The sequence below is a fragment of the Rhodococcus sp. 077-4 genome, assembly GCF_047782425.1.
Classification (GTDB): Bacteria; Actinomycetota; Actinomycetes; order Mycobacteriales; family Mycobacteriaceae; genus Rhodococcoides.
In genome coordinates this window covers 171,363-336,420 of record NZ_JAJPWC010000004.1, presented here as the reverse complement: position 1 = coordinate 336,420, position 165,058 = coordinate 171,363, and the positions used below count along the sequence as shown (strand labels likewise).

Sequence of the window (165,058 nt, the reverse complement as noted above, 5' to 3'; positions counted from 1 at the left end):
CGCAGAGTTACGGCGGCCATAGCGGAGGGGAAACGCCCGGTCCCATTCCGAACCCGGAAGCTAAGCCCTCCAGCGCCGATGGTACTGCACTCGACAGGGTGTGGGAGAGTAGGACACCGCCGAACACAACTTCACAGAACACCCCCAGACCACTGGTCTGGGGGTGTTCTGCATTTCGAAACCACCACGACCACAACCGAACCCGCACACACGGCACCCCATCCGCCGTCAGTAATTCGCACGACGCGAACGCCACGACGCGAACGCCACGGAACGAACGCACGGAACGAACGCGCTCGCATTCGCTATCCGCGCGCACATTCGCACACCGACCACTCGCCAATCCCCGCGCATCTGACGAATGCGCGCGCATTCGCTATCCGCGCGCACATTCGCACCCCGACCACTCACCAATCCCCGCGCATTCGCGACGGCTGCTGCGAGAAGGGAAAAGGCAGTAGCGAAGACGGCTCGGGCATAGCGCACCACGCCAATTGAGCGCACTGCCGAATGGGATCAGGCGTGCACGGCTTCAGGCTCGTCTGCGGCAATCTCGGCGTTCTTGGGGTTCGCCAGAACGGTCTGCACCGATCGCCCGCGTAAAGTCACCGAGTCACCGAATTCCCAGCGATCGGCTTCGTCCGTCGCCGCGCCGTCGACCGCTGTCTTGGAGGCGAGGATCGCCCCCGGAGCATTCTTTGCCAGTTCGGAGAGGCGAGCGGCCTCGTTGACGGGGTCTCCGATGACTGTGTACTCGAATCGAGACTTCGCACCGACGTTGCCGGCAACAGCGCGTCCTGCAGCCACGCCAACTGCGGCACTGCATTCGGGGACTTCCACCAACAGCCGTCGGGCAATTGCTCGTGCTGCAGCGAGCGCAGACCCGCAGTGGTCGAGAATGTCGTTCGGTGCGCCGAAGATCGCCAAGGCGGCGTCGCCCTCGAATTTGTTGATGAATCCACCATGTTCGTCGACCTCGTCGACCACTACTGCAAAGAATCGGTTGAGCAGGTGCACGACCTCGGTTGGTGGCCGGGACGCCGCCAATTCGGTCGAGCCAACGAGGTCGATGAAGAAGACGGCGATGTCGCGTTCCTGGCCGCCGAGTTCGCTGTCGGACTGCAACGCCTTCTCGGCAACTTCCTGTCCGACATGTCGCCCGAACAGGTCGCGGATCTTCTCGCGATCACGCACACCCTCCGCCATTCGGTTGAACCCGCTCTGGAGCTCGCCAAGCTCGGTGCCGTCGTACACCGCGAGACGGACATCCATGTTGCCCTTCTCCACCTCGGCCATTCCTGCGCGCACGTTGTTGATGGGAGAGGTTGTCGCGAAGCCGCCGAGTACGGTCAGCGCGAATCCGAAGACGATGGTGATGCCGCCGAGCGCCAGGATCGAGACAGCCAGTTGAGCGGACGTCGTCTCGGGTCTCAGGAAGCGGAACACCGCGATCATCATCAGCCCAGAGACCGGAACGCCGGTTCCGAGCAACCACGAGAGAATAGAGCGGCCCATGACGCCGGCGATACGGATTCGTCGTGGGTCGCCTGCCTCCAGGGCGCGAGCCGCGATAGGGCGGAGCGCGAACTCACTGAGCAGGTAGCTGAACGCGCAGACAACGGTGCCGCCCGCGGCGATCGTGAACGCAACCTTGGGAATCGATTGCGGATCGATGATGCCGTCGATGGTGGTCAGCAAGAGCAACCCGCCAGTCCACAGTGCAACTTGCATACGTGTGAGGCGCCACGGCATTGCGAGGGTCGCGACCTGCTCGGATCGGGTGGGTTGGCGATCCTCGATGCCCCACCGCAGACTCCTGAGAGCACGAGTGGTGCCCCAGACGACGCCGACCAGGAAGGCAAGAAGGACGTACACCGGGACGACGATGAAGTTGACCCACCAGTAGCGATCCATTTTCAGGACGTCAGGGCCCGGAACGACGACACTGATCAGCACACCTACGATGACCGCGCCGATCAAGTTCGACAGGATCAGAAAAACGGTCAGCAGCACCTGGATTCGGATCCGTCGTCGGCGTGGTGATTCGGTAGTGTCGCCGAGCAGTCGGGAACCAAGGGGAGCGGCAGATCGTCTCAATTGCGGCATGGTCGTCACAGACTAACGGGGCCCCTGGCTTAAGGTGGTCGAGTGCGTCTAGTTATTGCTCGTTGCCAAGTCGATTACGTCGGCCGCCTCACCGCACACCTTCCGTCCGCTCGCCGCCTGCTCCTCGTCAAGTCCGATGGATCGGTCAGCGTGCACGCGGACGACCGGGCCTACAAGCCCCTCAACTGGATGTCTCCGCCCTGCTGGTTGGTCGAGACCACCGAGGACAAGACGATCAAGTGGATCGTCACGAACAAGGCGGGCGAGGAACTTCGGATCACCATCGACGACGTCGAGCTCGACTCGAGTCACGAGCTCGGTATCGATCCCGGATTGGTGAAAGACGGTGTGGAGGCCCATCTTCAGGAGTTGTTGGCCGAGCACGTGAGCACCTTGGGTGACGGGTACACGCTTGTGCGACGTGAATACATGACGGCGATCGGGCCGGTGGATCTGCTGTGCCGCAACGCCGATGGCGGAACGGTCGCGGTCGAGATCAAGCGACGTGGCGAGATCGACGGCGTCGAGCAGTTGACTCGATACCTGGAGTTGCTCAATCGCGATCCGCTGCTGGCGCCGGTCAGTGGAGTGTTCGCTGCGCAGGTGATCAAGCCGCAGGCGAAGACGCTGGCCACCGACCGCGGCATTCGTTGTCTCACACTCGACTACGACGTCCTGCGGGGAACCGACAGCACCGAGTTCAGGCTTTTCTGACGACTGTCGGCATCGAGGCACCCGTTCTCTACACTGGACGTGTGCCTCGCCGTAATCAACCCCGCCGACCGACTCGGAGCGGACCGAGCGATCTCGGTCCGGCTACCGACTCTGTGTTGGGCGGCAATCGGGTCGAGGTCGGTCCGGACGGCGATACGTATACGACGCGGATGATTCCGGGTGCCAAGGCCGTCAAGACGTATCGATGCCCCGGCTGCGATCACGAGGTGCGCCCTGGCGTCGCACATATCGTGGCGTGGCCGTCGGACGATTTCGGTGGTGCGGACAATCGCAGGCACTGGCACACCGGATGTTGGACCGGCCGAAACACGCGAGGCCTCACCCGCAGATGGTCGTAGCGGGGGAGGCCAGGCGCGGATCGACGAATTCGAGATGAGTCGGATCAGGAGGCGGACTCGGCCGACTCCTTTTCGTCCTCCGCCTTCGCAGCCGCCTTCTCTTCTTCCTTCTTCAAGATTGCCGTCGGGTCGGGATTGTCGAGCAGTTCGCTCTCGCGATTGACAGAGGCGAGCATGGCCGGAACCGAATCGAGCTGACCTCGGATTCCCAGCAGCTGGGCAAGAACGCGGCTGCGCAGCACCCGCAGCTCCTCGGCCAGTTCCTTGGAGTGCGCAATCCGTCGCTCGGCCTGCTCGCTGGCGGACTGGAGCCGTCGAGCAGCCTCGGTGGTTGCCTCTTCGATGCGTCGGGTCGCGTCGGCCTTGCTCGACGCCTCGAGTTCTTCGAGCGCGGTGAGCACTTTGGTGCGGCGCTCTGCCATCGTGATCTCGAAGTCTTCCTGGACCTTGGCGCGCTTCTCCTCGGACTCGGCGGCAAGCTTGTCGCGCTCGGCCTGGGCGGCCTCGACCACTCGGGCTGCCTCGGTACGCGCCTGAGCCATCGTCTGCTTGTGTTCGGCCTCGAGGACAGTCCGACGCTCCTCTAGTTCGGCCACCAGCGACTCGTGCCGCCCGCGAAGACGCGCACTTTCCTGCTGCGCGACCGAAATCATCTCCTCGGACTCCGAGTGCGCCTTCGCGCGAACCTCGGACGCTTCATCGGAGGCCAGACGCAGCATGCGGGAGATGCGATCGCTCATCCCCTCCGCGGTGGTGGGCGGCACCGACAACCGGTCGATGTCCTTGCGAAGCTCGTCGATCTCGTCGCGTGCATCGTCGAGTTGCTTGGCCAGATCACGAGCCTGCGCTGCTGCCGCATCACGGTCGGCGGTCGTCAGACGTAGCTCGGCGTCGAATCGCTCGAAGTAGTTGGTGACTTCGTCGCGATCGAACCCCTTCCGGACGATGGAAAAGGGAAGTTGCACCGTGGAAGTGCGTTCATGATCGATGGCCATGGCCGTCAATTTACCGGTGAGTCAAGTAGAGAGCCATACGGTTCCCGGCCGGACTTGGATCAGTGCGCGTCGGGGTTCGGTTCGACCAGTTCGATGAGCACTCCGCCTGCATCTTTGGGATGGACGAAGTTGATTCGGGAGTCGGCGGTGCCGCGTCGCGGGGCGTCGTAGAGCAACCGAACCCCGCGGGCGCGTAACTCGGTCGAGATCTCCTCGATGTCGGTGACGCGATACGCCAATTGCTGCAGTCCGGGGCCGTTGCGACCGATGAACTTGGCGATGGTGGACGACTCGTCGATCGGAGCGAGCAACTGCAGCGCAGCGGACTTGTCACCGGCTCCGGGGAACGAGAGCATCGCCTCGCGAACGCCCTGCTCCTCGTTGATCTCCTCGTGCACGGCAACCATGCCGAGGTGCTCGGTGTACCAGGTGATGGCGGCGTCGAGATCGGGAACGGCGATACCCACGTGGTCGATAGCTGTCACCAGGTCGGAGCGCAGGGGAGCTCCCGTGTAAGACTGCGTGCTGGAGGTCATGGCCATGACGTTAGCGCCAGCTGCGTTTCGGTGCTCCGCCCGGCCGGTATCGGTAGGGGGCGTCGGAGCGTTGATCTCGACAAGGCCGTCTTCACACTTTCGGAGGAAATCGTGACCACAACAGTCATCGTCGCCGGCGCTCGCACGCCCGTGGGGCGTTTTTCGGGCGCACTCAAGGACTTCTCGGGATCGGACCTCGGCGGAATCGCAATCAAGGGTGCGCTCGAGAAGGCCGGTGTTGCGCCGGATCAGGTCGATTACGTCATCATGGGCCAGGTTCTCACCGCCGGTGCCGGCCAGATTCCAGCCCGGCAGGCTGCTGTTGCTGCGGGCATTCCGATGACCGTGCCCGCGTTGACGATCAACAAGGTGTGCCTCTCCGGAGTCGACGCCATTGCATTGGCGGACCAGCTGATCCGCGCAGGCGAATTCGAGATCGTGGTCGCCGGCGGACAGGAGTCGATGACTCAGGCACCGCACATGCTCGAGAAGTCGCGCGCCGGATTCAAGTACGGCGATGTCACGATGCGCGATCACCTCGCCTACGACGGTCTGTACGACATCTTCACCGATCAGGCCATGGGCGCACTGACCGAACAGCGCAACCAGACCACCGAGGTCATCAGTCGCGAGGAGCAGGACACCTTTGCCGCAGCCTCGCATCAGCGGGCGGCTGCGGCGTGGAAGAACGGCGTCTTCGACAACGAAGTGGTCCCGGTATCGATCCCGCAGCGCAAGGGTGAGCCGGTCCAGTTCACCGCCGACGAGGGCATTCGGGCCGACACCACTGTCGATTCCCTCGGCAAGCTGCGGCCTGCCTTCGACAAAGCAGGCACCGTCACCGCCGGATCGGCTTCCCAAATCTCCGACGGTGCTGCCGCCGTCGTGGTGATGAGCAAGGAGAAGGCAGAAGCCCTCGGTTTGACCTGGCTCGCCGAGATCGGTGCCCACGGCGTGGTGGCAGGTCCTGACTCCACCCTGCAGTCGCAGCCGGCCCGCGCCATCGCCAAGGCGTGCGAGAAGGAAGGCATCGACCCGAAGGACCTCGACGTCGTCGAGATCAACGAGGCGTTCGCGGCAGTCGGTATCGCGTCGACCCGCGAGCTCGGCATCGATCCGGAGATCGTCAACGTCAACGGCGGGGCGATCTCGATCGGGCATCCTCTCGGCATGTCGGGTGCTCGCATCGCCTTGCATCTGGCTCTCGAGCTGCAGCGACGCGGCGGTGGAGTGGGCGCAGCCGCACTGTGCGGCGGCGGTGGACAGGGCGACGCCCTCATCGTTCGAGTGCCGAAGCCGTAGGACGTCGTAGTGGCTCTGGACAGGTACTGAGACCAGAGCCACTACGTTCTGTCGTAGCAAACCGGGCACAATAGCGGGCATGAACAACTTCCTCGACCTGAGCAGCACCGCAAAGCGCTTTCGTTTCATCGCCGTTCTCGAGGCGTTCACGTGGCTCGGGCTGCTGATCGGAATGGCTTTCAAGTACATCCCCGCCGACGGCAACGAAATCGGCGTGAAGATCTTCGGACCGATCCACGGCGGAGTGTTCGTTGTTTACCTGGCAGTAGCCGTGCTGACCGCGGTGAAGCTGAAGTGGGACGTCAAGGCAACCTTGCTCGCGCTCGTCGCGGCATTCCCGCCGTTCGGCACCGTGATCTTCGAGATCTGGGCCGCGCGCACCGGCCGTCTCGCCGAGCTGAGCACCGGCCGTCCCGCAGCCGAGGCGAAGGTTCCGTCCTGATCCACCGGCACCGCCCGCCAGTGGATGACGCATCGCGTTAGTGACAAACTGTAGGGCGTGACTCGACCCGGTTCCCGTCCTCCCGCCCGCCCCTCAGCCGTCGTTCCCGCATCCATTGCCGGTGCCGTCGACCTGTCCGTTCTCAAGGACCGTCCGGCACCTGCTCCCGCGGCCGAATCCGCCGGTGAGGCGGGAGGACTGGCACCGATCGTGGACGTGACCGCGGCGACGTTCGAGGCCGAGGTTCTGCAGCGATCCACGCAGGTTCCGGTGATCGTGGACCTCGGTTCGGCGCGTTCGCCGCAGTCTCAGGCTTTGACGCGTCAGCTCGGACAGCTGGCCGTCGAGGCCGCCGGTGCATGGGTGCACGCGCGGGTCGACGTGGACTCCAATCCACAGATCGCACAGGCATTCGGCGTGCAGGCCATTCCGACGGTGGTTGCCGTTGCAGCCGGCCAGCCCCTCGCCGATTTTCAGGGCACGCAATCGGACGAGCAGTTGCGTCAGTGGCTGCAGGCCGTCGAGCAGGCGACCGCCGGAAAGCTCAGTGGCCCACCCGGAGTCGTTGCCGCGGAACCGGAGCCCGAGATCGAGGACCCACGCATCGTCGCCGCCGAAGAGGCCATCGACGAGGGTGATTTCGACAAGGCGGAGGCCGCCTACCAGGCGATCATCGACGCCGAGCCGAAGAACACCGAGGCCGTCGCCGCACTGCGTCAGGTCAAGTTCCTGGCTCGCGTGCAGAACCTCGCACCCGACGCGATCGCAATCGCCGACGCCGACGCCGGAAACGTGCAGGCTCGGATCGACGCAGCGGATGCGGAGATGGCCGGTCAGCAACCAGAGGAGGCCTTCGCTCGGCTGATCGACGGAATCAAGATCAGCGCAGGCGATGATCGAACGGCTTTGCGGACCCGTCTGCTCGAGCTGTTCGAGTTGTTCGACGCAGCCGACCCGTTGGTGGTCTCGGCTCGGCGCAAGCTCGCTTCGGCGCTGTACTAGTCGACGCTCAGCTGTAGCGCGCGTCGCACAGCTGCTTGCCGCCGAGAACTCCCGAGCGGAATGCATCGACTCGGGAGAACCCGGACGGCAGCGTCGTACCGTTGACGTCGCTGGCGGCGAGTCCGTCGCTCAGTAATCCCGAGACGGCTTCGTCGAGATCGCCGGGGGAGAGCCAGACTTCGAGGTCCTTCGCCCCGTTCTCGACGCTCATCGCCGCGGTGATGACCCCGGACAGACAGGCCGAGCGCAGAGCGGTCTGCGGATCGTCGAGCGTCTGGCCTGCCTCTTTCTGCACCGCGAGTGTGTAGCGTGAGGCGAACAGCACGTACGCGCTGTAGTCACCGGATACGTTGAGCGGCAAGATGTCCCCGCGCTGCGGGGTCTCGGGCTGCCCGCGTTCGGCCAGGTCCTCGACGTCGACGCCGATGGTATTGCTCGACGGGCAGTAGGACACCGGCGCGGTCGCCTCGGCGTCGGAGCACCCGACGTCGGAGCCGGCGTAGTCGATGTTCGGCGGAGCGGAGACGGGCAGCACTTTCTCGAACGAGCGGGTGAATGCGCCGAGGGAGTCCTCGGTGACCGGTAGCTCGCCGGATTCGTCGGCGTCGGTGAACTTCTGCGGCAACGATGCTCGACGCGAATCGATTTCGGCCTCGTCGATGCCGGTGCAGGTTGCCGCGCCGTCCCTGAAGCCGATCTGCACTGCGGTGACGCGCTCGAAGGCGGAGCCGTGTACCGATTCGGGGTCGTTGGGATCGACGTCGCGCACGGCGACGGTCGCGGCCAGAACGCCGTTGAGTCCGTCCGAGGTGTTGATCGTGAAGTGGGGCGCATCGTTCTCGGCGACGTGCCGAATGAAGGCACCGGCGAAACAGTCGGCCTGTTGCTCGGCAACGATGGTCGGGGTGTCGTCGCCGACGAGGCCCGACTGATGCTGAATGGCATGTCCGTATTCATGAGCGATCACCATCACCACCGACATCGGGCCGAACGCGTCGACGAGCGCCGGGAGCAGGATGGTGCGATCCCACCCGATCGAATCGTAACGGGTGCAGTAGGCCGCGTTGGGGATACCGCCGGTGCGGTCTCCGCAGAATCTGATGCCCGATCTTTCGTCCTCGGACGCGTCCCACGAGACGACCTTCGAGACCGGGGTGAACGTGCCCTTGAACAAACTGGGGTACTGCTCAGCCCAGAACTGCTGGATGTCGTCGATCGCGTTCGTGGCGAGGACGTCCGAGTCGGTGCCCTCGGCGTTTTCCACGGTGATCGCCGAATCGGGAACGCCGGGACGTGGCCCGCTCGGCCCGCTGGTGACCGGAAGTCCGGCGACGGTGAACGGGTTCTCGTAGATCGACTTCGCGTCCCCGCTGACGGTCTGCGCACACGAGGTCAGCAGCAGGAGCCCTGCAGTGGCGGCCGCAGCCAGTAGTCGGGGTGTGCGGCCGCCACTCATGTCTATTGCTCCAGTTTGATCCAGATCGCCCCGTTGGCGGGTAGTGCGACCTGGCCTGATGCCGGTCGACCGTGCCACGAGTGCGATGTTGCCGTCACTTCACCCAGGTTGCCCATGCCGGAGCCGCCGTACTCCGTTGCATCGGTGTTGAGGATCTCGATCCAACGGCCGGGTTCCGGTAGTCCCACACGATAGCTGCCGTGCTCGTTGCCGGAGAAGTTGAAAATACACGCGACGACCGAACCGTCGGATCCGTACCGAAGAAAGCTCAGCACGTTGTTCTCGGTGTCGTTGGCGTCGATCCACGAGTAACCACTCGGCGAGGTGTCGAGTGTCCACAATGTCGGGTGGGACTTGTATGTCGAGTTCAGATCGGACACAAGGGTTTTGACGCCGTTGTGCAGAGGTTCCTCGTCGATCTGATACCAGTCGAGTCCGCGTTCCTCGGACCACTCACGGGTCTGTCCGAACTCCTGACCCATGAACAACAGTTGCTTACCGGGGTGCGCCCACATGTAAGCGAGCATGCCGCGTAGGCCTGCCGCCTTGGTGTAGTCGTCGCCTGGCATCCGAGTCCACAGCGTGCCCTTGCCGTGCACCACCTCGTCGTGACTGATCGGGAGCAGGTAGTTCTCGCTCCACGCGTAGACGAGCGAGAAGGTGATCTCGTGGTGGTGGTAGCTGCGGTGGATCGGATCACGCCCGAGGAAGCCGAGGGTGTCGTGCATCCAGCCCATGTTCCACTTCATGTTGAACCCGAGTCCGCCGACGTTGGTCGGGCGGGTGACGCCGGGCCATGCCGTCGACTCCTCGGCAACGGTGACGACACCGCGGTGCTTCTTGTGCACCGTCGCGTTCATCTCCTGCAGGAAGGTGACGGCCTCGAGGTTCTCGCGGCCACCGTAGATGTTCGGCGACCAGCCGCCCTCGGGGCGGGAGTAGTCCAGGTACAGCATCGACGCCACGGCGTCGACGCGCAGTCCGTCGATGTGAAATTCGTCGATCCAGTACAGCGCGTTCGCGACCAGGAAGTTGCGAACCTCGCGGCGTCCGAAGTCGAAAACCAAGGTGCCCCAGTCGAGTTGCTCACCTCGCTGCGGGTCGCCGTGCTCGTAGAGGGGGCCGCCGTCGAACTGGGCAAGGGCCCACTCGTCCTTGGGGAAGTGGGCGGGTACCCAGTCGACGATGACGCCGATTCCGGCACTGTGCAGATGATCGACGAAGTAGCGGAAATCGTCGGGACTACCGAAGCGCGACGTGGGTGCGTAGTACGACGTCACCTGGTATCCCCAGGATCCGCCGAACGGATGCTCGGCGACGGGGAGCAGTTCCACATGGGTGAAGCCGGTTTCGGTGATGTACTCGGCCAGTTGCTCGGCGAGCTCGCGGTAACCCAGGCCCGGTCGCCAGGACGCCAGGTGGATCTCGTAGACACTCATCGGAGCCTGCGTCGGCTCGATGCCTGCCCTGGTATCGAGCCATTTCTCGTCGTTCCAGGTGTACGAGGACGCGGTGACGACCGAGGCCGTCGACGGGGGAATCTCGGTGGCGAACGCCATCGGATCGGCTTTGTCCTTGACCGAACCGTCGGAGCCGTGCACGCGGAACTTGTACAGCGCGCCCGGTGCGATATCGGGGACGAAGAGTTCCCACACACCGGTCGATCCGAGCACGCGCATCGGCCAGCTTCGGCCGGTCCAGCCGTCGAAATCGCCGACCAGGGTGACACCCTGGGCTGCGGGGGCCCACACCGCGAACGACGTGCCGGTGACGCTACCGTCCGGTGTGGCGTACGACTGCTGGTGTGCGCCGAGGATGTCCCACAGTCGCTCGTGCCGACCCTCACCGAACAGGTGCAGATCGAGCTCGCCGAGAGTGGGCAGGAACCGGTATCCGTCGGCGGATTCGGAGACGTGCCCGCCGGGCCACGTCACCATCAGTCGGTAGTCGATCAGGTCCTCGACGGGAACCAGAGCCGAGAAGACTCCGTGCGCGACGTGGGTCAGCGCGTAGTCGACGCCGCCGACACGGGCGACGACTGTCTCGGCGTCGGGCTTGAGGGCGCGGATGGCTGTTCCACCCGGCACCGGGTGGGCACCGAGGACGGAATGCGGGTTGTAGTGCCGACCCGCAGCGATGAGTTCGAGATCGTTGTCGGACGGGGCTGCGACGGTGTCTTCGGGCGTCGTCGGATTCTCGGTCACGTTGAATCCACTCACTTTCGGTTGCCGCGGTAGGCCAGTTCGATTCGTGCCGGGTACGGGATGTGGGGGAGCGTGAAGATGTGCGCCACCGATGTCCAGGGCTCGAGCCGGACGAAATTGGTGTGGCCCCAGTCGTAGTGGACGCCGCTCACTTCGTCCTTGATCGTGAGGGTGTCCTGCCAGTCGTGGCCCAGTGCGGGCATGTCCAGATGGATCGTGCCCTCTTCGGCTCCGAAGGGATTGAGGTTGATCACCACCAGAACCGAGTCACCGGTCTGCGGGTCGAACTTGGAATATCCGATCAACGCATCGTTGTCGATGGTGTGGAAGTGGATGTTGCGCAGTTGCTGCAGTGCCGGATGGGCACGACGGATCGCGTTCAGCGTGGTGATCCAGGGCTCGAGCGACTCGCCTCGGGCGAGCGCTCCCTCGAAGTCGCGTGGACGCAACTGGTACTTCTCCGAGTCCAGGTACTCCTCGCTGCCCTCGCGCACGGCTTGATGCTCGAACAGCTCGTACCCGGAGTAGACGCCCCAGGTGGGAGCCATCGTGGCCGCCAGAGCTGCTCGGAGAGCGAACATTCCGGGCCCGCCGTGCTGCAGGCTTTCGTGCAGGATGTCCGGGGTGTTGACGAACAGATTCGGACGCGCATCGTCGGCGCGTCGAGCATGCTCCTCGGCGAACTCCGTCAGCTCCCACTTCGCGACACGCCAGGTGAAGTAGGTGTACGACTGAGTGAACCCGCGCTGTGCCAATCCGTACATGCGCACCGGACGGGTGAACGCCTCGGCGAGGAACAATACGTCCGAGTCGGTCTTCTTGACCTCGGCGATCAGCCATTCCCAGAAGTCCGGTGGCTTGGTGTGTGGATTGTCGACTCGGAAGACCTTGACGCCCAGCGAGATCCAGTACCGAACCACGCGGAGCACCTCTTCGTAGATGCCGCGTCGGTCGTTGTCGAAGTTGACCGGGTAGATGTCCTGGTACTTCTTCGGCGGGTTTTCCGCGTATGCGATCGTGCCGTCCGGTAGTACGGTGAACCACTCGGAATGTGTTGCAGCCCAAGGGTGGTCGGGAGCGGCCTGAAGGGCGAGATCGAGGGCCACCTCCAGGTTGTGCTCGTGTGCTGCGGCGACGAACGCTCGGAAATCGTCTTCGGTGCCCAGTTCGGGATGGATGGCGTCGTGCCCGCCGTCCTTCGAGCCGATCGCCCAGGGCGACCCGACGTCCTCGGGACCGGGGGTCAGCGTGTTGTTCGGACCCTTGCGGTTGATGGTGCCGATCGGGTGGATGGGCGGCAGGTAGACGATGTCGAATCCCATCCGCTCGATGCGGGGCAATTGCTCGATCGACGTCGCGAACGTGCCGTGCCGCGGAGAGCCGTCCTCGTTCCACCCACCGGTCGACCGGGGAAAGAACTCGTACCAGGCACCGTTGAGTGCGAGATTGCGATCGACCCACACGTTGACCGCGCGTGATCGAGTGACCAGTTCGCGCAGTGGATGATCGAACAGCAAGTCCGCCACCGACGACGCGAACGCCGAGGAGACCCGAGCAGGCAGCGGGCGGTCGGTGTCGCGCAGCGCAGCGGCGACATCGGCGAGCATCTGCCTGCTCTCGGCAGGGACCCCGGTGGCAGCACGCAGGAACAGACGCGCCCCGATCTCCAGATCGTTGGCGAGTTCGTGAGCACTCTGGCCCACCCCGAGCTTGGCTTCGACGGCGTGCCGCCAGGTGCTGATCGGATCGCTCCATGCTTCGATGCGGCAGATCCAGTAACCCGGCCGAGAGGGGACGAACACCGCGTCGAAGGTGTCGGGTTCGCGGCCCGGTGTCATCGGGATGCGTTCGAGCTTGCCTCCAGGTCCGCGCACCGACAGCGTGGCGGCAATTGCATCATGACCCTCGCGCCAGACGTCGGCGGAGACTGGAAATGTCTCGCCCACCACCGCTTTCGCGGGGTACTTCCCGGTCGTCGTATCTGGAAGGACATTGTCGATACCAAGTCGACCTGTCACTTCACACTCCATTCTTCGCTAGAGGTATGGCTGCGCGGGCGCAACCTCTTGTCGAGCCGATATTGGTGTGCTTCTACTCGTCAACCGTAGTGCAGCAATGCAGATGGCGCGTGCGCCGACGCATACTGTCCGCAACGGCGCGGTCGAGGAGATTTCGCGTAAGCCACCCATCGATACCGGTGTCCGTGGGTAGGGTTCGACTCTGTGAAAGCCGTGCGTCGATTCACCGTCCGAGCCCATCTTCCCGCCCGCTTGAATGCCCTTGCCGAGCTCTCGACAAACCTCAGGTGGTCGTGGCACTCGCAGACGCAGGATTTGTTCGAGCACATCGATCCACTGCTGTGGACCGAACTCGAACGCGATCCGGTGGCCGTACTCGGAGCCGTCGAGCCTGCGCGACTCGAGGAACTGGCGGCCGACGAGCGATTCCTGGCCGAGCTGGACGCCGCCGAAGCGGATCTGCACGACTACCTCGCGCGTCCGCTCTGGTACCAGAACGAGCTGGCCGAAGGACGGGCTCTGCCGTCGGGCATCGGTTATTTCTCGATGGAGTTCGGCGTCACCGAAGTGCTGCCCAACTACTCCGGCGGACTCGGCATTCTGGCCGGTGACCACCTCAAGGCGGCCTCGGACCTGGGCCTGCCGTTGATCGGTGTCGGGTTGCTCTATCGCTCGGGCTACTTCAGGCAATCACTGACGGCCGACGGCTGGCAGGCCGAGCGCTACCCGTCCCTCGATCCGCACGGTCTGCCGCTGCGGTTGCTCACCGACGACGGTGATTCTCCGGTGCTGATCCACGTGTCGATGCCAGGATCTCGCGTCCTGCGAGCCCGTGTGTGGATCGCCCAGGTGGGACGCGTCCCGCTGCTGTTGCTCGATTCCGACATCGCCGACAACGACCCGGAGCTGCGCGGGGTGACCGACCGGTTGTACGGCGGCGACCAGGACCACCGCATCAAGCAGGAGATACTCGCCGGTATCGGCGGAGTTCGAGCGATCCGGGCCTACACCCATGCGTACGGATTGCCCGATCCCGAGGTGTTCCACATGAACGAGGGCCACGCAGGCTTCCTCGGTGTCGAACGCATTCGCGAACTCGTCACTGCGGGCGCACTGGACTTCGATTCCGCGCTGGCGGCGGTGCGAGCCGGAACCGTCTTCACCACCCACACCCCGGTACCCGCCGGAATCGACCGGTTTCCGGCCGATCTGGTGCGGCACTACTTCGGAAGCTCGGACGGCGGCTCGGACTCGGCGCTGCTGCCGGGGTTGCCGATGGATCGAATCCTCGCCCTCGGCGGCGAAAGCGACGCCTCGGTGTTCAACATGGCGCACATGGGATTGCGTTTGGGCCAACGCGCAAACGGGGTGTCGAAGCTGCACGGCATCGTCAGCCGCGAGATGTTCGACGGCCTGTGGCCGGGGTTCGACGCATCCGAGGTGCCGATCGGGTCGGTGACCAACGGTGTCCACGCTCCGACCTGGGCTGCGCGGGAATGGGTGCAGGATGGGAAGCTGTCCTCGGAGCGCGTGTGGTCCACACGTAACGCTCTGCGTGCGCAGTTGGTGGACGAGGTGCGACGCCGAGTGCGCCGGTCGGCACTCGAACGCGGCTCCACGCAAGCCGAAATCAGTTGGACTGCAGGTGTTTTCGATCCCAACGTGTTGACCGTCGGATTTGCTCGACGCGTGCCGACGTACAAGCGTCTGACCCTGATGCTCCGTGAACCCGAGCGACTGCGGGCCATGTTGTTGGACCCGGTTCGTCCGGTCCAGTTGGTGGTCGCAGGAAAGTCGCACCCCGCCGACGACGGCGGAAAGGCGCTCATTCAACAGATCGTCAGGTTCGCCGATCAGGCCGATGTGCGGCACCGCATCGTGTTCCTGCCCGACTACGACATGTCCATGGCACGCTTCCTGTACTGGGGATGCGATGTGTGGCTGAACAATCCGCTGCGACCGCTCGAAGCGTGCGGCACCTCGGGCATGAAGTCCGCGCTCAACGGTGGCCTCAACCTGTCGATCCGCGACGGCTGGTGGGACGAGATGTACGACGGAGAGAACGGCTGGGCCATCCCGACGGCCGACGGTGTCACCGACGACAATCGACGCGACGACCTCGAAGCCGCAGCGCTCTACGAACTTCTGGAACAGGCGGTGCTACCCAAGTTCTACGACCGCGGGGACGACGGTGTGCCGAGCCGCTGGATCGAGATGGTGCGGCACACTCTCGAGCAACTGGGCCCGAAAGTGTTGGCGTCCAGAATGGTTCAGGACTACACGCTTGGCTACTACGCGCCTGCAGCCGAATCCGCCCGCGCGGTGTCGGCCGAGAATCACCGCGGTGCCATCGACGTCGCGTCGTACCGCCGCCGCGTCGAACAGGCATGGGGCGCAGTGAAAGTCACCCGCGTCGACAGTGAAGGCCTGCCCGACACTCCGGTGATCGGGGCGGAACTCTCGTTGCGCGCCAACGTTGCGCTCGGTGGATTGGACGCCTCGGACGTGGTGGTGCAGGCGGTCGTGGGGCGCGTCGACGAGGAGGAGAACCTCACCGACATTCGCACGACGGCGATGACACACGTGGGAACCGAGGGCGGTGAGCACGTGTATGCCGGCGAGACACGGCTACCGCACAGCGGCACGGTGGGATACACGGTGCGGGTGCTGCCGCATCACCACGGTCTGGCCTCGGATGCCGAGCTCGGTTTGGTCGCGACGCCGTAGCGGCAGCTACTGGCCGGCCAGACGGGTGAGGGCCTTGCGGACCACCTCCGGATCCGAGGTCTCCCAGAACGGTGGCAGCGAGGCCCGCAGGTAGCCGCCGTAACGGGCGGTGGCGAGCCGCGAATCGAGAACGGCGACAACACCTTTGTCGTCGACGCTGCGGAGCAACCGGCCGACGCCCTGCGCCAGCAACAGGGCCGCGTGGTTGGCGGCGACTGCGAGAAAGCCGTTGCCGCCTCGGGATTCGACGGCCTGCTGCCTGGCCACCAGCAGGGGATCGTCGGGCCGCGGGAACGGAATGCGGTCCAGGATCACCAGGGAAAGCGACGGTCCTGGGACGTCGACGCCCTGCCACAGCGACAGCGTCCCGAACAGGGACGTGGCCTCGTCGTCGGCGAACTTCTGCACCAGTGCACCGGTGGAGTCGTCGCCCTGGCACAGGATCGGCGTGTCCAGACGTTCGCGCATCTCCTCGGCGGCTGCCTTGGCCGCGCGCATGGACGAGAAGAGTCCGAGCGTGCGGCCGCCGGCGGCGCTGACCAGCGACTCGATCTCGTCGAGGTAGGACTTGGAGAGGCCGTCGCGTCCCGGTGGCGACAGATGCTTGGCGATGTACATGATGCCGGCCCTGGCGTGGTCGAACGGCGAGCCGACGTCGAGCGAATTCCAGCGAATCGACCCGGCGTCGGACGGTGGTTCCACACCCGACGCCATCGCGGTGTCACTGCGAGACGGCTTCTCCGCGGGCAGGCCCCAGTTGATGGCCAACCCGTCGAACGATCCGCCGACGGTCAAGGTCGCGGAGGTGAGCACGACGGTGGATTCGGCGAACAAGCGCGCACGCAGCAGTCCGCCCACCGACAGCGGTGCGATGCGGACGGTGCGTTTGACGTTGCCACGGAAATCGTCGACGGCATGCCAGACGACGTCCTTGCGCTTGGCGGGATCGGGTTCGTCGAACGCCGTGAGGACCCGGACGGCGCTGTCGTGGACCTCGTCGACAGCGACGAGTGCGGCGCTGCGAGCCGCGGCGGCCTCGGGATCGCTGTTCGCCATGCCCTGCTTGTTGGGGCCGATCGCGGTGCGTACTGCCCAGGCCGCGTCGCGAATGGAGGCGAGCGCGGGGCCGACGCCGTCGGGCAGGGACTGCCAGCGGCCCGGGGGCAGCTCGTCCAGGATCGCCGCCCAGTTCTCGGCTGCCCCTTCGAGTTGGTCGACCGTGTCCTCTTCGATCAGCTTTGCGCTACGACGCGCCGCTGCGGTGACGGTTGCGGCCGAAAGTTCCTCCGTGGCAACGCCGGTCACTCGATCGACCAGTTCATGCGCCTCGTCTACGACCACCACGTCGTGCTCGGGCAGAATCTGGATGCCGGTGATCGCGTCGATCGCGAGCAGGGCGTGGTTGGTGACCACCACGTCGACTTGCGCTGCCTCGGTACGGGCGCGCTCGGCGAAACAGTCCTCGCCGACCGGGCAGCGGGACTTGCCCAGGCATTCACGGGCGGTGACGCTGACCTGACGCCAGGCCTGGTCGCTGACCCCGGGTACCACGTCGTCGCGGTCGCCGGTCTCGGTCTCGGACGACCACTTCGTCAGCCGTACCACCTCGCGGCCCATGCGCGAGACGGCGAACGGATCGAACAACTCGGCGTCCGGTGCTTCTTGCGCGGCGCCGGTGTGGATCTTGTTCATGCACAGATAGTTGTTGCGGCCCTTGAGGATTGCGAACTTCGGTCGACGGCCGACTGCCTCGGTCAAGGCGTCGGACAGGCGCGGTAGGTCGCGGTCCACCAACTGCCTCTGCAGCGCGATGGTCGCCGTGGAGACGATGACGGTCTTGCCGGATTCCACTGCGTGCCGAATGCTCGGGACGAGGTAGGCGAGGGACTTGCCGGTGCCGGTGCCTGCCTGTACTGCGAGATGCTCACCGGTGTCGATCGAGTGCGCCACCGCCGAGGCCATCGTCAGCTGATTGCTGCGTTCCTTGCCGCCGAGCGAGTGCACCGCGACCTGCAGGAGAGCGGGAACGGTGGGCAACTCGGTCTTCGACGGCACCGAAGAAGACTACTGCCGATCGCCCACCCGGTTCGGTACCGACACCGCGGTTACGCCTCGACGAAGCGCGTGGGAATCGCCGGCTCGCCCTGAGACAGTTTCAAGCCCTCCCACGGGAGGCTGACCAGGCGTCGGGCCAGCAGGTCACGGCCGTCGGCGAGCGTCGGCAGGTCGGCGCCCGGTTCGCCGCCGCGGACCAACGGCGTGGTCAACGTCTCCACCGTCAGATCGTCCTCGACCGTCGGGGGAGCGTCGAACGGATGCACGATTTCCTCGACTGCGGTGCCGGTGCGACGCGCAGTGCGCAAGGCCGCCTTGGTGCCCCCGCGCGATTCTTTGTGACTGCTGCGTTTGGCGACGGGGATGCCGTCGACGGTGACCAGCTTGTAGACCATGCCCGCGGTCGGGGCACCGGAACCGGTGACCAGCGAGGTGCCGACGCCGTAGGAGTCGACCGGCTCGGCGCGCAGTGCGGCGATGGCGTACTCGTCGAGGTCGCCCGAGACGACGATCTGGGTCTTCGGTGCGCCGAGGGCGTCCAGTTGGTCGCGGACCTGACGTGCGAGCACACCGAGGTCACCCGAGTCGATGCGGACACCGCCGAGCTCGGGCCCGGCCACCTCGATGGCGTTGGCGACGCCCTGGGTGATGTCGTAGGTGTCGACGAGCAAAGTGGTGCTCACTCCGAGTGCTCGCACCTGCGCCGCGAAGGCGGATCGTTCGTCCGGGCCGTCGGCGGTGGTGTGCAGCAGCGTGAAGGCGTGCGCCGACGTGCCCGCGCCCGGCACGCCGTGCCTGCGGACGGCCTCGAGGTTGGACGTCGCGGTGAATCCGGCGAGGTACGCCGCGCGTGAGGCGGCGACGGCAGCTTCCTCGTGGGTGCGCCGCGATCCCATCTCGATGATCGGTCGGGATTTGGCGGATGCGACCATCCGCGCTGCCGCGGATGCGATGGCACTGTCGTGATTGAGGATGGAGAGCACGACGGTCTCGAGGACGACGCACTCGGCGAACGTGCCGCGGACGGTCAGCACGGGGGAGCCGGGGAAATACAGCTCGCCCTCGCGGTAACCGTCGATGTCGCCGGTGAAGCGGTAGTTGCGCAACCATTCGACGGTGTCGGCGTCGAGGAATCGGGAGACGATACGCAACTCGTCCGGGCCGAATCGAAAGCGCGCAATCGCGTCGAGAATGCGTCCGGTGCCTGCCAGGACTCCGTATCGACGACCCCCTGGTAGCCGTCGTGCGAAGACCTCGAAGCTGCAGATGCGATCGGCGTATCCGCTGGCCAGCGCCGCCGACAACATCGTGTACTCGTATTGATCGGTCAGCAGGGCAGTGCTGACGCCGTTGCTGGAACTCGCGTGATCGGTGGTCGCGTCGTTGCTCACCTCGCCCACACTACGAGCGCAGGGGCGAGCGCGGGAGGCTGGCCCGATACGCCGTACCCTGTTGCCATGCCTTGGTTGACGGTGGATGGATCGCTTCTGCCCGTGGACGGCTTCTCGGCACCCGAGGTCGTCGCTGCGTCACCGCAAGCGGTTCCGGCCCAGACCGAAGCCGTTGCTGCCGACGAATCCCACGACACTCCATGGGTCACCATCGTCTGGGACGACCCCGTCAATCTGATGCATTACGTGACCTACGTGTTCCAGAAGCTGTTCGGCTACAGCAAGGCCAAGGCAACCGAGCTGATGATGCAGGTCCATTCCGAAGGCAAGGCCGTTGTGTCGAGCGGTGAACGTGACGCGATGGAGAACGATGTTCGACGGCTGCACGCGGCGGGGCTGTGGGCCACCATGCAGCAGGACAAGTAGTCGACAGCCACCAACTTTCCGAGACGGGACATCAGCAATAGTGCGCACGTGGACGAGACGGAATTCGTTGTCCGGAGTCAAGATCAAATCCGAGATCGACGCCCGTGAGGCCGCCGTGCTCCGGTCGCTGGTCGGTTCCGTCCTCGGATTGCTGCGCGATCGTTCTGCCGCTGCCCCCGCCGACGAGCTCGCTGCACTGACCGGGCTGCGTACCGGGCACAACAGCCCGCCCGAGGACGCCGCGCTGGCTCGATTGCTGCCGGACTTCCACCGCGCGGACCCCAATCGTGACGAGGAAGACCCGGCAGATCTCAACGGTGCGTTGCGCGGACTCCACGAGCCCGAGATCATCGACGAGAAGTTGGCTGCGGGATCGATGATCCTTGCCACTCTCCCCGATGCCGGCGGCAAGATCGTGCTCACCCAGGAGCAGGCGGACGCATGGTTGACTGGCCTCAACGACGTGAGGCTGGCGCTCGGCACCACGCTGGGCATCAGCGCGGACACTCCCGACGTGCTCGACGAGGATGACCCCCGCGCTCCGCATCTCGACGTGTATCACTGGCTGACCTGGATGCAGGATTCACTCGTGCAGGTCCTCATTCCCTAGGACGCACGCGTGACTGCTGCTTTCCAGACTCCCGGACCGCGGGATTCCCTGACCGACGTGGCGGGTCTGCTGGTCGGTCACCATCACGAACGCGACGACGATGCCACCATGGGTTCCGGCGCGGCCACCGGCTGCACCGTGGTGCGCGCCCTCGGGGGCGCAACGGCCGCAGTGGATGTTCGAGGCGGAGGGCCGGGAACGCGCGAGACCGATCTGCTCGATCCGAGTCATTCCGTTCAGCACGTCAACGCGATCCTGTTGACCGCAGGCAGTGCGTACGGGCTCGCCGCGGCCGATGGCGTCATGCGATGGCTCGAAGAGCACGGCCAGGGCATTGCGATGGGCAGTCCGGACCACGTTGTTCCGATCGTGCCTGCTGCGGTCATCTTCGATCTTCCGGTCGGCGACTGGGCTGCTCGGCCCACGCCGGAATTCGGCTATCTCGCCGCGGCGGCAGCGGCAACCGACTTCGCGACGGGATCGGTCGGCGCGGGTGTCGGTGCCCGCGCTGGAGTTCTCAAGGGCGGCGTCGGTACGGCCAGCACGGTGATCGAGGGCGGTCCGGCCGACGGGGTCACGGTCGCGGCGCTGATGGTGGCCAATCCGGTGGGCGCAGTGTTCGATCCGCGCACCGGCCTGCTGTGGGGCGTCGGCACGCTCGGATCGGCAGCGTTCGGTATGCGCCCGCCCGATGCGTATCAGCTCTCGACTGCGCTCGCCCTCGAACCCAAGGGCACCGCGCTGAACACCACGATCGGTGTGGTTGCCACGGATGCGGAGCTGTCGTCGGCGTCGTGCAAGCGGATTGCCGTCGCCGGTCACGACGGTTTGGCCCGGGCCATCCGACCGGCACACTCGCCGCTCGATGGCGACACCATCTTCGCCGCGTCCACGGGCATCAGACCCGTGACAGCCGAGTCCTCGGTTCCCGCTGCGTTCTCAGCAGAACTCCCGGTGCTCGCGGCGGTCACCGAAGCCGCGGCGATCGTCGTCGAGCGGGCCATCGTCCGGGCCGTGCTCGACGCCACCTCGGTGGCCGGCATCCCCACGTACCGCCAGATCTTCTCGTCGGCGTTCGCCGATTCGCGAGAGTGAGCGCAGGTCACGAGACGTTCCTGCCCGGTACCGTTGGTGTGAGCGAAGGGTGGAGGCGATCATGAGCGAGATCAGTAACCGTCCCGGCGAGCGTGAGCGGCCGGTCTGGATGCAGGCCGCCATCGTCATCGGGGCATTCACCGCACTGTTGTGGATCATCGAGATCATCGATGTGGCCAGCGGATCGAGACTCGAACGCAACGGCATCGAGGCGCGATCGGTCGACGGGTTGTGGGGAATCCTGTTCGCGCCGGTGCTGCACGACGACTGGCAGCATCTGATCGCGAACACGGTGCCGATCGTCGTACTCGGGTTTCTGGTGTTGCTCTCCGGAATTGCGCGCGGTCTGGCTGCGACCGGGATCATCTGGGTGGTCGGCGGTTTCGGTACCTGGCTCACTGCCGGTTCGTACACCAACACGATCGGCGCGTCGATTCTGATCTTCGGCTTCATCGCGTATCTGCTGGTTCGGGGATTCTTCACCCGCAAGCTCGGACAGCTGGGCGTCGGGGTCGTGGTGTTCGTCCTGTACGGAAGCGCACTGTGGGGAGTGCTACCCAGTGATCCGAATATCTCGTGGCAGGGCCATCTGTTCGGTGCCGTGGGCGGAGTGGTTGCCGCTCGCCTGTTGTCGGCAGACGCGCGAGCGGAGCGGGCGCGCGCGAAATCGCTCGAACGGCCCACTCTGTAGTTGCGAGGTAACTGCAGACACACCTGTGGTCGGCGGTGAATTTCGCCGACTCGCGCTGTGAATACTGCCCGAACGTTTCGAGTGACGCACTCGGCGTGGCAGCATGGCTTTCATGCGAATTACCGTCCTGGGATGTTCGGGCAGTGTGTCCGGACCCGATTCGCCCGCGTCGGGCTACTTGCTGGAAGAAGCGGAGACCGCGCCGGTCGTCCTCGACTTCGGTCCCGGCATCCTCGGGGCGTTGCAGCGCTACGCCGACCCGGGAGACGTGAGCGTTCTGCTCTCGCATCTGCACGCCGATCACTGCCTCGATGTTCCGGGGCTGCTGGTGTGGCGTCGCTACCATCCCAATCCGCCGGAGGGGCGAGCGATCGTCTACGGGCCCAAGGACACTGCATTTCGGCTCGGAGTCGCCTCGGCCGAGTGCGGTGGGCAGATCGACGACATGTCCGACACCATCGACCTGCGCCGCTGGGTCGACGGCCGCACCGTGGAGTTCGGAAAGCTGTCGATTCTCACGCGACAGGTGTTTCACCCGCCGGAGTCGTACGGCATGCGCGTCACCACAGCGGAAGGCCGCACGTTCGCGTACAGCGGCGACACCGGAATGTGCCAGGCAGTGCGAGATCTGGCGCACGGGGCCGACATGTTCCTGTGCGAGGCGTCGTGGACCGACAGTCCCGAGCGACCGGAGGGCGTTCACCTGTCCGGCACCGAGGCGGGCCGTATCGCACGTGAGGCCGGTGTGGGGGAGCTGTTGCTCACGCATATCCCGCCGTGGACCTCGCGTGAGGACGTGATCGCCGAGGCGAAGGCGGAGTTCAGCGGACCGGTGCACGCGGTTCTCCCAGGGGACGTATTCACCGTCTGACGACGCGCTAGGCTTCGAGTCGTGTCCAGACGAGAAGACGGCAGGGCGGACGACGAGCTCCGCACCATCAAGATCACCCGCGGATTCACCAGCCACCCGGCAGGGTCGGTGCTGGTGGAGTTCGGCAACACCAGGGTGATGTGCACGGCGAGTGTCGAGGAGGGCGTACCGCGCTGGCGAAAGGGGTCCGGCCTCGGCTGGCTCACCGCCGAATACGCGATGCTCCCCGCCGCGACGCACACCCGAAACGGTCGCGAGTCCGTCAAGGGCAAGGTCGGCGGACGCACCCAGGAAATTTCGCGTCTGGTCGGACGCTCACTGCGAGCATGCATCGACCTTGCTGCGATCGGCGAGAACACCATCGCCCTCGACTGCGATGTTCTTCAGGCCGACGGCGGAACCCGTACCGCGGCCGTGACCGGAGCATTCGTGGCTCTCCACGACGCGGTCACCTACCTGCGCGCAGCGGGACGCTTGGCCGATCCGCAGCCGATCTCGTGCATGATCGCCGCGGTCAGCGTCGGTGTCGTCGACGGGCGGGTGCGCCTCGACCTGCCCTACGAGGAGGATTCGCGCGCCGAGGTCGACATGAACGTCGTCGCCACCGACACCGGCACACTGGTGGAGATCCAGGGAACCGGCGAGGGTGCCACCTTCCCGCGCACCACACTCGACAAGTTGCTCGACTCCGCATTCGTCGGCATCGAGAAGTTGTTCGAGGTGCAGAAGGAAGCCCTTGCGTTGCCGTACCCCGGCATCCTGCCCGAGCCCGCGGCCGCAGAGTCGAAGAAGAAGTTCGGTGCCTGACTCGAAGCTTCTGGTAGCGAGCCGAAACGCGAAGAAGCTGCGCGAACTCCGGCGCGTGCTCGACGCCGCCGGAGTGGCCGGAATCGAACTGGTGGGCCTGAACGAGGTGCCGCCGTTCCCGGAAGCGCCCGAGACCGGAGCGACCTTCGAGGACAATGCACTCGCGAAGGCGCGCGACGGGGCGGCTGCTACCGGGTTGCCCTGTGTGGCAGACGATTCCGGAATCGAAATCGACGCGCTCAACGCGATGCCAGGAGTGCTCTCGGCGCGGTGGTCCGGTACGCACGGACAGGACGAGGCCAATACGGCGCTGGTCCTGGCGCAGCTGAGCGATACCCCGGACGAGCGTCGCGGAGCCGCATTCGTCTCGGCGTGCGCCCTGGTGATTCCCGGCGGTACCGAGACTGTGGTCCGCGGCGAGTGGCGTGGTGTGGTGAGCCGAGAGCCGCAGGGGGAGAACGGCTTCGGCTACGACCCCGTCTTCGTGCCCGAGGGTGAGGGCCGCAGCGCCGCTCAGCTGAGTCCGGAGGAGAAGGACGCAGCTTCACATCGCGGTCGCGCGCTGCGACAGTTGATTCCGGCCCTCGAAGAGTTGGCGGGGCTGTAGCTCGTGGTGACCCGAACTGCTCTGACGCGGGCAGCGGTGGTGTTCGCCGCGGCCGCGTTGTGCTCGACGGGTATTCCGGCCTCCGCGGCACCGGCTGTGGGCTCCTTCGCCGAGGCCTTCGCCTACTCGATCGTGCATCCGGGAGTGACGCCTCCTGGCTCGAACGACTTCTCGTGTGTTCCCAGTGCGCAGCATCCGGAGCCGGTGGTACTGGTGCACGGCTTCCTGGAGAATTCCTACGACAACTGGGCATCGCTGTCGCCGAAGCTGGCCGACGCCGGCTACTGCGTGTTTGCGATCGACTACGGCAACACCGCGCCGGTGCAGGCCCTCGGCGCGCTCGAACCGATCCCCGACAGTGCTGCGGAACTGTCGGCGTTCGTCGATTCCGTGCTCGCGGCGACGGGTGCGCAGAAGGTGTCGATCGTCGGCCACTCGAAGGGTGGCACGGTGCCGCGCTACTACGCCCGCTTCCTCGGCGGAGACCGCACGGTCGCGCGGATCGTGGCCTTGTCTCCGCCGAACTACCCGACTGCGGGCCCGCCGGTGCAGGACGACGTGCTCGGGCGACTGAACGAGGGCAGCGACACCGTGCCGGGCATCGAGTACACCACCATCGCCACGCGCTACGACGAGATCGTCATTCCGTACACGGCCTCCCTGCTCAGCGGCGCGGGAAATACGAACGTGGTGTTGCAGGACGTGTGCCCGAACAACGTCGTCGAGCACACAGGAATCTCGTACGATCCGGTGGCTCAGCGGCTGGTGCAGAACGCACTGGATCCGAACAACGCGCAGCCGATCAGCTGCTGACGTCAGACGGCGAAGTCGGCTTTGACTTGCTTGGTGCGCTTGTGCTCGACGTAGAACGACAGGAACGGGATGGTTCCGGCGAGCAGGGTGCCGATGGTGCGGCCGGCCGGCCACCGTACCTTGATGGCGAGGTCGATCGTGAACACCAGGTACACGAGGTAGACCCAACCGTGCACGACGGCAATCCAATTGGGCACGTTCTCGACCTCGAAAATGTACTTCGCGACCATCTCGGTCACGAGAACCAACAGCCAAATTCCCGTGGCGTACGCCAGAACGCGGTAGCGCAGCAACGCGGAAGCGATTTTCTGGGTCTTGTTCGCAGACGCCTGCGTCTTGTCCGGTGCCGAACTCACGTGGTGCTCCTGTCGGTCCCGCGGGATTCGTTCAGCTCCGCGAGGTAGCTGTTGTATTCGAGTAGTTGCCGGGCCTCGGGATCGTCGAGGTCGGAAGCGTCGGCCGCCGGCGCATGCCGCTGGGGGAGCAGATCGAGGGGTACCTCGGTGGGCCCGTCGGGCTTGGCCGCAGCGGCCTCCTCGGGGTCCTCGTCCTCGAGGCGGACGAACTTGCGGTAGGCGTAGACCACGAAGACTGCGAACAGCGGCCACTGGAATGCGTATCCGAGGTTCTGACCGTTGCCGCCGACCGCCTCGAAGCGTTCCCATTGCCACCAGCCGAGGCCGAGGCAAACCGCCGCAGACACGATGACCAGCGCGATAAGCGCAGGTCGGCGGTTCGGGCGGGGTGAGGTCACCCCTCGACGTTACCGGAGGCACTACTACCGGAGGTAGTCGCGTGCGGCCCCTCAGCGGTGATTCTCGCCATGACCGCTCCGGTTTTCCTACGTTCGACGACGGTTCGCGCGTGCCTCGGCGAGTTGCTCGGCACCGGGTCCGGTGACGTCGGCGAGCGCGCTACTGCGTCCGGTCAGCACCAGCGCCAGGGTGCCCGCCGATCCTTCGATGACGGGTCCCTCACCGCGGGTCCAACCGAGATCGGTTGCGCGCCACTGCAGTCGAAGTTCGGAGCCTTCGAGCCGCCTTCACTCATCGAAAACAGCCGACGCATATGTGGTGCGCGAGGGGGGACTTGAACCCCCACGTCCTGAGACACTGGAACCTAAATCCAGCGCGTCTGCCAATTCCGCCACTCGCGCGTGCCGATGAAGTCTACAACCTCGATGGCTTCTGTCACCGGCACGGGGAGGCGGCCTGCTTGCCCACCTGAACAGCCCGTAGGCAAACGGTGCAGGTGTACACCGTACGGTGTCGCTACACTCGGCGAGTGGCATCGAAAAAGGACGTTCCCTTCGACCCGGCCCGGACGCTAGGGCTCCTGTGGCGAGTCGATGCCAAACCGAGTCGAACGGGATTGAGCGTGGACGCGATCGTCGACGCCGCCATCGAACTGGCCGATGCGAGCGGTCTCGAGTCCGTGTCGATGCGCAACGTGGCCGAGCATCTCGGTGTCGGCGCGATGTCGCTCTATACGCACGTACCGGGTCGGGAGGAATTGGCCGACCTGATGATCGATCGAGCGCTTGCGGGCCTGTACTCCGACGTCGACGAGCCGTCCTCCGTGCCCGGCGGGTGGCGTCCCGCGATGCGATTCGTTGCCGAGCGCAATTGGATTCTGTATCAACGACATTCGTGGTTGTTGGAGGCGGAGGGGACTCGGCCCGTGCTCGGGCCGCACACCAACGACAAGTACGAGGCCGAGTTACGCCCCCTCGGCCACACCGGCCTGAGCGACATCGAGATCGACTCCGTTCTCACGCTCGTGCTCACCCATGTATCCGGCACCGCGCGAGCCCTGGCCGCCGTCACTCGAGTGAAGGAGCAGTCGGGCATGTCCGACGCCCAGTGGTGGGCTGCGACCGCACCGATTCTCGAACGGGTGATGGACCGCGAACGCTTCCCGGTGTCGTCGCGGGTGGGGACGGCCGCGGCGACGTCCTACGACGCCGCCAGCGACCCGGTGCACGCCTACCGGTTCGGGTTGGAGTGCATTCTCGACGGAGTGGAGGCGATGATGACGCGCAGTCAGCTCGCCGATCGAAGTGCCGCCCCGGATTGACCTGTTTCGGAGTGTCTCCGTCTCGGCCTGCGTAGTTTGTGCTGATAGCGCCAGACTGCGTGCTCGAGCGAGGCGACATCTGTGTCGAGTGCATGCGCTGCGGCTGCGAGGACGACGGGGGAACGGTCCTCGGCGATGCCGGCAGCGAGGTCCTGGTGGAGTGGCTCCAGTGCGTCGGCGACGAACGAGTGCAGGTGCTGTGCCGCCTTGTCGGTTCGCACTCCGAGGTGCATGAGCATGCACTCCCAGGTGGTCTCTCCGAGGCCTGGGATCGTGCGGAATGCGTCGAATTGCTTGTCGGTGTGCCGCTCGAAGTCGGCCGAACGGATCAACCCCACCGAGACCAAGGTCTGTGCTGCCACAGCGGCTGCAGCACCCTTGGTTCGGCTGTTCCCTGGAACGAGCTGACGGTTGGACAGGATCTCCACGAGTCGATCCGGATCCGAGATCAGTTCAGCAAGGGTTGTCAAGTCGTCGAGTCGGTTATCGCCGCGATGCGACCGCCACCGCTGGATCACCGCGCGGACCCCGCTGTCGGGTCCCCCGTAGGGTGCGCGGGCGGAGAAGATCGCGTCGAGCAACGCCACCTCGCACTCGCCCCGCCACCCGGGTGTCCAGTGCGGCGAACGCGACTGTGACACAAACGATTCGATATGTGTGAGCATTGCGTTCAGTTCGTCCGCAGTGCAGATGTCCGTTACCGATGAATACATGAATTCCCCCCGGATTTCGTCGACCACTCTCTCGGTGAGTGGCTCGATCGCACAACGTAGAGGAGCCCACCGACAACGTTGCTCGTTGCCAGGATGTGCTCGAGATCACATCACGAAAAGATAACGAATAATGCGAGGGTTTCCTCATGTTTCGGTGCCTCGGGCAGTCCCCTCGCCAGCGTCGATGTGGGTTACCAGCGAGTCGGGTAAACGGAAAGTAAAGCCTCTCTCGAGGGCGTACTCGCTGGTAGCACTCGGACGTCCGAGCAAACCTGAGGATTTCCTCATGATTTTGTGTCAACCTTGAGCAGCGCGGAAGAGACCTGTCGAAGGACCGGCTCACCGCTTCTGCCCCGAAAGCCCACGACGCACTCGGGCAGCCGACACAGCGAACGCCCCGACCCCCCGAGGCGTCCACGAGAGGAATCTTCAGCCTTGACGATCAACGAGAGCACACCATCACACGGACGAGGCTCGCGAAGCACCGGCAACGCAGACAAATCCCCTAGAAGCAATGGCGGCTCTCGGACTCTGGCAGATCGTTTCGCCGCGGGCGAGCCCTACGCGTTGGCCTTCGGTGGCCAGGGTGCACCGTGGCTCAGCTCGCTCGAAGAATTGGCTCGCGATTCCGCGCTCGAGCCCGAGCTGACCGATCTCGTCAACGAGGCTGCAGCAACTCTCGCGCCCGTTGCGGACGAGCTGCTGGTCGTCCGCTCGGTCGGGTTCGACCCCATCGGCTGGATGCTCGAGCAGGACCTCGCAGACGATGACGCCGTCGGCTCGTACGGACCGTCCGAGGCTGCACTGACGTCCGCCGCCGTCTCGCTTCCCGGGGTATTCCTCACGCAGGTCGCAGCGCTGCGTGCGTTGAAGCTGCAGGGCCTCGATCCCGCCCAGACCCCGCCCGTCCAGGTCGTCGGACACTCGCAGGGTCTCATCGCCGCCGAGTCCGTCGCAGCCGACGGTGCGCAAGACGCGAACTTCCTCGCGATCGCCCAACTCGTCGGTGCCGCAGCAGGTCTCGTCGGCCGCCGCCGCGGCATCATCGGTGCCGGAGACCGCGCGCCGATGGTTTCGGTTGCCAACGTCGAACCCGCACGCCTCCAGACGATCATCGCCGAGCTCGCCATTGCCGGAGCGCCGGAGCGATCAGCCGCCCTCGCCATCCGTAACGGCCGACGCCGCGTCGTACTCTCGGGACCGCCGGCCCAGCTGGCCCGCGTGCAGGAGAAGTGCGAGCAGATCGCTGCCGAGGAAGAGCGTGACCGCGACGCCAAAAAGCGTGGCGGTGCCGTGTTCGCTCCCGTCTTCGAGCAGCTTCCGGTCGAGATCGGCTTCCACCACCCCGCCCTGGAAGACGCCGTGGAACTCGTCAGCGCGTGGGCGCAGCGTTGTGGACTCGACGTCGAGCTCGCACGCGACCTCGCGCAGAAGATCCTCGTGGACTCCGTGGACTGGGTCGAGGCCATCGACGGTGTCGTCGATGCCGGTGCCGACTGGATCCTCGATCTCGGTCCAGGTGACTTGCTCACCCGCATGACCACTCCGGCACTGCGTGGACAGGGTGTTGGCATCATCGCCGCGTCCTCGCGCGGGGGCCACCGCAATCTGCTCACGCCAGGAGCTGGTCCCGAGGTCCAGCCCGCGTGGTCTGCCTTCGCCCCCACGCCGGTCACGTTGCCCGACGGTCGCGTCGTGGTCGAGACCTCCTTCACGAAGATGACCGGACGTTCGCCGATCCTGCTCGCCGGCATGACGCCGACGACGGTCGACGCGAAGATCGTTGCCGCAGCTGCCAACGCAGGCCACTGGGCCGAACTCGCCGGTGGCGGCCAGGTCACCGAGGACATCTTCACCGATCGCGTCGCCGAGCTCTCGACTTTGCTCGAGCCCGGCCGCGCCATCCAGTTCAACTCCCTCTTCCTCGATCCGTACCTGTGGAAGCTGCAGCTCGGCGGACGCCGCATCGTGCAGCGCGCTCGCGCAGCGGGTGCCGCCATCGACGGCGTCGTCGTCACCGCAGGCATCCCGGAGCTCGAAGAGGCAGTGGCCCTCATCGAAGAGCTGTCCGAGGCCGGTATCAGCTACGTCTCGTTCAAGCCCGGCACCGTCGCGCAGATTCGCGCCGTCATCCGCATCGCCAACGAGGTTCCCAACTACCAGGTCAACGTCCACATCGAGGGTGGCCGCGCAGGCGGACACCATTCGTGGGAGGACCTCGACGATCTGCTGCTGACCACCTACGCAGAGCTGCGGGCCCGGCCCAACCTCGTCGTCTGCGTCGGCGGCGGCATCGGTACACCCGAGCGGGCAGCGGAGTACCTGACCGGAACGTGGTCGGCTGTACACGGCTACCCGAAGATGCCGCTCGACGGCATCCTCGTCGGCACCGCAGCGATGGCCACTCTGGAGGCCACGACGGCTCCCGAGGTCAAGCAGCTTCTGGTCGACACACCCGGAACCCCCGATTGGGTCGGTGCCGGTACTGCGAACGGTGGAATGGCCTCGGGCCGAAGCCAACTCGGTGCCGACATCCACGAGATCGACAACGCGGCATCGCGGTGCGGTCGACTGCTCGACGAGGTCGCCGGCAACGCCGACGCCGTGGCCGAGCGTCGCGAGGAGATCATCGCCGCACTCGACGGCACCGCAAAGCCGTTCTTCGGTGACGTCGCCGAGATGACGTACCAGCAGTGGCTCGTTCGCTACCTCGACCTGGCCATCGGAACCGACTCTCGCAGTGACTTCGATTGCGGCGGTGAGTTCACCGATGCCGTATCCGAGGCACGCGAATCCGTCTGGCTGGACGTTACGTGGCGCACTCGCTTCCTGGAGATGTTGCAGCGCGCCGAGGCTCGTCTGCACCCGGTCGACCGCGGACCCATCCCCACCCTGTTCGCCGACGCCGAGGTTCTCGAACGCCCTCGCGCAGCACTGAAGTCGCTGCTCGCGCAGTTCCCCGATGCCGTTGATGTGGTTCTGCACCCGGCCGACATCACGTTCTTCACCTCGCTGTGCCGCATGCCGGGCAAGCCGGTCAACTTCGTCCCCGTCGTCGACGGTGACGTGCGCCGCTGGTGGCGCAGTGACTCGCTGTGGCAGGCACACGATGCCCGCTACTCCGCCGATCAGGTCTGCATCATTCCCGGAACCGTCGCCGTCGCAGGCATCACTCGCGTCGACGAGCCCGTGGGCGAGCTGCTCGATCGCTTCGAGAAGGCCACCGCAGACCAGCTTCTCGCCGACGGCATCGAGCCGACGGCCATCGCGAGCCGTCGCCATGCCGACATCGCACCCGGACTGCTGGGCATCGTTCTGGCCGCGCCCGACGTCACCTGGGCCTCGCGTATGACGCAGAACCCCGTTGCGCGCCTGGGTGATCCGGCCGACTGGACCGTCGAATCCGAGATGGTTGCCGTACATCCGCAGACCGGCTCGTCACTGACCGTGCTGGATTCCGAGCACGTCGAGCTGCTGGTTCCGCTCGCACCGGGCAAGGAGGTTCGCATCCGTCTGACGGTTCCGGCCTCCACGATCGACGGCGGCGCTCCCGTCGTCACCGCGCAGGACGCTCAGCAGGCCATGTCGGCACTCCTCGGAGTTGCTGCAGGCCAGGAACTTCCGGCCGTCAAGGGCGGTGTTGCACGCCTGAACATCGCGTGGATTCCGGATCTGATCGCCGACCACGCAGGCGTCACCGGATCCGGACTGCCGGACACATTGACCGTCAGCGGTAAGGCGGTCCCCGACGTTCTGGTCGGTGCCTGCTGGCCTGCTGTCTTCGCCGTCCTCGGTGCCACCAGAAACGCCGAGGGCATCGACGTCATCGAAGGCATGCTCGATCTGGTTCACCTCGATCACAGCGTGAATCTGGTCGGCAAATTGCCCACGGACACTTCGATTCTCGTCGTCAAGGCCGCTGCAGGAGAGGTACTCGACACCGACCTCGGCCGCGTCGTCGAGGTCACCGTCGAGATCGGTGCCATGCTCGGTGAGGGCCTCGATGCTCCTGCCGTCGCAACTCTGGTGGAACGCTTCGCGATTCGTGGACGCACCGGCAAGGGCGAGCTCGTCGACCCGGCTCGCGCAGGTGGCTCGGTGAGCGCCGACGCTCAGGACACTCCGCGTCGTCGCCGCCGTCAGGCAACCATCGTCGCCCCGCGCAACATGGCTGCGTTCGCTCAGGTCTCGGGCGATCACAACCCGATCCACACCTCGGACGCCGCGGCGTTGCTCGCCGGTCTCGGCAGCCCGATCGTGCACGGCATGTGGCTCTCGGCCGCTGCCCAGCAGACGGTGACTGCAGTCGACCACGCGGACACCAAGACTCCGCCGCGTCGCCTCACCGCCTGGACCGCACGCTTCCTCGGAATGGTTCGCCCCGGAGCCGAGATCGACGTTCGCGTCGACCGCACCGGATTCGACCAGGGTGCCGAACTGATCGAGGTCTCCTGCCGGGTGGCAGGCGAGCTGGTCATGGTCGCTACTGCTCGTACCGCGCCGCCGAAGACCGTCTACGCCTTCCCCGGCCAGGGCATCCAGCGCGCAGGCATGGGACTGGACGCACGGGCTCGCTCGAAGGCCGCACGTGAGGTGTGGGAGCGTGCCGACAAGCACACCCGCAGCGCGCTCGGTTTCTCCATTCTCGCTGTGGTGCGCGACAACCCGACCTCGCTCAAGGCGCGCGGAGTCACTCACAAGCACCCCGACGGTGTGCTGCACCTGACTCAGTTCACCCAGGTCGCGATGGCCGTTCTCGGCGTCGCACAGGTTGCCGAACTGCGTGAATCCGGTGCGTTCGTGGAGAACTCGATTCTCGCCGGCCACTCCGTCGGTGAGTACAACGCGCTCGCAGCAGTTGCCGGTGTGCTTCCGCTCGAAGCCGTCCTCGAGGTCGTCTTCCAACGCGGTTCGGCCATGCACGCTCTGGTTCCGCGTGATGCCAGCGGCCGCAGTGATTACCGCATGGCAGCTATTCGCCCGTCTCAGATCGGCCTGGCCGACGAGGACGTGCAGGGCTTCGTCGCCGGTGTCGCCGCAGAATCCGGTGAGTTCCTCGAGATCGTCAACCTCAACCTGCGCGGTTCGCAGTACGCCATCGCAGGCACCGTCGCCGGCCTCGGCGAGCTCGAGAAGAAGATTGCCATCCGCCGAGCCGAGTTCGGTGGCAAGGCCGCCTACATCATGGTTCCCGGCATCGACGTGCCGTTCCATTCCACGGTGTTGCGCGGCGGAGTCGACGACTTCCGCCACCGCCTCGAGACCCTGCTCCCGGCGCAGATCGATCCGGCGATCCTGGTGGGACGCTACATCCCCAACCTGGTGCCCAAGCCGTTCTCGCTGCGACGCGAGTTCGTCCAGGAGATTGCCGATCTGGTTCCCTCCGAGCCGCTGAACACCGTTCTCGCAGAATTCGATTCGTGGGCCGCACGGCCGAGCGATCTGTGCCGCGTGATACTGACGGAGCTGCTCGCATGGCAGTTCGCCAGCCCGGTGCGCTGGATCGAGACCCAGGACCTGCTGTTCGCAGACGAGTCCGACGGCGGCATGGGCGTCGAGCGCTTCGTCGAGATCGGCCTCGGTGCAACCCCGACCGTGGCGAACCTCGCGTCGCAGACCCTCAAGCTGCCGGGCCGCTTCGGCCACCCGGTCGAGGTACTCAACCTCGAGCGCGAGGCTGCGATCATCTACGGCACCGACACCGACCCGGCTCCGGACGACGAGGAAGAGTCGGCCCCCGCTACCGAGGCAGTGGCGGCTCCCGCTGCAGCTCCGGCCTCGGCTCCCGCACCGGCGGCAGCACCGTCCGGCGGACCTCGCCCGGACGACATCGCCTTCGTCGCGGCCGACGCCACCAAGATCCTCATCGGCCTGTGGACAAAGCTGCAGCTCGATCAGATCGGGCCCGCCGACACCATCGAGGCACTGTGCGACGGTGTGTCCTCACGTCGTAATCAGCTCCTCGTCGACCTCGGCTCCGAGCTCTCGCTCGGTGCCATCGACGGTGCGGCCGATGCCGACATGGGCGCGCTCTCGGGCACGGTGAACAAGCTGGCCCGTACATACAAGCCGTTCGGTCCGGTGCTCAGCGACTCCATCAACGACCACCTTCGCAAGGTCTTCGGCCCCTCGGGACGACGCCCGGCCTCGATCGCCGATCGCGTCAAGAAGACCTGGGAACTGGGCGACGGCTGGGCGCACCACGTCACTGCCGAGGTCGCTCTCGGTACCCGTGACGGTGCCTCGGTTCGTGGTGGAGCGCTCGGCGGCCTGGCCGACGGCGCGCTCGCAGACGGCAACGCAGTCGACAACGTCATCGACGCGGCCGTGGCCGCGGTAGCCGCACGTCGCGGCGTCGCAGTGTCGATGCCGCAGGCAGGCGGTGGAGCCGGCGGAACCGTCGACGCTGCTGCCCTCGGTGAGTTCACCGAGCACATCACCGGCCGCGACGGCGTTCTCGCCTCCGCTGCTCGGCTGGTGCTCGAGCAGCTCGGACTTGCGGATGCGCCCAACGCATTGCTGGCCGACAATCCCGATGCTGCTCTGGTGGAGCTGGTTTCGGCCGAACTGGGATCCGACTGGCCTCGCCTCGTCGCCCCGGCGTTCGACGCCAAGCGCGCCGTCCTGATCGACGACCGGTGGGCCACCGCCCGTGAGGACCTGGCCCGGTTGTGGCTCGGCACCGCAGGCGACATCTCGGTCGAGTCCTTTGCCGGCGCAGGCAATGCTGTTGCGGCACAGGCGCAGTGGTGGAAAGCCAAGGCCGACTACGAGAACAAGACCGTTCTCGCTGAGATCTTCGGACGCATCGCGAGTATCGCGGTGGCATCCGAGGACAAGGGCCAGTGGGCCGACGAGGTCGCAGTCGTCACCGGCGGCAGCAAGGGCTCCATTGCCGCTTCTGTGACGGCCAAGCTGCTGGGCGGGGGAGCGACGGTCTTCGTCACCACCTCCAGGCTCGACGACGAGCGACTCGGCTTCTACCGTTCGCTCTACCGCGACAACGCACGCAGCGGAGCCTCGCTCTGGGTGGTTCCGGCCAACATCGCGTCGTACACCGACGTCGATTCGCTCATCGAGTGGATCGGCAGCGACTTCATCGACAATGCCGGTGGCGCAAAGACTCTCGTCAAGGCCGGCGTGACCCCGACGATGCTGTTCCCGTTCGCCGCACCTCGGGTCGTCGGCGAGATGTCCGACGCCGGAGCTCGCGCCGAGATGGAGATGCGCGTATTGCTCTGGTCGGTCGAACGCCTGATCGGCGGACTGTCGAAGGTCGGCTACGACAACGACATCGACACGCACCTGCACGTGGTGCTGCCGGGTTCGCCCAACCGCGGAATGTTCGGTGGCGACGGTGCCTACGGCGAGTCCAAGGCGGCACTGGATGCCGTTGTCGCCAAGTGGGGCTCGGAGAAGAACTGGGCCGAGCGCGTGTCGATCGCCCATGCGCACATCGGTTGGGTCCGCGGAACCGGCCTGATGGGCGGCAACGACCCCATCGTCGAGGCCGTCGAAGCAGAGGGTGTGCGCACCTGGTCGACCGACGAGATGGCGACGGAGTTGCTGCAGCTGTGCACGCCTGCCGCTCGCCGTCAGGCCGCTCAGGAGCCGATCGTCGCCGATCTCACCGGTGGACTGGCCAGCACCAAGCTCAACCTCGTCGAACTCGCTCGGGATGCGGCTGCGGCCGCGGCCGAGAAGACCGAAGAGGCAGTGGATGATTCGGTGATCGCGGCACTGCCCGCACCGCCGCGTCTGTCCACCTCCACCACGACGCCGGAATGGACGGCGCTCGACGTCGACCCGAAGGATCTGGTTGTCATCGTCGGTGCAGGCGAGCTCGGACCCTACGGCAGCGCACGTACCCGCTTCGAGATGGAGGTCGACGAGCAGCTCTCTGCCGCAGGCGTTCTCGAACTCGCGTGGAACACCGGCCTGATCGCCTGGGAGAACGATCCCAAGCCGGGTTGGTACGACATCGAGTCCGGGGATCTGGTGCCGGAGGAGGACATCGCCGACAAGTACCACGACATCGTGGTCGAGAAGTGCGGTATCCGCACCTACGGTGACGACGGCGCGATGGTCGGCAACACCGCCCCGCTGATGACCTCGATCTTCCTCGACAACGACCTGACGTTCGTGGTCGGAACCGAGATCGATGCACGGTCGTTCGCGGCAGCGGATCCCGAGCACACGCTGATCACGCCGGTCCCGGATTCGAGCGACTGGCAGGTCACCCGCAAGGCGGGCACCGAGATTCGCGTTCCGCGCAAGATGAAGCTCACCCGCACCGTGGGTGGTCAGATTCCGACCGGATTCGATCCCACCAAGTGGGGCATCTCGCCCGACATGGCCAGCTCGGTCGATCGTGTCGCCCTGTGGAACATCGTCACCACCGTCGACGCGTTCATCTCCTCGGGCTTCAACCCGTCGGAGCTCATGCGTTGGGTGCACCCCACGCTGGTGGCCAACACCCAGGGCACGGGTATGGGCGGCATGGAATCGATGCGCTCGCTGTACATCGACACGCTGCTCGGCGATGCCCGTGCGAACGACATCCTGCAGGAAGCGCTGCCGAACGTCGTTGCCGCGCACGTGGTTCAGTCGTACATCGGTAGCTACGGCGCGATGGTTCACCCCGTCGCCGCCTGCGCCACCGCGGCAGTCTCCGTCGAAGAAGGCGTCGACAAGATCAAGCTGGGCAAGGCGCAGCTCGTGGTCGCGGGCGGATTCGACGACCTGAGCACCGAAGGCATCATCGGCTTCGGTGACATGTCGGCCACCGCGGACTCGGCAGCGATGACCGCCAAGGGCATCAGCGATCGACGGTTCTCGCGGGCCAACGACCGCAGGCGCGGTGGATTCGTCGAATCCCACGGCGGTGGAACGATTCTGCTCGCTCGTGGCGATCTGGCACTCGAGATGGGCCTGCCGGTCCTCGGAGTGGTGGCCTACGCACAGTCGTACGGCGACGGAGTGCACACGTCCATTCCGGCTCCGGGACTCGGCGCGCTCAGCGCCGGTCGCGGCGGTAGGGATTCCGCGCTTGCACTCTCGCTGAACGCACTCGGCGTCAGTGCGGACGATGTGGCCGTCATCTCCAAGCACGACACCTCCACTGCAGCCAACGACCCGAACGAAGCGGAACTGCACACCCGCCTCGCCAAGGCCATCGGCCGCTCGGACGGCGCTCCGCTGTTCGTCGTCTCGCAGAAGAGCCTCACCGGACACTCGAAGGGCGGAGCAGCTGCCTGGCAGCTGATCGGCCTGTGCCAGGTGCTGGCCAACGGCGTCATCCCGCCGAACCGCAGCCTCGACTGCGTCGACGACAAGATGACCGCGTTCGAGCATCTCGTGTGGGCTCGGGAGCCGCTGCGCTTCGGTGACTCGGTACCGCTCAAGGCCGGTCTGCTCACCTCGCTCGGATTCGGGCACGTGTCCGGACTCATCGCGCTGGTGCACCCGCAGGCATTCATCGAGGCCGTTCCGGCCGAGCGGAGAGCCGAGTACATCGCGAAGGCGAACGAGCGTCGCATTGCCGGTCAGCGCAGGCTCATCTCCGCGATGGTGGGAGGAGATTCCCTCTACGAGCGACCCGACGATCGACGGCTCGGACATGACGGGACGCCGGCCAAGACGTCCCGCGAACTGGAGGCACACATGTTGCTCAACGAGTCCGCTCGCCTCGGCGAGGACGATGTCTACTTCTCCGGTCTGCCGGGTGCCATCTGATGGCGATCCTGGGAGTGGGTTTCGACCTGGTGACGGTGTCCGACTTCGCCGAGCAGATGGAGAAGGTCGGCACGACGATGATCCGCGACAGCTTCACCGCTGGTGAGCGTCGGCATGCCGCGACGAAGAGTTCCGATCCGACCCGCCACTACGCAGCACGGTGGGCCGCCAAGGAAGCGGTGCTGAAGGCTTGGGCGACATCACGATTCGCTCGGCCGCCGCAGATCGGTGACAACCCGTACCCGTTGATCGAGGTCGTCAACGATGCGTGGGGCCGTCCGTCCATCAAGTTGCACGGGATGGCGCAGGAGTTCTTGCCGACGGTGAAGATCCATCTGTCGCTGACGCACGACGGCGACATCGCCGCCGCGGTGGCGATCCTGGAGGAGTGACTCCGCGCTGAACGGCGAAAGGCCCGTCCGATCTTCGAGATCGGGCGGGCCTTTCGTGTGGGGTCAGCAGGGCTGTCAGGCGTCGTCGGTGTTGACCGAACCGCCGGAGCGCCTGCTCTCCTTCTCTGCGACGAGCAGATACGCCATCATGATGCGCTTGAGCTCGGCGACGGCGTCCTCGTGGCTCTGACCGTCCTGCACCGAGAAGTTGAGCATCGAGTAGACGATGTGCACCAGCACCTGAGCCATCAGGTTGCGGCGGTGCCGAGGGGTACGGGGGGTGAGCGGTCCGAGCATCCGCGAGACCTGGTCGGCGAACTCCCTCTCGTGAATCACCCCGGTTGCACGCGTCGACGGTGTCGATTGCATGGCGAGCCACACTTCACGGCGCGACGGGTCGGTCATCCACATGCCGGCCATATGGTCGACGAAATTGTTGAGGAACCGCACCCAGTCCAAGGACGGGACCTCGCCGTCGAATTCGGCCAGTTCCTGTTGGACTCCGACGAGGTCCTGGCGGTTCAGTTCGCAGACGATGACGTACTTGTTGGCGAAGAACTGGTAGAGCGTGCCGATCGGCAGTTCTGCCCGCGACGCCACTTCCTCGCAGGTGAAGGACTCGAACCCCACGTCACTGAGCAGCTCACGCGAGGCCTGGAGCAACGCGTCGAACTTGCGCTGACTGCGTTCCTGGGTGGGACGCCGTCGTGGCATCAGCTCTTGCGTCTGGGCCGTCGACTCGAGCGCGGCGTCGAGACGGCGCGAGGACTGGGCGCGAGCAGAGGATTCCACCCGGTCAGGCTATCCGGCGCAGGTGCTTGTTATCCACAACAGGCTCGGGCACGCGCGCCGAGGCCGGTGGTTTCGAAGAATCGTGGTGCCGGCGACAACTGTCCGTTCCGATTCCTGTGACAAACCCCAAGACCGTTCCGAACCGATTAAACCGTCAACAGGTATGGTTGAGGGAACAGAATCAATTTCCGTGCAGGGTGACCGTCGTTCGGAACAGCCGAAGGACGTTCATGGTCGGGAGCCTCCACCCTGAGCACAGGGAGACTGCCATGACAACTATCGGTATCGCGATCGAATCCGGCTCGATGCAGTCAGTTCTACTCGAGCCGACCTCAGGCGAGGTACTCGCCGATCGGACGACCCCGCTCGACGCCGACGCGGCGTCGATGCTGACCACAGAGATCGAGGCGATGCGCGCCGAGGCCGCAACATTCGACTCCGACGTTGACGGGGTGGGCGTGGTGTACCGATCCGAGGATGAGCGCACCGAGTTCGCAGCAGCATTGCGTGACGAACCCGCGGTGCTGTCTTCCGCGTCCGATTCGTTCCTCGGCTGGCTCGCTCGCTCCGAAGACTTCGCCGATGCGAGGACAGTTCTCCTGTACTACATGGGCGACGCGGGCGTCTCGATCTCTCTCGCCGACGCGGACGATGCCTTGCTCACGCCAGCGAAGACAGCCGCGCTGGATTCGATGTCGCCCGAGCGAATCGGCAGCACTATCCCATTGGCGTGGGAAGTGGTGGATCAGTCCGGCAAGAAGCCCGACTTCGTGGCCCTGTTCGGTGACTCGTCGAGCAATCGAGACCTGGTTGACATCCTGTCTCTGGGACTGGGCGTACCCGTCGTGCGCGTGGGTGCTGCCGATCAGGTCGCAGCGCGGGGAGCGGCGCTGTTGGCGCATCGAGACATGCAGGCAGAGATGGTCGAGACGGCCGAAGCGCCTGGTGTTCCCGAGACGGTCGAGGCCGCCTCTGTTGAGGCCGCCTCTATCGAGCGCGATGAACCTGCGGTAGCTGTGTCCGGGACTCTCGGGGCCGACAAGGCCGCTGATATCGACCCTGTTGATTCGCCCCTTCCCGTGGTCGCTGCTCCGGTTCCGGCCGTGCCGCCGGTGGTCGGGGCCCAGCGTGCACGATCGGGAAGCTCCGGTCGCAAGCTCGTGTTCGCAGCGGTTCTACTGGCCGGGGTGCTTTCGGCCGGAGTCGCTGTCGCTGCAACGTTGCCCGGTGAGTCCGAGTCCACGGCCGAGCAGAGCGTCGAACGACGCGATGGCGGTGCTGATCTGGTCGGGGCAACCCGGCACGTGAATCCGACGACCACCGACCCGGTTGCGGTCGTGGTTCCGCCGGCACCGGCGATTGCGCCGCCGCCCGAAACAGTGCCCCCGATGACGACTACCGAGCTCGCGCCGACGACGCAGGCACAGGTGACGCAGGATCCGCCGCGTCAGGCAGTGGCGGCCCCGCAGCCGACTCCGGCACCGTCGCCGGCCAAGGTGGACCCTCCGCAATTCACCGTTCCTGTTCCCGTTCCTGAACCGGGCAAGTCGCAGGAACAGCTCGAGCAGGAGGCGTGGGATCGGCACTGGCAGCAGACGGGCCAGTGGTTCGAGCAGGAGTTCTCCGGCCGCTGACGGTGACGTGATGACCGTTACGAGTGATGACAGACTGGCTATCGGCCCGTCTGTCATTTTCTCGTTTGGAGGATTCATGCCCGCCGATGCGCACACCGTCGACGTTCGATCAGCAATCGCATCGGAGATGCCCAGAGCGAAATCGGAGTTGGCGGAGCTGGTCCGGTTCACGTCGGTGCACGATCCTCGGCAATTTCCGGTCGAGCAATGCATCGGTGCGGCGCAATGGGTGCAACGGGCCTTCGTCGACGCGGGCATCCCAGACGTGCAGCTCATCGAGACGGTCGACGGCTCACTGGCCGTGGTCGGCTCGCGGCCGGCACCTACGGGAGCGCCAACCGTCCTGCTGTACTCGCACTACGACGTTCAGCCTCCGGGCGACGGATCACTCTGGGACAGTGAGCCTTTCGAGCTGATCGAAAGGGACGGACGTTGGTACGGGCGGGGTTCGGCCGACTGCAAGGGCAACGTCATCATGCATCTGCTGGCGCTACGGGCGTTGGGGGAGTCACTCGACGTCGGCGTTCGGATCGTCTGTGAGGGTTCGGAAGAGACGGGCACCGGCGGGTTGGAAGCGCTCGTGGAGCAGCGTCCCGAACTGTTTTCTGCAGACATGGTGGTGATCGCGGACACCGGCAATACGAAGGTGGGTTCACCGACGGTCACCACCACGCTCCGCGGTATCGCCAACGTGGTAGTACACGTGGAAACGCTTGCAGGAGAGGCGCACTCGGGCATGTACGGCGGGCCTGCTCCGGATGCGCTCGCCGCGTTGGTGCAGGTGCTCTCGACGTTGCGCAACGAGCAGGGCGACACCGTGGTCGACGGCCTGGACGCAACGCAGACCTGGGACGGAGTCGAGTACGACGCCGAGCAGTTCCGCTCCGACGCCGGGGTGCTCGACGGCGTCGAGCTGGCGGGTTCGGGCTCGGTGGCCGAGGCCGTGTGGGCTCGGCCTGCTCTGACGATTCTGGGGATCGACTGCCCACCTGTCGTGGGTTCGGCTGCTGCGATCTCGCCTCGTGCGTCGGCACGGCTCAATTTGCGGGTGCCACCGGGATTGGATCCCCAGCGGGCTCAGGAGGCGTTGGTGGCTCATCTGGAGGCGCGTACGCCATGGAATGCGCGCGTCACCGTCGAGCGTGAGGCAATCGGGTCGCCGTTCCGCGCCAGAACCGACGGGCCGGGGTATGCGGCGCTGTCCGAGGCGCTCGAGGAGGCCTTCGGGCATCCCATGGGGACGGCTGGGCAGGGCGGGTCGATCCCGCTGTGCAACGCGCTGGCTCAGGTGCTGCCGGACGCCGAGATCGTGTTGATGGGCGTCGAGGAACCTCGGTGCCGGATCCACGCTCCCAACGAAAGCGTGGACCCGACGGAAATCGAGAAGATGGCCCTCGCCGAGGCATTGTTCCTGCAGCGGTTGGCCGGTTCGGCCGGCGGGGTCTCAGACAGCTAGATCGCGGCGGAGCTTGGCGACGTGGCCAGTGGCGCGGACGTTGTACTGCGCCACCTCGATCTTGCCGGCCTCGTCGACGAGGAACGTCGAGCGAATGACGCCCTCGTAGACCTTGCCGTAGTTCTTCTTCTCCCCGAATGCGCCCCACGCCTGCAATGTCGTCTTCTCCTCATCGGCGAGCAACGGAAACGTCAGCTCCTCCTTGTCGCGGAACTTGGCCAGCTTGGCGGGCTTGTCGGGGGAGATGCCGATGACCTCGAGGCCCTCGCCGTTGAGCTCGGCGAGGTTGTCGCGGAAGTCGCAGGCATGCTTGGTGCAGCCAGGAGTGCTCGCAGCCGGATAGAAATACACGATCACCTTCTTGCCTGCGTAGTCGGCGAGAGAGACGCTGTTGCCGTCTGCATCGGGCAGGGTGAACGCCGGTGCGGTGTCGCCCGGCTCGAGCTTGCTGTATTCGGTCACCGCACGAGAGTATCGAAATACCGGCGTGCTCTAGGCTCGAGTACGACCGAGACTATTTGCAACAAGTTGGAGGACACGTGGCCAAGGACACCGACCGAATCGAGCGCGAGATCGAGGCCGCTCGCAATCAGCTCGCCAGCACCCTGGATGAGCTCAGCGTCCGTGCCAGCCCCAAGAACATCGTTGCCAACACCAAGCAGTCCGTGGTGGCCAAGCTCAACGAGCCGGCAGTGAAGTTCACCCTCCTCGGAGTCGGCGCAGTGGTAGCAGTTCTCGTGGTTCGCAGGATCTTCAACTGACGCAACAGGTGCTCCGACCAGCCGATTTCACATCTGGCGGCATCTGCTGTTAATGTTTCTCCCGCACCGCAGAGAACACGCGGTGCGGATCGGCGCCATTAGCTCAGTTGGTTAGAGCAGCTGACTCTTAATCAGCGGGTCCGGGGTTCGAATCCCTGATGGCGCACACCAAGTGCCCCTGAACAGCATATTTGCTGGTCAGGGGCACTTTTTGTGGTCCGGGTACGTGGAGGCGACCGCAAGCTTCGTGAAAATCGACAACCTCCTGACCTGCGGGTTTTGAAGCGGCGGAGGGCCTTTCGGAGACTTGACTCTCAAACGCAAATACTGGGAGTCAAGTTCCGACAATCATGCCGCTGACCAGCGAGTTGCGTGCCGGAGTCGCACCGCCGGGTAGCTGGTGGACGTCTGTGGACACTCCAGTCATCATTTACTCATCACTTTGAGCCACCAACGGCCGGTCTTGGGCCGCCAATCGGCGGGGAAGTCCGGGCGGGTCGATTCATAAGTCCGTTTGGCGTGACGGCAGAACCGCTGCTGATGGCGCGACTTCAGGCCGCGCGGCTTACTTAGCACAACCGGGTGTGGGGCTGAACCCTGAAAACGACGCCCAATTGGGGTTTGTGATGAGCGAGAGGACGAGTATTCGCAGCAATCTGCGCTCACGCCTGTACGTGCATGTTTGGCAGCTTCCTCACCCTTCAGTCCAACCAGCGAACCCCTCCACCCGTAGGGTCCCACTCTTTCGGTAGCAGGAAGCGCGCGACTACTGCGCCTATGGACGCCGTGGCGAGGCCCGGCTGCTGCGCCGCGGCGTAGTGTTCGGAATTGTTTGTGTCGAGCGATGCTGAAACGGCATGGGTAGCGATCTTCCTGCACTACGGCCCGAACGTAGATGCGGTTGTATCCCTACAGCGTTCATGCGCCACGCTGGTCTCGGCGTCTCGGCGTCTCGGCGTCTCGGCGTCTCGGCGTCTCGGCGTCTCGGCGTCTCGGCGTCTCGGTGACGCGCCGAATAGCTCGATAAAGCTGTGCACGTGGATTCTTGTGTGCTCTGTGGCAACGGACATGGTCGAGAGCACGTACTTCCTCAGTGGCTGCTCGACCGTTGGAGGGGTGACGGACCGTTCACGATTGATCATGTCGGTCGTCCTTTGGAGACTGCGAAGGGTTCGCTTAGAACCAGTGCCGAAATGTGGCGCCTGATGCTCGACGCATGCACCACCTGCAACGGACTGCTCAACACTCATTTTGAGGTGGAGGGAAAGCCCGCCTTACGGTCGGTGCTCGATCGTCCAGCCGGGTTGTTGGACGAGATCCAGACGCGGCACTTGGCGCGGTGGGCGGCGAAAACGGTGCTCCTGAGCGTTCATCCGCGCGCGGCGCATAGTTCACAGGCGCGGGAGCTATCGGTAGATCGCGCATCCGTGTGGACTCCATAACCACGGGCCGTTCTCGAAGCATTGGCAGTAGGCGAGCTTCCACACGACCTGTTCGTATGGGCCGGGGTGATCGATCCGGCTGACGGGAAGCCGGAACCTATTTTTGAGCCTACTGACTTATATTCCACGAGCAGAGCCGACGGACTCGGTGGAACCGGTCGCTCTCACTTGATCGGGTTGGCCATGGCTGACGGGCGACTGCTGGCGTTGCAAGTCGCCTACGCTCCGCTGCACAAGTTGATCCATCCATTCGCGTCGTCTGGGTTGGTGACGGAACTCTGGCCGGACGTACCCTCGAGCTTCGACGTAGTGGGACATGCGGCCTTGGAGACTCGAACCAAGGTCGGGCGAGTATTTCGCTAGTCGGGGATAGGTCTTGCTCTGGGTCCTCGCGAAACGCTCTCGATCCAGGGGCCGTTCCGCGGGCCACTGTTCTAAGCGGTGTGAGTTGACTGCCGCGTCGAACGTGCGTTGATTCGTCGCTATTTGCAAGCAGCGCTCTATAGCGTTCTCCACGGGTTTTAGTGCTTTCGGTTCGTGGAGCGGTTCAGCGTGCCACGTCAGTTCTGTCGCATTGTCGACGGTCGGGGCTCAGTTCGGCATTCTGGAGTTTGTCCGTGCGGCCTTATGCCTCGATCTCGTCGTCGAACCGGTTGGAAATCTCGGCTTTTTCCTTTTCGCACCATTCAGCGGAATCGGACAGGACTTGGCGCAATCTGGTGTCAGCCACACCGCCGTGCAGTGCCCGCGACGCGAGAGTGAAGCATTGATCAATTTCCTCAGAGGTGCCGTTGGTCCATCCGAAACTGCTCAGATGTGACGCTTCTGCGATCGACGCTAAGACTGAGTTTGCAACGGCGGGCGACATTGTGTCTGCTCGTTGGAGCATCTGCTCGGCAAGAAACGGCTGCTGGAGTGGCCATACGTCGATACCTGACAGTCCCAGAACGATGGCCTCGAGACCTTCGGCGTCTGCAACGAGCACGGCGCGTTCGATCGACTGAGCCTGTGTGTCGGGCAGTCCGTTGGCGAGTGCAAGTGTCAGAAGCATCGACCGCCGCGACCCGCCGAGGGAACTGTCGACTAGAAACTCTGTGATCACATCGGGGTGGTCGGCAAGACTAGTAGGGAGTTCGTGCAGTTCGACGGCGAGGCCCGGTTTTTCGGCCAGCGTGTGGGAGAGTGCGAGTAGGACAGCTTTGGGGTGTGTCCTGGCAATGCCACCGAGGAGTTGATCGACCGTCCACTCTCTTAAACTGGTTCGGAGGCAGAGATCGATGATCGCTGTAGCGTCCCCGACTTCCAACGACGCGCCCCAACGCGCTCCATCGGTTCCGGCAACTCGATCGAGAATGTCTTCCGCTTGGGTAGGAGAGATTTCGGGTCCAATGAACTGTTCAGCGGCCAAGCGCGGGTCGCGTCTGATGAGAGGGTGGCACGCAACGAGGTATGCGCCTCGAATTTCGGTATCTGGATCGTGGAGTCCGGCTAGGAGTAGGTCGAGGAATGGTCGTCCACGCGCGACCCAAGAGTAGCTGTCGAAGGTGCGTGCCACCTGCAGTCTGATTGCGTCCGTTCGTTGTTCGTCCGATTGCAGCCACATAAGCAGGTCGGATTCGTTGACGATCGACCACGTCTCCAGCAGTGGCCTGATGTGCTCATCCATAACTGACGGTGACTGTTCGCTGATGCCGGTCACCAACACGCCCGCGGCGTCTGGAATGGTATCGGCAACGTAGCGGAAGATCCGCCAGAGGTTGGGGTGATGCCGGGGGAGTAGCCGAACAACGTCCTCAGTAGCGGAGGTAATGCTGACGAGCAGACCGGAGGCGTGGTCTCGCTCAAATACTCCGCCGACAGTTTTATTCAAAAGCCGTTGTGTCCGTTGCTCTTTAACGTCAAAATAGGACGCAGAATCCTCGGCCGCGGGACCATCTCCTGGTTTACTGTCGGACATTTCGCGTTGGAAGGTCTCGAAGTCTGGGACAGTATTGCCGCGCCGCGACTCCATGTCGAATCGGTACTCGTTAAGGAGCAACTCGACGAGGTCGTCGGTGACCACTTGGTCCAGTTCAGTCGCCAGCTCCAGTGCGGCATGGCGGAGCGCCACGGACAACGCATGCTCTGCGTGCCAAGCGACGATGTGCCGAATCTGTCGACGGGCAGCAGCGCTGGGTGTCTCTCGCGCGAGCTTTGCGAGCACTGTCAAAGTTGCGAGATCATCACCCTGCCATTCGAGCACCACTGAATCCGGGACCGTGATACCGAATTGGCCGTAAGGCCGCCTCAGTGCGTTCTGGAGGTGCTCCAAGGCAATGCCGACAAGCCTTGGATTGTCAGTCCGACCCAGGGTGAGCAGCAGATCGCGAAGCTGATCTCGCATGTCACGGGTCGTCTGTGGCGATATCCGGTAAGGCCTCAGCGAGACTTCTCGTGCACCGGTCTGCACGACGTCCCCGCCTTCCTTGGCAAGAAGTGGACCGACTGCGAAAGTAGGGTCTGCGAAGATCTCATCTTGCGCGATGCATCGGCTGACCCAGTTCGCAATTCGGACTGGAACGGTCGCGTCTGCGACTCGGCGGAGGTTCGCGAATTCATCAACAGCAGACGCCACGCTTTTGGGTATCTCCGAACCTGCGCCGCGGTTGATGCTGATCCTCCACAAACCATCCAAGGCCCTTTCCAAGAACTGGGTGTCGGCGCGCGCGCATTGCCCGTACAGGTGAGCGAGTCGGTCTTCGATATCGAAGTCGGTAGGAGTGCTGAGATCGAAGCGTCGTCGAGACTCCTGACCAAGCGCATCATGTGTCAGTGCACCTCGCGTCGGAGGCTCGGTGTCTGTCACCGTCGCGGTCTCCAAACGTTCGTGGATTGCGGCAAGAAGTCGCATTGTCCTGAACGGTTGCAGACGTGCGAAGACGTCGAGTTGGCTGAGTGCATGCGCTACACCGTCTCGGTCGCTGCCGAGCACATCATCGGTAATGGTCGACCAACACGCCTCGAGTACGGTGTGGCCACCCTCGGCTGCAATCCGGGTGTCGAGTTCTGCGAACTTGTTCAGGAGCCGCTTCGGATTGTGGGAATGGAATTTGTTCCAGATCTCGGTAACGAAGTCGGTGTCCTGACCCAGAACCGTGGACTGTTGTTCGATGAGCTGGTCGGACAGTATTTCTGGGATCACCTGGATCATGCTGTCTGTGTGCAGTATTACGCCTCGTTCGACCAATCGTTCCAGCAGCGTGAGTATGTCGGGCTTTGTCAGACCGCAGTAGTCGGCAATCGTTGGCAGTAGTTCGTTGTTCTCCCGCACGCTCAGTGGGCCAATGGCGGCGTACGTCGCGAGTGTCTTCCGAACGGTCGGGGATGAGAAGGTGGCAATGGGCTCGGTCTCGATGTCGCGGTACCGGTTCATCACTGCTCGCTTCAGGTCATCCGAGCGCAGCAGCTGCAGTCCCGAAAGCTCGCGGGTACGGATGAGATTGAGGGCGATTACAGCGATGTGAGGTGAGTGCGTGGCCTGTTGAGTGAGATGGCTTCTGAAGGCATAGTCCACGTTGAGACCGGCGCAAAGTGAACGGACCAGGTCGATTGCCTGCCTACGCTCGAAGGGCTGAAGGACAACTTCTGGTACCTGATCGAAGCCTGATGCGGCGAGGCGGGCTAGCAGATCACGGACGTCGCCCGGTCGGGTGGTCAGCAGGAGTTTGGTTCCGGGCGTCGCATGCGCGTAGGTATGCAGCAGGGTCTGCGTCGAAAGAGACAGATGTGCATCGTCGACTGCGATCACTGCGGGGGTGTGTGGCAGCTCTTCGATTGCGGTGCGATCGACGCTCCGGCCTTGAGAGAGCACGAGTACCGGCCTGCTCCGGTCACTTTGTTCCAAGCGAATGAGCGCCTCGATCAGCACTCTGGATTTACCTCGGCCGCCTGGACCGCTGACGACGACCACCTTCACCTGTGGGTCGCCGACGAGCTGCTCGATGCGGTCGATCTCTTCACTGCGTCCAACGAGTGGACCGACATCGTTGAGGAGATCTCGTGCATTTCGTAGCTCTGCCGCGGCCGACGGTAGAAGAAATGCGTCCTCGCCGGGGCTACGCAGAAGTCGCTTCCGGTACGCAACGCCCCACGTTGCGTCCAGAACCTGTCGCTGTCGATGAAGTGGGGTGTCGTCGAGCAGCGTCCGGAGCCCGTCGCGATCGAGAATGTCCCACTCCGGGTACTTCTTGATGTGCTTCTTGACGGCCGCGGACGCTGCATCAGAGAAGGTCAGGTAGTAAGAATCGGCCTTGAATGTGCATTTCTTGACGATCTCGTCTACGTCTGCCACGGTCAGTGACTTCTGACGTTTGCACTGCCAAGCCGCTGATTTGCCGTCGGACCAAGCCCCTTCGAAGTCGATTCCATCCTGCTTGTCGCCGGGGCGGCCCCAGCGTTGAATGCGGGCAACATGTTTGACCTCGTCGGTGCAGAACCGATGGGCAGACAACAGGCGTTCGGTGAAGTTCTCGAATTCTTGCCACGTCATCTCCCGTGTCGGAAGCAGGCCCTCTCCACCAGGAGCGATCACCGGACCTGAGGTAGCAGTGGTCCGGTTGCTGTCGGATGGGGTGGACACGCTCTGATTGTCGCAGAGCGGACCGCATACTCGGTTCCGCGACAGCGCCATTAAGCAATTCGATGAGCGGCGTCAGATCGCAGTTCGCGACGCGATTCATAACACTCCGCGAACTCTGGTCAGAGCGTCTGGACAGACGGTAGGCAGCCGTTGGTTCCTGGCATACTGACAGACGGGCAAAGCGGTCTTCTCATCTGGTGACGTGGTGGCCCCAGGAACCGCGAGAGTGATTCGACGCGCTTCCTCGTCTGTGGCGTGAAGATGCGGATTACCCTTCCGCGCACCAAAGCAGGCTGTCTCGCAGCCGGGTGTTCAGACCGGCTCGGGTTCTGACTGGCCATCGTCGGACCGGCGCAACAATTGCGCTTTTTGGAGCTGAACTGGCGTTTTGCGGCAGATTTTGGACAGACTTGTCCCTCCCACAGAAGTCGTGCTTTTTGCTCGGCCTACTTGCTTTTGTTCTTCGCCTCGGCGAGACGGACGGCGCGTTTGTTCGCGCGATCCGACACCAGGGGAAGAAGTCGCAGCACGAACCATCCGACTGCGTAAAGCGAAGCAGGGACGAGCACCTGATGGTCCGCAATTGTCGCGAGCATCATGGGCACCTCCGCTTCTGGGGGTTGCCACCAGTAGATACCGGTGGACCTGAACCGCAACGTGGTCCGTTGCGGAGTTCGGCATGCCAGATAGGCATGAAAAAGCCCGCTCAGAAAGAGCGGGCTGTGACTTCCGGTCCGGTCAGTCCGGGTAGAAGTATGCGGCGCGTTGAGCGAGGTAGGCCTTTCGCCCGCGGTCGTCCGCGGCGATCAGTACGAGTCCAATTTTGAACAGCCAACCGTGGGTTCCACGATGGCTGGGGGAAAGGTGACCGCGATGAACCCAACTCCGGACGGTCGACGGTGAAACCTCGAAGAGACGTGCCACCTCGTTGGTGGTGATAAGCCGGTTGTAGTAGGCGGGTGGCACGTACAACTGCGAAGACAAGGCGGCATCAACGGTTCTGGTGCGCGTCTCATTGCGAACTCTCAATACGTCATCGCGGTCGTAGAGCCTCGCCCGGCCGCGCTTGCCTCGACTCGGCAAGTAGCCGCGGGAGGCCCACTTCCGGATTGTCTCTGGCGTGACACCCGCTACCGCGCTGGCCTCGCGTGCAGTGACGAGTTGGCTCAAGGACGGAGCACTCGAGGTGCGGGGGAACGGTCGCGCTGCTGGGCCTGGCCTAAGTGGTGGAGGTAGGGGGCGGGGTGAATCAGGTTGCGGGTACCGCGACACCTTTTGTGCTTGAGCAGAATACGGACCAGCTCGTCCTCTCTGCGTAGGCCATGCTTCGGGGCCTGCCAGGTATGGATTCGTCGACGGCGCGGCTGTGGGTCGGAACGATTCGCGTACGCGACGTGCGACCGGTGCCTCGACTGTAGAGGAAGCAGACTTTACGAATTCGCCCTGGGCCTTCAGCGTCGCGAGCACTTCTTTGGCGCTAACGCCCAACTCTGTCGCCAGCTCGTGCACCCTGGCTTTTCCAGTCATGCCCCTCACCCCCCAGCGCAAGTGTGACACTGCAACGCGCGTGAGCGATTATGTTCCGCGCGATTACATGACTCCGCTGCTCAAGGCATAAAAATGTCCTCCCAGCAATCTGGAAGGACTTGTTTTCGATACAACTCTGCCGCAAAGACATTTTGCCACCAAAAGCGGAATCCGTCAAGCGGTCGGACGAGCGACGCCGCAACCTGAGTCGCCACCGCTTCCCCTCGCTCGAATGCAACAACCGTCTATCGGAAACCTCGCGTCAAGATATCTTGACGGTGCGATAACTGTCGTACTCGCGCAAGCGAAGGACAGTCGGTGGCCGCCGGTAGCGTCGCGGCATGTCGCCACGACGGAGCACTCAGCCCACGGCATACCGCTACGAGTGGTTGCTGTTTGTCGACTGGTGCATCGCCGTCGACATCGACCCGCTGCAAGCCACGCCAGCGGTATTGGCAGAGTTTCTCGGTGACCATCCCGCGAGCGACGCTGTGCAGTTACGTCGGGTCTCCGCTGTCAACCGTGCCCATCTCGATGCCGGGCACTCACCGCCGGGGCGGGTGACGTCGCTTCGTCTCGCGCTCGACTCCGCCCGGGCCGACAGAGTGAGTCGGCGAGCCGCGTTGTACTCGGCTTTGACTACCGCGTTGCCGAGCACCGGCTCGACCGAGGCACTATTCGGTCGACGCGACGCCGTCCTCCTGCTCCTCGCCGGAGCCGGACTGTCTTACAGAGCGATTGCCGCGCTCGACCGCTCCGACATCGACACCGTCGACGACGTTGATCGCCGAACACCTGCAAGGCGACACCTTTCCTGAGATGAGCGGTTGGCTGGACCGGCCGGGACCGGTCGCGGTGCCCATCGACCGATGGGGCCACCTGCCGATGCCCGTCGCTGCGATGACCGCCGCGGACATCGGGGCGGTCATCGACGCACACCGCACCGGCAGCACACCGCAGCACACCCCGCGCCGCCGAATGCGGCGGCCGGATGAGCTTCACCGCGGCGAACCCCCGACGCCTGTCGACAGGAGTCGAGGTTCGTCGAGCTCGGCTCGGAGTACTACCGCACCGGTATCGAGGCACGCCGCCGCGCCCACGCTGCCCTGGCCGATGTCCCCGGGCTGGTCGATGACGTCGAGGACCGCATCGAGGCGCTCTGTGGCGGGTCACGGCCTCGACGGCGGCGCGGGCACGGACGTACGCCTCGCGGGCGATCCGATTGTGGTCCAAGTTGCTACTACGAATGTTCGACATGAGGGGTCTCACTGGAGCGTCGGCCAGCTCACGACCCACTGTCCCGCGCGATGCGAACGCGCAGAGACCACGGTCGTGCTGGATGGACGCTCGACCGTGACCGTCATCGACGGTCGAACAGTTGCATCGTAACCCAAGGCGGCTACGGGAGCGCAGGTTCAGCTCATGACTACTGTCAGACTGCGCTGGCTCGCATCGTGTGCGTCGTTACTGGGAGCAAGTGGAAGTGCACAGCGGGTCTCGGACCCGCCCGAGCAGAACCAGCTAGTCATGGAAAAAGAGAAGCCGCCGTTCCCATTGCGGGCGACGACGGCTTCAGTAACCCGGACTAAGCCGGGAATATGCATAGAACTGTAGCGTGTGGCCGGTGCTTGTACAACCCACCCCCGCCCAGCAGGTCGCCCTGACCTCCGTGACCGCCGGTTCGCGACTTGCTCCGTTCCGACGAGCGTGCAGCGGCCATGAGGGGCCTGCTCTGTCGATGTACCTGCTCGACGCCAAGTTGGCGTCACACATTCACGGCCATCTGCGCATCGTCGAGGTCGTGTTGAGGCAGCAGATGCATGAGGCACTCAAAGTGCAGTATGGGGCACGATGGTTCGATAGTACGAGCGGCGCAGGGTTGTCCGCCGAGGCACGCCTAAAAGTCGCCGGAGCGTACGACGATCTGAACCCCCGACGATCTCGGTCTCGGATGCAGCCCGCGCCGGCTGCAGACAAGGTCGTCGCAGCTTTGATGATGGGGTTCTGGGCCGGTCTGCTACGAACACCGCGCGACGTTGACCACGAGGCGACGCTATGGGTCCCTGCTCTGGAGAAGTGCCTCAACGACCGGCGGGATCCGCTGGCGCCCGAACTGACAATGTCAGCCGCCCAGAAGATCCTTCAACGGCTGAACTGGGCAAGGAATCGAGTCAACCATTGCGAGAGCGTGATCTTCGGGTTCCCGCAGCCAGGCCAGAGACAGGGTGGGCAACTCAGATATGCGCCGGCCAGCATCATCGAGGAGTGTCGAACACTCGTGGGCCGGTTCTCGACTGACGTCGAGGCATGGATGCGGTCGAGTACTGCGATCGATGACTTGATTGCTGATTCGGCGGCGCAGAACGCGCTCGCCTATAGCTCAGCGCAACGTGGCCGTGTTGTCGTTTGACGGGGGGAGCTTGTCCAACCGTCATTCCGGCGGGATCCGAAAGGCTGGGCCGCGTGGCTCGGACGGAGCACGTCGGGTCTCCTGGGGATTTTCGGCCACCGGCGCGTGTGTCGAACAAAGAGTTTCCGGGCAAGGGGGAATGAGCGATGGTGCTACGTGTCGCCGGTGGGGGTCCGGATGGTCCGGGACACCATCGTGAAGTTAGGTGACGGATCGGTGTGGCGCCAGGACGAATACCGCTACTTATACCGGCCCGAAGCGGCCGTCGCAGCGGGCAAATGCAGGTCGCCGGCATGAACAAGGCGGTGAGGGTGCGACGACTGTAACGCCCGAGATCGGGCTCGCTGGCGAACTACCTGGCGGGGTTGCTCCCGTCCTGACCCAGTTTCCTGCCCGGCAGAGGCTTCCATTCGCTCGTACCCGGCTGCTGTGACCCGTAACGGCGCGGGCGACCCTGACGGTGCCCAGCGTTAAGCCGTGCAGTGGATCGTGCCGTCGGTCAGCCCCAGTTGGGTCTCGGCCCGACGCGTTTGCGGCCAGCCTCAGGCTGTAGCCGGGCCTTCCGGCCCCGAAGGGCTGGTTTCGACTGTGGGTGTTTTGCGGCGAGACCAGCTGCTGGGGACGGGGAGATTGCCGTTGATGACGAGGGTGACGACGACTGATGGGGAGTGGGGTTCGGTCATACCGTGTTGTTGGGGAGTGAGAACGAAGAGGTAGTTCTCTGGAGTGCCGATGGGGAGCAATTTACGGCTCATGTCGAGGATGACGAGGATGGAGAGGCGGGTGCCGTCGGCTGCTGCGTATTGGGTGGGTTGGCCGATGTACTTGGGTGCGGTTTCAGACGTGACCGGTTGGTCGCGGGCGACTTTGAGTTCGGCTGTGATCCCGTCGTGACGAGTGTCGAGAAATCCGAGAGCGAGTGGTGTGCCTCGTTCTACGCGGCCTTCGAGGGTCGGGTCGGCGAGGAGTGCGGTGTGGAGGTCGTTGTGGAAGTCGCGTTCACGGATGTGGTGGCCGCGGCGGTACTTCTTATTCCAGGTCATGCTGAGCCCGATGCGGGAGATGGCGTTGAGGAGTCGGGCGAACGCTTGGATGTGTCCGTAGGGGTATCCGGCGGAGGCGAGGTTTTCGTAGATGGCGTGAAGGCGTTCGTCGAACACTTCGTACTCGGTGGTGGCGTCGCGGGCGTGGTCGTAGGGGCGAACGCGGATTTCGCGGTGGCCGGCGACGTCTAGGTCTTGGATGACGGGGTTGCCGTCGGTGTCGGCGCCGCGCCAGGTGAGGCGGATGAGAACGGGCGGTGCGTGTTGTTGGGTGGGGACGGAGTAGCGGATGTGGAGTGAGCCTGTGCCCTCGAAGGTTTGAGGGTCGCCGGTGTGTTCGTTGCGGGTCCAGGTCAGCGCTGGGCGTTCGAGCTCGGCGTGGTTCAGGGTGCTGATGAGTTCGGCGTCGAGGCGAGTTGCCCATGCTGGCCAGGGGTCTGTTTGGACGTTGAGGGTGAGGGTGTGGGTGAGGTTCGGGTCGATTATGGCTGGTCCGGTGAGGAGCTTGTCGTCGATGTAGACCAGTGCAACGGCGACGTTTGGGCTTTCGGGTTCGGGGTCGGCTGGGGATATCCAGGGGCGGTCGCGGGTGCGCGTGTGCTCGCTTGAACGGATAAACAGCAGCGGGGTGGGGAGCTGTGCGGCTTGGTTGGTGATGGTCGCGACCTCGAGGGGGTCGTTGCTGGCGGCGAGAGTTGCGCGGAGTTCGCGTGCCCGCATTAGTAGGGGGTCGTCGAGCCGGAAGTCGGTCAGGTCGATCGCAGCGGCTCGGCGTTGTGCGGCGGTGCGGTGTGCTTGGGCTTGAGCGAGGTCGGCGTTGAGGTCTGCGGCTTCGGCCCCAAGGTGGTGGGCGACGGCTTCGAGGAGTTGGGTGGTGACGTTGAGGCCACGGTGGGTAGCGGTACCGCTTGACTTACGCGCGTTACGTAGCGCTTTGGCGTGCTCGCGCAGGCGGTCGGCCCGGTTGGCGACCTGTTCGGCGGGGTCATACGCCGTGACGTTTTGTCTGGCTAGGACGGCGGCTACGGCGTCCGGATATGGCAGGTTAAGGAGGTCGCAGACGGTTGCAGCACGGGTTGCGGTCGCGTGCTCGAAAGGTTGGAGCCACTGCTTGTCGTCGCCGGTGAGGGCTTGGCTGAATTGGAGGGCGGTCGCGAGGTCGTCGAGTGCTGCGGTTACGACGGCGGGGTCGTTAGTAGGGTTGTTGTTGGCATCGCGGCTGGTGAGAGTGGTGTGGAGCTTTGCGGTGGTGAGGGCAAGATTGGTGAGTGCTCGTTGGGTGGCGTGCGCTTCGTTGTCGGGGTTGTTGTTGTAGGCGTCTTGGAGGAGCTTGACGGCGGCGTCGCGGCTTTCGACTCGGGCGAGAACTTCGGCGTACTCGAGGGCTCCGTAATGAGACTCAGGTGAGTGGCGGGCGCCGACGTCGATGAGCTTGTCGGTGATGCCGAGAAGGCCGATACCGCAGTCGAGGAGGCCGTTGAGAGCTTCTTCGGCTTCGTCGTGTTGCCGAATGCCGTAGGTGTGGCGGGGTGCGTCGGTGAGCCATTGGCGAGCGAGGTCGGTCGTAACGCGGGCGTCAGATTGCCAGCGTTGTTGAATGACTTTGCTGGCTTCGTGCCATTCGAGTTCAGGTATCCGGGCGAGTGCCGCTCTCTCGAGCGTGGCAAGAGCGTCGAGGTTGGGAACGTGCCGGCGTAGCGCGGAGAGCGCGGTGAGGACGAGTTCGAGACGGCCGGGTAACTCAAGGTTGGCTGCGAGGTGGCTGGCATAGACCGCGAGCTGGACCTTGTCTTCCACCCGGGTCCAGGTGAGCCGTGTGGCTGCCTTGAGGACTGCATCGATCATGACGATGTACGGGTCATTGACGAGTGCGGGGAGGAGGTCGGAGACGGTCGAGGGGACCGGGTGGCGCGACCCGATTTCCGTCCAGGCTTTAACCGCGGAGGACCTGAGTCCTTGGTCGGCGTCTACGAGGTAGGTGTGCAGGGTCGGGAGAATTGCTTGGAGGACGCCGGGTTCGTCGCCGTATCTGCGGCCAATGTCTCCGAGAGTCTCCAGGAGTGGCATCAGGACTTCGACCCCGAGGTTGTTGTCGCGTTCGACGGTGACAGTGGCACAGATGGTGGCGCACACGGCGACTGGGTCGGTCACTGCGGCCTGCTCAACCATACGAAGGAGGCGGCGGGAACCTTGGTAGAGGCTGTTCAGGCGGCCGTAGGCTTTAAGCCCAGCGAGTCGGTCCGGTTCGGCGGTCGTTTCCAGGCGTTGGGTGGGTGCTTTGAGTCGGTGATGGGTCAGTGCGATGAACGCACCGAGGGTCGTGTCGATGTGGGGTTGAAGGGCGTTGCTGGAGCGGCGATGGCTGATGTTCTCGATGGCTTCGCATGCCTCGAAGGTGACGTCGTGGCCCCATGACTCGTCTGTGTGTGCGATGAAGAACGCGAAGGCGGTGTCAATGACCGCTTGTGACGCGGAATCGTCGATGACCGGGTCATGGGGTCGTCGGAACCTGTTGTCGGGGTCGACCATGTTGACGGCGTGACGTGCTGATCCGATGAGGCCTTTGCGGATGTCTTCGGAGGCGTACTGGCCGGCCTGCTCGAACAGCGGGGCGACGCGGGCTGGGTCTGCAATGAGGATGCGGGCCAAGGTCCGTTCGGCTGAACCCATGGTGCCGGTGTCGTAGCTGTCGCTGGGAGGCACGCCCAGTGAGGTCGCGAGGTTGGGAAGCAGGGCGACCGCTAGGTCGAAGTGGGTTGCTGCAAGGTGCTCGATAGCGCCAGCGGCGGCCCGGCGGTCGAAGTCGGATGCGCGGGGTCGTTCAATGCTCGGGGCAAGGATGAGACCCGTGTTTTGGGGTCTGGGAAGCATCGCGGCCAACGTGTCCTTGACCAGGTCGGGAGCCAGATCGGCGAGGACTCGAACGGGCCCGGGGTCGTTCGCTGCAATGACGGGGTTAGGCCCAGAGAAGTGGTAGTCGTCGGGTGTTTTGGAACCGGCGATAACCGCTGCGTTGCGGATGGTATTCCCGTCGATCCGGTCGTCGGTCACCTGCGTGGGGTGGTCGGACAGGCACCGGCCGGCCTCCAGGCTCGCGCGGTACTTGAGGACTCCAATTGCAGTGGCTACCAGCCGTTTGGCGAGGTCGGGCTGTTTGGCGCTCAGGTGACGTAACGGCTCAAGGACTTCGACGATGCCAATTGTCTCGACGGCGTCGAATAATTCGTCGATGATGCCGTCGTCGAACCGTTCATGCGCCCGGCCAGCGACCGCGGTCAGGCGCTGCCGGGCCTTGTTTTGCTCCTCAGGGTCCGGGTCGGCTTCGGGGTCGGTGTCGAGGATGTCGAGGTCGTCCAAAATGTTGGCTGCGGCAGGGTCCGCCGTCGCGCGTAGGCTTCGGCGCCTTTCAATCCGAGCCGTTCGGAGCACCCCGAGATCGCGACGCCGTTGAGCAGCTTCGGCTTCTTGTGCCTGCGCTTCGGCTCGATCTTGCTGGTACTTGGTTCCCAGGTTCGGCAACCGTCCGGTCGGGTTACGTTGAGCGCACCCGATGCAGTGGTTGGTGTAAAAATCGAACGCGATGTGTTCCAGCTGCATTCCGGAGGTGTCTCCGATGACGACCTGGCACTCGATCCGACGGGAGTTTAGCGGGAGCCCGGTCGCCTCTTCGAGCATGCCCTGCCCGCCTGACTGGATGAAGCGCATGCTCTGGCAGTGGTTAGTCGCCAGGTCCATGATGCGGGCGTTCTTTTGACCGAGCGCGATGTAGCTCGCGTAGTCGTCCTCGTTCATCATCAATCTCATTACGTCCCGGGCCGGCAGAGGCCACCAGTATTCCGTACCGGACCGACACGCCAGCCATTTCACCGGGTTGACCGGTTCCGTCGCGCTTGGGAGGTCGTAGCGGGCTACGCGGTGAGCAAGCCCGGTCGGTTACCTCCTCGGAGGGGTGCGGTGTGATGCGGCCATGCCGTGTCACCCACCGTCCGTGCGGCGGACCCTCCTACACGATCATGCCGGTGGCGGCTTCCGGTTACACGAATTCAGCTACGACGGCGCCTATGCGTTCGGGCACGGAAACGGCCACTCCGACGGGTGGATTCGAAACGGCGGCCGCATTCACTGCTAGAAGGGGGTCCATCGTCGCGCAGGCCCAATGGCCTCGTCCCGGGTGGGGAGTGCACTCAGACTGCCCGGATGCCTGGGGCGAGGTCATCACACCTGCGTCGAAATCGACCATACCCTCAAATCTGCTGCGAGAGTGAGGTCCTCGGTCTCGCCTAACATAATCAATGGTATCGGCAATCTTTCGATCAGCTACCCATCTCAAACACTTGGAAACGTTTGCGGTGCGATGGCGTTATACAGCCCCCAAACGGTGTCACGAGCCGGCTCTGCTCTCGCGATCGCCGATTCAAGTGAAGAATGAGGGCTACTGGGTTGGCTGCGTTGACACTGAGCAAAGGGCAGGTTCGTCTGCACAACTAGGTCTGGGTAGGCGAGAGACTGCCGGGGTTCCGCAAATTGCCGACACGGTCGCCGATTGTTCTCATTGGCGCGTACCGTGAGCTGACGGTGTCGTCCTTGCGAGCTCATCACTTTGGAATGAGGTGGAGTTGAATGTCCATGGCGGTCCGTTTGGACAATGACGCACCAAACGGGATCCCGGTGGACCGCGAGCAGGTCTCCAGTGGTCATCTTTTACTCATCACTTTGGGCCGGATGCGGATGGATTCACGCGGACGCCGATGGTCACTCGATTCGCCGAACACCCAGCTCAACGGGTCAATGATGGACGCGAGTGCATCCACGTGAATTGTCATCTCTTGTACAGCGGGTCCGGGGTTCGAATTCTTGATGGCGCACAAGAATGACCCCCTCAGTAGCGGAAACGCTGGCGAGGGGGTCATTTTTTGTGTTGGAGTGTCAGGTTTCCTTATCGCTTCGAGGGCAAAGTGACGAGAGAAGATCGGGGTGTTTTACCAGGTCGCGTTCTATTTCGCGGCAGTCGTGATGACTTGATTCCAGAGCCGTTTGTCGTGGGTTTCAAGTGGTGAAGACCCCGCGCATCAGTTCCCTCGACCTGCGCGTCCAGACCATCTACGGCTGGTCATCACTTATTTGTCACTTCGGGCCACTGATCCCAGGTCTTGGACCGCTGATTCGGCGGGAAGTTCGTGTCGGAGGTTCAGTAGTTCTCCAGTGGGCACGTCACCCCCCCATGCCGGGTGCTGCTGTGAATCGAGAGCAGCTGATGCCCGGGGTTGATCGTTCGCGGGCCGGGTATCTTCCGATATGGACAATTCGCCCGAGCGACCCGCGGCCGACAATGCCGGGGCCGATCAATCCACTCCGCTGTTTCAACCGCCTCGACTTCGTACCGAGGACGACCGTGCAGCAACGCGTCTCGAGTTGTTCTTCGACCTCGCCTATGTGCTTGTTATCCACCAGCTTGCTATCGGATTGAAGGACGATCTGGGGTGGCACGGGGTCGCTGTGTTCGCCGGGCTGTTCGCGATCACCTGGTGGTCGTGGGTGACCACGACGTTGTACGCCAACCGGTTCGACACAAACGACGTTCTCTACCGGGTGCTCAAACTCGCCGCCACCTTCGCAGTCGCGGTGATGGCCGCGAGCGCGGGCACGGCCATCGGGGGTAATGGGACGGTCGCTTTCGGGATCGGGTACATCGCAACCCGGGTAATCCTCGCCGGCCTGTACTTCCGTGCGCGACGCCATATCGCCGACGTACGGGTCACGATCGATCTCTATCTGGCGGCCACGGTCATCAGCGCGATGATCTGGACGGTTTCTCTGTTCACTCCATCGCCGTTCACCTACGTCCTGTGGGCGGTGGGCATTGCTGTCGAGGCGGCGGCTCCGTTTGCGGCCACCCGGTGGGGCCGGAACGTGCCGCTGCACCTCGACCACCTTCCGGAGCGCTTCGGACTGTTCGTCATTCTCGTTCTGGGAGAGTCGATTTCGGCCGTCGTGCTCGGTATGCACGACACTTCGTGGGCGTGGTCGTCCTTGGCGGTAGCGGCATTGGGGTTCACCATCGCGGCTGCGGTGTGGTGGATGTACTTCGATATCGCCGGTGCGGAGGCGAAGTTCGAGATTCAGGACGATGACCGGGCGGTCGGAAGCGGTCGAGCCGACGGCTATGTCTACGGACACTTGCCTCTCACTTTGGGGGTTGCTCTACTCGGCGTCGGGATCCAGCAGTACGTTCTGCATCCTGTCGGAGAACTCACCGACGCCGGCCGCTGGATCCTCTGCGGCGGGGTCGTCCTGTTTGTCGTTGGAATTTGTGCCATTCTCGGATGGAGTTCGGGTGACTGGAAGACGGTCTTCCCGTGGCCGGTGTTGGCTGTTCCGGTGGTGCTGGCCGTGGGTGCCGTGGACGACGCACTCCCGTTCGCGTCGGCGATCGTGCTCGCAGTCGGTGCCATCGTGGCAGTCGTCACCGGCATAATTCGGCGGCAGCGGAGTTCGGTGAACACCTCGGAAACCTGATTGCGACGCCCGGCCGATGTCTCCTCGGCTGGGACATCCGCACCTTGGATCACCGTGCACCAGGGCGTCGAACAGCGTGGGGATCTGCGCTTCGTCAGTGTCGGCCGTACTGATTCCGCGAAAGCCGAGATCCCCGCGTTGAATACCTACGGATATCCGACATCAGAGCCGGGCTCCTGCACGTGAGTCTTGGGCGCACTCGTACGTCGAAAGCAACGGCACGTCAAGGTATCTCGACGGTGCGTTAACTGCGCCGAGCGGACCCCTGGTTGCTGAGTCTGCACGCGACTGATCGCGAAGTCCTCGAGTACTGCTGACTAGTGTCCTGCGTGGAAAGCCCCTTGCCATTTGCTATAGCAAGGCGCTACCTTGGTGCCGTGGATCACAAAGCCGCCCCCAGGATGTCGGAGCCAGCGTCCGCGCTCGAGACGCTACCCGCGATTGCAGGCTCGGAGTCGCTTGCTGATCAGGTGTATTCGGTGCTTCGGACAGCGACGCGTCGCGGGGTGCTGACGCCCGGACAGAAAGTGACCGAACGTCAACTCGCTGATCAACTCGACGTGAGTCCCACGCCGGTCAGGGAAGCTTTGAGGCAACTTGTCCATGAGGGGCTGTTCGAACGGACCGGGCCGAGATCCCTGCGGGTCGCGGAGTACGAGAAAGACGTCCGCAGGGAAATCGCCGAGGCGGAGGCCGCGTTGTGTGGGCTTGCGGCGCGGTTGGCGGCGAGAAAGGTGACGAGCGCCTTGATCAACGAGCTCGAGGCAATTCTCGACGAGAGCGATAGTGTCGTCGAGCGGTTGCTCGCCGCGAAGTCACCGCGCGAGCGTGACTCGGACGTCGAGCAAATCCTGACCTTGATGCGTCGCTTTCACCATCGAATCGAGACGTCCACGGGTAACGCGGTCATCGAAGGCCTGTTGTCGCAGTCCAGGGCGTTCACCGACGACGAGCGGCATGACCGAACGCTGATTACAGCCGATCGAGATGCTGCGGCGACGCGGCGTAGGTACGACCAGCATCGCGACATCCTGTCGGCCTTACGAAGTGGAGACGAAAGTCTCTGCGAGAGAATAACAATCGAGCACCACCTCGAAGCGCTCGCGGCTCTGTCCGGCCTGTAACCACCACGCAGTCGATGCCGCTGCGCCAGCAGCGGGCGTTTGCTATAGCAAATAGCTTAGGAGTCCAGATGGATGTATCAACTCCCCGAACGACGTCGGGTCACCGCCGGGTCGACCGCCGTGTCGTACTCCTGATCGGCATTGCGATATTCGCCCAGGAATCGGTGTGGAACTTCTACGACGCACAGGTGCCGGCATCGCTGCAGCGGTACATCTCCTCGGTCGGTCTCATCGGCGCCATCATGGGCATGGACAATGTGATCGGAGTTCTGGTGCAGCCGTTGATGGGACACCTCTCCGACAAATGGCAGTCCGCGCGCGGCGGTCGCCTTCCGTTCATCCTGATCGGCGCCCCGATTGCAGCCGTCCCGTTCGTGCTGATCCCGTGGGCAACCGATGTGGTCTCTCTGATGGTGTGCATCTTCTCGTTCGCTTTGGTGGCCAACGGATTCAAGGCGATTACCGAAGCCCTGCTACCGGACTATGTCGACGCCCCGAATCGAAGCAAAGCGAACGGGTTCATCAAGATAGCTACGAGCTTGACGATCGCAGTGTCGGCCGCCGTGAGCATCTTCGTCGTCGATACATCATTGAAATTGGCGTTCGCCATCCCCGCAGCGCTGATGCTTGTCGCCTTCTATGGATCGGCCTTTTTCCTGTACCGTCGCCGCCGCATGCTCGCGGCCGAAGACAGAGCAGTCAGCCGCCATGGTGACATGCGCGACGGCAACGCGGACGGCGATGTCGACTTCTCGAAGCTGCGTAATGTCTACGCAGAGCTCTTCACCGACCGCGACCGCACCCGAGTTCTGTTGATGCTCGGCATTTTCTGTTTCGCGGGGACATGGTCCGCCCTGCGGTCGCTGACCACACCTTACGGAATCGACGTGCTCGGCCTCTCCAGAGGCGCGTCCGGCGGCTTGGCGCTGCCTGGTTCTGTCGCGTTCCTCCTCGCGGCCGCTCCTATTGCACTCGTCTCCGAACGCGTCGGACAGGTCAAGATGATCTGCTACGGCGCTGCCCTGTTCACCTGCGGACTCGTCGTCGGGTTCCTCTTCCGAACGCACACGGGTACCGCAGCGGCCATAGCGATCTGCGCAGTCGGATACGCAGCTTTCTCCATCAATGCTGCGGTGGCACTGTGGAATTTGGCGCCGTCCGACAAAGTCCTCGGTGCGTACACCGGTCTCTACACGGTGGCGGCGTCGTCGGGAGCCGCACTGGGACCAGCGCTTCTGGGCACCGCCATCGACTTCACCGGCTGGAATTTCATGATGCTCGACGCGGCTGTGCTGGCGCTCGTCACCGTCGCCGTATTCGCAATCATCGCCAGGTCCAATCGCCGCAGGACGGCGAATACTCCATCCCCGATCTCTAGTAGGAGAAAATGATTACAGCGCAGCAAGTTCCGGTTCGGATATACGCGCCCACCGGCGCACTCGGTGCGGGATTCTCTCGCGCCGCCCTGGCCCGAGCCATAGAACTCGACCCACACGTGATCGCCTGCGACGCCGGGTCAACCGACAGCGGCCCCTTCGCACTCGGATCCGGTACCCCGAAGTTGTCGAACGTTGCAGTCCGCCGAGACCTCGAAGCCCTGCTGCTGGCACGCGATCGACTCGACGTGCCTCTCATCATCGGATCCTGCGCGACTGCTGGCAGAGACGACGGAGTCGACCTCGTCGCCGGCATGGTGCGCGACATCGCCGCCGAACACCACCTGAGCATTCGGTTGGCCCGGATCTACTCCGACCAGGACCCCGCCGACATCGAAGCGGCCTGGCGCAAGGGCCTGCTGAACGAGCTGGCCGCCGCCCCGGATTTGACGCAACTCGATTTCCGCCGTAGCCACATCGTCGGAATGATGGGCGTCGAACCCATCGAGGCTGCCGTTCTTGACGGCGCCCAGGTTGTTCTGGCCGGCCGAGCCAGCGACACAGCTCTTTTCGCTGCCGTACCCCACATGATGGGTGCCGATGCCGGCCTGACATGGCACGCTGCCAAGACCGTCGAATGTGGCGCTGCGTGCGCCATACCTCCCGGCGCAGACAGTCTGTTCGTGCACATCCACGACGATCACTTCACGGTCGAGACCTTGACTCCTGACCGACGGCTTACCCCCCGATCAGTTGCCGCGCACACGCTCTACGAGAACGCGGACCCATTTCTCGTCACCGAGCCGGGTGGAGTGCTCGACACCGAGAAGGCCCGATACGAGGCGATTTCAGACTTCTGCGTCAAAGTGTCGGGTGCCGTGTTTCACCCCGCAGAGCAGTACACCATCAAGCTCGAAGGTGCATCGCTGGTGGGGTATCAGACCGTGGTTATCGGCGGTATTCGGGATGCAGTCGTCATCGAGCAACTGCCCGCATTGGTTCCCGCAGCGAAAGCCTACTTCGGCAGCAGGATCGCTGATCTTTTCCCCGACGTCGACCCGAGAAGCATCGATATCGGTTTTCGCTTCTACGGGATCGACGCGGTATTGGGAACCAACGAACTCCCACCCGTAGTCGCCCCACGCGAGATCGGGGTCCTCATCACGATTACTGCGCCCTCGCAGCAACTTGCGCACGACGTCGGAACATTCGTCGCCCACACCTCCTCGCATCTGCCCATACCGCAGTACGACGGGCTGGTCAGTACGATCGCGTACCCGTTCTCGCCGCCCGAGATCGACAGGGGAGCGCTGTACCGATTCGTCCTGAACCACACGATCGTTCCCGGCAGCCCAACCGCAATGTTCCGTACCGAACAGGAGACGATCCGGTGAGTGACTCAATCTTCGACCTGTGCTCGTTGATCCGATCGAAGAACGCCGGGCCGTTCGAGCTGACCTTCGATTTCATGTGCCGAGACCAGTCCAGCTTCGACCGTCTTGTGCGGAGTTCGATGCTCACGCCGGAGTTGTTCGCTCGGCTTTTCGATATCGATGAACAACGCGTGAAACTGTTCAACCACGAGGCCGCCTTGGCCGTCAAGGTCTCCATTCCCCGGCCAGTCGTCCAAGGCAGCCTTGCCGACGCCGACTGCTACGGCGGTCAGCAGTACGCCGTCGTCCTCGACAGCTTGAGGTAGGTAATCCCGGCCGGCTCAGGTGCGTTGCCATCGACCACACATTGTTCCGAACGTCGCGCACGACGGACACGCGCTCTACCCATTATCGCGAACTTTGCAGGGCCCTTCTTCCCTACTCGAAGCGCATCATGTGGGGATCGATTTCTCCCCGTTTATCTGCGGCCTATCTTCGGCGTTCGGCGGTCTCGAATGTCACTGTGAACGTGCTGCCTGACCCGAGTCGGGACTGCACCTCGATCTTCGCGCCGTGTGCACGAATTATTGCCTGAACGATGGCGAGTCCGAGGCCGGATCCGCCTGTGGCTCGGCTTCGACTTGCCTCGGCACGCCAGAAGCGCTCGAACACCCGCGGTAGGTCGTCGGGGCCGATACCAGGGCCGTCGTCGATAACTTTCACAGTCACTCCGGACGACGAACTCTCGATCCGCACGACGACGGCGGTGCCCTGCGGCGTGTGCAGGACGGCGTTTCCAACCAGGTTGCGCAGGACCTGCTGCAATCGTGCTTCGTCGCCGACCACTCTGCCGGGCCCGTCGGACTCGAGGGTGATGTCACGGTCGCTTGAGACGACGAGGGCGTCCTCGACGACGCTTTCGGCCAGCTTCTCGAGTTCGACCGGTTCATGCTCGAGCGGGCGACGCTCGTCCAGGCGCGCCAGAAGTCCGAGTTCCTCGACGACCAAACGCATGCGGCCCACCTCGTTGTCGATGTGGCTGACAGCGTTTTCGAGCTCTACCGCCGTCATGCCGCCCTGTCCGCGCAAGTCGAGCCACCCGGAGATCGTGGACAGAGGCGTCCGAAGTTCGTGCGACGCGTCCGCGACGAACGACCGCACTGTGTTCTCGGCTCGGGCCTGACCGTCGAACGCACGGTTGACTGCATGTGCGAGCTGGTCCGTCTCGCTACGATCGCCGCGCGTAGGCAACCGGTTGGTCAGCGAACCTGCCGCAATCGCCTCGGCGCTGTGCGCCACTATGCTCGAAGGCCGCCTACCCACCCGCAGAACGACAACCGCCAAGGCTAGGAGAGTGAGGAACGCGACGGCGACGATGACTGCCTGGCGCCTAGTGTGCGTCTTACTCGCAGAAGTGGACTCTGAATTCGTCGCCGCAAGCGGGAATTCTCGGGTCTGGCCGAACCCCCATGCCGATGGCGGGCAGGCGGACGAGTCGGAATTCGGACGCTGCTCCGATCCGAACAAGTTCTTGATCGTCGCGATCCGTGCGCAGGCATGGGCAGCGGTGTTACTCGAACGGGGTTGGGCCACCGTCACTTCCGATGTGGACTGGGCGTTCCGCCCGATTGAGTGCGGGGGAGCGGATCTGGTGCTCGCACCGCAAGCTGACGGAGCCGTTCCTTTGGTGTTGACCACCCATCAACCGTCCACCATTGAGCACCCTGTCAACATCTCGATAGCCGCCGGCGACCCAGCGGTCAGCCTGGCGTCGATTCCGGACTTGCGCATGCGACGGATGCGACAGCGGATCCGCAGCGTTGATCGAGCAAATCGACACGTGGATACTCTCTGTTGTCGACGGATCACTCTCTGTGGCTGTCTCGTTCGAGCATTATTCGTTCCGCACATCGTTCCGCAGGCAGAGCGGTCCCGTTCAGAGACTCGACCGGTCCACGACATTCACTGCTGCACCATGGCCGCAGAATTGGAGTGCGCGATCGCTGGTGTTCGAGCGGCCTGATCAGCGTTGACGTCTGTCGGTACGGGATACTCACTCCATGGTGCTCGTCCGTCCGAGAAATCCAGCTGACATACCGGCGTGTGTCGAGGTGCTGAGCGAGGTCCACGAGTCCGATGACTATCCGCACCGTTGGCCACGCGATCCGGCAGGATGGTTGACGCCCGAGAACATGGTGGCCGCGTGGATTGCCGAGAATGACAACGGCATCGTCGGACACGTCGTCATCGTCGACCAGCTCGGTGCCCTCTGGGTGTCCCGACTCTTCGCGCGACCGGGACACCGGGGCTCACTCGTCGGAGAATCTCTGTTGCGGCAGGCATGCATTGGAGGTGCGACGATGCTCGACGTCATCGAGCAGTCCAGTAAGGCGATCGAACTGTACGAACGTACCGGCTGGACGCTGGTCGACACGCGCCCGGCAGCATGGACCATGTCAGACGGCCGAAGGCCTGTCGAGCGAATCTACCGATCGGATCCGTACTCGAATCAACTCGCGAAAGCCGTTCCAACACAACGATGATCGGCGTTCCCGTCCGGCGCGTGTACTAGTACGCGTGGTCTTTTCGGAAACCGCATCATCAGTCCGACATAATCCGAGGTAGATAAACATTCTGCGCGGCATGAGGGTTCAACGGTGTCTATTCGACGGTTCCTCGAAGTGCCTCGTCGCTCTTTCCCGTTCGGTCAGTCCGCCCCAAATCCCGTACGGCTCGATGGAGCGTTCTGCGTGCGAGCGGCACGTATCGAGAACCGGGCACTGGTGACAGATCGCTTTCGCCTCTTCTTCGAGGTGGCGCAGCGTCGGTCCACGTAGTCCGGTGTCTGGGTAGAAGAGCGAGATCGGCATCGTTCGGCAGCGAGCCTGCAGTTGCCATTCCCACACACCGGTGATCGGTGGTGGTAGGTGCACGTCGACTGGCTTGTACTTCATTGTGATTCGCTCTCTGCCACTCAGTGCATGTGGCTTCCGCCGTTGATGTCGATCGTCGTTCCAGTGAGGTAAGCAGCATCCTCGGACGACAAGAACGTGATCACGGAGGCGACTTCGCGCGTGGTCGCAGTGCGTCCGAGCGGAATGCCCTGCGCGATGGCCATCTCCTGTTGGTCGGTGCTGCCGACACGGATGTTGGTGTCGACGGCACCAGGGGTCACAGCGTTGATGGTCACGCCGGTGTCTTCCAGTTCGCGAGCGAGGGACTTGGTGAAGCCGAGCAAAGCAGCTTTGGCCGACGAATATGGAACCTTGCCGAAGACGCCACCGCCGCGTTGCGCCGAGACCGATGACATCGTGATGATGCGGCCCCAGCCCTGCTCGATCATGTCGGGCAGGAATGCCTTGGTCACCAGGTAGGTTCCGGTGGCGTTGACGGCAAAGACCTTGTTCCACAGGTCCAATGTCGTTTCGAGGAAGGGAACCGGCGAGGTGATGCCGGCGATGTTTGCAACCGCTCCCACCGGTGGGAGCGCACCGGAATCCACCTCGGATTTGGTTGCCGCGTATGCCTCTTGGACCGCGGCCTCGTCCGAAACGTCGATGGCGTGGCCGAAGGCGGGTACATCGAAGGTGCCGGCGATTTCGGCTGCGACTTTCTTGGACTTCTCACCGTCCAGGTCGAGAACGACAACACCCCAGCCGTCTTCGGCGTAGCGCTCTGCTGTTGCGCGTCCGATTCCCTTGTCCGACGTTGCGCCGGTGATCACTGCGGTGCGGAACTTTTTGGTCATGATGCCTCCTGGTGAGTGTTGTGTAGAAGTTCGGTGATGAGTCGTCCGGCTGCGGCCGAGGCGTCGGGGCGTTGCTCGTCGGTGACGTCTCGGGTCTCGAGTTCGAGCGTGAAGTGTCCGTCGAATGCTGCAGCCCGCAGTGCGGCGAGGCCGGCACGAAAATCCACCTCACCGCGACCGACACTGACGTTGATGCTTCCGGGCGCGTCGATCGTGTCCTTCCCGACGAGCCGAACGGTCCCACGGGTCGCGTCGCGGATGTGAACATGTGTGATTCGACGGCCGTATCTGCGTGCGAACTCGACCGGGCTGCCGCCCGAGGCGACGATGTGGCTGAAATCCATGACGATTCCGATGTCCGGGTCCAGACGATCCGACAGGGCGGCAGCGCGGTCGGAGTTGCAACACAACCGGAACACATGGAGGGATTCGGTCCAGATATCCACCCCGTGTCGACGCGCGCGTATCAGCGCGTGGTCGAAATTCGCTGCGACGCAATCGAGATCGGAGTCGAGGTTGTCGATGGGTGCGTGATCGATTGCGCCGCAGGGCAGGACGATCGCCCGGGCACCGACAGCGCCGGCCAACTCCAGCAGACCGTGCAGGTGCCCAGAGGCAGCAAGGTCAGTTGTTGGGTCGTTGAGGTCGCCGACGTCGCAATTGATCGATCGGACTACGAGGCCCGAGTCGCGGACCTCGTCTGCGACGTCCCGCACTCCGCGAGCATCCAGGTCGAGGGGCACGTGATCGCATACGCCCGGCAGTGACCCCAGGTCGATCTCCGTGAATCCCAGGTCAGCGATCGTACGCAGCGCGGCGCGCAGCGGTAAGTGCCTGAACGAGATTGTCGAGCAGCCCAGCTGCTCGTCGAACACCGACATCGGCCGTCCTTCCCTCGTGATGCGGACCACAGTAAGCACCTTGGAGGCCTGGAGTCAACCGTCGCCAGTTGACTGTTGACAGTGGCAGTGCAGTAGGTCACACTCGTACTCGTTGACAGTCGACGGTCACCCGGACGAGTTTGAAACCAACACTTCAGCAGGAGAGTCCCATGAGCACTGAAGCTCTTCAGATGCGCGGACCGGTTCACGGCACAAAGGACGCCAAGCGCGTTGCCGTTGGATCTTCGGTCGGTGCTGTGATCGAAACGTACGATTTCATCGGCTTCGGTACCGCTGCGGCGCTGTACTTCGGCACGGCATTCTTCCCTGGCTCCAACTCTGTCACCGGCACACTGGCGGCATTCGCCACGCTCGGTGTCGGCTTTGCGGCCAGGCCACTCGGAGGCATCGTCGGAGGTCACCTCGGTGACCGCGTCGGTCGCAAGCCGGTGCTGGTCGGTTCCCTGATTCTGATGGGCATCGCGACCTTTGCCATCGGCCTGCTCCCCACGTACGCGCAAGCAGGCATCGTCGCGCCCATCCTGCTGGTGGTTGTGCGCATCATCCAGGGCCTTGCCTTCGGTGCCGAATGGGGTGGCGCGATCCTGATGAGCTACGAGCACGCGCCGTGGCGGAAGAAGGGCAAGTTCACCGGAATCGTGCAGGCCGGTTTCCCGGTCGGCCTGCTACTGGCCAACCTGGTATTCCTCGGTAGCGTCCACCTCGGTGGTGACTGGGCCTGGCGGGTCCCCTTCCTGTTCAGCATCGTGCTGGTTGCAGTCGGCTTGATCATCCGATCCAAGGTTCCCGAATCGCCGGTTTTCGACGACGTCAAGGAAGCAGGCGTCTCCAAATCCCCGATCAAGGAAGCAGTCAAGCGTGACTGGCGAAACATCCTGCGCGGCATCGGACTTCGTATCGCTGAGACTGCAGGCTATGCCGTGTCCGTCACCTACATGATCTCGTATCTGCATACCGAGAAGCTGGCCACTACCTCGGAAACGATCACCGCACTCTGCATCGCATCCTTCATCGGGATCTTCGCCACCACCGGATGGGCCGCTCTCACCGATCGAATCGGTCGACGACCTCTTTACATCGCGGTGTGCTCGTTCGCCGCTCTGTTCGGCATACCGATGTTCCTGCTCGTCAACACCGGCATGTTCTTGTTCGTGATCGCCACCATCGTTCTTGCCTATGCCGTGTGCCAGAACGCACTGGCAGGCGCGCAAGGTGCCTGGTTCCCCGAACTGTTCGATGCTTCCCATCGGGCATCCGGTGCCTCACTGGCCTACCAGATCTCTGCGATGGTCTCCGGCTTCACCCCCTTCATCACCACATTGCTGTTCGTGTGGATGGGATGGCTCGGACCGGCCCTGCTGTTCGTCACGTACGCCTTGATCGGACTCGGTTCCGCCATCGTGACCAAGGAGACCTGGGGGCCGACCGAGCGCCGTCTCGCTGCACAGGCAGAACTGGACACTCCCGCTGAATCCGTAATCTCCAGCCGCACAAAGGAACTACTGTGACAACGACAACTCGCGCACCACAGCACGATTCGCGCGACAGCATCGCCAAGGCCGCCGACTTCGCGTACGTCATGCGTCATCACGTCATCGACATGGGCGAGGCCCAGGGGCAGGGGTACGTCGGACAGGCGCTCGGAGCAGCGGACATCTTCGCGGCGGTCTACGCAGATCGCCTGAACTACCGCGCCGACGACCCCCAGTGGGCCGAACGCGACCGCTTCTTGCTGTCGACCGGCCATTACGCCATCGGCCTGTACGCCGCGCTGGCCGCCGCAGACATCGTCCCGGTTGCCGAACTCGAGACGTACGGATCCGATGAGTCCCGGCTGCCGATGTCCGGAATGGCCACTTATACACCGGGAATGGAGATCTCCGGTGGCTCCCTCGGTCACGGGTTGACCGTCGCAGTGGGAATGGCGCTCGGACTTCGACATCAGAACTCGACATCTCGGATATTCAACTTCCTCTCCGACGGCGAACTCGACGAAGGATCGACGTGGGAAGCGGCGATGAGTGCGCACCACCACGAACTCGGAAATCTCATCGCGATGGTCGACATGAACGCGCTGCAAGCAGATGGCCCTACCGCAGGCGTGCTCGGCATCGAACCGGTCCACGAGAAGTGGTCGGCGATGGGCTGGAACGTGCACCGGGTGAACGGCAACGATCCCGCAGCCCTGTCGCATGCCTTCGATTCGGCCTGTGCGGCCGCCGGGCCCGTGGGGAGACCGTCGATCGTCATCTGCGACACCAAGATCGGGTTCGGGGTGCCGCTTCTCGAGAACCGAGAGAAGGCTCACTTCATGCGCATCGACGAGAGTGAGTGGAGCATCTGCCGTGACCAGCTGACCGCGCGCTTCACCGACCCCACATACCTGCAGGAAAACGAGGTTCAGGCATGACCACCACGACTCCACCCAAACTCAAGACGTCGGCGATGATCGCGTCCTTCGTCGATCCCGGGCAACGCACCGCCGACGCTCCGTTCGGTCACGCTCTCGTCGAAGCCGCGCAGAGCAACGACAAGATCGTTGGCCTGAGCGCCGATCTCGCGAAGTACACCGACATGCACATCTTCGCGAAGGCGTTCCCCGACCGATTCTTTCAGATGGGTATGGCCGAGCAACTCCTGCTCGGTGCGTCGGCGGGGATGGCCGAAACCGGTCTGATCCCGTTCGCATCGACCTACTCGGTGTTCGCCGCGCGGCGGGCGTACGACTTTCTGTGTCTGGATATTGCCGAGCCGAACCTCAACGTCAATATCGTCGGCGGTCTTCCTGGTCTGACCACCGGGTACGGGCCGAGCCACCAAGCAACCGAGGACATGGCAATTTTCCGCGGAATGCCGAATCTGACGATCGTCGACCCGTGCGACTCCGTCGACATCTCTCAGGCCGTCCCACAACTCGCCGCGTCCGACGGGCCGACGTATCTGCGGTTGCTGCGCGGCAAGGTAGCGACCGTGCTCGACGAGTACGACTACACCTTCGAACTGGGTAAGGCCAAGGTCATCCGACCAGGCAACGACGTAGTGCTGGTGTCGAGTGGACTGATGACGATGCGAGCATTGCAGGCAGCGAGAAACCTCGAGCGGCACAACATCGATGTCGCAGTGGTGCACACGCCGACGATCAAGCCTTTCGACGCCGAGACCGTTCTTGCCGAATTGAATACGCCTCGATTGGCATTCACCCTCGAGAACCACACCAAGATCGGCGGGCTGTTCGAGACAGTTGCATCGGCGATCGTCGAGCGCGGGCTCGGCAAGAAGGTGGGTGCTATCGCTTTGCCCGACGAGTTTCTCGCCGCCGGCGCATTGCCGACACTGCACGATCGGTACGGCCTGTCGACGTCGAGCATCGAGGCCCGCATCATGGCGAACCTGTAACGCTTGAACCCTCGCAGTCCGAGAAGTCATCGATGCCGGCCCGTACACTCACTGTCGACAGCCGTCTGTCGACTGTCTGCAGCGGAACGTCATCGACGAAAGGAGCCCCCGCCATGGGGCAACCCGGCGCACTTCTCGGACTGCAGAAGACGAACCTGCGCCAGCAGGCCGTCACCGCTCTACGATCCGCCATCACCAGCGGTGAACTCCGGCCGCGCAGTGCTCTCGTCGAGACCGAACTGTCCGAGCGACTGCAAATCAGTCGGGGGACCCTTCGCGAGGCGCTGCGTCAGTTGCAGCAGGAGGGCCTGGCCGTGGTCGGTGCCCGGGGTCGTCTGCACGTGAGGCACCTCGACACCAAGGAAATACAGGACATATTTTCGGTACGCGGAGCTTTGGAAGGGCTGGCCGCAGCCGAAATTGCACAGCACTCCGAACGAGCGCGGATCATCACCGAACTGCGCGCTGCGCTGGAGCTGATGAACCGTGCACCGAAGGACGAGACGCTCGAGGACAGGATCGAAGCCGATCTCGACTTTCACCGACTTCTGTGCCGCTCGGCCGACAACGAAACCCTGCTGCATTCGTGGACGAGCCTCGAAGGTTCGATTCGCATGTCCATCATGTACGCCGGCCGAGACCGTGCACTCGGCAACATGAATGCCGACCGCCACCACGAGATCGTCGATGCCATCGAGGCAGGAGCGCCGGACGGTGCCACCACGGCTGTGCGGGATCATATGGCGTGGGCGGTCAGCAATCTGGTTGCTTAACGGCTGTCGCCGTTCATCAGACGGTCCATCGCGGCCAGATCGACACTGCGGACACGACGCGACAACGCAGTGTCGAACATGGTGAAGCCGTGGAACGCACCTGGCCAACAGTGAAGTTCGACTCGGGTTTCCGCTGCCATGAGTCGTCGCGCATAGTCGAGACCTTGATCGCGTAGGGGGTCGAGTTCGTTCACGGTGAGGTAAGTGGGCGGCAATCCCGAGAGGTCTCCTCGCCGCGACGGCGTTGTGAACTCGTCAGGGGAGCGGCCCGCCAGATAGAGCTGCCAACTGAGCAACGCATTCCTGGTGTTCCAGAAGACGGCGTCGAAACCCTGTGTCATCGAGGGGGTGTCGGCGCTGTCGTCCAATGCCGGTTCGATCAATGCCTGCATCGATAGACGCGGACCGCCGCTGTCGCGAAGTTCCAACGCTGTGCACGCGGCCAAACAGGCTCCTGCGCTGGTTCCGAGCAGACCGATGCGCCCAGGATCACCACCGAGACGGTCGGCCGAGGCCGCTGCCCATTTCACAGCAGTCATACAGTCGGTAACTGCTGCGGGATAGGGGAATTCAGGAGCCAGCCGATAGTCGACCGCTACAACGACGCACGACAGAGCCGACGCGAGCTCTGCGTTACCGACGTCGTTCGATGCGGCCGAACCCAAGGCGAAACCGCCACCGTGCATCTCGACAACGATCGGCATCGCCCGGTCGGGCACCTTCGATGGGGCTGAGATCCGAACCTCGACCGAGTGTCCACCGAACTGCGCGAGGGTATTTCGCACGCTGACCCCCGCGGGTGGCGTAGGTGGGGACCCTGCCGCTGCCGATCGCGCGGCCTCGATGTTGCCGAAGTCCAACGACGGCACATCGGCTACACGGGCCGACAGCTCGGGATCGAGATCGTCGATGTGCATGCCTCACAGGATAGTGGTGTCGAGAGGACCGACAGTGCTCTGCATTCTCGAGTTCCAGTGTGTCGTTCACGCTCGACCGGTGCCGACCCCGCGTGCTCTGGAGTGTGTGGTTGCCCTGAATGACTGCGGGTCGGTGCGCGGAAGGGCATCTGTCAGGACTGTTCTGTCCACAATGGTTGACCACATCGCATTCGGAGCGGATCATTTACCGATGGCAACCACCGAACACGACCACATCGATGCGGTTCGCGATCGCCTCGGCACCGCTTTCCCTCAGCTCCCGCGGCCGACCATCGACGAGACCATCACGTCCGCCTTGGCGCAATTCGACGGGAGGAGCATCCGCGATTTCGTGCCGCTCCTGGTCGAGCGAAAAGCGCGAGAGATGCTGCGCAGCAAAGACGACTCGCAGAAAGTGTGAGTCGATCCGTTCGGCGAGAACGACATGGCGGGCCCTGGCCGCTCAGCGTGTAGCAGTGAGTGGGTGGGTGTCGCCGAGTCCAGCATCGATGATGCTCGCCTCGGCGAGTCCCATGCTGGTGGTCATGCCGATTCCTGTGGTAACGGTGACGATGTGCACACGATCGACGGGTTGTTCGAGCAGAAACTCCGAACCCGGTGCCGAGCAGTAGGTGCCCTGCCAGCGCTCGGCGACGTCGATGCGGTCCACTCCGAACAACGACTTGGCTTCGGTGAGCAACACCTCGAAGCCGTCCTCGCTCTGAAACGGGGATGTGGTGATCTCGCGAACGTGAGTGTCGCCCATCAGAATCGACCCGTCCGGCTGTGGGGTGTACATCTGGTGCAGATCGAGCTCGACGTAGCCGGGATAGTCGGCCTGCAGGCGGGCTGCGACGTCTGCGACGGCGGGCAGGTTCTCGAAACCCGAGTACCGAACCAGCGACCAACCGGTGAACAGCGGGGAGGGGAGTGGTGCGCGAAGCGGCATCGTGGCACGCAGCATGTGCAATCGGCAACGCGTGAGGCCGTCGCGTTCCGCGTACTCGGGAAACAGTCGATCGATGTCGTGGTTGACGGTAACGAAGGTGGTGCCGGCATGCAGCTCTCCGCGCGACGTGCGCACCACTCCGGGCGTGAATGACGTTGCGGCAGTGCGCCAGTAGAAGTCCACCCCGGAGCCCTCCAGCCAACGGGCAATTGCCGGTGCGGCAGTACGCGGGTCGACCTGCAGGTCCAACGGCAGATACATGCCGCCCACCACATCGGTGTCGGCAATGGGGAGTCGGTTCAACAATTCGGTGCGGTCAAGCAGTTGTACCTGCTCCTCGCCCCGCAGTTCGGCGAACTGCTCGAGCACCGCGAACTCGTCCTCGTGCCGGGCAACGCAGTGCGTCCCCGATTCCGCGGCCCAGAAGTCGGCTTTGCGTGCGAGCTCGAGCCAGTGGGGGTGGCCGTCGATGGCGTACTGGAGTGCGGCACCGGATTGCGCTGTAATGCAGGCATGTCCGAAGTTCTGCACCGAGGCACCTGCGACACGATCGGCATGATCGACCACCGCTACGGTGAGCCCACGCTGGTGGGCGTGATAAGCGTGTGCGAGGCCGACAACGCCGGCCCCGACGACCACGACGTCGTAAGTCGATGTCACGAGAGGAGTCTTTCTCTGGAGGTCATGTCAAGCATCCATGACGGCGGTGAAGGTCATCCGGTCTCCGCGATAGAGCGACCGGCGGTGTTCGATGGGGACCCCGCCCGAGTCGAAGGAGACACGGCCGAGCAGAAACATTGGTGTGCGGGTGTCGACGGTGAGCAGTGCGGCTTCGCGGGCATCGGGGAGGACTGTCTCGATGGTATCGACGACGCGTCCGAACACGATTCCACGCGAACGTAGTTCGGCATAGAGTGACGTTCGGTGGTCGAAGGTGTCCTGCAGCCCCGGAATTCGATACGCGGGAATGCGAGTTGTCTCGAGGCCGACTCGGACGTCTCCGGTGGTGAAGACGCGTTCGAGTTGGACCACGTCCGAACCGACCTCGATCTGGAGTAGATCCGCGAGCGCTTCGTCGGCTCGGAACACATCCCAGCCGACCAGAATTCGGGTGGCGCTCATGCCCTTCTCGCGCGCCGCCTCGGTGTACGAACCGATTGCCAGCGGCAGCACTACTTTTGGTTCGGCAACGACCGTTGCACGGCCGCGTCGTTCGATTCGCCCGGCTACCAGCAGTTCTCGAATGGCTTGGCGCAGTGTTTCGCGGGATACGTCGTATTTCTCGGCTAGATCGCGCTCGGAGGGAAACGCGTCGCCCGCCGACATGCCGTCGAGCATTGCGTCGAGACTTCTGCGCACGATCTGGTGCTTGAGTACGCGAGGTTCGGTGTCCACAACCATGAACAAACCATAGCACCAATTGGTCTAGACCTAATTGTCGATCGACGTTCATGGGCCGTTCACTCGAGTTCCATGCGGTGGTCTATACCAAACGGCAGTCTCTGTCCCATGCCGAACCCCACCAACCCGAACAGCAGCGCCGATATCGAACTCGTCGTCCTGGACATGGCCGGAACCACCGTTACCGACGACGGTCTCGTGCTCGAATCGTTCGACGCCGCAGCCACCGCAGTCGGACTCGCCGACAGCGGACCCGAACGCGAGGACGCCCGCCGCTACGTCCTCGACACGATGGGGCAGTCCAAGATCGAGGTGTTCCGTGCATTGTTCGGAACCGAGGACCGTGCCCAGGCCGCCAATCGCGCATTCGAGTCGGCATACGACGCACGCATCGACTACGGAGTGGCGGCCGTTCCCGGTGCAGCGCAGGCAATGTCGACTCTCCGCGAATCCGGAATCACCGTCGTCCTGACGACTGGATTCTCCGAACCCACCCAGAACCGCATCATCGACGCGCTCGGCTGGCGGGATCTGCCCGACGCCTTCCTCGCGCCCGGGAGCGCCGGTCGTGGCCGTCCGCACCCGGATCTCGTCCTGTCGGCCGCGCTGCTCGCCGAGGTCAGTGACATTTCTGCGGTCGCCGTTGTCGGTGACACGTCGAGCGACATTCTGTCCGGTCGCCGAGCAGGTGCGTCCCTGCTGATCGGTGTGCTCACTGGAGCTCACTCCGAGAATCAGCTGCGCGAGGCCGGTGCCACCCACGTACTCGACAGCGTCGCCGACCTTCCACCCGTTCTTCTGTCCTGAACAGTTCTGCCCCGAACGCCATCCTCGCCCGAACCTCACCGAACGGAAATCATGCCATGATCACCACCTCTCGTCGCCGTGTCGGAACTGCCGCGGCCATGCTCTCTGCCGCTGCTCTGGTTGCCGCCGGTTGCTCGAGCTCGTCCGACGGCGCTACCACCGACCAGGGATTTCCCGAAACCATCACGCTCGCAGCTATTCCTGCCGAGAACTCGACCGACCTGAGGACCAGTTACGACCCGGTCATCGAGCGGCTCGAGAACGAGACCGGAGCAAAGGTCGAGTTCGTCCAGGCCTCCGATTACGCCGGTGTTGTCGAGGGTCTCATTGCCGGAAACGTCGACATCGCGTTCTTCGGCCCGTTCGCCTACGTCGTTGCCGGAATCAACGGTGCCGACATGACGCCCTTGGGTGCCGTCGTCCAGGACGAGGGGACTCCTCCCGGCTACCAGTCGTACGGAATCGCTCGCTCGGACAATGCTTCGGTGAACGGTCTCGCCGATTATGCGGGCAAGAAGGTCTGCTTCGTCGACCCGAGCTCCACCTCCGGATTCCTCTACCCGACAGCAGGACTGATCGAGGACAAGGTGATCGCCTCCGGTTCCGAGGCCGACATCTCCGCTGCGATGAGCCCGATCTACGCCGGCGGCCACGATGCATCGGCGCTTGCCGTCAAAGCGGGAGACTGCGACGCCGGATTCGCGTTCGACACCATGGTCGACCGAACGATGATCGACAACGGTGAACTTGCCCCGGGTGAGCTCAAGACCGTGTGGAAGTCCGAGATGATCGCCGGATCGCTCTTCGCCGCCAACAACGACCTCGGTGCCGACGCCATCGCGAAGCTGCAGGATGTCTTCAGCAAGGGCATGAACTCCGACGCCTTCGTCGCCGACGGCATCTGCGATCCGGAATGCCGCATCACCGACGAGGACGCCTGGGGCGTCGTGCCTGCGCAGGACAGCGACTACGACGGCGTGCGGAACGTGTGCGAGGTCACCGGATCCGAAAAGTGCAAGGGCTGATGATGTCCTCACCGATGGACAGAAGCGATGTCGTGGTCAGCGTCCGCAACGTCACCAAGACGTTCGGATCCACCACCGCGCTCGAGGACGTGAATCTCGATGTGCAGCATAGTGAAATGCTGGTGTTGCTCGGACTGTCCGGCTCCGGCAAGTCGACGTTGCTGCGGTGCATCAACGGCCTGCATCCCGTCACCTCGGGGAGCGTGACCGCCCTCGACATTCGCGTCGACCTCGCGAACCGTCGCCGTGTGCGCGAACTGCGTCGAGATGTCGGATTCATTTTTCAACATTTCAATCTCGTCGGTCGATTGAGTTGCCTCGAGAACGTACTCGTGGGAGGCATCGGCCGTCTCTCGATTCCACGCTACGGCGCGCTCACCTACCCGAAGGTGATGCGAGAGGAAGCCCGTGCGTGTCTCGACCGAGTCGGATTGGCGGACTTCGCCGAACGGCGTGCCGACACTCTGTCCGGCGGACAGCAGCAACGGGTGGCAATTGCACGCACCCTGATGCAGCGTCCGCGGATCGTGCTCGCGGACGAACCCGTGGCCTCGCTCGATCCCGAGAACGCGGGAGTGGTGATGGATCTGCTGCAGCGGGTGTGCAGCGAGGAAAAGCTCACCGTGGTGTGCACCCTGCATCAGGTCGATCTGGCGCTGGGCTGGGCGCATCGCCTCGTGGGTCTACGGGACGGGAAGGTGGTGCTCGATCGCCCGGCAGCAGGTCTGAAGCGCGAGGACATCATGCCGATCTACCAGCGAATTGTGCCCGACCCAGGAGCCATGTCCGGGGTGGCCACGACATGACCGTCACCATCGAACCGAAGCCCACGAAGACTGCAGCACAAGATGATCCGCATCGGCGCAGATGGCTGTTCCCGGCGCTGGTCGTCGGCGCGCTCGTGCTCACGGTGCTCTCGGCGGGATACATCGACTTCGCGCCCACGACCTTGATCGATGGTCTCGACGATGTGGGCAATCTGCTCGAACGAATGCTGCCGCCGCGCGTCGACGACACCGGCCGGATCGTCTCGCTTGCACTCGATACGTTGCTCATGGCGGTGCTGGGCACCGTGCTCGCGGCGATCGTCTCGATACCGTTGGCGTTTCTCGCGGCACGGAACACCTCGCCACATCCGGTCCTCTACAGCGCCGCTCGCGCCGTCATCACGTTCTGCCGGGCAATGCCGGACCTGCTGTTCGCGGTGTTGTTCGTCAGGGCGCTGGGGATCGGAGTGCTGCCGGGCATCCTGGCTCTCGCGCTGCATTCCATCGGCATGCTCGGCAAACTGTTCGCCGATGCCATCGAAGAGACCGATGTGGGACCGCGAGAGGCGATTCGGGCCGCTGGAGCCGGCTACTTCCGGGAAATGATCAACGCCGTTGTCCCTCAGGTTGTCCCGGCATGGATCGGAGCCTTCGTCTACCGAATCGACATCAATCTACGAATGTCGGTTGTCCTCGGTTTCGTCGGGGCCGGCGGTATCGGTTTCGCCCTGCAGGACGCCCTGCGCGGACTGATCTACCCGCGAGCTCTCGGAATCGTGTTGGTGATCCTGGTGATCATCGCGACGATGGAGTTGGCAGCGATGGCTCTTCGCCGCATGCTGCTGGTCCCGTCCGAGGCCGGCCCGCAGCGCGATCGGCTGATGCGGATCGGTGCGTCGGCCGTGCTCGTTGTCGCGGTCGTGTCGTCTTTCGTTGTGCTGGAGCTGGATCCGCGGTCGCTTCTGACCTGGATCGGGCCGTCGATCGAGGTGTTCGGGCGAATGGTCCCGCCGGACTTCTCGTCTCTGGGATCGGATCTGTTCGATGCTGCAGTACAAACGGTCGCCATCGGAGTCGTTGCCACCGCGATCGGCATCGTACTGTCCATACCCGTCGGAGTCCTGGCTGCGCGCAACGCAAGTCCGCACCCCGCGGTGTACTGGTTCGCGAGAACCTGGATCCTGCTCGTTCGTGCGGTTCCCGAACTCATCCTTGCCGTGGTGTTCGTTGCTGCGCTGGGTCTCGGCCCGGTGGCGGGAACCTGCGCACTGGCCATCGGATCCGTCGGCTTCCTCGGCAAACTCGTCGCCGACGCGATCGAGGAGATCGACCCCGGTCCTGTGGAGGCGGTCGCGTCCGTCGGTGGCGGTTGGTGGAACCGAACTCTCGGTGCCGTTGTACCGCAGGCTATTCCGTCGATGGCGGGGTCGAGCCTGTATCTGGTCGACGTGAACATCCGTACCTCCACCGTCCTGGGAATCGTCGGTGCAGGCGGTATCGGTTTCCTGCTCTTCGAGTCGATACGGACACTGAACTTCGACGTCGCCGGTGCCATCGTTCTCGTCATCTTCGTCGTCGTGTACATCGTGGAAAGGATCTCCGGATGGATCAGATCACTGCTGGTCTGACCAGGGCTGCCGTGTGGACGGGGAGCGGGATCGACATGTGGGACATCGAGATCCCCGCACTCGAGGCGGGAGATCTGCTGGTGCGCGTCGACCTCGCCACGGTGTGCGGGAGCGATCTGCACACTGTCTCCGGCCGACGATCTGCACAGTGTCCGTCCATCCTCGGGCACGAGGCAGTCGGTACCGTCGTCGCGGTCGGCGACGCTGCCGGCGTTCTTCTCGGCGAGCGGGTGGTGTGGTCGGTCACCGTCGCATGCGGCCGATGCGCGCGTTGCGTTTCCGGATTCACCGCCAAGTGCGTCGGCGTGCGCAAGATCGGCCACGAATCAGCCTCGAACGAGTGGGTTCTGAGTGGCTCGTACGCCCAACACATAGTGCTACCACGCGGAACCGCGACAGTGACCGTTCCCGACTCGATGCCCGATGCGGTTGCCGCGCCTGCAGCGTGCGCCACGGCCACCGTGATGGCGGCAATGGAAGCCGCAGGCGACCTGGTGGGAAAGCGAGTCTTGATCATCGGTGCCGGCATGCTCGGTGTCACCGCGGCGGCAGCATCGGCCGAAAGGGATGCAGCGTCCGTGCGCATCGTCGACCGGGATGCCCTGCGACAGAAACTAGCTCGCAGATTCGGGGCACTGGACGACGACGGCAGTCTGGTCGACATAGCCATCGACTTCACCGGTGCCGCGGATGCCGTTCGATCCGGATTCGGACGACTCGACACCGGTGGCCGGCTCGTGCTCGCTGGATCGGTTTCTCCCGGCCCAGCGATTTCGATCGATCCCGAGCGCGTCGTCCGGAACTGGCTGACGATCACCGGCGTGCACAACTACGAGCCGCGGCATCTCGCGCAGGCAGTTGCCTTCCTCGACGCCACCGGCGAGAGATATCCGTGGGCGGCATTGGTCGACACGCCGGTACCTCTCACCGATCTGACGCGTGTCCTGGCACCCACACCTGAGGGAATTCTTCGCTCGTCGGTAGCGCCTCACCAGCGCTGAAGACGCACCGAGCATGGCGCGGGACCCACAACTGTCCCGGTGTCGCGGTCGTTGCCATACACAGGATTCTGTCGAACCGACGCGAAGCCGTTCGAGCTAGGGGCAAGCACACGGCACCGGTACCGCAGCGTTACGAGCCATGACCGGCGCATCGGTACGGTGGCAGCCATGGACGGTTTCGAGATCGGCGACGGTGTCACGGCGGTTGATGGGCCTATGAAAGGTATCTACGGAACCGTCGTCTGGTTCTACGAGGAGAAGCAGCAGATGTTGGTTCGCTTCGGCGCGTCGCAGCAGATGTATTTTGCAGCGGACGAGTTGAAGCGTTGGGGAGCCTAGCCCACGCTCGACTGCTCCATCGGAATAATTGAATCTTCATCGATGCTGATGAAGTCGACCATCCCGAATCGAAAGGTCCCACCATGCATCTGGGCGTAGACAGTTTCGTCTCCTCCGTGACCGATCCGACCGACGGCCGGGTGATTGCTCCGGAGGAGCGAATGGGTCACCTGCTCGAAGAGATCGCCCTCGCGGATCAGGTCGGGCTCTACTCGTTCGGCATCGGTGAGCATCATCGCAGCGAGTACTACGACTCGGCCCCGTCGATCATTCTCGCCGCGGCAGCGGCGCGCACCGAGAACATCCGGCTCGGTAGCGCGGTCAAGGTACTCAGCGCAGACGATCCGGTACGGGTGTTCCAGGAGTTCGCGACCCTCGATCTGATCTCGAAGGGCCGAATCGACCTGGTTGTGGGCCGCGGATCCTTCACCGAGTCGTTCCCGTTGTTCGGTCTCGATCTGGCCGACTACGACTCACTGTTCGCCGAGAAGCTCGACCTCCTGCTGCAGATTCGCGACAACGTCGAGGTGACCTGGTCCGGTCGACACCGCCCGGCGCTGAACCGTCAGGGCATCTACCCGCGTCCGATGCAGGATCCGTTGCCGATTTGGGTCGGCGTCGGTGGAACGCCTGAATCCTTTGCTCGCGCAGGACTTCTGGGACTTCCATTGATGATCGCCATCATCGGCGGCGAACCACGGCAGTTCGCCCCGCTCGTCGACCTGTACCGGCGCGCCGGAGCGCAGGCGGGCCATCCGCCGGAGCAGCTGAAGGTCGGTCTGCACGTGTTCGGCTTCGTCGCAGAGACCACACAGGCTGCGGCAGATACCATCTACCCCGGCTGGAACGAGATGTTCACCAAGATCTCTCGCGAACGCGGATTCGCCCGGCCCAGCCGGCAGCAGTTCGACGCCACCTCCGGTCCCGACGGTGCGTTCTTCATGGGGGATCCGAAGACTGTGGCCGACAAGATCGTTCGGGTCGGTGAACAACTGGGTGGCGTGGACCGACTGTCGCTGCAGATGACGAATCCGCGGCTGGCACACAGCGACTTGCTACGTGGCATCGAGCTTCTGGGCACCGAGGTTGCGCCTCTGGTTGCCGAGGCCTAGCTCTAGTTGGAGACCCATGCCATTTCGTCGACGCCGGCGACAGGCGTCAGCAGTGAACGGATCTCGCCGGCGTACATGGTGCGTTTGATCTCGCCGAGGACGTCACCTCGCGTGCCGGCCAATTCGGCTGCGCGGGAGATGGCGTCGTCGCGCAACCGCTCCTGCGTCGAGACCGCGTCGACCAGTCCGAGTGTCATGGCGTCGCCACCGCCGTAGCGTCGGCCGGTGGTGAGCGCCTCGTGGAATGCGTGCGGAGCCAACCTCGCTCGCACCATGTCGACGGTTCCCGGGCTGTAGGTTGCGCCGATGTTGACGCCGGGGAAGCACAGGAAGCCGCGATCGGACCGCATGATGCGGTGGTCGTGTGCCATCACGAAGAATGCGGCGCCGCCGTAGGTGTGTCCCTGCATCGCGGCGACGGTCTGCATCGGGAATGTCAGGAAGCGCACGAGCATTTCCTGCACTGTGCCGATGAACCGATTGATCTGGTCGAGGTTGTCGGCACCCCACGACAGATCGACGCCGGTGGAGAAGTACTTGCCCGTCGCAGTGGTCACCAGCGCTGCCGCGCCGGAGGAGGACTCCACCTCGTCGAGCAACGTGTTGATCTCGGCAACCCAGTCCGGGCCCATACGGTTTTCGCTGTCGTCGATGCCCCGGCTTCCGAGGTTCAGCACGAACACGTCTGCTACGCGATCCAGATAGGGCATAGCCCGAACGTACCCAGTTTTTGTTGTCCTAGCTCACAACGCGGTAAGAGCCGATCCAACTGGCTACGCAGTCACCGATTCATTGTGGGCGCAGCGTTGAGTAGTACCCCTGCTGCGATGGGTAGTAGTCGTCGAAACTCGGCAGCGGCGTGCCGTCCCTGGATGCGATGAGCATGTCCAGGTAGTACTCCCAACCGGGGCCGATGTCGCCCAGACCGTCCGTGCTCTCGCAACTGTGTACGAGAACCACGACCGTCGAACCATCATTCTCGTCGAGACGAACCTCCAACGGCCATGACATCTCGTCGATCGTTCGCACAGCCAGTCGGCTGGGCGGCTCGCATACGTCGATGGCCATATCCGACTCGGGCTCGCCCTCCTCGAAGCGCATCGTGACACGAACGGTGTTCTCCGAGATGCGCTCCCACGGCCCGAACCACAGTGCCGTCCGGGGCGATTCCGTGAGGCTGGCCCACACATCCTCGCGCGAAGCGGCAATGGTCCTGGTCAGCTCGAGCGCCAGTCCGGTGTCGGTGCTGCGCAGCGTGCCTGTGGGTATCGGTTCCATCGAGTGATTATGCGACCCCTACATCCCTGCCGTCGAGCGAAACTCCGCCCATCTGAAAGTCTGCGATCAACTCGGGTCGTAGAGCTCTTCCACCAAACCGAGTGTCCACAGTGCGGTCAGTGGACCCCCGTCGTTGGTGAACTTGTCCGTCCGGACGATGCGGTCGCTGCGTACAGCCGTCAATCCGGTCCAGAGGGGGTTGGCGTTCATCGCCTGCAGATCTTGCTCCGACGTGATTGCGGCAATCATCGCCGTCGCGTCGGATGCGGCGGTGACGTTCTCCGGTCCGTATTCGATCTCCGGAGTGGCGGCGGTCCAGGCGGAGCCGAAGCGGGCTCCCACATCTTCGAGCGCGATGGACGTCACCCGGTCACGTCCTATCGAGATCCCGCCTACTTCCGACGTGCTGATCGGCAGGACTGTGGTACCGGCGATGGCGTCGGCGTACTGCGTCGTGAGTTCGTCTACGCGAGTACGGTATTCGTCGGTAATTGCTCGGGCTTCGTCCTGCAGGTTCAGTGCCTCGCCGATCGTTGTCACGTCCTGCTGCCAGCTGACACCGGTGCCGGTGGAGCCGACCGGCAACACCGGCGCGATTGCACTCAACTGGTCGTAAATCTCTTCGATCACCTCGTCGCGGCCGATGATCAGGTCGGGATCGACGCGTGCGACGGCTTCGAGGTCGACCGTGTTTCGCGGGTACAGCTCGGGCACTCCGTCTGCTAGCAGCTTTTTGGTGGGCTCGGTCAGCGGGCCGGGAATTTCCGGCGGGGCCTCGGTTTCCACCGGAATCCCGACGATGGGCAAGTCGAACGCCAGGGCGATGTCCAGGTCGCGCCGTCCGTCGATGACGACGACCGACTCGATTCGATCCGGTACCTCGACGGTGCCGAACTGTGTGGTGACCGAATGAGTGGCCGAGTTCGTCGTCGCCGGTTCGGTGTCGACACCGCAGGACGAGATCAGGGATGCAACAAGGACCGCGCCGAGGGCGACGGATGAGTAGGGGAGCGTCTTCACAACTTAAGTAAACCAAACCTAAGTCGCTCGTCAAGAGCCGGTCAATCGTCGTACTCGACTCGCACCGACACGGGGTCGGTCTGCAATGCACGGAAGCCCACTCCGATGAGGCGGCCGAGAACCGGGTTGTTCGAGAATGATCGAGCTCGGCGGGCAACGTCGTCGTCGGGCACCAACGTTGCTGTGCCGGTGCGCCATCGGCTGCCTACTCGGATTCGGATTCGGGGTTCGTCGGTGATGTTGGCTCCCCAGCCGGATCGGGTTCCGTGCTGGGAGATCAGCCACGCTCCGGTGTCGTCGAACACTGCCGATACCGGTACTTGCCGACGCAGTCCGGTTTTGCGGCCGATCGTCTCGATATCGGTGACCAGGGAAGTTCTGACGCCGATCGATGTGAGTCCGTTGACGAGTGGATTCGCGATGTGTTTGCCGACCCAGCGCTCGCGGCGGAACTTCGTCACTGCAGCAGATGTGTCCGTTCGAGCAGCGCTTCGACGGTTGCGAAACGCGTCCCAACCGTTCCGCTGCATCATCGACGCCGCAGTTCTCCACGCCGGACGACTCGAATTCGGTTGACGCCCAGCGCCGATGAGCTGTAGTTGGTCGGTGTGCCACTGCAGATCGAGGGCGCCGTTGATCTGCTTGAACGCGCTGGACTTCGATGGAAGTCGCAGAGCCACGCGCGGCGCTTCGACCCGATCCAGCGTGCCGTCGACCAGTGAGTTCGCGACCTCCGGGGTGAGGGCTGTCGGACGGCCGAGGCCGACCATGTCGCACTCACCCGCTTGGACGGCCGCACTCATCACCGAGCGGGTTCTGAAGCCTCCGGTCACCGCAAGTGGCACCGTTCCGGCCGCGTCGCGAACCGTGCGTGCGTACTCCAAGAAGTACGCCTCGCGATCGCGGGTGCTCGCGGTGCCCATCATGGCGGGTGATTCGTAGCTACCACCGCTGATTTCGATCAGATCGATCGATTCCCGAACGAGATGCTCGACGGTGATGCGCGATTCTTCTTCGCTGAACCCGCCACGTTGGAAATCTGCGGAGTTCAGTTTGATCCCTACCGCGAAGCTCGGCGACACCGCTGCTCTGATTGCGCGCACGATTTCGATCACGAAGCGCATCCGCCCGTCGAGATCGCCGCCCCACGCGTCGTCGCGCCGATTGGACAGCGGCGACAGGAATTGCGAGACCAGGTAGCCGTGTGCCCCGTGGATCTGGACGCCGTCGAAGCCGGCCGTCTCGGCCACGGCCGCTGCGGTCGCGAATCGTCCGATGATGTCGTGAATCTCGTTCTCGCTCAACGCTCGAGGCGCTGGGATACCCGGGATGTTGGGGGCGATGGCAGACGGCGCAACGGGCTTGGCGTGCGTGACGATCGGGTTCGCCTGCCGACCGGGGTGATTGAGCTGCATCCAGATCGGGGCACCGCCATCGGACGTCGCCTTCGCCCACCGGGCCAGTGCATCGCGGTCGCGATCGTCCTCGATGACGACATTGCCCGGTTCGCCGAGATGGGCCCGGTCCACCATCACGTTGCCGGTCACCACCAGGCCGTAGCCTCCCGCTCCCCATCGGCGGTAGAGCGTCTCCAGACGGGAATCGGGCGCGTGCTCGGTAGTGGCCAAGCCCTCGCTCAGAGCTGCTTTCATCACGCGGTTGGGCAGAATCTGCCCACAGGCGAGGGTGAGCGGGCTGCTCAGGTCGATGACGTCGGTGTCAGGGGACATGGCGTTGCTCCGGTTCCGGTACTACCGATTCGGCTATGCTGGATAGCATAGCTACAGAACGACTGTAGATGTAACTCAACGTTACGTCAATCATTGTGATTTTCTCGGGAGGGTTCGGATGTCGAATCGAAGCAGCGCGCGCGAGGACATGCTGCGCAGCGCGGCTCACCTGTTTCGTCGCCGCGGCGTGGAAGCCACCTCGCTGGCCGATGTCATCGACCATGCGGGTGCGCCGCGTGGTTCGATCTACCACCACTTTCCGGGCGGCAAGCCCCAGCTGGTGGAAGAGGCGACGCGCACTGCGGGGGCCGTGATGGGCGCGATGATCTCGGCCGGCCTTGCGACGGCCGGCCCGGCACTCACCGTTCGGGCGATCATCGAGGGCTTTCGTAGCGAACTGCTGGCCACCGACTTCGTGGCGGGATGTCCGGTCGCGCCCGCCGCGCTCGATGGGCTGAATGCGCCGGGTGCCGTGACGGCAGCGGGTGAGTCGTTCTCTTCCTGGGAGGACACGATCGCCGCGTCTCTGTGGCAGCGCGGGGTGGCCCGCGATCGATCCCGTACGTTGGCCACCTTCGCGATCGCCGCCATCGAGGGTGCGTTGATCGTGGCGAAGGCGCAGCGCTCCACGTCGGCGTTGGATCGAACGGAAGAGGAGCTGTTGGGCCTGCTCGAGACGGTCCTGGAGGCGTCGACGGGCCGCTGACGAAGACGTCGCGAAGCCGTTCGCTGTTGCTATAACTGTAAGTAACAGCTAACTTCCCTTCAGTGAACTATGCCGACCGTCATAGTCGAAGGGATCTTCATGTCGTCACCTACCACCTCGCGTCACCGAGCCGACGCGCCGCCGTTCCGTCGGCGCTACCTCGCGCTGCTCGTGATCTGCGTGGCCGAGCTGCTCGTAGTTCTGGACAACACCGTCGTCAACGTCGCACTGCCCTCGATGGGGCTGCAATTGCGAGCCGACATCAGCGGATTGCAATGGGTGGTCGACGCCTACACGCTGACATTCGCGGGATTGCTGTTGGCGTTCGGGCACCTCGGTGACCGTTACGGCCGCAAGAAGGTCATGATCGTCGGCCTGGCGGGTATCGCGGTGATGTCGGTCGGCGGCGCGGTCGCAGCCGATCTGGGACAGGTGGTTGCGGCCCGAGCGGCAATGGGAGTGTGTGCGGCAGCAGTGTTTCCGGCCACGCTCGCGTTGATCATCAACATCTTCACCGATGTGAAGGAGCGAGCGCTGGCCATCGCGGCCTGGACGGCCATGGCCGGGTTCGCCATCGCCATCGGCCCCACGGCAGGCGGATTCCTGCTCGAGCACTTCTCGTGGCACTCGGTGTTCTGGATCAATGTTCCTGTGGCGCTGCTCGTTCTGGTCGCAGCACTGGCGTGCGTGCCGGAATCCAAAGCCGAGCACGTCGGCAAGTACGACCCCCTCGGTATCGCGCTGTCATTGGCCGGTATCACCGTGTTGGTCTGGGCCATCATCGAAGCGCCGCACAACGGTTGGTTGTCAGCGACGAGCGTCGGCGCCTACATCGCAGGCTTGTCGGCACTCGCCGCTTTTGTCTGGTGGGAGCTGCGAACACCGTCTCCGGTACTGGACTTGAACCTGTTCCGAAACCGGCGATTCTCATTGCCCGCGTTGGCCATCGCCGTCGCGTACTTCAGTATGTTCGGCTTCCTTTTCATGATCACCCAGTACTTCCAGGGGGTGATGGAGTTGACGCCGTTGCAATTCGGTGTTCACTCGCTGCCCTTCGCGGTGTCCATCGCCGTCGGCGCACCGCTGGCGACGTTGATCGCGCAACGCATCGGAACCACGGCCGTGATCGTCTTCGGGCTGGTGGTGATGAGCATCGGCATGTTCATCGCAGGGCAGGTCGAGGTCGAAACCCCGTATCTGGGGCCGGTTGTCGTCTCGATGATCCTGATGGGACTGGGCCTGGCGATCGTGCAGGGTCCTGCTACCGAATCGATCATGTCCTCGGTGACACTCGACGAAGCAGGTGCGGGCTCCGCGGTGAACGACACGACTCGCGAGGTCGGTGGAACGCTCGGAGTCGCCGTCCTCGGATCGATCGTCGCGTCGATATACACCGACCGGGTGGGGCCGAAGATCGACGCCATCCCCGACGCCATCATGGAGCCGTATCAGAAAGCCTTCGCCCGCGAAACGGTCGTCAGTGTCATCGAGATCGTGAAAGCGCCGACCAACCCGATGTTTGCGACGCAGAAGGCGGATCTCGTCCACGCAATGAAAGCGGCTTCGCTGGAAGGCTTTCAGCTTGCGTCGTTCGTCACCGTCGGAGCCGCCATGGCATGTGCGCTGGCCGTTGCGCTTTTTCTACCGTGGCGACGACCCGAGGGGGACGGCGTGCTTCTCGCGTGGCGCAACCCCGAGGACCGCGACAAGGTCAGTTGAAGGGTGTGCCGCCCGTGACGGCGATGGTCTCGCCGGTGATGTAGCTCGATTCGTTCGATGCCAGGAACACGTAGGCCGGTGCCAGCTCTGCGGGTTGCCCCGGGCGTCCGAGCGGGACCGTCTCGCCGAACTTCTCGTACTTCTCCGTCGGCATCGTCGCCGGGATCAAAGGCGTCCAGATCGGTCCGGGCGCAACAGCGTTGACGCGAATTCCGCGTTCGGCGAGATCACCCGCGAGCCCCTTGGTGAACGCCACGATTCCAGCCTTGGTGGTGGCGTAGTCCAACAACTCGGGGGACGGGTTGGAAGCCTGAATCGAGGTGGTGTTGATGATGGTCGAACCGGCGTCCATGATGGCAGCAGCGCGCTTGGAGATCCAGAACATGGCGTACAGGTTGGTCTTGAGCACGCGGTCGAACTGATCGGTGGTGATATCGGCGATGCCGCCCATCTGAGCCATCTGGAACGCCGCGTTGTTGACGACGACGTCGAGCCCGCCGAGTACCTCGGACGCAGTGTCCACCAGTTGGACACACTGTGATTCGTCGGTGAGATCGCATGCGATCGCTCTGCCCGCCCGGCCCGATCCTTCGATCAGGTCGACGGTGGTCTGAGCGTCGGGACCTTCGGATTCGAGGTGGGCGATGACGACGTCGGCACCTTCGCGCGCAAACGCGAGTGCAACGGCTCGGCCGATGCCCGAGTCGCCGCCGGTGATCAGAGCCTTGCGGCCGTGAAGTCGATCCGATCCACGGTAGGAATCCTCGCCGTGATCGGGGGCGGTGACCATGTCGCGCGTCAATCCGGGGTGGTCGAGGCGTCCCTGGTCTGCCCGATCGGGCATGGGGAATGCGGTGGTGGGGTCGGTTTTGCTGAACTGGTCGGCCATTGTCGATCCTTGCCTCGGTGTGCGTGAAAAGCTCCACGCGGCAAGTCGAGAAGCCGCTTCGGTTCAGTGGAGACGACCCGCGGCCGTGCGCCGTTCGGAGTCGTTGTCCTCCTGGGGTTTGCCGAATCGGCTACTCCGCAAACCTCTACCGGTCACGCGGCACGGGAGTCGCACATGATCGCTGCCGCGCCGAGCACGTCGAGGATCCTGCGCGCAGGGCGCGTCGGTGCGAATACCTCGAGACGGTCGCCGGCGCGCGCGGCCGCCTCGACGATCACGGTGGCCGATCCGGCGTCCATGAACGAGACCGCCGACAAGTCCAGCAATACAACGGTTTCGCCACGCAGAACATCGTCGAGTGACTCGACCAGGTCGGCGCGAGCGCGCATATCCAGTTCGCCGGAGGCCCGCAGGACAACGATGCGAGGTGAGTGCAACTCGGCCGCGATCGAGTAGTGGATGTTGTCACTCGCGGGGGCGGATCGTGAATGGAAGGTATCGGTGACAGTCACAGTGCGAACCTCTCAGTTCGGATGGCCTAGCGACCGGCGTGCATGGGGTGGAACCCGAGGGCTACAGGTTCCGGCACGCCGTGCGGCAATCTTGACAGCGCAACGTCTCCGATTCGAGACCTGATCATTACGGACCGATCTCTGATCAGTAACGATAAGGTAACGGCAGATGTGACGTAGCTGTGTGGTAATTCAGGGCAATGTGTGACCTGCCGACCGGAACAGTCGATACCACTCCTGCCTGGTCAGGCGCAGGTCCGAGCCGTTCGCGGCCTCGATCACCCGATCCGGATTCGTGGTGCCGAGTACAACCTGAATATCGGCGGGGTGCCTGGTGATCCACGCTGTCGCCACCGCGGACGGGGTCGAACCGTATGCGTCGGCAATCTCGTCCAACGCCAGGTTGAGTTCGGCGTAGTTCTTGCGATCACCGACGAAGACGCCCGAGGGCATGCCGCTCTGGAAGGGAGACCAGGCCTGCAGCGTGATTCCGCGTGTTCTGGCGTAGTCGAGCAGACCGTTGTCGCGGTCGATGGACTGATCCTCGGTGCCCATGTTGGCGGTCAGGCCGGCGGCGATCAACGGGCAATGGACGATGCTCAGCTGTACCTGGTCGATCGCGATGGGCTGTGTGACAGCCGTTTTCAGCAACTCGATCTGGCCGGGGGTGTGATTGGAGACGCCGAAGCCCAAGACCTTGCCCGACGCATGCAAGGTGTCGAACGCCGCCGCGACCTCCTCCGGCTCGACGAGGGTGTCCGGACGGTGCAGCAGAAGTGTGTCGAGGTGATCGACGCCGAGGGCTTCGAGCGAGGCGTCGACCGTGGTGACGATGTGTTCCTCCGAGAAGTCGAACCAGCCTTCGCGAATGCCGACCTTGCTCTGAATGGAGATGCGCTCGCGCTGCGTCGGAGTCAGGGTCACCGCGTCTCCGAATCGTTTCTCGCACGCGTGCGGAGTGCCGCCGTATATATCGGCGTGGTCGAACACCGTGACGCCCACGTCGAGGGCGGTGTCCACCAACCGTCGAATCCGATCGTCGTCCAGATCGGTGATGCGCATGAAACCCAACACGATGCTCGAGACGGCTGTCCCGGTGTGGGGGAGTGGGAAGGTACGCACCGTGGAGCTCCTGTTCGTCGGTGAGGCGGACGGTCCGAGTGTGTCAAACCCTGCCGCGCGCACATCGCGAAACCGCTTGTGCAAGGTGTTGACAATATTGCGCAATATCTGCCATCGTTGTGCGCAGCATCACAACGAACCTACGAGGTGAACCATGGCACCGACGCTCACGCAGGTGGCACAGCAAGCGGGCGTATCGCTGTCGACGGCGTCGCGCGCCTTCAGCAATCCGGACCGCATCGGTGCCGACACGTTGGCCCGGATCATCGCGGTCGCCGACGAGATCGGCTACGTCGCGGCCTCGGGTCGATCGTCGGAGACTCGTATCGCTGCAACCACGGTCGCAGTGGTGGTACCCGATATCGGTCATACCGTTTTCGCGAGCTTCGTCAAGTCCGCGCAGGCTCAGGGCTGGCATCGCAGGCAGACCATCGTTCTCACCGATACCGACGGAAGTGCCGACCGCGAGCGCGAGGTGATCGGGGAGTTGCAGGGGCGCGTCGACGCACTGATCGTCTGCGCCCCGCGGCTGCCCGCCGAGGACATCGTGCAGCTGGCGGGCGACACCCCGCTGGTGCTCGTCAACCGATCCTCCGACGAATGCGATTGCGTCGTCGCCGATTCGGAAGACGGAATTCGGCAGGCCGTGGACTACCTCGCTGCCCTCGGCCACTCGCACCTCGCGTACGTCCAGGGATCACCGCGATCCTGGTCCAACGAACGACGCGTCGACGCCGTCGAACAGTTCTGTGCTGCGAGGGGAATCGTGCTGGACGTGCTGGGCTGGCAGCAGGAGACCTTGGCGGGCGGTCACGCCGCCGCTGCCAGTGTCATCGCCACGGGAGCCACCGCGGTCATGACCCACAACGACCCCATGGCCATCGGCGTCATGAACGGAGTTCGGTCGATGGGCCGGGCGGTTCCCGAGGACCTCAGCGTCATCGGGATCGACGACTCGCCGCTCGCCGAACTCGCTCATCCCGCGCTCACGAGCATCAGCGTTCCGATGGGCCGCGCCGGACTCGTCAGCTCGGATCTGGTGTTCCAACGAGCGGCCGATCCCGATTCGCCCGCACGCACCGTTCATCTCCCCACCCAACTCGTGGTCCGTGCCTCCTCCGGCCCCGTCCACAACCGCACTCTCGTTCCAGGAAAGGACGATTCGAAGTGAAGGTCGTCATCGCAGATCCCAACCTGTTGCCCCATCGAGCGAGATTCGAGGATCGCGTCGCCTCCGACATCGACCTGTCGTGGCACGACAGCTTCGAGATCGATGCGATTGCCGCCGACATCGCCGACGCGAGCGTGTACGTCGGCGGCAAGTTTCCGGCCGCACTGGCCGAGGCGTCTCCCGAGTTGCGGTTGGTGCACGTCGCCGGAGCCGGCACCGACGGTGTCGCGTTCGACGCCCTGAGCCCACAGACGCTCGTGGCCAATACCTTTCACCACGAGAAGTCGATCGCCGAATATGTTGCCGCCACCGCAGTAGTACTCCGACGCGGATTCCTCGAACAGGACCGGCAGCTGCGGGAGGACCGGTGGGCGTCGCCGGTGTACGACCGGACGCTTCGGCAGTCCAGCTCGCTGGGTTCGGCCACCGTAGGATTCGTGGGCTTCGGCCACATCGGCGCGCAGTCCTGGGCGCTGCTGCGGGCGTTCGGATGCACCGGCATTGCGGTCACCGGTAGCGGATCGGTGAAGGCCGCCGAGAACGGATTGGCCTGGGCCGCTTCGACGGACCGTCTAGCGGAGCTCATGACCGAGGCGGACGTCGTGGTGGTGTCCGCGCCCCTGAACGAGCGCACCGCCGGCATGATCGGGGCTGCGGAGCTCGCCGCCCTCGGGCCCGACGGCGTGCTGATCAACGTCGGACGCGGCCCACTCGTGCAGCAGGACGCACTGTTCGAGGCATTGTCCACCGGATCGCTCGGCGGTGCTGCCATCGACGTCTGGTACGACTACCCGTCGCCCGAAGGCATCGGCGCGCCCTCGCCGCGTCCGTTCCACACGCTGCCGAACATCCTGATGACGCCGCATTCTTCCGGCATCACCGGAGAAACCTTCGCGGGCCGGGTCGACGACATCACCGCCAACATCGGTCGACTCGCCGCGCAGGAACCACTGATCAATGTGGTTGCCGGAGAGAACTTCACGGCACTGGAGCAGAAGTGATGACCGACCGAATCATCACCGCGGACGTGATCGTCTGCAGCCCCACCCGCAACTACGTCACCCTGAAAGTGACCACCGCGGACGGCGTCGTGGGCTACGGCGACGCGACATTGAACGGCCGGGAACTCGCGGTGGCGTCGTACCTGCGGGATCACGTCGCTCCACTGCTCATCGGGAGGGACCCGGCGCGCATCGAGGACACGTGGCAGTACCTCTACCGTGGCGTCTACTGGCGTCGTGGACCGGTGACGATGGCCGCAATCGGGGCAGTCGACCTCGCGCTGTGGGACATCAAGGGCAAAGCGCTGGGGCAACCGGTGTATCAACTCCTCGGTGGCGCCGTCCGAGACCGGATTCTCTCGTACACCCATGCCACCGGTTGGGACACCTCGGAACTGATCGACTCGGTCGATCGGCGTCGGGCACAGGGCTTTCGCGCCGTGCGCGCCCAGTCCGGAGTTCCCGGACTCGACTCGGTGTACGGCGTGCATCGAGGAGCGCAGGGATACGAGCCCGCGGGGCGCGGTGCATTTCCGGTCGAGGAGGTGTGGGATACCGACGCCTACCTCAATCACGTCCCCGGAGTATTGGCGGCGGTGCGCGAGCACGTCGGATCCGAACTCAAACTGCTGCACGACGCGCACCACCGGCTGACGCCGCAACAGGCTGCGCGACTGGGTAAGTTGCTCGAGGACGTCGACCTGTTCTGGCTCGAGGACGTCACCACCGCCGAGGACCAGAGCGCCCTGCGACTGGTGCGCCATCACACCACCACTCCGCTTGCCATCGGTGAAGTGTTCAACACCATCTGGGACTGCCAGCAACTGATCTCCGAGAAGCTGATCGACTTCATTCGTGTCGCCATCGCGCATGCGGGCGGAATCAGCCATGTGCGCAAGATCTTCTCGCTCGCCGAGGTGCATCAGGTCCGCTGCGGGCCACACGGGCCGTCCGACGTCTCGCCGATCACCCTCGCCGCGAGTGTGCACCTCGGAATGGCGACGCCGAACTTCGGGATCCAGGAGTTCATGGGCTACGACCCACTCGTCGACGAAGTCTTTCCGCACGCATGGTCGTTCGCCGACGGCTACCTCACCCCGGGCGACGCGCCGGGCCTCGGCGTGGACATGGACGAATCGCTGGCGGCGAGGTACCCGTACGAGCCCGCATATCTGCCGGTGGCGCGTCGTCTCGACGGCTCCATGACGGATTGGTGACGAGATGAGTGAATCGCGATTGTCTCGTGCGGCACTCGCCGGCTCGGGACCGGTCCCGCCGCGGCCGGACGGAACCGGAATCGTGCACCTGGGACTGGGCAACTTTCATCGCGCTCATCAGGCCGTGTACACCGCCGCGGCACTGGCGCACGACGGCGGATCCTGGGGAATTCTGGGAGTGGCCAACCGATCTCGCACGGTCACCGATGCCATGCTCGCGCAGGATCTGCTCTACGGAGTCGTCGAGATCTCACCCTCCGGATCGCGAGTGAGTGTGCCCGGCGCGCACACCGGAGTCATGGTTGCGGCGCACGACCCTACCGCGGTCGTACGGGCCATCGCTGACGCGAACGTCAAGATCGTCACGATCACCGTCACCGAAGTGGGCTACACGTTCTCACCCCGAACCGGTTCTCTGAACTTGGAATCGACGGCAGTGCAGCATGATCTGGCGCATCCGGACGCGCCGGCGACCACGGTGGGGCAACTTGCCCGAGCGTTGACGGTGCGGGCTCGAACTCACGGGGCCCCGATCGCAGTGGCGAGTTGCGACAACCTGCTGGGCAACGGTGACCGCACTGCCGCTCTCGTGCGCCAGTTCCTCACTCGCTGCGATGCATTCGACGTGATCGACTGGCTGGGAACGTCGGTGACGTTCCCGAATTCCATGGTCGACCGCATCGTTCCGGCCAGCAGTGAGCTCTACGACGCCGAGTCCACTGCCCGGCTGGGCGCAGCAGACACCGTTGCCGTGCCTGCCGAGCCGTTCACGATGTGGGTGATGGAGGACAGCTTCGCCGCAGGCCGCCCTCGCTGGGAAGTCGGCGGCGCAGTTTTCGCCGAGGATGTCGAGCCCTACGAGCTGATGAAGGTACGGCTGCTCAACGGAACGCACTCTCTCATAGCTTATCTCGGCGCTCTGGACGGCCGCGCGACCATTCCGGATTCCATAGGTCGACCGTTCGTGGAAGCAGCGGCTCGAGCAGTACTGGTCGACGAATACCTCCCGACCGTGCCCGTCCCGGACGACGTGGACATCGAGGACTATACAGCTCAGCTGTTCGTGCGATGGTCCAACTCCGCTCTGGGGCACAAAACGGCACAAGTCGGTTCCGACGGGTCGGCGAAACTCGCGCAGAGAATTCCGACGCCCACCCTGCATCATCTGCGTAATGGTGTTGTCCCGCAGCATCTGTCATTGACGCTGGCCGCGTACCTGTGCTGCGTGTGCCCGCCCGAAGGTTTCGACCCAGGCCCGCACGCACGTGCGATGGCCGACCCAGCACGTGCGCGTTTGGCAGGACTTGCCGCCTCGGCAGCGTCCAGCGAAGATTTCGTTCGTTCGGTACTCGAACACGGCGACATCTTCCCCGTCGAATTGGCCCACTTTCCTGAATTCATCACACGCACTGCGGAATTGGTGGATACTGTTGTCCGTCACGGTCCGATGGCAGCAGCCGTCGAAGCAGCGAGTTCTTCGCTCCGCCCTGTCGTCGCAGCATCCCGGACCACACTCGACTGACTCCTTCTCCTTCCTTCGTTCGGCTCCGGCCGCAACTTCACCCGAGGACAACCATGGACACGACCACAGAACCGTCGGATTCTCCCAGAATCGCTCCGGCCAAGCATGATCCGACCGCAGTTCGGCGCGCAGCGTGGGCCGGCCTCATCGGCACCACACTCGAGCAATACGACTTCGTCATCTACGGCACGGCGTCGGCGTTGATCTTCAACAAGCTGTTCTTCCCCAACATCTCTCCGGCGGCGGGCATCATCGCCAGCTTCAGTGCGTACGCCGTCGGGTTCCTCGCCCGTCCCCTGGGTGGACTGTTCTTCTCCCGCTACGGTGATCGACTCGGGCGCAAGTGGGTTCTGGTCGCCACGTTGATGCTGATGGGTGGTGCGACCATGGCCATCGGACTGCTGCCGACATTCGAGCAGGTGGGACTGCTGGCCCCGGTGCTGCTCGTACTGTGTCGGTTCTTCCAAGGGTTCGGTGCCGGAGCCGAACAGTCCGGCGGTGCAACGCTTCTCACCGAAACAGCCGAGATCGGCAAGCGCGGCAGATTGGCGGCCCTGGTCATGACCGGCGCAGCTCTCGGCACAGCACTCGGAGCCATCGCCTGGATTCTGGCCCAGTTGCTACCCGACGATCAACTGATGTCCTGGGGCTGGCGCATGGTGTTCCTCAGCAGCATCCTGGTCACGGTTGCGGCGTTCATCATCAGGCGCAAGCTCAACGAGTCCCCGGTTTTCAAGGAGCTGAAGGCTGCCCAGGAGCGGCCCAAGGCGCCGGTGAAGGAAGTGTTCACCAACGGCAAGCGTCCGCTGTTCATCGTCATGTTCATGACCGTCGGCATCAGCGCGCAGTCCTACACGTACCAGGTGTTCATGGCCTCGTACATGAAGAACGACATCGGCGTCGACCCGACCTTCATCCCGAAGGTGCTGCTCATCGGCGCGATCTGCGGCGGCATCGCGGCCTGGGGCTTCGGATGGCTCTCGGACAAGGTGGGCCGCAAGCCCGTGTACATCGGCATCGTCAGCCTGCTCGTCGTTCTTCCGGTTCCTACGTTCATGGCTCTGAGCACCGGTTCGCACGTGTTGATCACCATCGTGATGATCATCGGATTCATCCTGGCCTGCCAGGGCGCTGTCGGTGTCACCATGAGCTACTTCCCCGAGATGTTCGGTGCCCGATACCGTTACGCCGGAGTGACACTGGGACGTGAATTCGCGTCGGTGTTCGGCGGCGGCATCGCCCCGCTGCTGTGCGCGGCGCTGATCACCGCATTCTCCGGATCGTGGGTTCCCGTCGCCGTCTACATGATGATCATGGCGATTTCGGTGCTCGTGGCCGCGTCGTTCGCGCCCGAAACCCTGGACAGGGACCTGACCGATCCGGCCAACGCAACCGATCCCGTACTCGGCAAGGTCTGAACCACCATGACCGAAGCCGTGCAGGTCCCCGAGAAGACCGTTGCTCTTGTTGCCCATGCCGCCGACGATCTGCGTCTCGACACCGTGGCCGTGACATCCGCGGCACCGGACGAGGCTGTCATTGCCATCGCATACGGCGGCATCTGCGGCTCCGACCTGCACTATTGGCAGCACGGCGCGGCAGGCCAATCGATCCTGAAGGCGCCGATGCGGTTGGGTCACGAGGCGTCGGGAACGGTACTTCGCCGTGCCGAGGACGGCAGCGGTCCGGCCGAGGGCACCCCGGTGACCGTTCATCCGGCGACCCCCGGTGGCACGGGGGCGAGATATCCGGCCGATCGTCCCAATCTCTCTCCCGGGTGTCGGTACATGGGAAGCGCCGCGCAGGTGCCGCACAACGACGGGTTGTTCATCGGGCACCTCGCCATCCCGACGCGGATGCTCAGGACACTGCCCGAGGGATTGGACCTGAGAATCGCAGCGCTGGCCGAGCCGGCGAGCGTGGCCTGGCACGCCGTCGAACGCGCCGGGGACGTACGGGGAAAGACAGTCCTCGTGGTCGGTACCGGCCCGATCGGTGCCCTCATCGTGGCGGTCGCCGCGCGCGCGGGCGCGGCACACATCGTGGCGGCCGACCTGGCGGACTTCTCGCTCGAGGTGGCGCGTGCACTCGGGGCGCATCGAACGATCGACGCTCGCGAATCCGCAGCGATCGCCTCCGTGGAGGCGGACGTGACGTTCGAGTGCTCGGGCAACCACCGCGGCCTGGCGTCGGCGATCGACGGCACCATGCGCGGCGGGCGGGTGGTGATGGTCGGGCTTCCGCCGGCGGGAGATCAGCCGGTTTCGGTGTCGCAGGCGATCACCCGAGAGATCGACCTGGTGGGCTCGTTTCGCTTCAACGACGAAATGGACGACGTGATCGAGGCACTGGCCGACGGCTCGCTCGATGTCGGAGCCGTCATCACCGCCGAATACCCCGTCACCGACGCGCTCGCTGCTTTTGCGCTCGCCGCGGATGCACGCCGATCGAGCAAGGTCCTGCTGACGTTCTGATCGATAAGCGACGGTCAGTCGAATTCCGATCGGATCGATTGTGTCGTGAGCTGGAGCATCAGTACGAAGCCGGCCAGCGTCACCACGATCGGAGCCCACAGGACCGCCGCGACGAACGTGTCGACGTCCCGCTCCGTCACTATGTACACCGCGACGATCGACGTTCCCACCAGGCACAAAGCAATGTGAGCGGCCAATCGCCATTTGTCGAAGAAGAAGCCGGCCAGCATTCCCATCGGGATGAGAAAGGTGCATTTGCCGAGGGTGACCTCGGGCGCGAAGTTGGCGGTGATGGTGGCACCGAAGATCGCGATGTCGGCGATGACGACGAACGCGAACGCCTGCCCGAGCGTCGGCCACGGTCCGAACCACCAGAACGCACCCATGACGTAGGCGGCGATCATGCAGGTCCACTGGACGATCGACGGAAACGGCGTGGTGGCACCGTAGCCGAACGCCATCTCGAGGGTCACCACGACGGCCATGGCCAACGCTGCAGCGGACACGATTCGTTTGACAAGGGTGGTCAGGGCGAGGGACGTCATCACGCCAACGCCCCACTGGTAATGCTCGTTCGATCTCATTGCAACGCGCGTCACGTGATTCCCCTCGTTCCAACCGGCACCCGATTGAAACACAGTCCCCTGTGCGGGGGTTCGGCTTTTTAAGAGTTCACCACCGCCGCGCCGGCCGGCCGGTCGTCCGGTCAGGCGATCAATCGGTGCAGTAGCGCGGGAAGGGTCTCACCGATGTCGTGGCGGCTGGCGACTCGGTATCGGGCGGTCTCCCCAAGAGTGCGTCGTCCTCGAGCGTCGCCGAGGACTGTCGAGATTGCATCGGCCAAAGCGGTGGCATTGCCGGGCTCGACCAGAATTCCGGCACCGTCGGACAGGAATTCTCGGGTTCCTCCATGGTCGGTCCCGATCACCGGCAGTCCGTGCGACATGGCCTCGAGGACGGACAGGGGACCGGCTTCGGGCGAGACACTCGCCGAGACGAATACGTCCCACCTCCGCAGAGCCGACTCCGCGTCCGTGTGACCGAGAAACTCGACGCGGCCGAGGAGGTCGGGTCGGCCGGCCCGTTCGCGGAGTTCCGCGACGTACTCGCTGTCTCCGGGAAAGCTACCGCCTGCCAACTCGACTCGGATGTCGGGGAGCGCGGCGATCGCGTCGAGCAGAACTCTGTGGCCCTTCCATGGGGTGAGCAGGGCCAACATACCCACGACCGGCGGGCTGTGAAGCTCGCCGCCGAATCGCGGAACCGGCCAGGGGACACCGTTGTGCGACACCACGACGGGAAGGCCCGCCGCGCGCAGGGGTTCTGCGGTGGCCTCCGAGACCGAGACGGCGACGCGGACGGCGGGTCGAGCGAATCGAACCACGAGACGCTGCTTGAGGGACGTCATCGTGTCGTGGACGAGCCACGAAGCACCTCGGGTGGGGCGGGCGAATCGCGCCATCGGTAGTGCGAACAGCGAATTCACGACGGTCGCGGTGCCCGGCGCGCGGGCCACCGTGCGTATGGCGCGGGCACCGGTGACCCACCTACCGAGCATGCGTACCGCCGCGATGACGCGTGCGGCTCCCCGTTCGCCACCCAGGCCCAACTCGTCGATGCGGATGTGGCGCGTCGTACGGGGCAGGCGGTCCGCCAAAGGGCCGGCCGGGCAGGCGATCACGGTGTCGTGGCCGCTGCGCTCGGCCTCGTCGATCAAATCCAGCAGCACCTTTTCGGCACCGGAGACCTGACCGGTGTGGGCGAGAAACAGCACTGTCGATTCGTCTGTCATGGGCTGGCCCGTCTATGCGGCGAGGATGGTGGGAGCAAGTGGTCTTCGGCGTCAGAGTCGGTAGTGATCGCGCAGCAGGGCGACGGGGTCTTCGCACAGTCGCCGCAGAGCTGCGTCGATGACGTCCACCTCGATCATCTTGCTGCAGAACGACGCCGTGTAGGTGCGCCCACCAGCAATCTCGGCGATGAGCATCGTGCACCCGTCCGCACCGTCGGGCTCGAGCGATGCGGCCATCCGTGGCGGTCGCCCGTCGTCGGCCCAGTCGAAGTGGTCGAACACACGCACCCGGCCGAGGTCGCTGACGGCCAGCCGCAGTTTCTCGGAAACCTCGACGACCGAACGGTCGTCTCGCGAGGGAGCGGAAGGCCGGATTCGCGACGCCACATCGCGTAGATGGGACATACCCAGGACTGCGATGGGCCAGCCGGATTCGATCACCTCCCGCATCTCCGTCGCTATCTCGACGGGTGTCGTGTCGCGCGGGATGTGCAGCGGGATTCCGACGGCGAAGTTTCCGTGCGAACCCTGTTGCGCCGCATCGAGATAACGTCTGCTGTTGAACAACACCATGATGTGTTCGTCGACGTCGACATTCTCGGCACGCAATGCCGCCTGCCACAACGCGATGGAGACAGACGCCGCAGTCGCCTGGGAAGCGTTCTCGGCGGTCCAGCGTTTGAGTTCGTCGGCGTGCGACCGGTCCATGAATCCGACTCTGCTGACTTTGGCGTCTTCCCAGTTCTCGATGCGGCGAAGGGCACCGGCACCGGCATCGGACTGCGCGCCATGACGAGTCCGCAGTGTCCGGAAGTTGCCGAGAGCCCGCGGATTCCGAGAATAGTGACGCCACAGTGCTTTCCACGTAGCGCTCGGTGCCAACCCGGCAGCGAGACCGGGAACGAGGGTACCGTCGGCGTCGTCGGAGAAGGCGGCCAACATCATCACGCCGATCTGACCGTCGCCGATTCCGTGCGAGTAGTCGATCGCCAGGTGGTCGTCGAACACGATCACCTCGAGCGGTGCCCGTTCGCCTTCTCGATTTCGAATGTCGGTGAGCGTGCGGCCGAGATCGTCGATAGCGTCCGTGCTCGAGAAGACGTTGTCGCCCGCGATGTCACTGCGGTAGCGCCACACTCGATCGTCCGAGCGCGGTTCGAGTGCTACGTGAGGGGCTCGGCCGACATGCTCGGCGGCGGTGAGCGTTCGACGGGTTCGTTCGACATCCAAGCCACGAACGGGCCCCACAGCGGTGACTATTCGAGTGTCCGCGAATATGCGGTCCAGTGCAGTGGATCGATACGTGCGATCAGAGGACGGCATCGACGACCTCCTGCATACGATCGCGGAAGTTCGCTCGCGAGAAGCCCTCCGCCCACTGGCGAATGGCGGCACGGTCGTAATCGGCGGGGTCGAACGATCGCATGGCCTCGGCGAACCCGGCAACGACGGCCTCGTCGGAACCCGGTGCCACGTGGACTCCGGTCTTGCCCGGTACCACGGAGTCCATTGCGCCACCGTCGCCCAGTGCGATCACCGGCGTTCCGGTAGCCATGGACTCGACGGGAACGATCCCGAAATCCTCCACACCCGGCATGAGCAGGGCACGGGTCGTTCGATGAAGTTCGAGTAGCTTCTCGTGCGAAACCCGGCCCAGGAAAGTGGTTTTGGGACCTGCCAGTTCGCGGCAGGCATTCATTGCGCGTCCGTCCCCCGCCACCACGAGAGGAACGTCTGCTTCGGCGGCGGCGCGCACAGCGATGTCGGGGCGCTTGTAGGGGACCAGACGGCCCGCGAGCAGGAAGAAGTTCTCTCGCTCCGTCGACGGATCCGGCGTGAAACCCTCCGTATCCACAGGGGGGTGGACAACGAGTGCGTCGCCGCGGCCCCACCAGTCCTCGATCCGACGCGCGACTGCCGTCGAATTGGCTACCACTGTCGTCAGTTTCGGAGCCGCCGCAATTTCACACCGGCGGGCGACGGCCGACAATGCCGTCAAGATCGCGGCTCCGGCTCTACCGCCACCTTCGCCCGCACGAAGTGCCGGGTCCCAGGCCCACCGTGCAGGACTGTGTACGTACGCGATCACCGGCGAGTCCGTGGCGAACACGGCCTGCGTCGCAAACGCGTGATGGCTGACCACCACCGCACCGAATCCGTTCAGCGGCATCCGTCGAAATGCCAGCGGCATCATCGGGAGTACGGGCGCGTAGGACCGTTGCCCCAACGCGTTGTACACCCCATTCAGGCTCGACGTGTGCACCTCTCGGCTGATGCCGGCCGGAATGCCCGACTGCCTGGCTATCGGCGCGAACACCTCGGCAGCGGGCCAGTGCAGCGCAAGTTGTTCGATGACATGCTCGGATCCGGCGATCTCGGTGAATCGTTCGTGTACGACGGCAATTCTGTCAGCTGGCATGGGATTGGCCTTCCGGCGCGATCGTCTGCGAGGTCTCATCGACCCGTCGCGCAGTGTTCTTGTTCTGCAGGACCAAGTGGACGGGTATGTCGAAGTCTTCGAGCCGTCGGAGCGCGGTGGTAGCGGCTTTCTTGTCGCGTCCACCTCGGGACACCACCACCACGACGCTCTCGACGTCGCCCACATCCGTCAGCTGCCACCACTGTTCGGTCAACCCGAACTCCACCGTTGCTCCGCGATGTCCGGTTGTCGAATCCTGTCCGCGAGTCGGCTCGAACACCGCACCCTCCCCGACGAGAGCCACGATCACGCTGTCGCCCTTGGGCGCAGCGTGTCGAGCACCCATCGCTGCAGGTCGATCGCCGCGCTCGAGTGCGGCGATTCGCGAAGCGACGGCAGGCGGCACAGTGTCCCCGGCAGCCGGGTCGAAATGCGCACCGAATCTGCGCGAGACCCGACGAGCCCATGAGCGAGAGGGCTTGCGGCCGAGCCGCCCTCGGAGCAACACGATGAGTTCGGCCGCGATGATGAGCACCGCGAGTGCTGCGACGAGCGCTTCCGAGACCGGCTTGGGTGAAACCGGAGTCGTGCTCTGCTCGGGGTTCGACAACACGACCAATCGATCTCCGCCCGCGGCCGCCTGCAGCTCGCTCTGGCGAGTGCGTAGATCTGCGAGTTCGGACAGCGATGCAGGCCTACTCGGATCGTCGGCGGGGAGTGCGTCGACTCGGGCCTGCTGCGCGTCGAGGGTTGCCTGCCCCTCGTCCGTGCGCTCCTGAGAGTCCCGAATGGCGTTGGCAGTGGCCGTACTTGCCATGGTCGAGACCATCGTGCGAGCCAGGTCCGCGGCGAGTTCGGGCGATCGCGTCGTCACCGTGACGGTCAGCAGTGCAGGGGAGGTGCCGGGAGAAAGCTCGACACTCGAGGCCAGTTCTGCTGCGTCGAGATCGGAATCGACCTGCCCGAGCACCTGATCGAGTACGCCACGGTCTTTGGCCAACTCGATGAACGGGGCCCGCATCTGCTCGATGAACGCGTCGCCGGGGACAAGAGTCTGGGCCGGCTTGATCTCTGCGACGACGGAGGCGGCGTACTGCTCGTCGGTGAGTTCACTCCTGAGGTAGAACACGCCGGCCCCGACCAGTGCAGCGATGATCACAGCGGGCAGCAGGGCGCGGCCGAGCTCCCGCATGTGTCCCGCAAGGTCGATCGGCGGAGGTACGTCGCCCCGGTGGACGGCATCGTGGACGGACATCAACTGCGTTCCCTTCCGTAGTCGATGCGAGCGGATACACCGATTCGCTGTGTCTTCGAGCCGACGGGCTCGATGATAGCCGGGCCCCGCCACGGTCCCGGTAGCCGTGCCGCCTGCGAATGAATGTGCATACCAACAAGATTGACAAAACAGTCGACGTGGTGGATTGTGGCGGCGAAACCGAACCGATTCTCCGCAGCACGACCGCCGTAGCGGGCACGGTGTCCGTTGTGCGCCCTGGTGTCACTGGGAGTTGTCACGATGCTTTCCTTTCTCCGCTGATCTCGGAAGCGGAGACTCGACGAGTCCGATTGCGACCGAGACGAACACCACGGCCGCGACGAGGAGAGCCGCCGCAACGGAGACGAGAAGCCACAGGCCCGGATAGTGCTGCACCGAGAACCACCCTCCGACGGTGATTGCGGCAGTGACCGCCGAGACGACCGAAATGGACCCAACCGGAAGCAGATTGGATATGGGCATGCTCCGTGCGATCACGATCCACAGCAGCACGAGGGTCGTCCCGATGGTCACGACGGTGGAGATCGCCGCTCCGTCGTACGACATTCGTGGGATGAGCACGAGATTGAGCCCGATGTTCAGAGCCAGACCGACCAGCGCAACCAGCGGATAGTGACGCTGCATCCCGGCCGACGCGAGCAGAAAAATGCCCAGCATCACCAGGGACATCAGTGCCGCGCCTGTCACCAGCAAGCGAGCGGCATGAGCACCGTCGACGAACCTCTCGCCGTACAGGAGGCGAATCAGCGGCTCGGCGGACGGTACGAACGCAGCGACCGAGACGGCACCGAACACGCTGAACAGCAATGCAGCCGAACGCGTCCGCGCTCGGAAGGCAGCGGTGTCGTGTGGCCACGATGCGACGAGCAGGGTGCTGATCGGTGCCACCGCGGCCAGGACGAACGTGTCGATCATGTCGGAGAACTTGTAGCCGATCGAGTACAGACCCACGGCCTCGAAGGTGTCGAGCAAGCTGAGCATCAGCATGTCGATCTTGAGCATGGCGATGGTGAGTGCGAACCCGATGGCGAGGGGAACGGCCTCACGTAGGTAAGGGCCCCAGCGTCGCACTTCGATGTGCTTCGACGGCCGCAGCCCCATGGAGCGGTTGCCTATACCGAAACCCTTGGTGGCCAACTTGAACACTTCGTTGACGACTGCGGGGAGAACGAAGATCAGCAGGGTGGGGGCCAGCACGGCCGCCAACACGGTCAGGGCCAATTGAATTGCCTGGCCTGCGCTTTCGGCAACGGCCACCAGGACCAGACGGTGTCGGCTCTGGAAGAGCACGCTCAGTGCGTGGCCAGGCGTGGCGAACACGACGACCAATCCGCCGAGCGCTGTCGCGAGTACCACCTCGCTCGGATACTGCAGCAGGAGAACGTAAGTGACGGCCAGGACGTAACCCACGAGACCCAGGACGGTACGCAGGGCGAGGAACGACGATGCCGTCCGCCCGATTTCCTCTGCATCGTCGTCCATCAACTTCGCCAGTACGACGCGCCCGACCCCCAGATCGGTCACGACAGACATCAAGCCGAGCAGAGCGAAGACGAAGCTGAACTGACCCCAGTCGTCCGGACCGAGGGATCTCGCGACGACGACGCTGCCCGCCCATCCCAATGCCGCGATGATGACCCGGCTGATCAAGACGGCGATCGTCGCTTTGGCCGCGGCCTTCGGGTCGGCTGCGATCGCGCGATAGTCGGGGGGCTGCTCGGTGCCGTCGAGTGCAGGGTCCTCGGCCATCAGAGAACGCCTGCAGCGCGATACGCGTCGGCGGTCGCCTCGGCCGTACGACGCCAAGTGATCTCGAGGGAGGCATCGGCCGCGGCACCGACCAGAGCCGAGCGGACGTCCGCGTCGAAGACGATGGGCCGCATTGCTCGTACCCAATCGTCGATGTTCTCCGACTCTACGAGAACGGCACCGTCACCCACGACGTCGGGGAGCGCGCCGACCGCACTGGCGACGACTGCACCGCCGGAGGCCATGGCCTCGACGGGCGGAAGACCGTAGCCCTCGTACCGAGAGGCGTACGCGGTGACTGTCGCAGCGGAATAGAGAGCAGGTAAATCCTCGACATCGACGTATCCGAGGCCTCGTGAATTGGCCGGCGCGTTCGGTCCGGTCGAACCTGCCCCGGCCAACAGGCACGGGATCCCGAGATTCTCCGCTGCGTCGGCCACCAGTTGAACGTTCTTGCGAGGCTCGACGGTTCCGACCTGCATCACGAATCGATCCGGTAGGTCGTACTTCGCTCGAACCGCGTCGACGTGGCTGTCGGTGGGTACGGCGGCCCACGCTGCCGGTGCCAATCCGACCACGGTCGCCTCCCGGCCGCTCACTGCCTTTATTCGATCGGCGGTGAATCGTGAGACCGCGATGAGCAGATCCGCGCGGCGGAGAGTGTGTCGCACCAGTCGCTGCTCACCCAAGGCTCGAAAGCGGCTCGACGCGGACGGCATGTCGATGACGGACAGGTCGTGCACAGTCGCGACAGTGAATGCTTTGGTGAACAACGGAAGATCGACATCGAGGCCGTGTACGACGTCGCATGCCCCGACGGGAAGCGCACCGAGCAATGCCCGAGCCGCTCCACTGGTGACAGGCCGCTCGATTGCACGAACCGAGTGGGGGAGTTCGCTCACGGCGTCGCGTTGCACCGCTGCCGCGAGATCGGCCTCGGGCAGGCAGTGCGGCAGTTCGTTCAGGAGCTCGCGAATGTACGTCTGTACGCCGCTGCCTCCCGGCCGGAGGGCGAGCGCCCCGAAAACGATTCGTGTTGCGCTGCTGCGCATCCCACCACTCCTAACAAGAGCCAGAAATAAACGTCTATCGGAAATATCTCGAAGTACGTAGAGACGAGGCTGGCGAACATGGCCGCGACGACCGAGGCACCGACACCGAGTGCGAGGGCTCCGTCGTCGCCCGGCAGTGCTCTCGACAAACGCGTGCACCACAGCAACGCGGTGACGAGCAATGCGACCACCGCCCACAAACCGATCGGTCCGAGTTCCAGCAGAGCTTTGACGTAGTAGTTGTCGGGTTGGTAGTTGGTCGAGAGACCGGATTTTTGGAACGACGTGCCCTCGGCGGTCGAAATGCGGTCTGCCGCCGAACCGCTCGATCCGAGTCCCGTTCCGAGCGGATGAATCAGGATGCTCGCGAGGATGTCGGCCCACCCGTCGCCGCGTTGACCGAGGCTGTTGGAGGAGAAGAACACCGAGGTGATCTTGGGAACGAACGGAATCGTGACGGCCACGGCGGCGGCCGCCACGGCGAGGGGCGCTGCGAGGTAGCGAAAGCGCACGGCTATCAGATAGATGGCCCCGACGGCCAGCCCGAGTATTGCTCCTCGCACGATCGAGCTGGACATGGCGACCACCATCATCGGAGTCGCGCAGAGGAACAGCATGTTTCGACGACGGCGTGGATCGGCAAGCGCAACGGACCCACCCACGAGCAAGGCAAGCATGACGTACAGCCCGAACGGGAACGGCAGATTGAACGTGCTGAACGTGCGGAGCAGGCCACCCGATGTTCGGACCTGCGTGCCGTACTCGTAGCCGATCGACACCAACGCGGCCGGCCCGGCCACGAGCTGTGCGACGCCCACCGCCGACGTGAACACGCCCATGCCCATGAGAATCGAGACGAGGTGGTCGCGGTCCCTGGCATCGAACGGAGCGAGCCACATGACGGCCACCAGCAGAATGTAGAAGTAGGTCACCTTGATGCCGAACAGGCCGACAACGCCGAACGTCGCGAACGCAGACACGGCACCGAACGCGACGAAGAGGGCGGCTGCCGGCCACCAGGGCATGTGGACAGGAGGAGGCGAGCCGTGAATGTGTCGTGGTCGTCGCAACCACGCGCACAGCATCGTGAAGACCACCAGGCCTTCTTTCCAACCGGACACCACCCCGGGGAGGGGCACCAGAACCAGGAGTCCGTGCAGTGGCACCGCTGCCGCCAGCAGTAGCACTCCGCGCTGCGGCCGGCGGTAGATCGCTGCCGCTACCGCGCAACCGAGGGCGAGGACCATCGCGGCACCGAAAGCGATGGCGACATAGGTGATCACGGGATGGTCCAGGTGTGCTGCCCGTGCTCGTGTTCGGCGCCGGGCACGATCAGTCCTCGGCGCGTTTCAGGACTGCCAGAACTGTGAGGAACAGAATTTTGACATCGAGCCAGACGGACCAGTTCTCGATGTAGTAGTTGTCCCACTCGGCGCGGTCCGCGATGGAGGTCTGGCCACGGAGGCCGTGCACCTGGGCCCACCCGGTGACTCCGGCCTTGACGCGGTGGCGTTCTCCGTAACGACGAATCTGCATCTCGAACAGGTCGACGTACTCGGGCCGTTCGGGTCGAGGGCCGACCAAACTCATGTCGCCGCGAATGACGTTGAGCAACTGTGGCAGTTCGTCCATCGAGGTCTGCCGCATGATCTTGCCGATACGGGTGCGCCGATCGACGCCCTCGACACCACCGGGCGCGTCCCCGGCGTTTCTCTCGAACTCGGCATCGGACGCGCGTGGTGGCCGCATGGAGCGAAACTTCAAGCAGTCGAACGGCAATCCGTCGCGGCCGATGCGCTCCTGCTTGAAGAAAATCGGGCCGGGCGAACTCAGCCGAACGAGCAGCATCAGCAACAAGAACAGGGGAGAGAGCAGTAGCAGACCGATGGCGGTCAGTACTCGATCGATGATCCCTTTGAGGGCGAACTGCCATCCCTTGGGATTCACGTGCGGAAGCACCATCAGCGGCAGGCCACCGATGTGCTCGATGCGACTGTTCGCACCGATTGCGTCGTACAGTCGCGGTACCACCCAGACTCGAATGCCGAGTCGATGCGCAATTCTGATGGCTGCCAAAAGCTCTCGGTCTTCGGAAGGCGCAAATGCGACGATCAACTCTTCGGCGCGGGTGCGTCGCGCAACCGTCTCGAAATGGTTGGGGGTCCCGAGGTGCGCAAGCCCGGCGGGCTCGGTGTCCTCGGGGTCGAGCGAGGCAACCGGCGGATCACCGATGTAACCGATCGGAGCAAGCCCGTATTCGGGGAACTGGCGCATCCTCGAGACGAGCTGATGCGCGATGGGGTCGTTGCCCAGGACGATTGTCGGTGCGGCAGATCCGTATTTGGCTCGTACGATGCGTTGCACCACGACCCGAACGAGGCGTGCGACCGCGACGGTAACGGCGCTCAGCAACCACACTCGTAGCACGACGGCACTGGGTCGATAGTCCGTGTCGGCCAGGAACATCGCGGCCATCAGTGTCAACGCTGCGAACGCGACGGCCGTTTCGGCAGGACCGACCTCGTCGAGAAAATTGCGGCGAAGGCCGCGGCGGTACATCGACTTGCCTGCGAGGATGCCGATCACGAGTGGCAGGAACAGCCATGGAAGCCAACCGGTCTCGGTGAGACTGCCCGAGTACCACAGCAAGGCCCCGACGATCGAGACGACGGCGGCAAGAACGTCCACAGCGACGGTGATCGCGGTGTGCCAGGGATCTACTCGGAGGTGATCCACGAGTACGCGCGGGGCAAGGGGCGTCTCGGCGTCGGCAGCCCGCGGGCGAGCGTGTGGTGATTCCAGTGTGTTGGGCACAGCTACTTCCGGTGACTAGTTCGGATGGGTTGGTCCCGAATATCCCGATCAATGTATACCGGCCGGATGGCGGACATTCGGCCGAGTTCGCGAAAAAGACCTCGAGTCGGTTGCGTGTCCAGAATACGAATGGTCGACAGGAAAAGCGCCTTTTATTCGAAAACCCGCTCATGAATTATCCACGCCAAATCCTGCAGAATTTGTACGTGGCCGGTCGTCCATTGTCGAGGTCGACGATCCCACACGCACAGTGTGCCCACCGAGTGACCGTCGTTGTCGGTGAGTGGAACTCCGAGGTAGGAGACCAGCAGGTTGCCCTGCACGGCCGGGTGGTCCTTGAGCATGTCGTTGAGACGGGCGTCCTCGACCACCAGCGGCTGGCCGAGGTCGATCGCATAGCGGCAGAAGGTGCCTTCGATCGGAACTTCCTGCGCACCACCCATTTCCGGCGGCAGTCCGAGGGCACTCTTGAAGAATTGACGTCGGTCGTCGAGCACCGAGAATGCAGCCGACGGGGCGCTCAGGGCGTCGGCGACCATGGCCACCACCCGGTCGTATCCCGCATCGGATCCGGTGTCCATCAACCCGGTTCGAGCAACTGCGGCCAGGCGCTCGGGATCGTCGATCGGGGTACCGAACACTCGTGTCACCTCGCTCGGATCGACACCCTTACCGGATGCGACCTGCAGTGCTCGGAGCAAAGCGCCCACGTCGGACTCTTCGTCCTCGGACAGCTCTTGCACGAGACGATCGACCACGATCCGGCGAATGTATTCCTCGGGAGAAAGGCCGGACTTCTTCGCCTGCTGAGCGAGCAACTCGTTCAAACGGTCGTCGAAACCGGGAAATCCTGTCGTCATTGCGCATATGGTAGTACAGCCAAAAGAGACGCACCGATGCAAACCGCTGAATTCTCCCCGCTACTCGCACAAAGCATGCAACAACACTTTGCCGAATGAATCGCGTCGTTGCTTGCTAGCATCTGCAAATGAGAACGAATGCACCTCGGCGAGTGATCGCGGTTTTGACCGCTTCGTTGTTGCCGTTGGTGGCTGCGCCCGTGGTCGCAGCGGAGACCGTCGCCCGCACGCAGACGCCGCCGGCGAGTTCGGCGTCGTGTGGTCGGCAGTCCGAGTCGATGCGGATCGGTGTTTCCCCCGGCGCATCGATAGGGGGACTCTCGCCTGCCGATCTGGACCGGGAGCTCACACTCGCGAAGGACGCCGGCTCTTTCTCTGTTCGACTCGACATCGACTGGTCCGCAATCGAACCGACACGTGGTTCCTTCGACTGGAGCCGAACCGACCGGGTGATCGATGCCGTGGTCGCTCACGGGATGTGCCCCCTCGGAATAATTGCCTACACGCCGAGGTGGGCCCGGGTGGCAAGCGCTGTGAACGATTCGCACTCTCGTCCCGCCAATCCCGCCAATTTTGCGGCATTCGCCAAGACCGTGGTGCAGCGGTATCAGAACCGGATCAAGATCTGGGAGGTGTGGAACGAACCGAACATCGTCACGTTCTTCAAGCCTGCTCCGGATGTGACGGCGTACTCTGCGCTGCTCAAAGCGACCTACAACGCAATCAAGCAGGTGCAACCCGGTGCCACCGTGCTCTCCGGCGGTATGGCACCCGCCGAGGACACGAACGGCAACATCTCGGGCACGACGTTCCTGTCTCGGATGTACTCGCAGGGGTCCAACAAGTACTTCGACGCCTTCAACGTGCATCCGTACACGTGGCCGTATCTCCCCAACGACCCCAGCACGGCGTCGTGGAACTCCGCCATGAAGATGTGGCCGATGCGGGACACCATGGTCGCCGGTGGTGACAGCGCGAAGCAGATCTGGATCACGGAGTTCGGAGCTCCCACCGGGACGGCCCCGAACAGCGTCAGTGAACAGGTGCAGTCGGACAGCATCGGGATCGTGCTCGACGCAGTCCTCGGAAATGCCTGGCTCGGGCCCGCTTTCGTCTACAGCCTTCGCGACGCGGGCACCGACACGTCCGACACCGAACAGAACTTCGGGATGCTGCACCGGGACTGGACTCCGAAGCCGGCGTACGGCCGCGTCGATGCCTACGCCGCGGAGCACTCGGGTCCGTAATGGAACGATTCCGCTGCGGGTGCAGGTGGGCTATGGTCTGCACATGAATTCGCAGCCGGGGGGCGCGGTCCCTGATCGCATCGATGTCACGTTCGATTCTCGGGGGGACGCCTGCGCGGCGTGGCTCTATCTGCCGATCGGGAGCCGGCCCGCTCCGGTGATCGTGATGGCCCATGGCCTCGGCGGAACTCGGGAGATGCGGCTCGACGCCTACGCGGAGCGCTTCCGTGCCGCTGGGTATGCCTGCCTGGTGTTCGACTATCGGTACTTCGGCGCCAGTGCCGGCGTGCCGCGGCAGCTGCTCGATATCGAATCGCAGCTGCAGGACTGGGCGTCGGCCATCGCGTACGCCCGCTCGCGGCAGGACGTCGACAACTCTCGAATCGTGTTGTGGGGCTCGTCGTTCGGCGGGGGTCACGTCATCGTTGCAGCGGCCAGAGACCAGCACGTCGCGGCCGTGGTGTCGCAGTGCCCGTTCACCGACGGAATTGCATCGGGACTCGCGTCGAGTACCTGGACGTCCCTGAAGCTGTCCGGGCGTGCCCTGGGCGATCTGGCGGGATCGGTGATCGGGCGACCTCCACTCATGGTGAACACGGCCGGGCGACCTGGGACGACCGCATTGATGACTTCACCCGACAGCTACGACGGCTACCTGGCCCTCGCGCCGGAGGCCGACGAGTCGTTTCACAACCGGGTCGCGGCCAGAGTGGCGCTGCAGATCGTGCGCCATCGGCCGGGACGTCGGGCAAAGGACATCCGGTGCCCCATCCTGTTCGTCGTCTGCGAGACCGATTCGGTGGCTCCGGCGAAAGCCACTCTGCGCTACGCGCGGACCGCACCGCACGGAGAGATCAAGACCTACGACGCCGGTCATTTCGAGATCTACCTCGGCGAGGCGTTCGAGCGAGTCGTGGAGGATCAGCTCGAATTCCTGACCCGCACGGTTCCACCCGTTCAGTAGACGTCGCGTACGTAACGCTTCTCTGCCGCAAGAGCTTTGACGTAGGCCTCGGCACTGCTCGGAGCGAGCTTGCCATGTTGGGCGACTACGCCCTTCAGTGCGGCATCGACGTCCTTGGCCATTCTGGACGCGTCGCCGCAGACGTAGAAGTGAGCGCCGCGGTGAATCCAGTTCCACAGCTCCGCCCCGTGTTCGCGCATTCGATCCTGGACGTAGACCTTGTCCTTCTGATCGCGCGAGAAGGCGACGTCCAGGCGGTTCAGTGAACCGTCGCCGAGCATTGCCGTCAGCTCGTCGCGGTAGTAGAAATCGGTGTCCTCGTGTTGTTCGCCGAAGAACAACCAGTTGGGACCGGTGTGCCCGAGTGCTCGCCGCTCGTGCAGGAAGGCACGGAACGGGGCGATACCGGTACCCGGACCGACCATGATCATCGGAGTGGTGGGATCCTCCGGCGGTTTGAAGTGCGCGGACCTCTGCACGAAGATCCCCACATCGTGATTGGATGCATGGTCCGCGAGATAAGTCGAGCACACCCCTCGTCGGGCAACTCCGTGCACGTTGTAGCGCACGGCGGACACAGTCACCTGCACCTCGTTGGGGTTCTCCTTCGGGCTCGACGAAATGGAGTACAGGCGCGGCTGCAAGGGCTTGAGTACCGCCAACCAGTCGTCGATCGACGCCCGAACCGGATGAGCGGCAAGCACATCGATGGCCTGCCGTCCCCACATCCAGTCGGACAGCGCATGTTTGTTGTCGGGATGCAGCATCGACTCCAGGTCGTCGTCCGCAGTTCGGCGGTGCACGAACTTCAACAGATCCGGAGTCGCACGGGCGATCTCGAGGTGCCGGCCCAGAGCCGTGCGCAACGACATCGATCCGTGCTCGGCCAGTTCTACGTCGGCGTCGCCGTTCAGCCCCGTGGCATGCAACCAATCGTCGACGTACTCACCGCTGTTGCGTGGCCAGACGCCGAGCGCGTCGCCGGCCTCGTACTCGAGGGTTCCGTCGGGTACGTGGAATCCGAGTTGGCGAACATCTTTCATCGATCCGCGCGCAGTCAGCACTCGATTACGCACGAGGGTCGTCACCAGCGGCGACTTCTTGCCGAAGCGCGCCGGTGTCGTGTCGCTGGAGGGTATCGGAACCGCGCGTTCCGTCGACTCCGAACGCGCCTGCGCGATGGGTTCGGAGGTGTCGGTGTTCTCGCTCCTGAGTCGGTCGACCACCGAATCGAGCCACGCTGCGGCCTCGTTCTCGTAGTCCGGTTCGCAGTCGACCCGATCGACCAATCGAGTGGCACCCATTTCGGTGAGGCGCTCGTCGATCCTGCGCCCGTGCCCGCAGAAGTCCGCGTAGCTCGAATCACCGAAAGCCAGTACTGCATAACGGATTCCGGGAAGTTCGGGTGCGGAATCGGTGATCAGACTCTCCCAGAAGGTCGCGCCGTTGTCCGGTGCCTCGCCGTCGCCGGTGGTACTGCTGACGATCAGCACATCGGCCTCGGCCGGCAGGCGGTCGACCGTGAAGGAGTCCATCGAGTGTTCCGTGATCGTCAGGCCGGCTCCCCGTAGATGGGTGAGGCAGGACTGGGCGTACTCCTCGGCCGTTCCGGTTTGCGAGGCCCACAGCAGTAGCACCGGCGTGCGCGACGGATCGACGGAATCGGCTGAACGTGCCGTCGCGGCGGTGTCGGCTTCCGGCCTGCGCGAGAACAGGCCTGCGAGAACGCCGTCGAGCCACGCGTGCGTCTCGGCCGACAGGGGAGTCTGCGACGGCAGAGCAGGAATGCCTGTGGCGGCACGACCCGCCGCACTACCCAGACCGTCGAGCAGCCCTGCTATGTAGCGCTGTTCGACAGTACTGAAGGGTTCGGCCGGCCGGGCGGGGCGGCCCACTATCGCGGCCAGCGCGTCGACCGGATCGTGAGTACTACCGTCGTCCACAGGTGACGGCCTCTGGGCCGCAGCAACTTTCGTGAGCGTGACGGCGCACGCCTTGAACTCGGGTTGTTGCGAATACGGATCGATTGCGTCGTTGGTCACGGCATTGATAGCCAGGAATTCTCCGAACTCGTCGTTCCAGTGGAACGGCGTGAAGCAGTTACCCGGGCGCACGCGATCGGTGAGCACAGCAGGGAGCACGGCACGACCTCGGCGAGACGCGACCTCGACGGTGTCGCCGTCGCCCAGACCGAGCCGATCGGCGTCGATCGGGTGCACCTCGACGAACGGGCCGGAGTCGAGCTTGTTGAGCTTTGCGACCTTGCCGGTCTTGGTCATGGTGTGCCACTGGTGGGGCAGGCGGCCGGTATTGAGCAGAAACGGGTAGTCGTCGTCCGGCATCTCGGCAGGAGCCATGCTCGGCCTGGCGAAGAACTGGGCCCGACCGGTCGGGGTGGGGAAGGAGAGTGCGGGAATCGAACCGTCCTCGGACACTCGTTGCCGCTGGCTGACCCCGTCGTTGAGGTAGCGGATCGGGTGGCGGGTGGTGGTCGCGTCGGGTGGGCACGGCCACTGGATGGGGTTCTCTCGCAGGCGATCGTAGGTCACTCCGCGGATGTCGTAGCCGGTGTTCGGGTTCCAGAACTCCTTGATCTCCTCGAACACTTCTTCGGCACCGGTATAGGTGAAGGCGTCCGAATAGCCCAGTGCGCAGGCCATCTCGGCGATGATCTTCCAGTCCGGCAACGCCCCGCCCGGTGCCTCGAGCGCGGGCTGGAACAGAGTGAGGTTGCGCTCGGAATTGACCATCACTCCGTGCGCCTCCGTCCAAAATGCCGCGGGCAGCATGACGTCGGCGTAGCCGTTGGTTTCGGTGTCTGCGAACGCGTCCTGCGTGATGACCAACTCGGCGCGCTCGAGCCCGTCGATCACCGTCGTCCGGTTGGCAACCGAGGCAACCGGATTGGTGCAGATGATCCAGCAGGCCTTGATCTCACCCGCGGCGAGCTTGGCGAACATTTCGATGGTCCCTCCGCCGACATCGCTGCGCAGCGTGCCGCGGGGAATACCCCATCGATCCTCGACGAACTCGCGATCGGCCTCGTTGACCACCGACCGCTGTCCCGGCAGTCCGGGGCCCATGTAGCCCATTTCCCGTCCGCCCATGGCGTTGGGCTGGCCGGTCAGGGAGAAGGGGCCGCTTCCGGTCGAGCAGATGGCACCCGTCGCCAGATGCAGGTTGCACAGCGCGTTGGTGTTCCAGGTGCCGTGTGTCGACTGGTTGAGCCCCATGGTCCAGCAGCTCATCCAGTTGTCTGCGGTCCCGATCATCTCGGCCGCAGCGCGCAGATCCTTCTCGTCGATACCCGTTGCAGCACAGACTTTTTCGGGCGTGTAGTCGCCGAGGAACTCCGGCATCGCGTCCCACCCGTCGGTGAACTCTGCGATGAACTCCTGGTCGGTGTTGCCGTCCTCGACGATCAGTGCGAGCAACCCGTTGAGCAGGGCCAGATCCGATCCCGGCTCGAGTTGCAGATGCAAGTGGGCCTTGTCTGCGGTGGCGGTGCGACGCGGGTCGACCACGATCAGCTTTGCGCCTGCCTTGACGCGGTCCATCATCCGCAGGAATAGAATTGGGTGGCAGTCGGCCATGTTGGAGCCGATGACGAAGAATACGTCGGCGTGGTCGAAGTCCTCGTACGACCCGGGCGGGCCGTCGGCTCCGAGTGATTGCTTGTACCCGGTTCCCGCGCTGGCCATGCACAGCCGGGAGTTGGATTCGATCTGGTTGGTGCCGATGAACCCCTTGGCCAATTTGTTCGACAGGTACTGGGCTTCGATCGACATCTGCCCCGACACGTACAGCGCCACTGCATCGGGGCCGTGTTCGTCGATGATGGTTTGCAGTCGCCGGGCGGTGTCGTTGATGGCCACCGAGGTGTCCGTGCTCTCCGGTCGATCGCCGCGGTTGCGCCGAATCTGCGCTTTGTCGAGGCGACCTGGCCCGGCCAGCATGTCCGCAGTGGTCGTTCCCTTGGTGCACAAACGGCCGAAGTTGGCCGGATGAGACTTGTCGCCGACGGACTTGGTGACGACGGGCCTGGCCGATGTCGAATCCGAGGACGTGGGCAGGCCGCCGACCTCGAGCACCATGCCGCATCCCACGCCGCAGTACGCGCAGAGTGTCTTCACAGTGGTGACCATGGGTGCCACAGTGCCCGGTCCAGGGTGCGCGGCCATTACACGTCAGTTAGCCGGATATGACGTTGTCCTCACCGTGCTCGGCGAGGGGCGGTGATGTGCAGCCCGCGGAGTGCGCTGGAGCGGGACAGGAGGTAACACGAACTTTCGGCATTGCGATTGGTACTCGAACGTTATTCATCGAACGGGCTGTCGAGTGGAATGTGAGGATTCTGCGCTGGCACAATCGTCCGAGTCGGGCTCGAAGTGGGAAGTGGAGTGTTCATGAGGGTGTCTCGCGGATTCGTACTCGCGGCTGTGGGAGTTGTCGCTTCGGTGGCAGTCCTGTCGGGCTGCAGCCCGCGATCGGACATCTCCGAACCGTCCGTCCCGATCGATTCCAACCCGATGACCGAGCTCATGAAGCCGAAGCTCACGTCGAACGTCCTCGACGGAACAGTCGGATACTCGCCGGCCGACGCGGTGACCGTCACTGTTGCCGACGGCAAGTTGTCCTCGGTGACGATGCTCAACCCTGATGGGGAGCCGGTCTCGGGCGCCATCTCGCCCGACGGATTGTCGTGGACCAACACCGAACCGCTCGGCTACGACCGCGAATATCGCGTCCAGGCCGACGCGTACGGACTCGGGGGAGCGTCGAGTACCGTATCGAGCTTCACCACCAGTCAACCCGGCAACTTCACCAAGCCGTACGTACTGCCGAACCCCGGCGACATCGTCGGCATCGGCCAGCCGGTTGCGGTTCAGTTCGACGAACCGATCACCGACAAGGTGGCCGCTCAGAACGCCATCACAGTGACCACGACACCTGCCGTCGAGGGCGCGTTCTACTGGGTCAACGACAAGGAAGTTCGCTGGCGGCCGCAGAACTACTGGGCACCGGGCACCAAGGTCGACGTGGCCGTGAACGTCTACGGGCGCGATCTCGGCGACGACATCTTCGGCCAGGAGAACGCAACCACCTCGTTCACGATCGGTGACGCGGTCATCGCCACCGCCGACGACAACACCAAGCAGGTGACGTTCAACGTCAACGGCGAGGACGTGATCACCATGCCGACGTCCATGGGCAAGGACAGCACGCCCACCGACAACGGCGTCTACATCATCGGCGATCGTTTCGAGCATCTCGTGATGGATTCCTCGACCTACGGTGTGCCGGTGAACTCGTCGAGCGGATACCGCACCCCGGTCGACTGGGCGACGCGAATGTCCTACAGCGGCATCTTCTTCCACTCCGCACCGTGGTCGGTGGGGCAGCAGGGCTACTCGAACGCCTCGCACGGTTGCTTGAACCTGAGTCCCACGAACGCGAAGTGGGTCTACGACAACACCAAGCGCGGCGACATCGTCGTCGTGAAGAACACCGTCGGTGGAACGCTGTCGGGTACCGATGGACTCGGCGACTGGAACATCCCGTGGGACGAGTGGAAAGCCGGGAACGCCACCACGGTCTGACCGGTCCGGGCGTCGTCGATCAGCTTCGGTCGCGAGTCTGATACAGCGAGGGATCGATGCCGAGTGTCTTCAGGTATGCCACCGGTTCGATGCTCGAGCCGTTGTTGCGGACCTCGAAGTGCAGGTGCGGTCCGGTCGAGTTGCCGGTGCTGCCGACCGCGCCGAGGACGTCGCCCGGTGCCACTTCGTCGCCGACCGCGACCGAGATGCTGGACTGGTGACCGTAGTAGGTCTCGGTGTTGCCGCTCTTGATTCTGACGAGCTTGCCGTAGCCGTCGCCCGCATCGCCGGCCTGAACGACGGTTCCACCGGTCACCGCATGGATGGGAGTTCCGCTGTCCGCGGCCAGATCGACACCCTGGTGGTACTGCGCTCCGTTGCCCGTGGGGTTGTCGCGTCCGCCGTAGCCCGAAGTGATGCGGTACTTTCCTGCCTCGATGGGGAGCACTGCTCCGCCCAGGCCGACGGTGGGCGGCGCGGCCGGGAGTTCGATCTCGGGCAGGTCTGGCGTGGACTCGGTCTCGGGTGTCGAGAGCACATCGCTGTCGAGAACGATGGCAGCGACCTGGTTGATGAGAACGCCGGTCGCGTCGAGCACGGCGGCGAGAATCGCGGCCCGCTGCTGCGCGTCGGGCTGCGGTATCGGGATCTGCGGGAGGTCGATCGTGGGTTGAGCGGTGGCCACCGCCGGGCTGAGCAAGCCGGTTGTGCCGATGCACAGTGCTGCCGACAAGATCGAACCCGCTATGACTCTGTGCATTCTGCGACCCACGAAAAGCCTCCTCGTCTCGCCCCGCCGTGCACCCGTCGGATGGGTGCGAGCAGGACGTAAGAACATGTTCGGTGACGCTTCGGGGGGCATGCTGAACTCACGTACAGAAAACACATGAATCACATTGGTACTTTTCTTCCCCAAAAGTGCCATCTGCAACCGTACGTCACATCAACCCCACAGGAAACCCGAAAGCTGAATTACAACAACGTAATTCGAGGTCAGGGTGGGTGCGGGGTTGGCAGGAGCGGAGCCTGCGCAACGACTCGGGTTGGCAGGAGTGGGGCCTGCGCAACGACTCGGGCGCTACTGGGGCACGAGCTTCATCGGGTTGGTTTCGGCAGGAACGTCCCACTGTTCGACGCCGGGGCCGTTGCGATCCCACTTAGTGAACCGGATATAGGTCGTTCGGAAGTCTTCGCTGACTGGGCGAAGCTTCCTCGCCAGGAGAGAGGCGAAGGCATGGTCATGAGTAGTGACGATCAGCTGCCGGTGAGGAAGGATCTTGCGGAGCAAGTCGACGAGCCCGAGGAGATGCACGTCGTCTAGGTTCTGGAGCGGGTCATCGAGGATCAACGACTTCACATGTGTCGGCGCGAACCCCAGGTTGAACGAAAGGAACAAGGAAACTGCCAGAGCGTTTGCCTGTGATGTGGAGAGTGTTTCCCCGGGCTCAGGGACGTTGACCCGTAACTCATCGTCACGCAACACGGGAGTAAGCCGGTGTTTCCCTCCGAACTGACGGGTAGCGATCTCGACTGATCGAAACGTTGGATGCGGATCGATCGCTGCGTAGAACTGACGTAGGAGTGGCTCAAGCTGCGTCAACCGGCTCGCGACGAACGTCTCCGCGTCGGCCTTCACTGCCTCAAGAAGCTCGGTGGCGACCTCATTCGTGTGCCGCCGCGCCGCAATGTCTTGTTCGCTGGATGCCAGTGAGTCGCGGAGTGCCTCGGACTCGATTTCAAGTCGGTCACGCCGCGCCTTTGATGAACCTAGCGAGGCTGCTGCATCGAACTGTCGCCCAGACTCCAGTGTTTGAGTAATCTGAGACTTTCGACTAGCAATGCGGTCTAGCTCAAGATCGATTCGTTTAATTCCGTGGTCCTGTTCGCCCTCCAGATCCTGTTGATCATCTTGGTGCGTTGTCAACACTTCATTGAGTCGCCTCTCCCGATAATCCTTTGCTGCGAGTGCCGATGCGCGCTGCTCAAGGGCGGTACGGTGCCGATCGGACGCTGTCGCTAGTTGCAAGGAGAGGGTACTTAGAAGCGCCTCCAAGGATTCAAGTCGTTTTCGCTGTAAGTCAGCGACCTCTCGCAGAGTCCGGTCCTCGGTCTCGTTCGCGAGGCTTTCGAGGCGGCGACGATACACATCCTGATCTACCTCTTGGCCGCAGGCTGCGCAGTTGTCTGCGACGTGCCGGAGCAGGATTGTTGCCATATTTGCGAGATCCTCACGAATCGATCCGGCTTGCCGAAGCGCCGCATCCGCTTGTTCAACTGCGACGCGAAGGGTCAGCACCTCGCGCTCAATCGCTGTCTTCTGACTCCCGAGATTAGCGACCTGATCCTCAAGCCGATCTAAGTCCGAATCGGCCGGTCCCTCGGGAAGGGGCACGTTCAGTTCCGCGCGAGTCGCAAGTAGCGACACTTCGTCCTGCTCGACCGCGCTGCGTTCTTGATTGAGAACTGCACGCAATCTGATCAGTGACTGCTCGCTTAGTTCCCATCCTTCGACTTCGTTGGCCGCCAACAAGCCGAAGGTTGTGACTGCATCGCGCCACTTCCGCCAACGGGCAGTCACCTCAGCAGCGTTTGCTCTAGTGATCTCGGTTTCGAGTGCGGACAAGGAGGTAGAGAGGTCCTCAAGCTTCGCGCGATCGCCGTCGAGTGCCGAGTTGGCCATGTTGACCGCACGGACCCATGCGCGCTTGTGGGACTGAAGCTCATCTGCGAACTCTCGTATGCGGCCAGCGCCCACCATGCTTGCTACTGCTTCGAAGCGTTCAGTGTCCTGGCGTCCGGTCAGAAACTCTCGAAGCGACTCTTGTTTCAGGTAGATCGAGTCGACGAACGATTGTGCAAGCGTGTCGAAGTCCTCGTTGGTATCGCTTCCGGCAAGATTCCGACGAAGCCATAATTCGGCATCCCCGCCGCGGAGTGTTTCGTTCTGGATTCGCACTCGAAGGGGCGCACGCAGCTTCCTGGAGTCAGTTTCATCCGGGTTCTCCAGCGACCTGGTTATCAGAACGTCGTCGCCATCGAAATCGGTTTGCAATTCGACCGTTGTAGTTCCTGATCTGCTATACAGGTTTCGTGGTCCTTGCGTGCTGGAGCTTCTGCCAGAGATAGCCCATGAAATTGCGTTACAGATTGTCGTCTTCCCGTAGCCGTTCGCACCAACGACGATCACAACATCCGCGTTGAGGTCGATGTTGACCTCGCCCGAAACGCCGCCAAACCCTGCAATGGTGATCCCGGTAATTTTCATGGCGCGTCCGTTTCTGTCGGATGTGTCTCGGTCAATCGCCTATGAAGTGCTTCCAGGGGGGACTCCCCTGCCTCATATGCGGCGATTAGCACATCGAGATGGGCGCTGTGGTTATGCGTGCCCGCGAGGCGGCCACGAAGAGACAACAAGGGGTCAGTCCTCCCCGGAGTTGTGTCGAGGTCGAGGTCGAGGATCGGTGCCAGCGTTCTCCGCACCGCCGGTGCCAGTTCTAGTGGGTCCGAGACGCGAGTGGGAAGATCGTCTGCTGTTAGCACCAATTTACGGACGCGTCGAGTATCGGATCGCACGTTGTTCAGTTCTGCGACTAATGTCGCTGGAACGCCATCCATCGCCACAAGAATGAGGTACCCATCCCATGATTTCGGGTCGGTCGCGATCACATTCGCGCCCAGGAAATCGACAACATGATCTTGTGCCGCACCCCACCCGGCGACGAGGTCTTCGACTGACCCGAACGTCCAGACGGCGATCACCGAGTACTCGTCCTCGAATGCCATCGAGTCGATCGGCCAGGACGGGTGCCGACGCCTGTCGACTCGGATAATATTTGACTCCGCGAGCAGCCGGATAACCTCAGCGAGCACTAGATCATTCGTCACGACCTCGTCAGTCATCGTCTTAGCTCCTCAACCGCGGATCTCATATCCGCCTCGGGCCGCCCAAAGTAGTCGTCTGCGAAAATCGGCTTAATACTGTCTGCGCCTCGGATGAGGTCCTCCGAGATGTCATCTCTAACCAAATCGTCGACTTTGGGTTGGTGCGTATTTCTTGCCCCGGCCACGACGACCAGAGTTGTTCGCTGCTGGGGCGCAAGCTTCTCGTTTCGTTCGCGAATCTTGGCGCTGATGGCGCTCCATGCGCTAGTGCCTCCGCCGTGAGCGACACCAAAGACCAGGTTTGAACCACTTCCGCCTGTGAGGGTGAGTCGACCATATTCATCCAAGTCAAAGGAGCTTGCGGAGAACGCAATAGACATTCGAGCCGTGGCCAGCAGCAGATGTGCAATCTGTCTTTGGCGAGAGGCATCGCCCTCTGCTGCATATGGGTGACTGCCCAACAGCCATGTTGCCCGAGCGCGACCGAGGCTCAACAGCGAAATCTCTTGGATTGGCGTTGCAATGTCCTCCAATCCGGGAAGCCTCATCTCTGGGTCTTCCCGAACCATCTGCTCATATGCGTCGCGAAGCCTCTGCAGTTGCTCGACAGCTACGCGTTGTGCGAGCTTCGTCATGAACTCGCCCCAGTAAAGGTCGACGGTGCCGGTGAGATCCGAGCTCAGGGCATCGCGGAACTTGGACTCTGGGTTGCGGTCGACCAAGTAGTAGGAAGATTGAGCCTTGGCCGCGAGGTTGCTTACGCTCTCAGTGAGAACGCTGGCCGGGCTGCCTAAACCAACGAACACGACAACAGGCGCAGATAAATTCGCGGCCGCAATCACGCTCTCCCACGCCGAGGCCCAATCTGTGTCGAGCGCAGTCTTCCTGAGAACCCAAGTGTCTTCAGGCTTATTGACACTTCTGTGAAGATGCACAACAGAGTGGGATGAAAGATCAGAGTGTTCGTCCGGACCCTCCACGAATGTGATGTTTGTGCTGTTGCCCAGTGCAGTCACCGCATGTTGGAATGCCAAGTCATAGTTCAGTGTGATCACGTGTCGGAGTGCCCCTTCGATGAGCAGGGCGGCGGCGATTAGGTGACCGGAATTTGGTGCCGCGGTTCGCCATCCTTCTTTCGGTAAGCGGCTGGTCAGCGCGGTCTGCGATTCGTACTTGTCGTATAGAACGTCAGCAAGCACGGAAAGGTCGTCGGGGTCTGCACACTCGCCGTCGACCAGGACGCCATCTGCAACAAGTCGTCGATGGGCCTCGCGCGAGTAGTACGCGCCACTCTTAAAACCGGTCGGCTGCTCCATGGACACCCCTGCACCCACTACGAGAACAACGCGGCTGCCGGCTCCGTCAGTAATGCGCTGCAAAATCTCCGAGGGGAAGATTGGCGCGTCGGTCGACTGGCTCCGACCAGCTGATGTCAACCTGTTCTCCTCATCGGTCCTAGCCTCACGCCTACAGAAATGTCAGCCGTCGTTATCACCTAGAGCCATCGTACGATCTCACACTCATGAAGTCGTTGGGTCGTGCCGAAGGTGGCCCGGCGACCGAACACGCAGCCCATGCGACGACCGCAGCATTCACGTCTTGTCTCCAGCAGCAGACCGTTCAACTACTCCCACAAGATGCAAAGCCCGTACAACACCCTGAAAGTCATCGGGGCGAAGCGCTTCCTGGTCAGGGTTTGTTCATTCGTGAGCCTCCAGGGAGCAACAGGTGGCCGGGATGTGCGGCCCGAGGGTTCGCCAAACCTACTTGGTACCGAACGCAGGTGTGTTCCACGCATCTCTCGGGGCTAGGAATTCACACCGAGTGGTGTGAACCGGACCAGAATCATGAACCCATTGATCGGAGCTGGGTGGCTCGACAGAGTGACACCGACGCGGCTCGGACAGCTGTGCACCGACCTGCAACGACCCGACCCTTCGCTCATGCGGACACCGGGTGGGTTGAGCTAGAGACGCCACGCACAAAGTGCACTGAGCACGCTCGACGATGTTCGAGGACGGGCGCGATGACAATCTGATCGCCGTCAACCCGGCGCGCAAACGCAGCCTGGTCAAGGCGTCGACGGCCAAGGCGGTCAAACGGGATCAGACTGAGTTGGTCTCCTGGTCGGTTGCGCAACTGGGAGATTCTTGACATGGAACAGGGACACGTTCTATCACGAGGTGTACGTGATGTGGCTGGTCGTCGCACACGGGTGTCCGCCGCTCGGAACTGCTCGTGCTGCGGTGGAATGGCATCGGATTCGACACGCACCGAATCAAGGTCCGAAGGGCTCCAGACCCTGCGGGCCGGGCGAGGTAAAAAGTACCAAGTCGAACCGCGCGCGTCGTCGACATCGACACGGAGACCGTTTCGTTGCTGAGCGGTGGCGAGCTGCAAAGAGAGCGGTGGCGCTGGAGTTCGTGCGACCAAGTGCCTACGTGTTCGGCATCCTCGACGGATCGGCGCGTAATCCGATCTCGGTATCGCAGATGTTCGGCCGTCGAGTCGTCAAGGGGCGGGCAGCCCTCGGATCCGACGAACTGCCGATCATGACTCTGCACGGCCGGTACCACAGCCATGCGACGATCTTGCTGATGGTGGGGGGAGAACCCGAATGTGGTGCAAGAGCGCCTCGGCCACACGACGATCACTACGACGATGGACGTCTACTTGCACGTGAACCCGACGATGCAACGCTCGGCGGTTGATCGATTCTCGGCGGCGGCAAGTGGGTCCGACTAGTCCTTTAACCAGGGTGATCCGTCGTGTGTGACGGCTTCTTTCCCACCCTTGTTGTTCTTGTGAACTGACCAGGTCTCGCCTTCCAAGAGCGTGGGGTCGAGAGACATCTTCTCGGTGTAAGAGTTCGCATCGTCATCTTCGTACACGAACACGATTGTCGTCTCTCTCGGAATCCCGTCGACGTTGAGAAGTTGACCCTCGTCGTCGCGAGTGCCATCTGAGATAAGGAGCTCACTATGGACCGTATGACCTGGTGCCCACGCGCCGATCGATTTAGCGAATCTGCGGCGCAACAGCGGGATGATGCTGTTCTCCCCGTCCGACGAGCGCTCGTGCGTGGGCAGCGGAGGGTCGAACGTGACAGCAACATTGCGGGCGATCGATTGGCCCGCATTAGTGATCGAGATCCCCGCCGTCATCTTGCCGGTCGGCTTCAGTGTTGCGACCATCATCGGTCGAGTGGTGCGTCGAGTTGCCTGTCGATTGTGCTTGAGCGTGCGAACCGCAGTGGTGCCGGTAACCACGGCGACCAACGCACCGATTGCCGCGGAGGTCGCTGCGACGCGAGCAGTAGTCCACCAATGCCAGCAGTCAACAATCCATCCCACCCGCGCGATCCCGCTTTCCTGTTGCATGGTTCGTTGCATGACGCAAAACGAGAAACGCCCCCGACCCGGGATATACCGGGTCAGAGGCGTTTCTCTATGGGGTGAGCGACGGGACTCGAACCCGCGACATCCAGGATCACAACCTGGTGCTCTACCAGCTGAACTACGCCCACCATTGCACGCATCCGCAGAACCTTTTCTCAGCTCTGCATCAGCAGCGTCGACAATACTAGCGGGTTGAATCCCGGGTTGCTAATCCGCCCCTGATTGCGTGTCGAGATCTTGAACGACGGCCGCGATGTCGCTGGTCGAGGGCCCCGGAGGGGCAACGAAGACCGTACGGCGGTAGTACTGCAACTCCTTGATGGATTCTTTGATGTCCGCCAGAGCGCGGTGCGCCAACCCCTTGGCGGGCTGCCCGAAGTAGATCCGCGGGTACCACCGCCGAGAGAGCTCCTTGATGGAACTGACGTCGATCATGCGGTAGTGGAGATAGGTGTCGAGCGCGGTCATGTCCCGGGTGATGAATCCGCGGTCGGTCGCGATCGAGTTTCCGGCCAGCGGAACGGTCCCGGCCACCGGGACGTGCTCCTTTATGTATGCCAGCACGCGTTGCTCGGCTTCCTCGAGCGTCACCGTCGATGCGCGCACCTCGTCGGTCAAACCGGACTTGGCGTGCATGTCGGTGACGACGGCAGGCATGTTCGCCAATGCGTCGTCGTCGGCGTGGATGACGATGTCGACACCATCCCCGAGGATGTTGAGCTCACTGTCCGTCACCAACGCCGCGATTTCGATCAGCTTGTCCTTGTTCAGGTCCAAGCCGGTCATTTCACAATCGATCCATACGAGTTTGTCCTGCACTCGCTCCACACTAGTGCGAGCTGCGATGCCGCTAGGGTTTGCGGTGGCGATCGAACCCGTTCGGCACCAGCACACGTTCATGGAGGATGCGGACATGACAGTCGACCCGACGCAGCCGGCACCCACGCTCAGCCCAGCAGAGAAGGCCAAGGCCGCCAAGGCTGCCGCTGTCGAAGCTGCACGGGTGGCTGCCGAGGCACTGGCTGCAGCCGACGCGGCCGAAGCCGAGGCGCTCGCTGCAGAACAGGGGCAGCGTCCGGCCTCGAGTGGTAAGGCCGCCGAGATCGCCGCCGGATACGCGTCGGAGGGGGCGGCATTGGAGTTGGGAACCGTGGTGCTGGACGGCGTCACCGACCCGGCTGCCCGCATTCGAATTCCGTTGGCCACGTTGAACAGACACGGTCTCGTGGCCGGGGCCACCGGAACCGGAAAGACAAAGACTCTGCAGGGTATTGCCGAACAGCTCTGCGCCGCAGGCGTTCCCGTCGTCATGGCCGACGTCAAAGGCGATCTGTCGGGCTTGTCGCAGCCGGGTGAGGACAACGAGAAAATCCGCAGCCGAGCGGCCGATACCGGCATTCCCGACTGGGCTCCCGCTGGCCATCCGGTCGAGTTTCTCTCCCTCGGCACCGGAGGAATCGGGGTCCCCGTCCGTGCCACCATCACCGCCTTCGGACCAATTCTGCTCAGTAAGGTGTTGGGGCTGAACAACACTCAGGAGTCCACCCTCGGTCTGATCTTCCACTGGGCCGACTCCCAGGGGCTCGCTCTGCTCGATCTCAAAGACCTCCGGTCGGTGATCATGCATCTCACCAGTGACGAGGGCAAGGCCGACTTGAAAGGCATCGGGGGAGTCTCCTCGGCAACCGCGGGCGTCATTCTGCGCGCACTCGTCAACCTCGAAGCCGATGGCGGCGACACGTTCTTCGGCGAGCCGGAACTCGAGACCGAGGACCTGTTGCGCGTCGGGCCGGACGGCAGAGGCGTCATCACGCTGTTCGAACTCGGGGCGCAGGCTTCGCGTCCGGTGATGTTCTCCACGTTTCTGATGTGGGTGCTCGCCGATCTGTTCCAGACGCTGCCCGAGGTGGGTGATGTCGACAAGCCCAAGCTCGTCTTCATCTTCGACGAGGCGCACCTGCTGTTCGCCGACGCGTCGAAGGCATTTCTGCAGCAGGTGGAGCAGACCGTCAAGCTCATTCGCTCCAAGGGCGTCGGCGTCTTCTTCTGCACGCAGCTGCCCACCGACGTTCCCAACGACGTTCTCTCGCAACTGGGTGCACGAATTCAGCACGCCCTGCGCGCGTTCACGCCCGATGATCAGAAGGCACTGAACAAGACGGTGCGCACGTACCCCAAGACGGACGCATACGACCTCGAGAAAGCGCTGACATCCCTGGGTACCGGTGAGGCCATCGTGACGGTGCTCTCGGAGAAGGGGGCCCCGACGCCGGTGGCGTGGACCAAGATTCGCCCACCCCGCTCTCTGATGGACACCATCGGCAACGACGCCATCGCAGCGGCCGCGTCCTCGAGCACACTGTCCGCCAAGTACCGAGAGACGGTCGATCGCGAGTCGGCCTACGAGCGCATGAACGCGCGAGTCGCGAACGTACCGGCTCCGGCCGAGAAATTCGACATCCCGCCCCTGCCTGCGGATATGCCCGATCTACCCCCGAGCGAGCCGGACGGGCCGTCCGCTGCCGAGCGGATCATGGGCAACCCGGCCGTGAAGAGTTTTCTCCGATCGGCGGCCTCGGCAGCCGGACGGGAAATCTCGCGCAGCATCTTCGGAACCGGACGCCGTCGTCGACGCTGAGATCAGTTGCCCAGCTTCTTGTAGAAGCTGCCGATGATGGGTGCGGAGATGCTGCGCGGGCTGTACTGCCCGGCCACCGACATGCCCTTGCTGAGCAGACCCGGAACCACGCGCATCTTGTTCTTCTCGAGGCCGTCGAGTGACAGTTTCGCGGTGTAGGCGCTGTCGATCCACAGGAAGTCGGGAACCATCTTGTCGACGATCGATGCCTCGGCCGGATCGGGTGTCTCGGTCCTGACCGGGCCAGGAGCGAGCAGGGTGACGTTGACGCCGGTGCCTGCGAGCTCGCCGCGCAGCGACTCGGAGAACGTGTTCACGAAGGCCTTGGTGGCGGCATAGGTCGCGTTGTTGGGGATGGCCATGTTGCCTGCCGCCGAACCGGTGATGAGGATGCCGCCTGCTCCGCGTCCGATCATGCCGGGCATGACGGCCAACGTGAGGTCGTGCACCGCAACGGCATTGAGCTCGACCTGGTCGCGTTCGTACGCGGGATCGAGACCGGCCAGCGGTCCGAACGTCGCGATGCCCGCGTTGTTGCACAGGATCGAGATCTCGCGCTCGGACAGCTCGGTCACCAGTTCCTGTCGCTGCTGGCGATTCGACAGATCCGACTGACGCACCTCGACGGCAACGCCGTGCTCGGCGGTGAGCTTGGCGGCCAACGCCTCGAGCAGCTCGCCGCGTCGGGCCACCACGATCAGTGAATGTCCACGGGCAGCGAGTTCGGTGGCCAGGGCTTCACCGATTCCGGAGGAGGCTCCGGTAACGACGGCGCGGGCAGCTGGGCTGGGCTTCGGCAGGCTCACGGTGAGACAGGCTAGCGGACAGATCAGATCGTTGCCGCGAGCCGGGTGCCTTGCTCGATGGCCCGTTTGGCGTCGAGCTCCGCAGCGACGTCGGCACCGCCGATGATGTGCGTGGTGGTGCCCGCAGCTTTCAGTTCGTCGACAAGATCGCGAACCGACTCCTGGCCCGCGCAGATCACGATGGTGTCGACCTCGAGCACACGTGACCGCTCGTGCTTCTCACCGAACGAGATGTGCAGTCCCGCGTCGTCGATCTTCTCGTAGTTGACGCCCGAAAGCTGATGCACACCTTTGGCTTTCAGTGCAGCGCGATGAACCCAGCCGGTCGTCTTCGCCAGCCCGGCACCGATGCGGCCCGGTTTGCGTTGCAGCAGATACACCTCACGCGGAGAGGGCGCGGGCACCGGAGTCGTCAACGCACCTGCCGCAGCCTCCGGCTCGGTGACGCCCCACTCCTGCTTCCACTCCTTCAGATCCAGCGTGGGGGACGCGTCGGTGGTGAGGAATTCGGAGATGTCGATACCGATGCCACCGGCACCGATGACGGCGACCCGATCGCCGACGGGCTTGCCGTCGCGCACCAGCTCCGCGTACGACAGCACCGACGGGTGTTCGATGCCGGGGATTCGCGGAATTCGAGGAGTGACGCCGGTGGCGAGCACCACCTCGTCGAACTCGCCCGCGAGAAGTTCGGCGGCGGTCACTCGGGTGTCGAGGTGCACGGCGACGTCTGCGGTGCGCAGCGCGCTCGAGAAGTACCGGATGGTCTCGGCGAATTCTTCCTTGCCGGGGATGAGCCGCGCGATACCGAACTGCCCGCCGATCTCACCTCTGGCCTCGAACAGGCTGACGGCGTGGCCGCGCTGCGCGAGATTGAGCGCGGCAGCCAGGCCTGCGGGCCCGGCTCCCACGACCGCGACCTTCTTGGTCTTCTTCGTCGGCAGCAGCTGCAGGTCGATCTCACGTCCGGCCCGCGGGTTGACCAGGCACGAGACCTTCTTGTGTACGAAGGCGTGGTCCAGGCAGGCCTGATTGCATGCGATGCAGGTGTTGATCCGATCGGCCGAGTCGGTGGCGGCCTTCTCGACCCAGAACGGGTCGGCCAGCATCGGCCTGGCCATCGCTATCAGTTGCGCGTCGCCACGGGCGAGGATGTTCTCGGCGATTTCGGGCATGTTGATGCGATTGGACGCGGCGACGGGAATGGCCACGTGCTTCTCGAGCTTGCCGGTGATGTCCGCGAACGCAGCTCGCGGAACCGAGGTGACAATGGTCGGGACTCGAGATTCGTGCCACCCGATATCGGTGTTGATGATGTTCGCGCCCGCGGCCTCGACGTCCTCGGCCAGCGCGACGATGTCGTTCCAGCTCTGGCCCTGTTCCACGAGGTCGGCCATCGACAGCCTGAACACGATGAGGAAGTCCGGTCCGACCGTTGCCCTCGTCTGCCGCACGATCTCCACGGCCATCCGCCGACGATTCTCCGCCGAACCGCCCCACTCGTCGCGCCGCTTGTTGGTGCGCTCGGAAAGAAACTGGTTGATGAAATAGCCCTCGCCGCCCATGATCTCGACGCCGTCGTACCCGGCGCTCTGGGCCAACCGGGCGCAACGCACGAAGTTGCGAATCTGCCAGCGGACACCCCTCGACGTGAGTCGTCGGGGCCGAAAAGGGTTGATAGGAGCCTTGATCGACGACGCCGACACACTCAGTGGCTGATACGAGTATCGGCCTGCGTGCAGGATCTGCAACGCGATCTTGCCGCCCTCGCGATGCACGGCCGCAGTGATTCGGCGGTGCCGACGGGCTTCGATGCGATTGGTCAGCTTTGCTCCGAACGGCAACAGCCAACCGGTGCGATTGGGGGCGTAACCCCCGGTGATGATGAGTGCGACGCCGCCGCGGGCACGCTCGGCGAAATAGGCCGCCAGGCGGCCGGTGTCGCGGGCGCGATCTTCGAGGCCGGTGTGAATCGATCCCATGATCACGCGGTTCTTCAGCGTGGTCGCGCCGACATTCAACGGCGACAACAGGATCGGATACGGGCCAGCGGTCTGCTCGGTCTTCACAGTTTCTCCAATACCTCGGTGCACCACTCGGTGAATCCTTCTTCGACGCGAATTCCGCCGCGCAGCACCAGGTATTGATGCAACGCGGTGCCGGTGAGGGCAGCGGGGGCCGGAAAGTCCTGCTTCTCGATCAGTCGATAGACATCGAGGCGGGTGGCATGAACATCGCGATGGCGGGCGACCTCGACCTTCAGAGATTCGACGTCACCGTTGGCGGCACCGCGGATCTTGACGGCGAGTTCCTCGCGAAGCTGCGAGGGATCGGTCGGAGCGGCGATCCAGCGATCGAGCTCGGCACGACCCGCAGCGCTGACGGAGTACACCTTCTTGTCCGGCCGGCCGTCCTGCGCGACTGCCTCACCGGTGATCCACCCGGCCCCGTCCATCCGCGTAAGCGTCCGGTAGATCTGCTGATGGGTTGCGCTCCAGAAGAATCCGATGGACTTGTCGAAGCGGCGGGCGAGCTCGTACCCCGAGCCACTGAGCTCGGAGAGGGAAACCAGAATCGCGTGTTCCAAAGCCACCCAGAGAGTATGTATGCAACGCGATGACTATGCAACTAGGTGCACCTCGAAACGGATTCACCGCGGTCTACAGTTGGCAACCATGGGAACCCAGCCGGAGACCGCTGTCGTCGGAGTCGCCACAACGCGTAAGCAGGTCACCGCCTGGGGGTTCTGGGACTGGGGCTCGGCCGCATTCAACGCCGTGATTCTCACGTTCGTGTTCTCCGTGTATCTCACCGACGCCGTCGGCGACGACCTGCCCGGTTCGATCTCGGCCACCACCTGGTTCAGTTGGTCGATCGCGCTGTCGAGCGTCGTCATCGCGCTTCTCGCGCCGGTGTGTGGGCAGTACTTCGATGCGCGGGGCAAACGCAAGTGGCTGCTGGGGGTGCTGACCACGCTGACGGTAGTGGCCATGGCAGGCCTGTCCTTCGTTCGCGACGACTACCACTACCTGTGGCTCGGCCTGGTGTTGCTCGGTCTCGGATCCATCATGTTCGAGCTGGCCAGCATCCCGTACAACTCGATGCTGCGGCAGGTCTCCACCCCCGCGAACATCGGCCGGGTCTCCGGATTCGGTTGGTCCATGGGCTATTTCGGCGGGATCGTGCTGCTGCTCCTGTGTTACGTCGGATTCATCGTCGGCGACGGTGACACCCGTGGCGTGTTGGGATTGAGCACCGAGGGTGGACTGAACATCAGGCTCGTAGCCCTGCTCGCGGCCGTGTGGTTCGCCGTATCGGCCATCCCGGTGATGTTCGCGGTACCCGAGGTACCCCGAGCAATTGCCGATCCGAAGGCCGCAGAGGCGGGCTTCGCGGCGTCGTACAAGGTGCTCGTTCGCGATGTCCGCGAGCTGTGGAGCGCAGACCGCCGCGCCGTCCACTACCTGATTGCCAGCGCATTGTTCCGCGACGGACTGGCAGGCGTGTTCACTTTCGGGGCCGTGCTCGCCGTGAGCGTGTACGACATCGGTGCAGGCGATGTGCTGTTGTTCGGCGTTGCCGCCAATGTCATCGCCGGACTCGGAGCCATCGTCGCAGGACGGTTCGACGACAGAATCGGCCCGAAGAAGGTCATCGTCTTCTCCCTCACCTGCATGATCACCGCCGGGACCATTCTGCTGTTCGTCTCGGGACCGACGATGTTCTGGATCTTCGGTCTGATCCTGTGCCTGTTCGTCGGGCCGTCGCAGTCGTCCGCGCGTACCTTCATGGCCCGGCTCGCTCCACCCGGGCGCGAAGGTCAGTTCTTCGGACTGTTCGCAACGACGGGTCGCGCCGCGTCGTTCCTTGCGCCGTCGCTGTTCGGCTTGTTCGTATGGCTGTTCGACGCCGATCGCGCTGGTATCGCAGGGCTGATAGTCGTCCTGGCGGCCGGCCTGCTGGCGCTGTTGAAAGTGCGGGCTCCGGAGCAGGTCTAGACGGAGTCGATTCGGGCCAGGATCTCGGCCGTCAGTTCCGCGGGTGCTTCTTCCGGGATCCAGTGCGAGATTCCGTCCAGTTCGACGAATCGATACGGCGCATCGACGAATTCGCCGCAGCGCTCCGCTCCGGCTCGACCGATGGCGGTGTCGCCGTTGCTCCAGAGGTAGGTGGTGGGCACGGTGACCGGCGCGAGGTTCGCGAACTCCCGGGTCATTGCGGCGTACCAACTCGATGCAGCCGTCAGAGCCCCGGGGACGGTGAGATGCCGTACGTATTCGTCGTCGAGACTGTCCGCCCCGAACATGGCCCGGAGCCGTTGTGCGTCGTTCTCCACCAGTACTCGTTCGGCTTTCTCGGGGTCTCGAAGCAGGCCGAAGTACTGCGACCGCTCCTGCTGATCCGGGTCCTCGCGGATGGCCCAGTTGAACGCCGCCGAATGCGGGACCGACACCGTGGTGAGGGTGCGCACGCGCTTGGGGTGCTCGGCGGCGACATGCCAGGCGACCACCGCACCCCAGTCGTGTCCGACCAGATGCGCCGATGGGAGATCGAGTGCATCGAGCAAACCGAGGATGTCGCCCGTGAGAAGTTCGATGCGATAGTGCTCGACGCCGATCGGGCGGGCACCGGGGGAGTAGCCCCGCTGATTGGGCGCGATCACCCGGCAACCTGCGGCGACCAGGCCGGGAGTGACCGCGGTCCACGACACATTGGTCTGTGGAAAGCCGTGCAGGGCAACCACCGGCACACCGTCCGACGGTCCCGATATCGAGACTTCGAACATGTACTCGCCGACACGTACCTCGGTCATGAACATCCCTTCGCGGCCGTTGTGCCTTCAACGGTCAAGCTCGTCGTGGTTCCCATCGGCTCATCCCGAGCATGATCATGCGGATCTGCTTCTCGGTCCGCTCGATCAGGTCCCTCTCGTTCGCACTACCCGGTCTGTCGATTTCCAACAGGCCGACCACAGCGGTGAGCATCGTCGAGACGAGAAGATCTGCGGTCATCTCCAGATCGGCGACGTCCCATTGTTCGAGGCCGGGCATGCGGGAGAGGTCGATCGTCAGCTCGCTGACGAACAGGCGTAGCTCGGTGGCGAAGGCTCGACGTACCTCGGTGACGCCGCCGTATCGCTCGCGGCTGAGGAAGCGGAACTGTTCCTCGTGACTGCGTACCTGACGGACCAGGATGCCGAAGGACTCGGTGGCGGTCTTGGTGCTCGGGTTGCGTCGGGCATCGCGCAGCATCTGGCGCAGCATGCGCATGCTGTCCTCGACGAGGGCGACGCCGAGGTCTTCCATCGAGGCGAAGTGTCGGTAGAACGCGGTGGGGACGATTCCGGCGGATCGAGCGACCTCGCGCAGGCTGACGCTGGCGAACGAACGTTCGCGCAGCAGGTCGAGGGTGCCCTCGATCAGTGCCTGGCGCGTGCGCTCCTTCCGCTCGGCGCGGGTCCCCGGTTCTGTCACAACGTCCAGTTTATGGGCGCGCACTCTGTGATCTCCCTTCCGGTTCCTCCCCAACGCCGGTGAACCGTCGATCCGCTCTGTAATGGCCGTCACATAAACGTTGACAGGTACCGGTGTTGCTCTGTCACACTCATGTTAGTGCACAATCGTTCACTGAATGGGTCGTAGGTTTCGATCCGGTTAGGGAGGATGGAATGACGCTTCAAGAACGTCCGTCGCGAACCTCGGGTTCGCGCAAGTTCTCGCTTCTTTCCCTGTTCGAGGCCATGGCTACGCCCCACGCGCTCGATCGGTACCTCGAACTCGTCGATCCCATGACGACCGTTCGTGACCTACGCGGCGAAGTGACCGAGATACACCGGTCCACCGAAGACTCGTTGACTCTCACCATCCGTCCCACTCGTCAGTGGAAGGGATTCAAGGCCGGCCAGTTCGTTCAGGTCGGAGTCGTCATCGACGGCGTACGCCACACCCGCTGCTACTCGCCAGCGTGCTCGCAGTACCGCAAGGACGGCCGCATCGAACTGACGATCAAGGCGCACCCCGAGGGCCTGGTGTCGCAGTACCTGCACAAGAACGCGCACGTCGGCCTGGTGGTCAGCCTGTCGCAGGCGGACGGCACGTTCGAGCTTCCCCAACCACGCCCGGCAAAGACGTTGCTGATCAGCGGTGGCAGCGGCATCACGCCGGTGCTGTCCATGCTCAGGTCGCTGCTGGACGAGGGGTACAGCAGCGACCTGACCTTCTTGCACTACGCGTACACCGAGAACGATGTCGCGTACAAGGAGGATCTGGAAAAGATCGCCGCCGAGCACGAGAACGTGAACATCGTCTTCGCGTACACCGAGCAGAAGACCGGCGGCGACCTGTACGGGTTCTTCGGTCAAGAACACCTCGATGCAGTGGCTCCCTGGTTCGCCGACGCCGACACATTCCTGTGCGGACCTCCCGGACTCATGAAGGGGGTGACGTCGTTCTTCGACCACGCAGGCCTCGGTGAGCGACTGCACCTGGAGGAGTTCACGCCCTCGTTCGCCACCGTCAGCGACGACGTCACCGGAACCACCACGTTCTCCGGTAGCGACGTGTCCTCGGAGAACGACGGCGAGACGCTGCTCGAACAGGCCGAAGCTGCGGGGCTCTCACCGGCCAACGGGTGCCGGATGGGCATCTGCTTCACCTGCACCTCGGTGAAGAAGTCCGGTTGCACCAAGAACATCAAGACCGGTGAGACCGACACCGAATCCGACAAGAAGATCCAGCTCTGCGTGTCCGTTGCCGTCGGTGACGTCGACATCGACATCTAGATCCACCTCAGACGCACACCACAGACTCATCTCGACCCCGATCGAATTGGAGATCATCAGATGCTCGGAACGATTCTCTCGATCCTGCCCACCACCGTGCTGCCTTTCCGTCGCAGCGAGACCCTGCCCGACGAGCCCACCGTGCTGACGTACGAACAGGTCGAAGAGCTCGGTCGCGAACTCGACGATCTGCGCGCCCGCACCGTCGCCAAGCTCGGCGACGAGGACCGTGAATACATCTACAAGATCATCAAGGCACAGCGAGGCCTCGAAGTCACCGGCCGCGCGCTGATGTACCTGCCCTTCCTCCCGCCGGCGTGGCTGGCCGGTGTCGGTGCCCTCGGTGTGGCCAAGATCCTCGACAACATGGAGATCGGGCACAACGTCATGCACGGCCAGTACGACTGGATGCGTGAACCCGGCCTGAACTCCGAGGTGTTCGAATGGGACACCGTCTGCCCGGCAGATCAGTGGAAGCACTCGCACAACTACATGCACCACACGTTCACCAACATCGTCGGTATGGACCGCGACATCGGCTACGGCATCCTGCGGATGGACCAGGACCAGAAGTGGAACCCGTACTACCTCGGCAACCCGGTCTACGCATTCCTGCTGATGACGTTCTTCGAGTGGGGCGTCATGCTGCACGATCTCGAGACCGAGAACATCGTGCAGGGCAAGCGCAAGTGGCACGACGTCAAGCCGCTGCTGCAGGGCATGTGGCGCAAGGCAGGCAAGCAGGCCCTCAAGGACTACGTGATCTTCCCTGCCCTGACGGGTCCGTTCTTCGCCTCCACGGTCGTCGGCAACGTCGCCGCCAACCTCATCCGCAACGTGTGGACCTACTCGATCATCTTCTGTGGCCACTTCCCGACCGGAGTCCAGACCTTCAGCAAGGAAGAGACCGCCGACGAGAGCCGCGGCGAGTGGTACGTGCGTCAGATGCTGGGATCGGCCAACATCGAGGGATCTCCGCTGTTCCACATCATGTCGGGCAACCTCTCGCACCAGATCGAGCACCACCTGTTCCCCGACCTGCCCGCGCACCGCTACCCGCAGATCGCGCCCGAGGTCAAGGCACTGTGCGAGAAGTACGACCTGCCGTACAACACCGGTGGCTTCTTCCACCAGATCGGCACCGTGTGGGGCAAGATCTTCAAGCTCGCCCTGCCCAACTCACTCACGGGATCGGCGGCTCCGGCCGGTGTTATCGTCGAGCGTAAGAAGACCAGCGCAGCGTGACGACTTCGAAGGGGGCGGTCCTGTTGGTAGGAAAGTTCGAGCGCAACAAGGACACCGTGCAGGAGTTCACCGAATCGGCTGCTGAGCACGTCGGTCGGATCGTGGTGATCATCGCCGGAGCCGTCCGTGACGTCACTCGTGAAATCGGTGATCTGATCACCGACGGCATCGAGATGCGTGAGGCGGCGAAGAAGGCGGAGCGAGACGCTCCACTCGGCACCGTGATCAACGGAGAGTTCGAGACCCGCGACCGACACTGATTCACCGAACGACAAGAGCGCCGCCCGAGCAATGCTCGGGCGGCGCTCTCGTACGTGGATCGGCTGTCAGCGTGCGCGTAACCGCCACAACGACGTGGTTTCGCGCGAGCGTGCCTCGTGCAACACATCGGAGGAGTCGGTGACGCGTGAATGCGTCGGGGTGGTGTCGGCGCGGCCGACGACAGCAAGGTCGGCGTTGTCGATGGCGAGGAGAAGGTCTGCGCGAGTTGCCAATCCGAGCAGTTCGGCGAGGTCGGACAATACCAACCACGCTTCACCGTTCGGTGCCAGATGCCCACGGAGTCGGCTCAGGAAGGACTTGAGCATCCGGGACCCCGGGTCGTAGACCGCATGTTCGATGCCCGATGTCGGCTTCGTGGGAATCCATGGTGGATTGCACACGATCAGTCCCGCGCGGCCGGACGGGAAGATGTCGGTCTGCACAACCTCGACCCGGTCCGTGTATCCGAGAGCATCGATGTTGGCCCGCGCACAGGCAATGGACCGCGGGTCCTTGTCGGTGGCGACCACCGAGGTCACGCCCCGACGGGCGAGAACTGCGGCCAGGACGCCCGATCCGGTGCCGATGTCGAACGCTCGGTCCGTGACCGGCAGGGGTGCCTCGGCGACGAGCTGAATGTATTCGCCGCGGACGGGGGAGAAGACTCCGTAATGCGGGTGGATCGACGCGTCGAGTGCCGGCACGAAGACGCCCTTTCGACGCCACTCGTGCGCACCGACCATGCCGAGCAGTTCGCGCAACGACAGCACGCACGGTGCCGCGTCCGTGCCGAGTGCCTCCGTCACGGCCGCACGCACATCCGGCGCCCGACCGAGTCCGAGCTGGAAGTCCGAATCGAGTTCCACCAGAAGCATTCCCAGCACTCGGGCCCGTCGCGCTTGGTACTGGCGATGCAGATGGAACCGTTCGGCGGGGGACGCGTCCGACAACTGCTTGGCAGGCGGCACCCGACGGGTCATCGCCGACAACAACTGCCGAGCATTGTTGTAATCACCGCGCCACAGCAGGGCCTCACCGATGGTGGCCATCTTGTACGCCACGTCCGCGGTCGTCGAATCGTTCACGATCCGCACCACTCGAGGCGGGGGAGCGCCGTTCTCCGACTGCCAGCGAGACGTCCGATCGCTGTCGTCCTCGGTCCACGTGATGCTCATGCTGCGGTAGTCGCAGGACGGTGTCGGACGGGGATGACAGTGAGGTTCACAGTGACGCCGTTCCTGGTCTCGATGAGTGGCCGTCGAGCGTTCGCGCTGGTCACAGGGTGCCCCCGGCAGGATTCGAACCTGCGACCAAGGGATTAGAAGGCCCTTGCTCTATCCCCTGAGCTACGGAGGCTGGCGCGTGCGGGCGGACCCGCTCGAGCACGGTTGACGAGTGTACCTTTCCGTTTACGCCGACTGCGCAGGCATGGGTTGGGGGACGATTGCTGCGGGAAGTCTGTGGTCGGAATCAATGCGATCGGTGCCGAAGGAGGTTCGATGCACGACATCCTGGACGACGTACTGCTCCTCTGGCAGTCCGGCGACGTGGCAGCGGTCGCGACAGTGGTTCGCACCTTCGATTCGGCACCGCGTCCGGTCGGTGCGTCGATGGTCGTCGGTCCGGACGGCACCGTCGCGGGCTCGGTCTCGGGTGGCTGCGTCGAGGGCTCTGTGTACGAACTCGCGCAGGACGTGATGGACACGGGCGCTTCGGTCCTCACCCGGTACGGGGTATCCGAGGACGACGCCTTCGCGGTCGGGCTCACCTGCGGCGGAACGCTCGACGTGTTCGTGCAGGGGGTCTCGCAGCGCACCTTTCCGGAATTCGAGTCTTTCGTCACGGACGTTCGTAGCAACGTGCCCGTTGCGGTGGCAACAGTCGTCGCGCATGTCGATTCGGAACGGCTCGGCCGCAGGATCGTCGTCGGAGAATCTGGTACTCGGGGCTCGCTCGGCAGCGCGCGCGCCGACGCTGCCGTCGGCGACGACGCGAAAGGTCTTCTCGCAGCCGGTCGTTCGGCCGTCCTGACCTATGGGCCCGACGGTCAGCGTCGGGGCGAAGGGATGGACGTGTTCGTCTCCAGCCACGCTCCGCCGCCGCGGATGCTCGTATTCGGTGCCATCGATTTCGCGGCCGCGGTGGCGCAGCAGGGTGCATTTCTCGGCTACCGCGTCACCGTCTGTGACGCGCGGGCGGTCTTCGCGATTCCGCAGCGGTTTCCTGCCGCCGAGCAGGTCGTGGTCGCCTGGCCGCACGATTACCTGTCCGAGCAGTCTGCGGCGGGGGAGTTGGACGAACGCACCGTGGTCTGTGTGCTCACCCACGACCCCAAGTTCGATGTACCACTGCTCGAGGTGGCGTTGCGGATCCCGAGTCTGGCGTTCGTCGGTGCGATGGGATCACGCCGAACTCACGACGATCGCACAGCTCGGTTGCGGGAAGCGGGGCTGACCGACATCGAACTGTCTCGGTTGGCGAGTCCGATCGGGCTGGACCTCGGCGCTCGAACACCTCAGGAGACTGCAGTGTCGATCGCCGCGGAGATCATTGCCCACCGGTGGGGCGGCACCGGTGAACCACTCCGCGCCCGACACGGTCGAATCCACCACGACTCCACCGAAGCCGTGAGTACAGGAAAGTACGACGCTGTGTAGGACTCGCGTTTCGACTACCGCCGATCACCTCTTACTCTGGTGGTATGGCAACACCGCATCTCGACAAGACCGAACCCTCGACCGCTGGTAACTCCGCGGCCGATGTCGGGGTGGACACGGTCCCGGCAGGCGCAGATCCGCGTTCGGCCACGACGACGGTGTTCGTCACCGCGGGGGTCATCGCGGGTGTGGTTGCTGCTCTCATCGTGACGCTGTCCGCCTCCGACGCGTTGGTGTTGTTGGGCATTCCTGATCCGGGCGCGGCCACGACCTACGGTCTGCCTGCGTTGCGGGCGATCGGTGAGATCGCCGCCGTCATTGCCATCGGATCGTTTCTGCTGGCCGCGTTCCTCGTACCGCCGCAGAAGAACGGCGTACTGGACGTCGACGGGTACCGGGCTGTGCGTACCGGATCGGTCGCCTCCATCGTCTGGGCCGTCTGCTCGCTGCTCCTCGTTCCGCTGACCCTGTCCGACACGTCCGGGCAGCCGTTCGCCGAGGCCATCAAGCCCGCGAATCTCTGGATTGCGCTCGATCAGGTCGAGATCGCCAGTGCGTGGCGGTGGACCGCCATCATGGCCGTTGTACTGGCGATCTTCTCGCGCACCGTCCTGCGATGGTCCTGGACGCCCGCACTGCTCGGGTTCTCCCTGGCGACGTTGCTCCCCATCGCGCTCAGCGGTCACTCCTCTGCCGGTGGCTCGCACGACATCGCCACCAACAGCCTGATCCTGCACCTCGGCGCGGCGTCGCTGTGGGCGGGCGGACTGTTCGCGCTGCTCGCGCACGTCCGCAGGCGCGGCGCACATGCCGATGTCGCAGCTCGCCGGTTCTCCACCATCGCCGGCATCTGTTTCGTCGTGATGGGCATCAGCGGCGTCATCAACGCCCTGGTCCGCGTCTCGATCGCCGACCTGTTCACCACCACCTACGGCTTACTGATCGTCGCGAAGATCGTCGCGCTGATCGTGCTCGGCGGATTCGGCTGGATGCAGCGCCGTAGCGCACTACCGGCATTGATCGCAGATCCGTCGGCCCGTGGGCCGTTGCTCCGTTTCGCCGGTGCCGAGGTGCTCGTCCTCGCGGCGACCATCGGACTGGCTGTCGGGCTCGGACGCACACCGCCTCCCGCCGAGATCGACCCGAATCTGACGCCCACCGAGGCAGCACTCGGATACGACCTCAGTGGCCCGCCCACGTTCGCTCGAATGGCACTGGACTGGCGCTTCGATCTCATCTTCGGTACCGCCGCGATCGTCATGGCCGTGGTGTACCTGATCGGCGTTCGTCGTCTTCGGCTGCGCGGCGACGCATGGCCGGTGGGCCGCACCGTCGCCTGGGTCCTGGGCTGCCTCACACTCTTGATCAGCACGTCGTCGGGCATCGGACGCTACTCGACGGCCGTGTTCAGCGTGCACATGACCGGGCACATGATGCTCTCGATGCTGGCACCCGTTCTGCTCGCGCTCGGCGGGGCATTGACGCTGGCACTGCGCGTACTGCCCGCGGCGGGCAAGGACGGCGTACCCGGCATGCGCGAATGGCTGTTGATCGGCCTGCACAGCCGGATCTCGCAGTTCGTGACGCATCCGCTCGTGGCCTCGGTGATCTTCGTGGGCGGTTTCTACGTGCTTTACCTCGGCGGCATCTTCGGAGCCGTACTGGACAGCCACGGCGCGCACCTGCTGATGAACTTGCACTTCGTGCTCAGCGGCTACCTGTTCTACTGGACCGTCATCGGCGTCGATCCGTCACCGCGCAAGATCGCACCGGTCACCAAACTGGCGGTTGTGTTCGGGTCGTTGCCGTTCCATGCGTTCTTCGGGGTGGCACTGATGAGCATGAACACCGTCATGGGTGCCTGGTTCTACCGGACGCTGGGGCTCGACTGGAACTCCGATCTCCTCGGCGATCAGAAGCTCGGCGGCGGTATCGCCTGGGCCACCGGCGAGGTTCCGTTGGTGCTCGTCATGCTCGCGCTGCTGATCCAGTGGTCCCGCAGCGACGATCGGGACGCCAGGCGTGGTGACCGCGCCGCAGAACGCGATCACGACGCCGACCTGGCCGCGCACAACGCCATGTTCGCCGAGCTTGCTCGACGCGATCGGACCAGCGAGCAGTAATCGTCGATGGGTTCAGTCGGTCGCGGCGATCTTGCTCAACAGTCGATTCAACTCGACGCGTTCGGAGGGCTCGAGGCAGTCGAACATTTCCGACGACACCTGACGCCGCGCGTCGTCGATTCGGTCCAGCAGTGCGCGGCCGGTCTCGGTGAGCTCCACCAGGACGGCTCTCCGGTCGCTCGGATCCTGTTGCCGCGTCACCAGATTCGCTGACTCGAGCGAGTCGACGATGTCGGTGGCCGAACGCGCGACGATGCGCAGATGCTCGGCGAGATCGCGCAGTCGCACCGACTCGGGCTCGCGGGCCAACACGTGCAGTGCTCGGCTCTGTGACGGATTGAGCCCGAACGGTTCCAACGCAGTCATGTGGCTACGCCGAATTCGCCGCGCAACGGCCATGAACGAATCGCTCAGGTTGGGCGAGGGTCCGGTGTCCATGGAACGGATCATAGCGAGGGTTGCCCGTTACCTCATAGTGAGGTAGCCTCTGCATATCACTTCGACTACCACGGAGGTCTACTTGGAAAGCCGACCCGAACGTTCTCTCCCCGCGTCCGATGCAGCACCCGTCCGCCGAGTCCTGGCGCTGTTCACGCCGTACCGGCGCAAGATCGCAGTCGTCAGCGCGATCATCGTTACCAGCGCCATCATCGCGCTCGCGTCCCCCTTACTTCTCCGCGAACTCCTCGATCATGCAATTCCCGACCGTGACGTCACCCTCGTCAGCCTCATCGCGCTCGGCATGATCGCAGTTGCAGTCGCCACCAATACTCTCGGTGTCGTTCAGACCTGGATGTCCAACGGCGTCGGCCAACGACTCATGCACGACCTGCGCGTTCAGGTCTACTCGCACCTGCAGCGCCAATCCCTCGGGTTCTTCGCTCGCACCCGCACCGGGGAAGTTCAATCCCGCATCGCCAACGACATCGGCGGCATGCAATCCGTCGTCACGAACACCGCGACGTCCATCGCGCAGAACGCGACGACCGTGGCCGCGACGGTGGTCGCACTCTTCCTGCTCGACTGGAAGCTCGCCACGTTCTCGTTGATCATCCTGCCCGTCTTCGTGCGCGTCGCCCGCCGGATCGGCGACGAGCGCCGAAAGATCTCCACCAAGCGCCAGAAGTTGCTCAGCGACCTGTCGGTGCAGATCGAGGAATCCCTGTCCGTCAGTGGCATTCTGCTGGGTAAGACCACCGGTTCGGCCCAGGCGTTGACCGACAAGTTCGCCGACCGATCCCACGAGGTCGCCGGCGTTGAACTCGCGGCAATGATGGCCGGGAAGTGGCGCATGGCCACGATCCAGATCAGCTTCGCCGTCATGCCCGCCCTGGTGTACTGGTTTGCCGGCATCACCATCGGCCAGGGGAGTGCTCTGACGATCGGAACCTTGGTCGCCTTCACCGCTCTGCAGACCCAATTGTTCCGGCCCACCATGCAATTGCTCAATACCGGCGTCGAGGTGCAGGCCTCGCTCGCCCTGTTCGGTCGCGTTTTCGAGTACCTCGATCTGCCCATCGATGTGGCCGAGCCCGCCGACCCGGTGGCGATGCCCCGCGACGCCGTGCACGGCGACGTTGCCTTCCGCGGCGTCGACTTCACCTATGCCGCAGCCACTGTCCCGACCTTGTGCAACATCGACCTGGAAGTCCCGGCGGGAAGCACTCTCGCACTCGTGGGAGCGACCGGCTCGGGTAAAACGACGCTGGGCTATCTCGTTGCGCGGCTTCATGATCCGACCGCCGGATCGGTGACCATCGACGGAATCGACCTGCGGCAGATGTCATCGGAGAACATCGCCGACCTGGTCGGCGTCGTCTCTCAGGAGACGTATTTGTTCCATGCCACCATTCGAGAGAACCTGCGATTCGCCAAACCCGACGCCACCGACGACGAGATTGTCGCCGCGGCTCGGACGGCGCAGATCCACGACTTCATCGACGGCCTGGACGAGGGCTACGACACGATGGTCGGCGAACGTGGATACCGCTTCTCGGGTGGCGAGAAGCAGCGCATCGCCATCGCTCGAACCGTGTTGCGCAACCCACCGATCCTGGTGCTCGACGAAGCGACCAGTGCCCTCGACAATCGCACCGAACGCGCAGTGCAAACCGCGCTCGACGGTTTGATGGACGGCCGAACGACGATCCTGATCGCGCATCGACTCTCCACGGTGCGCTCGGCGGACCGCATCGCAGTGCTCGACCACGGCGTCGTGCGCGAGGTCGGAAGCCATGAGTCCCTGTTGGAAAGCGATGGAATGTACGCCCGATTGGTCCGGGCCGCAGACGATGTGGTGGACAGCGTGGCTGCATGAGCGTGATCGTGTGACCGTACTGCGCACCATCGCGAGCCGCGTGGAGGGCGAGACCGAGGTCAAGAAGTCCAGGTTCGTCGCAGTCGTCGAGCGGGCGGCCACCGAAGCCGAGGCGCGAGCCGTGATCGCCGCGGCCCGGAAGGCCGATCCTGCTGCCGGACATCACTGTTCGGCGTTCATGGTCGAGGCATCGTCCGCCGATCCGCACATCGACACTGCCGGCGAGGGACAGGAGTGGAGCCTGCGAAACGACCGGACGGAGCACATCATCGAGCGATCCAACGACGACGGGGAACCGGGCGGCACGGCAGGCACGCCGATGCTCGAGGTGCTGCGCGGGCATCACCTGACCAACGTCGTTGCTGTCGTCAGCAGATATTTCGGTGGAACCAAGCTGGGCACCGGAGGCCTGGCCCGTGCCTACGGCGGCGCGGTGTCCGAGGCATTGTCCGGAGCGACGTTCCTCACCAGGGAGCGACGAGAGATCATGACTCTCGAACTCGACCACGCGGAGGTGGGTCGGGTGGAATCGGAGTTGCGTGGGCACGGTGTTCTCGTATTGGGTACCTCCTACCAGGCGCGTGCGGTACTGACCGTCGCGGTTGCCGATGCCGATTCGACTGTGGCACTTGTTGCTTCGCTCACCGCCGGTCGCGTGGTTCCGATGCCGGCCGGCCACATGTTCGCCGAGAATCCCGTCTAGCACACCCGGCCGACATTCTCGGGTGCCACCGGCACCGATTCGGGTCGTTCATCCACAGGCCGCGCGCTTGTCCACATTTTGCGAACTCGTTCACCACGACCGTTCGACCCGTAGCAGTGTCGATCTCGATCGCAATCACGCGACACGTATCGAGGGGAACACACCATGTACGAAGCACAGTGCGCAGTTGTCGGCACCGTCATCACCAATCCGGTCAAGCGCTCCACACCCACCGGTGACGAGGTGCTCAGTTTCCGGATGGCCAGCAACGCCCGACGTCAGGATCGCAACACCGGCGAATGGACCGACGGCGGAACGCTGTATCTGACGGTCACGTGCTGGCGTCGTCTGGTGCGCGGTGTGGGGGCATCGTTGATGAAGGGCGACCCGATCATCGCTTACGGTCAGCTGCGCACCAACGAATACACCAATCGCGACGGAATCGAGCGCGCCGACCTCGAGATGCGGGCCAGTGCCGTCGGACCGGATCTCGCGCGCTGCAACGTCTCGATCCACCGAACGAAGGCGGTGGCACCCGAATCCGCGACGGACGGCGATCCGGGTGCCGCCGAACCCATGGACGCAGAGCAGGATCACGACCGCGTCGACGACGAGGTTCGCGAATCGGTCCCGGCCTGACGGACGCTCGACATCCGCTGCCCTCGCGGTCTCGAAAGCTGCGATCGAGGGTGGGCGGCGGATGTGGGCTCGGCCCTTCGCGGGCGGTGGTGCCGGAGACCCGCTCGCACCGATAAGCTGGGCAGCATGGCTGAATTCATTTACACCATGAAGAAGGTGCGCAAGGCGCACGGCGACAAAGTCATCCTCGACGACGTGACGATGAGCTTCTACCCGGGAGCGAAGATCGGCGTCGTCGGCCCCAACGGCGCCGGTAAGTCCAGCATCCTCAAGATCATGGCGGGAATCGATCAGCCCGGAAACGGTGAGGCGTTCCTCGCTCCCGGTGCCACGGTCGGCATCCTCATGCAGGAACCGGTTCTCGACGACACCAAGACCGTTCGTGAGAACGTCGAGGACGGTCTCGGCGAGACGATGGTCCAGCTCAAGCGCTACAACGAGATCGCCGAGCTGATGGCCACGGACTACTCCGATGCGCTGATGGAAGAGATGGGCGAGCTGCAGGAAAAGCTTGACCATGCCGACGCCTGGGAGATCGACTCCCAGCTCGAACAGGCCATGGACGCGTTGCGCTGCCCGCCGCCCGAGTCGCCCGTCACCAACCTCTCCGGTGGTGAGAAGCGTCGCGTTGCGCTGTGCAAGTTGCTGCTGAGCAAGCCGGACCTGCTGCTCCTCGACGAACCGACCAACCACCTCGACGCCGAGAGCGTGCTGTGGCTCGAGCAGCACCTGGCCGCGTACTCCGGTGCGATTCTCGCCGTGACCCACGACCGGTACTTTCTCGACCATGTCGCGCAGTGGATTGCCGAGGTCGACCGCGGACACCTGTACCCGTACGAGGGCAACTACTCCACATATTTGGAGAAGAAAGCCGAGCGCCTCGAGGTCTCGGGCAAGAAGGACCAGAAGCTGCAGAAGCGCCTCAAGGACGAACTCGCCTGGGTTCGGTCGGGTGCCAAGGCACGTCAGGCCAAGAGCAAGTCTCGTCTTGCTCGCTACGACGAGATGGTGGCCGAGGCCGAGAAGACCAGGAAGCTCGACTTCGACGAGATTCAAATCCCCAACCCGCCGCGCCTCGGCGACGTCGTGGTCGAGGTCAAGAGCCTGGACAAGGGCTTCGACGGCCGCGTGCTGATCAAAGACCTCTCGTTCACATTGCCCCGCAACGGCATCGTCGGTGTCATCGGCCCCAACGGTGTCGGTAAGACGACGCTGTTCAAGACCATCGTCGGTCTCGAGGAGCCGGACGGCGGTGAGGTCAAGATCGGTCAGACCGTCAAGCTGAGCTATGTCGACCAAAATCGCTCGGGCATCGACTCGAAGAAGACGGTGTGGGAAACGGTCTCCGACGGCCTCGATTTCATCACCGTCGGCAGTTCCGAATTCCCGTCCCGCGCGTACATCAGCTCGTTCGGCTTCAAGGGTCACGATCAGCAGAAACCTGCCGGAGTGCTCTCCGGTGGTGAGCGGAACCGTCTGAACCTGGCGATGACGCTCAAGCAGGGCGGCAACCTGATCCTGCTCGACGAACCGACCAACGACCTCGACGTCGAGACGCTGGGATCGCTCGAGAACGCGCTCGAAGAGTTCCCCGGTTGCGCCGTGGTCATCTCGCACGACCGGTGGTTCCTGGACCGCACCTGCACGCACATCCTGGCGTGGGAAGGTGGCTTCGGCGACAACGAGGCCGCCTGGTACTGGTACGAGGGCAACTTCGAGGGCTACGAGGCCAACAAGGTCGAACGCCTCGGACCCGACGCGGCCCGGCCGCATCGCGTCACCCACCGAAAGCTCACCAGGGACTGATATGCCGACGAAGACCTTCACTTGCACGCTCCAGGTGCGGTGGGGTGATTCCGATCGTCTCGGCCACGTCAACAACACTCGCTTCGTCGAATACCTCCAGGAAGGCCGCGTTCAATTTCTGAACGCGGTTCTGGGGGGTTCGAAGCAACGGGGTGCGGCCGTGGTCCGAAAATTGACAACCGATTTTCTGCATCCGATCCTCGACGATTCGGGTCCGCTGACGATCGAGCTGTGGATCACCCGCATCGGGACCACCTCGTACGGCGTCCGGCATGTGGTGACCGACCGTGACGGAACGGTCTGCGCGGATGCCGAGGCGTTGATGGTGGCGTTCGATCTCGAGACCTCCGCTTCTCGTCCCCTGGACGAGCGCGAGCGCGGTCTCCTCGCCGAGTACCTCGTCACCGAGTAGGTCCGACGCGCTGCGTCCGCGAGGTCACTGCGGTAACAGGGTGTTCGACATTAAGGTCGAGGAGTCATCGACGACCGGCGATCGGCGGGCGTCAGGGAAAATCCTCACGAGGGAGTACTCGAACACCATGCCACGCTCGCTGGACTCGACCGACGACAACGACTGGGCCGAGGGGCTCGACGCCCGACTTCCGGCCGAGCTGGCGACACTGCAATCCGAGTACTTCGAGCATGTGGACCCCGCTGCCGTCGGAGCGTCCGCGCAGGCTCCCGACATCGCGTCCTTTCATCGGCACGTTCGGCTCGCTGCGCAGCGTCGGCCCGAGTTTGCGAACGTCGCCGTGCACCGTCCGAGCGACTCGGGTTCGGCGGCCGATCGAGCTGCCGGAAGCTACCTGCAGATCGTCACCGACGATATGCCGCTCCTCGTCGAGTCGGTCATTTCGTTGCTGTCTCGGCTGGGCATCGAGTACACCGATGTCGTTCACCCCATCCTGTCGGTCGTCCGCGACGCCGACGGGACGCTGACAGGCCTGGGCACAGACGTATCACCCGAGTCCTGGATCCACGTTCAGCTGCATCCCTCCACCTCCGAGGACGTCGTCGAGCGCCTGCAGTCGGAAGCGAGTCGAGTACTGGCCGATGTGCGTCAGGTCGTGGACGACACCGATCGAATGCGTGCAGTGCAGGCAGAGGTAGCCGATCGCCTCGACGAGGCGGCAGAGCGGGCGGCAGACGCGGAATCCGACACCGCCGTCGAGCATCGAGACGCCGCCGCGTTGCTGCGCTGGCTCGGGGACGGCCACTACACCCTGCTGGGCTACCGCCGTTACGCCGTCGACGGTGTGGACGGAACGCGGACGGCGACCAGCGAGGAATCCACCAGCCTCGGGGTGCTGCGTAAATCCGCGCACGATGTGGACGGTGCGCAACCGGTCGGTGAGCGAGATCTCGTCGCGCTGACGCAGGGAGCCAGTCCGGCCACGGTCCACCGGGCCGTCTACCCGTACTTCGTCAGCGTGCTCGACGCCGAGAACTCTGCCGAACACCGATTCGTCGGCGTCTTCACCGTCACTGCGTTGCACGAGAACGTGCTCGACATTCCGGTGATCGAGCGGCGAGTGCGCTCGGTGATCACTCGGGCCGGCCACGATCTGGGGTCGTTCTCGGGCCAGGCCATGCTCGAAGTACTGCAATCGATGCCGCGCTCGGAACTTTTCGCCACCTCCGCATCCTGGCTGTTCGAGACCGCGAGTGCCGTTCTGGCCCTGGGCCGTCGGCGGAAGGTGAAGCTGTTCGTTCGGCCCGATGCCAGCGGATCGTTCGTCTCTGCACTGGTGTACCTGCCACGAGATCGGTACACCACTCGTGTTCGCCTCGCCATTCAGGAGCGTTTGCTTCGTGAACTCGGCGGTACCTCCCTCGACTACACCGCACGGGTCACCGAATCCGACCTGGCGCTGCTGCACGTCACCGTCCGTCGTGCGCCCGGTACCGCGTCGACGGAACTGTCGGGGGACGACATCGCTCGGATCGAGACGGCTCTGACCGAGACCACTCGAACCTGGGAGGATTCGCTCGGCGACGCCGTTTCCCTCGACCGCCGCGTCGATCCGCTGCGGATACAGCGCTACACCGAGGCGTTTCCCGAGGCCTACAAACAAGACTTCAGTCCGGCTCGGGCCGTCACCGACATCGCCCGCCTCGAAGCGCTCGGCGACGAGTCGATCGACATGCAGCTCTACCGCAACGAGCAGTCCGCCGTGGGTAGTTGGCGGTTCTCGCTGTACATCGGCGGCGCGGGCGTCTCGCTGTCGCAGGTACTGCCCATCCTGCAGAGCCTCGGCGTGGAGGTCGACGACGAGCGGCCGTACCCGGTGGTGCGCCCGGACGGAATGTCCTGCTGGATCTACGATTTCGGACTCTCCGCCTCGCGCGAGATGCTGCGCTCGGCAATCGACGGTGATATCGATGCGGAGTTGTCCGAGGCGGGCACCGCCGATCGTGAGAGCCGCGTGCAGCACCGGTTCACCGACGCATTCGCGGCCGTGTGGAGCGGCGAGGCCGAGGCAGACCGGTTCAACGAGCTCGTCATGCGCGCCGGACTGCACTGGCGGCAGGCCGTGGTGTTGCGCGCGTACGCAAAGTACTTGCGCCAGGCCGGTTTTCCCTACAGTCAGTTCAACATCGAGGGCGTACTGCTGGCACATCCGCGCACTGCGCGTCTGCTCGTCGGTCTGTTCGAGGCGCAGTTCGATCCCGAGGCGAGTTCGGAAGAGAACGCTCGGTCGATCGGCACCCAGCTGGGCGAACTGATCGATCAGGTCGTCAGCCTCGACGCCGACCGGATTCTGCGCAGCATGTTCGAGCTGATCCGCGCGACGCTGCGCACCAACTATTTCGTGGTGGGGACGGGCGGTGAGCATCGGCCGTACCTCTCGCTCAAGTTCGATCCACAGTCGATCGCCGAATTGCCCAAGCCGAAGCCGAAATTCGAGATATTCGTGTATTCGCCCCGCGTCGAGGGCGTGCATCTGCGGTTCGGAGCCGTGGCCCGCGGCGGACTGCGCTGGTCGGATCGACGTGAGGACTTCCGGACCGAGATCCTCGGTCTCGCCAAAGCCCAGATGGTCAAGAATGCGGTCATCGTGCCGGTCGGGGCCAAGGGTGGATTCGTCGTCAAGCGGCCCCCTGTCGTCACCGGCGACGCGGACACAGATCGTCAGGCCCACGCCGAGGAAGGCAAGGCCTGCTATCGGCTGTTCATCGCCGGACTGCTCGACATCACCGACAACCTCGACCGCGCTACCGGCACGGTGTCGGTACCCTCCGGCGTCGTGCGCCGCGACGGAGACGACACCTACCTGGTCGTGGCTGCCGACAAGGGCACCGCGACGTTCTCCGACATGGCCAACGACGTTGCCGCGCAGTACAACTTCTGGCTCGGCGACGCCTTTGCCTCCGGTGGATCGGCGGGCTACGACCACAAAGCGATGGGTATCACCGCCAAGGGTGCGTGGGAAAGCGTCAAGCGCCACTTCCGCGAGCTCGGGATCGACACGCAGAGCCAAGATTTCACCGTTGTGGGCGTCGGAGACATGAGCGGGGACGTCTTCGGTAACGGCATGCTGCTCAGTCGGCACATTCGACTGCTCGCTGCGTTCGATCACCGGCACATCTTTCTCGATCCCGATCCGGAGCGTGAGTCCTCGTTCGCCGAGCGGGAGCGATTGTTCGCACTGCCGCGGTCGTCGTGGGCGGATTACGACACCTCGCTCATCAGCGCAGGCGGTGGCGTGTGGGAGCGCACGCGCAAGTCTGTCCCCATCAGCGCGGCCGCCCGTGCCGCTCTCGGTCTCGGCGATTCCGTCGAGTCGTTGTCTCCTCCCGAGCTGGTGAACGCGATCCTGAAGGCTCCGGCCGATCTGTTGTGGAACGGCGGAATCGGCACCTACATCAAGGCCTCGACCGAGACCAACGCCGAGGTGGGCGACAAGGCCAACGACGCGGTTCGGGTCGACGGCGTCGACATCCGCGCCGCAGTCGTGGGGGAGGGCGGCAACCTCGGTGCCACGGCGCTCGGCCGCATCGAATACGCCGCGGCCGGAGGCAAGATCAACACCGACGCCGTCGACAATTCTGCCGGCGTCGACTGCTCCGATCACGAAGTGAACATCAAGATCCTGCTCGAAACGGCCATCACCAACGGCAACCTGGCGCGCGAGGATCGAGACGAGCTGCTCGCGTCCATGACCGACGAGGTGGGCCGACTGGTGTTGTGGGACAACATCATGCAGAACGAGCTACTCGGCACGTCCAGGTTCGACGCACCCAATCTCGTCACCGTGCACAGCCGGGTGATCGAGGATCTCGAGGTGCGACGTGGCCTCGACCGCGAGCTCGAGGCGCTACCGACCGAGGCGGATCTGCGACGCCGGAAGCAGGACGGCCGAGGGCTGACCTCGCCGGAACTCGCCACGCTGATGGCTCACGTGAAGCTGGCGTTGGAAGCGGAGCTGCTGAGCAGTGAGCTTCCCGACAGCGACGTCTTCGCCCCGCGACTGCCCAAGTACTTCCCCGAGCCGCTACGGGAGCCCTATGCAGATGCGATCACCGCGCATCCGCTCCGTCGGCAGTTGGTGGCCACTACCCTGGCCAACGAGGCGATCGACTGCGGCGGAATCACCTTTCCCTACCGACTGACCGAGGATTCCGGTGCCGAGGGCACCGATGCCATCAGGGCTTTCGCTGCGGCCACCGAGATCTTCGGACTCGACGAGGTCTGGAATTCGATCAGGGCTGCGGATGTGCCCACTGCGGTGTCGGCAGAGTTGCTGCTCGAGTCGCGTCGCATGCTCGACCGCGTTTCACGGTGGTTGCTCGCCAACCGGCCGCAGCCTTTGGCCGTCGGCGCGGAGATCAGCCGATATGCCGGGCAGGTTCGCGCATTGCAACCGTCGGTGTCGACGTGGATCGCCGGTCATCAGGCCAGCGATCTGGATTCGCGATCGGCTGCCGCGATCGAACGCGGTGCTCCGGCCGATCTGGCCCGACGGATCTACGGACTGCTCGATGTGTACTGCCTGCTCGACATCATCGACATCGCAGACATAGTCGACCGGGACGGAGCCGAGGTCGCCGAGCTCTACTTCGCCCTGGACGCGCACATCGGCATCGACTGGCTGCTCACCGCGGTGTCCAAGCTGGCTCGCGGAGATCGCTGGCACTCGTTGGCGCGCTTGGCCCTTCGTGATGACCTGTACTCTTCGCTGCGAGGAATCACGCAGGCCGTGTTGGCCGGCGGCGAACCGGACGAGTCGGTGGCGGAGAAGATCGCGGAATGGGAGTCCACCAATTCGTCCCGTCTGGCGCGCTCTCGTGCGGCGTTGACCGAGATCGCCGAGTCGGGAACCCTCGATCTGGCCACTCTGTCGGTCGCGGCTCGCCAGGTCCGCAACATGGTGCCCTGACCACCCGCTGCACATCGTCATTGCCCGAACCGACGTAAGTTCGACCGAGAAGAGGAAACGACCACGTGAGTGTGCCCGACGCCCATCTGTCCGACAAGCGACCTGCAACCCAGCGAGTGGGCTTTCATGCCACCGTGGACGTGCGGTGGTCGGATATGGATGTGTATCAACACATCAACCACGCCCGCATGGTCACCCTCCTCGAAGAGGCACGCATTCCCTGGCTCTTGGTGGACGGGAGACCGACGGCAAACCTGCGCCACGGAGCGGTGATCGCGGATCTGCACGTGAAGTATCGCGGCCAGCTGCGACACGAGGACGGCCCGCTCGATGTCTTCATGTGGATCGACGCGGTGCGGGCGGTGGACTTCGTCGTCGGATACGAGGTGCGGGCCAGAGGTGCATCACTGGATACGCCTGCGGCCGTGGTGGCCTCGACGCAGATCGCGGCGTTCGACATCGATGCGCAGCGGTTGCGTCGGCTCACCCCGACCGAGCGTGAGTTTCTCGTGAGCTGGCAGCGTGTATGAGCGCGTACTGACCGTTCCCGACGCAGTCGAGCGGGAGAACCTGGCCACGTTCTGTACCAGGGCGCTGCGCTTGGACGAAGCTGCGGTGATTCGCATGCGGACCCGATCCGGCGGCGGTGTGTCCTGCTGGGCTGCAACGGGTTTCGATGCGTTGGCGGCGCGGGTGATCGCCGGAACCATAGTGCCCGACGACACCAGCGCCGGTGCCGATATGTTGGCGGCTGCACTGCGCAGCGCGGACGACGGTGCGATCGATCCAGGATTTTCGATGGATTCGGCGTGGCGTGGCGCACTGCCGCCGGACGGCGGATTCGTCCATCTCGACGATGTGCCGGCCAGGGTGCTCGTGGGGCTTGCGCAGCGCGGTGCGGCGCTGGCGAAGGAACACGGCAGCAGTCACGGTCCGCCGAGTTCGTTGCTCGAGCAAGAAGTTCTGCACGTCGCAGGCGACGCCGACGATGTATCGATTTCCATGCGGACGGTATTCGCCCTCACCGCAATGGGTTTCGTGCCGCACAGCGGAGCCGACCCGCTGACGATCGACGTCGACCCCGATCGGATCTCGGCCGACGAGGTGGTCCGCGTGCGGGTGTCGAGGGTGTGGCTTCGCCTCGATGCCCGCTACGGCTCGGTCTTCGCTCGCCGCGCGGGACAGCAGTTGTCGCTCACCGTGGAGCGTTAGACGAGCCAGGCCGCAGCGTTCGCCGGAAGCCTGCCGTTCACCAGGGGCGCGCTGGAAAGCAACAACTCGCCGGGTGGCAGCGGGATCGACTCGTTCGACGCGTTCAGGGCGCAGATCAGGCCACCGCGTCGACGAAATGCAAGGCAGCCGGGAGGCGATCCGTACCAATCGATTCCTGTGCCGGTGAATTCCGGACGCAGAGCCCGCAACTCGAAGGCAGTCCGGTACAGGCTCAGCATCGAATCGACGTCCTCGAGTTGTGCCTCGGCGGTGTACCCGTCCCATTCCGGCGGCATGGGCAGCCAGGTTCGATCGGTGGACGAGAAACCGAACGGCGGGGTGTTGCCCTCCCACGGCATCGGCACGCGGCAGCCGTCGCGGCCCCGCTCGGCGTGGCCGGATCGCTCCCACACCGGATCCTGCAACGCACTGTCCGGCAGTTGCACGTTGGGCAACCCGAGCTCGGCACCGTTGTACACGAAAACCGTTCCGGGAAGGGCCAATTCGACGAGAATCATGGCGCGGGAACGCGCCCGGCCGAGGTCCCCGCCGCCGTACCGGGTGACCTCGCGCTCGACGTCGTGGTTCGACAGCGTCCATGTCGGAGTGCCGGCGACGAGTTCGACGGCGGCAAGTGAATTGGAGATGGCGTCGCGAATGGTGTCGGCGTCGAAATCGACACTGGCCAAACGGAAGTTGAAGCCCAGGTGCAGCTCGTCGGGTCTGATGTACTCGGAGAAGCGAACGTTGTCCTGCACCCAGATCTCGCCGACCGTCACGGCGTTGGGGTACTCGTTCATCACGGCTCTGATACGTCGATGCAGGTCGTGGACGTGAGGGTTGTTGAACCGGGGATCGTCGTCGTCGTTCTTCATCAGCGCGTTGAGTTCGAGGCTCATGTCGGCGAGGTCGGCCGGCTTGGCCATGCCGTGCGCCACGTCGAGCCGGAAGCCGTCGACGCCGCGGGCGAGCCAAAACCTCAGTGTGCGCGCGAAGTCGTCGAACACATCGGGATTGTTCCAGTTCAGATCCGGTTGCTCCGGCGCGAAGATGTGCAGGTACCACTGGCCGGGGGAACCGTCGGCCTCGGTGACACGGGTCCAGGCCGGGCCACCGAAAATGCTGGGCCAGTTGTTCGGCGGCTGCGCACCGTCGTCTCCGCGTCCGTCTCGAAAGATGTAGCGGGCTCGCTCGACGCTGCCGCGCGGTGCCGTCAACGCCGACCGGAACCACGGGTGCTCGTTGCTGGTGTGGTTGGGCACCAGATCCATCGTGACCTTGATGTCGCGCGCATGAGCCTCGTCGATGAGCGCGTCGAAGATCTCGAGGTTTCCGAACAGGGGGTCGATGTCGCGGGGATTCGACACGTCGTACCCGTGATCGGCCATGGGCGACCGGGTGATGGGTCCGATCCATACTGCGTCGATACCCAGCAGTTCGAGGTAGCCGAGCTTGTCCCGAATCCCGTCGAGGTCACCCACACCGTCGCCGTTGGAGTCCGCGAACGACCGGGGATAGATCTGGTAGAAGACGGCGTCCTGCCACCACAACAGCTCGGAGCTTTCGATCGGATCGGTCACAAGGGGCAATAGTGCCAAACGAACGGCCGCAGAACGATTCAGGGGCGTTGCAGTTCACACCACTGCCGATTCGGTGTTCAACACCGAGTAAAGGATTGTGTTGATTCACATGACCGACACGTGCCTCTCCGTTTGGAAAGTGTTGTATGTTCTGCAGTTGTTACCAGCAGCGGTGGAAGCCGCGCCCAACCGTGAGGACGCGACGGAAACCATGACCACTTCGACCATCGAAGCCGTCCGACTCGGCGACATCGCGCTCGAGGCCAGCCCCATCGAGCCCACCTGGATTCTCGAAGGAAGCCCGCAGGCGCGCGTCGCACAATGGTCCGAGAGCATCGACGGCACCACCACCACCAACGTGTGGGACTGCACGGCCGGGCGCTTTCGCTGGTACTTCTCCGTGGATGAAATCGTGCACATCATGGACGGGTCGGTGACCGTCTCGAGCGAAGAACACGCGCCTCGCACGCTCGTCGCAGGCGACGCCGCACTGTTCCGAGCGGGCACGTGGTCGGAGTGGCACGTGGAGAGCTACGTGCGCAAGCACGCCATCCTGCGCCAGCATCTGCCCGCGCCTGTGAGCTTCGCGCTCAAAGTGGCCGGCGTCGCGCGCGCCCGGATGGGCAAGTTCAAGACCGCGGTCGGTGGAAAGCGCCCGCAGCGCGTCGGATCGCTCTGACTCGCTGCGTTCGCAAAATCAGATCGCCGAGTTCACCATCGAGTTGGCCGCCATCTCCATGTAGTCGGTCAACTGGGCACGGTGTGCGGAATCCATGACCTGTGGGTCGATCGACGCAATCGCGATGTGCATGCAGCGAAGCCATGCGTCACGTTCCATCGGGCCGATGCGAAACGGGTTGTGCCGCATCCGTAGTCGCGGATGACCGCGTTCGTCGGAGTACGTCCGCGGACCGCCCCAGTACTGCTCGAGAAACATCCGCATCCGCCGCTCGGCCGGGGCGAGATCCTCCTCGGGGTACAGCGGTCGCACGATCTCGTCCTTGGCAACTTCCTCGTAGAACTTCGCCGTGAGTGACCGGAACGTCTCGGCACCGCCTACCGCGTCATAGAACGTCTGCTGCGGGTCGGTCATCACACTCTCTCTTGTTCTCTGGTCGTTGCTGCGGGCTCTTCATCGGCGTCGCTACCGATCATTGTCTCTCAGCTGCCGCGCTCGGCCACGACCCCACCCGGGCGTCCCAACGCATACGGCGCCTTGATGTCGGCGTCGTCGAAAGCTTGCAGTATGTCCTGATGGAGTCGGCGCTGCACTGCCCACTGACGTCCGGGACGCGTCTTGATCGTGATGCGGATGGTGACCGTATCGGCGCTGACCGCGTTGACTCCGAGCATCTCGGGCGGTTCGAGGATGTCGCCGACGAAGTCGCCCGACTCCACCACGGCCAGGGTCGTACGTTCGGCCACTGCGCGGGCCTCGTCGATATTGGCGGTGTGCGAGACGGGTAGATCGAGGACAGCCACCGCGAAGCCCTGACTCATGTTGCCCACACGCAGTACCTCTCCGTTGCGGCAGTACCACACCGTGCCGTTGACGTCTCTGATCGTCGTGACGCGCAAGCCCACGCTCTCGACCGTGCCTGTCGCCTCACCGAGGTCGACGACGTCGCCTACGCCGTACTGGTCCTCGAGCAGCATGAAGATGCCGGACAGAAAATCTCGGACCAAATTCTGGGCACCGAATCCGAGCGCGACACCGACGATTCCCGCCGATGCGATGAAGGGAGCGACATTGACGCCCACCACATCGAGGACCGACAGGACGAACCAGGTGAGAATGACGACCGAGACGGCCGACTTCAGAACCGATCCGATCGTGTTGGCCCGCTGTTTGCGTCGCTCGTTGAGGATGGCTCCCTTGACCGTGCTCGACGATCTGTCGCGTAGTGGACGGAGCAGCATCGGAGACCTGCCGGTGTCGTTGCGAGTGAAGCGGTCGATCATTCGATGCAGGACGAGACGCAACACGATGGCGAGGGCGAGATAGCCGAGGGCTTGCAGAGGACGGTCTACCAACCAGTCGCGTCCGGTCTCCGTCAGCTCGAAAGCTCGGGTGTCGAGATCTCGCAAGAGGGACGGTTCGGAAAGGGACGATGCGGACGGAAAGGTTGATACAGACACCCGAAAAGTCTACGGAGACGCAGAAATCTCGCCAGTCACGCAGCGCATGGAGTCGTCGTACGTCGATCGTGAACGTCGAGATGCGAAATGTTCACCGATCGGCAACAGAAAATGCCGGGAAAAAGCCTGTGCGGGGACGGTGCATTCGTGTTCCACTGTGACTCGTGTTCCACGCAAGCCATGCGCGGGCGCCGACCGTTTCTGGAGTAACGCATGAAGAACTCTCAACACCGCCATCGACAACTCCCGCCCACTGAGGGCCGCACCGCGCACGACCAGCGTGAGACGGCCTCGGGGGCTTCTCCGCTGCGTGTGGTGCCGACGGCCCACAGTGCCACGGGCGACGACGCCGTACCGGCGTGGGTCAAGCGCCGTGTACTGCTCCTCAACGCAACATTCGAACCACTGACCGCGCTTCCGATGCGCCGGGCGGTGGTTCTTCTCGTTTGCGGGAAAGCCGACGTGGTGCACGACGATCCGGAAGGTCCGTTCATCAGGTCCGCGGACTACTCGGTCCAGGTGCCGTCGGTGATCAGACTCCGGACGTTCGTCCGTGTTCCGTATCGAGCGCGAGTACCGATGACCCGCGCTGCCCTCATGCACCGTGACCGGTTCCGCTGCGCGTACTGCGGGAGCAAGGCCGAGACGGTCGACCACGTGGTCCCGCGCAGCCGTGGCGGTGGCCACTCGTGGGAGAACTGCGTCGCCTGCTGCGCCTCGTGCAACCATCGCAAGGCGGACAAACTGCTCAGCGAGATCGGCTGGACGCTGCGCGCCCAGCTGGTGCCACCGAAGGGCCCGCACTGGCGGCTGTTGGCGACGACCAAGGAATTGGACCCGAGTTGGCTGGCGTATCTCGGCGAAGGTGCTGCCTGACGAAATCGCCGGCGCACATTTCGGTCACAACACCGGCCCCGACGTGGTCCGACGCGCAATTGTCGACTACCGTCACACCCTGTGAGCATTTTGGAGACCACGCTGATATTCGGGGTGATTCCGGTTGCGGTGATCGGACTCATCGGCGCGTTGTCCTACTTGACCGACAAGCAGCCCGGTATGGATGTTCCTCCCTACCGACTGACGGACGAGTGGACGCGCGAGCCATTGCTGTGGAGCGCGACGGACGAGGTGACTCCCTTCGGAGGCCACAGTTCGCACGACGCCGATGCAGCCGACTCGATCGGAGGTGCTGCAAGTGGCAAGTGGTGAACTCGTCCGCAGCAACATCGGAGAAGAAGACCTGCCCTACGGTGCTGCGCTGACCGCGAGCGGCCGAGTCTCGGTCGCTCACGAATTCGGGACGGTCAGTCCCGAACACCTCCCGTTCGCCACACAGGACCTGGTGGCGCTCGACGGCGCACTGACCGAAGCAACTCGGCAGACCAAGATCCGGTTCAACATCTACATCGGTGATCTCGGAGTCGATCCGGCCGCGGGAGCCGATTCGGTGTTCCCCAGCACCCCCGATGCCGTTCGCTCGGTCCTGATCGCGGTCGACCCCAATCGACACGCCCTCGAGATCCGCAGTGGCAAGCGAGTGTCCAACCGAGCCACCGACCGGGTTTCACAGCTGGGTGTCACCGCCGCGCTCGGCCCGTTCCGCGACGGCAATCTCATCGACGGCCTCGTCGCCTCGGTGCGGGTGATGGCTGCATCCATCCTCAGTCCGTAGCTCCACCGGATCGCACAGAGCCACGAGGGCCGGTTGCTCACCCGCAAGGTGAGCAACCGGCCCTTGTCGTAGGTGCCGCGAAAGATCAGCTCGCGTCGAACTCCCGGGCAGCGAGAGCCCGGACGATTCCGGCTCGGCCCTCGATCACCAGACGGCGCAGTGCGGGCGGGAGGTCTCCCTCGAGGAACCTGTCCGCGGCGGCCAAGGACTGCTCACTGATCGACCAGGACGGGTACAGGCCCACCACGACGGTCTGCGCGACCTCGCTGGAACGGCGCGCCCAGACACCTTCGATGGCGTCGAAGTAGCGGGCGACGTAGGGCTCGAGCAGCTCGCCCTGGCCGGGGCCCGCGAAGCCGCCGATGATCGAACGCGCCGTGATGTTCGGCACCGCGTCGTCGTCGACCACCGTGGTCCAAGCCTGTTCCTTGACCTCCGAGCTCGGGCGAGCGGCGCGTGCCGCCGCTGCCGATCGCGCTCCGGCTGCAGTGTTGTCCCTGCCCGCCTCGGCGTCGATGACCGGTGAATCCAGTCCGTCGGCGTCGATGGCTCCGGCTGCGGCCAGTGCCGTGACGATGCGCCACCGTAGGTCGGTATCGACGCCGAGTCCGGTCAGCGACTGCCCGTCGACGTCACCGTCGAGCAGGGCACGCAACACCTCGACATGGCGGTCACCGAGTTCGGTACCGGTGAGGGCGTTGACGAACGCCAACTGGTGATCCGAGCCTGCCTCCGCGCCACGGGCCAGGTCGAGCAGCGTGTCTGCGAACTCGGGGGTGCCGTGGGCGGACGCCCATTCGGGATCGGCGTAACTGCTGACGGCCGTCTGAGCCTGCAGCAGAAGTCGCTGCACCACACCCACTTCGGTCTCCCCGCCGATCCCGCGCTGAACGAGCGCCACGAAATCTCGCGCCTTCATCTCGGCGGATCGGGTCATCTCCCAGGCGGCCGACCATGCCAGGGTGCGGGGGAGTGGCTCGGCGATGTCGCCGATGCGGCTCAGCAGAGTGTCGAGCGAATCCGGGTCGAGTCGCACCGCGCAATACGTCAGGTCGTCGTCGTTGACCAGCACGAGCTGTCCTCGTGAGACACCGACCAGCGCATCGACATTCGTCGATTCGGCAGCATCGAGATCGAGTTCGACGCGGTCCGTGCGCACCAGCTTGCCGTCGACGTCGTCGTAGATGCCGACTGCAATTCGGTGGACCCGGTGCTCGCCTGCACCCGGTGCCGCGCCGGTCTGCCGGACCGCGAATCGGGTGAACTTACCGTCGGCGTCGACTTCGAAATCCGGGCTCAGCGTGTTCAGGCCGGTGGTGCGCAGCCACTGAGCGCCCCAGTCGGATAGATCGCGACCCGACGACTTCTCCAGAGCAGCAAGCAGATCCGAGAAGGTGGCGTTGGCGAAGGCATGATCGACGAAGTATGCCCGCAACCCGGCAAGGAAGTCCTCCTTGCCGACGTACGCCACCAACTGCTTGAGCACGCTCGCGCCCTTGGCGTAGGTGATGCCGTCGAAATTGACCTCCACCGCAGCGAGATCGGGGATGTCGGCGGCGATGGGGTGCGTCGACGGCAATTGGTCCTGGCGGTACGCCCAGGCCTTCTCCACGTTGGCGAACGTGGTCCACGCGTTGGTGTACTCGGTGGCCTCGGACTGGCACAGAACCGAGGCGAACGTGGCGAACGACTCGTTGAGCCACAGGTCGTCCCACCACGTCATCGTCACGAGATCGCCGAACCACATGTGCGCCATCTCGTGCAGCACGGTCTCGGCGCGGCGCTCGTAGGAGTAGCGCGTCACCTTGGACCGGAACACGTAGTCCTCGAGGAACGTGACGGCACCGGCATTCTCCATGGCACCGGCGTTGAACTCGGGCACGAAGAGCTGGTCGTACTTGCCGAACGCGTACGGAGTGCCGAAGTTCTCGTGGTAGAAACCGAAGCCCTGCTTGGTCTCGGTGAACAGGCGCTCGGCGTCCATGTGCTCGGCAAGTGATGCGCGGCAATAGATTCCGAGAGGAATGGTGCCGTGGTCGTCGGTGTACGAGTCGGTCCACTCCGCGTACGGTCCGGCGATCAACGCGACGAGGTAGGTGCTCATCAACGGCGTCGTGTCGAACACGTGCTCGCCCGCGGCGGGCTCGGCGGCGTGCGCAGCGTTGGAGATGATGGTCCAGCTCTCCGGAGCGGTGACCTTCACATCGAACGTGGCCTTCAGGTCGGGCTGATCGAAGCAGGCGAACATGCGCTTGGCATCGGCAGTCTCGAACTGCGAGTACAGGTAGACGGAATCGTCCGACGGGTCGACGAAACGGTGCAAGCCCTCGCCGGTGTGGGAGTAGCTGCAGTCCGCATCGACGACGAGTTCGTTGTGCTCGGACAGATTCTCGAGCGCGAGGCCCGTCGACTCGTCGTAGCTCGAGGTATCGAGATCGGTGCCGTTGAGCGTTGCGGAGCGGATCGAGCTCGCGATGATGTCCACGAACGTCGACGCCCCGGCGGTGGCCGCGAACGTGATGGTGGTGAGCGAGCGGAACGTCTTCTCGCCGGGATTGCCCTCGCCGTCGGTGAGATCGAGAACGATCGCGTACTTCGTTTCCCCGATGATCGCCGAACGCTCGGAGGCTTGGTCACGCGTCAGGTTGGGAGCAACCACTTCAGTCGACACCTCTTCGTGTAGTTATGGGTAGTGCCTTCCATCCCATCACGTCACGCGTATCCCGCGCTGAACGACGGGCAGTGTGGAATGTCTGCGCGGTGGGCCGTTGTTACGCAATGAAGAAACGTCGACCTCGACTTCCAAGGAGTAGGACAGTGGCCGGTTCAGGACAGAAAGACACCGCGGATTTTTGGTTCGACCCACTGTGCCCGTGGTGCTGGATCACCTCGCGGTGGATTCTCGAGGTGGAGAAGGTGCGAGACATCGACGTGAACTTCCACGTCATGAGCCTCGCCGTACTCAACGAAGGGCGTGATCTGCCCGAGGAGTACGCCGCGATGATGAAGAAGGCCTGGGGGCCGGTGCGTGTGGCGATCGCGGCAGCGAAACTGAAGGGCGACGAGATTCTCGCCCCGCTGTACGCGGCCATGGGAACGCGAATTCACAACGAGGGCAACAAAGACTTCGGCGTCGTCATCGCGGAGTCGTTGGCAGAACTCGATCTGCCCGCCGACCTCGCCTCGGCAGCCGAGAGCACCGACTACGACGAGGACCTACGAACCAGTCATCACGCAGGCATGGACAAGGTCGGACCCGACGTGGGCACCCCGACCATCCACGTCAACGGCGTGGCGTTCTTCGGCCCGGTGCTCTCCCGAATCCCACGCGGCGAGGAGGCAGGCAAGCTGTGGGACGCATCGGTGATCTTCGCGTCGTACCCGCACTTCTTCGAGCTCAAGCGCAGCCGCAACGAGGATCCGCAGTTCGACTGACAGCGCTGCCCCTCGTGCGTGGAAATTCGTGGCAGGAGTCGAACTTTCACGCACGAGGGGCGCTACGCCACGATCCGATCCGAGCCGTCCGCGGTACCGAACACCCGGTGCTCACCGACGTGGAAACGTCTCGCCGACCACGCCCCAGCGGCCGCGTCGAGGAAGTCGTCGACGGCGGGTCCATGCGGTAGATCGGCCAGGTCGATGTGTTCGCTCCACCGCTGCAGGGCTGCCAGTCGCTGTCCGACGCCGCGACCGGTCTTCTTCGACGAGAAGACCGTCGCCGGTGACATCGTCCGGAACGAGCACTCGGGATGCACCTCGACGTACCTTTCCGTATCGAAGTCCGCATCCCGCCAGGCCTGCACGGCAGGCAGGATGTGCCAGGTCTGCTTGCTGATCGCCTTGCCGGTGACGTCTCGTGAGATCGCGCACGCCTGTTCGTACGATCCGGCAACGAGCACGTCGACGACGGGGGTGTGAAAAATCGAGCTGCGCGCTGCGCCGAGAAACGCCTTCGCCTCGAGTTCGCTGATGCGATAGCCGCGGACGGGTAACGACAACGGCATGTCGACGCCCACCCGTGCGCAGTCCCGCGTCACCTCGAGCACCTCCGCCACCGACGCACAGGCCGTCCACGTCAGCGTCGCACCGCCGAACACGGCGACCACCCACGCGCCCTTCGCACCGTCGACGCCCGCGAATTTCTCCGCTCCCGAGTTCACCTGTCAGACTCTAGGCATGCGCGTATACCTGGGTGCCGACCACGCCGGCCTCGAGTTCAAGAATCAGATCATCGAACACCTGACGGCGACCGGGCACGAGCCTGTCGACTGCGGGGCCTTCGACTACGACCCCGTCGACGATTACCCGGCATTCTGCATCGATGCGGCACGCCGCGTCGTCGCCGATCCGGGTAGCCGCGGCCTGGTGCTCGGCGGTTCCGGAAACGGCGAGCAGATCGCCGCCAACAAGGTGCCGGGCGCTCGCTGCGCGCTGGCGTGGAGCGTCGAGACCGCCAAGCTCGCACGTGAGCACAACGACGCGCAGCTCATCGGCATCGGTGGCCGCATGCACACCCTCCCGGAAGCGCTCGCTATCGTCGACGCCTTCCTGGGCACTCCGTTCTCGGGCGAGGAGCGCCACCAGCGCCGCATCGACATCCTGTCCGAGTACGAGCGCAGCGGCGAGGCACCCGTTGTGCCGGGAAAGCCCGAGTAGGTGCCCGAAGGGCACACACTGCACCGACTCGCTCGGTTGCATCAACGG

General features: G+C 64.0%; 136 protein-coding genes, 4 tRNA genes, 1 rRNA gene and 3 pseudogenes (1 of these 144 running past the window's edge). 80 read left to right on the top strand and 64 right to left on the bottom strand.

All coding sequences use genetic code 11. The features are described 5' to 3' along the window. Positions 1–8 precede the first annotated feature (8 nt). A 5S ribosomal RNA gene (gene rrf / locus ACNEOT_RS21930) occupies positions 9–125 on the top strand. Between the two features lie 391 nt (positions 126–516). Here the strand turns inward: rrf and ACNEOT_RS21925 are convergent. Continuing rightward, on the bottom strand, positions 517–2,106 hold the full coding sequence (locus ACNEOT_RS21925; protein ID WP_415976712.1) for an adenylate/guanylate cyclase domain-containing protein: 1,590 nt from the start codon (positions 2,104–2,106) through the stop codon (positions 517–519). A gap of 42 nt (positions 2,107–2,148) precedes the next feature. Between ACNEOT_RS21925 and nucS the strand changes: the two genes are divergently transcribed. Both nucS and ACNEOT_RS21915 read left to right on the top strand, forming a co-directional pair. Further along, a complete protein-coding gene (nucS, locus tag ACNEOT_RS21920; RefSeq protein ID WP_415976711.1) occupies positions 2,149–2,820 on the top strand; it encodes an endonuclease NucS in 672 nt (223 codons plus the stop codon). Positions 2,821–2,861: 41 nt separating this feature from the next. Next, positions 2,862–3,179, top strand: coding sequence for an ATP/GTP-binding protein (locus tag ACNEOT_RS21915; protein ID WP_415976710.1), 318 nt, complete (start codon positions 2,862–2,864; stop codon positions 3,177–3,179). Between the two features lie 44 nt (positions 3,180–3,223). Here the strand turns inward: ACNEOT_RS21915 and ACNEOT_RS21910 are convergent, their stop codons facing one another. Further along, on the bottom strand, positions 3,224–4,174 hold the full coding sequence (locus ACNEOT_RS21910; RefSeq protein WP_415976709.1) for a hypothetical protein: 951 nt from the start codon (positions 4,172–4,174) through the stop codon (positions 3,224–3,226). 59 nt (positions 4,175–4,233) lie between these two features. After that, positions 4,234–4,716: a methylmalonyl-CoA epimerase gene (gene mce, locus ACNEOT_RS21905; protein ID WP_415976708.1), complete on the bottom strand. Its 483-nt coding sequence runs from the start codon at positions 4,714–4,716 to the stop codon at positions 4,234–4,236. A gap of 105 nt (positions 4,717–4,821) precedes the next feature. Here mce and ACNEOT_RS21900 point away from each other — a divergent pair, with 105 nt between their 5' ends. The 3 genes from ACNEOT_RS21900 to ACNEOT_RS21890 all read left to right on the top strand — a co-directional run bounded on the left by ACNEOT_RS21900 (position 4,822) and on the right by ACNEOT_RS21890 (position 7,456). Beyond that, positions 4,822–6,012 carry an acetyl-CoA C-acetyltransferase gene (locus ACNEOT_RS21900; RefSeq protein WP_415976707.1) on the top strand — a complete coding sequence of 397 codons (1,191 nt, stop codon included), beginning with the start codon at positions 4,822–4,824 and terminating at the stop codon, positions 6,010–6,012. Positions 6,013–6,091: 79 nt separating this feature from the next. Then, positions 6,092–6,454: a DUF3817 domain-containing protein gene (locus tag ACNEOT_RS21895; protein WP_415976706.1), complete on the top strand. Its 363-nt coding sequence runs from the start codon at positions 6,092–6,094 to the stop codon at positions 6,452–6,454. 57 nt (positions 6,455–6,511) lie between these two features. Beyond that, positions 6,512–7,456 carry a co-chaperone YbbN gene (locus ACNEOT_RS21890; RefSeq protein ID WP_415976705.1) on the top strand — a complete coding sequence of 315 codons (945 nt, stop codon included), beginning with the start codon at positions 6,512–6,514 and terminating at the stop codon, positions 7,454–7,456. 7 nt (positions 7,457–7,463) lie between these two features. Here the strand turns inward: ACNEOT_RS21890 and ACNEOT_RS21885 are convergent, their stop codons facing one another. The 3 genes from ACNEOT_RS21885 to ACNEOT_RS21875 are packed head-to-tail and all read right to left on the bottom strand — an operon-like array spanning position 7,464 to position 13,134. After that, the gene (locus ACNEOT_RS21885) at positions 7,464–8,912 is read right to left on the bottom strand and encodes a metallopeptidase (RefSeq protein ID WP_415976704.1); all 1,449 of its coding nucleotides are present in this window, start codon (positions 8,910–8,912) and stop codon (positions 7,464–7,466) included. 2 nt (positions 8,913–8,914) lie between these two features. Continuing rightward, on the bottom strand, positions 8,915–11,116 hold the full coding sequence (gene glgB / locus ACNEOT_RS21880; protein WP_415976703.1) for a 1,4-alpha-glucan branching protein GlgB: 2,202 nt from the start codon (positions 11,114–11,116) through the stop codon (positions 8,915–8,917). Positions 11,117–11,127: 11 nt separating this feature from the next. Further along, a complete protein-coding gene (locus ACNEOT_RS21875; protein WP_415976702.1) occupies positions 11,128–13,134 on the bottom strand; it encodes a maltotransferase domain-containing protein in 2,007 nt (668 codons plus the stop codon). Between the two features lie 204 nt (positions 13,135–13,338). On the opposite strand from ACNEOT_RS21875, the gene glgP reads away from it, so the two are divergent. After that, a complete protein-coding gene (glgP, locus tag ACNEOT_RS21870) occupies positions 13,339–15,861 on the top strand; it encodes an alpha-glucan family phosphorylase (protein ID WP_415976701.1) in 2,523 nt (840 codons plus the stop codon). A gap of 6 nt (positions 15,862–15,867) precedes the next feature. On the opposite strand, the gene ACNEOT_RS21865 is transcribed toward glgP, so the two are convergent. Further along, positions 15,868–17,916 carry an ATP-dependent DNA helicase gene (locus ACNEOT_RS21865; protein WP_415976700.1) on the bottom strand — a complete coding sequence of 683 codons (2,049 nt, stop codon included), beginning with the start codon at positions 17,914–17,916 and terminating at the stop codon, positions 15,868–15,870. Positions 17,917–17,966: 50 nt separating this feature from the next. Next, on the bottom strand, positions 17,967–19,316 hold the full coding sequence (locus tag ACNEOT_RS21860) for a nicotinate phosphoribosyltransferase (protein ID WP_415976699.1): 1,350 nt from the start codon (positions 19,314–19,316) through the stop codon (positions 17,967–17,969). Positions 19,317–19,373: 57 nt separating this feature from the next. Between ACNEOT_RS21860 and clpS the strand changes: the two genes are divergently transcribed. From clpS to ACNEOT_RS21820, 8 genes are all read left to right on the top strand, one after another. Beyond that, positions 19,374–19,733, top strand: coding sequence for an ATP-dependent Clp protease adapter ClpS (clpS, locus tag ACNEOT_RS21855; RefSeq protein ID WP_415976698.1), 360 nt, complete (start codon positions 19,374–19,376; stop codon positions 19,731–19,733). A 40-nt stretch (positions 19,734–19,773) separates the two neighbouring features. Beyond that, a complete protein-coding gene (locus ACNEOT_RS21850) occupies positions 19,774–20,343 on the top strand; it encodes a DUF2017 domain-containing protein (protein WP_415976697.1) in 570 nt (189 codons plus the stop codon). A 9-nt stretch (positions 20,344–20,352) separates the two neighbouring features. Next, positions 20,353–21,438, top strand: coding sequence for a P1 family peptidase (locus ACNEOT_RS21845; protein ID WP_415976696.1), 1,086 nt, complete (start codon positions 20,353–20,355; stop codon positions 21,436–21,438). 61 nt (positions 21,439–21,499) lie between these two features. Further along, positions 21,500–22,129 carry a rhomboid family intramembrane serine protease gene (locus ACNEOT_RS21840; RefSeq protein WP_415976695.1) on the top strand — a complete coding sequence of 210 codons (630 nt, stop codon included), beginning with the start codon at positions 21,500–21,502 and terminating at the stop codon, positions 22,127–22,129. A gap of 112 nt (positions 22,130–22,241) precedes the next feature. Beyond that, positions 22,242–23,000 carry a cyclic nucleotide-degrading phosphodiesterase gene (locus ACNEOT_RS21835; RefSeq protein WP_415976694.1) on the top strand — a complete coding sequence of 253 codons (759 nt, stop codon included), beginning with the start codon at positions 22,242–22,244 and terminating at the stop codon, positions 22,998–23,000. A gap of 21 nt (positions 23,001–23,021) precedes the next feature. Then, a complete protein-coding gene (rph, locus tag ACNEOT_RS21830; protein WP_415976693.1) occupies positions 23,022–23,807 on the top strand; it encodes a ribonuclease PH in 786 nt (261 codons plus the stop codon). Beyond that, on the top strand, positions 23,800–24,414 hold the full coding sequence (rdgB, locus tag ACNEOT_RS21825; protein ID WP_415976692.1) for an RdgB/HAM1 family non-canonical purine NTP pyrophosphatase: 615 nt from the start codon (positions 23,800–23,802) through the stop codon (positions 24,412–24,414). The genes rph and rdgB overlap by 8 nt, the downstream gene beginning before the upstream one ends. Before the next feature lie 6 nt (positions 24,415–24,420). Beyond that, positions 24,421–25,227, top strand: a complete 807-nt coding sequence (locus ACNEOT_RS21820; protein ID WP_415976691.1) for an esterase/lipase family protein — start codon at positions 24,421–24,423, stop codon at positions 25,225–25,227. A gap of 2 nt (positions 25,228–25,229) precedes the next feature. On the opposite strand, the gene ACNEOT_RS21815 is transcribed toward ACNEOT_RS21820, so the two are convergent. The 3 genes from ACNEOT_RS21815 to ACNEOT_RS21805 form a co-directional block, all read right to left on the bottom strand. Further along, the gene (locus ACNEOT_RS21815) at positions 25,230–25,583 is read right to left on the bottom strand and encodes a DUF3817 domain-containing protein (RefSeq protein ID WP_415976690.1); all 354 of its coding nucleotides are present in this window, start codon (positions 25,581–25,583) and stop codon (positions 25,230–25,232) included. Next, entirely contained in the window at positions 25,580–25,981 is a 402-nt protein-coding gene (locus tag ACNEOT_RS21810; RefSeq protein ID WP_415976689.1) for a transcriptional regulator, read from the bottom strand. Before ACNEOT_RS21810 ends, ACNEOT_RS21815 begins: the two co-directional genes overlap by 4 nt. Positions 25,982–26,298: 317 nt before the next feature. Further along, positions 26,299–26,383 (bottom strand) — tRNA-Leu (locus ACNEOT_RS21805). A 128-nt stretch (positions 26,384–26,511) separates the two neighbouring features. On the opposite strand from ACNEOT_RS21805, the gene ACNEOT_RS21800 reads away from it, so the two are divergent. Beyond that, positions 26,512–27,303 carry a TetR/AcrR family transcriptional regulator gene (locus ACNEOT_RS21800; protein WP_415976688.1) on the top strand — a complete coding sequence of 264 codons (792 nt, stop codon included), beginning with the start codon at positions 26,512–26,514 and terminating at the stop codon, positions 27,301–27,303. On the opposite strand, the gene ACNEOT_RS21795 is transcribed toward ACNEOT_RS21800, so the two are convergent. Continuing rightward, entirely contained in the window at positions 27,270–27,944 is a 675-nt protein-coding gene (locus ACNEOT_RS21795; protein ID WP_415976687.1) for a hypothetical protein, read from the bottom strand. The genes ACNEOT_RS21800 and ACNEOT_RS21795 overlap by 34 nt on opposite strands. Before the next feature lie 507 nt (positions 27,945–28,451). Here ACNEOT_RS21795 and ACNEOT_RS21790 point away from each other — a divergent pair. Beyond that, entirely contained in the window at positions 28,452–37,751 is a 9,300-nt protein-coding gene (locus ACNEOT_RS21790; protein ID WP_415976686.1) for a fatty acid synthase subunit beta domain-containing protein, read from the top strand. Continuing rightward, positions 37,751–38,143 carry a holo-ACP synthase gene (locus tag ACNEOT_RS21785; RefSeq protein ID WP_008715184.1) on the top strand — a complete coding sequence of 131 codons (393 nt, stop codon included), beginning with the start codon at positions 37,751–37,753 and terminating at the stop codon, positions 38,141–38,143. The genes ACNEOT_RS21790 and ACNEOT_RS21785 overlap by 1 nt, the downstream gene beginning before the upstream one ends. 75 nt (positions 38,144–38,218) lie before the next feature. Here the strand turns inward: ACNEOT_RS21785 and ACNEOT_RS21780 are convergent, their stop codons facing one another. Next, a complete protein-coding gene (locus ACNEOT_RS21780; protein ID WP_080729227.1) occupies positions 38,219–38,857 on the bottom strand; it encodes a TetR/AcrR family transcriptional regulator in 639 nt (212 codons plus the stop codon). Positions 38,858–39,204: 347 nt separating this feature from the next. Between ACNEOT_RS21780 and ACNEOT_RS21775 the strand changes: the two genes are divergently transcribed. After that, a complete protein-coding gene (locus ACNEOT_RS21775) occupies positions 39,205–40,569 on the top strand; it encodes a hypothetical protein (RefSeq protein WP_415976685.1) in 1,365 nt (454 codons plus the stop codon). A gap of 76 nt (positions 40,570–40,645) precedes the next feature. Then, on the top strand, positions 40,646–42,025 hold the full coding sequence (locus ACNEOT_RS21770; protein WP_415976684.1) for a dipeptidase: 1,380 nt from the start codon (positions 40,646–40,648) through the stop codon (positions 42,023–42,025). Here the strand turns inward: ACNEOT_RS21770 and bcp are convergent. Beyond that, complete coding sequence (gene bcp, locus ACNEOT_RS21765; protein ID WP_415976683.1) at positions 42,014–42,487, bottom strand: thioredoxin-dependent thiol peroxidase; 474 nt, start codon at positions 42,485–42,487, stop codon at positions 42,014–42,016. The two genes, ACNEOT_RS21770 and bcp, sit on opposite strands and share 12 nt — an antisense overlap. A gap of 77 nt (positions 42,488–42,564) precedes the next feature. Between bcp and ACNEOT_RS21760 the strand changes: the two genes are divergently transcribed. Further along, on the top strand, positions 42,565–42,786 hold the full coding sequence (locus tag ACNEOT_RS21760; protein ID WP_032375974.1) for a DUF3618 domain-containing protein: 222 nt from the start codon (positions 42,565–42,567) through the stop codon (positions 42,784–42,786). A 92-nt stretch (positions 42,787–42,878) separates the two neighbouring features. Then, positions 42,879–42,952, top strand: a tRNA-Lys gene (locus ACNEOT_RS21755). Between the two features lie 1,901 nt (positions 42,953–44,853). Here ACNEOT_RS21755 and ACNEOT_RS21750 read toward each other — a convergent pair. Next, positions 44,854–48,015, bottom strand: a complete 3,162-nt coding sequence (locus ACNEOT_RS21750) for a hypothetical protein (protein ID WP_415976682.1) — start codon at positions 48,013–48,015, stop codon at positions 44,854–44,856. A gap of 9 nt (positions 48,016–48,024) precedes the next feature. Between ACNEOT_RS21750 and ACNEOT_RS21745 the strand changes: the two genes are divergently transcribed. After that, positions 48,025–48,279, top strand: coding sequence for a hypothetical protein (locus tag ACNEOT_RS21745; protein WP_155289231.1), 255 nt, complete (start codon positions 48,025–48,027; stop codon positions 48,277–48,279). Between the two features lie 1,013 nt (positions 48,280–49,292). Here the strand turns inward: ACNEOT_RS21745 and ACNEOT_RS21740 are convergent. From ACNEOT_RS21740 to ACNEOT_RS21730, 3 genes and pseudogenes are all read right to left on the bottom strand, one after another. Then, the gene (locus ACNEOT_RS21740; RefSeq protein WP_155289232.1) at positions 49,293–49,445 is read right to left on the bottom strand and encodes a hypothetical protein; all 153 of its coding nucleotides are present in this window, start codon (positions 49,443–49,445) and stop codon (positions 49,293–49,295) included. Between the two features lie 139 nt (positions 49,446–49,584). Next, a pseudogene (locus ACNEOT_RS21735) lies at positions 49,585–49,776 on the bottom strand (helix-turn-helix domain-containing protein); the annotation flags it as partial. A 99-nt stretch (positions 49,777–49,875) separates the two neighbouring features. Beyond that, a pseudogene (locus ACNEOT_RS21730) lies at positions 49,876–50,373 on the bottom strand (translation initiation factor IF-2 N-terminal domain-containing protein); the annotation flags it as partial. A 341-nt stretch (positions 50,374–50,714) separates the two neighbouring features. Between ACNEOT_RS21730 and ACNEOT_RS21725 the strand changes: the two are divergent. Further along, positions 50,715–51,191, top strand: a complete 477-nt coding sequence (locus tag ACNEOT_RS21725) for a hypothetical protein (protein WP_415976681.1) — start codon at positions 50,715–50,717, stop codon at positions 51,189–51,191. A gap of 920 nt (positions 51,192–52,111) precedes the next feature. Continuing rightward, the gene (locus ACNEOT_RS21720) at positions 52,112–52,783 is read left to right on the top strand and encodes a hypothetical protein (protein WP_032402303.1); all 672 of its coding nucleotides are present in this window, start codon (positions 52,112–52,114) and stop codon (positions 52,781–52,783) included. A 542-nt stretch (positions 52,784–53,325) separates the two neighbouring features. Here the strand turns inward: ACNEOT_RS21720 and ACNEOT_RS21715 are convergent. Beyond that, positions 53,326–57,618: a hypothetical protein gene (locus tag ACNEOT_RS21715; protein WP_415976680.1), complete on the bottom strand. Its 4,293-nt coding sequence runs from the start codon at positions 57,616–57,618 to the stop codon at positions 53,326–53,328. A 1,503-nt stretch (positions 57,619–59,121) separates the two neighbouring features. On the opposite strand from ACNEOT_RS21715, the gene ACNEOT_RS21710 reads away from it, so the two are divergent. The 5 genes from ACNEOT_RS21710 (at position 59,122) to ACNEOT_RS21690 (ending at position 64,541) form a co-directional block, all read left to right on the top strand. Then, positions 59,122–60,342, top strand: a complete 1,221-nt coding sequence (locus ACNEOT_RS21710) for a low temperature requirement protein A (protein ID WP_415976679.1) — start codon at positions 59,122–59,124, stop codon at positions 60,340–60,342. A 377-nt stretch (positions 60,343–60,719) separates the two neighbouring features. Continuing rightward, positions 60,720–61,466, top strand: a complete 747-nt coding sequence (locus ACNEOT_RS21705) for a GntR family transcriptional regulator (protein ID WP_415976678.1) — start codon at positions 60,720–60,722, stop codon at positions 61,464–61,466. A gap of 68 nt (positions 61,467–61,534) precedes the next feature. After that, on the top strand, positions 61,535–62,857 hold the full coding sequence (locus ACNEOT_RS21700; protein WP_415976677.1) for an MFS transporter: 1,323 nt from the start codon (positions 61,535–61,537) through the stop codon (positions 62,855–62,857). Continuing rightward, the gene (locus tag ACNEOT_RS21695) at positions 62,854–64,236 is read left to right on the top strand and encodes an acyclic terpene utilization AtuA family protein (RefSeq protein ID WP_415976676.1); all 1,383 of its coding nucleotides are present in this window, start codon (positions 62,854–62,856) and stop codon (positions 64,234–64,236) included. The genes ACNEOT_RS21700 and ACNEOT_RS21695 overlap by 4 nt, the downstream gene beginning before the upstream one ends. Then, the gene (locus ACNEOT_RS21690) at positions 64,233–64,541 is read left to right on the top strand and encodes a DUF4387 domain-containing protein (RefSeq protein ID WP_415976675.1); all 309 of its coding nucleotides are present in this window, start codon (positions 64,233–64,235) and stop codon (positions 64,539–64,541) included. The genes ACNEOT_RS21695 and ACNEOT_RS21690 overlap by 4 nt, the downstream gene beginning before the upstream one ends. Before the next feature lie 163 nt (positions 64,542–64,704). Here ACNEOT_RS21690 and ACNEOT_RS21685 read toward each other — a convergent pair whose 3' ends face one another. After that, complete coding sequence (locus tag ACNEOT_RS21685) at positions 64,705–65,559, bottom strand: sensor histidine kinase (RefSeq protein WP_415976674.1); 855 nt, start codon at positions 65,557–65,559, stop codon at positions 64,705–64,707. Here ACNEOT_RS21685 and ACNEOT_RS21680 point away from each other — a divergent pair. The 3 genes and pseudogenes from ACNEOT_RS21680 to ACNEOT_RS21670 form a co-directional block, all read left to right on the top strand. After that, positions 65,516–65,938: pseudogene (locus tag ACNEOT_RS21680) on the top strand (DUF6226 family protein); the annotation flags it as partial. The gene ACNEOT_RS21685 and the pseudogene ACNEOT_RS21680 sit on opposite strands and share 44 nt — an antisense overlap. 97 nt (positions 65,939–66,035) lie before the next feature. Next, positions 66,036–66,248 (top strand): hypothetical protein, encoded by a 213-nt coding sequence (locus ACNEOT_RS21675; RefSeq protein ID WP_415976673.1) that lies wholly within the window; start codon positions 66,036–66,038, stop codon positions 66,246–66,248. Positions 66,249–66,275: 27 nt separating this feature from the next. Continuing rightward, on the top strand, positions 66,276–66,758 hold the full coding sequence (locus ACNEOT_RS21670) for a GNAT family N-acetyltransferase (protein WP_415976672.1): 483 nt from the start codon (positions 66,276–66,278) through the stop codon (positions 66,756–66,758). 108 nt (positions 66,759–66,866) lie between these two features. Here the strand turns inward: ACNEOT_RS21670 and ACNEOT_RS21665 are convergent, their stop codons facing one another. Genes ACNEOT_RS21665 through ACNEOT_RS21655 form a run of 3 tightly spaced genes read right to left on the bottom strand, consistent with a single transcriptional unit; the run spans position 66,867 to position 68,844 of the window. Then, positions 66,867–67,169: a WhiB family transcriptional regulator gene (locus ACNEOT_RS21665; RefSeq protein WP_415976671.1), complete on the bottom strand. Its 303-nt coding sequence runs from the start codon at positions 67,167–67,169 to the stop codon at positions 66,867–66,869. 20 nt (positions 67,170–67,189) lie between these two features. Further along, positions 67,190–67,963, bottom strand: coding sequence for an SDR family NAD(P)-dependent oxidoreductase (locus tag ACNEOT_RS21660; protein WP_415976670.1), 774 nt, complete (start codon positions 67,961–67,963; stop codon positions 67,190–67,192). Next, positions 67,960–68,844, bottom strand: coding sequence for a sugar phosphate isomerase/epimerase family protein (locus ACNEOT_RS21655; RefSeq protein WP_415976669.1), 885 nt, complete (start codon positions 68,842–68,844; stop codon positions 67,960–67,962). The genes ACNEOT_RS21660 and ACNEOT_RS21655 overlap by 4 nt, the downstream gene beginning before the upstream one ends. A gap of 170 nt (positions 68,845–69,014) precedes the next feature. On the opposite strand from ACNEOT_RS21655, the gene ACNEOT_RS21650 reads away from it, so the two are divergent. From ACNEOT_RS21650 to ACNEOT_RS21635, 4 genes are all read left to right on the top strand, one after another. Beyond that, positions 69,015–70,373: an MFS transporter gene (locus ACNEOT_RS21650; protein WP_415976668.1), complete on the top strand. Its 1,359-nt coding sequence runs from the start codon at positions 69,015–69,017 to the stop codon at positions 70,371–70,373. 71 nt (positions 70,374–70,444) lie between these two features. Further along, positions 70,445–71,275 carry a transketolase gene (locus ACNEOT_RS21645; protein ID WP_415976729.1) on the top strand — a complete coding sequence of 277 codons (831 nt, stop codon included), beginning with the start codon at positions 70,445–70,447 and terminating at the stop codon, positions 71,273–71,275. After that, positions 71,272–72,261: a transketolase family protein gene (locus ACNEOT_RS21640; RefSeq protein WP_415976667.1), complete on the top strand. Its 990-nt coding sequence runs from the start codon at positions 71,272–71,274 to the stop codon at positions 72,259–72,261. The genes ACNEOT_RS21645 and ACNEOT_RS21640 overlap by 4 nt, the downstream gene beginning before the upstream one ends. A gap of 113 nt (positions 72,262–72,374) precedes the next feature. Then, on the top strand, positions 72,375–73,034 hold the full coding sequence (locus ACNEOT_RS21635) for a GntR family transcriptional regulator (RefSeq protein WP_415976666.1): 660 nt from the start codon (positions 72,375–72,377) through the stop codon (positions 73,032–73,034). Here the strand turns inward: ACNEOT_RS21635 and ACNEOT_RS21630 are convergent. After that, positions 73,031–73,951, bottom strand: coding sequence for an alpha/beta hydrolase (locus ACNEOT_RS21630; RefSeq protein WP_415976665.1), 921 nt, complete (start codon positions 73,949–73,951; stop codon positions 73,031–73,033). The genes ACNEOT_RS21635 and ACNEOT_RS21630 overlap by 4 nt on opposite strands. A 211-nt stretch (positions 73,952–74,162) precedes the next feature. Here ACNEOT_RS21630 and ACNEOT_RS21625 point away from each other — a divergent pair, with 211 nt between their 5' ends. Further along, positions 74,163–74,372, top strand: coding sequence for a three-helix bundle dimerization domain-containing protein (locus ACNEOT_RS21625; protein ID WP_415976664.1), 210 nt, complete (start codon positions 74,163–74,165; stop codon positions 74,370–74,372). A 42-nt stretch (positions 74,373–74,414) separates the two neighbouring features. Here ACNEOT_RS21625 and ACNEOT_RS21620 read toward each other — a convergent pair whose 3' ends face one another. Together ACNEOT_RS21620 and ACNEOT_RS21615 are read right to left on the bottom strand one after the other, a co-directional pair. Then, entirely contained in the window at positions 74,415–75,560 is a 1,146-nt protein-coding gene (locus tag ACNEOT_RS21620; protein WP_415976663.1) for a TIGR03364 family FAD-dependent oxidoreductase, read from the bottom strand. Between the two features lie 27 nt (positions 75,561–75,587). Further along, positions 75,588–76,301, bottom strand: coding sequence for a GntR family transcriptional regulator (locus tag ACNEOT_RS21615; RefSeq protein WP_415976662.1), 714 nt, complete (start codon positions 76,299–76,301; stop codon positions 75,588–75,590). 108 nt (positions 76,302–76,409) lie between these two features. Between ACNEOT_RS21615 and ACNEOT_RS21610 the strand changes: the two genes are divergently transcribed. The 7 genes from ACNEOT_RS21610 to ACNEOT_RS21580 all read left to right on the top strand — a co-directional run bounded on the left by ACNEOT_RS21610 (position 76,410) and on the right by ACNEOT_RS21580 (position 82,980). Continuing rightward, entirely contained in the window at positions 76,410–77,108 is a 699-nt protein-coding gene (locus tag ACNEOT_RS21610) for a phosphonatase-like hydrolase (RefSeq protein ID WP_415976661.1), read from the top strand. 56 nt (positions 77,109–77,164) lie between these two features. Continuing rightward, on the top strand, positions 77,165–78,133 hold the full coding sequence (locus tag ACNEOT_RS21605) for a phosphate/phosphite/phosphonate ABC transporter substrate-binding protein (protein ID WP_415976660.1): 969 nt from the start codon (positions 77,165–77,167) through the stop codon (positions 78,131–78,133). 14 nt (positions 78,134–78,147) lie between these two features. Next, positions 78,148–78,939 (top strand): phosphonate ABC transporter ATP-binding protein, encoded by a 792-nt coding sequence (gene phnC / locus ACNEOT_RS21600; RefSeq protein WP_415976659.1) that lies wholly within the window; start codon positions 78,148–78,150, stop codon positions 78,937–78,939. Continuing rightward, on the top strand, positions 78,936–80,528 hold the full coding sequence (phnE, locus tag ACNEOT_RS21595; RefSeq protein WP_415976658.1) for a phosphonate ABC transporter, permease protein PhnE: 1,593 nt from the start codon (positions 78,936–78,938) through the stop codon (positions 80,526–80,528). Before phnC ends, phnE begins: the two co-directional genes overlap by 4 nt. Beyond that, entirely contained in the window at positions 80,504–81,529 is a 1,026-nt protein-coding gene (locus ACNEOT_RS21590) for a zinc-binding dehydrogenase (protein WP_415976657.1), read from the top strand. The genes phnE and ACNEOT_RS21590 overlap by 25 nt, the downstream gene beginning before the upstream one ends. Positions 81,530–81,697: 168 nt before the next feature. Further along, positions 81,698–81,868, top strand: a complete 171-nt coding sequence (locus tag ACNEOT_RS21585) for a hypothetical protein (protein ID WP_415976656.1) — start codon at positions 81,698–81,700, stop codon at positions 81,866–81,868. An 83-nt stretch (positions 81,869–81,951) separates the two neighbouring features. Then, complete coding sequence (locus ACNEOT_RS21580; protein WP_415976655.1) at positions 81,952–82,980, top strand: LLM class flavin-dependent oxidoreductase; 1,029 nt, start codon at positions 81,952–81,954, stop codon at positions 82,978–82,980. Positions 82,981–82,982: 2 nt separating this feature from the next. Here ACNEOT_RS21580 and ACNEOT_RS21575 read toward each other — a convergent pair whose 3' ends face one another. The 4 genes from ACNEOT_RS21575 to ACNEOT_RS21560 all read right to left on the bottom strand — a co-directional run bounded on the left by ACNEOT_RS21575 (position 82,983) and on the right by ACNEOT_RS21560 (position 87,008). Then, complete coding sequence (locus ACNEOT_RS21575; protein ID WP_415976654.1) at positions 82,983–83,690, bottom strand: enoyl-CoA hydratase-related protein; 708 nt, start codon at positions 83,688–83,690, stop codon at positions 82,983–82,985. 79 nt (positions 83,691–83,769) lie between these two features. After that, entirely contained in the window at positions 83,770–84,258 is a 489-nt protein-coding gene (locus tag ACNEOT_RS21570; RefSeq protein WP_415976653.1) for an SRPBCC domain-containing protein, read from the bottom strand. Positions 84,259–84,324: 66 nt separating this feature from the next. Further along, on the bottom strand, positions 84,325–85,278 hold the full coding sequence (locus ACNEOT_RS21565; RefSeq protein ID WP_415976652.1) for an ABC transporter substrate-binding protein: 954 nt from the start codon (positions 85,276–85,278) through the stop codon (positions 84,325–84,327). 41 nt (positions 85,279–85,319) lie between these two features. Then, on the bottom strand, positions 85,320–87,008 hold the full coding sequence (locus tag ACNEOT_RS21560) for a nitroreductase family deazaflavin-dependent oxidoreductase (protein ID WP_415976651.1): 1,689 nt from the start codon (positions 87,006–87,008) through the stop codon (positions 85,320–85,322). A gap of 118 nt (positions 87,009–87,126) precedes the next feature. Between ACNEOT_RS21560 and ACNEOT_RS21555 the strand changes: the two genes are divergently transcribed. Both ACNEOT_RS21555 and ACNEOT_RS21550 read left to right on the top strand, forming a co-directional pair. Further along, a complete protein-coding gene (locus tag ACNEOT_RS21555) occupies positions 87,127–87,714 on the top strand; it encodes a TetR/AcrR family transcriptional regulator (protein WP_415976650.1) in 588 nt (195 codons plus the stop codon). A gap of 99 nt (positions 87,715–87,813) precedes the next feature. After that, entirely contained in the window at positions 87,814–89,433 is a 1,620-nt protein-coding gene (locus ACNEOT_RS21550) for an MFS transporter (RefSeq protein WP_415976649.1), read from the top strand. Here the strand turns inward: ACNEOT_RS21550 and ACNEOT_RS21545 are convergent. The 3 genes from ACNEOT_RS21545 to ACNEOT_RS21535 all read right to left on the bottom strand — a co-directional run bounded on the left by ACNEOT_RS21545 (position 89,426) and on the right by ACNEOT_RS21535 (position 91,956). Then, positions 89,426–90,322: an SDR family oxidoreductase gene (locus tag ACNEOT_RS21545; RefSeq protein WP_415976648.1), complete on the bottom strand. Its 897-nt coding sequence runs from the start codon at positions 90,320–90,322 to the stop codon at positions 89,426–89,428. The two genes, ACNEOT_RS21550 and ACNEOT_RS21545, sit on opposite strands and share 8 nt — an antisense overlap. Positions 90,323–90,474: 152 nt before the next feature. Beyond that, positions 90,475–90,834, bottom strand: coding sequence for an STAS domain-containing protein (locus ACNEOT_RS21540; RefSeq protein WP_415976647.1), 360 nt, complete (start codon positions 90,832–90,834; stop codon positions 90,475–90,477). A gap of 192 nt (positions 90,835–91,026) precedes the next feature. Further along, positions 91,027–91,956 carry an aldo/keto reductase gene (locus tag ACNEOT_RS21535; RefSeq protein WP_415976646.1) on the bottom strand — a complete coding sequence of 310 codons (930 nt, stop codon included), beginning with the start codon at positions 91,954–91,956 and terminating at the stop codon, positions 91,027–91,029. Positions 91,957–92,110: 154 nt separating this feature from the next. On the opposite strand from ACNEOT_RS21535, the gene ACNEOT_RS21530 reads away from it, so the two are divergent. Genes ACNEOT_RS21530 through ACNEOT_RS21505 form a run of 6 tightly spaced genes read left to right on the top strand, consistent with a single transcriptional unit; the run spans position 92,111 to position 99,341 of the window. Further along, a complete protein-coding gene (locus ACNEOT_RS21530) occupies positions 92,111–93,127 on the top strand; it encodes a LacI family DNA-binding transcriptional regulator (protein WP_415976645.1) in 1,017 nt (338 codons plus the stop codon). Then, a complete protein-coding gene (locus ACNEOT_RS21525) occupies positions 93,124–94,128 on the top strand; it encodes a 2-hydroxyacid dehydrogenase (RefSeq protein WP_415976644.1) in 1,005 nt (334 codons plus the stop codon). The genes ACNEOT_RS21530 and ACNEOT_RS21525 overlap by 4 nt, the downstream gene beginning before the upstream one ends. Further along, positions 94,128–95,345 carry a D-mannonate dehydratase ManD gene (gene manD / locus ACNEOT_RS21520; protein WP_415976643.1) on the top strand — a complete coding sequence of 406 codons (1,218 nt, stop codon included), beginning with the start codon at positions 94,128–94,130 and terminating at the stop codon, positions 95,343–95,345. The genes ACNEOT_RS21525 and manD overlap by 1 nt, the downstream gene beginning before the upstream one ends. A gap of 4 nt (positions 95,346–95,349) precedes the next feature. Beyond that, complete coding sequence (locus ACNEOT_RS21515) at positions 95,350–96,867, top strand: mannitol dehydrogenase family protein (RefSeq protein ID WP_415976642.1); 1,518 nt, start codon at positions 95,350–95,352, stop codon at positions 96,865–96,867. Positions 96,868–96,920: 53 nt separating this feature from the next. Then, on the top strand, positions 96,921–98,285 hold the full coding sequence (locus tag ACNEOT_RS21510) for an MFS transporter (RefSeq protein WP_415976641.1): 1,365 nt from the start codon (positions 96,921–96,923) through the stop codon (positions 98,283–98,285). Positions 98,286–98,291: 6 nt separating this feature from the next. Next, the gene (locus ACNEOT_RS21505; RefSeq protein WP_415976640.1) at positions 98,292–99,341 is read left to right on the top strand and encodes an L-idonate 5-dehydrogenase; all 1,050 of its coding nucleotides are present in this window, start codon (positions 98,292–98,294) and stop codon (positions 99,339–99,341) included. 14 nt (positions 99,342–99,355) lie between these two features. Here ACNEOT_RS21505 and ACNEOT_RS21500 read toward each other — a convergent pair whose 3' ends face one another. From ACNEOT_RS21500 to ACNEOT_RS21455, 10 genes are all read right to left on the bottom strand, one after another. Then, on the bottom strand, positions 99,356–99,940 hold the full coding sequence (locus ACNEOT_RS21500) for a giguanylate cyclase (protein WP_415976639.1): 585 nt from the start codon (positions 99,938–99,940) through the stop codon (positions 99,356–99,358). A gap of 107 nt (positions 99,941–100,047) precedes the next feature. Next, complete coding sequence (locus ACNEOT_RS21495) at positions 100,048–101,133, bottom strand: glycosyltransferase family 4 protein (protein ID WP_415976638.1); 1,086 nt, start codon at positions 101,131–101,133, stop codon at positions 100,048–100,050. 51 nt (positions 101,134–101,184) lie between these two features. Then, positions 101,185–102,456, bottom strand: a complete 1,272-nt coding sequence (locus ACNEOT_RS21490; protein ID WP_415976637.1) for a hypothetical protein — start codon at positions 102,454–102,456, stop codon at positions 101,185–101,187. After that, positions 102,443–103,552, bottom strand: a complete 1,110-nt coding sequence (locus tag ACNEOT_RS21485; protein WP_415976636.1) for a glycosyltransferase — start codon at positions 103,550–103,552, stop codon at positions 102,443–102,445. Before ACNEOT_RS21485 ends, ACNEOT_RS21490 begins: the two co-directional genes overlap by 14 nt. Continuing rightward, positions 103,542–104,807: a hypothetical protein gene (locus ACNEOT_RS21480; RefSeq protein WP_415976635.1), complete on the bottom strand. Its 1,266-nt coding sequence runs from the start codon at positions 104,805–104,807 to the stop codon at positions 103,542–103,544. Before ACNEOT_RS21480 ends, ACNEOT_RS21485 begins: the two co-directional genes overlap by 11 nt. A 243-nt stretch (positions 104,808–105,050) precedes the next feature. Beyond that, positions 105,051–106,577, bottom strand: a complete 1,527-nt coding sequence (locus tag ACNEOT_RS21475; RefSeq protein WP_415976634.1) for a flippase — start codon at positions 106,575–106,577, stop codon at positions 105,051–105,053. Then, on the bottom strand, positions 106,577–107,629 hold the full coding sequence (locus ACNEOT_RS21470; RefSeq protein ID WP_415976633.1) for a glycosyltransferase family 4 protein: 1,053 nt from the start codon (positions 107,627–107,629) through the stop codon (positions 106,577–106,579). Before ACNEOT_RS21470 ends, ACNEOT_RS21475 begins: the two co-directional genes overlap by 1 nt. After that, positions 107,539–108,912 (bottom strand): O-antigen ligase family protein, encoded by a 1,374-nt coding sequence (locus ACNEOT_RS21465; RefSeq protein WP_415976632.1) that lies wholly within the window; start codon positions 108,910–108,912, stop codon positions 107,539–107,541. Before ACNEOT_RS21465 ends, ACNEOT_RS21470 begins: the two co-directional genes overlap by 91 nt. 49 nt (positions 108,913–108,961) lie before the next feature. Further along, positions 108,962–110,443 carry a sugar transferase gene (locus tag ACNEOT_RS21460; RefSeq protein ID WP_415976631.1) on the bottom strand — a complete coding sequence of 494 codons (1,482 nt, stop codon included), beginning with the start codon at positions 110,441–110,443 and terminating at the stop codon, positions 108,962–108,964. Between the two features lie 152 nt (positions 110,444–110,595). Next, positions 110,596–111,303 carry a GAF domain-containing protein gene (locus ACNEOT_RS21455; protein ID WP_415976630.1) on the bottom strand — a complete coding sequence of 236 codons (708 nt, stop codon included), beginning with the start codon at positions 111,301–111,303 and terminating at the stop codon, positions 110,596–110,598. 128 nt (positions 111,304–111,431) lie between these two features. On the opposite strand from ACNEOT_RS21455, the gene ACNEOT_RS21450 reads away from it, so the two are divergent. Together ACNEOT_RS21450 and ACNEOT_RS21445 are read left to right on the top strand one after the other, a co-directional pair. Beyond that, complete coding sequence (locus tag ACNEOT_RS21450) at positions 111,432–112,550, top strand: endo-1,4-beta-xylanase (protein WP_415976629.1); 1,119 nt, start codon at positions 111,432–111,434, stop codon at positions 112,548–112,550. 43 nt (positions 112,551–112,593) lie between these two features. Then, on the top strand, positions 112,594–113,514 hold the full coding sequence (locus ACNEOT_RS21445; RefSeq protein ID WP_415976628.1) for an alpha/beta hydrolase: 921 nt from the start codon (positions 112,594–112,596) through the stop codon (positions 113,512–113,514). On the opposite strand, the gene ACNEOT_RS21440 is transcribed toward ACNEOT_RS21445, so the two are convergent. Further along, a complete protein-coding gene (locus tag ACNEOT_RS21440) occupies positions 113,508–117,659 on the bottom strand; it encodes a molybdopterin-dependent oxidoreductase (protein WP_415976627.1) in 4,152 nt (1,383 codons plus the stop codon). The two genes, ACNEOT_RS21445 and ACNEOT_RS21440, sit on opposite strands and share 7 nt — an antisense overlap. 261 nt (positions 117,660–117,920) lie before the next feature. Here ACNEOT_RS21440 and ACNEOT_RS21435 point away from each other — a divergent pair, with 261 nt between their 5' ends. After that, positions 117,921–119,114, top strand: a complete 1,194-nt coding sequence (locus ACNEOT_RS21435) for a L,D-transpeptidase (RefSeq protein WP_415976626.1) — start codon at positions 117,921–117,923, stop codon at positions 119,112–119,114. A 19-nt stretch (positions 119,115–119,133) separates the two neighbouring features. On the opposite strand, the gene ACNEOT_RS21430 is transcribed toward ACNEOT_RS21435, so the two are convergent. The 4 genes from ACNEOT_RS21430 to ACNEOT_RS21415 form a co-directional block, all read right to left on the bottom strand. Continuing rightward, positions 119,134–119,874 (bottom strand): M23 family metallopeptidase, encoded by a 741-nt coding sequence (locus ACNEOT_RS21430; RefSeq protein WP_415976625.1) that lies wholly within the window; start codon positions 119,872–119,874, stop codon positions 119,134–119,136. Positions 119,875–120,192: 318 nt separating this feature from the next. Then, entirely contained in the window at positions 120,193–122,379 is a 2,187-nt protein-coding gene (locus ACNEOT_RS21425) for an AAA family ATPase (RefSeq protein WP_415976624.1), read from the bottom strand. Then, positions 122,376–123,014 (bottom strand): hypothetical protein, encoded by a 639-nt coding sequence (locus ACNEOT_RS21420; protein ID WP_415976623.1) that lies wholly within the window; start codon positions 123,012–123,014, stop codon positions 122,376–122,378. Before ACNEOT_RS21420 ends, ACNEOT_RS21425 begins: the two co-directional genes overlap by 4 nt. Next, complete coding sequence (locus ACNEOT_RS21415; RefSeq protein ID WP_415976622.1) at positions 123,011–124,312, bottom strand: hypothetical protein; 1,302 nt, start codon at positions 124,310–124,312, stop codon at positions 123,011–123,013. The genes ACNEOT_RS21420 and ACNEOT_RS21415 overlap by 4 nt, the downstream gene beginning before the upstream one ends. A 691-nt stretch (positions 124,313–125,003) precedes the next feature. Between ACNEOT_RS21415 and ACNEOT_RS21410 the strand changes: the two genes are divergently transcribed. Beyond that, positions 125,004–125,150: a hypothetical protein gene (locus tag ACNEOT_RS21410; protein ID WP_415976621.1), complete on the top strand. Its 147-nt coding sequence runs from the start codon at positions 125,004–125,006 to the stop codon at positions 125,148–125,150. A 254-nt stretch (positions 125,151–125,404) separates the two neighbouring features. After that, the gene (locus ACNEOT_RS21405) at positions 125,405–125,707 is read left to right on the top strand and encodes a hypothetical protein (RefSeq protein ID WP_415976620.1); all 303 of its coding nucleotides are present in this window, start codon (positions 125,405–125,407) and stop codon (positions 125,705–125,707) included. A 30-nt stretch (positions 125,708–125,737) separates the two neighbouring features. Here ACNEOT_RS21405 and ACNEOT_RS21400 read toward each other — a convergent pair whose 3' ends face one another. From ACNEOT_RS21400 to orn, 3 genes are all read right to left on the bottom strand, one after another. Beyond that, positions 125,738–126,388 (bottom strand): hypothetical protein, encoded by a 651-nt coding sequence (locus ACNEOT_RS21400; RefSeq protein ID WP_415976619.1) that lies wholly within the window; start codon positions 126,386–126,388, stop codon positions 125,738–125,740. A 58-nt stretch (positions 126,389–126,446) separates the two neighbouring features. Further along, positions 126,447–126,522: transfer RNA gene (locus tag ACNEOT_RS21395), tRNA-His, on the bottom strand. A gap of 79 nt (positions 126,523–126,601) precedes the next feature. Next, positions 126,602–127,213: an oligoribonuclease gene (gene orn / locus ACNEOT_RS21390; protein WP_415976618.1), complete on the bottom strand. Its 612-nt coding sequence runs from the start codon at positions 127,211–127,213 to the stop codon at positions 126,602–126,604. A gap of 94 nt (positions 127,214–127,307) precedes the next feature. Here orn and ACNEOT_RS21385 point away from each other — a divergent pair, with 94 nt between their 5' ends. After that, complete coding sequence (locus ACNEOT_RS21385) at positions 127,308–129,032, top strand: helicase HerA-like domain-containing protein (RefSeq protein WP_415976617.1); 1,725 nt, start codon at positions 127,308–127,310, stop codon at positions 129,030–129,032. 2 nt (positions 129,033–129,034) lie between these two features. On the opposite strand, the gene cmrA is transcribed toward ACNEOT_RS21385, so the two are convergent. Genes cmrA through ACNEOT_RS21370 form a run of 3 tightly spaced genes read right to left on the bottom strand, consistent with a single transcriptional unit; the run spans position 129,035 to position 132,431 of the window. Then, positions 129,035–129,838, bottom strand: coding sequence for a mycolate reductase (cmrA, locus tag ACNEOT_RS21380; RefSeq protein WP_415976616.1), 804 nt, complete (start codon positions 129,836–129,838; stop codon positions 129,035–129,037). Between the two features lie 23 nt (positions 129,839–129,861). Next, positions 129,862–131,907: an FAD-dependent oxidoreductase gene (locus ACNEOT_RS21375; RefSeq protein ID WP_415976615.1), complete on the bottom strand. Its 2,046-nt coding sequence runs from the start codon at positions 131,905–131,907 to the stop codon at positions 129,862–129,864. Beyond that, positions 131,904–132,431, bottom strand: a complete 528-nt coding sequence (locus ACNEOT_RS21370) for a PadR family transcriptional regulator (RefSeq protein ID WP_415976614.1) — start codon at positions 132,429–132,431, stop codon at positions 131,904–131,906. The genes ACNEOT_RS21375 and ACNEOT_RS21370 overlap by 4 nt, the downstream gene beginning before the upstream one ends. Positions 132,432–132,513: 82 nt before the next feature. On the opposite strand from ACNEOT_RS21370, the gene ACNEOT_RS21365 reads away from it, so the two are divergent. Beyond that, a complete protein-coding gene (locus ACNEOT_RS21365) occupies positions 132,514–133,836 on the top strand; it encodes an MFS transporter (RefSeq protein ID WP_415976613.1) in 1,323 nt (440 codons plus the stop codon). Here ACNEOT_RS21365 and ACNEOT_RS21360 read toward each other — a convergent pair. Further along, positions 133,833–134,657 (bottom strand): alpha/beta fold hydrolase, encoded by an 825-nt coding sequence (locus ACNEOT_RS21360; protein WP_415976612.1) that lies wholly within the window; start codon positions 134,655–134,657, stop codon positions 133,833–133,835. The two genes, ACNEOT_RS21365 and ACNEOT_RS21360, sit on opposite strands and share 4 nt — an antisense overlap. 28 nt (positions 134,658–134,685) lie before the next feature. Next, the gene (locus ACNEOT_RS21355) at positions 134,686–135,312 is read right to left on the bottom strand and encodes a TetR family transcriptional regulator (protein ID WP_415976611.1); all 627 of its coding nucleotides are present in this window, start codon (positions 135,310–135,312) and stop codon (positions 134,686–134,688) included. A gap of 194 nt (positions 135,313–135,506) precedes the next feature. Between ACNEOT_RS21355 and ACNEOT_RS21350 the strand changes: the two genes are divergently transcribed. From ACNEOT_RS21350 to ACNEOT_RS21340, 3 genes are read left to right on the top strand one after another with little or no spacing between them, the layout of a single operon-like run. Beyond that, positions 135,507–136,619 (top strand): ferredoxin reductase, encoded by a 1,113-nt coding sequence (locus tag ACNEOT_RS21350; protein WP_415976610.1) that lies wholly within the window; start codon positions 135,507–135,509, stop codon positions 136,617–136,619. Between the two features lie 60 nt (positions 136,620–136,679). After that, positions 136,680–137,864: a fatty acid desaturase family protein gene (locus ACNEOT_RS21345; RefSeq protein WP_415976609.1), complete on the top strand. Its 1,185-nt coding sequence runs from the start codon at positions 136,680–136,682 to the stop codon at positions 137,862–137,864. Between the two features lie 23 nt (positions 137,865–137,887). Then, positions 137,888–138,124: a hypothetical protein gene (locus ACNEOT_RS21340; RefSeq protein ID WP_415976728.1), complete on the top strand. Its 237-nt coding sequence runs from the start codon at positions 137,888–137,890 to the stop codon at positions 138,122–138,124. Positions 138,125–138,190: 66 nt separating this feature from the next. Here the strand turns inward: ACNEOT_RS21340 and ACNEOT_RS21335 are convergent, their stop codons facing one another. Both ACNEOT_RS21335 and ACNEOT_RS21330 read right to left on the bottom strand, forming a co-directional pair. Next, positions 138,191–139,300, bottom strand: coding sequence for a methyltransferase (locus ACNEOT_RS21335; RefSeq protein ID WP_415976608.1), 1,110 nt, complete (start codon positions 139,298–139,300; stop codon positions 138,191–138,193). Between the two features lie 108 nt (positions 139,301–139,408). Beyond that, positions 139,409–139,481, bottom strand: a tRNA-Arg gene (locus ACNEOT_RS21330). Positions 139,482–139,624: 143 nt separating this feature from the next. On the opposite strand from ACNEOT_RS21330, the gene ACNEOT_RS21325 reads away from it, so the two are divergent. Beyond that, complete coding sequence (locus ACNEOT_RS21325; RefSeq protein WP_415976607.1) at positions 139,625–140,782, top strand: XdhC family protein; 1,158 nt, start codon at positions 139,625–139,627, stop codon at positions 140,780–140,782. A gap of 44 nt (positions 140,783–140,826) precedes the next feature. Beyond that, entirely contained in the window at positions 140,827–142,905 is a 2,079-nt protein-coding gene (locus ACNEOT_RS21320; protein ID WP_415976606.1) for a cytochrome c oxidase assembly protein, read from the top strand. Between the two features lie 12 nt (positions 142,906–142,917). On the opposite strand, the gene ACNEOT_RS21315 is transcribed toward ACNEOT_RS21320, so the two are convergent. Next, positions 142,918–143,343: a MarR family winged helix-turn-helix transcriptional regulator gene (locus ACNEOT_RS21315; RefSeq protein ID WP_415976605.1), complete on the bottom strand. Its 426-nt coding sequence runs from the start codon at positions 143,341–143,343 to the stop codon at positions 142,918–142,920. A gap of 82 nt (positions 143,344–143,425) precedes the next feature. On the opposite strand from ACNEOT_RS21315, the gene ACNEOT_RS21310 reads away from it, so the two are divergent. The 8 genes from ACNEOT_RS21310 (at position 143,426) to ACNEOT_RS21275 (ending at position 154,963) form a co-directional block, all read left to right on the top strand. After that, complete coding sequence (locus ACNEOT_RS21310) at positions 143,426–145,222, top strand: ABC transporter ATP-binding protein (protein ID WP_415976604.1); 1,797 nt, start codon at positions 143,426–143,428, stop codon at positions 145,220–145,222. Between the two features lie 10 nt (positions 145,223–145,232). Next, positions 145,233–145,925, top strand: a complete 693-nt coding sequence (locus ACNEOT_RS21305; RefSeq protein ID WP_415976603.1) for an IMPACT family protein — start codon at positions 145,233–145,235, stop codon at positions 145,923–145,925. Between the two features lie 165 nt (positions 145,926–146,090). Beyond that, positions 146,091–146,564 carry a single-stranded DNA-binding protein gene (locus ACNEOT_RS21300; RefSeq protein ID WP_415976602.1) on the top strand — a complete coding sequence of 158 codons (474 nt, stop codon included), beginning with the start codon at positions 146,091–146,093 and terminating at the stop codon, positions 146,562–146,564. A gap of 126 nt (positions 146,565–146,690) precedes the next feature. Next, positions 146,691–148,370: an energy-dependent translational throttle protein EttA gene (ettA, locus tag ACNEOT_RS21295; RefSeq protein ID WP_415976601.1), complete on the top strand. Its 1,680-nt coding sequence runs from the start codon at positions 146,691–146,693 to the stop codon at positions 148,368–148,370. A 1-nt stretch (position 148,371) separates the two neighbouring features. Then, on the top strand, positions 148,372–148,782 hold the full coding sequence (locus ACNEOT_RS21290; protein ID WP_415976600.1) for an acyl-CoA thioesterase: 411 nt from the start codon (positions 148,372–148,374) through the stop codon (positions 148,780–148,782). 127 nt (positions 148,783–148,909) lie between these two features. Continuing rightward, a complete protein-coding gene (locus tag ACNEOT_RS21285) occupies positions 148,910–153,751 on the top strand; it encodes an NAD-glutamate dehydrogenase (protein WP_415976599.1) in 4,842 nt (1,613 codons plus the stop codon). A 65-nt stretch (positions 153,752–153,816) separates the two neighbouring features. Beyond that, positions 153,817–154,281 (top strand): acyl-CoA thioesterase, encoded by a 465-nt coding sequence (locus tag ACNEOT_RS21280; protein ID WP_094612843.1) that lies wholly within the window; start codon positions 153,817–153,819, stop codon positions 154,279–154,281. Continuing rightward, positions 154,274–154,963, top strand: a complete 690-nt coding sequence (locus tag ACNEOT_RS21275; RefSeq protein ID WP_415976598.1) for a hypothetical protein — start codon at positions 154,274–154,276, stop codon at positions 154,961–154,963. Before ACNEOT_RS21280 ends, ACNEOT_RS21275 begins: the two co-directional genes overlap by 8 nt. Here the strand turns inward: ACNEOT_RS21275 and ACNEOT_RS21270 are convergent. After that, on the bottom strand, positions 154,960–156,543 hold the full coding sequence (locus tag ACNEOT_RS21270) for an alpha-amylase family glycosyl hydrolase (RefSeq protein ID WP_415976597.1): 1,584 nt from the start codon (positions 156,541–156,543) through the stop codon (positions 154,960–154,962). The genes ACNEOT_RS21275 and ACNEOT_RS21270 overlap by 4 nt on opposite strands. A 211-nt stretch (positions 156,544–156,754) precedes the next feature. Here ACNEOT_RS21270 and ACNEOT_RS21265 point away from each other — a divergent pair, with 211 nt between their 5' ends. Beyond that, positions 156,755–157,222 (top strand): cupin domain-containing protein, encoded by a 468-nt coding sequence (locus tag ACNEOT_RS21265; RefSeq protein WP_415976596.1) that lies wholly within the window; start codon positions 156,755–156,757, stop codon positions 157,220–157,222. Positions 157,223–157,240: 18 nt separating this feature from the next. Here ACNEOT_RS21265 and ACNEOT_RS21260 read toward each other — a convergent pair whose 3' ends face one another. Further along, positions 157,241–157,636, bottom strand: a complete 396-nt coding sequence (locus ACNEOT_RS21260) for a globin (RefSeq protein WP_415976595.1) — start codon at positions 157,634–157,636, stop codon at positions 157,241–157,243. A gap of 68 nt (positions 157,637–157,704) precedes the next feature. Next, positions 157,705–158,631 carry a mechanosensitive ion channel family protein gene (locus ACNEOT_RS21255; protein ID WP_415976727.1) on the bottom strand — a complete coding sequence of 309 codons (927 nt, stop codon included), beginning with the start codon at positions 158,629–158,631 and terminating at the stop codon, positions 157,705–157,707. Between the two features lie 264 nt (positions 158,632–158,895). On the opposite strand from ACNEOT_RS21255, the gene ACNEOT_RS21250 reads away from it, so the two are divergent. From ACNEOT_RS21250 to ACNEOT_RS21240, 3 genes are all read left to right on the top strand, one after another. Then, a complete protein-coding gene (locus ACNEOT_RS21250; protein WP_415976594.1) occupies positions 158,896–159,558 on the top strand; it encodes an HNH endonuclease in 663 nt (220 codons plus the stop codon). Positions 159,559–159,639: 81 nt separating this feature from the next. Beyond that, positions 159,640–159,891 (top strand): hypothetical protein, encoded by a 252-nt coding sequence (locus ACNEOT_RS21245; protein WP_415976593.1) that lies wholly within the window; start codon positions 159,640–159,642, stop codon positions 159,889–159,891. After that, positions 159,878–160,354, top strand: coding sequence for a DUF5130 family protein (locus tag ACNEOT_RS21240; RefSeq protein WP_415976592.1), 477 nt, complete (start codon positions 159,878–159,880; stop codon positions 160,352–160,354). The genes ACNEOT_RS21245 and ACNEOT_RS21240 overlap by 14 nt, the downstream gene beginning before the upstream one ends. Before the next feature lie 85 nt (positions 160,355–160,439). Here the strand turns inward: ACNEOT_RS21240 and pepN are convergent, their stop codons facing one another. Continuing rightward, on the bottom strand, positions 160,440–163,013 hold the full coding sequence (gene pepN / locus ACNEOT_RS21235; protein ID WP_415976591.1) for an aminopeptidase N: 2,574 nt from the start codon (positions 163,011–163,013) through the stop codon (positions 160,440–160,442). A gap of 119 nt (positions 163,014–163,132) precedes the next feature. Between pepN and ACNEOT_RS21230 the strand changes: the two genes are divergently transcribed. Next, positions 163,133–163,789 (top strand): DsbA family protein, encoded by a 657-nt coding sequence (locus ACNEOT_RS21230; protein ID WP_415976590.1) that lies wholly within the window; start codon positions 163,133–163,135, stop codon positions 163,787–163,789. Between the two features lie 62 nt (positions 163,790–163,851). Here ACNEOT_RS21230 and ACNEOT_RS21225 read toward each other — a convergent pair whose 3' ends face one another. Beyond that, positions 163,852–164,514: a DUF429 domain-containing protein gene (locus ACNEOT_RS21225; RefSeq protein ID WP_415976589.1), complete on the bottom strand. Its 663-nt coding sequence runs from the start codon at positions 164,512–164,514 to the stop codon at positions 163,852–163,854. Positions 164,515–164,530: 16 nt separating this feature from the next. On the opposite strand from ACNEOT_RS21225, the gene ACNEOT_RS21220 reads away from it, so the two are divergent. Together ACNEOT_RS21220 and ACNEOT_RS21215 are read left to right on the top strand one after the other, a co-directional pair. Further along, entirely contained in the window at positions 164,531–165,010 is a 480-nt protein-coding gene (locus ACNEOT_RS21220) for a ribose-5-phosphate isomerase (RefSeq protein WP_037193169.1), read from the top strand. Beyond that, on the top strand, positions 165,011–165,058 hold the beginning of the coding sequence (locus tag ACNEOT_RS21215; RefSeq protein WP_415976588.1) for an Fpg/Nei family DNA glycosylase. 747 nt of this gene lie beyond the right edge of the window; 48 of the gene's 795 nt are visible here — the first part of the coding sequence; its start codon is at positions 165,011–165,013; its stop codon lies beyond the right edge, outside the window.

Bases quoted from the DNA above. Each gene is read 5' to 3' on its own strand.
- ACNEOT_RS21545 (WP_415976648.1), bottom strand. From the start codon at position 90,322: ATGGCCGACCAGTTCAGCAAAACCGACCCCACCACCGCATTCCCCATG.
- ACNEOT_RS21325 (WP_415976607.1), top strand. From the start codon at position 139,625: ATGCACGACATCCTGGACGACGTACTGCTCCTCTGGCAGTCCGGCGAC.
- ACNEOT_RS21835 (WP_415976694.1), top strand. From the start codon at position 22,242: ATGCGAATTACCGTCCTGGGATGTTCGGGCAGTGTGTCCGGACCCGAT.
- manD (WP_415976643.1), top strand. From the start codon at position 94,128: ATGACCGACCGAATCATCACCGCGGACGTGATCGTCTGCAGCCCCACC.
- ACNEOT_RS21775 (WP_415976685.1), top strand. From the start codon at position 39,205: ATGACAACTATCGGTATCGCGATCGAATCCGGCTCGATGCAGTCAGTT.
- ACNEOT_RS21220 (WP_037193169.1), top strand. From the start codon at position 164,531: ATGCGCGTATACCTGGGTGCCGACCACGCCGGCCTCGAGTTCAAGAAT.
- ACNEOT_RS21360 (WP_415976612.1), bottom strand. From the start codon at position 134,657: ATGTTCATGACCGAGGTACGTGTCGGCGAGTACATGTTCGAAGTCTCG.
- ACNEOT_RS21710 (WP_415976679.1), top strand. From the start codon at position 59,122: ATGGACAATTCGCCCGAGCGACCCGCGGCCGACAATGCCGGGGCCGAT.
- ACNEOT_RS21345 (WP_415976609.1), top strand. From the start codon at position 136,680: ATGCTCGGAACGATTCTCTCGATCCTGCCCACCACCGTGCTGCCTTTC.
- ACNEOT_RS21455 (WP_415976630.1), bottom strand. From the start codon at position 111,303: ATGACGACAGGATTTCCCGGTTTCGACGACCGTTTGAACGAGTTGCTC.
- ACNEOT_RS21695 (WP_415976676.1), top strand. From the start codon at position 62,854: ATGATTACAGCGCAGCAAGTTCCGGTTCGGATATACGCGCCCACCGGC.
- ACNEOT_RS21260 (WP_415976595.1), bottom strand. From the start codon at position 157,636: ATGACCGACCCGCAGCAGACGTTCTATGACGCGGTAGGCGGTGCCGAG.
- ACNEOT_RS21770 (WP_415976684.1), top strand. From the start codon at position 40,646: ATGCCCGCCGATGCGCACACCGTCGACGTTCGATCAGCAATCGCATCG.
- ACNEOT_RS21335 (WP_415976608.1), bottom strand. From the start codon at position 139,300: ATGAGCATCACGTGGACCGAGGACGACAGCGATCGGACGTCTCGCTGG.
- ACNEOT_RS21715 (WP_415976680.1), bottom strand. From the start codon at position 57,618: ATGAACGAGGACGACTACGCGAGCTACATCGCGCTCGGTCAAAAGAAC.
- ACNEOT_RS21510 (WP_415976641.1), top strand. From the start codon at position 96,921: ATGGACACGACCACAGAACCGTCGGATTCTCCCAGAATCGCTCCGGCC.
- ACNEOT_RS21725 (WP_415976681.1), top strand. From the start codon at position 50,715: ATGTCGCCACGACGGAGCACTCAGCCCACGGCATACCGCTACGAGTGG.
- ACNEOT_RS21610 (WP_415976661.1), top strand. From the start codon at position 76,410: ATGCCGAACCCCACCAACCCGAACAGCAGCGCCGATATCGAACTCGTC.
- ACNEOT_RS21780 (WP_080729227.1), bottom strand. From the start codon at position 38,857: ATGCCACGACGGCGTCCCACCCAGGAACGCAGTCAGCGCAAGTTCGAC.
- ACNEOT_RS21445 (WP_415976628.1), top strand. From the start codon at position 112,594: ATGAATTCGCAGCCGGGGGGCGCGGTCCCTGATCGCATCGATGTCACG.
- ACNEOT_RS21650 (WP_415976668.1), top strand. From the start codon at position 69,015: ATGAGCACTGAAGCTCTTCAGATGCGCGGACCGGTTCACGGCACAAAG.
- ACNEOT_RS21530 (WP_415976645.1), top strand. From the start codon at position 92,111: ATGGCACCGACGCTCACGCAGGTGGCACAGCAAGCGGGCGTATCGCTG.
- ACNEOT_RS21435 (WP_415976626.1), top strand. From the start codon at position 117,921: ATGAGGGTGTCTCGCGGATTCGTACTCGCGGCTGTGGGAGTTGTCGCT.
- ACNEOT_RS21320 (WP_415976606.1), top strand. From the start codon at position 140,827: ATGGCAACACCGCATCTCGACAAGACCGAACCCTCGACCGCTGGTAAC.
- ACNEOT_RS21430 (WP_415976625.1), bottom strand. From the start codon at position 119,874: ATGCACAGAGTCATAGCGGGTTCGATCTTGTCGGCAGCACTGTGCATC.
- ACNEOT_RS21365 (WP_415976613.1), top strand. From the start codon at position 132,514: ATGGGAACCCAGCCGGAGACCGCTGTCGTCGGAGTCGCCACAACGCGT.
- ACNEOT_RS21840 (WP_415976695.1), top strand. From the start codon at position 21,500: ATGAGCGAGATCAGTAACCGTCCCGGCGAGCGTGAGCGGCCGGTCTGG.
- ACNEOT_RS21660 (WP_415976670.1), bottom strand. From the start codon at position 67,963: ATGACCAAAAAGTTCCGCACCGCAGTGATCACCGGCGCAACGTCGGAC.
- ettA (WP_415976601.1), top strand. From the start codon at position 146,691: ATGGCTGAATTCATTTACACCATGAAGAAGGTGCGCAAGGCGCACGGC.
- ACNEOT_RS21665 (WP_415976671.1), bottom strand. From the start codon at position 67,169: ATGAAGTACAAGCCAGTCGACGTGCACCTACCACCACCGATCACCGGT.
- ACNEOT_RS21575 (WP_415976654.1), bottom strand. From the start codon at position 83,690: ATGCCCTATCTGGATCGCGTAGCAGACGTGTTCGTGCTGAACCTCGGA.
- ACNEOT_RS21645 (WP_415976729.1), top strand. From the start codon at position 70,445: ATGCGTCATCACGTCATCGACATGGGCGAGGCCCAGGGGCAGGGGTAC.
- ACNEOT_RS21720 (WP_032402303.1), top strand. From the start codon at position 52,112: ATGTACCTGCTCGACGCCAAGTTGGCGTCACACATTCACGGCCATCTG.
- ACNEOT_RS21470 (WP_415976633.1), bottom strand. From the start codon at position 107,629: ATGCGCAGCAGCGCAACACGAATCGTTTTCGGGGCGCTCGCCCTCCGG.
- ACNEOT_RS21505 (WP_415976640.1), top strand. From the start codon at position 98,292: ATGACCGAAGCCGTGCAGGTCCCCGAGAAGACCGTTGCTCTTGTTGCC.
- ACNEOT_RS21495 (WP_415976638.1), bottom strand. From the start codon at position 101,133: ATGACAGACGAATCGACAGTGCTGTTTCTCGCCCACACCGGTCAGGTC.
- ACNEOT_RS21290 (WP_415976600.1), top strand. From the start codon at position 148,372: ATGCCGACGAAGACCTTCACTTGCACGCTCCAGGTGCGGTGGGGTGAT.
- ACNEOT_RS21640 (WP_415976667.1), top strand. From the start codon at position 71,272: ATGACCACCACGACTCCACCCAAACTCAAGACGTCGGCGATGATCGCG.
- ACNEOT_RS21250 (WP_415976594.1), top strand. From the start codon at position 158,896: ATGAAGAACTCTCAACACCGCCATCGACAACTCCCGCCCACTGAGGGC.
- ACNEOT_RS21300 (WP_415976602.1), top strand. From the start codon at position 146,091: ATGTACGAAGCACAGTGCGCAGTTGTCGGCACCGTCATCACCAATCCG.
- ACNEOT_RS21490 (WP_415976637.1), bottom strand. From the start codon at position 102,456: ATGCCGTCCTCTGATCGCACGTATCGATCCACTGCACTGGACCGCATA.
- ACNEOT_RS21580 (WP_415976655.1), top strand. From the start codon at position 81,952: ATGCATCTGGGCGTAGACAGTTTCGTCTCCTCCGTGACCGATCCGACC.
- ACNEOT_RS21570 (WP_415976653.1), bottom strand. From the start codon at position 84,258: ATGGAACCGATACCCACAGGCACGCTGCGCAGCACCGACACCGGACTG.
- ACNEOT_RS21740 (WP_155289232.1), bottom strand. From the start codon at position 49,445: ATGATGCTCGCGACAATTGCGGACCATCAGGTGCTCGTCCCTGCTTCG.
- ACNEOT_RS21400 (WP_415976619.1), bottom strand. From the start codon at position 126,388: ATGCAACGAACCATGCAACAGGAAAGCGGGATCGCGCGGGTGGGATGG.
- ACNEOT_RS21630 (WP_415976665.1), bottom strand. From the start codon at position 73,951: ATGCACATCGACGATCTCGATCCCGAGCTGTCGGCCCGTGTAGCCGAT.
- ACNEOT_RS21655 (WP_415976669.1), bottom strand. From the start codon at position 68,844: ATGTCGGTGTTCGACGAGCAGCTGGGCTGCTCGACAATCTCGTTCAGG.
- ACNEOT_RS21555 (WP_415976650.1), top strand. From the start codon at position 87,127: ATGTCGAATCGAAGCAGCGCGCGCGAGGACATGCTGCGCAGCGCGGCT.
- ACNEOT_RS21910 (WP_415976709.1), bottom strand. From the start codon at position 4,174: ATGGCCATCGATCATGAACGCACTTCCACGGTGCAACTTCCCTTTTCC.
- ACNEOT_RS21440 (WP_415976627.1), bottom strand. From the start codon at position 117,659: ATGGTCACCACTGTGAAGACACTCTGCGCGTACTGCGGCGTGGGATGC.
- ACNEOT_RS21700 (WP_415976677.1), top strand. From the start codon at position 61,535: ATGGATGTATCAACTCCCCGAACGACGTCGGGTCACCGCCGGGTCGAC.
- ACNEOT_RS21410 (WP_415976621.1), top strand. From the start codon at position 125,004: ATGTTCGAGGACGGGCGCGATGACAATCTGATCGCCGTCAACCCGGCG.
- ACNEOT_RS21625 (WP_415976664.1), top strand. From the start codon at position 74,163: ATGGCAACCACCGAACACGACCACATCGATGCGGTTCGCGATCGCCTC.
- ACNEOT_RS21485 (WP_415976636.1), bottom strand. From the start codon at position 103,552: ATGCCAGCTGACAGAATTGCCGTCGTACACGAACGATTCACCGAGATC.
- ACNEOT_RS21350 (WP_415976610.1), top strand. From the start codon at position 135,507: ATGACGCTTCAAGAACGTCCGTCGCGAACCTCGGGTTCGCGCAAGTTC.
- ACNEOT_RS21885 (WP_415976704.1), bottom strand. From the start codon at position 8,912: ATGAGTGGCGGCCGCACACCCCGACTACTGGCTGCGGCCGCCACTGCA.
- ACNEOT_RS21315 (WP_415976605.1), bottom strand. From the start codon at position 143,343: ATGGACACCGGACCCTCGCCCAACCTGAGCGATTCGTTCATGGCCGTT.
- ACNEOT_RS21615 (WP_415976662.1), bottom strand. From the start codon at position 76,301: ATGGTTGTGGACACCGAACCTCGCGTACTCAAGCACCAGATCGTGCGC.
- ACNEOT_RS21450 (WP_415976629.1), top strand. From the start codon at position 111,432: ATGAGAACGAATGCACCTCGGCGAGTGATCGCGGTTTTGACCGCTTCG.
- phnE (WP_415976658.1), top strand. From the start codon at position 78,936: ATGACCGTCACCATCGAACCGAAGCCCACGAAGACTGCAGCACAAGAT.
- ACNEOT_RS21670 (WP_415976672.1), top strand. From the start codon at position 66,276: ATGGTGCTCGTCCGTCCGAGAAATCCAGCTGACATACCGGCGTGTGTC.
- ACNEOT_RS21785 (WP_008715184.1), top strand. From the start codon at position 37,751: ATGGCGATCCTGGGAGTGGGTTTCGACCTGGTGACGGTGTCCGACTTC.
- ACNEOT_RS21415 (WP_415976622.1), bottom strand. From the start codon at position 124,312: ATGGAGCAGCCGACCGGTTTTAAGAGTGGCGCGTACTACTCGCGCGAG.
- ACNEOT_RS21285 (WP_415976599.1), top strand. From the start codon at position 148,910: ATGCCACGCTCGCTGGACTCGACCGACGACAACGACTGGGCCGAGGGG.
- ACNEOT_RS21230 (WP_415976590.1), top strand. From the start codon at position 163,133: ATGAAGAAACGTCGACCTCGACTTCCAAGGAGTAGGACAGTGGCCGGT.
- ACNEOT_RS21265 (WP_415976596.1), top strand. From the start codon at position 156,755: ATGACCACTTCGACCATCGAAGCCGTCCGACTCGGCGACATCGCGCTC.
- ACNEOT_RS21895 (WP_415976706.1), top strand. From the start codon at position 6,092: ATGAACAACTTCCTCGACCTGAGCAGCACCGCAAAGCGCTTTCGTTTC.
- mce (WP_415976708.1), bottom strand. From the start codon at position 4,716: ATGGCCATGACCTCCAGCACGCAGTCTTACACGGGAGCTCCCCTGCGC.
- ACNEOT_RS21420 (WP_415976623.1), bottom strand. From the start codon at position 123,014: ATGACTGACGAGGTCGTGACGAATGATCTAGTGCTCGCTGAGGTTATC.
- phnC (WP_415976659.1), top strand. From the start codon at position 78,148: ATGGACAGAAGCGATGTCGTGGTCAGCGTCCGCAACGTCACCAAGACG.
- ACNEOT_RS21475 (WP_415976634.1), bottom strand. From the start codon at position 106,577: ATGGCCGAGGACCCTGCACTCGACGGCACCGAGCAGCCCCCCGACTAT.
- ACNEOT_RS21605 (WP_415976660.1), top strand. From the start codon at position 77,165: ATGATCACCACCTCTCGTCGCCGTGTCGGAACTGCCGCGGCCATGCTC.
- ACNEOT_RS21925 (WP_415976712.1), bottom strand. From the start codon at position 2,106: ATGCCGCAATTGAGACGATCTGCCGCTCCCCTTGGTTCCCGACTGCTC.
- ACNEOT_RS21585 (WP_415976656.1), top strand. From the start codon at position 81,698: ATGGACGGTTTCGAGATCGGCGACGGTGTCACGGCGGTTGATGGGCCT.
- ACNEOT_RS21515 (WP_415976642.1), top strand. From the start codon at position 95,350: ATGAGTGAATCGCGATTGTCTCGTGCGGCACTCGCCGGCTCGGGACCG.
- ACNEOT_RS21425 (WP_415976624.1), bottom strand. From the start codon at position 122,379: ATGAAAATTACCGGGATCACCATTGCAGGGTTTGGCGGCGTTTCGGGC.
- ACNEOT_RS21480 (WP_415976635.1), bottom strand. From the start codon at position 104,807: ATGTCCGTCCACGATGCCGTCCACCGGGGCGACGTACCTCCGCCGATC.
- ACNEOT_RS21635 (WP_415976666.1), top strand. From the start codon at position 72,375: ATGGGGCAACCCGGCGCACTTCTCGGACTGCAGAAGACGAACCTGCGC.
- ACNEOT_RS21560 (WP_415976651.1), bottom strand. From the start codon at position 87,008: ATGTCCCCTGACACCGACGTCATCGACCTGAGCAGCCCGCTCACCCTC.
- ACNEOT_RS21550 (WP_415976649.1), top strand. From the start codon at position 87,814: ATGTCGTCACCTACCACCTCGCGTCACCGAGCCGACGCGCCGCCGTTC.
- clpS (WP_415976698.1), top strand. From the start codon at position 19,374: ATGCCTTGGTTGACGGTGGATGGATCGCTTCTGCCCGTGGACGGCTTC.
- ACNEOT_RS21385 (WP_415976617.1), top strand. From the start codon at position 127,308: ATGACAGTCGACCCGACGCAGCCGGCACCCACGCTCAGCCCAGCAGAG.
- ACNEOT_RS21590 (WP_415976657.1), top strand. From the start codon at position 80,504: ATGGATCAGATCACTGCTGGTCTGACCAGGGCTGCCGTGTGGACGGGG.